Source organism: Labrys sp. KB_33_2 (assembly GCF_052114505.1).
GTDB lineage: Bacteria > Pseudomonadota > Alphaproteobacteria > Rhizobiales > Labraceae > Labrys.
Genome location: NZ_JBFREW010000008.1, coordinates 111525 through 286122 on the forward strand (window position 1 = coordinate 111525; position 174598 = coordinate 286122).

The 174598-nt window shown below is 64.1% G+C and carries 163 protein-coding genes and 1 tRNA gene (1 of these 164 running past the window's edge); 70 read left to right on the top strand and 94 right to left on the bottom strand.

What is annotated here, in order from left to right; translation table 11 throughout:
• The 4 genes from epsC to AB4037_RS15880 all read left to right on the top strand — a co-directional run.
• Positions 1–713, top strand: the 3' portion of a protein-coding gene (gene epsC / locus AB4037_RS15865; protein WP_441772159.1) for a serine O-acetyltransferase EpsC. Its footprint begins 250 nt before the window's first position; the window shows 713 of its 963 coding nt (coding positions 251–963); the start codon falls outside the window, past its left edge; it ends in the stop codon at positions 711–713.
• A 161-nt stretch (positions 714–874) separates the two neighbouring features.
• On the top strand, positions 875–2326 hold the full coding sequence (locus tag AB4037_RS15870) for an APC family permease (RefSeq protein WP_441772160.1): 1452 nt from the start codon (positions 875–877) through the stop codon (positions 2324–2326).
• Complete coding sequence (locus AB4037_RS15875; protein ID WP_434958962.1) at positions 2326–3195, top strand: alpha/beta fold hydrolase; 870 nt, start codon at positions 2326–2328, stop codon at positions 3193–3195. The genes AB4037_RS15870 and AB4037_RS15875 overlap by 1 nt, the downstream gene beginning before the upstream one ends.
• Positions 3188–4522, top strand: a complete 1335-nt coding sequence (locus AB4037_RS15880) for a tetratricopeptide repeat protein (RefSeq protein ID WP_441772161.1) — start codon at positions 3188–3190, stop codon at positions 4520–4522. Before AB4037_RS15875 ends, AB4037_RS15880 begins: the two co-directional genes overlap by 8 nt.
• 15 nt (positions 4523–4537) lie before the next feature.
• Here AB4037_RS15880 and AB4037_RS15885 read toward each other — a convergent pair whose 3' ends face one another.
• The 8 genes from AB4037_RS15885 to AB4037_RS15920 all read right to left on the bottom strand — a co-directional run bounded on the left by AB4037_RS15885 (position 4538) and on the right by AB4037_RS15920 (position 14096).
• On the bottom strand, positions 4538–5569 hold the full coding sequence (locus AB4037_RS15885) for a PLP-dependent cysteine synthase family protein (RefSeq protein WP_441772162.1): 1032 nt from the start codon (positions 5567–5569) through the stop codon (positions 4538–4540).
• Between the two features lie 89 nt (positions 5570–5658).
• On the bottom strand, positions 5659–6720 hold the full coding sequence (locus AB4037_RS15890) for an LLM class flavin-dependent oxidoreductase (protein ID WP_441772163.1): 1062 nt from the start codon (positions 6718–6720) through the stop codon (positions 5659–5661).
• 226 nt (positions 6721–6946) lie between these two features.
• Positions 6947–7882, bottom strand: coding sequence for an ABC transporter substrate-binding protein (locus AB4037_RS15895; protein WP_441772164.1), 936 nt, complete (start codon positions 7880–7882; stop codon positions 6947–6949).
• An 84-nt stretch (positions 7883–7966) separates the two neighbouring features.
• Positions 7967–9751: an amino acid ABC transporter permease/ATP-binding protein gene (locus AB4037_RS15900; RefSeq protein ID WP_441772165.1), complete on the bottom strand. Its 1785-nt coding sequence runs from the start codon at positions 9749–9751 to the stop codon at positions 7967–7969.
• 83 nt (positions 9752–9834) lie between these two features.
• Positions 9835–10449 carry a GNAT family N-acetyltransferase gene (locus AB4037_RS15905; protein ID WP_441772166.1) on the bottom strand — a complete coding sequence of 205 codons (615 nt, stop codon included), beginning with the start codon at positions 10447–10449 and terminating at the stop codon, positions 9835–9837.
• Positions 10446–11660: a M20 aminoacylase family protein gene (locus AB4037_RS15910; protein ID WP_441772167.1), complete on the bottom strand. Its 1215-nt coding sequence runs from the start codon at positions 11658–11660 to the stop codon at positions 10446–10448. Before AB4037_RS15910 ends, AB4037_RS15905 begins: the two co-directional genes overlap by 4 nt.
• Positions 11660–12976: an LLM class flavin-dependent oxidoreductase gene (locus tag AB4037_RS15915; RefSeq protein ID WP_434959740.1), complete on the bottom strand. Its 1317-nt coding sequence runs from the start codon at positions 12974–12976 to the stop codon at positions 11660–11662. The genes AB4037_RS15910 and AB4037_RS15915 overlap by 1 nt, the downstream gene beginning before the upstream one ends.
• Positions 12977–13031: 55 nt before the next feature.
• A complete protein-coding gene (locus tag AB4037_RS15920; protein ID WP_441772168.1) occupies positions 13032–14096 on the bottom strand; it encodes an MsnO8 family LLM class oxidoreductase in 1065 nt (354 codons plus the stop codon).
• A 431-nt stretch (positions 14097–14527) separates the two neighbouring features.
• On the opposite strand from AB4037_RS15920, the gene AB4037_RS15925 reads away from it, so the two are divergent.
• The 3 genes from AB4037_RS15925 (at position 14528) to AB4037_RS15935 (ending at position 18706) form a co-directional block, all read left to right on the top strand.
• On the top strand, positions 14528–15904 hold the full coding sequence (locus tag AB4037_RS15925) for an NAD(P)/FAD-dependent oxidoreductase (protein ID WP_441772169.1): 1377 nt from the start codon (positions 14528–14530) through the stop codon (positions 15902–15904).
• Positions 15901–17166: an NAD(P)/FAD-dependent oxidoreductase gene (locus AB4037_RS15930; RefSeq protein ID WP_441772170.1), complete on the top strand. Its 1266-nt coding sequence runs from the start codon at positions 15901–15903 to the stop codon at positions 17164–17166. The genes AB4037_RS15925 and AB4037_RS15930 overlap by 4 nt, the downstream gene beginning before the upstream one ends.
• A 121-nt stretch (positions 17167–17287) precedes the next feature.
• Positions 17288–18706, top strand: a complete 1419-nt coding sequence (locus AB4037_RS15935) for an FGGY family carbohydrate kinase (protein ID WP_434958951.1) — start codon at positions 17288–17290, stop codon at positions 18704–18706.
• A gap of 24 nt (positions 18707–18730) precedes the next feature.
• Here AB4037_RS15935 and AB4037_RS15940 read toward each other — a convergent pair whose 3' ends face one another.
• Complete coding sequence (locus AB4037_RS15940) at positions 18731–19360, bottom strand: HAD family hydrolase (protein ID WP_441772171.1); 630 nt, start codon at positions 19358–19360, stop codon at positions 18731–18733.
• Positions 19361–19517: 157 nt separating this feature from the next.
• Between AB4037_RS15940 and AB4037_RS15945 the strand changes: the two genes are divergently transcribed.
• From AB4037_RS15945 to AB4037_RS15975, 7 genes are all read left to right on the top strand, one after another.
• The gene (locus AB4037_RS15945; RefSeq protein WP_441772172.1) at positions 19518–20108 is read left to right on the top strand and encodes an ANTAR domain-containing response regulator; all 591 of its coding nucleotides are present in this window, start codon (positions 19518–19520) and stop codon (positions 20106–20108) included.
• A 54-nt stretch (positions 20109–20162) separates the two neighbouring features.
• Complete coding sequence (locus AB4037_RS15950; protein WP_441772173.1) at positions 20163–21416, top strand: CmpA/NrtA family ABC transporter substrate-binding protein; 1254 nt, start codon at positions 20163–20165, stop codon at positions 21414–21416.
• 364 nt (positions 21417–21780) lie between these two features.
• Positions 21781–22998 carry a nitrate/nitrite transporter gene (locus AB4037_RS15955; RefSeq protein ID WP_434958947.1) on the top strand — a complete coding sequence of 406 codons (1218 nt, stop codon included), beginning with the start codon at positions 21781–21783 and terminating at the stop codon, positions 22996–22998.
• 42 nt (positions 22999–23040) lie between these two features.
• Positions 23041–24276, top strand: coding sequence for an NAD(P)/FAD-dependent oxidoreductase (locus tag AB4037_RS15960; RefSeq protein ID WP_441772174.1), 1236 nt, complete (start codon positions 23041–23043; stop codon positions 24274–24276).
• The gene (locus tag AB4037_RS15965; protein WP_441772273.1) at positions 24276–26024 is read left to right on the top strand and encodes a NirA family protein; all 1749 of its coding nucleotides are present in this window, start codon (positions 24276–24278) and stop codon (positions 26022–26024) included. Before AB4037_RS15960 ends, AB4037_RS15965 begins: the two co-directional genes overlap by 1 nt.
• Positions 26021–27658 carry a sulfite reductase subunit alpha gene (locus AB4037_RS15970; protein ID WP_441772175.1) on the top strand — a complete coding sequence of 546 codons (1638 nt, stop codon included), beginning with the start codon at positions 26021–26023 and terminating at the stop codon, positions 27656–27658. The genes AB4037_RS15965 and AB4037_RS15970 overlap by 4 nt, the downstream gene beginning before the upstream one ends.
• Before the next feature lie 62 nt (positions 27659–27720).
• Entirely contained in the window at positions 27721–30417 is a 2697-nt protein-coding gene (locus AB4037_RS15975; RefSeq protein ID WP_441772176.1) for a nitrate reductase, read from the top strand.
• 7 nt (positions 30418–30424) lie between these two features.
• On the opposite strand, the gene AB4037_RS15980 is transcribed toward AB4037_RS15975, so the two are convergent.
• Complete coding sequence (locus AB4037_RS15980; RefSeq protein WP_441772177.1) at positions 30425–32116, bottom strand: GMC family oxidoreductase; 1692 nt, start codon at positions 32114–32116, stop codon at positions 30425–30427.
• 232 nt (positions 32117–32348) lie between these two features.
• Entirely contained in the window at positions 32349–32972 is a 624-nt protein-coding gene (locus AB4037_RS15985; protein WP_441772178.1) for a tetratricopeptide repeat protein, read from the bottom strand.
• A gap of 371 nt (positions 32973–33343) precedes the next feature.
• Here AB4037_RS15985 and rplU point away from each other — a divergent pair, with 371 nt between their 5' ends.
• The 3 genes from rplU (at position 33344) to AB4037_RS16000 (ending at position 35159) form a co-directional block, all read left to right on the top strand.
• The gene (gene rplU / locus AB4037_RS15990) at positions 33344–34003 is read left to right on the top strand and encodes a 50S ribosomal protein L21 (protein WP_434958941.1); all 660 of its coding nucleotides are present in this window, start codon (positions 33344–33346) and stop codon (positions 34001–34003) included.
• A 121-nt stretch (positions 34004–34124) separates the two neighbouring features.
• On the top strand, positions 34125–34394 hold the full coding sequence (gene rpmA / locus AB4037_RS15995; RefSeq protein WP_441772179.1) for a 50S ribosomal protein L27: 270 nt from the start codon (positions 34125–34127) through the stop codon (positions 34392–34394).
• A 129-nt stretch (positions 34395–34523) separates the two neighbouring features.
• Positions 34524–35159, top strand: a complete 636-nt coding sequence (locus AB4037_RS16000; protein WP_441772180.1) for a GNAT family N-acetyltransferase — start codon at positions 34524–34526, stop codon at positions 35157–35159.
• Here AB4037_RS16000 and AB4037_RS16005 read toward each other — a convergent pair.
• The 4 genes from AB4037_RS16005 to rpmB form a co-directional block, all read right to left on the bottom strand.
• On the bottom strand, positions 35095–35772 hold the full coding sequence (locus AB4037_RS16005; RefSeq protein ID WP_441772181.1) for a FecR family protein: 678 nt from the start codon (positions 35770–35772) through the stop codon (positions 35095–35097). The two genes, AB4037_RS16000 and AB4037_RS16005, sit on opposite strands and share 65 nt — an antisense overlap.
• Positions 35773–35968: 196 nt before the next feature.
• A complete protein-coding gene (locus AB4037_RS16010; RefSeq protein WP_434958938.1) occupies positions 35969–36244 on the bottom strand; it encodes a hypothetical protein in 276 nt (91 codons plus the stop codon).
• A 348-nt stretch (positions 36245–36592) separates the two neighbouring features.
• Positions 36593–37594 (bottom strand): TerC family protein, encoded by a 1002-nt coding sequence (locus AB4037_RS16015; protein WP_441772182.1) that lies wholly within the window; start codon positions 37592–37594, stop codon positions 36593–36595.
• Between the two features lie 252 nt (positions 37595–37846).
• Positions 37847–38137, bottom strand: a complete 291-nt coding sequence (rpmB, locus tag AB4037_RS16020) for a 50S ribosomal protein L28 (protein WP_434958936.1) — start codon at positions 38135–38137, stop codon at positions 37847–37849.
• A gap of 323 nt (positions 38138–38460) precedes the next feature.
• Here rpmB and AB4037_RS16025 point away from each other — a divergent pair.
• A tRNA-Thr gene (locus AB4037_RS16025) sits at positions 38461–38536 on the top strand.
• 72 nt (positions 38537–38608) lie between these two features.
• On the opposite strand, the gene AB4037_RS16030 is transcribed toward AB4037_RS16025, so the two are convergent.
• Positions 38609–39151, bottom strand: coding sequence for a hypothetical protein (locus AB4037_RS16030; protein ID WP_441772183.1), 543 nt, complete (start codon positions 39149–39151; stop codon positions 38609–38611).
• A gap of 16 nt (positions 39152–39167) precedes the next feature.
• Positions 39168–39434 (bottom strand): hypothetical protein, encoded by a 267-nt coding sequence (locus AB4037_RS16035; RefSeq protein WP_434958934.1) that lies wholly within the window; start codon positions 39432–39434, stop codon positions 39168–39170.
• A 158-nt stretch (positions 39435–39592) separates the two neighbouring features.
• Here AB4037_RS16035 and AB4037_RS16040 point away from each other — a divergent pair, with 158 nt between their 5' ends.
• Entirely contained in the window at positions 39593–40912 is a 1320-nt protein-coding gene (locus tag AB4037_RS16040; RefSeq protein WP_434958933.1) for an MFS family transporter, read from the top strand.
• Positions 40913–41095: 183 nt separating this feature from the next.
• Here AB4037_RS16040 and AB4037_RS16045 read toward each other — a convergent pair whose 3' ends face one another.
• Together AB4037_RS16045 and AB4037_RS16050 are read right to left on the bottom strand one after the other, a co-directional pair.
• Entirely contained in the window at positions 41096–43408 is a 2313-nt protein-coding gene (locus AB4037_RS16045) for an NADP-dependent malic enzyme (RefSeq protein ID WP_441772184.1), read from the bottom strand.
• A 108-nt stretch (positions 43409–43516) separates the two neighbouring features.
• On the bottom strand, positions 43517–44608 hold the full coding sequence (locus AB4037_RS16050; protein WP_441772185.1) for a glycosyltransferase family 4 protein: 1092 nt from the start codon (positions 44606–44608) through the stop codon (positions 43517–43519).
• Between the two features lie 509 nt (positions 44609–45117).
• Here AB4037_RS16050 and AB4037_RS16055 point away from each other — a divergent pair.
• A complete protein-coding gene (locus AB4037_RS16055) occupies positions 45118–46335 on the top strand; it encodes a glycosyl hydrolase (protein WP_441772186.1) in 1218 nt (405 codons plus the stop codon).
• Between the two features lie 37 nt (positions 46336–46372).
• On the opposite strand, the gene AB4037_RS16060 is transcribed toward AB4037_RS16055, so the two are convergent.
• The 4 genes from AB4037_RS16060 to AB4037_RS16075 form a co-directional block, all read right to left on the bottom strand.
• Positions 46373–47311, bottom strand: a complete 939-nt coding sequence (locus AB4037_RS16060; protein WP_434958929.1) for a glycosyltransferase family 2 protein — start codon at positions 47309–47311, stop codon at positions 46373–46375.
• Positions 47312–47376: 65 nt separating this feature from the next.
• A complete protein-coding gene (locus AB4037_RS16065; RefSeq protein WP_434958928.1) occupies positions 47377–48780 on the bottom strand; it encodes a hypothetical protein in 1404 nt (467 codons plus the stop codon).
• 13 nt (positions 48781–48793) lie between these two features.
• Entirely contained in the window at positions 48794–50284 is a 1491-nt protein-coding gene (locus AB4037_RS16070) for an oligosaccharide flippase family protein (RefSeq protein ID WP_434958927.1), read from the bottom strand.
• Between the two features lie 402 nt (positions 50285–50686).
• A complete protein-coding gene (locus tag AB4037_RS16075) occupies positions 50687–51505 on the bottom strand; it encodes an APH(3'') family aminoglycoside O-phosphotransferase (RefSeq protein WP_441772187.1) in 819 nt (272 codons plus the stop codon).
• Positions 51506–51736: 231 nt separating this feature from the next.
• Here AB4037_RS16075 and AB4037_RS16080 point away from each other — a divergent pair, with 231 nt between their 5' ends.
• The 4 genes from AB4037_RS16080 (at position 51737) to AB4037_RS16095 (ending at position 55518) form a co-directional block, all read left to right on the top strand.
• Positions 51737–52015 (top strand): GNAT family N-acetyltransferase, encoded by a 279-nt coding sequence (locus AB4037_RS16080; protein WP_434958925.1) that lies wholly within the window; start codon positions 51737–51739, stop codon positions 52013–52015.
• Between the two features lie 66 nt (positions 52016–52081).
• Entirely contained in the window at positions 52082–52960 is an 879-nt protein-coding gene (dapF, locus tag AB4037_RS16085; RefSeq protein ID WP_441772188.1) for a diaminopimelate epimerase, read from the top strand.
• Between the two features lie 88 nt (positions 52961–53048).
• Positions 53049–54287: a tRNA (N(6)-L-threonylcarbamoyladenosine(37)-C(2))-methylthiotransferase MtaB gene (gene mtaB, locus AB4037_RS16090; RefSeq protein WP_434958923.1), complete on the top strand. Its 1239-nt coding sequence runs from the start codon at positions 53049–53051 to the stop codon at positions 54285–54287.
• 415 nt (positions 54288–54702) lie between these two features.
• Positions 54703–55518 (top strand): DUF3108 domain-containing protein, encoded by an 816-nt coding sequence (locus tag AB4037_RS16095; protein ID WP_434958922.1) that lies wholly within the window; start codon positions 54703–54705, stop codon positions 55516–55518.
• A gap of 393 nt (positions 55519–55911) precedes the next feature.
• Here the strand turns inward: AB4037_RS16095 and AB4037_RS16100 are convergent, their stop codons facing one another.
• The 6 genes from AB4037_RS16100 to mnmG all read right to left on the bottom strand — a co-directional run bounded on the left by AB4037_RS16100 (position 55912) and on the right by mnmG (position 62692).
• The gene (locus AB4037_RS16100) at positions 55912–56994 is read right to left on the bottom strand and encodes a MerR family transcriptional regulator (RefSeq protein ID WP_441772189.1); all 1083 of its coding nucleotides are present in this window, start codon (positions 56992–56994) and stop codon (positions 55912–55914) included.
• 109 nt (positions 56995–57103) lie between these two features.
• On the bottom strand, positions 57104–57925 hold the full coding sequence (xth, locus tag AB4037_RS16105; RefSeq protein ID WP_434958920.1) for an exodeoxyribonuclease III: 822 nt from the start codon (positions 57923–57925) through the stop codon (positions 57104–57106).
• A 282-nt stretch (positions 57926–58207) separates the two neighbouring features.
• Complete coding sequence (locus AB4037_RS16110; RefSeq protein ID WP_434958919.1) at positions 58208–59086, bottom strand: ParB/RepB/Spo0J family partition protein; 879 nt, start codon at positions 59084–59086, stop codon at positions 58208–58210.
• 9 nt (positions 59087–59095) lie between these two features.
• Positions 59096–59902, bottom strand: a complete 807-nt coding sequence (locus AB4037_RS16115; protein ID WP_434958918.1) for a ParA family protein — start codon at positions 59900–59902, stop codon at positions 59096–59098.
• A 39-nt stretch (positions 59903–59941) separates the two neighbouring features.
• A complete protein-coding gene (gene rsmG / locus AB4037_RS16120; RefSeq protein ID WP_434958917.1) occupies positions 59942–60586 on the bottom strand; it encodes a 16S rRNA (guanine(527)-N(7))-methyltransferase RsmG in 645 nt (214 codons plus the stop codon).
• 237 nt (positions 60587–60823) lie between these two features.
• On the bottom strand, positions 60824–62692 hold the full coding sequence (gene mnmG, locus AB4037_RS16125) for a tRNA uridine-5-carboxymethylaminomethyl(34) synthesis enzyme MnmG (protein WP_441772190.1): 1869 nt from the start codon (positions 62690–62692) through the stop codon (positions 60824–60826).
• Positions 62693–62957: 265 nt separating this feature from the next.
• Between mnmG and AB4037_RS16130 the strand changes: the two genes are divergently transcribed.
• Together AB4037_RS16130 and AB4037_RS16135 are read left to right on the top strand one after the other, a co-directional pair.
• Positions 62958–63392, top strand: a complete 435-nt coding sequence (locus AB4037_RS16130; RefSeq protein ID WP_441772191.1) for a class I SAM-dependent methyltransferase — start codon at positions 62958–62960, stop codon at positions 63390–63392.
• Positions 63373–63699 carry a hypothetical protein gene (locus AB4037_RS16135; RefSeq protein ID WP_441772192.1) on the top strand — a complete coding sequence of 109 codons (327 nt, stop codon included), beginning with the start codon at positions 63373–63375 and terminating at the stop codon, positions 63697–63699. The genes AB4037_RS16130 and AB4037_RS16135 overlap by 20 nt, the downstream gene beginning before the upstream one ends.
• Before the next feature lie 3 nt (positions 63700–63702).
• Here AB4037_RS16135 and mnmE read toward each other — a convergent pair whose 3' ends face one another.
• Positions 63703–65028 carry a tRNA uridine-5-carboxymethylaminomethyl(34) synthesis GTPase MnmE gene (mnmE, locus tag AB4037_RS16140; RefSeq protein ID WP_441772193.1) on the bottom strand — a complete coding sequence of 442 codons (1326 nt, stop codon included), beginning with the start codon at positions 65026–65028 and terminating at the stop codon, positions 63703–63705.
• 109 nt (positions 65029–65137) lie between these two features.
• On the opposite strand from mnmE, the gene AB4037_RS16145 reads away from it, so the two are divergent.
• Positions 65138–67168, top strand: a complete 2031-nt coding sequence (locus tag AB4037_RS16145; RefSeq protein WP_441772194.1) for a thioredoxin domain-containing protein — start codon at positions 65138–65140, stop codon at positions 67166–67168.
• A 283-nt stretch (positions 67169–67451) separates the two neighbouring features.
• Here the strand turns inward: AB4037_RS16145 and rho are convergent, their stop codons facing one another.
• From rho to hemE, 3 genes are all read right to left on the bottom strand, one after another.
• On the bottom strand, positions 67452–68717 hold the full coding sequence (gene rho, locus AB4037_RS16150; RefSeq protein WP_434958912.1) for a transcription termination factor Rho: 1266 nt from the start codon (positions 68715–68717) through the stop codon (positions 67452–67454).
• A 262-nt stretch (positions 68718–68979) separates the two neighbouring features.
• Positions 68980–69420 (bottom strand): protoporphyrinogen oxidase HemJ, encoded by a 441-nt coding sequence (gene hemJ / locus AB4037_RS16155; RefSeq protein WP_441772195.1) that lies wholly within the window; start codon positions 69418–69420, stop codon positions 68980–68982.
• Between the two features lie 119 nt (positions 69421–69539).
• A complete protein-coding gene (gene hemE, locus AB4037_RS16160) occupies positions 69540–70562 on the bottom strand; it encodes a uroporphyrinogen decarboxylase (protein WP_441772196.1) in 1023 nt (340 codons plus the stop codon).
• A gap of 159 nt (positions 70563–70721) precedes the next feature.
• Here hemE and AB4037_RS16165 point away from each other — a divergent pair, with 159 nt between their 5' ends.
• The 5 genes from AB4037_RS16165 (at position 70722) to AB4037_RS16185 (ending at position 75429) form a co-directional block, all read left to right on the top strand.
• Positions 70722–70997 (top strand): hypothetical protein, encoded by a 276-nt coding sequence (locus tag AB4037_RS16165; protein WP_441772197.1) that lies wholly within the window; start codon positions 70722–70724, stop codon positions 70995–70997.
• A gap of 285 nt (positions 70998–71282) precedes the next feature.
• Positions 71283–72122 carry a pyruvate, water dikinase regulatory protein gene (locus tag AB4037_RS16170; RefSeq protein ID WP_434958908.1) on the top strand — a complete coding sequence of 280 codons (840 nt, stop codon included), beginning with the start codon at positions 71283–71285 and terminating at the stop codon, positions 72120–72122.
• A gap of 10 nt (positions 72123–72132) precedes the next feature.
• Positions 72133–72753 carry an SRPBCC family protein gene (locus AB4037_RS16175; RefSeq protein ID WP_441772198.1) on the top strand — a complete coding sequence of 207 codons (621 nt, stop codon included), beginning with the start codon at positions 72133–72135 and terminating at the stop codon, positions 72751–72753.
• Between the two features lie 22 nt (positions 72754–72775).
• Positions 72776–73246, top strand: a complete 471-nt coding sequence (locus AB4037_RS16180) for a hypothetical protein (protein ID WP_441772199.1) — start codon at positions 72776–72778, stop codon at positions 73244–73246.
• A gap of 128 nt (positions 73247–73374) precedes the next feature.
• The gene (locus AB4037_RS16185) at positions 73375–75429 is read left to right on the top strand and encodes an oxidoreductase (RefSeq protein ID WP_441772200.1); all 2055 of its coding nucleotides are present in this window, start codon (positions 73375–73377) and stop codon (positions 75427–75429) included.
• 12 nt (positions 75430–75441) lie between these two features.
• Here AB4037_RS16185 and AB4037_RS16190 read toward each other — a convergent pair whose 3' ends face one another.
• Positions 75442–76104: a TetR/AcrR family transcriptional regulator gene (locus AB4037_RS16190; RefSeq protein WP_441772201.1), complete on the bottom strand. Its 663-nt coding sequence runs from the start codon at positions 76102–76104 to the stop codon at positions 75442–75444.
• Between the two features lie 36 nt (positions 76105–76140).
• Entirely contained in the window at positions 76141–76920 is a 780-nt protein-coding gene (locus tag AB4037_RS16195; RefSeq protein WP_441772202.1) for a transporter substrate-binding domain-containing protein, read from the bottom strand.
• Positions 76921–77260: 340 nt separating this feature from the next.
• Between AB4037_RS16195 and AB4037_RS16200 the strand changes: the two genes are divergently transcribed.
• Positions 77261–77740 carry a hypothetical protein gene (locus AB4037_RS16200; RefSeq protein ID WP_441772203.1) on the top strand — a complete coding sequence of 160 codons (480 nt, stop codon included), beginning with the start codon at positions 77261–77263 and terminating at the stop codon, positions 77738–77740.
• A gap of 27 nt (positions 77741–77767) precedes the next feature.
• Here the strand turns inward: AB4037_RS16200 and AB4037_RS16205 are convergent, their stop codons facing one another.
• From AB4037_RS16205 to AB4037_RS16225, 5 genes are all read right to left on the bottom strand, one after another.
• On the bottom strand, positions 77768–78952 hold the full coding sequence (locus tag AB4037_RS16205) for a serine hydrolase domain-containing protein (protein WP_434958900.1): 1185 nt from the start codon (positions 78950–78952) through the stop codon (positions 77768–77770).
• 100 nt (positions 78953–79052) lie between these two features.
• Positions 79053–80087: an ABC transporter substrate-binding protein gene (locus AB4037_RS16210; RefSeq protein WP_441772204.1), complete on the bottom strand. Its 1035-nt coding sequence runs from the start codon at positions 80085–80087 to the stop codon at positions 79053–79055.
• Positions 80088–80196: 109 nt separating this feature from the next.
• Positions 80197–80997, bottom strand: coding sequence for an ABC transporter permease (locus AB4037_RS16215; protein ID WP_441772205.1), 801 nt, complete (start codon positions 80995–80997; stop codon positions 80197–80199).
• Complete coding sequence (locus AB4037_RS16220; RefSeq protein ID WP_434958897.1) at positions 80990–81910, bottom strand: ABC transporter permease; 921 nt, start codon at positions 81908–81910, stop codon at positions 80990–80992. The genes AB4037_RS16215 and AB4037_RS16220 overlap by 8 nt, the downstream gene beginning before the upstream one ends.
• Positions 81910–83037, bottom strand: a complete 1128-nt coding sequence (locus tag AB4037_RS16225; RefSeq protein ID WP_434958896.1) for an ABC transporter ATP-binding protein — start codon at positions 83035–83037, stop codon at positions 81910–81912. The genes AB4037_RS16220 and AB4037_RS16225 overlap by 1 nt, the downstream gene beginning before the upstream one ends.
• A gap of 230 nt (positions 83038–83267) precedes the next feature.
• Here AB4037_RS16225 and AB4037_RS16230 point away from each other — a divergent pair, with 230 nt between their 5' ends.
• The 4 genes from AB4037_RS16230 (at position 83268) to dnaQ (ending at position 86380) form a co-directional block, all read left to right on the top strand.
• Positions 83268–83909, top strand: coding sequence for a Maf family protein (locus AB4037_RS16230; protein ID WP_434958895.1), 642 nt, complete (start codon positions 83268–83270; stop codon positions 83907–83909).
• An 18-nt stretch (positions 83910–83927) separates the two neighbouring features.
• Positions 83928–84764 (top strand): shikimate dehydrogenase, encoded by an 837-nt coding sequence (locus AB4037_RS16235; RefSeq protein WP_434958894.1) that lies wholly within the window; start codon positions 83928–83930, stop codon positions 84762–84764.
• A gap of 321 nt (positions 84765–85085) precedes the next feature.
• Positions 85086–85676 carry a dephospho-CoA kinase gene (coaE, locus tag AB4037_RS16240; RefSeq protein ID WP_441772206.1) on the top strand — a complete coding sequence of 197 codons (591 nt, stop codon included), beginning with the start codon at positions 85086–85088 and terminating at the stop codon, positions 85674–85676.
• 14 nt (positions 85677–85690) lie between these two features.
• Positions 85691–86380 (top strand): DNA polymerase III subunit epsilon, encoded by a 690-nt coding sequence (dnaQ, locus tag AB4037_RS16245; RefSeq protein WP_441772207.1) that lies wholly within the window; start codon positions 85691–85693, stop codon positions 86378–86380.
• A gap of 45 nt (positions 86381–86425) precedes the next feature.
• Here dnaQ and AB4037_RS16250 read toward each other — a convergent pair whose 3' ends face one another.
• From AB4037_RS16250 to AB4037_RS16285, 8 genes are all read right to left on the bottom strand, one after another.
• Entirely contained in the window at positions 86426–87352 is a 927-nt protein-coding gene (locus tag AB4037_RS16250) for a DMT family transporter (protein ID WP_441772208.1), read from the bottom strand.
• Between the two features lie 149 nt (positions 87353–87501).
• Positions 87502–87960, bottom strand: a complete 459-nt coding sequence (locus AB4037_RS16255; RefSeq protein WP_441772209.1) for a hypothetical protein — start codon at positions 87958–87960, stop codon at positions 87502–87504.
• Between the two features lie 143 nt (positions 87961–88103).
• On the bottom strand, positions 88104–89105 hold the full coding sequence (locus AB4037_RS16260) for a hypothetical protein (RefSeq protein WP_441772210.1): 1002 nt from the start codon (positions 89103–89105) through the stop codon (positions 88104–88106).
• Positions 89106–89401: 296 nt separating this feature from the next.
• The gene (gene secB, locus AB4037_RS16265) at positions 89402–89884 is read right to left on the bottom strand and encodes a protein-export chaperone SecB (RefSeq protein WP_434958889.1); all 483 of its coding nucleotides are present in this window, start codon (positions 89882–89884) and stop codon (positions 89402–89404) included.
• Positions 89885–90173: 289 nt separating this feature from the next.
• A complete protein-coding gene (locus AB4037_RS16270) occupies positions 90174–91076 on the bottom strand; it encodes a ribokinase (protein ID WP_434958888.1) in 903 nt (300 codons plus the stop codon).
• 101 nt (positions 91077–91177) lie between these two features.
• Positions 91178–91822, bottom strand: a complete 645-nt coding sequence (locus tag AB4037_RS16275; RefSeq protein WP_434958887.1) for a 2-dehydro-3-deoxy-6-phosphogalactonate aldolase — start codon at positions 91820–91822, stop codon at positions 91178–91180.
• Positions 91823–91855: 33 nt separating this feature from the next.
• Positions 91856–92728 (bottom strand): 2-dehydro-3-deoxygalactonokinase, encoded by an 873-nt coding sequence (locus tag AB4037_RS16280; protein ID WP_441772211.1) that lies wholly within the window; start codon positions 92726–92728, stop codon positions 91856–91858.
• Between the two features lie 152 nt (positions 92729–92880).
• Positions 92881–93642: an SDR family NAD(P)-dependent oxidoreductase gene (locus AB4037_RS16285; RefSeq protein WP_434958885.1), complete on the bottom strand. Its 762-nt coding sequence runs from the start codon at positions 93640–93642 to the stop codon at positions 92881–92883.
• Between the two features lie 202 nt (positions 93643–93844).
• Here AB4037_RS16285 and accD point away from each other — a divergent pair, with 202 nt between their 5' ends.
• The 5 genes from accD (at position 93845) to AB4037_RS16310 (ending at position 97836) form a co-directional block, all read left to right on the top strand.
• Complete coding sequence (gene accD / locus AB4037_RS16290) at positions 93845–94723, top strand: acetyl-CoA carboxylase, carboxyltransferase subunit beta (protein WP_441772212.1); 879 nt, start codon at positions 93845–93847, stop codon at positions 94721–94723.
• Positions 94724–94912: 189 nt separating this feature from the next.
• The gene (locus AB4037_RS16295) at positions 94913–95455 is read left to right on the top strand and encodes a GbsR/MarR family transcriptional regulator (protein WP_441772213.1); all 543 of its coding nucleotides are present in this window, start codon (positions 94913–94915) and stop codon (positions 95453–95455) included.
• A gap of 89 nt (positions 95456–95544) precedes the next feature.
• Positions 95545–95946, top strand: a complete 402-nt coding sequence (locus AB4037_RS16300; RefSeq protein ID WP_441772214.1) for a hypothetical protein — start codon at positions 95545–95547, stop codon at positions 95944–95946.
• A gap of 10 nt (positions 95947–95956) precedes the next feature.
• Positions 95957–96391 carry a hypothetical protein gene (locus AB4037_RS16305; RefSeq protein ID WP_441772215.1) on the top strand — a complete coding sequence of 145 codons (435 nt, stop codon included), beginning with the start codon at positions 95957–95959 and terminating at the stop codon, positions 96389–96391.
• A gap of 113 nt (positions 96392–96504) precedes the next feature.
• On the top strand, positions 96505–97836 hold the full coding sequence (locus tag AB4037_RS16310; protein ID WP_441772216.1) for a bifunctional folylpolyglutamate synthase/dihydrofolate synthase: 1332 nt from the start codon (positions 96505–96507) through the stop codon (positions 97834–97836).
• A gap of 15 nt (positions 97837–97851) precedes the next feature.
• Here the strand turns inward: AB4037_RS16310 and AB4037_RS16315 are convergent, their stop codons facing one another.
• The 3 genes from AB4037_RS16315 to AB4037_RS16325 all read right to left on the bottom strand — a co-directional run bounded on the left by AB4037_RS16315 (position 97852) and on the right by AB4037_RS16325 (position 100341).
• Positions 97852–98853 (bottom strand): serine hydrolase domain-containing protein, encoded by a 1002-nt coding sequence (locus tag AB4037_RS16315; protein ID WP_441772217.1) that lies wholly within the window; start codon positions 98851–98853, stop codon positions 97852–97854.
• Positions 98854–98986: 133 nt separating this feature from the next.
• The gene (locus tag AB4037_RS16320; protein WP_441772218.1) at positions 98987–99838 is read right to left on the bottom strand and encodes a C40 family peptidase; all 852 of its coding nucleotides are present in this window, start codon (positions 99836–99838) and stop codon (positions 98987–98989) included.
• Positions 99839–99990: 152 nt separating this feature from the next.
• The gene (locus AB4037_RS16325; RefSeq protein ID WP_434958877.1) at positions 99991–100341 is read right to left on the bottom strand and encodes a MarR family transcriptional regulator; all 351 of its coding nucleotides are present in this window, start codon (positions 100339–100341) and stop codon (positions 99991–99993) included.
• A gap of 275 nt (positions 100342–100616) precedes the next feature.
• Between AB4037_RS16325 and AB4037_RS16330 the strand changes: the two genes are divergently transcribed.
• Both AB4037_RS16330 and AB4037_RS16335 read left to right on the top strand, forming a co-directional pair.
• A complete protein-coding gene (locus tag AB4037_RS16330; protein ID WP_441772219.1) occupies positions 100617–101648 on the top strand; it encodes a glycosyltransferase family 61 protein in 1032 nt (343 codons plus the stop codon).
• Between the two features lie 111 nt (positions 101649–101759).
• Positions 101760–102461 carry a hypothetical protein gene (locus AB4037_RS16335; protein WP_441772220.1) on the top strand — a complete coding sequence of 234 codons (702 nt, stop codon included), beginning with the start codon at positions 101760–101762 and terminating at the stop codon, positions 102459–102461.
• A gap of 29 nt (positions 102462–102490) precedes the next feature.
• Here the strand turns inward: AB4037_RS16335 and AB4037_RS16340 are convergent, their stop codons facing one another.
• The 10 genes from AB4037_RS16340 to AB4037_RS16385 all read right to left on the bottom strand — a co-directional run bounded on the left by AB4037_RS16340 (position 102491) and on the right by AB4037_RS16385 (position 114178).
• Entirely contained in the window at positions 102491–103297 is an 807-nt protein-coding gene (locus AB4037_RS16340; protein ID WP_441772221.1) for an ABC transporter permease, read from the bottom strand.
• 173 nt (positions 103298–103470) lie between these two features.
• A complete protein-coding gene (locus tag AB4037_RS16345; RefSeq protein WP_441772222.1) occupies positions 103471–104898 on the bottom strand; it encodes an amidase in 1428 nt (475 codons plus the stop codon).
• Positions 104899–105005: 107 nt separating this feature from the next.
• A complete protein-coding gene (locus AB4037_RS16350) occupies positions 105006–106385 on the bottom strand; it encodes a leucyl aminopeptidase family protein (RefSeq protein WP_441772223.1) in 1380 nt (459 codons plus the stop codon).
• 10 nt (positions 106386–106395) lie between these two features.
• Positions 106396–107205, bottom strand: coding sequence for a YdcF family protein (locus tag AB4037_RS16355; RefSeq protein WP_441772224.1), 810 nt, complete (start codon positions 107203–107205; stop codon positions 106396–106398).
• 113 nt (positions 107206–107318) lie between these two features.
• Positions 107319–108644: an NAD(P)H-dependent oxidoreductase gene (locus tag AB4037_RS16360; protein WP_434958870.1), complete on the bottom strand. Its 1326-nt coding sequence runs from the start codon at positions 108642–108644 to the stop codon at positions 107319–107321.
• A 123-nt stretch (positions 108645–108767) separates the two neighbouring features.
• On the bottom strand, positions 108768–110012 hold the full coding sequence (locus tag AB4037_RS16365; protein ID WP_441772225.1) for an NAD(P)/FAD-dependent oxidoreductase: 1245 nt from the start codon (positions 110010–110012) through the stop codon (positions 108768–108770).
• A 58-nt stretch (positions 110013–110070) separates the two neighbouring features.
• Positions 110071–111159, bottom strand: coding sequence for an ABC transporter ATP-binding protein (locus tag AB4037_RS16370; protein WP_434958868.1), 1089 nt, complete (start codon positions 111157–111159; stop codon positions 110071–110073).
• 98 nt (positions 111160–111257) lie between these two features.
• Complete coding sequence (locus AB4037_RS16375; protein WP_441772226.1) at positions 111258–112400, bottom strand: extracellular solute-binding protein; 1143 nt, start codon at positions 112398–112400, stop codon at positions 111258–111260.
• An 84-nt stretch (positions 112401–112484) separates the two neighbouring features.
• Positions 112485–113297 (bottom strand): ABC transporter permease, encoded by an 813-nt coding sequence (locus tag AB4037_RS16380; protein ID WP_434958866.1) that lies wholly within the window; start codon positions 113295–113297, stop codon positions 112485–112487.
• Positions 113294–114178 (bottom strand): ABC transporter permease, encoded by an 885-nt coding sequence (locus AB4037_RS16385; protein WP_441772227.1) that lies wholly within the window; start codon positions 114176–114178, stop codon positions 113294–113296. The genes AB4037_RS16380 and AB4037_RS16385 overlap by 4 nt, the downstream gene beginning before the upstream one ends.
• A gap of 125 nt (positions 114179–114303) precedes the next feature.
• On the opposite strand from AB4037_RS16385, the gene dapF (AB4037_RS16390) reads away from it, so the two are divergent.
• Positions 114304–115179, top strand: coding sequence for a diaminopimelate epimerase (dapF, locus tag AB4037_RS16390; protein ID WP_441772228.1), 876 nt, complete (start codon positions 114304–114306; stop codon positions 115177–115179).
• A gap of 5 nt (positions 115180–115184) precedes the next feature.
• On the opposite strand, the gene AB4037_RS16395 is transcribed toward dapF (AB4037_RS16390), so the two are convergent.
• Both AB4037_RS16395 and AB4037_RS16400 read right to left on the bottom strand, forming a co-directional pair.
• A complete protein-coding gene (locus AB4037_RS16395; RefSeq protein ID WP_441772229.1) occupies positions 115185–116435 on the bottom strand; it encodes an MFS transporter in 1251 nt (416 codons plus the stop codon).
• Positions 116436–116582: 147 nt separating this feature from the next.
• The gene (locus AB4037_RS16400) at positions 116583–118067 is read right to left on the bottom strand and encodes a mechanosensitive ion channel family protein (RefSeq protein WP_434958863.1); all 1485 of its coding nucleotides are present in this window, start codon (positions 118065–118067) and stop codon (positions 116583–116585) included.
• Between the two features lie 146 nt (positions 118068–118213).
• On the opposite strand from AB4037_RS16400, the gene AB4037_RS16405 reads away from it, so the two are divergent.
• From AB4037_RS16405 to AB4037_RS16420, 4 genes are all read left to right on the top strand, one after another.
• Positions 118214–119101, top strand: a complete 888-nt coding sequence (locus AB4037_RS16405; protein ID WP_441772274.1) for a LysR substrate-binding domain-containing protein — start codon at positions 118214–118216, stop codon at positions 119099–119101.
• 199 nt (positions 119102–119300) lie between these two features.
• Positions 119301–119450 carry a hypothetical protein gene (locus tag AB4037_RS16410; RefSeq protein WP_434958862.1) on the top strand — a complete coding sequence of 50 codons (150 nt, stop codon included), beginning with the start codon at positions 119301–119303 and terminating at the stop codon, positions 119448–119450.
• On the top strand, positions 119443–120861 hold the full coding sequence (gene aspA, locus AB4037_RS16415; RefSeq protein WP_441772230.1) for an aspartate ammonia-lyase: 1419 nt from the start codon (positions 119443–119445) through the stop codon (positions 120859–120861). The genes AB4037_RS16410 and aspA overlap by 8 nt, the downstream gene beginning before the upstream one ends.
• A 60-nt stretch (positions 120862–120921) precedes the next feature.
• Positions 120922–122157 (top strand): glycosyltransferase family 4 protein, encoded by a 1236-nt coding sequence (locus AB4037_RS16420; RefSeq protein WP_441772231.1) that lies wholly within the window; start codon positions 120922–120924, stop codon positions 122155–122157.
• A 3-nt stretch (positions 122158–122160) separates the two neighbouring features.
• Here AB4037_RS16420 and AB4037_RS16425 read toward each other — a convergent pair whose 3' ends face one another.
• Genes AB4037_RS16425 through AB4037_RS16435 form a run of 3 tightly spaced genes read right to left on the bottom strand, consistent with a single transcriptional unit; the run spans position 122161 to position 123757 of the window.
• Positions 122161–122655 carry a GNAT family N-acetyltransferase gene (locus AB4037_RS16425; protein WP_434958859.1) on the bottom strand — a complete coding sequence of 165 codons (495 nt, stop codon included), beginning with the start codon at positions 122653–122655 and terminating at the stop codon, positions 122161–122163.
• Positions 122652–123179, bottom strand: coding sequence for a GNAT family N-acetyltransferase (locus AB4037_RS16430; RefSeq protein ID WP_441772232.1), 528 nt, complete (start codon positions 123177–123179; stop codon positions 122652–122654). Before AB4037_RS16430 ends, AB4037_RS16425 begins: the two co-directional genes overlap by 4 nt.
• A complete protein-coding gene (locus AB4037_RS16435) occupies positions 123176–123757 on the bottom strand; it encodes a helix-turn-helix domain-containing protein (RefSeq protein WP_434958857.1) in 582 nt (193 codons plus the stop codon). The genes AB4037_RS16430 and AB4037_RS16435 overlap by 4 nt, the downstream gene beginning before the upstream one ends.
• 114 nt (positions 123758–123871) lie before the next feature.
• Between AB4037_RS16435 and AB4037_RS16440 the strand changes: the two genes are divergently transcribed.
• Complete coding sequence (locus AB4037_RS16440) at positions 123872–124435, top strand: SIS domain-containing protein (RefSeq protein WP_434958856.1); 564 nt, start codon at positions 123872–123874, stop codon at positions 124433–124435.
• 6 nt (positions 124436–124441) lie between these two features.
• Here AB4037_RS16440 and AB4037_RS16445 read toward each other — a convergent pair whose 3' ends face one another.
• From AB4037_RS16445 to AB4037_RS16465, 5 genes are all read right to left on the bottom strand, one after another.
• Positions 124442–125992 (bottom strand): ankyrin repeat domain-containing protein, encoded by a 1551-nt coding sequence (locus AB4037_RS16445; protein ID WP_441772233.1) that lies wholly within the window; start codon positions 125990–125992, stop codon positions 124442–124444.
• Positions 125993–126167: 175 nt separating this feature from the next.
• Positions 126168–126833: a GntR family transcriptional regulator gene (locus AB4037_RS16450; RefSeq protein WP_441772234.1), complete on the bottom strand. Its 666-nt coding sequence runs from the start codon at positions 126831–126833 to the stop codon at positions 126168–126170.
• Positions 126834–126940: 107 nt separating this feature from the next.
• Positions 126941–128542, bottom strand: coding sequence for an amidase (locus AB4037_RS16455; RefSeq protein ID WP_441772235.1), 1602 nt, complete (start codon positions 128540–128542; stop codon positions 126941–126943).
• 287 nt (positions 128543–128829) lie between these two features.
• Complete coding sequence (locus AB4037_RS16460) at positions 128830–129306, bottom strand: SRPBCC family protein (protein ID WP_441772236.1); 477 nt, start codon at positions 129304–129306, stop codon at positions 128830–128832.
• Entirely contained in the window at positions 129303–129668 is a 366-nt protein-coding gene (locus tag AB4037_RS16465) for an ArsR/SmtB family transcription factor (RefSeq protein WP_441772237.1), read from the bottom strand. Before AB4037_RS16465 ends, AB4037_RS16460 begins: the two co-directional genes overlap by 4 nt.
• A 540-nt stretch (positions 129669–130208) precedes the next feature.
• Here AB4037_RS16465 and AB4037_RS16470 point away from each other — a divergent pair.
• Entirely contained in the window at positions 130209–130850 is a 642-nt protein-coding gene (locus AB4037_RS16470; RefSeq protein ID WP_441772238.1) for an alpha/beta family hydrolase, read from the top strand.
• Positions 130851–130858: 8 nt separating this feature from the next.
• On the opposite strand, the gene AB4037_RS16475 is transcribed toward AB4037_RS16470, so the two are convergent.
• Together AB4037_RS16475 and AB4037_RS16480 are read right to left on the bottom strand one after the other, a co-directional pair.
• Positions 130859–131665 (bottom strand): alpha/beta fold hydrolase, encoded by an 807-nt coding sequence (locus tag AB4037_RS16475; RefSeq protein WP_441772239.1) that lies wholly within the window; start codon positions 131663–131665, stop codon positions 130859–130861.
• A gap of 122 nt (positions 131666–131787) precedes the next feature.
• A complete protein-coding gene (locus tag AB4037_RS16480) occupies positions 131788–132276 on the bottom strand; it encodes a GFA family protein (protein WP_441772240.1) in 489 nt (162 codons plus the stop codon).
• Between the two features lie 93 nt (positions 132277–132369).
• Here AB4037_RS16480 and AB4037_RS16485 point away from each other — a divergent pair, with 93 nt between their 5' ends.
• Together AB4037_RS16485 and lepA are read left to right on the top strand one after the other, a co-directional pair.
• Positions 132370–132723, top strand: coding sequence for a lysozyme inhibitor LprI family protein (locus AB4037_RS16485; protein ID WP_434958847.1), 354 nt, complete (start codon positions 132370–132372; stop codon positions 132721–132723).
• Between the two features lie 94 nt (positions 132724–132817).
• Positions 132818–134626 (top strand): translation elongation factor 4, encoded by a 1809-nt coding sequence (gene lepA, locus AB4037_RS16490; protein WP_434958846.1) that lies wholly within the window; start codon positions 132818–132820, stop codon positions 134624–134626.
• 112 nt (positions 134627–134738) lie between these two features.
• On the opposite strand, the gene AB4037_RS16495 is transcribed toward lepA, so the two are convergent.
• The gene (locus AB4037_RS16495; protein WP_441772241.1) at positions 134739–135407 is read right to left on the bottom strand and encodes a sulfite oxidase-like oxidoreductase; all 669 of its coding nucleotides are present in this window, start codon (positions 135405–135407) and stop codon (positions 134739–134741) included.
• A 204-nt stretch (positions 135408–135611) separates the two neighbouring features.
• Here AB4037_RS16495 and AB4037_RS16500 point away from each other — a divergent pair, with 204 nt between their 5' ends.
• Complete coding sequence (locus tag AB4037_RS16500) at positions 135612–137657, top strand: M3 family metallopeptidase (RefSeq protein WP_441772242.1); 2046 nt, start codon at positions 135612–135614, stop codon at positions 137655–137657.
• Positions 137658–137759: 102 nt separating this feature from the next.
• On the opposite strand, the gene AB4037_RS16505 is transcribed toward AB4037_RS16500, so the two are convergent.
• From AB4037_RS16505 to AB4037_RS16540, 8 genes are all read right to left on the bottom strand, one after another.
• Entirely contained in the window at positions 137760–138683 is a 924-nt protein-coding gene (locus AB4037_RS16505) for a GNAT family N-acetyltransferase (RefSeq protein ID WP_434959735.1), read from the bottom strand.
• A 124-nt stretch (positions 138684–138807) separates the two neighbouring features.
• Complete coding sequence (locus AB4037_RS16510; protein WP_441772243.1) at positions 138808–139452, bottom strand: Pr6Pr family membrane protein; 645 nt, start codon at positions 139450–139452, stop codon at positions 138808–138810.
• A 67-nt stretch (positions 139453–139519) separates the two neighbouring features.
• The gene (locus tag AB4037_RS16515; protein WP_441772244.1) at positions 139520–140173 is read right to left on the bottom strand and encodes a Pr6Pr family membrane protein; all 654 of its coding nucleotides are present in this window, start codon (positions 140171–140173) and stop codon (positions 139520–139522) included.
• Between the two features lie 177 nt (positions 140174–140350).
• A complete protein-coding gene (locus AB4037_RS16520; protein ID WP_441772245.1) occupies positions 140351–140701 on the bottom strand; it encodes a hypothetical protein in 351 nt (116 codons plus the stop codon).
• A gap of 104 nt (positions 140702–140805) precedes the next feature.
• Complete coding sequence (locus tag AB4037_RS16525; RefSeq protein WP_441772246.1) at positions 140806–142344, bottom strand: YifB family Mg chelatase-like AAA ATPase; 1539 nt, start codon at positions 142342–142344, stop codon at positions 140806–140808.
• A 208-nt stretch (positions 142345–142552) separates the two neighbouring features.
• Complete coding sequence (locus AB4037_RS16530) at positions 142553–142975, bottom strand: hypothetical protein (protein WP_441772247.1); 423 nt, start codon at positions 142973–142975, stop codon at positions 142553–142555.
• A gap of 80 nt (positions 142976–143055) precedes the next feature.
• Complete coding sequence (locus AB4037_RS16535) at positions 143056–143385, bottom strand: hypothetical protein (RefSeq protein ID WP_441772248.1); 330 nt, start codon at positions 143383–143385, stop codon at positions 143056–143058.
• 305 nt (positions 143386–143690) lie between these two features.
• Positions 143691–144125 carry an NUDIX hydrolase gene (locus AB4037_RS16540; RefSeq protein WP_441772249.1) on the bottom strand — a complete coding sequence of 145 codons (435 nt, stop codon included), beginning with the start codon at positions 144123–144125 and terminating at the stop codon, positions 143691–143693.
• Positions 144126–144339: 214 nt separating this feature from the next.
• On the opposite strand from AB4037_RS16540, the gene AB4037_RS16545 reads away from it, so the two are divergent.
• Together AB4037_RS16545 and AB4037_RS16550 are read left to right on the top strand one after the other, a co-directional pair.
• Positions 144340–144579 (top strand): hypothetical protein, encoded by a 240-nt coding sequence (locus AB4037_RS16545; RefSeq protein ID WP_441772250.1) that lies wholly within the window; start codon positions 144340–144342, stop codon positions 144577–144579.
• A 104-nt stretch (positions 144580–144683) separates the two neighbouring features.
• Complete coding sequence (locus AB4037_RS16550) at positions 144684–145118, top strand: GNAT family N-acetyltransferase (protein ID WP_441772251.1); 435 nt, start codon at positions 144684–144686, stop codon at positions 145116–145118.
• 36 nt (positions 145119–145154) lie between these two features.
• Here the strand turns inward: AB4037_RS16550 and AB4037_RS16555 are convergent, their stop codons facing one another.
• Together AB4037_RS16555 and AB4037_RS16560 are read right to left on the bottom strand one after the other, a co-directional pair.
• A complete protein-coding gene (locus AB4037_RS16555; RefSeq protein ID WP_441772252.1) occupies positions 145155–146024 on the bottom strand; it encodes a hypothetical protein in 870 nt (289 codons plus the stop codon).
• 179 nt (positions 146025–146203) lie between these two features.
• Positions 146204–147379 (bottom strand): citrate synthase, encoded by a 1176-nt coding sequence (locus AB4037_RS16560; protein ID WP_441772253.1) that lies wholly within the window; start codon positions 147377–147379, stop codon positions 146204–146206.
• A 105-nt stretch (positions 147380–147484) separates the two neighbouring features.
• On the opposite strand from AB4037_RS16560, the gene AB4037_RS16565 reads away from it, so the two are divergent.
• Positions 147485–148576: a citrate synthase/methylcitrate synthase gene (locus AB4037_RS16565; protein ID WP_434958830.1), complete on the top strand. Its 1092-nt coding sequence runs from the start codon at positions 147485–147487 to the stop codon at positions 148574–148576.
• Between the two features lie 55 nt (positions 148577–148631).
• On the opposite strand, the gene AB4037_RS16570 is transcribed toward AB4037_RS16565, so the two are convergent.
• Entirely contained in the window at positions 148632–149828 is a 1197-nt protein-coding gene (locus AB4037_RS16570) for an MFS transporter (RefSeq protein ID WP_441772275.1), read from the bottom strand.
• A 262-nt stretch (positions 149829–150090) separates the two neighbouring features.
• Here AB4037_RS16570 and AB4037_RS16575 point away from each other — a divergent pair, with 262 nt between their 5' ends.
• The 3 genes from AB4037_RS16575 (at position 150091) to AB4037_RS16585 (ending at position 153980) form a co-directional block, all read left to right on the top strand.
• A complete protein-coding gene (locus AB4037_RS16575; RefSeq protein WP_434958828.1) occupies positions 150091–151086 on the top strand; it encodes an AraC family transcriptional regulator in 996 nt (331 codons plus the stop codon).
• A 416-nt stretch (positions 151087–151502) separates the two neighbouring features.
• Positions 151503–152954 carry a biotin carboxylase gene (locus tag AB4037_RS16580; RefSeq protein WP_441772254.1) on the top strand — a complete coding sequence of 484 codons (1452 nt, stop codon included), beginning with the start codon at positions 151503–151505 and terminating at the stop codon, positions 152952–152954.
• 48 nt (positions 152955–153002) lie between these two features.
• Positions 153003–153980, top strand: coding sequence for a C45 family autoproteolytic acyltransferase/hydolase (locus tag AB4037_RS16585; protein WP_441772255.1), 978 nt, complete (start codon positions 153003–153005; stop codon positions 153978–153980).
• 13 nt (positions 153981–153993) lie between these two features.
• Here AB4037_RS16585 and AB4037_RS16590 read toward each other — a convergent pair whose 3' ends face one another.
• Positions 153994–154788, bottom strand: a complete 795-nt coding sequence (locus tag AB4037_RS16590) for a restriction endonuclease (protein WP_434958825.1) — start codon at positions 154786–154788, stop codon at positions 153994–153996.
• 95 nt (positions 154789–154883) lie between these two features.
• Here AB4037_RS16590 and AB4037_RS16595 point away from each other — a divergent pair, with 95 nt between their 5' ends.
• Both AB4037_RS16595 and AB4037_RS16600 read left to right on the top strand, forming a co-directional pair.
• On the top strand, positions 154884–155105 hold the full coding sequence (locus AB4037_RS16595) for a SlyX family protein (RefSeq protein WP_322434554.1): 222 nt from the start codon (positions 154884–154886) through the stop codon (positions 155103–155105).
• A gap of 28 nt (positions 155106–155133) precedes the next feature.
• Positions 155134–155445, top strand: a complete 312-nt coding sequence (locus AB4037_RS16600; protein ID WP_434958824.1) for a hypothetical protein — start codon at positions 155134–155136, stop codon at positions 155443–155445.
• Positions 155446–155515: 70 nt separating this feature from the next.
• Here the strand turns inward: AB4037_RS16600 and AB4037_RS16605 are convergent, their stop codons facing one another.
• Positions 155516–158821 (bottom strand): GH36-type glycosyl hydrolase domain-containing protein, encoded by a 3306-nt coding sequence (locus AB4037_RS16605; RefSeq protein ID WP_441772256.1) that lies wholly within the window; start codon positions 158819–158821, stop codon positions 155516–155518.
• 408 nt (positions 158822–159229) lie between these two features.
• Here AB4037_RS16605 and AB4037_RS16610 point away from each other — a divergent pair, with 408 nt between their 5' ends.
• Positions 159230–160117 (top strand): bifunctional 5,10-methylenetetrahydrofolate dehydrogenase/5,10-methenyltetrahydrofolate cyclohydrolase, encoded by an 888-nt coding sequence (locus AB4037_RS16610; RefSeq protein WP_441772257.1) that lies wholly within the window; start codon positions 159230–159232, stop codon positions 160115–160117.
• Between the two features lie 202 nt (positions 160118–160319).
• On the opposite strand, the gene scpA is transcribed toward AB4037_RS16610, so the two are convergent.
• Genes scpA through AB4037_RS16625 form a run of 3 tightly spaced genes read right to left on the bottom strand, consistent with a single transcriptional unit; the run spans position 160320 to position 166059 of the window.
• On the bottom strand, positions 160320–162485 hold the full coding sequence (scpA, locus tag AB4037_RS16615) for a methylmalonyl-CoA mutase (protein WP_441772258.1): 2166 nt from the start codon (positions 162483–162485) through the stop codon (positions 160320–160322).
• A gap of 8 nt (positions 162486–162493) precedes the next feature.
• The gene (locus AB4037_RS16620) at positions 162494–164497 is read right to left on the bottom strand and encodes an acetyl-CoA carboxylase biotin carboxylase subunit (protein ID WP_441772276.1); all 2004 of its coding nucleotides are present in this window, start codon (positions 164495–164497) and stop codon (positions 162494–162496) included.
• Positions 164498–164526: 29 nt separating this feature from the next.
• On the bottom strand, positions 164527–166059 hold the full coding sequence (locus AB4037_RS16625; protein ID WP_441772259.1) for an acyl-CoA carboxylase subunit beta: 1533 nt from the start codon (positions 166057–166059) through the stop codon (positions 164527–164529).
• Positions 166060–166147: 88 nt separating this feature from the next.
• On the opposite strand from AB4037_RS16625, the gene AB4037_RS16630 reads away from it, so the two are divergent.
• The 6 genes from AB4037_RS16630 (at position 166148) to AB4037_RS16655 (ending at position 170082) form a co-directional block, all read left to right on the top strand.
• The gene (locus AB4037_RS16630) at positions 166148–167599 is read left to right on the top strand and encodes a helix-turn-helix domain-containing protein (RefSeq protein WP_441772260.1); all 1452 of its coding nucleotides are present in this window, start codon (positions 166148–166150) and stop codon (positions 167597–167599) included.
• Positions 167600–167612: 13 nt separating this feature from the next.
• Entirely contained in the window at positions 167613–168161 is a 549-nt protein-coding gene (locus AB4037_RS16635) for a cytochrome b (RefSeq protein ID WP_441772261.1), read from the top strand.
• A gap of 90 nt (positions 168162–168251) precedes the next feature.
• Positions 168252–168542: a YciI family protein gene (locus AB4037_RS16640; protein ID WP_441772262.1), complete on the top strand. Its 291-nt coding sequence runs from the start codon at positions 168252–168254 to the stop codon at positions 168540–168542.
• Between the two features lie 21 nt (positions 168543–168563).
• Positions 168564–168983: an EVE domain-containing protein gene (locus AB4037_RS16645; RefSeq protein ID WP_441772263.1), complete on the top strand. Its 420-nt coding sequence runs from the start codon at positions 168564–168566 to the stop codon at positions 168981–168983.
• Between the two features lie 18 nt (positions 168984–169001).
• Positions 169002–169610, top strand: coding sequence for an HAD family hydrolase (locus tag AB4037_RS16650; protein ID WP_441772264.1), 609 nt, complete (start codon positions 169002–169004; stop codon positions 169608–169610).
• Positions 169611–169641: 31 nt separating this feature from the next.
• Positions 169642–170082, top strand: a complete 441-nt coding sequence (locus tag AB4037_RS16655) for an acetyltransferase (protein WP_434958814.1) — start codon at positions 169642–169644, stop codon at positions 170080–170082.
• Here AB4037_RS16655 and AB4037_RS16660 read toward each other — a convergent pair.
• Positions 170079–170990 carry a LysR family transcriptional regulator gene (locus AB4037_RS16660; RefSeq protein WP_441772265.1) on the bottom strand — a complete coding sequence of 304 codons (912 nt, stop codon included), beginning with the start codon at positions 170988–170990 and terminating at the stop codon, positions 170079–170081. The genes AB4037_RS16655 and AB4037_RS16660 overlap by 4 nt on opposite strands.
• A 101-nt stretch (positions 170991–171091) precedes the next feature.
• On the opposite strand from AB4037_RS16660, the gene AB4037_RS16665 reads away from it, so the two are divergent.
• Complete coding sequence (locus tag AB4037_RS16665) at positions 171092–172159, top strand: aldo/keto reductase (protein ID WP_441772266.1); 1068 nt, start codon at positions 171092–171094, stop codon at positions 172157–172159.
• A 208-nt stretch (positions 172160–172367) separates the two neighbouring features.
• On the opposite strand, the gene AB4037_RS16670 is transcribed toward AB4037_RS16665, so the two are convergent.
• From AB4037_RS16670 to AB4037_RS16680, 3 genes are all read right to left on the bottom strand, one after another.
• Positions 172368–173246, bottom strand: coding sequence for a sigma-70 family RNA polymerase sigma factor (locus AB4037_RS16670; protein WP_441772267.1), 879 nt, complete (start codon positions 173244–173246; stop codon positions 172368–172370).
• Entirely contained in the window at positions 173246–173698 is a 453-nt protein-coding gene (locus AB4037_RS16675) for a carboxymuconolactone decarboxylase family protein (protein ID WP_434958810.1), read from the bottom strand. The genes AB4037_RS16670 and AB4037_RS16675 overlap by 1 nt, the downstream gene beginning before the upstream one ends.
• 355 nt (positions 173699–174053) lie before the next feature.
• Positions 174054–174598, bottom strand: a 545-nt coding sequence (locus tag AB4037_RS16680) for a PqiC family protein (RefSeq protein ID WP_441772268.1), incomplete at its 5' end; no start/stop codon positions are given.

The following is a 174598-nucleotide window of genomic DNA, read 5'->3' on the forward strand; positions in this document are numbered from 1 at the left end:
GCAATATCGATTATTTCGTCGGCTCGACACTCGACAATGCCCTGATCCTGCTCACCGAACAGGTGCGCCGCAGCCTTGCCTTCACGCGCGACGATTCCGTGCCGGAGAACAGCCTGCGCGAGCAGGCCCTGGCGATCACCAGCACTTTCGCCGGCCGGTTGCCCGCCATTCGGGGTGTGCTGGTCAGCGACCTCAGCGCTGCCTTCCGCGGCGATCCCGCCGCGACGAATTTCCCCGAGATCCTGCTTGGCTATCCCGGCATGACGGCGATCATCTATCATCGTCTCGCCCATGCCCTGCATGGCCTGGACGCCACGTTCCTGGCCCGGCTGATCTCCGACATCGCCCATTCGAAGACAGGGATCGACATCCATCCCGGCGCCGAGATCGGCGGCAGTTTCTTCATCGACCACGGCACCGGCGTGGTTGTTGGCGAAACCGCCGTCATCGGCGAGCGCGTGCGTCTCTACCAGGCCGTGACGCTGGGAGCCCGCCATTTTCCCACCGACGAGAACGGTGCGCTCGTCAAGGGCAGCCCCCGCCATCCCATCGTCGAGGACGACGTCGTCATCTATGCCGGCGCCACCGTACTCGGCCGCATCACCATCGGCCGCGGCTCGGCCATCGGCGGCAATGTCTGGCTGACCCGCAGCGTGCCGCCCGGGAGCCAGATCACCCAGGCCCATGCCCGCAGCAACGGACAGGTCGACTAGACCAAGCTCGCAGGCTTTCGCATTGCCTCCTGCTATGTGCGGGAAGGCTTGTAATTTTTAATTATATAAAGTCTATAGATTTAATTGACATAACTTCAAAAGCCACTGATGCTGACAATCGGCCGGTGCGGGCCGTCCGCGCCGACGACGCGGGGAAGACCATGAGCAGCGTGACGACTGAGGGCGCCCAAGCCGCGCCCCTCGAAGGCAGGGGCTCCCTTGCCAACAACCGCCTTTCACTACCGGAAGTGATCGCCCAGTCGATCGGCACGGTCGCTCCCTCCGGCACGCCGGCTCTGGTCATTCCCGTGGTTTTCGGGGTAGCCGGCAACGGGACATGGCTCGCTTATCTGTTCGCCACTATCGCCCTGCTGTTCGTTTCCTGGAACATCAACCAGTTCGCCCGCCGCACCGCCAATCCCGGTGCACTCTATGTCTTCGCCGGCCAGGGCCTCGGTGGTTTCTGGGGCGTCGTCGCAGGCTGGTCGCTGCTGATCGCCTATCTCTTTACCGCGGCGGCCGTGATCGGCGGTGCAGTGAACTCCCTGCTCGTACTCGCCCACACCTTCGGCATTCAGGAGGCTGATGCGGCCCTTACCCTCGCCGTCAGCCTCCTGGTCATCGTCGCCGCGTGGTGGTTCGCCTATCGCGACATCCGTCTGTCGACGAGGACAACCCTGATCATCGAACTGGCCACCGTCGCACTGATCCTGGTCGTGGTGCTGGGTTCGATCTTCTGGATCGGACCCGCCATAGACAACGCGCAATTCACACTGGAAGGCGTCGGCGCCGACCAGTTGCGCCTCGGCCTGGTGCTGGCCTTCTTCAGCTTCGTCGGCTTCGAGAGCGCCACGACATTGGGGGCGGAAGCCCGCGACCCCTATCGCGCCATTCCGCGCGCCGTGATCGTCAGCGTAGTGGCGATCGGGCTGCTCTTCATCGTCAGCGCCTATGGCCTGACCGGCGCCTTCCACGCTCTGCCGGTGACACTGGACAAGGCCGAAGCTCCTCTGACCACCGCGGCCCAGGGCATTCACCTGGGCTGGGTCGGTAGCCTGATCGATCTCGGCGTGGCGCTGAGCTTCTTTGCCTGCACCCTGGGCAGCCTGAATGCCGGCGCCCGCGTGCTCTACGCCCTTTCCGGGCATGGCCTGTTCCATGGCTCGGCCGGCAATGCCCACAAAGTCAACGCCACCCCGCATGTCGCGGTCACCATCCTGGCGGTGGTTGCCATCGCCCTCTCGCTGGCCCTCACGCAGTCGGGCTACGGCCTTCTCGATGCCTTCGGCCTGCTCGGCAGCGTTGCCACTTTCGGCTTCCTGTTCGCCTATATTCTGGCCGCAGCCGGCGTGCCCTTCTTTCTCAGCCGTATCGGCGAGTTCAGGCCTTGGCACGGGCTGGTGAGCCTCATCACCATTGTCTTGCTGCTGATCCCGCTGGCCGGCAGCGTCTATCCCATTCCGGCCTGGCCCTTCTCGATCCTGCCCTACATCTTCCTCGGCCTGCTGGCGCTTGGCGTGATCTGGTTCCTCGTCCTGCGCGTCGCACGCCCCGCGTCCCTGGCCGCGCTCGAACAGGATCTCCTCTCCACCGGCAACCGCACGGAGCGGTGATGACACAGATTTCCGCGCCGACCGCTCCCCTCCCGGGTGTTCGAAATCGCTCTGTCGAACTGCCCAACGGCTTGCGTCACCATTTCGTCGAGGTGGGGAGCGATGGCCCTCCGCTCGTGCTGCTGCACGGCTACACCGACAGCTGGCGCAGTTTCGAACCCCTCTTCGCCCGGCTTGGCCAGCAATTTCGCCTGTTGGTCTTGGACCAGCGCGGGCATGGCGGCTCGGATGCCGCCGAGCAATACGCCATTGCCGACTTCGCAGGCGATGCCATCGACTTCATCGAGGCGGTGGTGGGAGGGCCGGTCCATCTTGCCGGCCATTCGCTTGGCAGCATCGTCGCCCAACGCGTGGCAGCCCGCCGGACCGACCTTGTTCACAGCCTGGTGCTGATCGGCGCCGCGCCCGACGCGGCGGGCCATGCAGGCCTTCTCGAACTGCGCACCGAATTGGCTGGCCTGTCGTCGACCATCCCGCGCGATTTCATCGAGGCTTTCCAGAAAGGCACGACCTTCGCGCAGCTCTCCGACCCACAGCTTGCTATTTTCGTCGAGGAAAGCCTCAAGCTGGCACCCGAGACCTGGCGCAAGGTTCTTGACGGCCTCGTCGACGAACGCGCACCGCCACGACAGACTCTCAACTTGCCAGCCCTGGCACTTTGGGGGGCGCAGGACAGCGTGTTCGACGAGGGCACGCAGATCCGCCTCGCCCGTCATATTCCCGATCTCACCGCGATCCATTATCCTGCCATCGGCCATGCGCCGCATTGGGAAAGTCCAGCGCGGGCGGCTCAGGACATCGCCAATTTTCTCGCCGCCGTCGAAGAGGAAACCGTCGCAGCTAAGAAGGACGACCGTCATCATGCCTAAGGACGCTCAGGGACTCGAGATCACCGGCTCGCCGGCCTCGGTACAGGCTCTCGATCAGGCCGTCAGCGACTACTATGCCTGGAAGGGTGACCCTGTCGCCGTGCTGCAGGAGGCAGTCGACCGCGACCCGGCCTTCACCCTGGGGCACAGCGCGATCGCTTCCTTGCTGGTGCTCAATGGCCTGCGCGGCGATCATCCCGCCGTGACTGCGGCGCTGTCGGCGGCCCAGGCTTCGATCGGCGGTGCCGGTACCCGCGAAAACCGCCATCTCCAGGCGGCGCAGGCCTGGGCATCAGGCCAGATCGTTGTCGCCACCAATATCTGGGAAGACATCCTCATCGACCAACCCGTCGACGCCCTGGCGCTGCGATTTGCCCATGACAGCTATTTCTATCTCGGCCATTCGCTCAGCATTCGCGATTCCGTCGCGCGGGTGCTGCCGGCCTGGGATCCGCAGGGCGCCAATTACGGCTATGTCCTCGGCCAATACGCCTTCGGCCTGGAAGAGGCCGGGGAGCTGCGCCACGCCGAAGAGGTCGGCCGCGCCGCCATCGCCCGCAATGCCGAGGATGGCTGGGCCGTGCACGCCGTGGCCCATGTGCTGGAAACCGAAAGCCGCCAGGCCGAAGGCATCGAGTTCCTCAAGGCCTCGCGCCCGGCCTGGAGCAAGGCCCACGCCCTCTCCATCCACAATGGCTGGCACCTCGCCCTCTATCTCATCGAGGAAGGCCGCTTCGCCGAGGTTCTGAGCGACTATGACCGTTTCGTCGCGCCGAGGTTGACGGGCGAATCCCTGCTCGACCTCGTCGACGCCTCCGCCCTCCTCTGGCGCCTGGAACTCGCTGGTGCCGATGTCGGTGGGCGCTGGGCTCCCCTCGCCGAAAGCTGGCTCGGCCATGTCGACGAGCATGTGCTGGTGTTCAACGACCTCCATCTCGCTCTTGCCGTGTCGAGGGCTGATAATGCCGAGGGGGTGCAGCGTCTGCGCCGTTCGCTCGACGCCTATGCCCGCGACGGGATCGGCGACAACAGGGATATCACGGTCGATGTCGGCCGCCGCCTCGTCGACGGCGCCCTCGCCTTTGCCGAAGGCGACTATGCAAGGAGCATCGAGCTGATCCTGCCGGTGCGCTACAAGGTCATCCGCATCGGCGGCAGCCATGCCCAGCGCGATCTGGTGACGCAGACCCTGATCGCCGCTGCCGAACGCTCTGGGCGGACCAATCTGGCCAGGGCGCTGCTGGCAGAGCGCCTCGCGGTTCGCCCGACGGAGCGCACCAGGCAGGCCTATGCACGGGCCGGCGGCGTGACGGCGGGGCACGCCTGATCGATCTTGCGCTCGCTATTCTGCTGCGCTCGGCCGCTCCACGCCGGGCGCCGTCTCCAGTGGCCACCAGGTAGAGCCGAGATAGCGCTCGCCCGTATCGGGCAGGATGGCGACGATGACCTTGCCGGCGTTCTCCGCCCGGGCCGCCAATTGGGTGGCAGCCCAGAGCACGGCGCCTGAGGAAGTGCCGGCGAAGATGCCTTCTTCCGCCACCAGCTCCAGCGCCGTCCGGCGCGCCTGCGCCGTGCCCAGCGCGATGATCTCGTCGGCGATCCCGGTATCGAAATTCTTCGGCAGTTGCTCGGGCGGCACCTCGCTCACCTTGTGCACGCCATCGATCTCGTCAGGATAGGGGTTCTCCTCCGTCGGAATGGATCCTTCGGCCGGCTCGGCGATCACCACTTTCAGGCTGGGTTTCTTCGATTTGAGGAAGCGCCCGGCGCCGGCCGTGGTGCCGCCGGTGCCGACCCCGCCGACAAGAATGTCGACGCTGCCGGCCGTATCGCGCCAGATCTCCGGACCCGTCGTCTCGAAATGGGCCCGCGGATTGGCGGGATTGGCGAGCTGGTCGGCGAAGAAGGCCGAGGGATTTTCCTCGCGGATGCGCTGCGTGATCTTGTCGATTGCCTCCGGGTCGAGGAAGAACTCGTTCTTCACCGTGACGATCTCCGCCCCGTAGAGGCGCAAGAGCTTGACCTTGTCCTGGCTGATATTGTCGCTGACATAGAACTTGGCCCGATAGCCCCGCGAGGCCGCCACCGCGGCCAGGCCGATGCCGGTATTGCCGCTGGTCACGTCGACGATGAGATCGCCGCGGTGCAGCTGGCCGGCCGCCTCGGCCTCCGCGATGATGGCCCAGGCCGCACGATCCTTGATGCTGCCGGCGGGATTGAAGAACTCGATCTTGGCGACGATCCGCCCGAACAGATTGCGGTTGCGGGCATAATTGTGCAGCTCGAGCAGCGGCGTGTTGCCGATCAGATCGGTGAGATTGTCGTGGATCTGGCCAGGCTTTGCCACGGCTGCGCGGAGATTGCCGGAATTCATGTCATGTCTCGACTGTCTTGGTGAGGGCTGCTTCGGAGCGCAGACTTCTCAGCGACAGGTTCGCCTGTCGCGATATCCGCATCGTCCTTTCACAAATGCCGCGCACGGGCTGAAAAAGAAGCGGACTGGAAGTCCGCGCTCCCAGCGCCCCAGCCAAGTTCGGGCGCAATGCGCTGGATGAAATCGGTGAGGATCTGCTCGTAGTCGTGCTGCCCGAAGGCATAGGGAAGCTCCAGCCTGAATTCACCGACCCCAGCGAGCACCGGATCGGCGATGAGGCGCTCCAGGATCTGATCGGAGGAACCCACGAGATCGGCAGCATAGAGCGTGCGCCGGGGACCATTGGGCGCGAGCGTGCGGGCATGCCGGCTCGCGGCATAGTCGGCATAGCGCTGCCGCGTCACCCGATCGGCACTGTCATAGGGCACGATGACACGGCCGAGGGCGACGCGGGGCCGGGCCGAAGCCGCGCGATAGGTTTCGAGCTGGCGCACCTGCGCCTCGAAGAAATCGTCGGTGCCCTCGCCCGTGGTGACGTTGCCCATCAGCAGGTTGAAACCGCTGCGGCCGGCCCATTCGGCCGAACGCAGCGAGCCGCCGCCGTACCAGAGGCGTTCGACCAGTCCCTTGGCATAGGGCTGCAGGCGGGGCCGGATGCGACCACCGGGAATGTCGATCAGGCTGTCGGGCGCCCCGAGATAGCTGCCGCGGAGATTATCGGCCAGCCGTTGCACCCTCGCATGGGAGAAGTCATGGCTGCGCCAGTCGCCGTCGAAAACCAGCGGCGCCAGCAATTCGGCATGCGGCGGCGTGCCGGCGCTGAGGCCGACATTGAGCCGCCCGCGCGAGAGCACGTCGACGGTGGCAAGATCCTCGGCCAGGCGATAGGGGCTCTCATAGCCGATCGGGATCACCGCGGTGCCGAGCTGGATGTGGCGGGTGCGCTGGCTCGCCGCCGCCAGGAAGACCGCCGCAGCGGAGACGCCCGGTTCGAGATGGCGCTGGCGCACCCAGGCGCTGTCATAGCCGAGGCTTTCGCCGAGCTCGAACAGCTGCAGCGTGCGCTCCAGGCCGCCCGCCGGATCATCGTCCGGATAGCTCCCCGGCGAGAGGAAGCCGACATGGCTGACGAGGGGAGAAGGCATGGGCATCCTTTCGGAAAGAGGCGCGCCGATCCTTCCCCGACTTCGGGGAAGGTGTCGCTGCGCAGCAGCGACGGAAGGGGGAGAGTGGTGCGCACCCGTCAGACTTGGGCGGCTTGGCACCACTCTCCCCCACCCGACCCTTCGGGCCACCCTCCCCGAAGTCGGGGAGGGATTGTCGCGCAACAAGCCTAAGGTTGGCGTCTACACATGGTGGCAATGGTCATGACCGCCCTCAGCTCTTCGGCAGGCCCTGGGGGTTGGTCTCGGCCTTCTCGATCGCCTCGGCGCTCAGGTTCCAGCGGGCGAGCGTCTTGGCATATTTGCCGTCCTTGATCAGGCCGTTGACAGCGATCGTCACGGCATCGGCGAGACCGCCGCCCTTGCGGGTGGTGACGGCGATATCGGCTGTGATCGGCCAGCCGCCCGAAATGGTGCCGACCAGCTTGGTCTTGCCCGTCTGCGCCGACTGGAAGGCCTGGGTGGCGTTCACGCTGAAGGTGATGTCGGCGCGGCCGGATTGCAGCGCCAGCGTCTTCACCGCATCGTCGTCGTAATACTGCACCTCGATCGGCTTGAGGCCGGCGGCCTGATTCTGCTTGTCCCAAGCCAGCAGGATCTTCTCCTGGTTGGTACCGGCATCGGTGATCACCTTCAGGCCGGCAATGTCCTTGGGCTCCTTCACCGAGGTGATCGGGCTGTCCGACTTGACATAGAGGCCGAGAATGTCACGCCGATAGGTGGAGAAATCGAACTTCTCCTTGCGCTCCTCGGTCACCGTGACGTTGGTGATCACGGCATCATATTTACCCGAGGAGAGGCCGAGCGGCCAATCCGCCCAGGTCACCGTCTCCAGCACCAATTCCTTGCCGAGGCTGTCGGCCACCAATTGCGCAAGATCCGGGTCGAAGCCGACGGGCGTCTTGGAATCGGTGGCATAGGTCACGATCGGCGGCAGGCCGGGATTGACCGCCACGGTGAATTTGCCATCCCGCACGAATTTGGCATCCTTGGCGATCGCCTTGATCGCCTCCTCGTTCTTGTCGGCACGCAGGCGGCCGGGTTGCTCCGGGCTGAGATCGAATTCGCCGGCGAAAGCGGCAAAGCTGAGGCCGAGGGCCAGGGCGGCCGCAAGGGCGCCGGCGGCGATAGAGGCGGAACGGGTCGTCATGGAGTCTCCTGATCGGGCTTGAGAGGAAGGGTCGCGCCGGCGGCTCCCCGCGCGCCGACATGGACGTCGAAAAAGCTTGGGCGTTCACAGAACCTTGGCGAGGAATTCGCCCAGGCGGGAATGGGCGGGCGCATTGAAAAGCAAGGCGGGCGGGCCAGATTCGAGGACGCGGCCGTTCTCCATGAACACCACGGTATCGGCCACTTCCCGGGCGAAGCCGACTTCATGGGTGACGATCACCATGGTGGTGCCGGAGGTGGCGAGTTCCTTGATCACTTCAAGCACTTCGCCGACCAGTTCGGGATCGAGGGCGGATGTCGGCTCGTCGAACAGGATGACCTTGGGCTTGAGCGCCAGGGCCCTGGCAATGGCAACGCGCTGCTGCTGGCCGCCGGAAAGCTGGCGGGGATAGGCATCCGCCTTGTCGACGAGGCCGATGCGGCTGAGGAGGTCGCGGGCCTGTTCAAGGGCCACGGCGCGCGGCACCTTCTGCACCGAGACCGGCGCCTCGATGATGTTTTCGAGCACGGTAAGATGCGGGAACAGGTTGAAGTTCTGGAACACCATGCCGATCGAAGCACGGCGGCGGCGGATCGCGCCTTCCTTCAGTTCGTAGAGCACATTGCCGCGGCGCTCATAGCCGATCAGCTCACCATCGATGGCGATGAAGCCTTCACTCGCACGTTCGAGATGATTGATGGCGCGCAGCAAGGTGGACTTGCCGGCGCCGGAGGGGCCCAGGATCGCGGTGACCTCGCCGGGCCGGACGGTGAGACTGACATTGTCCAATACGGTATGGCTGCCGTAGCGCTTGGACAGGCCATGAATCTCGATCAAGCCTTCCTGCCGGGTCGGGCGCAGCGCCGAAACCAGAGGCTTGCGAACGGCAGGCGCCGACGGCTGCGCTATCGGAGCTGATTTGGTTTGGCGGCTATTATCGCGTCCTGTGATGCGTTCCAGCAAGGACGCGGGGGCAGTGCGCAAAGCGCCCCTGGCATAATGGCGCTCGATCCTCAGCTGAATGAGCGAGAGCACGCTCATGATGATGAGGTACCAGACCGTTGCCACCATCAGGAGCGGAATGACCTCGAGATTGCGCCGGTAGATGACCTGCACGGTGTAGAACAATTCCGGCAGCGCCAGGACGTAGACCATGGAGGTCGACTTGGCCAAGCCGATGATCTCGTTGAAGCCACTCGGCAGGATGGCACGCATGGCCTGGGGCAACACGATGCCGAGGGCATGCCGGCGTCGCGACAAGCCGAGCGCAGCCGCGGCCTCGTGCTGGCCCTGGTCGACCGACAGGATGCCGCCCCGGATGATCTCGGCCGAGAAGGCCGCCTGGTTGAGGCTGAGGCCGATCAGCGCGACCGAGAAGGGGCTGAGAACCTCCACCAGATTGTACTGAGCGAACAGGATGCCGGTGAAGGGAATGCCGATATCCAGCGTGGTGTAGAGATAGCCGAGATTGTTGAGGATCAGCAGCAATACGATCAGCGGGACCGAGCGCAGCAGCCAGATATAGCCCCAGGATATCCCGGCAAGCAGCGGCGATTTGGAGACCCGCGCAAAGGCGAGCGTGCCGCCGAGCAGGAAGCCGAAGATGGAGGCCAGCACGGTGAGCAGCACCGTGCGGGCGAGCCCGACCAGCACCGGCTCGGAGACGAAATATTGCGCGAAGACGTCCCAGCCCCATTTCGGATTGGCCAGGATCGAATAGAGGGTCACCCCGAGGATGAGGACGGCTACCACCGTGCCGACCGCGCGCCAGGGATGCCGGGCCGGCACCACGCGATAACGCGAATAGTCGGACGCATTGCTCGCCTGGGGCCCTGCAAGTACGCCGTCGAAATCCGTGGTGGAGGCCATCCCGCGCTTCCTTCGTTCTTGATTCAGTTAGTCCATAGAAAAAGTAGATTAAATGGCGAAGTAAGGCCGACCAAGCGACCCTGTCAGCCTGCCTTGCGTCCAGCCTGACCCTGTTCCGGCGCCGCTTGGCGCGCGGCTCGGACAGCGCTGAGCGCGACCAACCGGTCGTCTGCTGCCGACGCACCACCTGCGACCGACCGCTCGACTTCGGAGGCGAGATGGGAGATGTCCTTCTCGAAGGGCAGCGAGCCGTAGGTTTCGGGATCCTTGGTGACGTCGAACAGAGCGGTATAGCCGGTCGAGAGATAGAGGCCCGCGGCTTCCGGCTGGCGAAAGCCGGTGGTGAGGTAGATGCGACTATAGCCCTGGCGTGCGGCCTGCGACTCGAGCTCGACCAACACCTTGCGGGCAAGGCCCTGGCGGCGCAGGTCGACATGGGTCCACACGCGCTTGAATTCCGCCGTGTGCTCGTCATAACGCTTGAAGGCGCCGCCGGCGATAGCCACGCCATCACGCAGCAGCAGCACGAAATTGCCATGGGGCGGTGCGAAGAGCTCGGCGGGATAGCGGCTCATTTCCGCCGAACCCGGTTCGCCCCAATAATTGCCATAGCGCGATTGATATTCGAAGGTGAGCGCCTCGACCAGGGGACGTGCCTGTTCGTCGAGCGGGGTCGTATAGAAGAAGATATCTGTCATTTTGCCGGCTCACTATTATCGGAAAGATAATCCTGGACCAGCGCGACCCAGTAGCGCGCCGCATCCACGAGAATGGCATCGTTGAAATCATAATGGGGGTTGTGCAGGTCAGCGCTATCGCCATTGCCGATGAAGAGGTAGCTGCCCGGCCGCTCCTTGAGCATAAAGGCGAAATCCTCGCTCGCGGTGATCGGCCGGAAGGCCTGGCGAATGCGTTCTTCTCCGAAATGGCGGGCCGCTACCTGCCGGGCGAAGTCCGTCTCCCCGGCATGATTGACCAGCACGGGATAGCCGCGTGGATAATGGACTTCGGCGCGCGCGCCGAAGGAAGCGGCATGGCTCTGCGCGAGTTCGATGATGCGTTGGCGCACGTTCTCGCGCACAGTGTCATCGAAGGTGCGAATGGTGAGCTGCAACTCGACGCTGTCGGGGATGACGTTGGGCGCGATGCCGCCATGGATCGAACCGACGGTGACGACCACCGCCTCGAGCGGGTCGACATTGCGCGAGACCACCGTCTGCAGCGCCAGCACCAGGGAGGCGCTGGCCACCACCGGATCGACCGCCTGCTGCGGCTTGGCGCCATGGCCGCCCTTGCCGATGACGCGGATGATGGCAAGGTCCACCGAGGCCATGGTCGGGCCCGCCAGAAAGCCGAACTCGCCAGCGGGTACACCGGGCCAATTGTGCAGCCCGAACACGGCATCGACCGGGAAGCGCTCGAACAGCCCGTCCTTGATCATCGAGCGGGCGCCGCCGCCATTCTCTTCGGCGGGCTGGAAGATCACCCTGAGCGTGCCGGAAAAGGCGCGCGTCGTGGCGAGGTGCTTGGCCGCCGCCAGCAGGATCGAGGTGTGGCCGTCATGGCCGCAGGCATGCATCACCCCCGGCACCGTGCTGGCATAGGGCAGCCCAGTGGCCTCGGTGATCGGCAGGGCGTCCATATCGGCCCGGATGCCGACGATCTTGCTGCCCTGGCCGCTTTTGAGCGTACCGACCACCCCGGTGCCGCCGACATTGCGCGCCACCTCATAGCCCCAGGATTCGAGGTAACCGGCGACCAGGGCGCTGGTCTTTTCTTCCTTATAGGCGAGCTCCGGTTGAGTATGCAGCTTTCGACGCAGGGCGACGAATTCCTCGCCCAGCGTCGCGATGGCCTGGAGTGCAATCGCCTCTGCCGTGGCCGAGGGTGGGGGAAACTGCGCCGTCATCAGGCCGCCTCCTCGCCGGCATCCGGCCCGGCTGCGACCGCATAGCGGCTTTCACGGTAGGGCAGGCCGAGATGGTCCCTGAGCGTGGTGCCGAACTGGGCCGGGCGGTGATGGCCGCGCGCCTCCAGGATCGGCAGGACATGCGTCTCGAAATCGTCGAGTCCGGCTGTCAGCACATGGAAGCCGAGCACGAAGCCATCGGCGGCGCCTCCCTCCGCCCAACGGATCAACTCGTCGGCGATCGCCTCGGGCGTGCCGATGAAGCTGGTGCGCGGGGTCGCGACATCGAGCGCGATCTCGCGCAAGGTGAGCTTCTTTTCGCGCGCGACGCGCTTGATGCGGTCGGTATGGGCCCGGAAATTATTGGCGCCGATATCGCCAAGCTCCGGGAAGGGCTCATCGAGCGGATAGGCGGTGAAATCGTGATGGTCGAAGAAACGCCCGAGATAGAGCAGCGCCTCGTGATCCGTCACCAGCGCGCGGATCTCCTGATATTTGCGCTCCGCCTCCTCCTCACTCGATCCCACGATCGGGGCAACACCCGGAAACACCTTGAGATGATCGGCCGAGCGACCATGAGCCAGCGCGCTCTGCTTGAGTTTGCGCGACAGCTCGCGATTGTCCTCGAAGGATTCGGAACCGGCGAACACCGCGTCGGCATGGCGGCCGGCCAGCTTGATACCGTCATCCGAGGCACCGGCCTGGAACAGCACGGGCTGGCCCTGCGGCGAGCGGCTGAGGTTGAGCGGCCCTTCGGCGGCATGGAAGCGGCCCTTGAAATCGAGCCGGTGCATCTTGGCGAAATCGGCATATTGGCCGGTCTCGCGATTGCGCGGGAAGGCATCGTCGTCCCAGCTATCCCACAGCCCCTTGACCACCTCGATATGCTCGCCGGCAATCTCGTAGCGAAGGGCATGTTCGGGGTGCTTGTCGCGATTATAGTTGCGGGCCGAGCCTTCCAGCGGCGAGGTCACCGCGTTCCAGCCGGCACGGCCGCCGCTGATCACGTCGATCGAGCCGAACTGCCGGGCCACGGTGAAGGGATCGGAATAGGAGGTCGAGAGCGTGCCGACCAGGCCGATGCTGGAGGTCGAGGCTGCCAGCGCCGAAAGCAGGGCGATCGGCTCGAAGCGGTTGAGGAAATGCGGAATGGAGACCTCGTTGATATAGAGGCCGTCGGCGATGAAGACGAAGGCGATGCCGGCCTTTTCGGCCTGGCGCGCGGAGCGGACATAATGCTCGAAATTGATGCTGGCATCGGCCGGCACGCTCGGATGCTTCCAGGCGTTCATATGGCCGCCCGGGCCCTGCAGCATCACACCGAAGGGAATGCGTTTCCTGCTCAAATCTCTCTCCTCAAATGCTAAGCGGTCAGGCGGGAATGACTTGGCGTAGCGCCGGCTGCTGCGCGGCCGGGGACCGGCGGGCGGTGACACCGTGTTCCGTGACACCGTGTGCTTGGGCAAGCTGCTCGACCAGGGCCAGCCTCGCCGCGCCCTTCACGGCCGGTTCGACGATGAATTCCCCGATGCCGTGGCGCTCATGCAGGCGATCGAGTGCCGCCAGTACGTCGGCCGCCGTACCGGCGAGGACGCTCGGCGCCTTGCGCTCGACGCGATATTCGCTGGCACCGGCCTGGCGGGCATAATCCTTCGCCTGCGCCTCGCTGCCGACGGTGACGCTCTGGGCACCTGGAACATGCACCTTGAAGAGTTGCAATCCGGCGGCCTGGCGCGCTGCCTCGGCGGCACTGTCGGCGACGATGGCGGCCACCGCCACCAGGGGCGGTCGCCCGGCCTTGCTGCGATAGGCGGCGACGGCATCGGCAAGCAGCACATCGTCGCCATTGAGGTGGCGGGCGAACACGAACTGCCAGCCCCTGGTGGCCGCAAGTTCGGCGCTTTCCACACTCGCTCCCAGCAGGAAACGCTCGGGCGTCACGGGTGGCCGCGGCGTCGCGCTCAGGCCGGCTAGCGTCTCGCCGGCCGCAACCGGCCCGTCGAGGAAGCGGCCGAGATCGTCGAGCTGCTCGGCAAAGCCCGGCTTGCGGGCGGGGTCATGGGCTCCCTGCAACGCGCGCGTCGCCAGCGGCAACCCGCCCGGCGCCTTGCCGATGCCGAGATCGACCCGTCCCGGCGCCAGCGAAGCGAGGAGATTGAAGACCTCCGCCACCTTGTAGGCGCTGTAATGCTGCAGCATCACCCCACCCGACCCGATGCGGATTCGGGCCGTGTTGGCCAGCAGGAAGGCGATCAGCACTTCGGGGGCGGAGCTGGCGAGTTCGGGGGCGTTGTGGTGTTCGGCAACCCAGAAACGGTGGTAGCCAAGCCGCTCCGCCGCCTGGGCCAGGGCAATGGTGCGCTTGAGGGCGTCAGGGGCCTCATCACCGGAAGCAAGGGGACTCTTGTCGAGCAAACTCAGCCTGTAGCGCGTCATGCCTGGTCTCGTCTTCGCTGCGGCACGCACAGCGCCGCTTGATGGGAGCTAGGCACATTAGACTACTATTTCTATATATTAAATATGAATTTTTGGTGGTGATCGAATAATGTAGGAACCAGTGGTTCACCCCTCATCCGGCTGCTGCCACCTTCTCCCACAAGGGGAGAAGGGTTTCAGTGGGTTAACTAGAGCGCGACTGAAGGGTCACGACGTGTCGCATCCCGCACCCAATAAATTCACTTCTCCCCTTGCGGGATCTGGCACTTCCTGCGGAAGGCCTCAGGTCCCGGCAGGGGGATGAGGGGTCGATGCACCTTCGAGATCAAGCCAAGCTCATCTCCCTCCTCAGCCAGTAGCGAAGCAGCCGCGAATTTGCTCAGATAGCGGGACAGGCTCGCGCCGGGAGCGGCCTGGGGGAAGACGGCACAATGGTCAGCGATGTCGCCATCATCGGCGCAGGGGTCGTGGGATGCGCGATCGCTCGCCGCTTTGCGCTGGAGGGGCTCGCTGTCACCCTGATCGAGGCCGGTGGCGATATCCTCTCCGGCGCCAGCAAGGCCAACAGCGCCATATTGCATACGGGTTTCGATGCCCCGCCCGGCAGCCTGGAGCTCGCCTGCATCCGCGCCGGCCATGCCGAATATCTTGAGATCCACGAGGCCATGGGGTTGCCGCTGCTGCGCAGCAGCGCCCTCGTCGTCGCCTGGAACGAGGCCGAGGAAGCCGGCCTGGAGGGTATCCGCGTCAAGGCGCTGGAGAACGGCATCGACAATGTCGCGCTGATCGGCCGCGCGGAGCTGCGCGCCAGGGAGCCGGGCCTGTCCGAATCGGCACGATCAGCCCTCTTCGTGCCGGATGAAGCCCTCATCGATCCCTGGAGCCCCTTTCTCGCCTATGTCGAGCAGGCCATGGCGCATGGCGCCACCGTCCTGCGCGGCACCCGTGTCACGGGCGGGGAGTTCGATGGCCAGGTCTGGCACCTCGAAACCACGGCCGGGCCTGTCGTGGCCCGCGGCGTGATCAATTGCGCCGGCAACCATGGCGACGAGATCGACCACGCGCTCCTCGGCCACTGCGCCTTCGAGATCCGCCCGCGCAAGGGCCAGTTCGTGGTCTTCGACAAGGCGGCCTACAAGCTGGCTTCAGCCATCATCCTGCCGGTGCCCAATGAGCGCACCAAGGGGGTTGTGGTCACGCGCACGGTCTTCGGCAACCTGCTCGTCGGTCCAACCGCGGAAGAACAGCAGGACCGGGACCGGGCCGATGTCGATCACGACGCGCTCGAAGCCCTGATCCGCCGGGGCGTCGAGATCCTGCCGGCTCTGGCCGACATGCCGGTGACCGCCTGCTATGCCGGGCTGCGGCCAGCCACCGAGCGCAAGGACTATCGCATCGACGCCTATCCCGAACGCAACTGGATCAGCGTCGGCGGCATTCGCTCGACCGGCCTGTCCGCCTCACTCGGCATTGCCCGCCATGTGCTGCGCCTCCACGTCGAGGCCGGCGGGAGGACCGCACCGGTCGAGGCATCCCCGCCCGGGCCGGTTCCCAATCTGGCCGAGCACCTGCCGCGCGACTATGACCGGCCGGATTATGAGGAAATCATCTGTCACTGCGAACTGGTGACCAGGCGCGAGATCGAGACCGCTCTGTCCCGCCCGCTGGCCGCCGGCGATTTCGGCGGTCTGAAACGCCGCACGCGTTGCGCCATGGGGCGCTGCCAGGGCTTCAACTGCAGTGCCAGGCTGGCCAGCCTGACCCAGGGCCGTTTCGCCATGCCTCTCGACAGCGGAGCAGCGCGATGAGTGCGGCCAAGGTCATGGCTCCGGATGTTCTCGTCGTCGGCGGCGGCCCTGCCGGCCTGTCGGCCGCGACAGCGTTGAAGGAACTCGGCATCGGCAAGGTCGTGCTGCTCGAGCGCGACACGGTCGTGGGCGGCATTCCCCGCCATTGTGGCCACTCGCCCTTCGGCATGCGCGAATTCCACCGCATTCTCTCGGGCACAGGCTATGCCGCCCGGCTTGAAGCCCGGGCTAGGGAACGCGGCGTCGAGATCCTCACCCGGCATAGCGTGCTCTCGGTCCAGGACAGCGTTGTGAAGGCGGTGTCACCCGAGGGCCCCGTCGACTACAGGCCGAGGCGCATCCTGCTGGCTACCGGCACGCGCGAGGCCTCGCGTGCCGCACGGCTGGTGTCGGGCGAGCGCCCGCTCGGCATTCTCAACACGGCAGCCCTGCAGGCCTATGTGCATCTGGAGAAGCTCGCGCCCTTCCGCCGGCCCGTGATCGTCGGTACCGAATTGGTGGCGATGTCGGCCATCCTCACCTGCCTGTCGGGCGGCATCCGCCCGGCCGCCGTGATCGAGCCGAACGCCTATCCGACGGCCCGCTTTCCCTTCTGGCTGCTGCCGCGCCTGTTCGGCATTCCCGTGCACTACCGCACGGAAATCGGCACCATCGCCGGCAAGGGCCGGGTACAGGAGGTGATTGCACGCTCGGAAGCGGGAAACCGCAGCATCGACTGCGACGGGGTGTTGTTCACCGGTGCCTTCACGCCGGAATCGGCCCTGGCGCGCCTCGGCGGCCTGGCGATCGACCAGGGCAGCGGCGGCCCTGTCGTCGATGCCTTTGGCCGTACCCGCGCGCCCACAATATTCGCCGCCGGCAATCTGCTCCGGCCCGTGGAGACCGCCGGCTGGTGCTGGGCGGAGGCACGGCGCATCGCCGGCAGCATCGCCCGAGACCTCGAGGGCGGGCTGCCGCCGCGCCAGGCGGCCATTCCCATCCGTACCGGCGCGGGCATCAAGCTGGTGATGCCCCAAGAAATCGACGTCAAGGAAATCGACAGGGCGACGCTGCCGCGGGCCCTTCCCGCACTGCAACTGCGTCTCAGCAGGAGATTGAAGGGGACCTTGGCGCTGACGGCCGGCGACACCGTGCTATGGTCCCGTTCGATCTCGTCGGGGCCCGAACGGCGTGTCCTGGTGCCGCTCGAGCACCTCGTCATCCCGCCCGCCGCAACCGAACTCACCCTTGAGCTACGCCATGGCAGAGGCATCTCGCCATGAGGCTGCTATGCCAAACGCCGTTTTGGTAAAACCGTACTTATATTCTAGATATTGTCGGAAGCGTGCTTGCGATTCCCCGCTGGCTTTCTCGGATCGCAAGCCGCGATAGGAGCAGTTCTCGATGGCAAACATCGTTGCGATCGACCAGGGTACCACCTCCACCCGCTCTCTCGTGGTAGGTGAGGACGGCGCCGTCGCCATCGTCAAGGCGATCCGGCATGGCCAGCATCATCCCAATCCAGGCTGGGTCGAGCATGATCCGGAGGAATTGCTGGCCAATATCCGGATCTGCCTGGAGACCGCCGGCCCGGCAGCAGCAATCGGCCTTTCCAACCAGGGAGAAAGCTGCCTGGCCTGGGACGCTGAATCCGGCAAGCCTCTTTCTCCCGTGATCGTCTGGCAGGACGGCCGTACGGCAGACATGGCCGAAAAGTTGCGGGCGGCCGGCAAGGCCGCGACCGTGCTGGAACGGGCCGGCTTGCCGCTCGATTCCTATTTCTCCGCCACCAAGTTCCGCTGGATGCTCGACAACCTGCCCGATGTCGCCAAGGCGCGTGCCGCGGGACGGCTGCGCCTGGGCACCACCGATGCCTTCTTCCTGCAGCGCCTGACGGGTGAGTTCGCCACCGACGCGACTACGGCTTCCCGCACCTCCTTGATGAATCTGGCAACGGGGGCCTGGGACGAGGAACTCTGCGCGCTGTTCGGCGTACCCCTCGACAGCCTGCCGCCGATCCGGCCGACCGTCGCGGCCTTCGGGCAGACGCCAACCGGGCCGATTACCGCCTCCCTGGTCGACCAGCAGGCCGCGCTCTACGGCCATCGCTGCCGCCGCGCTGGCGACCTCAAGATCACTTTCGGCACCGGTGCCTTCTGCCTGGCCGTCACCTCGACAATCCCCAAGGCACCCGCACTGACCGGCGGCCTCTTGCCGACGGTGGCCTGGCATATCGGCGATCGCCTGACCTACGCCCTCGATGGCGGCGTCTATGATGTCGGCTCGAGTATCGAATGGGCGATCAAAACAGGTATCGCCGGCAGCGTTGCCGATTTCCACGAATTCCGGCGGCCACCGGCGATCGAACGCGGGCTCGTCTTCGTGCCTGCCTTTTCAGGCCTGGCCTGTCCGCATTGGGATCGCTCGGCCGCCCCGCTCATCATCGGCCTGACGCCGGCCTCCGATTTCGAGGATCTGCGCCAGGCCCTGTTGGAAGGCATTGCGCTGCTGACCTGCGATATCCTGGCAGCAATGGAGGCCGAAGTAGAGACCGGCGATGTGATCGCCATCGATGGCGGATTGTCGCGCAGCCCCTATTTCTGCCAGTTCCTGGCCGACAGCGCCGGCAAAGCCGTCGCCTTGTCCGATTTCGACGAAACCACGGCCCTTGGCACGGCCCAGCTCGCGGCCCTCGGCATTGGTGTGGAAATACCGGCCGTCTCGGCTTCGAACCGGAAGTTCTACGAGCCCAAGGACGCCCCCCGCGCGCGCTGGCGCGAGCGCTTCCGCACAGCCGTCGGGCGCACGTCGGGCTGGCGCTGAGAAGTCGAAGCGCAGCGAAAGCGTTCACACGGCCGATGGAACACCCAGCAGGCCGAGAGCACCCAGATCCCGGCGCAGGGCTTCGGGGTCACTGAAGCGGATGGCCTTGAAACCGAGGTGTGAGGCCGTTGCGATATTCTCCGCATTGTCGTCGATGAAGACGCAAGCGCTGGCCGGCAAGCCGGCTTCCCGCAGGAAAAGCTCGAAAATCGCCGGATCCGGCTTGGCCAGTTTTCTCTCGCCCGAGACGATCAGCACCTCGAAATGCGAAAGAAAAGCGTAGCGCTCGGCCGCGATTGGAAAGGTTTCGGACGACCAGTTCGAGATCGCATGCAGGGCCACATCCTGCCGGCGCAATTCCTCCAGGATGGCGACCGTCCCTTCGATGGCGCCCCCAAGCATCTCGGACCAACGCGTGTGGAAGGCCGAGATCAGCTCGCCATGATGGGGAAACTGAGCTGAGAGCTCGGCCACCCCTTCGGCGAAGGGCTTGCCGGCGTCGAACTGGCCGTTCCACGCCGGCGTGCAGACCTCGGCCAGGAAGCGGCGGGCACGCTCTTCATCCGGCAGGAGCCGGCGGTAGAGATAGAGAGGGTTCCAGTCGATCAGCACGCCGCCGAGATCGAATACCACCGCCTTGATTGGATTTGCCATAGCCTTCCCCTATTGCTCGCTCTCGCGCCTATCTGCATGTTTATGCGTTTTTACGCAACTTCATGCGCGAATGCAATGCCGCGCCGCGCACGCCCTTGCGGCACGATGCCTAATATCGCGCCTTGCTTCGTCAGTACTCTCGCCCGAAATTGCGGGAATGAACGATGCGCCCCTGCATGTCCTGCTGATCGACGACAATGCCGTGAGGGCTTCGGTCATCGAGGAAGGCCTGCGCGAGGCGGGGCACGATCGCGTCACCATCATTAATGAAATGCGCCATTTGCTGCGGCAGGTCGTCGACGCCGATCCCGACGTCATCTTCATCGATCTGGAGAACCCCAATCGCGACGTCCTGGAGCAGATGTTCCAGGTCTCCCGCAGCGTGCATCGCCCGGTGGTGATGTTCGTGGACCAGTCCGACAAGGCCGCCACCGAGGCGGCCATCGATGCCGGCGTCTCGGCCTATGTAGTCGATGGCTTGCGCAAGGAACGCGTCCGGCCGATCCTCGACATGGCCATCAGCCGCTTCAACGCCTTCCATCGCCTGCGCGAGGAACTCGACCGTACGCGCCAGGCCCTGGAGGATCGCAAGACCATCGACAAGGCGAAAGGCATTCTCATGAAGCGGCGGGGCATCAGCGAGGAGGAGGCCTATGCCCTGCTGCGCAAGACCGCGATGAATGAAAGCCGGCGTGTGGCCGAGGTGGCGCGCAGCCTCGTCACCGCCGCCAAGCTTCTGGACAGATAGGCTGATGATGAGCGGTCACGGCGCGGACAGCGAAGAAATCCGGGAGCATGGGCGATGAGCAACAAGGGCAGGGACGGCATCGCGGATCTGACGCTCGGCTTCATCCCGCTCGTCGACGCCGCGCCCCTGGTCGTCGCCAGGGAAAAAGGGTTCGCCGCAGCTGAGGGCCTCGAACTCAAGCTGGCGCGCGAGACGTCCTGGGCCAATATCCGCGATCGCGTCATGCTCGGCCATTTCGACGCCGCCCATATGCTTGGGCCGATGCCAATCGCCTCCACGCTCGGCCTGGGGCATGTCGAGGTGCCGATGATCGCCCCCTTCTCGCTGGGCCTCGGCGGCAACGCCATCACGCTCGCGCCGACGCTCTTCGCCCGGATGGAAGAAGAGGGTGCAGATCTTGACGCCGGCCCGGCCACCATCGGCGCCGCGCTTGCCAAGGTCGTCGCCAAATGGCCGGCGGCGGGACAGGCGCCCCTTACCCTCGCCGTCGTCCATCCCTTTTCAGGGCATAATTACGAGCTGCGCTATTGGCTGGCCGCCGCCGGCATCGATCCCGACAGGGATATCCGGCTGGTGGTCCTGCCGCCGCCCTTCATGGTCGACGCCATACAGGAAGGTCAGATCGACGGCTTCTGCGTGGGCGAGCCCTGGAACTCGCTGGCGGTCGAGGCCGGGGTCGGCGTGATCGCGGTGACCAAATCCACCTTGTGGCGCCAAGGCCCCGAGAAGGTGCTCGGCTTGCGTGCCGATTTCGCCGAACGCACTCCCGATCGGCTCGCCGCACTGCTGCGTGCGTTGCATGGCGCGGCCCGCTGGGCTGGTGATGCCGGTAATCGCAGCGAGTTGGCCCATATCCTCGCCGCGCCTGGCTATCTCGACCGGCCACCCGAGATCATCGGGCAGGCGCTCAGCGGCGTGCTGGTGCGCCGCCGGCACGAGGCCGCGGCTGAGATTCCCGACTTCCTGGTCTTCCACGACCACGCTGCCAACTTCCCCTGGGCGAGCCATGCCCTCTGGTTCTATTCGCAGATGGTGCGCTGGGGCCAGGTGGATTACAGCACCGCCTTGGCCCAGCGGGTCGGCCAGGTCTATCGCCCGGACCTCTATCGCGCCGCCCTCGCCGGCACCGGTATCGACCTGCCCCGCGCCAGTGCCAAGGTCGAGGGTGCCTTGCGGCAGGCGACGCCGGTGGCCTCGCGCCACGGCACCATGGTGCTCGGCCCTGACGGCTTCTTCGACGGCAGGCTGTTCGATCCCGACGACATCGAAGGTTATCTGCGCTCCTTTGGAGTGTCAGCCTCCGGCTGACATACCGGCAGGCAAATTGTCAGCCCTGCTCCATCACCTGATGGAGCTGTGAGGCTGACACTCCGTCGTTTCCTGCCTCGCGCCGAAAATATCGGCAAAACCATGCTGCGGCGCACAATATTTGATCTTGCCTAAAAAAGCAGCCTGCTTCTAAACTGCACACAGTGAGAGACAGGTCTCTTTCCGCAGCAGGGTCAATGACGGCCCGATAAGCGGCTTTCCTTGAAGATTTTGGGCCGAAAAGCCCGGCGCTCAGTGACGGGCGCAAAACGGCAACGCCGCCGAACCATCCCTGCCGCCCTTTGTCGGCGGGGATGGTTCGGCGGCTTTTTGTTTTGGCGACTTCAGCACGCGGAACACGACGATGCAGACGCGAGACTTCCTCAAGGCCGGGCATTGGCCCACCCTTTTCGCCGCCTTCTTCTATTTCGACATGAGCTTCATGGTCTGGGTGATCCTCGGCCCCCTCGCCGTGCAGATTGCCGGCGACCTTCACCTCGACGCTGCCCAGAAAGGGCTAATGGTGGCCCTGCCCGTGCTTGCCGGCGCCTTCCTGCGCGTGGTGAACGGCTTCCTGGTCGATTATCTCCGACCCAAGCTGACGGGTATCCTGGCGCAGATCGTGGTGATCGCCGGCCTCCTCGGCTTCTGGGCCGTGGGCATCGGCTCCTACAGCCAGTTGCTGTTGCTCGGCCTCATCCTGGGCATGGCCGGCGCATCCTTCGCGGTGGCGCTGCCGCTCGCCTCGCGCTGGTATCCCCCGCATTATCAGGGCGTCGCCTTGGGCATCGCGGGTGCCGGCAATTCCGGCACCGTGTTCGCCGCCTTGTTCGCGCCTTTGCTCGCCACCATGGTGGGCTGGACCAATGTCATCGGCCTTGCCGCCATTCCGCTGGCTGTCGCCCTTATCGTCTATCTCCTCTGCGCCAAGGACAGCCCGAACCAGCCGCCCGCCAAGTCGCTCGGCGAATATGCCAGGATCCTGCGCCAGCCTGACGCCTGGTGGTTCATGTTCTATTATGCCGTCACCTTCGGCGGCTTTTCGGGCCTCGCCTCCTCGCTCGGCTTCTATTTCAACACCCAATACGGGCTCGACGCCGTCACGGCGGGCTATTGCACGGCGGCCTGCGTGTTCGCCGGCTCACTGTTCCGTCCCATTGGCGGCGCCGTCGCCGATCGCTTCGGCGGCATCCGTGTCCTCAGCGTTCTCTATGCCGCAGCAGCCATTGCACTGATCCTGGCCAGTTTCGGCTTCGCCCAACTCTGGCTCGGCCTCGGCATCCTCGTCGTCGCCATGCTCGCCCTGGGCATGGGCAATGGCGCGGTGTTCCAGCTCGTGCCGCAGCGCTTCCAGGCCGAGATGGGCGTGATGACCGGGCTGGTCGGCATGACGGGCGGCGTGGGCGGCTTCTACCTCGCCTCGAGCCTTGGCCTCTCCAAGCAGTTCACCGGCACCTACCAGGCCGGCTTCCTGATCTTCGCCTTGCTGGCGGTGCTGGCCTTGGCCGCCCTCACCCGGGTCAAGCGCCGCTGGCGCACGACCTGGACCCTCGAGGACGGCACCGCCACCGCCAGAATCTGAAATGGCCGGAATCTGCAATGGTTTGGATCTGAGGATCGAGACATGACCGAGAAGCTCCTGATCATCGGCAACGGCATGGCCAGCGTCAGGCTGTGCGAGGAAATCGCTGCCCACGCGCCGGGACGGTTCGAGACCACCGTCGTCGGCGCCGAGCCGCGGCCGGGCTACAACCGCGTGCTGCTCTCGGCCCTGCTCGCCGGTGATATCGGCCGGGACGGCATCACGCTGCGGGACGAGTCCTGGTATGGCACACAGGGCATTCGTCTCGTCACCGGGCAGACCGTTACCGGCCTCGATCCGGCCGCCCGCACCGCCCATCTCGCCAATGGCGCCGCCCTGTCCTTCGACCGGGTCGTGCTGGCGACCGGCTCTTCCGCCATCCGCCTGCCCGTTCCCGGCATGACTTTGCCGGGCGTGACCACGTTCCGCGACCTCGCCGACCTGCCCGCCTTGCAGGAAGCCGCTCGCCTCAACCGGCGCATCGCCGTGATCGGCGGCGGGCTGCTGGGCATCGAGGCGGCCTATGGCCTGGCCAAGGGCGGCGCCAAGGTCACCCTGGTCCATGTCATGGAGCGCCTGATGGAACGCCAGCTCGACCGACGGACGGCGGCCTTCCTCAAGCGGGCGGTGGAGCACAAGGGCATCCGCATCCTGCTCAATGCCCAGACCCAGGAGGTCGCAGGCGAGGACAGGGCCGAGGCCCTCATCTTCGCCGACGGTTCCCGCCTGCCCGTCGACATGGTGGTGGTCGCCGTGGGCGTGCACCCCAATACTGGCCTCGCCAAGACTGCCGACCTGCCGGTTGGACGCGGCATCCAGGTGGATGACGGCCTTGCCACCGTGGTGCCCTTCATCCACGCCATCGGCGAATGCGCCGAACATCGCGGCCAGGTCTACGGCCTCGTCGAGCCGGCCTATGAGCAGGCACGCGTGCTGGCGCGTCGCTGGGGCGGCGACACCGGGGCAGCCTATGAAGGCACCGCTTTGTCGACCAACCTCAAAGTCTCCGGCATTCCGGTCTTCTCGGCCGGTGACTTCCTCGGCGAGGGTCATGACGACATCCTGCTGGAGGATCGTGGCGCCGGGCTATGCAAGCGCCTGGTCCTCAAGGATAACCGCCTCATCGGTGCCGCCATGGTCGGCGAGGCCGAGGACGCCGTCTGGTACAAGGATCTGATCCGACGGGGCAGCGACATCTCCGCCATTCGCGAGAGCCTGATCTTCGGCCGCGCCTTCTGCGAAACCACCCCTTCGCGGGTTCTGAGGGAGGCCGCATGATGGGCAGCGATTTCACCTCCGACCAGAAGCGCTATCTCGAAGGCTTCGTCTCGGGCATGCAGGCCGTCGGCAGTGCCAAGGCTGCGCCCGCTGCGACGGCACCGATCCCCATGGGCCCGGACGCCACGCACCTTCAGGCGCAGGATGCCGTGACCGCCGGTGGCGGCAAGCTCGTCGACCAGGAGAAATGGAAGCGGGCCGAACATCCCTTCGATGCCTATCCACGCCTGAAGGCGCAGGCCAGGGACGGCGCCTTTCCCAAGCCCGAAGACAATTTCCGCTGGCGCTATTTCGGCCTGTTCTATGTGGCGCCCGCGCAGTCGAGCTATATGGTCCGCCTGCGCATTCCCAACGGTATCCTCACTCATTGGCAGTTCGCCGGCATGGCCGATGTCGCCGAGCGCATGGGCGGGGGCTATGCCCATGTCACCACACGGGCCAATCTGCAGATCCGGGAGGTGATGCCGGACAATGCACCGCGCGTGGTCGAAGCCATCCAGGATCTCGGCCTGTGCTCGCGCGGCTCGGGAGCCGACAATATCCGCAACGTCACCGGTTCGGCCACCGCCGGCATCGATCCGCAGGAACTGGCCGACACCAGGCCGCTCGCCCGCGAATGGCACTATCACATCCTCAATGACCGCTCGCTCTATGGCCTGCCGCGCAAGTTCAACGTCGCCTTTGACGGCGGCGGGCGCATCGCCACGCTGGAGGAGACCAACGATATCGGCTTCCAGGCCGTGCGCATCGGCGGCGAGATCTGGTTCCGCCTCGTTCTCGGCGGCATCACCGGCCATCGCGACCTCGCCCGGCCGACCGGCGTGTTCTGCAAGGCCGAGGAATGCTGCGCCATCGCCGATGCCATCGTGCGAGTGTTCACCGACAAGGGCGACCGCACCAACCGCACCAAGTCGCGCATGAAATATGTCCTCGATGCCATCGGCTTCGAGGCCTATCTGGAGGCAGTGGAAGCCAAGCTCGGCCGCAAGCTCACCCGCCTGTCCGAGGACGGGGTCGAGCCCCGCCCCGCCTTCGACCGCCTGGCTCATATCGGCGTGCACCCCCAGAATCAGCCAGGCCTGAACTGGATCGGCGTCACCCTGGCCGTTGGCCGAATGGACGCCAGCCAGATGCGCGGCCTCGCCGCCATCGCCCGCGATTTCGGGGATGGCGACATCCGCCTCACTGTCTGGCAGAACCTGCTGATCTCCGGCGTTCCTAACGCGAAGGTGGCGGAGGCCAAGGCGGCGATCGAGGCGCTCGGCCTCGACTGGAAGGCGAGCTCCCTGCGCGCCGGCCTAGTGGCCTGCACCGGCGCCACCGGCTGCAAATTCGCCGCCGCCCATACCAAGGAGCACGCCCTGGAGATCGCCGACTATGTCGATGCGCGTTTGGCGCTCGACGTGCCGGTGAACGTCCACCTCACTGGCTGCCACCATTCCTGCGCCCAGCATTATATCGGCGACATCGGCCTGATCGGCGCCAAGGTGACGCTCAACGAGGAGGGTGACCAGGCCGAGGGCTATTCGATCGTGGTTGGCGGCGGCTATGGCGACCAGCCGCGGATCGGCCGCGAACTTTGGAAGGAGATCCGGGCCGAGGATTGCCCCGGCAAGGTCGAGGGTCTGCTGCGCCTCTATCTCGAGCACCGCGAGGGCCCCACGGAGAGCTTCCAGGCCTTCACCATCAGGCACGAGCCGGAAGCCTTGCGCGGCCTGGTCGACGGCAGGGAGCTTGCAGGCGCATGAACATGATCGCCGTCCCGCCCCAGCGTTCGCTCATTCCCGAAGGAGCGCCCTTCAGCCCGGAGCAAAGAGCCTGGCTCGACGGATTCTTTGGTGCTGTCCTCGCCGCCCAGAGCGGCATGGCACCTGCCGATCTGCCGCACCTCGACAAGGCTGGGCTCGATCAGGCCGCAGGCTCTGCCCTGGCCGACAATGACGAGGCGCCCTGGCACGATCCAAGCATGGGCATAGACGAGCGCCTCGCCTTGGCCAAGGACAGGCCGCTGGCACCGCGCCTGATGGCGGCGATGGCGCAGCAGGATTGCGGTCAATGCGGCTACAACTGCGCCGACTATGCCAATGCGCTCTTCCTGCGCAAGGAGGAGCGCCTCACCTTGTGTGCGCCGGGCGGCAAGGAGACTGCCCGCATGCTCAAGGCCCTGGCGCAGGAGATCGGGCAGGACGGCACCGCTTCGACCACAAGCCCTGACGCGAAGGCCGATGTCGATGCGACCGAGGCCGGCCAGCCCCCCGCCGCCGGCCTGCCCGGCCGCTCGCGCGACAATCCGGTTGCCGCACGCTTCCTCTCGCGGCGTCGGCTCAACGGCGAAAAATCCGCCAAGACCACCTGGCATGTCGAGTTCGACCTATCCGGCAGCGGGCTCGACTATATCGCAGGCGATAGTTTCGGCGTAATCCCGAAGAACAAGGCAGGCCTGGCCGACCAGATCATCGCCCTGCTCGGAGCCCGGCCCGAAGCCCTGATCGAGGGCAAGAGCCTGCGCGACAGGCTGATCGAGGATGTCTCGCTCGGCACGCCGCCCGACAGCCTGTTTCAGCTCCTGTCCTATCTCAGCACCGGCGACCTGCGCCGCAAGGCCCGGACGCTGGCCAATGGCGGGGATCCGGACGGAGACGCGGCATCTCTCGACGTGCTCGCCGTGCTCTACAAGTTCCAGGGCATCCGCCCCGGGGCCGAGGCCTTCCTCGAGGCCCTCGATCCCTTGCAGCCGCGGCTCTATTCGATTTCCTCCTCGCATAAGGCCAATCCGGGCCGGATCTCGCTCACCGTCGATACGGTGCGCTATCGCATCGGCGCGCGCGACAGGCTGGGCGTTGCCTCCACCTTTCTGGGCGAGCGCATCGCCGAGGGCGAGGAACTCAGGGTCTATGTACAGAAGGCCCACGGCTTTCGACTGCCCGAGAACGGCGAGACGCCGGTGATCATGGTCGGGCCGGGCACCGGGGTCGCTCCGTTCCGCGCCTTCCTGCAGGAACGCAAGGCCGAGGGCGCCAGCGGGCGCAACTGGCTGTTCTTCGGCCACCAGCATCGGGACCACGATTTCTTCTATGAGGAGGAATTCGCTGCCATGCGCGAGAGCGGCCTGCTCACGCGCCTCTCCCTCGCCTGGTCGCGCGATGCCGAGGGCAAGTTCTACGTGCAGGACCGCATGCGCGAGGTCGGTGCCGATCTCTGGCGCTGGCTGGTCGAGGGCGCGCATTTCTATGTCTGCGGCGACGCCAAGCGCATGGCGCGCGACGTCGAACGCGCCCTCGTCGACATCGTGGCGCAATGGGGCGCCCGCTCGACCGAGGAGGCGGCAAGTTTCATCAACGGCCTGAAGAAGGCCGGCCGCTACCAGGCCGATGTTTATTGAAGGGGTGGCGCGATGAAACAGGCGGAGCGCGCCTTCTTGTCCCGGCCCCGGAGACCCCGCCCATGAACGTCTCTATGCCCACCCCCGATCCCTCGATGATCGAACCCGTCCGGGCCCCCGTGCGCACCACCTGCGCCTATTGCGGGGTCGGCTGCGGGGTCGTCGCCACCGCCGACGGCAAGGGTGGTGCCGCCATCGCCGGAGATGTCGCCCATCCCGCCAACCAGGGCCGGCTCTGCGTCAAGGGTGCCGCACTCGGCGAGACGCTGGCCACCGGGCATCGCCTCGTCCATCCCACCATCCATGGCGTTCGCACCACCTGGAACCGCGCCCTCGATGCCGTCGCCAGGGGGTTCAGGGAAACCATCGAGCGCCATGGTCCCGAGACCGTGGCTCTTTATCTCTCGGGCCAATTGTTGACCGAAGACTATTACGTCGCCAACAAGTTGATGAAGGGCTTCATCGGCTCGGCCAATGTCGATACCAATTCGCGCCTGTGCATGGCCTCCACGGTCGCCGGCCATCGCCGCGCCTTCGGCGCCGACATCGTGCCGGGCTGCTATGAGGATCTCGACGAGGCCGATCTCGTCGTGCTGACCGGTTCCAACACAGCCTGGTGCCATCCCGTGCTCTGGCAGCGCATCGAACAGGCGAAGAAGAAGCACGGCACCCGCATCGTGGTCATCGACCCCCGGCGGACTGTCACAGCCGACAACGCCGATCTGCATCTTGCCGTCGCACCGGGCATGGACAGCGTGCTGTTCGCCCGCCTGCTGGTGGAGATCGCCGAGAGGGGCGCCATCGACGAAAATTATGTCATCCGCCACACAGACGGGATCGAAGCCGTCCTCGGCAACGCGCGCGAGATCGCCCCGAGCCGGACGCAAGCCGCCCTCCGTTGCGGCCTGACGGAGCAGGACCTCGCCACCTTCCTCGACTGGTGGATCGAGACGCCGCGCGTCGTCACCTGCTTCAGCCAGGGGGTCAACCAGTCGGCCCAGGGCACCGACAAGGTGAACGCTATCCTCAATGCCCATCTCGCAGCCGGCCGTATCGGCAGGCCCGGCTGCGGCCCTTTCTCGCTCACCGGCCAGCCCAATGCCATGGGCGGGCGCGAGGTTGGCGGCCTCGCCAACCAGCTTGCCGCCCATATGGGCTTTTCGCCGACCGAGGTGGATCGCGTCGGCCGCTTCTGGGGCGCCCCGCACATGGCCGAGAAGGAAGGCCGCAAGGCGGTCTCGATGTTCGAGGCGATCGAGCGCGGCGAGATCCGCGCGGTATGGGTGCTCTGCACCAATCCAGCCACCAGCCTGCCGCGCGCCAACGTCATGCGAACAGCCCTGCGCAAGCTCGATTTCCTCGCCGTCTCGGAGATCAGCGCCCATGTCGACGGCCTCACCGATGCCGCGACCGTGGTGCTGCCATCGGCTGCCTGGGGCGAGAAGAACGGCACCGTCACCAATTCGGAGCGGCGTATCTCGCGCCAACGCCCCTTCCTTGCGCCTCCCGGCGAGGCGCAGCCCGACTGGTGGCAGATCTGCGAAGTCGCCAAGAGACTCGGCCATGCCGAAGCCTTCGATTACACCTCGCCCGCGGCGATCTTCCGCGAACATGCCGCGCTGTCCGCCTTCGAGAATGACGGCACGCGTCTGTTCGATATCGGTGGCCTCGCCGAACTCACCGACGAAGCCTATGACGCCCTGGAGCCCGAGCAGTGGCCGCTGCCATCGGGCCGGGACACCGGCACGCCGCGCCTGTTCGCTGAAGGCGGCTTCGCGCATGCCGATGCCCGCGCCCGCCTCGTCCCACTGGCTCCGCCGGCGCTGTCGGCCGAGCCAAGCGTCGAGCATCCGCTCCTGCTCAATACCGGCCGGGTGCGCGACCACTGGCACACCATGACCCGCACCGGGCTCAGCCCGCGCCTGGCCCAGCATCGCAATGCCCCCTTCGTGGAAGTGCATCCCGCCGATGCCGAGCGTTTCGGCCTGCTAGACGGCGCCTTCGCCGTCGTGAGCACCGGCGAGGGCCAAGTCGAACTGCGGGTGGTGGTCACCGACAGCCAGCAACCCGGTTCGATCTTCGCGCCGATCCACTGGACCGACGCCAGCGCCGCCCGCGCCCGCGTCGGCTCCCTCGTGCATGCCCATACCGATCCCATCTCCGGCCAGCCCGATTCAAAGACGGTGCCGGCCGCAATCCGGCCCTGGGTGATGCAGGCGGAAGGCTTCATCGCCTCGCGCCACCGCCTGCCCATGCCGGCCTGGCTCAGCCATGCCCGCATGACCGTCGCTGATGGCGAGATCGTCCATTTCGCCAGCCCGCGCGCGCCGGGGCCTCTGCACGATCTTCTGTCGAACTGGCTCAATCTGTGGGCCAGCCCACTGCACCAGCGCAATCCCGCCGCCGATCTCTACCGCTCGGCCTCGATCGTGGATCACCGCCTCGAGATCCTGCTCTCGACCGGCCCACATCGGGATGAGGAGGGCGCAGCCTGGGCCACGGACCTGCTGGCCCGGGAGCGGATCGACGCCGCCACGCGCCGTTTCATCCTCGCGGGCCGCGCACCCAATCCGGGTATCCGCCCCAGCCGGCAGGTCTGCGCCTGTTTCGGCATCGACCAGGCCCGTATCGAGGCAGCCGCACGCAGCGGCGCCTGCAGCATCGAGGCAATCGGCACGGCCTTGAAGGCAGGCACGAATTGCGGTTCCTGCCGGCCGGAGATTGGCAAAATCCTGGAAGGCTGCCGTCAGCCGGCCTGAACGTGCCTCACTCGCCCTTGGCGATCCAGCGCGCTGCTTTTTCGGCGATCATCAGGGTCGGCGAGTTGGTGTTGCCACTGGTGATCGCCGGCATCACGCCGGCATCGACCACACGCAGGCCGTCGACGCCACGCACGCGCAGATGGCTGTCGACCACAGCCTCGGGATCCCCGTCCCATCCCATCCTGGTGGTGCCGACGGGATGGAAGATGGTGCTGGCGATATCGCCGGCCAGCCTTGCGAGTTCCTCGTCGGTCTGGAATTCGACGCCCGGCTTCCATTCGACCGGCTTGTAGGGGGCCAGCGCCGGCTGGCTCACGACATGGCGGACATGGCGCAGGCTGTCGGCGGCGACCTTGCGGTCCTCCTCCGTCGAGAGATAGCCAGGGGCGATAGCCGGCGCATCGCCCGCCCGGTTGGAGCGGATCCGGATGCTGCCGCGGCTGGTCGGATTGAGATTGCACACGCTCGCCGTGAAGGCTGGAAAATCGTGCAGGGGCTCGCCGAAGGCGTTCAGGCTGAGCGGCTGCACATGATATTGCAAATTGGCATGCGGCCGGCCGGGATCGGAACGGCTGAAGGCGCCGAGCTGGGAGGGCGCCATGCTCATCGGCCCGCTGCGGCGTAGCATATATTCGAGCCCGATGCCCATCTTGCCGGTCAGGCTGCTCGCCAGCGTGTTGAGCGTACGGGCACCCTCGATCTTGAACACGGCCCGGATTTGCAGATGGTCTTGCAGGTTCTCGCCCACGCCCGGCAAATCGTGCACGACCTCGACGCCATAGGATTTCAGCAGGCCGGCCGGGCCGATTCCGGATAGCTGCAGGATCTGCGGCGAGCCGACCGCGCCGGCCGAGAGGATGACCTCGCGCTTGGCCTGGATTTCGACGAGTTCGCCGCCACGCCGCAGGATCACGCCGGTACAGCGGCGGCGGCCGTCGTCACCAGTCCCGAAGGCGAGGCGCTCGACCTGAGCCTGAGTCCACACCGTGAGATTGGAACGCCCGCGCGCCGGTCGCAGGAAGGCCTTGGCGGTGTTCCAGCGCCAGCCGGCCTTCTGGTTGACCTCGAAATAGCCGACACCTTCATTGTCGCCGCTGTTGAAGTCCTCGGTGCGGGGCACACCGGCCTGCACCGCCGCCTCGGCGAAGGCATCGAGGATGTCCCAGCGCAGGCGCTGCTTTTCGATGCGCCACTCGCCACCATGGCCGTGCATGTCGGAAAAGCGGCTATTGTCGCCGGTGGCGGGATCGGCGCCGCCATCGAGGCGATGGTGATTCTCATGCGCCTTGAAGTCGGGCAGGCTGTTGGCCCAGTTCCAGGCCTCGTCCCCGGTCGCGGCGGCCCAGCCGTCATAGTCGCGCGCCTGGCCGCGCATATAGATCATGCCGTTGATGGAAGAGCAGCCACCCAGGGTCTTGCCGCGTGGATAGCGCAGCGCCCGCCCGTTCAGGCCGGGCTCGGCCTCGGTCTGATAGAGCCAATCGGTGCGCGGATTGCCGATACAATAAAGATAGCCGACCGGGATATGAATCCAGGGATAGTTGTCGGGCCGCCCAGCTTCCAGCAGCAGCACCTGCCGGCTGGGATTGCTGGAAAGCCGATTGGCCAGCAGGCACCCGGCCGTTCCCGCCCCCACCACAATGAAGTCGAACGGACCCGCCAGGGAGCCGGACTGGTCAGCCTTGCCGCGCGACATGCTTCCCCCTCGATATTCGCGCTACCAGTCATAACCGGGCTTGTTGCCGCTCTTCAAACGGAAATGAGCGGAGCTGACATGATGCCGCGACTGGGATCGGAGTGAAGCCCCGCCGGCTACCGCGACGAAAACCGGCAGGGCCACACCCGTACAAACCCCTTTGAGGGGAAAGGGGTTTGCGCACTTTGCGTGTCGATCGGATCCGGAGCTATCTCCGGCGGAACAGCACCGGTCAGACGCCTTTCTCGATCGCCTCGTTCAGGTCCTGATATTCCTCGCAGCCGGTGCCGCAGAGTGTCTTGATGGTATCGAGCTGCTGCTTGGCCAGATCGAGTCGACCCTTGATCACATAGGCCTCGCCCAGATATTCGCGGACCTGCGCATATTGGGGATCGGCCGCCACCGATTTGAGATAATAGCCGATGCCTTCGTCGGTCCGGCCGAGCTTGCGCGTGGCATAACCTCTGTAGTTGAGGGCCTTGGCGGTGTTGGGATCCTCAAGCAGGTCCAGCACCTGCAGCGATTCGTCGTAGCGGTCGGCCTTGGCCAGCACCCAGGCATAATTGGCCAGGTCATCATCGGGCAGCGCCTCGGACTTCAGCTTGAGGCAGGCCTTCTTGCGGACACTCCACACCTGCCCCCGCGGGCAGGTGGTCATGTCGGTGATCGGCTTGCCATTGGTTGCGCCGCCGCTTCCCCCGCCGGCTCCCCCACCGCCGCTACTACCCCCTCCGCCCCCACTGCTGCCGCCGCCTCCCCCGCCCCCGGCGGCGAGGGCCACACCCGCGACCAGCAGAAAGGCGGTCGAAAGGGCGGTGACCGCGAGGCGGCGAGTCGAAGCTTGGACTAAGGACATGATGTCTCTCCCTTGTGCATGGATGCCGGGAAAACACCTGGACTGGGATATTATTCGCTGCCGTGCAGCCTTCGGGAGAACCGGCGGCAAGCCTGGCATTCTTCTGCTTTCCGCACGCCGTCCCTCCTTGACGATTTGGTCGTCACTTTCCTTGACTCTGCGCCTCACGCCTGTATAAGCCACGCCAGCGCGCGGCCTTTGGGCCGCGTGCCTTTTTTCGTGGCCACCTATTCCGCAAGACCAGGTGGCAGATATCAACGACTGGAAAAGCCGGCCGCTGCGGGGACTTTGCTCAGGCAAGGACCCGATCCGTCGAGTTTCCCTTTGCGGAAGCCAGACGGGCGAAAGCCGGGTCCGAACGAGGAAAAAACATGTTCGCGGTCATCAAGACGGGCGGTAAGCAATACCGCGTCAATCAGAATGACGTTCTCCGGGTCGAGAAGCTCGACGCCAAGGTTGGAGAAGTCATCGTATTCCCCGAAATCCTGGCCGTTGGCGGCGACGCCGGCCTGACTTTCGGTACCCCCACGGTTGCCGGTGCTTCGGTTGCCGCCGAGGTTGTCGAGCATGATCGTGATGACAAGGTCATCGCTTTCAAGAAGCGCCGCCGGCAGAATTCGAAGCGCAAGCGCGGTCATCGCCAGCATCAGACCGTGGTGCGGATCTCCGAGATCCTCACCGGCGGTGCCAAGCCTTCCAAGGCTGCGGCCAAGCCCGCCAAGGCTGCCAAGGAAGAGGCTCCGGTCACTGCCGCCGCCGTTCCGACCGGTGGCCTCGACGCCTCCAACCTCTCGCTGATCTCGGGCATCGGCCCGACCATCGAGAAGAAGCTGCGCGCCGCTGGCATCAACAGCTGGAACGACATTGCCGCCTGGACCGATGCCGACATCGCCAAGTGGGATGAAGAGCTCTCGCTACGCGGCCGCGCCGCCCGCGAAGAGTGGGTCATTCAGGCCAAGGAACTCCTGGACGGCAAGCCGCCGCGCGCCAAGGTCGACCAGGCCGAGCAGGCTTCCGGCAAGGACCTCTAAGCCGGTTTCAGAGCGTTGGGGTCGACAACCGCCCGGCTTTCGGGCATTGTCGCCCCTGATTGATGGTTTTCACCGCCGTGTCACAGCACCGGCGTAGATAGAATTTCGAGGAGTTATCGCCATGGCTCACAAAAAAGCAGGCGGTTCGTCGCGCAACGGTCGTGATTCGGCCGGTCGTCGCTTGGGTGTGAAGAAGTTCGGTTCGGAAGCCGTCGTTGCTGGCAACATCATCGTGCGCCAGCGCGGCACGAAATGGCATCCGGGCGTCAATGTCGGCATGGGCAAGGACCATACGCTTTTTGCTCTTATCGACGGCCGAGTCGACTTCCGCACCCGAGCCAACGGCCGAATTTACGTCAACGTCTCCACGACCAAAGTAGCAGCAGAATAATCCCGGCGGGACCTCAGCTCCGCCGGCTCCACTGGACCGGCGGACCTGAAATGACCCTATTTGGGACTCCAGGTTGACGCAGGGGCGGTGGAGAAATCCTTCCGCCCTTTTTCTTGCCAGGAGCCCATCATGTCCCCCTTCAAATCTCTCCCGGCCGTTTCCATTCCCTCGATCGAGATCGAGACCCTGCGTCTCGTGCTGCGCAAGCCGCATCTGGGCGACGTGCCCCGCATGGCACGCCTCGCCAATGATTCGGCCGTGGCATTGATGACCGGGCGCCTGCCCTTCCCCTATGGCGAAAGCGACGCTGCGGATTTCGTGCGTTATCAGGACGAGGCTCGCATCGCGGGCAAGGAACTCGCCTTCGCCATCGAGTGCCGGGAGACCGGCGCCTTCCTCGGCTGCATCGGTCTGCGCTTTCCCAAGCGCGAGATCGCGGAGATCGGCTACTGGCTGGGCCAGCCTCATTGGGGCCAGGGCCTTGCCACGGAGGCGGCGCGCGCCCTGATCGATCATGGCTTTTCGACCCTGCCGCTTACCTCGATCACCGGCGAATGCCGGGTGATCAATGAGGCGTCGCGCCGGGTGATGGAAAAGTGCGGGCTGCGCTATGTCAATTCGGGCCTGCAGCATGCGCCGGCCCGTGGCGGCGCTCTGCCGATCGATCGCTTCAGCTTGGTTCGCCCCGATTGGGTAAGCTTCAAGGCTTGGGTGCCGGCCGTGGTCCGCGAGGCACAGCCGCCGCTGGCGGAGCTGACTCCATAGAGGCCTCGGCAATCACGGAGGCTTCCGCCTGGGCGATGCGCAGCGTACTCCAGCTGCCTGGCTCGGATGGCGCCTGCCTCACATTGACGAGGTTCGTGCCCAGACCGTTGGTGAGGGTCACCTGGCCGCCCTTGGTGGCGACGGTGACCACGCCATGCTCGACGAAGACACCGAAGACGCCATCGCTGGGGCCGGCGAAAAATTTGGTACCGCGAGCGGCGATCAGGCCGAACGGGGTCGTGACGTTGAGCGGCCCCGACGGTTGATTGTCGGGCCGGTCGAACAGCATGGCACCGCGCTCCAGCACCAGTTCGCCGCCCCGGTCCACCAGGAACTTGTCGATGCGCACCCGCGTGCGCTCGCCCAGGGACAGCCGGGTGGCATCCCCGAGCCGGGCCCCCAGCCGGGCTCCTTCCCCGGTTGCCAGCATGTCATCGATGAAAACCGGCTCGCCGACCTGCAGGGCGCGTTTCTCGCCCCGCAGCTGCCCGGTGGTCTGCCCTGTGGCCGTCAGCACCGTGCCGACCTCGACGATCTGCATCGCCGAGGCCAAACCCGGCCGCAATCCGGCGAGGGCGAGACCGGCGAGCACGGAACGGCGGTGAATCAGCATGACGACGCTTCCTTGTCCCTATCCGTCCACCATCGGAGCCGGATCAGCCTCGAAACAGAATCCTTGTCTCATGCCATAAGCCAAGGATTCTGTCTGGGCCGTGACAAGTAGCACGCGGCGAAAAACAAACCCATTTTGAGATTTCATGGACTCGTCAGGAATCGCAAGGAGCTCCTTCGCCTGAACGCGCTTTGCTCTAGTAGCCGCTACGCTCGCAAACACGCTGGCGTCGCTTGACATAACGTCCATAGTAATCGTCGTAGACGCGCACGACGCGATAATAGCAGCGGGGACGATATTGCCGGCGATAGCCGCCGCCGTTATCGTCCTGGTTGTAACCACCGCCGCCGTTATAACCCCCGCCGCCATATCCATCGTCATACTGGGCGGCGGCCGGCAGCGGCGCCAGAGCGGCCGCGCCCAGCGCGGCACCCAGCAGCAGGTAACGAAGCTTCAGGCCGAAAATCGTCATCGCAGTTCTCCTCGCTCGAACACGATTCCGAAAAGCAGGGCCCGGTAAGCTGTGCGGGCAGGCTTTCGGATGATGATTGCTCAAAAGCGCTGCCTGCCGGGAGGAGAAATCGCACGAAACCATTCCGGCCATGCCGCTGGGCATGGCCGCTGCCTTCTTCCCCCCGGACGGGAAACGGATCACAGGATCCGCCCCAGCGACGCTAACCGGTCCCCTTGCTCCGTAAAGAGCAGACGAGCCCGATCAAGCCATCATCACCCCGTCACTCTAACCCGTCTGTTCCCGCTGAAACAGATCAACTTTTGCGGGAGTTGACCTTTCTTCTCTACCGTCATCGGGAGGGAATCGTCAGGGCGACACGCCCGGCCCGTCGGCCTGGCCACGCGTCTTCCAGAGCGAGAAAACGATGCCGCCGGCGATGATCGCAACGGTGACGATCAGGGCGAGAGCCGGATCGACTTTGCCGACAAGATGGCCCCAGTAGATTTTGCCGCCGATGAAGACGAGCACGAGGGCAAGCGCGTATTTGAGGTAGTGGAAACGATCGATCATCGCCGCCAGCGCGAAATAGAGCGCCCTCAGGCCGAGAATGGCCATGATGTTGGCGGTGTAGACGATGAAGGTATCGGTGGTGATGGCCAGAATGGCCGGCACCGAGTCCACGGCGAAGACGATGTCGGCGACGTTGATGACGATCAGGGCCAGCAGCAACGGCGTGGCATGCAGCAAAGTCCTGCCTGTGGCATGGTCCGGCTGGCGAACCACGAAGCGGTTGCCATGCAGGTCCTCGCTGATGCGCATATGACGACGCAGGAAGCGAACCAGCCAGTTTTCCTTGAACTCGGCATGATCGTCCGAGGCGACCAGCATGCGCAGGCCCGTCAGGATCAGCAAGGCCGCGAAGATATAGAGCACCCAGCCATAGCTCTGCACGATGCTGGCACCGGCCGCGATCATGATGCCGCGCAGCACCACGGCCGCCAAGATACCCCACACCAGAGCGCGGTACTGAAAGGCCGGCGGCACCGCGAAGTAGCGGAAGATCAGGGCGATGACGAAGACATTGTCGATCGAGAGCGATTTCTCGATGAAATAGCCGGTGAAATAGTCGAGCGCCGGGCTGGTGCCGTCCGGCCTGGTATCCATGCCCCACCAGATGGCGCCGCCGAAGGCGATCGCGATGGCGATATAGATGGCCGACAGCTTGAAGCTGTCGGCAACGCTCAGCACCTTGTCGTCACGGTTGAGCACGCCGAGATCGAAGGCGAGCAACAGCGCCACGAAGGCGAGAAAGGCCAGCCACATCCAGACGGGCTGGCCGGCAAAATCAGAAAATGCGAAATCGAGCATAACGCCGGACCCTTTTGCTTCGAAAACAATCGAAGCCGGCTCCGACATCACGGCATGCTTTGCGCAAACCGTCAGAGGGGCCCGGTAACCGGCGCCTCTGCATCGCCGAAACGGGGGCCTGCCGTCAAGGGGAGGTCACATTAAGCTTTGCTCATCTGGAGCAAAGCGGGTCGTGGCCGCACGACGCTCCGGACAATGAAAAAGGCCGGAGCGCGAGGCCCCGGCCCGAAAAGTCAGTCATGCAACCTTGCCTTAGTGGGCGGTCGTCATTTTCTTTTCGATTTCGCGCTTCAGGCGCAGGGCCGGCGCGGTAAGTTCGTTGCTGGAAGCCTTGATCAGCCAGGCATCGAGGCCGCCATTGTGCTCGACAGTGCGCAGGCCGGCCGCCGAGACGCGCAGGCGCACGGAGCGACCGAGCACGTCGGAGATCAGCGTGACATTGTGCAGGTTCGGCAGGAACTTGCGCTTGGTCTTGACGTTCGAATGGCTCACTTTGTGGCCAGACTGAACGCCCTTGTCGGTCAGCGCGCAACGGCGGGACATGGGTCTATCCTTCTCAATTCGGAACGGCGCCGCTGCAGCGGGGCCAGGGCAGTTTCCGGGGAACCTGCCGGTGTTAAGAGGGTCCGGCAATTCTGCCTTGCTTGCGCGGACAGAATCGCTTGGGCAAAAAGAAAACCGCCACCCCAAGTTGGGGGCGGAGCCTCCCGCCAAAATTTGTGTGGGTTGCTATAGTCGGGAGCTTGTGCCGCGTCAAGAGTTTCGCTCTAAACTCGCGTCGCATGCGTGAGGGGGCTTGCCTTCCGCTTTGCTTGCCTGTATCAGGGCGGCGCGTCCGCAAGGATCGCCTTCTGAAAACCGTTGGCGCCGCTTTAGCTCAGCCGGTAGAGCACATCATTCGTAATGATGGGGTCAGGTGTTCGAGTCACCTAAGCGGCACCACGTTTTCTCAGCCTCACAGTACTGGCTTCTGCCGTCCGGGGCTGACGTTCAATTCCACATTTCGGGATAAGTTCAATTCCACATTTCGGGATAATAAGCCGGGCAGATACAATGCCGGCTGGCACGTGGCGGATCGATCAGCCGGCCTGCCAGCTGTGTGAGCAGCGCCTCCACCCGCTCGGCTGAACGGACGGACGCTTCCGAGACCTCATAAGGACGGTCGGTGTCGCTCAGGCTGATTTCCAGCCGATTCGCTTGCGCATGGACATAGGCGGGCTGCCCAGCCAATTCGACCAAACCGGGCTGCCGGATGCGATGGCTTCCCGGAACGAGGAGAGCGAACTTGCCGAATTCCTCGGCCGTGTAAGCAACGCCCGGCACCGGTTGGGGAGAGTCGGGCGCGGCGACGTCCAGGGCGATCCCCAGGGTGGCGCAGACATCCACCAGATCGGCCTCTGTCTCCACCGCGATCGCGACCAGCAGCTGGTCTCCATCGTTGGCATGGCCGCCCACGGCCCGGCAGAACCGGAAATAGCGCAGCCTGCCTGCCCATTGCATGATCTGCTGCCGGTCATGGCGTTCGAACAGATAGAGGTTCCAACGATCGTCGCTCATGCGCGTGCAGGTCCCCTCACAAAATCCTCCGCAGAGCTTCTCGGTAGTGCTCCTTCGTGGCCAATATCGAAAAGCTCTGCAAGCATTCAAGATCCTGCAGCTTCCACCTGCTCATGCCATGGGTGCGCTCAGGAGGAAGCTGCCTGGTGCCGCCGTTCCCAGCCATATTGGCCGCCAGCACATTGGCCGGCCCCGACAGGCGGCAGAACGGATGGAGCGCCATGGCGTTGCGGTTGAGCACAATCTGGTCTCTGCCATCCAAAGACTCCAGGGACGAGATCATGGTTCTGGCTGACGGTTCCGTCGAAGGATCCACTCCCATCCGGGCATCTGGCTCCTGCCCTTCGGGAAAAATGGCTTGCCCGGATCAGCAAAGCCACAGCATGATCACAATCGCTTTGAAAGACCTACCTAAAGACAAGATCAATCAGGGGGAAACATATGAGTAACACCGCGGCCGTGGCAGTGGCAGATCCGCATGATACCCGCCGGCGGGTGATGGCGATTGTCGGCTCATCTTCTGGAAATCTTGTCGAGTGGTTTGATTTCTACGCCTACGCGTTTACGGCACTCTACTTTTCGAGTGCCTTCTTCGGCTTCATCAAGGATGCCGAGCCGACCACGCAGCTCCTCTATTCCTCGGCAGTCTTCGCCATTGGCTTCCTCATGCGGCCGATCGGTGGCTGGCTTTTCGGCTGGATTGCAGACCGCTATGGCCGCAAGAACTCGATGATGATCTCGGTCCTCATGATGTGTGCCGGATCACTGGCGATCGCGATACTGCCGACTTACGCCACGGTGGGTATCCTGGCACCGATCCTTCTCCTTCTCTGTCGGATGGTTCAGGGCCTCTCCGTGGGAGGCGAATACGGGACTTCAGCGACCTATATGAGCGAGGTCGCGCTCGCGGGGCGGCGCGGCTTCTTCGGCTCTTTCCAGTATGTGACGCTGATCGGCGGCCAACTCCTCGCCTCGGCCGTCATCGTTATCCTCGAACTCGCGCTGAGTGACGAAGAAATGCGGGCATGGGGCTGGCGGATTCCGTTCGTGGTCGGGGCTTGTGCCGCAGTCGTTGCCTTCTACCTGCGGCGCTCCCTGCACGAGACCTCGTCGGCAGAGACACGCGCCCGCAAGGAAGCCGGCTCGCTTGTCAGCCTGCTACGTCGACATCCGCGGCCCTTTCTGATCGTCATTGGGTACACAGCCGGTGGCTCGCTGATCTTCTACACCTTCACCACCTACATGCAGAAATATCTGGTCAACACGGCACACATGGCCAAGGAGACCGCCAATATCACCATGACGGCGGTGCTCTTTACCTACATGTGCATGCAGCCGCTCTTCGGCGCGCTTTCCGACAGGATCGGGCGGAAATGGTCGATGATGCTGTTCGGCGGGCTCGCGACACTATGTACCGTGCCGCTCCTGACGGCGATCGGCAGCGTCCAGAGCCCGCTCGCAGCCTATTTTCTGGTGGTGGCGGCGCTTGCGATCGTGTCGTTCTACACGTCGATCAGCGGGCTCGTGAAAGCCGAGATGTTTCCGGCCGAGGTCCGGGCGCTTGGAGTCGGCCTCTCCTACGCGATCGCCAATGCCGTCTTCGGCGGTTCAGCCGAGGCGGTAGCGCTCGCCTTCAAGGATGCCGGCCATGAGACGTGGTTCTTCTGGTACGTCACGGTAATGTGCGCGATTGCTTTCCTCACCGCGCTCACCATGCTCGCCAACCGCCCGACCTATCTGACAGGCGACGGCACCGAGTAGGCCCCGAAGCATCATACCGAAAAGCGGATCCCGGTTTTCGGTGAAAACCATGCGGCAACGGCGCCAACTCTGGGCGGCAGCGGCATGGGCTTCCTACCTGCGCTTACGTGCGATCCCCAAGAGGCATCTTCGATGCCTCTTGGTATTGTCGATACCGCCAGACAGAGATCCGGCGCGCCTCATTCACCCGCCGATATTGGCCGCCGCCAGCACCGCCATGTTGACGAGATCGGTGTCCTTGGCGGCGAGCGGTACGATCTGCACCGATTTGTCGAGGCCCACCAGGATCGGGCCGATCACCGTGGCGCCGCCGAGCTCCTGCAGCATCTTGGTGGAGATCGAGGCCGAGTGGAAGGCCGGCATGATCAGCACATTGGCCGGCCCGGACAGGCGGCAGAACGGATAGAGCGCCATGGCGTCGCGGTTGAGTGCGACATCGGCGCCCATCTCCCCGTCATATTCGAAATCGACACGCTGGCGGTCTAGGATGCGCACGGCCTCGCGCACGCGCTCGGCCCGCTCGCCTTCGGGATGGCCGAAGGTGGAATAAGCCAGCATGGCTACGCGCGGCTCATAGCCAAGGCGTTTGGCCACCGAGGCCGCCTCAATGGCGATGGCGGCAAGTTCCTCCGAGGTCGGCATGTCGTGCACGGCGGTATCGGCCACCACGACCGTTCGCCCGCGCGCGATGGCGATCGACAGGCCGAGGACGCAATGACCGGGCTTGTCGTTGATGACGCGCCTTACGTCTTCCAGCGCGATCGAATAGTTACGGGTCAGGCCGGTGACCATGGCGTCGGCATCGCCCATCGCCACCATGCAGGCGGCGAAATGGTTGCGGTCGATGGAGGCGAGGCGCACGCAGTCACGCATCAGGTAGCCCTGCCGCTGCAGCCTGTCATAGAGATATTGCGCATAGGCATTGGTGCGCGGCGAGATGCGGGCATTCTGGACCTCCATGCCCTCGCGCAGCTCCACCCCGGCAAAGGCGGCTGCCGCTTCGACCCGGTCTTCGCGGCCAACCAGGATAGCGGTGCCCAGCCCCTGATTGACGAAGGAGGCGGCAGCGCGGATGACCGCCTCCTCCTCGCCTTCGGCGAAGACGACGCGCTTGGGGGCACGGCGAACCCTGTCGAAGATGCCGGCCAGCGTGCCGGCGACGGGATCGCGCCGGGCGGAGAGCGCCGCGCGATAGGCGGCAAGGTCGGCGATCGGCTTGCGGGCGACACCGGTCTCCATGGCTGCCTTGGCCACGGCAACGGGCACGCGGATCATCAGGCGTGAATCGAAGGGAGCGGGAATGATGTAGTCGCGCCCGAAGCGCGGCCGCGCGCCCTGATAGGCACTCGCCACCTCGTCCGGCACCTCCTCCTGGGCAAGCTCGGCCAGGGCCTGCGCCGCCGCCACCTTCATCTCCATGTTGATGGCGGTGGCATGCACGTCAAGCGCCCCGCGGAAGATATAGGGGAAGCCCAGGACGTTGTTGACCTGGTTGGGATAGTCGGAGCGGCCGGTGGCGAGGATGACGTCGTCGCGCACCGCATGGGCTTCGTCCGGCGTGATCTCCGGATCGGGGTTCGCCATGGCGAAGACCACCGGATTGGGTGCCATCGAACGCAGCATCTCGGCCGTGAGGGCGCCCTTGACCGAAAGGCCGAAAAAGACGTCGGCCCCATCGAGCGCCTCGGCCAAAGTGCGCCGGTCCGTCTCGGCGGCATGCGCCGACTTCCACTGGTTCATGCCGTCGGTACGGCCCTTATAGACCACGCCCTTGGTATCGCAGAGCAGGACGTTGTCGGGCGCAAAACCCATGGCCTTGACCAGCTCGACGCAGGCAATGCCGGCCGCCCCCGCGCCATTGACCACCAGCCGGGTCGAGGTGATGTCGCGACCGGTCAGCTTCAGGCAGTTGAACAGGCCGGCGGCGGCGATGATTGCCGTGCCGTGCTGATCGTCATGGAAGACCGGAATGTCCATCAATTCCTTGAGGCGCTGCTCGATGATGAAGCATTCCGGCGCCTTGATGTCCTCCAGATTGATGCCGCCGAAGCTGGGTCCGAGATAGCGTACGGCATTGATGAAGGCATCGGCGTCCTTGGTGTCGACCTCCAGATCGATCGAATCGACATCGGCAAAGCGCTTGAACAGGACGGATTTGCCTTCCATCACCGGCTTGGAGGCGAGCGCGCCGAGATCGCCGAGGCCGAGAATGGCGGTACCGTTGGAGATCACCGCCACCATGTTGCCCTTGGTCGTATAGTCGTAGGCCAATGCCGGATTTTCCGCGATGGCACGGACCGGCACCGCGACGCCCGGCGAATAGGCAAGCGAAAGGTCGCGCTGTGTCGCCATCGGCTTGGTCGGTACCACTTCCAGCTTGCCGGGCTTGCCCTGGGAGTGGAAGGCCAGGGCTTCCTGGTCGGTGAAACTGGGGCGGGCTTGATTGGAGCGGACCGGGTTCGAGCCGACGGGGCGCGGCGGTTTCTTATCCGTCATTGCAGGGGCGTTTCCATTTACAGACGCGTTTTGCTCTAGAGCCCCGACCCTAAGCACAAACACAGGCTTCGTCCACGCACGAAGCTTTCAACGTCCGGGAAAGCGACCCTAGGCGCCGGCCTGCACGGCGTCGAGCAGATTGCGCGCCGCCTGTCTCCAGGTGAAGATGCCGGCCTGCTGGCGCCCCTTGTCGATCAGGGACTGGCGCACCGCCGCGTCATCGAGCGCCGAGCGGATTTTCGCGCACCATTCCTCCGCCTTGAAGGGGTCGGCATAGAGCGCGGCCTGCCCGCAGACCTCCGGAAGCGCGCCGAAGGGCGCCGCGACCACCGGGCAGCCGAGCGACATAGCCTCCAGAGGCGGCAAGCCGAAGCCTTCCGTCAGGGAGGGAAAGGCAAGCGCACCGGCATTGGCCATCAGGCCGGCGAGCTCGGCATCACTGGTACGACCGGCAAACCGCACATTGGCGGGGACGACATGGCCAAGGCTCTCGAAATCGGCCTTGCCCGCCCCGCCGAACAGGACGAGCGGGACGTCCTTCAGCTCGGGCCTGGCGAAGGCCTCGAGCAGGATGGCGATGTTCTTGTGTTTTTGCGTGTTCGCCAGCGCCACGGCATAGCGCCCGCGCTCGAGCTCGAGCTTGGCGAGCAGGCTGTCATCGGGCACGATCTTCAGAATATGGTCGCAGCCATTATGGACGACCACGATCTTGTCGGCACCGGCGATGCCGTAGCGCACCAGTTCCTTCTTGGAGAATTCCGATACGGTGAAGATGACCTTGTGCCGCCGGCCGATGAAGGAGAAAGCGAATTTGTACCAGAGCCGGAAGGGGCGCGAATAGGAATCGGGCGCGGAATAGACCTGGGCATCGTGAATCATCGTGGCCGAAGCGCGATGAAACAGCGGTCCGATATTGCACAGGTTGAGCAGGAAATCCTTCCTGCGCGCCACGGGCAGATAGAACTGCTCCCATGCAATCCTATGCATCCAGCGCACCAGCCTGCTCTCGCGCACGCAAGCGATCTTGCGATAGGTCGGGACCTTGGCGCCTTCCCGGACCACAAGGGCATAATCGCCGCCATCCTTGGCCTGTTCGGCAAGCCAGTCGTCGACAGCGGCAATAAGCTGTTCGGCAACCCTGTGCACGCCGGTCGGCGGCGCTCCGAAGAACTTGCCGTTGAACGCTATCGTCCTGGTCATTGCCGCAACGCCTCGTTGGCAGATTTGCCTCTATGGCGTTTTGCGATTGGGCGGAATTGCCTGGAATCGCAAAGACGCCCAAGCTGATCCGTTGGATTGGCTTGGAAGCAAAGAGCTAGAGCAAAGCGCGTTCGAGTCTGAATGCGCCTTGCTCTGGTTATAGTCGAGTTGAAGCCGGTTCTCTTTCCCCCGAAGGGAGTAGCTTGCCGACAAGATAGGACGATGGGGCCCATCCCAATGACCGATGCAGCGGGCCGGCGCACCGCCGAAGCGGTCACGGCGGGTGGAGCCAGGCATCGGCTCATCCCTCAAGCCCCCTAAAGGCCAACTAGGAATGCGGGGCCGTCCTGTGATTTCATGCCCTTGAATCCCGAACCGGTCTTCAGCTTTTCAGATGGTCATATATGTCGCATTTCTCTCGATTTGATTGCCTTGATCCACGCCTTTGCCATCGAGCCGCATTCGCCGCCACTTTGTTCCTGGTCGCTACGCCCGCTCTCGCAGATCCGGTGAAAGCCGTCGGCGCCGACAGCTTCCTCAACTCCCTGGGCATCAACACCCATATCGACCAAGGCGTGAATCCGGCCTCCTATATCGAGCCGCTGAAATATCTCGGCGTCCGTCAGGTGCGCGACGGCGCCCGCCACGTCGAGGGCAGCATCGCGGTCGCACATAATACCGGCGTGCGCTTCACCATTTTCGGCACCGGTGACCTCGATGCGATCATCGCGGCGGCCGAGCGCCTCGCCAAGGCTAACGCCCTCTTGGCCATCGAGGGCCCCAACGAGCCCAATAATTTCCCGATCACCTACAAGGGCGAGAAGGGCGGGCGCGACGGCAGCTGGAAAGCCGTCGGCCAGTTCCAGGCCGATCTCTACGCCGCCGTCAAGAACAACCCGACCCTCAAGGATTATCCGGTGTTCAGCGTCTCCGAGCCGGGCGCCCAGACTGACAATATCGGCCTGCAATTCCTCACCGTTCCGCCGGGCGCCAACACGCTCTTTCCGGCGGGCACTCGCTTTGCCGACTATGCCAACGCCCACAACTACGTGATCGGCAATGGCGGTATCTACGAGGATAACCAGGCCTGGAATGCGGCTGACCCGATGCTGAGGGGCCGCTGGGATGGCCTGTTCGGCAACCACAGCGTGATGTGGGGCATGGGGTTTGCGGGCTATGACAAGGCTCAGCTCGAGGCCCTGCCGCGCGTCACCACCGAGACGGGCTGGGATTCGGTCAACGACCCAGGCGGCGAACATGGCCAGGGCGCCATCCTGACCAACACCTATCTCGCGCAGTTCAAGCGGGGCTGGAGCTATACCTTCATCTACCAGCTGCGCGACGGCGAGGGCGGCGACGGCAATCAGGGCGTTTTCGTCGGCGACACGCCCAAGCGCGCCGCCTCCTATATCCACAACCTCACCACGATCCTGGCCGACGACAAGCCCTTGCAGCAGCCCGGATCTCTCGACTACACCCTGCCCAAGAGCGCAGCGACGGTACACGACCTCTTGCTGCAGAAGAGCAGCGGGCCGTTCCAACTGGTGGTGTGGGCGGAGAATGCGGCCGGTAGCAGGCCCGTCAGGATCGAATTCGCCAAGCCTCACGCCCGCATCAACGTCTACGATATCACGGTGGGAAGTACGCCCATCCGCAGCCTCACCGAGGCCAGCGCGATCGATCTATCCCTGAGCGACCATGCCGTGATCCTCGAAGTTATCGATTGAGGCGTTCGCCGGGTTGCTGCACAGAGCAACCCGGGCTTCAGAGCTTTTCCGCCCGTTCGGGCGTCAGCCTGCCGCGCAGGAGATCCCATATTCCGATGAGATTGCCGCGCAGGCGCCCGAGGCGATCGACATAGGGCTCGGGCGCAAAGCTCCGCACGACATTGCTGGCGACGTTGCGCACGACATGGTCGAGCGCGTCGCGCAGCGGCATGGTCTTCTTGTTCACCAGATAGAGCGGATTGATGACCTGCGAATAGCCGAGCCGGCGCCCCGATACCCGGCCCCCCTTGGTGCCCAGATGCACGCCGAGCGCCGTGTTGACCCGGACCACGCGCCCTCCCCGGTTCCAGACCTGGCCGCCGAAATCGCGATCCTCCTGCCAGCCATAGAGGACGAGGCGCTCGTCGAAGCGAAGGCCGGCGATGGCGCTGGCCCGAAAGGCCATGTTGCAGCCATAGGGGCCGCCGGTGGAGGCGGCGGTCAGCTTGACCGGCACCTCGGGTGCATCGGCCAGGATGGCCCGCCCTTCCTCGAAGGACAGGCCCGCGCCATGAATGCCATCGGCCAGCAAGGTACCGGTGACGCAGGCGATCGCCGGATCGCTGCCGAAGACCTTGACGATCTCGGCGATCCAGGCCTCCTGCATCAGGAAGTCGTCATCCAGGAAGATCACGACATCGATATCGTCGGGAACCTGGCCGAGGGCCGTGTTCCGCTGCGTGGTCAGGCCCGGCCGCCCCTTCACCACCAGCAGGCCGGGTCGGCTGACAAGATCGCCGACATCCTCGTCCGACACACAGGAGACGATGATCAGATCAGGCTTCACGCTCTGCCGATCGACGAAGCCGACGACGCGTTTGAGAACCTCGGCCCGGCCCCGCGTAGCGAAGATGAGGCAGATCTTCGATGGCTTGTCGGACAATGACGGGTTCACCTTCTCATCCATGATCGCTTGCAGGCTGGCGCTCGAATCCATGTCTCACCTCGACCGCTCTTGCGGGCCATGTATCGTTCTTGCGGGTTCCATCGGACGCCTCCTTCTCAAGCCGGGGCGAGTTGCTGGCGTTGACGCGCCCCGGCCTGGAAGTCGCAGGTCGCGCAGGCAATGCCTGCCAGCATGTAGAAAGGCAGGCCAAGGTCGACCATCGTGCCCGAGATCGAACTCATGATCAGGGCAACCAGGCAACTGGTTCGTGCCGCCGCCTGAATCTGGGTGGTGGTCCAGTCGAGCGGGCGGGAGGCCGGCTTGAACAGCGCCATCAGGATGAAGATCCCGTAGGTCAGGGCACCGACGGCGCCGAGATTGGCGAGAACAGCTACCGGGAAGCTCGAGGCCCGGACCGTGCCAATGCCCGCACCGGCGCCATAGGTGGCGAAGAAGGCATTCAGGGCGGTCTGGTTCCACATGCCACGTTCTTCGGCCGAGGCACTGGCGCCTTTGTTCAGCACCATGTCGCGAACCATGTCCATGATCGGACCCGACAGAGCCGGCGTGAGGAACACGATGGCGAGGATGACCATGAGCAGCAGCGGCGCCAGCCCCAGATAGGCATAGACCCCCCGCGGCAAGGCCGTGCCCCGAGCCACCCGCAGCAGCGATGCCAGATACATGATGCCGAGCATCAGCGGCAGCACGACATAGCCGGTGGAGGAGGTCGCAAACACCACCAGCAGCATGTTGATGGCAGCCAGAGCAAAAGTGAGGCGCGGGCGGATACCGCCGAGCCAGAGCCGGAAGGCAAAGCAGCCTGCCCACAGGGAGGAAGCTGCGAAGGCGGAGGCCTCGGTGAACGAACCGTTGATGCGCTTGAGGCCGTTGATGACGGCCTCGTCCTGAATGCCGTAGGTAGAATTGCGCATGAAATCGAGCAGGAAGGAAGTACCGGTCCAGTAGGTCGCCAGATCGACCAGGGCGAAGAAGATGTTGAGGACGCAATAGATCAGGATGGCGTTGGTGATCGCTTCCAGGCCTTGCTTGTTCAAGGCGACCAGGTAGCAGATCAGGAAGAAGACGAGGTCGCCGATGAAATAGATGCTTTGCGTCAGATTGCCGGTCGTTGGTGAGAGCGGCACCAGGATCAGCGCGGAGCCACCGCTCGAGGTCGCCCCGATCGCCACCACATAGGTCACGCCGGCAAAGAAGCGCGGCAGAATGAAGGCACCGACAATGCCGAGAACCGCGGTGGCGGCGAACCAGAACCCCTCGCGGGGAAAGGTCAGCCGGCCGAGGATGGAAGGCCAGGTGCCCGGCTGGGCAATCAATGCCATGGCGGTGAAGGCCAGAAGCAGATGCGAGGGCTGGATCGACGCATTCGAGACGATCAGTGCAGCGCATGAGCCCAGCACCATGGTCGGAACCAGGAGATAGATACCGAAGATCGGCCCGCGAACCAGGACCAGGATCCCGAGCAGCAGGAAAAAGAGGCCGATGGGTTCGATACTCACGCCCGACCTTTCCTTAGGCCTTCAACCGAACGACCGCCCGTGCCGCAATGGTATTGAGCAAGGTGCCGATTCCGGTCACGTCGCCGAAGCGCAGCGATATCACATAGACCGCGACGACATAAGTCAGCACATAAAGAATGCCGGCGGCTGCGAGGCGGAGCAAGTTCATGACGATGTCGCCATCGGCATGAATGAGCGTTGCGACATAAGCCAGGGGCGTGCCGCTGATCAGCAGGGCGGCAGCAGGCCCGGCGAGCGCCACGAACTGGGTGCGCAGGGAAATTCCGATCATGGACCGTACGGCCATCATGGTGGAGACCAGCACGGCAAGTGTGGCGACGCTCTTGGCGATCACCGCGCCTAATACGCCTGCCGCCAATACGGCGACAATGGTGAGGGGAACCCGTACCGCGCATTCGATCAGATTCCTCAGCGTGATCTGGCGCGACTGGTTGAGGCTGACTGCAAGGGGCGCCATGGGCAGGGCCGGAATGGAGCCGATGCTTGCCAAAGCCAGTCCGGTAAGGACAGGCGCCGCCTCCGCCCATTGCGCACCAAGGAAGGTACGGACCAGCGGCTCGGCCATGATGCCGCCGAAGCACAGAACGGGGGCCATCAGCAGGAAAATACCGACGCAAGCCTTCAGGTAGGTCTTGTCGAGCCCGCCATTCTGGTGCGCGGTGACGAAGGCGACATTCAGGGGAGTGGCCAAGGGCGCCGATAGGACCTGGAAGGGCAGGGCCGAAAGATCGTTAGCCATGGCATAGCGACCAAAAGCCGCCGGCGGGATGAAGCGCGGTAATACGAGCCGGTCCACTTGCCAATTGAGGGCGGACAGGATCTGCGACATCAAATTCCAAGTCAGAATGTCGGCGAAGATCGGCCATTCCTTCAGGGTCAGCCTTGGCCGCATGGGCGCCAGCACATAGGAACCCACCAGCGACACCAGCGGCACCAGCACCGTACCGACCGCGATAGACCAGTAGCTGCGGGTCACGATCGCCATCACGATCGCGGCAGTGATGGCGATGAACTTGCTCGCGACATCCAGGCCTGCCTGGCGGCGAAAATCCATCTGGCGGTTGTATTCCACCATCATGGGGCTGACGCAGCCACGCATGGCAGGCGCCAAGGCAAGGCTCATCACCAGCGGCACCAGCCGCGGTTCACCATAGAAATAGGAGAGCGGCCAGGCGCAGAGAACGAAGAACCCAGCAATGATCAGGCCCCGGAGCAGGCCGAGGGTGAAGGCCGTACTGTAGACATCCGGCCCCGGAGCGGGCACACGGAGCATGGCAGCGGCCAATGGCAGCTCCATGATGGCCTCGACGATGAAGATCAGCGTCATGGCCATGGCGACCAGACCGAAATCGCTCGGCCCGAGAAAACGGGCCAGCACGATCAAGGCAACGAAGTCGACCGCCTTTCCGGCAAGGCGGGCACCGGCCGTCCAAGCGCCAGCCTTGGCGGTCCGTTTGGAAAGGGTTCCGATCTGGGCTTTCATGACGCGTTGGTTTCCTGCCCGGCATGGCCTATTGGCATCGAACCGTCAGCATGCAGCTGACATACCGGATGTGCAGTAGAAATCTTCATCGAGGCCAGATCGTTAGGGGAACGGATTCAACGACGGGTAGATCTTCCCATCGGGGCAGAGTGGTCTTGACCCGCACGCACCGACCCCCCAGGCCGAATATCGAGGCAAAGCTGGCATGGACCCTCGCGCATGGGCGAGTTCATGCCCGTGCTGCCAACTCGGCATATTCTAAGCACAGCCCGCGCCTCCCGACAGCTATCCATTCGGGGGATGATCCAAAGGGAGGGATGCGTCCCCTTTGGGGGAGGCCGCGATGGCGAGCCACCCACTTCAGGCGGGAGATCGGCAAGGCTCGCGACCTCGGGCCAGAACTCAGCCCCAGGTCAGCGGGTCCAGGCCCAGGTAGAAGGCGAGCCGTTCCCTGTCCGGGCGTTTCAGGCCGAGCTCGTCGAACAGCATGTCGAAAGCTGCCTCGGCCTGCTCCGGGCCGGACCAGCTCTCGCCGGCATTGGCCACCATCAGCGCGAGGTCGACATAGCGGTCCGCCGTGCCGAGACGACCCAGATCGATCATGCCCGTGCAGCGCAGCGTGATGGGATCGACCATGAAATTGGGCATGCAAGCATCGCCATGGCAGACGACGCGATCCCCAGCCTCTTCCGCCAGGCGTTGTTCGCGCTGTGCTTCGAGCGCAAAAAGCAGCTCGGCCGGATCCACCTCCTTCTGCTCCGGCGGCAGGAAATCGGGATTGACGGCGCCGCGCGACACCACGTCGGCCGCGCGAGCGAGCATGGTCGAAAGGTCGCGTTCGAACGGGCAATCCTTGGCCGTGAGCGCATGCAGCGCACCGACCCGGGCCGCGATCGACGGCCACGACTGCCACAATTGATAACCATCGAGATCGCTCGCCGGCACGCCGGGCACCGCACTGGTGACCAGACAGGCTCCTCCCTCCCCTTGATGCCAATCGAGCACCTCGGGAGAACCGAGATTGAAGCGGCTCAGCCATTCGACCCGCCGGCGCTCTCCCTCCAGGGCGACGGCATCGCGGCCCCGGGATAGCTTGGCGAAGGCCACGCCATCGCTGCGGCGATAGACGCTGTCCCTCGATTCGCCGCGGCTGACTGCCAGCCATTCTCTTCCCGACGGCAAGGTTGGCAGAAGGCTGCGGGCATTGAAGGCAGAAGGCATGGCGAATCGCTCCGAATCGGGAGCCGTGACCATAATGCAGAATGGTGCGACGGCTGGGCCGGTGCGCTGCACAGCCGGATGGCCCCCGCGTTTTGCGATTCATGACCGAACACGTGCTGGCTTTGGGCGACCGCCACTGGACAGCGTGGACAGGAGACTGGCGCACGGAGTTGACCACCCGCCCCCTTACCGCCGAGCTCTGGCCGGATTTTGAGGCTCTTTTCGGCAAGAATGGCGCAAAATCCGGTCCGGTCGATTTCCTGTCTCTACCTCGCCAAGGGGGTCCGGCGGCGGGGCATCGCATCCCGCCTCATCGAGGCGGCGATCGATTTCGGCCGGACCGGCGGCGCCACCATCATCGAGGCCTACCCGATCGACCGGCGCATTTCACCCTCCTCATCCTCGACAGGCTTCGTGACCAGCTTCGAGCGGCTCGGCTTCCGGCACGTTCCCTCCCCGGCTCCGGAACGGCCGATCATGCGCCTCGAGGTCGAGCAGACCGCGGGCTGAGCGGCACCCATTGGTTCGCAAGGGCTTTTGCCCTATATCAGGGACCTTCAATCACGCGGAAGTACCATGTCTGGCCTCGCCAACCGCCCCTATCTGAAGATGAACGGCATCGGCAACGAGATCGTCGTTCTCGATCTCATCGACGGTTCGCATGCCGTCACGCCGGCGGAGGCCCGCGCCATCGCGGCGCATGAGCCTTTCGACCAGCTGATGGTGCTCTATCCGCCGCAGCAGGCGGGGACCGACGCCTTCATGCGCATCTTCAATGCCGACGGTTCCCAGTCGGGCGCCTGCGGCAACGGTACGCGCTGCGTGTCCTGGTATCTGATGCCGGTGCTCGGCAAGGACCGCCTCCTGCTGCAGACCCCGACCAGCCTGGTCGAGGCCCGGCGGGCAGACGCAGACTTCGCCGTCGACAATTTCATTGTCGACATGGGCCCTCCGGCCCTGGACTGGCAAGCGATCCCCCTTGCCCGGAATGCCGGCGACACCAAGGCCATCGACTATGCCTACGGCCCGGCGGAGGCTCCCCTTCTGCAGTCCCCAAGCGTGGTGAGCATGGGCAATCCCCATGCCGTGTTCTGGATCGATCGGGATCCCGCCGAGATCGACCTCGCCGGCATCGGCCCGGCCATCGAACACGATCCGCTGTTCCCCGAGCGGGTGAATGTCTCGATCGCACAGGTTCGCGATACCAGCCATATCGTGCTGCGCGTGTGGGAACGCGGCGCCGGTCTCACCCGCGCCTGCGGTTCGGCCGCCTGCGCCACCGGCGTAGCGGCGGCGCGGCTTGGCCTTACCGGGCGCAGGACCCGCATCAGCCTGCCGGGCGGCGACCTTCAGATCGAATGGCGCGAGACCGATGGTCACGTGCTGATGACCGGCGTGGCCGAGCTTGAACATGAGGGCCGCTTTGCGGCCTCCTGGTTCGCCGACGCCGCCTAAAAAAGCCGTATTCACTACAGGCGCTGATCCCGGGATCGCGCGAACACGAGAAGGACAGCGCCGGCCATGCCGGCATGCCAGACCGCCCATGACCGAGATCGTCACCTTCGGCTGCCGCCTCAACATCCATGAATCCGAGGCGATGAAAACGGCCATCGGCGTCCGTGACGACCTGACCGTGATCAATTCCTGCGCGGTGACAGCCGAGGCGACGCGCCAGGCCAGGCAGACCATCCGTCGGCTCAAGCGCGAGAATCCGGAGCGGCGGATCGCCGTCACCGGCTGCGCCGCGCAGACCGATGCCGTCAGCTTCACCGCCATGCCGGAAGTCGACTTCGTGGTCGGCAACGCCGAAAAGCTGAAAGCCCAGACCTGGATCTCCCTCGCCGAGGCGCCGGGCAAGCTCGTCACCTCGGACATCATGGCAGCACGGGACATCGCCCTGCCGCAGGTCGAGCGTTTCGAGGGTCGGGCACGCGGCTTCGTGCAGATCCAGAATGGCTGCGATCATCGCTGCACCTTCTGCATCATTCCCTTCGGCCGCGGCAATTCGCGGTCCCTGGCCCCGGAGACGGTGATTGCGCAGATCCACCGCCTGGTCGAGGCTGGCTATAAGGAGATCGTGCTGACCGGGGTCGATCTTACCAGCTATGGCCCCGATCTGCCTGATCCCCTGCCCCTCGGCACGTTGGTGCGTCGCATTCTGCGCGAGATACCGGAGCTTCCGCGCCTGCGGCTCTCATCCATCGATTCGGTCGAGGCCGATGCCGACCTCATGCGGGCGCTGGCCGAAGAGGAGCGGCTGATGCCGCATCTGCATTTGTCCCTGCAGGCCGGCGACGACCTCATCCTCAAGCGCATGAAGCGCCGGCATTCGCGTCAGGATGCAATCCGTTTCTGCGCCGAGGCCCGACGCCTGCGGCCCGACATCGTGTTCGGGGCCGACCTGATCGCCGGTTTTCCCACCGAGGACGAGGCTATGTTCGCCCGTTCACTCGATCTCATCGAGGAATGCGGCATCACCTATCTGCACGCCTTCCCCTTCTCGCCGCGGCCCGGCACGCCGGCGGCCCGCATGCCTCCCGTCGGCGGGGCCGAGGTGAAACAGCGGGCAGCCCGTTTGCGGGACGCCGGCGGCCGGGCGATGACGCGCTTCCTCGCTGGCGAAACCGGCAAAACCCGCGAGATCCTGATGGAGCGAGGCGGCATGGGCCGCACCACGCAATTCGCGGCCGTGCGGCCCGACAGGCCGCTTGGCCCCGGCAACTTCATGCGCGTGCGGATCGAGGAGCGTCAGGGCAGCGAACTGATCGCGACGGCATTGTAGTAAACCGCGCCGGCGATTTTATCGGAGTGCGGATCTGTCAGTGACAGGCTTGCACACTGCGATACCCCTATCCTGGAACCGGTACCGTTGCGAAAAGAGGCGGACATCGCGACATGCAAGCATGTCTCTGAGATGCGTGCGCTCCGTACGACACAATTGCGCCACGTCTGATTCATCGACCATTCAGCCTGAGCACGCCAAGATGGCTCCGGGTGCACCTGCCCCGGCAAGATTTACGTAACGTTTACCTTGTTAAAATGCGCCTGAGAGATTCCATGCGCATGAGGGGCACGGCGACTGGAACATCGTGCCGAAATGTGGACGCCGGTTTTCGGCGAAAACGACGCGACAACAATGACCTGCCGTGCCGGATCCGAATTCGGGCCCGACACAGCAGGCGGCCCCGGAGACCGGCGTGACGATTTCGCATTTCTTTCGCTCGGCGCTCGGCGCCGGCTTTCTCATCACCGCGGGCCTCGCGCCTTCGCTGGCCGCCGCTGCCAGCGCCAAAACGGCGATAGACTATGGCGTGACCCTTGCCGGCTTTCCCATCGGCACGGCAAGTCTCGCCATCAATCTGAGCGAGGGCGGCCCCTACAAGATCGAGGCCTCCGCCAAGGTCGGCGGACTGATCAAATTGATCAGCGATGGCCGGGGTTCGGCCTCCTCATCGGGAAGGCTCGGCCCCAGCCAGGTCCGGCCGTCCGCCTATACGCTCACCTCGGTGGCGGGCAAGAAGCCACAATCGGTGCAGATGGCACTTGCGGGTGGCAATGTCACCGCCCTGCAACTGCAGCCCGACTTGCCGCCGCGCAAGGATCGAGTGCCGCTCACGGACGCCAACAAGCACGGCGTGATCGACCCTCTTTCAGCCATCCTGGTGCCGGTTGCCGGCGGCGCGACCCTCGACGCCTCGGCATGCCGACGCTCCCTTCCGGTGTTCGACGGAGCCCAGCGCTTCGACATCAAGCTGTCCTATGCCCGAACCGAACAGGTCAGCGGCAAAGGCTATGCCGGCCCCACCATTGTCTGCTCGGCGCGCTATGTGCCGATCGCCGGCCACCGGCCTTCGCGATCCCAGACCAAGTTCATGGTCGATAATCGCGACATCGAATTATGGCTCGCGCCGGTCGGCGAGACCCATGTGCTCGCCCCGTTCAAGATCATCATAGGCACTCAGCTCGGACGCCTGACTCTCACCGCTTCCCGTTTTGGGGCCACTGAGAACTGAATCCAAGGCTCCCGTCCCAGAACGGGACACCTTGATTAAGCTGGTACCGCGTGGGCTCGATTTTCGCCTATGGGGGGAGCAGTTCTGCATCATTTTTAGCCGACTATTGATTGCTGCATTTCAGCGATGCCGAACCGAGTCTTTTGCCATCGAGCAGCGCCCGTTCGACCGGCTCCGAGCGAAATCGAGAGACCAAGTGGCCACCGATCGCGCGTAAGGCCGATTTCCTCGCTCGATTCGATCGGTGCCCTTCGTCAAGAGAATTGTCCCGCAACGCTCGGGTTCTTCCGATTCGTCGGCGATTCGTTCAGGTTTTGGCAGTAGTTTCTCAACTTGGTTAATTCAAAGGAGCCGGCAATAAATTGCCGGCTTAATTTTCTGGAAACCATAGACCTATGGCAAGGGACGCAGATAGAGGGCACTGAGCCTTCCATCCGGTGCGAGCGCAAACCCCCACTCCAAATCGCCGCCATCGAAACCGGCGTCATAGATGTCCAACCCCGCCTGCGAAACGCCCTTGAACGTCAGGGATTGCAGGGCGCCGAGCCTGGCGAGACTGGCATGGACCGAAGCCGCCTGCTCGCGAGCGTGTCCGGCCAGCGGTTCACACATGCCCGCATAATCAGGCTCGCCGCGAAGATGATCCTGAATGATGCCGCGCAGGAGAGCCTCCCCACCGAGGACGGGAATCTTCTCCCGGATGCGGCGTTCGAGCTTGGCCTCGTTGTGCCGCGCCCGCTCCTCATCAACGCGCTGGGCCGCATGTTCATAGCCGTCCTGATGGACCACGAGGCCGACGACTTTTCCGGCATCGCGACTGAAGTCGACCTGGGCCGGCACTACCTTATAGAAGAATGCATCCTCGCCTTCCGCAAACAGCTCGAAAGCCGGTTGCCCGCTCACCCTGGCGAACAACCGATCATCCTGCAGGACAACCGTGATCAGTCCACCCTCCCGAAGCTCGTAATGTCCGATATAGTCGGGCAGTTTCTGCCGGTCGGCCGGGATTGCCGTGCGAGGCCGCGCTTGTTCGTAGCGTCGCCAGGCGACGGTCTCGGATCTCGTATCCGCCATGTTGCTTTCCTTCGCCAATTTGATGAGATCATCCGCGGTGACAGCCGCACCCTCGGCCAGTCGGGCGCGCAGCCCCGCGAGAAGTGCGAGGCTGCGTTCGGCGCGGGCACGCATGTCGAGAGCGCTCTGCTGCTGAAGCGCGAGAAGATGCGCGAGATCCGTCTGCTTTCCGGCCAGCAAGGACGCAATACGGGCAAGACTGAGGCCCAGATGCTTCAGCGCCAGGATTTCGTTGAGCCGGGCAATTTCGCGCGCGCCATAGAGGCGCCAATTCTTGCCGGTCCGCGGCGGCGCGATCAGCCGATGCCGTTCATAGACCCGCAGCGCTCGAACCGTCAGGTTCATGCGGCGGGCGCATTCGGCGGCCGTCAGGTGACTATCGTCGGGGTATACGGATCGCATCGGAACCTCCTGCGATCCTCTCTAGGCTATGACCCAAGGTCCGATGCAAGCGGCCTTTTGCGGGCCGGTCTGACCTGCGGCCTCTCGGCTATGTCGCGCTTATGAGCCTTTACTCGATCTCGAACACGCCGGTGACCGGCACGTGATCGGAAGGCTTTTCCCAGCCACGGGCTTGGCTGAGGATCTCGATCGACCGGGCCGTACCGGTCAGGCTCGGGCTCGCCCAGATATGATCGAGCCGTCGGCCGCGGTTGGAGGCGATCCAGTCGGCCGCACGGTAGCTCCACCAGGTATAAAGCTTGGCCGGTTCGGGCGTGAACTCACGCATCAGGTCGATCCAGCCCCCCACCGCGATCATCGCCTTCATCGCTTCCGTTTCAACCGGCGTATGCGAGACCACATCGAGCAATTGCTTGTGGCTCCAGACGTCATGTTCGAAAGGCGCAATATTGAGATCGCCCACCAGCAGTGCACGGCCATTGGCCTGCGGAAAATCGCCGGCAAACCAGGCATGCATCTCCGCGAGAAAATCGAGCTTGTGGCCGAACTTTGGATTGCGCTCACGATCGGGAATATCCCCGCCCGCCGGCACATAGAAATTATGCACGGTCAGGGGCTGCTTCAGCCCTGCTTCGGCGCCGAGGCGGATCGAGATATGACGGGCATCGCCCTTCTGGCAGAACTCACGCTTGTCGACCATCTCGAAGGGCAGGCGCGAGAAGATCGCGACGCCGTGATAGCCCTTCTGCCCATTGAAGGCGATATGTTCGAAGCCGAGCTTGCGCACGTCATTGAGGGGGAACTTGCCGTCCTCGACCTTGGTTTCCTGCAGGCAGAGAATATCCGGGTTCTTCTCCCTTACGAGACGCTCGACCAGCCCCATGCGCAGACGGACCGAGTTGATGTTCCAGGTGGTGAGGGTGATCTGCATGGGAGGGGCACTCGGATGAGGGTGTCATACCGCGCCGACGTGGCGCGGCTAATCGGAAAGCCGGTTGATTAGGTAGCGCTTCCTACGGGAGCCGAAGCCGGTCTTGCCCTCTTCATCGCTGCGTCAGGGCCTTCGGCTCGCCCTGGCCGTGGATGAAGGAGATCGAAAGCGCTCAGCGTTCAATCCAATTCCAGAGCTGGGATCGGACGCCTTATATAATTGATATAGCGCCGCTTTTTTGAAAACCAGCTTCCACTTTGGTTCGCAATGCCGACACGTATTCTAGCCGCGCAGCCGGCGGCAAAGGTCGTCGAGCTGCTCAAGTGATTTGTAGCGAATCTTAAGTTCGCCGCCATCACCACGATGATCGAGCAGAACCCTGAGGCCGAGTACGTCCGAGATGGTTCGCTCCAGCGCAATCGTATCGGGATCTTTCTCGACGCGGCTGCGCGCCCTCAATGTCTTGCCGGCGCTTTGCGACTGATCCTGCACGATGCTCTCGGCGTCCCGCACCGACATGTTCTCATCGATGATCAGCCTGGCCACACTTTCGGGATCGGAAACCGACAACAGAGCGCGAGCATGTCCGGCCGTCAGTTTGCCGCTCACCACATTGGTCTTGATTGCGTCAGGGAGCTTGAGCAGACGCAGCGTGTTCGCCACATGACTGCGGCTCTTGCCGATCACCTTCGCAAGGTCGTTTTGCGAATAGGAGAACTCCTCGATCAGCCGATCATAGCCGACCGCCTCTTCGATGGCGTTAAGGTCCGCGCGCTGGACGTTCTCGATAATGGCGAGTTCGAGCGCCTCCTTGTCCGAGGCCTCGACGATCGTTACGGGTACATCATGAAGCTCGGCACGCTGAGCAGCGCGCCAGCGCCGTTCACCCGCGATGATTTCATAGGCATCCATGCTACCGGCGACGGCGCGCACCAGGATGGGCTGGATGATACCCTTCTCGCGAACGGAATTTGCGAGATCTTCGAGTTCGTCTTCGCTGAAATTCTGACGTGGATTCTTCGGATTGGGCCGCAGGAAGCCCGTCGGCACGCGGCGCTGACCGCGAGCTCGCTCGATCGCCGCCCCTTCGTCACCGGCATCGCCGATCAGAGCAGCCAAGCCGCGTCCCAGGCGCGGGCGCATTTTATCATCAGAGGTCATGGTCGGTCCTTACGCGGCACGCAATAGTTTCTCGCGCTGAATCACTTCGGAGGCGAGACGAACATAGGCCTGGCTTCCCGGGCATTTCAGATCATAAAGCAGGGAGGGCTTGCCGTAAGAGGGTGCCTCCGACACGCGCACATTACGAGGGATCACCGTCTGATAGACTTTCTCACCCAAGAATTCGCGAACATCGGCTACGACCTGCCCGGAAAGATTGTTGCGGGCATCATACATGGTCAGCACCACGCCATGGATGCTGAGATGTGGATTCAGCGAATTGCGAACCTGCTCCACCGTACGCAGAAGTTGGGACAACCCTTCAAGTGCAAAGAATTCACATTGCAACGGCACCAGAACGGCATCCGCTGCCGCCATGGCATTCACTGTGAGAAGGTTGAGCGAGGGCGGGCAATCCACCAGCACATAGGAGCAGCGGAAATCGCTCGACGACGCCAAAGCATGAATGGCTTTGCGCAAACGAAATGCCCGGTCGCGCTCACCAGCGATTTCGAGCTCGACGCCGAGCAGATCCATATTGGATGGCGCGATATGCAGCCGCGGCACCACGGTCTCGACAATCGCCGCGCGCAGATCGCAGTCCCCTACCATCACATCATAGGTAGTGCGCACGCGCTGCTTCATACCGATGCCGAGACCCGTCGAGGCGTTGCCCTGCGGATCGAGATCGATGATCAGCACATCTTCACCGATTGCGGCAAGCGCCGTGCCGAGATTGATGGCTGTCGTGGTCTTGCCGACCCCACCTTTTTGGTTGGCAATAGCGAGAATACGCGGCAACGTCATGGCACCCATCTTTCCTGCAGCCTGAAGCTTGGAAACGGCATCTAAATTTTACTCGCCCAGGTGCTTTGTCGCGGTTTTGATCGAAACAATCTGCCCGGTCGAGTCAGTAAGGCTCGGTATAAATTCTGCCTGGATATTCCAATATTTAGTGGCTTGGGTCAATTCCTGCTCTACATCTTGACCCTTGAGAAACAAGGCTCGAGCACCTGTTTTCAACAACTCCGCGCTGTAATCGAGAAGTTCGACGAGTGGCGCCAGGGCACGAGCTGTGATCAGATCGGCGCGATCTTGCCATTCTGAGACGAAATCCTCGATCCGGACGGCGTGTACCGTCACCGGTGCCCCGGTTATGCGGGCGACCTCGCGCAGAAAGGAAGCCTTGCGGCCATTTGACTCAACCAGATGTACGCGAAACCCAGGAACCGTTTTATTGGCAATCGCCAGGACCATGCCGGGAAAGCCCGCGCCACTACCGAAATCGACAATCGTCCTGGCATCACCAAGTAGCGGGAGCAATTGAGCACTGTCCGCGATATGCCGCGTCCAGATCTGCGGCAAGGTCGACGGTGCCACGAGGTTCTTCACCCTCTGCCAGCGCTGCAGCAGCTCGACATAGAGGTCAAAGTCTCCAACTGTTTCACGTGAAACAGGGAGGGATTGCAGGGCGTCATGGCGGTCGCTATCGAGAGTCATGGCCGGACCATGGCTGATGCAGGCTATAGAGGCAAGTGAGACCTGCAGTAATCCAACGTCATGAAACACCCACATCGAGGGTCTGTTCCCTCAGGCAGGCATGTCCGGCTGGGATCTCCCCACCACACACGGCGCTCCCGTGACCAGGCGCGAGATGCCTACATTGAGAGACATGTCACTCCCAACACCGCTGGCGTCGGTCTGCTCTTAAAAAGATTCGATACGAGTCCGTATCGATCAGAGAGCGGCCCGTGCCGCCCTGCGCTTGCGCAGGGCGGCCAGCAGAAGGGTGGTCGCTGCTGGCGTGATGCCGTCGATCCGGCTCGCCTGGCCAATTGTCCGCGGCTGGACGCTGGCAAATTTCTGCCGTGTCTCGTTGGAAAAGCCGGCCACGGCCTGAAAGTCGAAATCGCGAGGGATTTCAACATCTTCGTCGCGACGGAAAGCAGCCACATCCGCCTTCTGCCGCTCCAGATAGACCGCATATTTTGCTTCGATCTCGACCTGTTCCAGCACGGCGGCTTCGAATTCACCCGCCTCGGGCCAAAGACGAGCGAGATCGGAGAAACCGACATTGGGATAAGCGAGGAGATCGAAGGCTGAGCGTCTCACGCCGTCGCGATTGATGTGAATGCCCGCCACCTCGGCCTGGTTGGGCGTTACCGAAACGGATTGGCTCCAGGCCAAGGCTGCCTCATACGCCGCCTGCTTGGCCTTCCAGGCCAGCTCACGTTCCGTACCGACCAGGCCGAGCGCCAGACCGCGATCGGTCAACCGGCGGTCGGCATTGTCGGCTCGCAACGTCAGACGATACTCCGCCCGCGAGGTGAACATGCGATAGGGCTCGCTGACCCCGCGGGTGACGAGATCATCGATCATCACGCCGATATAGGATTCATCGCGGCGGAAGCTGACGCCGTCGCCGCCGCCCGCCCGGCACGCCGCATTGAGCCCGGCGACGAGACCCTGGGCACCCGCTTCCTCATATCCGGTGGTACCGTTGATCTGCCCGGCCAGGAACAGGCCACGCACCCGCCGCGCCTCCAGGGTGGCGTCGAGTTCGCGCGGGTCAATATGGTCATATTCGATGGCATAGCCGGGGCGGATCATCCTTACCTTCTCGAGGCCGGGAATGGTGGCGAGCATGGCCTGCTGCACATCCTCGGGCAGGGAGGTCGAGATGCCATTGGGATAGACGGTATGGTCGTTCAAGCCTTCCGGTTCCAGGAAGATCTGATGACCGTCCCGTTCGCCGAAGCGGACCACCTTGTCCTCGATCGATGGACAATAGCGCGGGCCGCGACTTTCGATCTGACCGGAATAGATCGGAGCACGGTGGATATTGTCCTGGATGACCCTGTGGGTTTCAGGCGTGGTGCGGGTGATGCCACAGGAAACCTGCGGATTGGGCAGATGCGTGGTCAGTGTCGAAAACGGCTCCGGCGGCTCGTCGCCTGGCTGCATTTCCAGCGAGGCCCAATCGATGGTGCGACCGTCGAGACGGGCCGGTGTGCCGGTCTTCAGACGGCCCAGTTCGAAACCGATACGGGCGAGGGTCCGGGAAAGACCGAGCGCGGGGGCTTCGCCGACACGGCCGGCCGCCATCCTGATGTCGCCAATATGGATGACGCCGCTGAGGAAGGTCCCCGTGGTGAGAACAACCGATCCGCATCCGAATCGATCGCCTTTCGCGGTCAATACAGCCTGGACCTGGCCGTCCGCGATCTCGATATCATGGACCTCGGCCTCGATCACGCTCAGATTGGCCTGCTCGGCGATGACTGTCTGCATGGCGGCAGCGTAGAGGGCGCGGTCCGCCTGAGCGCGCGGGCCCCGCACGGCCGGTCCCTTGCGGCGGTTGAGCACGCGGAACTGGATGCCGCCCTGATCGGCGACGCGGCCCATCAAACCATCGAGCGCGTCTATCTCGCGCACGAGATGTCCCTTGCCGAGCCCACCGATCGCCGGATTGCAGGACATCGTGCCGATGGTGTCGGCGCGATGGGTGATGAGGGCCGTCCGGGCGCCGAGCCGCGCAGCGGCTGCCGCCGCCTCGCAGCCGGCATGACCTCCGCCCACCACGATCACATCGAATTGCTGCTTCATTGGATTGGATCCTTCGCGCGCCTTTTACGCCGAAGGTCTCCACGGGTCAAAGGGAAGGCGTCATGCCGGCGAAAGGTCACATCGGGGCGTACGGCCAACCATGATCGGGGAGACCCGAGCATCAATCAGCAGTGGTAGGAGCGTGCTTCCAGCAGCCTCGATGCCGCCATCGGCGTAAGCCCTTTTGACCTACCCCCTACGCCTTGAACCCGATAACCCGGCAATCTAAGCTGCCTCCTGCTCGATTGACGAAGGAGTTCGGTCGATGTCCTATGAAGCCTATGCAAATTGGAAAGGCTGGGACGCGGCGGAATTCGGCCAATTCAATCGCGGCGAGGACGTCTTCTATAACACGGAAGTCAAGGCGTATCTTCCTTCGGCGCTATCGGGTTCGACGGTCATCGAGATCGGTTTCGGCAATGGCTCTTTCCTCGGCTGGGGCAGGAAGAACGGCCTGACCGTAATCGGCATCGAGATTCAGCCCGTGCTGCGGGAACGAGCCGAGCAGTCTGGCTTCCCTGTGATCGATGACCTTCGGCTGCTGGAGCCACTATCCGCCGATATCGTAGCAGCCTTCGACGTCTTCGAGCACATACCCTACGATTCCTTGCAGGAGATGTGCCGGCAAGCCGGGCGGGTATCTGATCGCCCGCTTTCCCAACGGCGACAGCCCATTTGCGTTGCCCGTCCAGAACGGTGACCCCACCCATGTCAATGCCATCGGCGCCGGCTTCATCGGTGAACTGATGCGCTCCACGGGCTTCGAGCTTCGGGAATTGCGGGCACCCACCGAAACGCCCCTGCATCTTCGCGCCAGGCTGGTACTGCCCATCAAGAAGCTGATGCGTTCGGCCGTACGAGCCTATGTCCGCTTTGCTTTTCTGGGAGCAACGACCCCCTCGACCTTCCACCTCAATTACATGATGATCGCCCGCAAGCCCTCGGAGATCGACGCCAGAAACGGCAAATCCCCGCCGGGAGCCCGGGTCACGGCGTTGCGCGCCTGATCCTCACTTGCCGATGCAGAATTCGCGGAAGATCACGTCATAGATTTCATCGATATCGACCCTGCCCGTCAGGCGGCCGATGGCACGCACCGCCAGGCGCAGGTCCTCGGCGACGAATTCCACCGGCGTCGCCTCATCCGCCGCCTGCACCGTCGCCAGATGCGCCGTCACGGTCTCGAGCTCCCGCCGATGGCGCTCCCGCGTCACCAGGGCGGTCTCGCCGCTCTCCAATGCGGCCCTTGCTGCCTGCTCGAGCCGCTCGAGCAAGGTCGGCATGCCGGCGCCACTGCGGGCCGAAAGGCCGAGCTCGAAACCACCAGGCAAAAGACCTTGGGGCAGGGGATACTGGCTATCGTCCTGCTTGGTAAGGACGCGCATGAGTGGGGCGGGCACAACGGGCGGGGCGGCACGAGCATCTTCAGCCTCGAGCCAGATCACCAGATCGGCGCGATCGAGGCTCGCTTTTGCCCGCTCCACGCCGATCGCCTCGACCATATCCGCGGTCTCGCGCAGGCCGGCGGTGTCGATCAGTGTCACCGGATAGCCGCCGAGATCGAGATGCACCTCCAGCGTATCGCGGGTGGTACCAGCGATAGGCGAGACGATGGCGACGTCGCGCTGGGCCAAGGCATTCAGCAACGTGGATTTGCCGGCATTGGGTGGGCCCGCAATCACCATCACCGCGCCTTCGCGCAGCCGCTCACCGTTTCGCGCACCGGCAAGCGCTGCCCGGATCTCGGCCAGCAAGGTGCCAGCACCGGCACGTACGGATGCAAACAGGGCAGGGACATCCTCCTCGTCGGGGAAGTCGATCTCCGCCTCCATCAGGGCCAGCAGGGCGGCGAGACGCTGCCGCCAGGTCATTGCCACCCGTTCCAGCGCACCGCCCGCCTGGCGTAGCGCCTGCCGCCTCTGGCTTGATGTTTCCGCTTCGACCAGGCTGGCAATGCCCTCCGCCGAGGTCAGGTCCATCCGGCCGTTGGCGACGGCGCGCCGGGTGAATTCGCCACGCTCGGCCAAGCGAAAGCCCGGCAGAGCGGCGAGCGCGGCGATCACACCGGAAATGATGGCCCGGCCGCCATGCACCTGCAACTCGGCGACGTCCTCGCCTGTGAAGCTGGCCGGTCCCGGAAAGAACAGCACCAGGGCCTCGTCGAGCACTTCTCCGCTTTTCGGATCTTTCAGCCGTCGCAACGCGGCACGGCGAGGCTGCGGCACATCGCCGGCAATCGTTTCCAACCCGAATCGAACCGAAGGCCCCGACAACCGAATCACGGCGATGCCGGCACGGCCGACACCCGAGGCAAGCGCGACAATGGTCTCAGCCATGCATGAAAACTCCAGCAAGCCCGGCAACTTCCCGCCTCCGCGACACAGCCACGCTTTTACTTCCCACCCGGCGACCCCATACTCTCTTATCGAAAGAGAGGCTGCCATCATGTCCACCGCGCTGCAAAACAACCTCGCTCATGAAACCAGCCCCTATCTGATCCAGCACGCCGGCAATCCCGTGCATTGGCAGCCCTGGGGCGAACAGGCCCTGGCGCGTGCTCGGGCCGAGAACAAACCGATCCTGCTCTCCGTCGGCTACGCCGCCTGCCATTGGTGCCACGTCATGGCGCATGAGAGCTTCGAAAATCCCGATATCGCCGCCGTCATGAACGAGCTTTTCATCAACATCAAGGTGGATCGCGAGGAGAGGCCCGATATCGACCAGATCTATATGGCCGCTCTCCACGCTCTCGGGGAGCAGGGCGGCTGGCCGCTCACCATGTTCCTAACGCCCGGCGGCGAACCCTTCTGGGGCGGCACCTACTATCCGCCCGAATCGCGCTATGGCCGTCCCGGTTTCGTCGACGTGCTCCAAGCCATCGCCAAGGCCTATCACACCGATTTCGAAAGGGTCGGCCGCAACCGCCAGGCGCTCCTCGACGTGCTCGATCGTATCCCCCAGCGTGGCGATCGCGCTTTCGACGCCAACGGCCTCGCCCAGGCCATCAGCGCATTGGCCGGCATTACCGATCCCATCAATGGCGGCACCAAAGGCGCGCCGAAATTCCCCAACGCATCCTATCTCGAACTGCTTTGGCGTGGCGGGCCGGGCAGCGAGGCCCGCAAGCTGATGCTGCTGACGCTGGAACGCATCTGTCAGGGTGGCATCCGCGATCATGTCGGCGGCGGTTTTGCCCGCTACAGCGTTGATGAATATTGGCTGGTGCCGCATTTCGAAAAGATGCTCTACGACAATGCCCAGTTGCTCGAACTGCTGGCGTTGGCCTGGCAGGAGACCAAACGCGATCTCTTCCGCCAGGCAGCCACCGAGATGGTCGAATGGCTGCAACGCGAGATGATGGCAGGCGATGGCCAGATCTCGAACGGATTGGCCTTCGCCGCCTCGCTCGATGCCGATTCGGAGGGGCATGAAGGGCGCTTCTATGTCTGGAAACCCCATGAACTCGTCGAGATCCTCGGCGTGGACGATGCCGAATTCGTCGCCCATACATTCGACATCGCCGACGGCGGCAATTGGGAAGGCCAATCCATTCCCAATCGCCTCGACAAGCCGGACCTCGAACCGGCTCTCGAGATCGGCTGGCAGGACCTGCGACCCAGGTTGATTGCCGAGCGGGCCAGGCGCGTCGCACCAGCCCGCGACGACAAGGTCCTGGCCGACTGGAATGGCCTCGCCATCGCGGCGTTCGCTCGAGCCTCCGTCGTGTTCGGCAAGCCGGGCTGGCTCGATCTCGCCCGGACAGCCTTTCGTTTCGTCGCCGAATCCATGGCCGACGGGCCGCGGCTCGGCCATTCCTGGCGTGACGGCCGGTTGCTGAAGCCGGGCCTGGCCACCGATCTTGCAGCCATGATCCGCGCCGCGCTTGCCCTTCATGAAGCCGGAGCGGGACAAGATTATCTCACTCAGGCCCTGGGCTGGGCGGAGGCAATCGAACACGATTATGCGGATGTCGAGGGCGGCGGCTATTTCCTCACAGCCAGGGATGCCGCTGCCCTTATCACCCGACCACGCTCTACCCTCGATGATGCCGTTCCCAACGCCAATGGCATCATGGCGGACAATCTCTTCCGCCTCGCTGTCCTAACAGGTGAGGAGCGCTGGCTGCAGCGGGGAGACGAAGTGCTGACCGCCCTGTCGCCGGCAATGGCCGGGAATGTCTTCGGGCACGCTTCCTTGCTCAACGCCCTGGACCTGAGGCTCCACGGCCTGGAGATCGTCGTGAGCGGCCACGGAGAAACAGCGGAACGGCTATACCATGCCGCTCTCGATCAACCCTTCCCGACCAGAACCGTCGTCCGGGTCGAAAGCCCCGAGGATCTGCCGGAGGGCCATGCGGTGCGCAATGCCGGTGTCAGCGACGAGCCAGCGGTCTTCGTCTGCTCCGGCCAGCGGTGCTCGCTACCCGTCAGGGACGAGGCCGGTCTGGCCACGGCGATCGGTTCCATGCGGGGATAAGGAAGGGGGGGCGCTTCCCGAAGAAGCGGGCCTGTTTCACGTGAATCATTGTGCGCTTGTTTCACGTGAATCAGGCCTGGGGATGATTCACGTGAAACAGGGTTAACTTTGGAGCGCGGACATCCTGTCCGCTTTTCCTCTCTTCCCATTTGTAGCGCTTGTGGACAGGAAAAGCGGACAGGATGTCCGCGCTCCAGAGCTGTTCCGCTTCCGAATCGGTGCTCATAGCAAAACGGCCCGGCATTGCTGCCGGGCCGTTCTGGACAATCCTGATTGATGTATCTCAGGTATTCATCGAATCGAAGAAGTCCGCGTTGAGCTTGGTCTGCCTGAGCTTGTCGAGCAGGAACTCGATGGCATCGACCGTACCCATCGGGTTGAGGATGCGGCGCAGCACATACATCTTCTTCAAGATATCGCTGGGAACCAGCAGCTCTTCCTTGCGGGTACCCGAGCGGGTGATGTCGATCGCCGGGAAGACGCGCTTGTCGGAAACCTTGCGGTCCATAATGATTTCCGAATTGCCGGTGCCCTTGAACTCTTCGAAGATCACCTCGTCCATGCGCGAACCGGTTTCGATCAACGCGGTGGCGATGATGGTCAGCGAGCCACCCTCTTCGATGTTACGGGCGGCACCGAAGAAGCGCTTGGGCCGCTGCAGGGCATTGGCGTCGACACCACCGGTCAGCACCTTGCCGGAGGACGGCACGACGGTGTTGTAGGCGCGGCCCAGACGCGTAATCGAATCGAGCAGGATGACCACATCGCGGCCATGCTCGACCAGGCGCTTGGCCTTTTCGATCACCATTTCCGAGACCTGCACGTGGCGGGCGGCTGGCTCGTCGAAGGTAGAAGACACCACCTCGCCCTTCACCGAACGCTGCATGTCGGTGACTTCTTCCGGACGCTCGTCGATCAGCAGCACGATCAGATAGCATTCGGGATGGTTGGCGGTGATCGATTGGGCGATGTTCTGCAAGAGCACGGTCTTGCCGGTACGCGGCGGAGCGACCACCAGAGCGCGCTGGCCCTTGCCGATCGGGGCTACGATATCGATGACGCGCGAGGAATAATCCTTCTTGGTGGCGTCTCCGATTTCGAGTTTCAGCCGCTGGTTGGGATAGAGCGGGGTGAGGTTATCGAAATTGATCTTGTGTTTGGTCTTGTCCGGATCTTCGAAATTGATCGTGTTGACCTTGAGCAGGGCGAAATAGCGTTCGCCATCCTTGGGAGAGCGGATAATGCCCTCGACCGTATCGCCGGTGCGCAAGCCGAATTTGCGGATCTGCGAAGGCGATACATAGATGTCATCCGGGCCGGGCAGATAATTGGCCTCCGGCGAGCGCAGGAAAGCGAAGCCGTCCTGTAGCACCTCGACGACACCCTCGCCGACGATCTCGACCTCGCGATTGGCGAGCTGCTTGAGCACGGCGAACATGAGTTCTTGCTTGCGCATCGAGGAGGCGTTCTCGACCTCGAGTTCCTCGGCAAAGGCAAGCATTTCGATTGGGGTTTTGGATTTGAGATCCTGAAGTTTGATTTCCCGCATGGGGGTCCTTGTTGGGAGGATCGATTCGTTTCATGACGCGCATTGAAAAGCGCGAATAGAAGGATTCTTTGGGGGGAACAGGTCTTGTTATCGCCAGACTTGGTCTTGCGTCAGCGCCGTGGTCGGGTTCAATACCCATACCCTCGAGACGCCAGCCTGCAATGGGAGGAGAAGCACTTTATACAGCCGGCCGCTGGCCTCGGCAAGCGATCGGCAGAGTCAATTTCTGAAAAAACGGACAATTTTAGAAAACGTGAAATCCTCAGAAAGGCTTCACCACCACCAGGATGACGATCAGGATCATCAGCACGGTGGGAATTTCGTTGATCATCCGGAAGAATTTCGCCGGGCGAATATTGCGGTCCTCGGCAAATTCCCGCGTCAGCTTGCTGAACCAGCCATGCACGCCCGAAAGCAAAAGCACGAGCAGAAACTTGGTTTCGAACCAGTGCGCGCGGTAAAAACCGGACGACCACACCAGGAGAAGGCCGAAAATCCAGGTCGCGCCCATCGCCGGATTGATGATGGCCTTCAACAGGCGACGCTCCATCACCTTGAAGGTCTCGCTCTGGATCGAACCCTTGGCAGCCTCGGCGTGATAGACGAACAGGCGCGGCAGATAGAGCATGCCTGCCATCCAGGCGATCACGGCGATAATGTGCCCCGCCTTTACGAGATCATAGGCCGTACCGCCGTATTCCATCACGTCATTCCTGCTATTTGGTGCTGCCGCCCCTTCTCCTCATCGGGGGAAGGCTGCTTTGCGGCATTGGGCTGTCGCCAGTCCATCGTCTATTCAAACAGGACTGGATACTAGCAACCCTAGCCCCTGATTCGCTTCAGCATCTGTTCGACATGGGCAATCGGGGTCTGCGGCACGATGCCGTGTCCCAGGTTGAAGATGAAGGGTCTGCCTGGAAGGGTTTCGAGGATACGGTCGAGTGCCCGGTTAAGCGGATCGCCACCTGCCACGAGCGCAAGCGGATCGAGATTGCCCTGCACCGGTTTCAACGGCTGCACTTCGCGCGCGGCCCAGGCCGGATCAACAGCCCAGTCGAGTCCGACGGCATCCACCGCCACGGCCTCGGCATAATTGCGATAGAAGGATCCGGCGCCGCGCGGAAAACCGATGATACGGGCTTGCGGATGACGCGCCCTGACACCGTCGACGATGCGCCTGTTAGGTTCGATCGTCCAGCGTACAAACTCATCCGGCGGGAGAATACCGGCCCAACTGTCGAATATTTGGACAGCGTCGACGCCATTTTCAAGCTGGGCAGCGAGATAATCGATCGAAGCCGATACCAGCCGGTCGATCAGAGCCGTGAAGAAGGCCGGATCCTGATAAGCGGCAAGGCGGGCCGGCACCTGGTCCTTCACCCCGCGGCCGGCGATCATATAGGTGGCCACCGTCCAGGGTGCCCCGCAAAAGCCGAGGAAGGTCACATCGGCCGGGAGCGCCGTCTTGACCTGGCGGATCGTCTCGAAGACCGGCGCCAGATGTTCGAGATCCACGCGGGACTTGAGCTTGGCCAATCCGGCAAGGTCCGTGACCGGCTCCAGCCGCGGGCCTTCACCTTCCTCGAACCAGACCTTCTGCCCCAAGGCATCAGGCACCACCAGAATGTCCGAGAACAGAATGGCGGCATCGAAACCGAAACGCCTGATCGGCTGCAAGGTCGCCTCCACGGCGAGATCAGGCGTGTAGCAGAAATTCAGAAAGCTCGAAGCCTTGGTCCTGATAGCCCGGTATTCCGGCAGATATCGTCCCGCCTGGCGCATCAGCCAGACTGGCGGTACCGGTTGGGCCTTGCCGGCAAGGACGTCGAGGAGAGGTTTGGTCATATCGGTCAGACTTTCCAAAGCGTCTTGTGGTTTGAATGAATCACCTCAAATCGCAAAGACGCGTCCAACCAGTGATCTAGAGCAAAAGGGCGTTTCCACCAAAACGCGCTTTGCTCCGGGCAACACCAAACAGGGCATTGGATCGAACCGGAACCTCGATTGGCTCGCCCTGCTGAAAGATTGAAACGTCGCTGGCGTATCGGATCCATTCGGGAGGGGCGTTCGGAAATCCAGCCCGGCGAAAGAATTCACCCGATCCAGCCTACCGCCAAAGAAAATAAAAAAGAGAGATATGAATCTTCATTCTCCTTCTTCTTAACGCCTCGTTTACCGTGCTTCCTCGCCGTCCACAATCTATTCACAGGCGACATCGGAAGGCCGCCAAAAATTCGATATGAAAAATGCGGAAAAAACAGCGCGGATTCCGGCCATTGAATCAAGGCGATGGCAGCAAGCCAAGGGGGAGGGCGCAGACTCGCACTTAGCGGCTTATGAGTCTTTTGCAGCCGAGCGTACGGAATCCCATCCCAAGCAATCAGCCTGTTGATGAAAAATCGGACTCTTCCACAGGCCTTCTTAAGATCGGGTTAAGGCGCTTCATCTGTCCCCACTTGTCCACAATGCCGTCCCACGCCAATCCGAAAGTTACCAACCCATTTCGGCGTTTTCCGGCGAAGCCCATCTGTGGACCTTGCCGGGAAACTCTGCTTAGGTCCTGTCATGGTCACAAGAAGCTTCTTCCACCTTCACCTGGTTTCGGACTCCACCGGTGAGACCTTGATCATGGCCGGGCGAGCCGTCGCTGCCCAATATCCGGCGGTCTCGGCGCTTGAACACATCTACCCGCTGGTGCGCAGCGAACGCGATCTCGATCGCACCATTGCGGAGATCGAAGCCAATCCGGGTGTGGTGCTCTACACCCTGGTTGAGCCCCAACTGGCGGAGCGGCTGGAGCGTAGCTGCCGCGAAATGGGCGCTCCGGTGCTGTCGGTACTGCAGCCGATCTTCGACCTGTTCAAATCCTATCTCGGCACCGAAGTGATGGTGAAGCCCGGTGCCCAGCATGTGCTGAATGCCGACTATTTCCGCCGCATCGACGCTCTCAACTACACGATGATGCATGATGACGGGCTGATGCCGACCGATTACGACGAAGCCGACGTGCTGCTGCTCGGCGTCAGCAGAACCTCCAAGACGCCGACTTCGATCTATCTGGCTCATCGTGGAGTGAAAACCGCCAATATTCCCCTGGTGCCGGGCGTGCCCCTGCCGCCGGAGGTCGAACATCTGAAAAATCCGCTGATTGTCGGCCTGTTCGCCTCGCCCGAACGTATCGTGCAGATCCGCGAGAACCGCGTGCTGACGCTCAGCCCCCACCACGAAGTCGACACCTACACCGATCGCATGTCGGTGGCCGAGGAGATCGCCCAGTCCAGGCGCCTATTCTCCCAGCGCGGCTGGCCGATGATCGACGTCACCCGCCGTTCGATCGAGGAGACGGCCGCAGCCATCCAGGGCCTGTTGCGCGCCCATCGCCGCGCCCGCATCGTGGAGACGTGAGGAAGAGCGCATGCGGGTTCTGGCGTGGTTGGCGGGAATCCTGGGATGCATTCTCCTGGCCTATTACGGCGGAGGCTCTCTTCTGCCTGACCATGCCAGCATCTATCGCAAGATGGAGATCGGCCGGCCGCCTTCCGCCGTGTTCTCCCTGATCAACGACCTCAAAACCTTCGACCAGTGGTGGCTGTTCACCAGTACGAATCCGGCGCAACGACCAGATCAGGCCGGCCCGGCGACGATCAGCGGGCCTCCATCCGGCGTCGGCCAGAAACAGATCTGGTTGGTTCGCAACGCATCCGATCGGCAGTTGGAGATCCTCGGCCAGCTCGAAATCGTCGAGAGCGAGGCCGATCGGCATGTTGCCATTGCCGTCGATGTCCCCGACTGGCTGTCGGGGCGCTTTCGTTTCGATCTCGGCGGCAGTGGCAATACCGAGCTTGAATGGGCGACCGATGTTGCGCTGGATACAACCTTCAAGCGCTGGGCCGGCTATTTCTTGGCCGACAAGGCCATAGGTGCACTCGAGGAGATCTCGCTGGTGCAGCTCAAGGAGCTGGCGGAAACCGGGAAGATCCGCCGACCCGATCCGGTCAAGCCGGCGAAAACGGTCTCTCCACCCACGGCAAGCTGAACAGGTTTGGGAACGATTGACGATGATCGCCGATGCAACGCCCGTGGCGCCGAGACCCCGGCCCGTTCTGGGTTTTCTCGTCTACCTCGCCTTCAGCCTTATCGGTATCGCCCTCGCTTCGCTCACCGCGGCCCTGACCTATATCGGCGCGATGATGGTCCGGTCCGACGCCGGTCTCAGTGACGCCGGTGATGTCCCGACCCTGATCGGTGCCTTGGCCTATATGACCGCATTGCTCGCCGGCCTGCCGGCACTCCTGACCCGCGCCCTCATGCATCTGCTCGGCTGGCAGGCGCCCTGGCCCTATATGGCGGCGGCCGCGATCGTCGCGGCCGTCGGCTCGGTCTATCTGATGTTCGGTACCGAATGGATTTCCAACGGGAGCGCCGAACTTGCCGGCGTGGCCCTCGGCTTCGGTTTGATGGGCGCGTTGTGCGGCCTGGTGTTCTGGCTGGTGGCCGTACGATTGCCCGACCGCCTTTTGAGGGGCTAGCCACCCCACCCCGATAGATTGGTCGCCACGTTTAGCCTGAATCTCGGCCAGGCGCCGGAGGTAACTTGCGTTCTGCCGTAAAAAGTCTATTCTTGTTGTACAATCGTTCAACAAGAGATTGATCCGAGATGCCCCGCAATCCGCGATACGACATCCTGTTCGAGCCGGTTCGGATCGGTCCAGTCACCGCACCCAACCGCTTCTACCAGACGCCGCACGCCACCGGCATGGGCTATCTCAAGCCTGAAAGCGGCGCCAAGCTGCGCGGCATCAAGGCCGAAGGCGGCTGGGGCGTGGTCTGCACGGAATATTGCTCGATTCACCCCAGTTCGGACGATTCCCCGTTCGGCTTTCTGACGCTGTGGGACGAGGACGATATCAGGGCGCTCATGCCCACCGTCGAGGCCATCCATGCCCATGGTAGCCTGGCCGGCGTGGAGCTGTGGCATGGCGGTTCACATGCCAATAATCGCCTCACGCGCGAGCCGATCCTGGCGTCGTCGGCCCGTCCGGCCCTGATTCCACAGCCGGGCAGCGCACGCGCCATGGACAAGGCCGATATCAAGGCCTTCCGAACCTGGCACCGCGACGCAGCCCTGCGGGCCAAACGGGCCGGCTTCGACATTGTCTATTGCTATGCCGGCCACGATTATCTGCCGTTCCAATTCCTGTCGCCCCGCCTCAATCTGCGCGGGGACGAATATGGCGGCAGCCTCGCCAATCGCGTCAGGCTGCTGCGGGAGTTGATCGAGGACACGCATGAGGCCGTCGGGGATCGCTGCGCGGTTGCCGTGCGCCTGTCGGTCGACGAATTGCACGGGTCCCGCGGCATCACCTCGCAAGGGGAAGGTCGGGAAATCCTGGCCATGCTGGCAGAGCTGCCGGATCTATGGGACGTCAACGTCTCCGGCTCGCTCGGCAATGATTCCCGCTCCGCCCGCTTCAGCGACGAGGGTTTCCAGGAGGAGCATGTCGGCTTCGTCAAGGGCCTCACCACCAAGCCGGTGGTGAGCGTCGGGCGGTTCACCTCGCCCGACAGCATGGTGAGCCAGATCCGGCGCGGCATCCAGGATTTCATCGGCGCCGCCCGTCCCTCCATCGCCGATCCCTTCCTGCCGAGGAAAATCGACGAAGGCCGCGAAGACGAGATCCGTGAATGCATCGGCTGCAACATCTGCCGCTCGGCCAACAACGAGGCCGTGCCGCTGCGCTGCACGCAAAACCCCACCATTGGCGAAGAATGGCGCCGCGGCTGGCATCCCGAGCGCATCGAGGCGGCCGCATCGTCCTCGCGCGTGCTGGTGGTGGGAAGCGGCCCGGCGGGCCTGGAATGCGCCCTCACCCTCGGGCGGCGCGGCCATCGGGTGATGCTGGCCGAGGCCGGGCGCAAGCTCGGCGGGCGCATCAATCGCGAATCCAGCCTGCCCGGGCTCGCCAGTTGGGTCCGCGTGCGCGACTATCGCCTGCATATGATCGGCAAGCTCCCGGCCATCGACCTCTTTCCCGAAAGTCGGTTGAGCGCCGAGGATATTCTGGCGCTCGAGGCCGACCATGTCGTGCTGGCTACCGGCAGCCGCTGGCGGCGCGACGGTATCGGGAGTCTTGGCGAGGAAGCGGCGGAACTCGGTGTCGGCGCGATACTCACGCCCGACGACGTCTTCGCCGGTGCCGAGATCAGTGGGCCGGTGCTGATCTATGATGACGAGCATTACGCCGTCGGCGGTGCGCTGGCCGAGAAATTGAGCAAGGAAGGTCACCAGGTGTATCTGGTGACACCGGCGGCCATGCTGTCGAGTTGGACAGTGATGACCGACGAACAATTCTTCATCCAGAAGCGTTTGTTGGAACTCGGCGTGAGGCCGCTGCTCAGTCAACGTCTCACTAGTGCTGCCAATGGCGTGGCGGAACTGGCTTGTGTCTATACCGGGCGGATCCGCAGGCACGAATTCGGCACGCTCATCCTGGTCACCGGGCGGGTGGCGGAGGATAGCCTTTATCGCGATCTCACGGCCATGACGGGGCAATGGCAAGCGGCCGGCATCCGTTCCGTTACCCGCGTCGGCGATTGCCTGGCACCCTCGTCGATCGCCGATGCGGTGCATGCCGGCCATCGCTGGGCTCGCGAGTTCGACAGGCCGCCGGCCGAGATCGCGCCGCGCCGGGAACGGCCGATACCGGCCTGATCTGTCCTGCACCTATCGCAAGGGACCCAGCGCGCTTTCCAGCAGGCCGAGACTGGCTTCCTCGGCCTCGGCCGGGGTTACCACCTTGTCGTCGAGACACCATTCCAGCCAGAGGCCATCGACCAAGGCGATGAAATTGCGGGCGAGCCTGGCGGCATCGACCTGCCGGCCGCGATGGGCGGCGATGGCGGTGATTTCGAGGGCCAACTCGCTGCGGTAAGCCTCGTAGAGGCGGCGATGGGCCTGGCGCAGCTTGTCATTGACCGCGATCTCGCCCCAGAGCGCCAGCCAGACCAGGAGATTGTCGCGTGTGAAGGAGCGAGGCTGGAAATTGGAGCGCACCAGCCCGAGCAGGACGGTCTCGGGCTGGCGCTGCGCCGGGTTTTCCCGCTGCCGGCGGGCCTGCGCGATATGCTCGCTGACGCTTTCGTAGAGCGAAGACTGGTAGACCTCGACCAGGAGATCGTCGAGGCTGCCGAAGTGGTGGTTGATCAGGCCGCGCGAGACCTGGGCTTCCTTGCAGATGCTGTCGATGGTAAAGGCGGCGATACCGCCCTTGGCCAGGGCGCGTATGGCCGCCTCGATCAGCTGACGCCGGCGGACTTCCGCGGTTTCGCGGTTGAACCGGGGGGGGCGCTTGGCTGGGCGGGGCGGTGCAGGCGAGGTTGAGGTCAAACCGGATCGCTTTCTCCCGGCACCGGCCTGACGCCCTCAATCCTTGGGCGGCGTGCCGATATCGAAGCTGAAATATGTCCTGGCGAGCTTGTCGAACTCACCGCTCTTGTAAACGGCAGTGATGCCCGCATCGAGCTTGGCCTTCAAGTCGATATCGCTCTTGCGCAGGCCGCCGGCGATACCCCCCTCGAAAATCGGGTCCTTGGGTATGTTCTTGACCTCGCAGCATTCGCCATCCCCACCCTTGAGAAAGTCGGCCAGCGCAATGCTGTCGGCCAGACCGAGATCGAGCCGGCCGGCGACGAGATCGGCATTGGCGGCATCCTGGGTCGAGTAGGTCTTCACGATAGCCTCGGGATAGGCGCGAGCGATATAATCGGCATAGATCGTGCTCGTCTGCACGCCAACGGTCTTGCCCTTCAGGCCGCCGGGCGAGAAGTCGAAGCTGTCGCCCTTGGCGCCGACGAAATGGGCTGGGGTGGTATAATAGGGAATGGTGAAGGCGACCTGCCGGGAGCGTTCCGGCGTGATGCCCATCGAGGCCCAGATCACGTCGATCTTGTTTGAATTGAGCGCCGGGATGATGCCGTCCCAGGCGGTCTGCACGATCTCGCAATCGAGCTTGGCGGCCTTGCACACGGCCTTGGCGAGATCGACTTCGAAACCGGCCCATCGCCCTTCGGCATCCTTGGCCGCGAAAGGCGGATAGGGCTCGGCGGCAAGGCTGACGCGGATGGAAGCCGCCTCGGCCCCGGTCATGGCAATGAAGAACAGGGTGGCGGCGGCGATACAACGCGTCCCGATATGAAGAGGCATGGTGTCTTTCCGTTCTCTGGCTGCACAGGCACGGCCGCGAAAGATCGGATGATCGGCAAGGGCAGGTATAAACGTTTCCCGGTGCCGAGCATCCTCCGCCGCGGCTATTGCTCTTTCTTATTGAACAAACGTACAACAAGAGAAAGGAGGATGCAATGCTCGTGGCGGCCGGCATGAACGCGGCTGGCCAGGGGCCATCGCGCACCAGGAACGGGCGAGGTGTCGGCTGAGGCGATTTTGCTGTGAATTCACGGGAGGCCGCGCGGGACGGGACGGCTCATCCCTTTGTGGTCTGGCATAGAATGAGGAGGCTTGATCGGCCAGTGCGAGCGGGGTGTGAATGACTGAGGATCTGACCCTATGGCCGCCACGCGATCATCCGGCGCTCGTTCTGCTTTTTTATTTGGCTTTCAGCCTGCTGGGCATTGCCCTGGCCTCGCTCATGGCGGCGCTGGTTCACGTCGGCGTGGCAGCGCTGCAAGGGGGAAAGCTCTTCCCCTTGAATCTGCAAGAAGCCTTCCCGGTCGAGACCCCAGTCGCGACTCTGGCCGCGCTGACGGCGATGTTTGGCGTCATTCCCGCCTTGCTTGTCAGGGGAGCCGTCCAACTGATTGGATGGAGGTCGCCCTGGCTTTACATCGCCGCAGCCGCGGCTTTTGCTGTCGCCGCGTATTTCGAGACTATCCGCACCGCGCAGATTTTGTCAGAGGATCCCGATCTTGCCATGAATGCCACGGGTTTCGGCACGCTGGGTGCATCGTGCGGCCTGGTGTTCTGGCTGGTGGCGGTGCGGCTGCCGACCGGTCTTGCGAGGCGATGAGCCCGTCCAGACCGGCCGGCCATACCCTTAGACCCTCGTAGCCAGGGCCTCGAATAGCTGGAGATTGAGCTTGTCGGTCGCATCGTCCACCGGCTCGGGCTGCGAGGACAGCTTGACAACAACCACTTCGGTGGCCGGGTTCACATAAAGCCACTGGCCATGAATGCCGATGGCCAGGAAGGCGCCATTGGCATAGCCGGTCTGATACCATTTATTGCGGTAGCGGCCCTGGCCAAGCAGATGCACGAAGTCGCCCCGCTGCCAGGCCTCGCTGCTGCCGCCCCGGCAGGTGTCATCAACCCAGGCCTGCGAGACGATACGGGTGCCCTCCAAGCTGCCGCCTTGGCGCATCATTTCGCCGACACGGGCAAGATCCCGCGCGCTCATGCTTATGCCGCCCGCGGCGCGGGCCGTGCCCCCGGCATCGACCGTGACGGTGCCATCCTGGCGGGCGCCGAGTTTTTGCCACAAGCGGGAGGAGGCGTAATCGGCGTAGCGTTCGCCGCTGGCCCGTTCGACCACGATGCCGAGCAGATCGGAATTGGGCGAGCGGTAGCGGAAGGGGCCGCCATGCTCACCAACGCCCTTGGGCATGGAGGCGATGAAGCCGAGCAACGTTCCGGGATCCTGACCCGGCGCCGAGGGATTCCACAAGGTGGCACGCCGATAGCGAGCGAATTCGCCGGCGGGATCGAGATAGGCTTCCTCGAAAGAGAGGCTGACGCGCATGTCGAGCAGGTGGCGCACACTGGCATCGGCAAAGGCCGAGCCGGCGACTTCGGGCACATAGTCGACGATAGGAGCTTCGGGATCGAGCCGGCCTTCGTTCTCTGCGACACCGGCGAGGATCGCGGTCAGCGACTTGGAGATGGAAAAGACGATGTGCCGGCTCGCGCTGGTGAAGTGCGGGGCGTGGAAGTCAGCAACGAAGCGGCCTGCCTTCATCACCACCAGGGCGTCGGTGGACGTCTGCGCCAGGATGTCGGCGAGGGAACGGCTGTCGCCGTCGATCGTCAGGATTTCACGCAGCAGACCGGAGGGATCGGCGTCCGGCGTCTCGTGCCCGGCGGCTTCGGCGGCAATCCGCGCAGTCGGCACCAGTTCGGAGACGTTGCGGAAGGCCCAGACATTCCAGGGCGCCTGGCGCCAATTGCTGAGCTGTACGGCATCACGGCGAAAGCCGTAGGCGGTTTCGAAGGCTGAAAGAGGCATGATGATCGATAAAATGAGGCGGCTGGAGCGAAAGGAGGGAATGTCGAGGGCCCTCCCCCTTTGTAAGAGGGAGAGGGCTTGATGCGTCGAAATGCGGCCCTTACTTCTGCAGCTCGGTCCAGATCTTGCTGTAGAGCTCGGTCACCTCGGGCGGGCAGGCATGCGAGAACTCGGCGGTCTTCATGACCTCTTCCGGCACATTGACCTCCGGTGCGTCCTTCATGTCAGCAGGCATGAACTTCTCCGAACCGGCGATGCCGTTGGCATAGCGATGGAAGGCCGAGTTCAAGGCGGCGTTTTCAGGATCCATCATGAAGTTCATGAACAGCTTGGCGTTCTCGACATTCTTGGCTTCCTTCAGCACGACGATGTTGTCGCTCCAGAGCTGCACGCCCTCTTTGGGATAGCCGTAATGGATCTGCGGGTGGCCCAGGCGCTGGCGCAAGGCCGAGCCGTTCCAATCGCTGGAAGCCTTGAAGTCGCCGGCACCCATCTTCTCGATTGTGTTGTATTCCATGGCGATCCAGTTCGGCTTGGCCTTGACCAGGGTGTCGCGCACCTTCTTGAGCAGCGCCTTGTCGCCGTCGCACATCTTGCCGCCATTGTAGCGCAGGGCGGCGTGGATGACGTCGTTCATCTCCGGCACGACATTGGTCTTGCCCTTCAGCTCGGCCGGCGTGTCGAAGATGATGCCCCAGGTGTTGATGTCACCCTTGTAGACGTCGGTATTGACCACGACACCGACCGTGCCCCAGGCCCATGGCACCGAATATTTGCGGCCGGGATCGAAGGGCGGATCGGCCCACTGCTTGGCGACGTTCTTGAAGTTCTCCATCTTGGAGGGATCGACCTCCTGGACTAGGCCTTCAGAGATCCAGATCGGGATGAAGTTCTGCGAGGGCATGGCGATGTCGTAGCCCGTGCCGCCCTGGCGCACCTTGGCGAGTGCCGTGTCGTTGGAGTCGTAGTCGGTGATGGTGACCTTGACGTTGTATTTCTGCTCGAACTTCTTGATCATCTCAGGGCTGGTGTAGTTGCCCCAGTTGAAGATGTTGAGCGCGCCCTCCGCGCTGGCGAGGCTCGTGGATGCGAGCAGCGCCAACGCGGCGGCCGTGGCCGTGGATTTCCAGTTCATCTCTGTCTCCCGTTACAAAGCCGGGGCACCGGCTTGAGCTCTATTGCCCCCAACCTGAGTGGCGATGCGGCGGCCGGGCGAAGATGCGAGCTTCGCTCCGCCCGGCGCATCAGTCTTTCTTCCTGCTGATGAAGAAGAAAATCGTGACGATGACGACGGATAGCAGCAGGAAGACCGTCGACAGCGCATTGACTTCGGGTGTGACACCGCGGCGCAGCTGGCCGAGCATGTAGGTCGGCAGCGTATCCTGGCCACCGGATTTGACGAATTCGGTGATCACCACGTCGTCGAGCGAGGTGACGAAGGCCAGCATCAGGCCGGCGAGGATGCCAGGCCAGAGCAGCGGCAGCGTCACGCACCGGAAGGTTCGCCATGGCGTGGCATAGAGATCGGCGGCCGCGCGCTCCAAAGTCAGGTCCATGCCCTCCAGACGTGCCCGGATCGGCAGATAGGCGAAGGGCACGCAGAAGGCCGTATGGGCGGCGATCAGATAAGCCAGGCCATCATAGCCGGTGACGATCTTGATGCGGGAGAAGAAGATCAGCAGCGCCACGCCGGTGACGATTTCCGGCACCATCAGTGGCTGGTTGATGGCCGAATAGGTGAAGGTGAGTCCCCGATAGGCTTCGGTGCGCGTGGTCGCCAGGGCCGCCATGGTGGCGCAGATGGTGGAGAGCACCGCGGCGACGGTGGCGATCTGGAAGGAGCGCAGCGTGGCGTCGACCACCTGGTCGTTGTTCCAGGCCGCCGTGAACCATTTCAGCGAAAAGCCACCCCAGGTGGAGACCGATGTCGCTTCGTTGAAGGCATAAACAACCATCACCACGATCGGCAGATAGAGCAGCACGAAGCAGAGGAGCGCGATGGTGGTGAAGCCGGGCTGGCGGCGGATGGAGAAGGGCTCAGCCATGTTTCACTCCCGAACCGCCGGTGTTGCGCACATAGACCAGCAGCGCCACCATCACGATCGCCATCACCGTGATGGAGAGCGAGGCACCCAGCGGCCAGTTGCGGCCCTGGCCGAATTGCAGCTCGATAAGGTTGGACAGCATCATGTTCTTGCCGCCGCCGAGCAGGTTCGGCGTGACATAGGCGCCGAGCGCCGGGATGAACACCAGGATGGAGCCGGCGACGATGCCGGGCTTGGTCAACGGCACGATGATGCGGCGGAGTACCTGGAAGCGGCTGGCATAGAGGTCATAGCCCGCTTCGACCAGACGGAAGTCGAACTTTTCCATGCTGGCATAGATCGGCAGCACCATCAGCGGCAGATAGACATAGGCCATGCCCGCCAGGATGGCGGTATCGGTATAGAGGATCTGCAACGGCGCCGAGATCACGCCAAGCTTGATCAGCATCGTGTTGAACAGGCCCTCGTTCCGGATGATCTGCAGCACGGCGAAGGTGCGGATCAGAAGATTGGTCCAGAACGGAATGGTGATCAGGAACAGCCAGAGGTCACGCCGGTTGGCCGGTCGCGTCGAGATGAAATAGGCGGTGGGAAAGCCGAACGCCAAGGTGACCACCGTGGTCATCAGCGCCAGCTTCACCGAGCGCCAGAAGATGGTGAGGTGGGCGCTGGCCAGCGACAGCGTGTCGTCGAACATGTCGCGTTCGAAGAACACCGAGGTCCAGGCCTCCGTGGAGAAGTTCCATTTCACGTCGCCATAGGGACCGGGCTCCAGGAAGGAATAGATCAGCACGATCAGGAGCGGGCCGGTGGCCGCGAGCAGGATCACCAGCAAGGCGGGGGTGGAGAGCAGCCAGCGATTGCGGATTTCGCTCCGCCGGGCTTTGGATGCGATTTCGGCGGCCTCTGCCATCAGTCCCTCAACACCCGGGCTGTGCCTTCGGCGAAGACCACGCCGGCGCGCTGGCCCGGCTGGAAGCTCTCGCTGGAGCCGGTGAAAGTGTCGCCGCCTGCGGCCTGAGCGCTTGTATTCTGCCGGCGCACGGTGAAGCGGGGCCCGTGATCGAGACGCAGGTGAAAATGCGTATCGGTGCCGAGATAGACGACATTCTCGACCGTACCGGCCAGGAGAGCGTCTTCGCCGGTGGTGAGCTGCGCATGTTCGGGACGCACCACCAGCCAGGTCTTGTCGGCGGGCTGATGCCCGTCGCTGAGGCCGGCCTTGATCTCGCGCCCCGAAGGCAGCTTGACGCGCGCCTGGGCGCCGTCGCGGCCCAGAAAATCGGTTTCGATGAAATTGGTCTCGCCGATGAACTCGGCGACGAAGCGCTCGGCCGGCGTGTCGTAGATGTCGCGCGGGGCGCCCACCTGCAGGATCCGCCCGGCGGACATCACTGCGATACGGTCCGACATGGCCAGGGCTTCCTCCTGGTCATGCGTGACGAAGATGAAGGTGATGCCGGTCTCGTGCTGCAGGCGCTTGAGCTCGAGCTGCATCTCCTTGCGCAGCTTGTAGTCGAGTGCCGACAGGGGCTCGTCGAGCAGCAGCACCTTGGGTTGGGGCGCCAAAGCGCGCGCGAGGGCGACACGCTGCTGCTGGCCGCCGGAGATCTGGCTGGTCTTGCGATCGGCCAGGTGCTCCATGCGCACCAGGCGCAGCATCTGCGCAACGCGTGCCCCGATTTCGGCCTTGGGCTTGCCCAGCATCTCCAGGCCGAAGCCGATATTCTCGGCCACCGACATGTGCGGGAAGAGGGCATAGCTCTGGAACACGGTGTTGACCGGCCGCTTGAAGGGCGGCAGGCTGGCAATGTCTTCGCCATAGAGCAGGATCTGCCCGGAGGTGGGGAAATCGAACCCTGCGATCAGGCGCAACAGCGTGGTCTTGCCGCAGCCGGATGGTCCGAGCAGGGTAAAGAACTCATTCTGGCGAATGGATACGCTCACCGTATCCAGAGCGACGAAGGCACTGTCGCCAGCGCCGAAAACCTTCCGCACATCGCGAACTTCGATTGAATTGACAACCGTTCCGTCCGGCACGCACAACCCCTCATCTGCCTTGGCTCGCGGCCAGGCTCGTCTCGGTTCATTTTTCTTGGCTTTCGATAATGTGATCACAATATCGGCTGGTTTGCAACGGGCCGGTGTGCAGGATTTTCAGGCAACCCCTGCGGCTGAAAGCAGCGATCATGCGGCATTTTTGGCCGCTACCCTACGCAAAAGCCGGATGGGCTGCTAAGGCAAGGCAGAAAAACGGGATTTTCAGACCAATGAAAAAAGTTGACGGTCGGGCTCAGGATCAAGCTGCCGGAGTATCAGCGCGCTTTGTACTGGCCTCCAAATCCGCCATTCGCGGCGAGATGCTGAGGGCGGCCGGGCTTGCGATCGAGACGATCCCGGCAGCGATCGACGAGCGTGGCTTCGAACGCCGATGGCAGGCGGACAACCTGGCTCCCGACCGGGTTGCCGAGGCACTCGCCCGTGAAAAGGCTCTGGCCGTTTCGCGCACCGAGCCGGGTGCCGTGGTGATTGGCGCCGATCAGACCATGGCTTTGGGCGAGCAGCGCTTTTCCAAGGTGGCCACGCTGGCGGAGGCCCGCGACAAGCTTCTTGTTTTGCGCGGGCGGTGCCACGAACTCCATTCCGCCTATGCCCTGGCGAGGGATGGAGAGGTTCTGGCGAGCGGCGTTGCCAGCGCCCGCCTCACCATGCGCAATTTCTCAGATGCCTTTCTCGACGATTATCTTGCCCGAGCGGGAGAGTCGATCCTGGGCAGCGTCGGCTGCTATCAGCTCGAAGGGCTGGGCGTGACCCTGTTCGAGGCCATCGAGGGTGATTATTTCACCATTCTCGGTCTCCCCCTGCTGCCCCTGCTTGCCACGTTGCGCGAGCATGGTCTTGCGACTGCCTGAGCCTTTACAGGACACGCCATGAAACGCGCCTTCGTCGTCGGCTATCCCATCTCCCATTCACGTTCGCCGCTGATCCACGGTTTCTGGCTGAAGGAGCTGGGCATTCAGGGCAGTTACGAACGCATCGCGGTCGAGCCGGCCGCCTTCCAAGCCTTTGCCACCACGCTGGCCGATCGGGGCTTTACCGGCGGAAACGTCACCGTGCCGCACAAGGAAGCGGCCTTCCGCCTTGCCAGCGTGGACGATCCTGTCGCGCGCGACCTCGAGGCCGTCAACACGCTCTGGTTTGAAGACGGCGTGCTCAAGGGCATGAATACCGATGTCGCCGGCTTCCTTGCCAATCTCGACCAGGAGGCCCCAGGCTGGAGCGATAATCTGAGGCGGGCAGTCGTGCTCGGTGCCGGCGGCGCGTCCCGGGCCATTCTCTACGGCCTCATCCAGCGTGGCGCCGCTGAGATCCTGCTGATCAACCGCACGCTGGAACGCGCCGAAGCTCTTGCTCGCCATTTCGGCTCGAAGGTGAAGGCGCTGGCCTGGGACCAGGCCGAAACCGCTCTCGAAGGGGCCGATCTCCTGGTCAATACCACCTCGCTCGGCATGAAGGGCCAGCCGCCGCTCGATCTCGACCTCTCGCACCTGCCGAAATCGGCGTTGGTGACCGACATCGTCTATGTGCCGCTGGAGACGCCGCTGCTCGCTGCGGCCCGGCGGTTCGGCCTTGCCACGGTGGATGGGCTCGGCATGCTCCTGCATCAGGCTGTTCCCGGCTTCGAGCACTGGTTCGGCGCCAGGCCCGAGGTGACGCCGCAATTGCGGGCGCTGGTGCTGGCGGATATCGAGGCGCAAGCAGGTTGAACTCGATCGCATCCATGCATTCGATCGAGTTCAATCCGCAAGATATGAAACGTTTGCAGAATACGCGCGCTTGCCCACGAATGGGGATGCGCGTGTATTCTGCCGGGGGATGGGATTTTTCGGGTGATCCCTGCCTGGCGACAGGCTTCAATGTGATCACGATGCGCGGACATTCGTGTCCGTGTCCAAAGCGTTTTACGATGAGAACGTCTATTTCTAATCGCAGAAGAGCTCTAGCCAATCCGTTGGATTGGCCTGGAAACAAAGAGTTGGAGCGAACAAGCGTTCAGTCATGAATGCGTTTTGCTCTAGGAGGCGATGATGACCTTCGTTCTTGGCCTGACCGGCTCGATCGGCATGGGCAAGTCGGCAACGGCGGCGATGTTCCGGGCGCGCGGCATTCCCGTGCACGATGCCGATGCCACCGTCCATCGTCTTTATGCCGGACCGGCGGTGGCCGCCGTGGAGGCCGCCTTTCCCGGCGTGACCGTGAAGGGCGTAATCGATCGCGCCAGGCTCGGGCGGCAGGTATTCGGCAATGCCGAGGCGATGCGGACCCTTGAGGCGATCGTGCATCCTCTCGTGCATGCCGCCGAACAGAATTTCCTGGCGTCGGCTCGTGACAAGGGGGCGAACCTTGCCGTGCTCGATATCCCCCTGCTCTATGAAACCGGCGGCGAGCGGCGCTGCCGGGCGGTCGCGGTGGTCTCGGCTCCTGCCCGCATCCAGCGCGAGCGCGTAATGGCGCGTCCCGGCATGGACGAGGAACGCTTCGCCATCATTCTGGCTCGGCAGGTGCCGGATGTGGAAAAGCGCCGCCGCGCCCATTTCATCATCGATTCAAGCAGGGGTCTCGACTTTGCCCAGAATCAGGTGGATGCCATAATCACAGCCCTGTCCTCCATCGCTTGAGTCGGAAGCCTTTCATGCGCGAGATCATCCTCGATACTGAAACCACCGGCCTTGATCCCAATGAAGGGCATCGGCTGGTTGAGATCGGCTGTGTGGAGATGCTCGACCGCAATCCCACCGGCGCCACCTGGCACAAATATTTCAACCCCGAGCGCGACATGCCGGTGGAGGCCTTCAACGTGCATGGGCTTTCCGCCGAGTTCCTGTCCGACAAGCCGCTCTTCGCCGAGCTCGCCCAGGAATTCGTCGATTTCATTGGTGACGCCCATCTCGTCATCCACAATGCCGGCTTCGACATGCGATTCCTCAATGCGGAGCTGAAGCGCGTCAACAAGGCTGTCTTGCAGTTGGACCGGGTGGTCGACACCCTGGCCATGGCCCGGCGCAAGCACCCCGGCGCGCGCGCTTCGCTCGATGAACTGTGTCAGCGCTACGGCATCGACAATTCCAAGCGCGTCAAGCATGGCGCCTTGCTCGACGCCGAGATCCTGGCCGAGGTCTATATCGAGCTGACCGGTGGACGCCAGACGGCGCTCAGCCTTGCTTCGGCCTCCGCCGCCATCGTCGCCCGCGCCGGCGGCGGCGCGGTCAGGCCCCGCCCCAAAGGATTGCCATCGCGCATCAGACCCGAGGAACTGGCCGCCCACGAGGCCTTCATTGCTGGCCTGGGCGAGAATGCCTTGTGGAAGAAATATGCACCGTGACGGGGCTGGTGGGTTAACGGTCTGAAGATCGGCCCTCTGCTCGCCTCATGCTGCGCGCAGGCGCCTGAAAAGACGTCCGTCGATCGCCACCAAAGCCAGGCCGATCAAGGCCATCCCGGCAAAATGCTTCAGTTCGAGCCTTTCTCCGAGAACGAGTGCGCCGAGCAGGATGGCGCTGATCGGGATGAGAAAGGTCACCAGGGCCAGATTGGTGGCGCCTGCCGTGGTCAGGATGCGGAAATAGAGGACATAGGCGAGCGCCGTGGACAAGGCGGCCAGGGCGAGGATTGCCGCCCAGACCGTCAGACCCGGCATGGCCAGCGTCCAGGGCTGGTCGACGAGGATCGCAACCGGCACCAGTATCAGGGTAGAAGCCGTGACCTGCCCGGTGGCGGTGACCATCGGCGCGACGCCGAGGGCTTTGAAGCGGCGGCCGAAAATAGCGGCGAGCGCGTAGGAGATGGCAGCGCCGAGCACGGCACATTGCGCGGCAAACTGCGCGCCCAGGTCCGCAAGGGCCTGGGGGCCAACCATCAGGGCCACGCCCGACAGTCCGATCATCACGCCAGCGAGGCGATTGCCGGTCATGCGTTCTTCCGCCGTCAGGAAATGGGCGGCGATTACCGTCCATAGGGGCGTCGTGGCATTGAGGATGGCGGCAAGGCCGGAGGCGATCTCGGTCTGGCCCCAGACGATCAGGCAGAAGGGCGTGACGTTGTTGAGCAGGCCCATGCCGAAAAAGGCGGCCCAAAGGCGAGGTTCACGCGGCAGGGATTGGCCGTGGAACGACAGGACGGCCAGCAGGATGAGTGCGGCGAGGCCGACGCGCAGCAGGACAATGGTGAACGGCGGTAGGGCCTTGATCGCGATGCCGGTGAAGAAGAAGGACCCGCCCCATAGCAGCGAGAGAGTGAGCAACAGGCCCCATTCGACGGGCCCCATCGGGTTATTGGGAGTGGCAGGTCTCGTCATGGTGCAGATCCGAGAAGCGGGCTTTCTCAAGATCTGCAGCACCGGCCGGGCCGATGCCACCCGCTTCCTGCGATTTCATGCCGGGTTGCAAAAAGACCAAGCCATCGAAGACACGTTTCCCCGGGAAGAGCCGGTCCTGGTGAGAAGCTTCAGCGGGGTTCGACCTGCAGGGAACGGCCACGCCAAGTGTAGCTCGCCCTGTCCACCAGACAATAGAGACCGTGGAGCGTTACCGGGCGTCTTGGTTCCGTCTTGGGCAAGACGGTTAATTCCGCCCTGGCGCAGTCCGCTTCGGCGGGCACCGCTGTGGCGGTGACGTCTGGCAGCTGCGGATAGGGTTCGCTGTAGCGATATTGCCGGGCCGCTGGCTCGGTGCCCAGCACCGACAGTAGCGTGCTCAACACGGCGGAACTGCCGGTTTCGGAAATACCGGCCTCGCCGAGCGCCTTCATCAGGGCGTTCCGGCTCTCCCGTTCCAATTGAGGGGAGGCCGGCAGCACCGCCCTTCCGTCCGTCGGGGCGAGCAACAGGACGAGTATGAGGGCGAAACCTGCGCGAAAGTGCCACCGCTGTCGTTCGGAGGCGCGTCTTGCAAGGGTTCCAGGCATGCCAAGCCAACTCCGTGATGGCGTATGAGAGGGAAGAATCGCTTCTATGTCCACCCTTGCGGTGAACCGGTGTCGGCTTTCATTCATCGCAGCGTGCCGGCGCCGATGAGCGTCATGGCGACGTGTCAGTATGTTCGAAGGTATCAGTCGCCAATGGCGAACAGAGCGTAGCCCGAACCCTCCCGACCATCGCGCCGGACTGCAAGGCGGCGGCCATCGGCGGACCAGGCCGCTTCCGTGGCAAGCCTGGGGACGGCAGCGTTGATGAGGCGCTGGCCGGTCCTCATGTCCCAGATCTGTAGAATACTGTCTGCCTCGACCGGACGCAGGATCAGTGACAATCTGCGTCCATCCGGCGACAGCAGCAGCCAGTTGGTCGAAATCTGCTGCTTGGCAATGCCGAGATCGTGGCTCGATCTGCGGCCATCGGCCTGCACGATCTCGATCACGCCCTGGTTGGCGCGGACCACCGCCGTGGTGCCGTCGGGCATATTCACCGGCATGTCGCTGGAGCTGAGCGCCTTGTTCCAGTTCACCTGGCCCCGATCGATCTTTTCTCCCCCGATCGTCCAGGCTCTGGTGAAAAGCCGAAACCGCTGATTGTCCGGGTCGAACTGGCCGAAACCGGAACGGCTCGTCGGGATGTCGTCCATCGGCTTCTCCCACCCGGGATCGCCACTGGTCAGGGGCATGAGCCTGAGGGTCGCCGCCACCTGTTCCGTGGCGGCCGCTTTGCCTGGCTGCGGCACGGCCATCACGGCATGGCGACCATTCCAGGAGAGCAGGATGGCGCCGTTGAGGCGGCCCTCCTCGAAGTCGCCCAGCGGGGTACGGCGCAGAATCATGCCTGATTTGGCCGACACTTCCAGCAATGTATAGCGTTGGGGAATGACGCCGGCAGCGGTAGCCGGCTGGGTTTCGGTCATCGCCAAGGCCAGGCGATCGCTTTCGCCTTCGAACGCCATGGCCGGATTGTTGAGGCTTCTGCCGTCGAACAGATTCGAAAATTCATAGGCGGCGATGCAGCCGCTGCGGCGGAGCCAGACGTCGAGGAGGCCGCAACTGCGTAGTTGCTGGCCGACGAGATAAATGCCGCCACCGGCAAGCATGGCCGCGGCAAGGCATCCGACGATCAGCCGCCGCATTCCCAAGCCAATTCCTCCTGCCTCCGGTCCTTGCGTCTGCGGAGTGCGGCCGGATGATCGACATCCGATCCTGAAGCAAAGCGCGCTCATGACTGAACGCTTGCCTGCTCCAGCTCATTGTTTCCAAGCCAATCCGTCGGATTGGCTAGAGCGTCTTTGCGATTTGAAGGGATTCATTCAAATCACAACGCACTTTAGCGCGGCTTCGGGAATGGCACTTGTTTCACAACATACCGGCGGCGCGTCGAAATCGCGCCGCCGGTCCTGTCCAGGAGAGTTTCGCAGTCCGGCGATCGTCAGGCCTGACCGACGGTCGGCTGGCTCTGGGCGAGGCGGTTGCGGTAGAGCGCTACGAAATCGATCGGGTCGATCATCAAGGGCGGGAAGCCGCCATTGCGCGTGCAATCGGCGATGATCTGGCGGGCGAAGGGGAAGAGCAGGCGCGGGCCTTCGATCATCACCATGGCGTGGACATTGTCTTCGGGAATGCCGGCGAGACGGATCACCGCGCCGTAGAGCAGCTCGAACTTGAACAGAGTGTTGGCGCCCTCGCCGGCGCCGCCCTCAATCGAAAGCTCCACTTCATAGTCCGGGCCGCCGAGCGGCTTGCCGTTGACGTTGACGGTGAGCTGGATCTGCGGCGAGTTCTGCAAATTGCCGAGCGAGCGCGGTGCGTTCGGGTTCTCGAAGGAGAGGTCCTTGATGTATTGCGCCAGCACGTTGAGGGCGGGCTGGACTTCCTGCGCCTCTTCGGGGCCGTTCTGCTGTTCGTTCGCCATTTCGAGTTCCTTGTGGGTGTGCAGCCCTTGGGCCGAAGAAAAAACCGCTCCGGAGCGCCCCATGGTTCGGCAAGGCCGCCCAACCTGGCAGTGACGCATCAGAACAAAGGGCTAAAGCAAGGCTCGCTCCGGCTTGGACGCGCCATACTCTAGGAAAGGTAAACCAGTAACCGGCCGATCATGGCAGGCCACCGAGCCAGCGCGCGGGTACCACGCCGGAGCCGTGGCGACAAGGGGAGGTTGAACTTCCGTACCGGCAAGATCTCGCTGCCCCACTCCCATCTTAAGCCTATGAATTGCGCATGGCGTCGTCGATCTCGGCCTTGGTCGGAATGCTGGATTGGGCACCGGGTCGCGTGCAGGCCAGTGAACCGCTGGCGGCACCGCGAGCCAGGGCAACCTCCAGGCCAAGCCCCTGATCGAGAGCCGCGGCATAGGCGCCGGTGAAGCTGTCTCCGGCGGCGGTGGTGTCGACCGGCGTCACCTTGAGAGCCGGTGCCGCGTAGCGGGCGCCATTGCTCCAGCCGACCACGCCTTCGGCGCCCAGCGTGACGATGCCGGCGCAGCCGAAGCGTTCATTGATCAACCGGGCGGCTTCGATCGGGTCGGCGGTTTCAATGCCGGCGGCCCTGGCGACCACCAGAGCCTCATGCTCATTGACGACGAGATCGTCGACCAGCCGCAGTATTTCTTCGGGGAGCGGGCCGGCTGGCGCCACGTTGAAGACGACGCGGGCGCCGCGCGATTTGGCGTGCTTGATCGCGGCAAAATTCTCGGAGTCGCGGATCTCGCGCTGCAGCAGCACGATGTCACCCTTGGCAAGGTCGAAGGTCTCCAGCTGCTGGGCGCGCGTGGCCTGGTTCGCGCCGGAGGCGACGACGATGGCGTTCTCGGCCTTCTCGTCCACCGTGATCAGGGCGACGCAGGTCGGCTTGTCGACCGGCAGCACCGGCGCGACATCGACGCCCGCTTCCCGCATTACCGAAAGGGCGAGATCGGCAAAGCCGTCATTGCCACGCGAACCGATGATGGCGGTCTTGGAGCCGGCGCGCGCCGCCGACACCGCCTGATTGGCACCCTTGCCGCCAGGTACCATGAAATAGCCTTCGCACAGCACGGTTTCGCCAGGGTGGGGGATATGGCTGACATTGGTGACCAGGTCCACGCCAAGCGAACCGAACACGACGATCATAGGGCGGTTTCCTCGATTGTTGGAGTGCGGACTTCCAGTCCGCATCTGTTGGCAACAATATCGTCTCTAAGAGCGGACTGGAAGTCCGCGCTCCGAAAGGTTCAGGCCGTGCGCTCGCCCTGGAGCGCCCGGATGGCGGCGGTGAGGGCAGCCGCACGCTCGCCGACCTCGGCGGCGCTGCGCCCGACCGCATAGAGGTCCGAACCCACGCCGAAGCCGTCGACGCCGACGGCAAGATAGGGCGGAATGGTCTGTGGCGAGACGCCGCCGACCACCAGCATCTTGGTGTTGCGGGGCAGCACGGCGCGCATGGCCTTGACGGCGGCCGGCGATGCCATCTCGGCTGGGAACAGCTTCAGCGCATCGGCTCCGGCCTCCAGCGCGGCGAAGGCTTCGGTCGGGGTGAAAAAACCCGGCAGGGACAGGAGACCGCGCGCCTTGCTGGCCCGGATCACCTCGACATTGGTGTTGGGCGAGACGATCACCGTGCCGCCCGCCTCGGCGACGCCGGCAACATCCTTAACGGTGAGCACGGTACCGGCACCCACCAAGGCGCGTCCGGCGAGGCTACGGGCGAGAAGGCCGATGGAGGTGAGGGGGGCGGGCGAGTTGAGCGGTACTTCCAGGATGCGGATGCCGGCCGCGACGATCGCCTCGGCGATGGCTTCCACCTCATCCGGCTTGACCCCACGCAGGATGGCGACCAGCGGCATCTCGGCCAGGGCGGAGGCGAGGGTGAGGCTCATGGTTTTATCCTTGTTGTTGATTGGGGCCTGATGTCACCGGGCCGTGGCGAGGGCGGAAAGACCATCGAGGAAAGCGCGTTCGGGCGCGATGATCTCGATGGCGTTGCCGCGAGCCCTCAGCGCCGCAACATAGCGCTTGGCCAGCACGCCGTCGGCGACCAGCGTGACGAGATGGTCCGCGCCATAGCGCTTGAAGGCGCCCTCGATCTCGGCATTGATCAGAAGGCCCGAGAGATAGGGTCCCACCTTCTCGCCGCTCATCTCCCCGGCAAGCACGCGGGTGCGGGCCTGGAACAGGCGGTTCAGCAGACCGCGTTCGTCGGTGGCGGCCTCCAGGCCGTCGTCGAAGCCGGTGAGGTCCTCGGGTTCTGCGGCGAGGCGGGCGAGCAGGCTGTGCTGGCGATAGAGGGCGTAGGTCTCGCCCGTCATGAAGGTGGCAAAGCCGGTGATGATGCCATCCTCCACCCGTGCCCATTTGGAATGGGTGCCTGGCAGGCAGACGAGGCCGTCGCGGACATCGGTGCCGAAGATCAGGGTTTCTTCGCCGCGCATCACGTCGGGACCCGTTTCATCGTGTGCGATGACACCGGGAATGATCGAAACCCGCTCGTCGATCCGCAGCATTGCTTCTGCCAGGCTCCTGGGGGAGGCGGGACAGGGCGCGTAGGCGGCCTCGGCCCAGCCATTGCGGGCGCCGACCATGCCGGCCATCAGCACCGGAGCGTCGGGGCGCGCCTTCATCCAGGCGCCGCAATGGCGCTCCAGCACGGCAGCGAAGCCGCCGGCCGGAACTGTCGACATGCCATCCTCAGCCGAGACGCGGTCGAGCACCTTGCCGGCGCTATCGAGTCGATAGGCGCGAAAACGGCTGGTGCCCCAATCCACGGCAATGAGTTCGGAAGTCATGCTGGTCCAATCTGGTTGATGTTGGGGTTGTCGCGTTTACATGCCCGCCCGCTCGCCGACGCGCAAGCGCCATGGCGCGCACCAATCCTTCATCTGAAGCCTTCATCGATGTCGAAGATCGAGACACCTGATCCTCGACGATCCTCGATGGCTCAATACCAGCCACCATCCACGATGATCTGCTGGTTGGTCATGCCCGAGGATTGCTCGGAGGCGAGGAAGAGCACCGCCTTGGCGATATCGTCGGGCACCAGCTTGCGCTTGAGCACCTGGTTGCGCGCGATCGCTTCCTCGCCCGCCTTGTCGACCCAGAGCGAGAGCTGGCGTTCCGTCATGATCCAGCCGGGAATGACGCAATTGACGCGGACATTGTCCTTGCCGAATTCACGGGCCAGCACGCGGGTCAGTCCGTAGGCGGCCGATTTGGCGGTGGCATAGGCGCTCAGATCCTCCGAGCCCATCAGCCAGGAGCCGGAACCGAGATTGACGATGGTGCCGCCGCCGGCGGCGATCATGTCGGGGATGGCTGCCTGGGCGGCGAAGAAGGCATGCTTGAGGTTGACGGCGATCCGGTCGTCGAAATAGTCGGGCGTCACCTCGAAGAATTTGTGGCGCTGGTCATGGGCGGCATTGTTGACCAGCACGGTGACCGGGCCGAGCGTGGCGCTGATATCGGCGATCGCGTCCTTCAGGGATTCGATGTCGGTGATATCGGCCTTCTTGAACAGGACGGTGGCGCCGGCCCCACTGAGCTCGTCGGCCAGGGCTTGGGACGGCTTTTCCGCAATGTCGATGAAGCCGACCTTGGCCCCCTGCTCGGCGAACAGCCTGACGGTGGCGGCGCCGATGCCCTGCCCGCCGCCGGTGATGACGACGGTGCGGCCTTTCAGATCTGGATAAATGGCGTTCGCCATCCCTGGAACTCCCTGATGCTTTTCAGTCTGAGCGTGGATTCGTCTTACATATTGCGCGGTTCGGGCGCGCCGTCCAGCGTGTGTCGTCGTTCATGCGCCGGGGACGCTGACAAAGACGTTCGGAACGGCTAAGTAAGGCGATAATGATTGATAGCAGCCTCAGCCCGCCTAGGGCGGGCGCCCCGTGCTTTAAAGGTATCCCATGAACTGGATCGCCAATGTCGTTCCGCCGCGCATCAAGGATTTCTTCTCGCGCCGCGACACGCCTGAGAATCTCTGGATCAAGGATCCCGAGACGGGGCAGATGGTCTTTCACAAGGACCTGGAACAGAACAACTACGTCATTCCCGCCTCGAATTATCACATGCGCATGACGGCGACACAGCGCCTCAAGCTAATGTTCGATGACGGCAAATGGGAAGACATCGCGCTTCCCGAGGTCGTGGCGGATCCGCTCAAGTTCAAGGACGAGAAGCGCTATGTCGACCGGCTGAAGGATGCCCGCACCAAGACGGGCATGACGGATGCGGTGAAGCTCGGCGCCGGTACGATCGACGGCCTGCCGACGGTGATTGCGGTGCAGGATTTCGACTTCATGGGCGGTTCGCTCGGCATGGCGGCCGGCGACGCGGTGGTCAAGGGCCTGCTCACGGCGGCCGACCGCGGCGTTCCCTTCGTGGTGTTCGCCTGCGGTGGCGGGATGCGCATGCAGGAAGGCATTCTGTCCCTGATGCAGATGGCGCGTACCACGGTCGCGATCCAGCGTTTCCGGGAAACCAGGAAGCCCTATATCGTGGTGCTGACCAACCCGACCACGGGCGGTATCACCGCTTCCTATGCCATGCTCGGCGACGTGCAATTAGCCGAGCCCGGCGCCCTGATCGGTTTTGCCGGCCCGCGCGTCATCGAGCAGACCATTCGCGAAAAGCTGCCCGAAGGTTTCCAGCGCTCCGAATATCTGCAGGAGCACGGCATGGTCGACATGGTCGTGCATCGCAACGAGATGAAGGCCACGGTCGCGCGCATCTGCCGCCTGCTGACCAAGACACCGCCCAAGGAGGTCCCGGCGGAAGCGGCCTGACCTTCACGGGAGGCTAGGCCCTTCTTGAGGGCGCGATTTCGGGTGCACGGGCGTCTTGCCCGTTCTTGGAAGCACTGCGGTTGCAGGATCGGAAGTACGGGCAAGATGCCCGTACTTCCGGGGCAGGTCGCCGGATTGACTCTCTCGCTCATGCCTGTTATTTCTGTTTTTACAGAAATAGGATAAATCATGCGCCTACTCGACTACCCCGAAGCCAAGACCTTCGTGCTCCATTGGGGCGAGATGGGGACCTATTGGGGAGTCAACCGTTCGGTGGCGCAGGTGCATGCGCTGCTCTATTTGTCCGACAGGCCCGTCGATGCGGAAACCATCGTCGGGGAACTGGGCCTGGCGCGTTCCAACGTCTCGACTGCGCTCAAGGAATTGCAGGGCTACAACATCGTCCGGCGCGTCCATGTCGAGGGTGACAGGCGTGACCATTTCGTCGCCGAGACCGATCTTTGGGAAATGCTCATGCGCATTGCCATCGAACGCAAGCGGCGCGAGATCGACCCCACCATCCAGTTGCTCGGCGAGCTTTCCGAAAAGCTGCAGCGTGACGGCAATGCGCCGGCCCACATCCGCGAGCGCGTGACGCGCCTACACGACTTCATGTCCACGTTGAGCGGCTGGTACGAGCAGGTCCGGGTGCTGCCCAAGCCCACCCTCGTCACCTTGATGAAGCTCGGTGGCAAGGTCGCGCGTTTCATTCCGGGAAGAAGCAAGGAATAGAGCGGCGAGATGCGAGGCCGTTTTCAACTTTCTCGCGTCATTTTATTTCTGAATATTCAGAAATAACGGATATAACGATAGGAAACGACATGACTGAGATTGCCTATGCCCTCTACCTCGTCATTGCCATCGGCATCACCATCTGGGTGGCGCGGACCCTGTCGCGCAGCGGCCTGGTCTTCCTGACCCAGTGCTTCGGCCAGAACGAGAGCCTGGCGCGTTCGACCAACCATCTGCTCATCGTCGGCTTCTATCTCGTCAATATCGGCTTCATCACCCTCTCTCTCAGCCTGGGCGAAGAGCCGACCACCGTCACCGGGGCCATACGTTTCCTGAGCGGCAAGGTGGGTCTGGCCGTGCTGGTGCTCGGCGCCATGCACTTCTTCAACATGGGTGCGATTGCCCAGTTCGGTCGCAAGGTTAATGGCTGGCTCGGCGACCTGCATCGGACCGCGGCAACGCCGGTCGAGGAAGCCATGGTGTCGCCTTGACGAGGCCGTGATGCGTCCGCGTTCCGTAAACATGGCCAGTGTCGGCCTGGCGTCGATTGCCGCTGGGCCGGCCTTCTTGCTCGGTCTGGCTCTGACAGCCTCGGCGCAATACGCGGCCAAGCCCATACCCTTCGACGCGCGGACCCTGCCCGATTTCCTGGCGATGGCCGTGGGTCTTGCACCGACCGTGGGGCTCGCCTTCTGCATCGTCGGCACCATTATCGCCTTTCCTCTGGCAATGACCGGCGCCGTGCTGCTGGCTTGGTTGGGCGAGCGGAATGTCGGTGCGCGACTGCCGGCGTTCTGGGCGCTGATCGGCGCATTGTCTGCCGGCATTCCGATGCTGGTCTTCTCCGGCGGATGGATGGGCTGGTTCCTTCCCTTTGCCTTTACCGGGGCGGTGGTTGCTTCGATCTGTCGCCGGCGTATCGACTGGGAGGCATGACGCCGGGCAAGAAAGGGTCTGGCCCCGCGCCGGGGGAAAAGGTAAGGCTGACGGTGTGCCGTTTCCCTTCCGGTTCTGTCCGAGCCGGCTCAATTCGAGGCCCTATCGCCGCCATGACGCAGTCCGACGCCTATCTCTCCCGCTTCATGGCGCTGCATCCCAAGAAGATCGATCTTTCGCTCGACCGGATCGAGGTGCTGCTGGCCAAGCTCGGCCATCCCGAACGGCAGGTGCCCCCGGTGATCCACGTCGCCGGCACCAATGGCAAGGGCTCGACCATCGCCTTCATGCGCGCGGCGCTGGAAGCCGCCGGCTACGGCGTCCACGTCTATACCTCGCCCCATCTGGTGCATTTCCACGAGCGTATCCGGCTGGCTCAGCCCAAGGGGAGCGCTGGCGGCGGTGCTCTGGTGAGCGAGGACAAGCTCATCGAGGCTTTCGAAGCCTGCGAGCAGGCCAATGACGGCGCGCCAATCACCTTCTTCGAGATCACCACGGCGGCCGCCTTCAAACTGTTCGCCGAGAATCCGGGCGATGTCCTGCTGCTGGAAGTGGGGCTTGGCGGGCGCATGGACACCACCAATGTCATCGACAAGCCGCTGCTCAGCGTGATCACCTCGATCTCGCATGACCATGCCGATTTTCTCGGCACCGACATCGAGGGCATCGCCCGCGAGAAGGCCGGCATCCTCAAGCGCGGCGCCCCGGGGGTGATCTATCCGCAGATCGATGCGGTTCGCGCCGTGATCGAGGCCGTGGCGGCCCGGGTCGGTGCGCCGCTCGTCATCGGTGGGCAGGATTTCGACATGCATGAGGAGAATGGCCGCCTGGTCTATCAGGACGAGCGCGGCCTGCTCGACCTGTCCCTGCCCCGCCTTGCCGGGCGGCACCAGCATCGCAACGCCGGCCTTGCCATCGCCGCGCTGCGCAACCAGAGCCTGTTCACCGTCGAGGATGCTCATTTCGAGAAGGCGATGCAGGTGGTGGAATGGCCTGCCCGTCTGCAGCGCATCGCTCAGGGTGTCATTCCGGCGCTGCTGCCGGCCGGCTCTGAAATCTGGCTTGACGGCAGCCACAATGTCGATGGCGGCCGCGTGCTGGCCGAGGCCCTCGCCGAGCTGGAGGAACGTCATCCCCGGCCGTTGGTGCTGGTGACCGGCATGCTCACCACCAAGGACTCCGACGGCTTTCTGCACAATTTCGCCGGCCTCGCCCGCGAAGTGCATACCGTGCCGATCGAACACAGCGCGGCTTCCCGATCGCCCGAGGGGGTGGCCGAAGCCGCGCGCCAGGCCGGGCTCGCTGCCCAGGCCCATGGCAGCCTCCAGTCCGCGCTCGAGGCGATCGCCAGCGAAGTCTTTCCAGTGGCGCCGCGCGTGGTGCTTACCGGCTCACTCTATCTCGCCGGCGAGATCCTTGCCTTCAACGGCACGGCGCCGAAATAAGCCGCGGAGACTGCTTCAGGCTTTTCCTGCGTTGGCGAGAATGATCTCGCGCCAGATGCGCGTCGGGGTCACCCAGGCGTCGGGTGCGTTGTATTTGCCCGAATAGATCACGGCAGCGATGCCGGCGTCCGGCATCAGCCATAGGCGCTGGCCGCCATTGCCGAAGCCGGCGAACCAGGGATGCTCGCCGTCGGGCAATGCCGTGGTCGCTGCCTCGCCGATGAACCACAGCCGGCCATAGGCCAGCCCGTCACCGGTCGGTATGGCGTGCTTCAACGAGGCCTCGATCCAGGCCTGCGATATGATTCGGTCGCCTTTCCAAAGGCCCTTGGCGAGCACCAGCTCGCCGATGCGCAGCAGGTCCGCGCCGCGCAGGCGCAGGCCCGAGGCCGCCGAGGCAACGCCGTCGTCTCCGGTGATCCATTCGAAGCTGTCAATGCCAAGCGGCTCGAACAGGGTTTCCTTGGCAAATTCAGGCAGGGTCTTGCCGGTTCCGCGCCGAATCAGCTCACCGACCAGGGCGACGCTCCCGCCCGAATAGATCCAGCGCGTGCCAGGCTCCGCGACGACGGGCCGGTCAAGAATGAAGCGGTAGCGATCCGGCGCCATTTCCATGGCGATCTCGCTGTTCAGCGGATCGGTATAGGGCCGCTCCTCGTCCCATTCGAGGCCGAGCGTCATGGTGAGGGCATGCTCGATCCGCAGTCCCTGCCGATCAGGTGCGGCAAGGAGATCGGGATAGTCCGGAAAATGCGGCAGCAGGGGCGCGTCGGGTGGCGGCACCAGTTTGCGATCGAGGGCGATGCCATAGAGCAGGCCGACGATGCTTTTGGTGACCGAGCGCAGGTCATGCAGCGTCTGCGGCCCGAAACCGACCTCGCCAAGCGGTCGCCCCCAGCTTTCGTCCGTCCCGGTCAGATAATGTTCGAGGATGACGTGTCCGCCATGGCTGGCGAGGACCACATGCAGGTCGCGCAGCAGGCCGGAGGCGATGCCCGCGGCGAGCTTGTCCTGCATCGATAGTCCGTGCCCTGTCGCCTTTGTCGGGCCCGCGGAGGCTGGGGCCTTGGCTGATCCTCCTTCAGGCGAGGTCATGGAACGGTGTCTCCTGCGATCCGAAATGGATGATTTCCGACCCGTCCTTTCCGGGTCAGGCCGGCCTGATGATGCTGCGCAACGGGCTGCCCGCCGCGGCGATGCGCGCAATGCCTTCGACAAGGCCCTCGACCATCACGGTCATGGTATGGCCGGTGGCGTGGATCATCGTCCTGTCGTCACGGACCATGGCGACATGGCCCTTCCAGAACAGGAGGTCACCCCGCCGCAATTGCGAAAGAGGGCCGGCGGGATCGAGCCTTTCGCCTGGCACCGCGCCTTCCTGCATGTCGCTGTCGCGCGGGCAGGCAAGGCCGCAGGCATGGCGCGCCGTCTGCACCAGGGCCGAACAATCGAGGCCGAGGCTCGATTTGCCGCCCCACAGATAGGGCACGCCGAGGAAACGCTCGGCGACCGCGACCGTATCATCCTCCTTGAATTCGACGGGCCTGGCATGGGCGGCGAAAACGAAGCCCCAATCCTCGAGGCGAAGGAACTGCCCTTCGCTGGCAACCACGGCAAGCGCGGAGCCATGGCTCAGGGCCTGCATCACCGGCGCCTTGATGGACGGCACGGGATAGATGAAGCTGCGCAGCACGCTGATGCGGTGGGTGGCCGGGCGCGGGGCCGCCAGCGCATTGGCGGACAGCCAGCCGACATAGCCGTCCCGGCCAGCCTGGCCCCAGGCCCAGCCTTCCATCTCGTCATAGACGGTGAAGGTTTCGCCGAAGAGGAGCTCAGTATCGATCGAGGCCGAGAAATCCGGATCGGGCCGTAGAGGCACCGCCGTCTCGATCACACGACGCTCGCTGCCTTCGACATAGCGCGGTGCCGCGACGATGCCACGCAACGAGGCGGCGGCAAGGTCCGGCCGGGCCGGTGTGATACGACGATCATAGGCAGTCAAAGGGTTTCGTCCTTGAAATTGGCGGTGTCATCAATGAAGCAGGCAGCTAGGGGCTGCAAGCACTTCGCCGCGGCTCGCGCCTCCATTTACCGGTATCGTATCGCCCCTGCTGAAAATGGCTATCTGCTTGACGGAGCGATGCTCCAGGCTGCTCATCGTGGCAGATCCCGGCCGAGAGCAACCAGGATATCGCCGAGCTTCTCGACATAGAGCGCACCGTCCACCGTGCGCTGGATGATGACATTGCGCCGATCGAATTCATCGCGCCGGCGCGCCGTGAGCTTGAGCTTGGCCAGGCTGTCGAGGGCGCGGGTGATCACCGGCTTGGTGACATCGAGTTTGGCGGCAAGGCCGCGCACGGTATGCGGCGGGGCTTCCAGGTAGACGGTGAGCAGGATGGCAAGCTGCCGGCTCGACAAATCCGGCTGGGCGTCGCGCACGAGGTTCAGCATCACATCATGCCAGAGCCGCAACGCCTGCGCCGGCCGCATCTCCACCGCCATGGCTATCCCTGCCTTCGAACTGTCAGCATTCGAGAGGCCAAGATAGAGGTGTAATCACGCAGATTGGGTTAATTCAATGCCCTGAGACGCCGAGGCCAGGGGCAAAAAATTCACTCAATAGAAAACAGTGGAGCCTGTGACATTCTAGTAGAAGGGATCTCCGTGGGACCGGCGAAAGAGGCAGAAAGATATGGAAATGGTTTCTAGTTAGTCATAGTTCTTTTGCAGCATAGAGGGATGATTCTATTTAAGTGAGATTGAAAGGCTTCCGGAGTATGACAGGAACGCATGAAGAGCCGGAACTCAAATTATGCCAGGGCTTTTGGCATCGACACGATATTCGTGAGCAAGACCCCGAGATAGTCGTTGTCGATCAGGCGATATGCACTTCTTTTCGGTTGGCGGATAAATGGGGGTTTTTTGATCGCTCTGGTAAACTCATGCCTGAAGCGACGGACTATTTTGGCCCGAACAATACCTACATGTTTCAGGTGCCGGAGCTATCCTGCGAGGTTGCGGACGTTCCCGATCACGGTAAAGCGGGATTGATTTTCGGTGGCCGGGTCAATCTTCATTTCGGGCATTTCCTGCTTGAGACGCTGCCGCGGCTTTGGTCGATCGCGCGCGCCGGCCTTGGCGGCCGCAAGGTCCTCTATCAATCCGGCTTCGCCCTCTCGGATTGGTATAATCGGCCCTTTGTAAAACCCTGCTTCGAAGCCCTGGGAATTCGCGAAAGCGACATCGTCCAATGCACCGGACCCGAGATCGTTCGCGATGTTCTGGTGCCCCTACCCTGTGTCCAGCAAAACTCCTGGATCCATCGGGACGCGGCAAGGAGTCTTTTCAACAAGATCGGCACCGAACTCCTCGCCGGAAATGATGCCTCCATCAATGAGGTGCCCGTATATCTGTCCAAGACACGATATAAACAAAAGGGCACCGGTATTCTCAATGAAATAGATTTAGAGGAGAATTTGGCAAAGCTCGGTGTGGAAATAATATATCCGGAAACACTAAGTCTTGTGGACCAAATCAGAATATTCAAGCATCGAAAGACAATAATAGGCGCTCTTGGGTCCGCCTTCCATACAGCGGCTTTCGCGCAACCTGCCGGGCGGCAAATTATCCTTGCCCATAATTATCATGTGAATTCGAACTACAGATTATTCGACATTGCGGGTGGAAATGATCCGGAATATTATTATAGCAAGAATATTATCGAACTCGGCAAGACACCTGAAATTAGTTATACGTTGAGATGTGACAATCCGCAGGTGGTCGCGAGAGCGCTATACGACCTGATCTGAGCCAAGTAAATTACGGGACTTGGAAGGCCAACGACGCCATATGGTCGCCCGACCTCCTTCGAGGAACTTGCCCCGTCCATCGTCTTTAAATTCGTTTATATGGTAGGACATATGAGTGACGATCTCACCCAGCTCGCACTTGTTCACGGCACGGACAAGGTTACGGCACACAAATATACACAGCATTATCATCGGCATTTTGCCGATTTGAGGGCCGAACCGATCAAGTTGCTGGAAATCGGGATTGGCGGTTATGATAATCCGAATTTCGGCGGTAGTTCGCTGCGGATGTGGCGTGACTATTTCCCGAAAGGCCAAATCGTTGGCTTGGACTATTACCCCAAGCCTGGCGTGGCTGGGGATCGGATTAAGACTTATGCGGGGTCACAAGCCAGTCCGCAGACGATCGCCAAAATCCTGGATGACGTCGAAGGTAACCAGTTCGACATCATCATTGACGACGGCTCGCATCGGCCCGAGCATGTGATCGCGACCTTCTGGATGTTGTTTCAACATGTAACAACCGGTGGATGGTACGTGATCGAAGACGTGCAGACTTCATATTGGCCGGGCTTCGGCGGTGTCGTAGCGCCTCATACGAGGGCTCCGACAAGCATCGAGTTCTTCAAGGCCTTGATTGATGGATTGAATTGGGAGGAGCTACATGCGCCGAGTTACAGCCCTAACTACACCGATACGAACATTGTCGGAATGCACTTCTACCATAATTTGATTTTCATCCAAAAAGGCGAAAATAAAGAGGGAAGTAATCTCGTCTTAAATAATAAGAATCCCTGGATTTCTGGTGCTTAATTGTACATTTACTTGATTATAGTATCGCTCTAACGAGCAGATAGGATATAGCCGCGGGATAGCTTTTCCAAGAGAAGACCACCTACCAAGCAAACAGCGCCAAAGCTGATGGTGTAAGGCTTATCCAATACTAGCTGTCCATAGCCATGATAGTAGGCAGACCGCATCCATTCGACGATTTGAAGCGCTGGATTATAGGCCAAGTAGGACCGATAGGGATCGGGAATCATGTCTGGCACGAACACGACGCCGGAAGAGGCCCAAATTGCGATGACGAGCAGCGAATAGCCCGTCATCCACATCGGTGTGATGGCCATGATGACACTGTTGACAACACCCATACCGCATCCGAGCAGAATGGCAGCCCCGAGGGCTCCGAACGCCGTTGCTATATCTTGCGGCATGATCGGTATGTCGAAGGCCAAACCCAGCATGAGCATGATCGTAATCACGAGTCCCGAGGTGACAACTTCGAGGACTGCTCCCGCTATCAGAACGTCCAGCATTTTTACTTCTGGCAATCCTAAGAGCGGTTTGGTGGATAACAGATTGACCATCATGAAACGCGACAGATACGAAAAGACCATGAAGGGAACTGTGCCCGTCGCAATAAACAGCACGACACTGTCGCCATAAGGCGGGGCTCGGCCGGTAAATGTAAAGATCAGAATCAGGACCAGGATATGGGAGACGGGCCAGCCAACGGCGATGAAATATCCAAGGCCATGGCCGAAAAATCGCGTCCTGATATTTCGCAATATTACCGCTGAAATCACCCGTCGTTGGCGTTCGAATGCCGCTCTTATCGTAGTGGACGATGCTTGAATTGCTGTCACTTCAATGTCCTGCCCAATGCGACGATCGATATCCTAGGCTGTTCGCCTTACGTCTACAATGATACCAACGGCTCCAATGTCTATCCTATGGGATGGCGTCATTCCTATGTAGGTTCGATAATTTGATCACGTGATCGTGCTGGACAGGAACCCGCTGCGGGTCCGAGCCGCCTTCAATGAGGCATTCTGGGCTCGATCGGCACCAACGCGCTCAGCCCCAACAGATCCTCGAGCACGGCGCCTGCACCCAGTAGCGCTGCCTCGCCGCGTGGGCGGCCGATGAGCTGCACGCCGACGGGGCGGCCATCGGCCGTGAAACCGGCAGGCAGGGCCAGGGAGGGGCAGGAGGTCATGGTGACGACGCTGGCGATCTTGAGCCAGTCAACGTAGTTCTCGAACACCGTGCCCTCCACCTCGCGCACCCAGCGCTGCTCGATTCCGAGCGGCGGGGTGCAGACGGCCGGGGCGATCAGCACGTCATAGCGCGAGAAGAAGGCGGCGATGTCGTCATAGAGCTTGCTGCGGCGGAGCATGGCGCTGCCGATGCTATCGGCATCCAGGGCGCGGCCCTTCTCGATATTCCAGATCACGTCAGGCTTGAGCTCGCTGCGGCGCGTCTCGAGCAGTTCGCGCATGCCGGCGGCGTAGGAAAGCGCGCGCAGCGTCTGGAAGGCTTCGGGCACGCCGGCAAAATCGGGACAGGCTTCCTCGACGATACAGCCGGCTTCCTCCAGCTTCATTGCCGCGGCCTCGGCGATCGCCCGGGTCTCGCGGTTGACCGGGGTGACGCCGAGGTCGGGCGAGAAAGCCGCCCGTTTGGGCGGCTGGCGACGCCGGGCGCTCTCGCGAAAACCGATGGTCGGCGCCTCCAGCGATAGGGGATCCTCGATATGCCAGCCGGCCATGGCGTCGAGCATCAGCGCCGCATCCTCGACAGTGCGCGCCATCGGGCCGTTGACCGGCAGGGTTTCGAATTTGATGCCGTCCGGGCCACTGGCGACCCGGCCGGGCGAGGGGCGCAGGCCCACCACCGAGCAGAAGCTGGCGGGCGTGCGCAGCGAACCGCCGAGATCCGAGCCGGTCGCCAGCCAGACCTGGCCTGTGGCGAGCGCCACTGCCGCCCCGCCTGAGGAGCCACCAGCATTCAGGCTGACGTCCCAGGGATTGAGCGTGTCGCCGAATACGGCGTTGAACGTATTGGCGCCGGCGCCGAATTCAGGCGTGTTGCTCTTGCCGATGGTGATGCCGCCGCGGGCCTCCAGGCGCTCGACCATGATGTCCGAGCGCTCGGGCACGTGATCCCTGAAGATTTGCGAGCCATAGGTCGTGCGCACGCCGGCAACGTCGTTGAGATCCTTGACGGCGAGCGGCAAGCCGCCGAGCCAGTGGGGGTCTTCGCTGGGCGGGGCCTCCATCAGGCGACGGGCCTGGTCGCGGGCGCGCTCGGGGCAGAGCGTGACCATGGCGTTGACCTTGCCATCCACCGCCTCGATGCGGGCGAGCGAGGCCTCGACCAGATCGAGCGGGCTGACCTCGCGCCGCTTGAGGCGCTCGACGACCTCGCAGGCGGTGAGGCGGATCAGTTCGTCATGGCTACTCATGGCGCAAATTCCCGGAAGGCTGGACTGGCTTTGGTTATGAGTGGGACCGGCTTTGCGGCCGGCTCTCGATATTCTGTCGATCGGCGGGCTTTGACCGGCCTGTCGTGTCAGCCGAAACGCGCCTTGAAATAGGCGTAGAGGGCGCGGGCGCCCATCACCTCGGCCCCCTCGGGCCGGCCGGGCTTGGCAGAGGGCGTCCAGGCGAAGATGTCGAGATGCACATAGGCGCCGGCCTTCTCGACGAAACGATTGAGGAAGAGGGCCGCGGTGATCGAGCCGGCAAAGCCGCCGCCGGGGGCGTTGTTGAGATCGGCGACCTTGGACTCCAGCATCGCGTCGTAAGGCGGCCAGAGCGGCAGGCGCCAGAGCGGGTCGTTCTCTTGGGCGGCATGGGCCAGGAGATCTGTCGCCACCTTTTCGTTCCGCGTGAACAAAGGCGGCAGATCGGGGCCGAGCGCGACGCGGGCGGCGCCCGTCAGAGTCGCCATGTCGACGATCAGCTCGGGCGCTTCCTCGTCGGCGAGCGCGAGGGCATCGGCCAGCACCAGGCGGCCCTCGGCGTCGGTATTGCCGATCTCGACGCTCAGCCCCTTGCGCGAGGCCAGGATGTCGCTAGGCCGGAAGGCATCGCCGGAAATCGCGTTCTCGACGGCCGGGATCAGTACGCGCAGGCGCAGCTTGAGGCCGGCGGCCATGATCATGCTGGCGCAGGCGAGCACCGAGGCGGCCCCGCCCATGTCCTTCTTCATCAGGAGCATGCCGGCCGATGGCTTGATATCGAGGCCGCCGGTGTCGAAGATCACGCCCTTGCCGACCAACGTCACCTTGGGATGGGAGGGATCGCCCCAGGTGAGGTCAACAAGCCGCGGCGCTCGCGCGGAGGCACGACCGACGGCATGGATCATCGGGAAATTCTCGGCGAGCAACTCCTCGCCGACAACGACCCGGAACGCCGCACCGTGCCGTTCGGCCAGGGCGCGTGCCGCCTCGGCCAGTTCCGCCGGACCGAGATCATTGGCCGGCGTGTTGACGAGGTCGCGCCCGAGCGCGACCGCCCGGGCCATCGACAGGATTTCATCGCGATCGATACCATCGGGTGCGACCAGGTGTACGGCCTTGATATCGTTGCGCTTGTAACGGCCGAAACGATAGAGACTCAGAACCCAGCCGAGCGCAGCGAGCCGATCGTCATGGCTGGCATTGGCGAAGCGATAGGTGCCCACGGGCAGCAAAGTGGCGAGTTTGCCGGGCAGGAAGCCATCGCGATGACGGGCCGATTCGCCTTCGAGGCCGAAGATCACCCCGGCGAGGCTGCCGTCAGGTCCCGGCAGAATCAGGTGGCGGCCGGCGCTCGCCTCAAAGTCATTGGCGGCGATCCAGTCCCGCTGCGCTTGCGGCAGGCGCTCCAGCACCGCGCCGGCGGTCTCCTTGGTGGCAAACCAGATGGGAACGGCCTGTTCGGCAGCGGCAAGCAGGGGCTCGGACATGGTGCAACTTTCAAGGTTCGGGGAAGATCTCGTCGATGCGCCCGCTCAAGCGGTAGGACAGCAGGCCGATCCATTCGCGCACGGCGAGATTGCATTGGCGCAGCCCGTCGCTCATCGCATAGAAGGGCCGCACGCCATCCTGCGGGCCCGCTGTGCGATAATTGACGGGATAGGCCATTACATCGAAGCCGGCCTTGCGAAACAAGGCCATCGAGCGCGGCATGTGGTAGCCGGAAGTGACCAGCAGATAGGTCTCGCCGGGCTTGGGCTTGAGGAGGTCGTAGGTGAAGACGGCATTTTCATAGGTGTCGCGCGAACGGTTCTCGAACAACATACGCTCATCGGGAATGCCGAAACTGCGGAAGAGCTGCCTGGAGGCATCCGCCTCGGTGATGTCACCCCAGATCTGGCCGGCAAGCGAGCCGACGCCGCCGGTGAAGATGATTCGGGCCTTGGGGAACTGACGCGAAAGGCCGGCGACCGCCGTCATGCGCTCGGCCGAATCGGTGAGGGCCGTCTCGTTCCTTGTGGTGGAGATATGCGTGTCCACCGCCCCGCCCAGCACGATGATGCCGGCGATCCTGGTCTGCGGCATGATCGAAGCTTGGGGAAAGCGCTCCTCCAGCGGCTGGATCAGCCAATTGCCGAGCGGCGACCAGCCCATCACGGCAAAGGCCAGCAGCGCAAAGCCCATCAGGAAGCGGCCGAAGCGCCGGACACGGCGAATGAAACTCAGGCCGAGGCCGAGGAGGCCGAGCACAAGGGCCGCGTTGGAGGGCAGGATCAGGAAGCCCAGGGTCTTAGCGAGATAATAGAACATGGGATGCGTTGTCAGGGTGGCGGCATTTGGGGGCGGGTCTTCAGACCCGCCTTTCTCGATCCGGCGAGCGTGGCGTTTCCTGGCCGGCCTGAAGACTAGCCCCCCAATCGGGCTTAGGCCGCATCGGCCTTGAGGAAGCGCTGATCGGCGAGGTCGAGCTGCCGGCGCAGGCGCACGATGGTGAGGCTCTCGTCGACCGCGCAATTGTCGTGGCTGAGCAGCTCGCCCTTGCGGATCGGCTTGGTGACGCAGGCGCGTTCAGCCAGGCCCAGCGGCAGCAGATTGTCCCGCCTGGCATCGGCCCAACGCATCGACCAGCCGCGATAATCATATTCGCCGATGCGGCCGAGCACGGTACCGGGTGCGAGGTCGCGCTTGGCCACTGCCGCCGTCTCCGCCACGGGATGGTCGAGCGGCTGCAGGTCGGCGGTACCGTAAAGCACGGCACGCGCAGCGGTGAGCGGCGTCTCCAGGCTGGTGAGGTGATAGGGCCGGTGCAAGGTGAAGAAGGGGCCCTTGCCGACATGCAGGTCCGTCATGCGTTCCAGCACGCGCGGATGGTTGGGCTCGACCACGCAGAACACGCCCGGCGCCACGCCCTTGCCGATGGTGTAGTCGACGCAGCCGCGCTTGGAGAGCACGCCGCCATGGCTGACCGGGATCAGCACTTCGGCAAGTTCCTCTTTGCTGGCGCGCGGCCCATGCAGGCCAGGCTTGTCCGGCTCGAGGCCGGTGGCATTGGCGAGCGCCACCATTTCCACCATGGTCTTGGAACCGTCGACGAACTCGACCAGCACGCGCGGGTTCATGTCGCGCGCCGCCGCCTCGGCGACATAGTCGTCGGGCACGGCATCGAAATTCAGGGCGTTGTTCTTGCCCTTGCCGGCGGCGACGACCGTCATGCCGAGAGTGCGGGCGAAACAGACCAGTTCGAGCGCGGCGGCCGGTTCGTCGCCGGCCGCGCCGGTATAGATCACGCCGGCCTTCTCCGCCTCGGCCTTGAAATGGCGGCCGATGGTGATGTCGGCCTCGACATTGAGCATGACGATATGCTTGCCGTGCCGGATGGCGGCCTCAGCCACGATCGCCCCGGATTCGGGATGACCGGTGGCATCGATGATCACTTCGATACGGCCGGCGGCGGCCAGTGCCTCCAGGTCGGTGGTGATGGCGATGCGCCCGGTCTCGATGGCACGGTCGATCGCCGAGGCATTGGCGACCTCGACGAGCTCGTCCAGCCGGTGCCCGGCGCTCAGGGCGGCGGCGATGGCGTTCTGCGGGCGCGAGCGCACGGCGACCGCACCGATACGGATGCCCTGCATCAGCGCGACCTGAACGATGAGGTCGGTACCCATCTGGCCGGCGCCGACCAGACCGATGGTGATCGGGCCCTTGTCACGGGCGCGTTCCATCAGATCAGCGGCAAAGGAGGGGTTCATCGGCGGCTCCGCAATCTCGTTACGCCCCGTCTAAGCACCAAATCGCGGCGCTGCAAAGGAAAATGCCTGTGTCCTTTCGGTGCAGGGGGGCGTCTTTTCGGGTGAAAGGACGGCCCGTTTCGTTCAGGCGCCGAAGCGCTCCGCCCCATAGGCGGACGGGTCGATGAAGGGCTTTTGGCCTGTCATCATCTCGGCCAGCAGCCGGCCCGTGGCGGGCCCCAGGGTGAAGCCGAGATGCTGGTGGCCGAAGGCCAGCCAGAGGCTATCATGGCGTGGCGCCTTGCCGATGATCGGGCGCGAATCGGGGAAGATCGGCCTCGATCCCATCCAAGGTTCGGCCTCGGCGCGCTCGCCGAGCGGGAAGAGCTTGCGGGCGAGCTTTTCCGTGCGCTCGACCTGCACGGGTGTCCTCGGAGCGTCGCGCCGGGCGAATTCGGCGCCGGTTGTCAGGCGGATGCCGCCGACCATCGGCGTGATGACGAAGCCGCCCTGCTCGTCCAGCACCGGGCGGCTGAGGCCGGCATTGCCCTCGGCGCGGTAATGCATGTGATAGCCGCGCTTCACCGCGAGCGGAAAGCGGTAGCCGAGCGGGGAAAGCAGGTCCATCGACCATGGCCCGAGCGCGACGACGGCCTGGGCCGCCTCGATCGGACCGTTCTGCGTAGTGACGCTCCAGCCGGAAGCACCTGGACGCAGGCTGCGGGCGTCCCCAGTCCCGACCTGCCCGCCGATTGTTTCGAAATAGCGGGCATACGCCTTGGTGACGCCGCCGGGATCGGAGACGCTCTGCGGATCCTGCCAGTGCACGGCGGCAGTGAAATCCGGCCGGAGATTGGGTTCGAGCGTCAGGGCTTCATCGCGCGTCAGCGCCTTCACCCGGTAGCCGAACTCCGCGGCGAGGGGAAATTCCCGTTTCTCGGCCTCGAACGCGGCCTCGCTGCGATAGACCTTGAGCCAGCCCGTGTCGCGAAACAAGGCATCGGCGCCGGCCTTGCTCGCCAGGGCGCGATGCTCTTCCACGGTGGCGCTCAGCAGGGGCTGCATCATCCGGGCTGTGGCGAGAAGCCGGTCCGGGGCGGAGTTGCGCCAATAGGCGAGCAGCCAGGGCGCCAAGGCCGGCAGGGCCGACCAGTGGTAATTGGCACCGGGATAGCGCTTGAGCACGACATCGGCGAGGGCGGAAAGGCTGCGCGGGAAGGCAACGGGCAGCAAAGCGGAGCGCTCGACCACGCCGCTATTGCCATAGGAGGTTTCCTCGCCCGGGCCACGCCGGTCGACCAGCGCGACGGACCGGCCGCGCTCCTGCAGATGCGCGGCGACCGAGGTGCCGACGATGCCGGCGCCGAGAACCACGACGTCGTAGCGCATGGAGACCCTCGTTGGTGCTGAAATAGCCTTGATATCGAATGAAGTATTGGTCGGGGCGTCAGGCGAGCCTGCGCCCGTTCTCGTCCAGCAGCAGCACATCCTGAGGGGCGATGGTCACCGCGACGGCCTCGCCGTCATGCCAGACCCTGTCTTCGATGGTGGCATTGGCCTGCAACCGGAGGCCGGCAAGATCGAGGATATAGGCCGCCGTGCCGCCGAGATAGGAAGCGGAGGTGATAGTAGCACGCAGCTCGCCGGGATGGCCGCTCGGCGAGCCGAGCTGGATGCGCTGGGCGCGCACCACGCCCGTCGCCCTGGTGCCGGCGCGGGCGGTGGCCGGCGCGATGGCGACGAGTTGCACGCCATTGTCGAGATGCAGGGCAAGGCGGCCTTCGGACACGCCCAGGATCTTGCCCTCGATCAGGTTCGACTGGCCGAGGAAGCTGGCGACGAAGCGGGTATCCGGACGCTTGTAGACCTCCTCGGGCGTGCCCTGCTGCTCGACCACGCCCTTGTTCATCACCACGATATGGTCGGACATGGCCAGGGCTTCCTCCTGGTCGTGGGTGACGAAGATCGAAGTAATGCCGATCTCGCGCTGGATGCTCTTGAGCTCGATGCGCATTTCCTCGCGCAGATGGGCGTCGAGCGCCGAGAGCGGCTCGTCGAGCAGGAGCACGTCCGGTTCGATCACGATGGCGCGCGCCAGCGCGATGCGCTGCTGCTGGCCGCCGGAGAGCTCGGACGGCAGCTTGCGCTCGACGCCAGGCAGGCGGACCATGTCGAGGGCGCGCTTGACCTTGGTGGTGATGGTGGCCCTGTCTGCGCCGCGATATTTCAAGCCGAATGCGATATTGTCGTGCACGTTCTTGTGCGGGAACAAGGCGTAGTTCTGGAAGACCAGGCCGATATTGCGTTTGTGTATCGGCACATTGTCGATGCGCCGGCCCGCCACGACGATCTGGCCCGCTGTCGGCTGCACCAGGCCCGCGATCGAACGCAGGATCGTGGTCTTGCCGCAGCCGGAAGGGCCGAGCAGGGTGACGAAGTCGCCCTTGCGAATGGTGAGGTTGACGTCCTTGACGGCAACGAAATCGCCATAGGCCAGATTGACATTGGTGAGTTCCACGGCCGTCGGCTTGGTCATCAGTCACGCTCTCGTTCGAAACGCCGGCTGCGAACGCAGCCGGCTTGGACGCAGCCGGGCCGGCGAAGCTCGCCAGCCCGGATTTCTCGGGTGGGAGATCACCCGCCCTTGGCGATGCGGTCCCAGGCTTTGGTCCACTCGTCCGTGTGCTTGTCCCAATAGGCGGCATCGGCGAAGGTCAGCGACGCCATCTTGCCGGTAGGGTCGAAGGCGGGCAGCGCCTTGACCTTGTCGGTCAGCTTCACCTTGGTGGGATCGAGCGCGGGCGGATAGCTCTGTCCTTCCGCCACTGCAATCATCACCTCGGGCTGCAGCATGAAATTGAGCAGTTCCTCGCATTCGGCCATCGGGGCGCCCTTGAGCACCAGGAGGTCCTCCATCCAGGCATAGGAACCGGGCGGATCGAGATAGCCGATCGGCGCGCCCTGGGCCTGCAGGGCAGCGACGCGTCCCGACCAGGCATCGGTGACCACCACCTCGCCCTTGGAGAGCAGATCCATCAGCTCGGCGCCCGACGACCAGTATTTCTTGGCGAGGTCGCGCTGCTCGCGTACCTTGTCCCAGACAGCATCGATGTCCTTGATGGCGTTGGGGTCCTGGCCCAGGGCAAGCGCCGCATACCAGACGCGGGTGATCATGTTGCCGTAGCCGCCGATCTTGTCCTTGTATTTGGGATCGAACAGCAGATTGACGCCCTTCTCCTTGGCTTCGGCTTCGGAGATCACCTTGGTGTTGTAGGCGATGCCGGTGGTGCCGTAGTCGTAGGGCACGCAGGACAGGTCCGGCGAAATCTTGCGGAATGGCTCGAACATCACCTGCATGATGTTGGCCATGTTTGGAATGTTGGCTTCGTTGAGCTTGGTGGTCAGCCCGGCATCGACATAGCGCTTGTAATATTCGACGCCTGAGGAATGGATCACCTGGAACTCGCCGGGCGAAGCGGTCTTGACCTTGGTGATGATCTCGTTCTCATCGCCGAAGGTGCCCTGCACCACGTTGTTGCCTGTTTTGGCCGAATAGGGCTTGAAGGCATATTTATCCATGGCCTCCTGCACGCTGCCGCCCCAGCCGTCGAAGCGCACGTCCTTGGCGGCGGCAAGGGCCGAGCCGCCCCACTTCAGATTGATGCCGGCCCCGGCCGCCGCTGCCGCGGTGAGGCCGAGGAAGGTGCGGCGGCTCATGCCGCCATTGAGATAACGCTCCTTGAGGCGCTCCAGGCGCCTGGTCTGCGACATTGTCATTGGTTTGGTTCCCCTCCTGGTGGTTCTCGGTGTCTTGACGCATTTTCTTAGTCAAAAAGTCCATCAACCTTTCTGGAAAATGCCTTAGCGGACCCCGCGGGCGAGATAGCGGGCAAGGCCGCCGCCGATGAGCGGCACGCCCACGGTCAGCAGGATCATCAACGCGCCGAGGGCGTTGATCTCCGGGCTGATGGAAACTTTCAGCATCGACAGGATCTGCGTCGGCATGGTCTCGACGCCCGAGGGGCGCCAGAACAGGCTGGCGGTGACGTTGTCGAAGGAAATGGTGAAGACGAGCAGCAGGCTGGCGATGACGGCCGGCATCAGCAGCGGCAAAGTGATCTCGCGGAAGGTCTGGAAGCGGTTGGCGCCCAGCGACAGTGCTGCTTCCTCATAGACCCGGCGGATGCCGATGAGCCGCGACTGCACCACCAGAATGACATAGGGCAGGGCCAGCATGATATGGCCGAGCACCAGCAGCACCAGCGTGCGTGGCTGCTGGGCCCAGCGCATCAAAAGCAGCAGGCCAACGCCGAGCACCGTCTCCGGCACCAGGGCCGGGGCGATCAGCAGCGTGTTGATGAACTGCTTGCCGGGGAAGTCGTAGCGCACCAGGGCCATCGCCCCCATGATGCCCAGCACCGTGCAGATCACCGCCGTGATCAGGGCAACCCAAAGGGAGGTCTTGAAGGCGCGGATCACCGCCTCGTTCTCCATCAGCTTGCTGTACCAGCGCAGGCTGAAGCCGGTCATCGGGAAGCCGCCGAACTGCGAATCGTTGAAGGAGAGGATCACCACCACCAGGATCGGTGCGAACATGAAGATGTAGACCAGGATGGTGAACAGCTTCACCGCCTGCCAGGACCAATCTTTCTCCACGCCGGGCAGGTCACTCATTGGCTCAGCCCCTTGAAGATGCGCGACAGGCCCATATAGCGGCTGTAGATCATAGCCACGATGCCGAGCAGCACCAGCAGCACGATGGAGAGGGTCGAGCCCAGCGGCCAGTTCAGCTGCGTCATGATGGTGTCGTAGATCAAATTGCCGAAGAGCGCGTCGCGGGTGGAGCCCAGCACCTGCGGGGTGACGTAGCTGCCCGCCGCCAGCACGAAGCACAGCAGCAGGCCGGCCATCAGGCCCGGCAGGGATAGCGGCAGCACCACCTCGCGGAAAGCCTGGCCCTGGGTGCAGCCCAGCGTGCGCGCCGCCGAGATCAGATTGCGGTCGATGCCCTCGAGGCTGACATAGATGTTGAGGATCATATAGGGCAGCAGGAAGTGGATCATGCCCATGATCACCGAGCCTTGGGTGTAGAGCATGCGCAGCGGCTCGGAGATCAGGCCGAGCTTCATCAGCACCACGTTGATGATGCCCTGTTCGCCCAGGATGTGGATCCAGGAAAAGGTGCGGATGGTGAAGCTGATCCAGAAGGGCACGATCAAGAGGAGGAGCAGCAGCCATTTGTGCCGCGTGCGCGTCATCGCGATGAAATAGGCCGGCGGATAGCCGAGCAATGCGCCGAGAATGGCGGTGATCGCCGCCACCTTCACCGTCTTCCACAGGAAGAGGTGGTAGAAGCTGTCGGTGAAGAATTCGTGCCAGTTCGCGGTGGTGAAGACCTGTTTCTCCACCCCGGCCGTGACGAACTGATAGAAACTGAACACCGTCATGATGACGATGGGCACCACCATCAGCACGGTGAGCACGATCAGGGTCGGAGAGAGCAGATACCAGGGGCGCAGCCGGTCGCGCGCAGAAAGCTGCTGGCCTGCCATCATGTCCCCACGCTGTTCCCTGGAAGTAATATTTGTTTCGTTCAGGGTGGATCTTCTCTAGGCATGTGTCAATTGCCGGACAATACAAATCCGGTCGTGGTTACCCTGCGCCATGAGGCCCCGCCCCGATGCTGCTGTCTGATTACCTCGCCCAAGCGCTGCCGCCCGGCCTCGAGGGGCTGAAGCCCTTCGTCAAGATGCACGGCCTGAGGAACCACTTCGTGATCTTCGACCAGCGCGTGCATCCGCGTGCTTTGCCGGTGGCCGACATCGTGCGCCTTTGCGACGTCGAGGCGGGCGTGGGGGCCGAGCAGGTCCTCACCATCGAGACGCCGACACCCGTCGGGGCAGCCGGCGGCAGCTATGCCCGCATGCGTATTTTCAACATCGATGGGCGTGAGGCCGGGGCTTGCGGCAATGCTACGCGCTGCGTCGCCCATATCCTGCTGGAAGAGAGCGGGCGGGATGAACTGGTGCTGGAGACGGGCGGAGGCCTGCTGGCCTGCCGTCGGGCGGGGCCGATGGCGGTGGCCGTGACGCTCGGGCCGATCGTGATGGGCTGGGACCAGATTCCGCTCGCTCATGAGGTCGATACCGCCCATCTGCCGCTTGTCAGCGGCCCGCTTCGCGATGGCCTCGCCCTGAATATCGGCAATCCGCACGCGGTGTTCTTCGTCGAAGATCTCGACGCCGTCGATGTCAGGGCCGTGGCGCCGACCATCCAGAACGATCCGTTGTTCGCGGAGGGCGTCAATGTGGGCGTGGCCGAAGTCGTCGATCGCACCACGCTGCGCCTCAAGGTCTGGGAGCGGCCGGGCATCCTGACGCAGGCTTGCGGTACCGGCGCTTGCGTCGCCGCCTATGCCGGGCGCCTGCGTGGGCTCGTAGACGGCAACAGCACCACCGTGCATCTGCCGGGCGGAGCCCTCTCCATCGAACTGCTGCCGGACGGCCGCGCGATCATGACCGGGCCGGTGGCTCTGTGCTGCCTCGGTTATGCCTGAGAGGTTCAGGCATAACGCAAGCGTGAGCTGAGGCCTGAAACCTCGATGGCGGCGACTGCCGGGGCACCTTGGGTGCGCGGACGCGGCGGCGGCATGCGCGTGCCGATGGTGAACATCACGGCGCTGGCCGCGGCGAAGGCAGCGAAGGTGAGGAACATGCCGGCGCCACCGAAGGTGCCGGCCATCAGGCCGCCGAGCGCCGGGCCGAAGAAATTGCCGATGGTCGAGAAGGAGTGGGCGCCGAAATAACTGCCCCGGTTTCGGGCGTTGCAGATACCGTCCACCAGGAGATATTCGGACGGCACCACCAGGATCTCGCCGATGGTGAACAGCACCATGAAGAGGGCGAAGCCGGTGAAACCGCTGGAAGCCAGGAAACCGAGCTCACTGGCGAGGATGAGGATACACCCCAACACCATCGCGTGGAGGGCGCCGACCTTTTCGATCAGCCGGCGTGCGAACAGATTGCCGACAAGCACGACCAGTCCGTTGATCGAGAGGAGATAGGCGAACAGATCCACGCCGCCTTCCAGGGTCGTGCTCAGATAGGGCGCCAGGGTAGCGGACCATTGGCCGTAGACGGCGATCAGCAGCGTGCCGCCGCCGACGAAGAAGGTCAGGCGCGGATCACGCGCCGCAGCGCGAATGCTGGCCAGGACGGAGACGCGCTCCTCGGCCGCCTCGCTCCCGGAGGCTTTCGGATCCGCAGGCACGCCAACCAGATGGAGCGCGAGAGCGAAAGCGGCGTAGATGCAGCCGGCAAGGGTAAACAGCAGGCCGAAGGCAGCACCGGCAGCGATCCCGATCAGCGGACCGACGGCCCAGCCGGCATTCACCGCCATATAGCGCCAGGAGAAATATTTGAGCCGCAGCTCCGGCGGGCAGATGTCGCTCATCAGGGCACGCGAGATCGGCTCGTAGACTGCGATGGAGACGGCCGCGACGATCTGGGCGGCACAGAAGGCGGTGACCGATTGGGCAAAGCCCATGCCGACGAGGGAGAGGGCCGTCAGCATCAGCACCAGCATGAATTGCCGGCCGACGCGATCCGACAGCGACCCGGCGACGGGAGCGGCGATGGCGCCGAGAAGAGGGCCGGTGCCGAGCAACACGCCGATGGCGGCGGGACCCAGTCCGAAAGACTGCTGCAGCTTCACCGCCAGGAAGGACAGGCTCATCGCCCGCGCGACATTGACGAGGCCGGATCCGGCCACCAGGAAATAGACGAAGCGAAGGCGGCGCGAATCGGGAGGCATCTGACGAGTCCGAGGGGATTGGGAAGGCATACTATGCCGCGCGCGGCTTCACCACTTCCATCCTGGGACCGCCAGCATCCTGCTGGCTCTTCCATTCTGCAAACGCAACATTTCCAAGAGCCAGCAGGATGCTGGCGGTCCCGGGAATCACGTCTTGAAGAAGGCGCGGATCTGCGCCAGGAACTGCGCGGGCGGGCCCGGCTGGGCATAGGTGGCGGCCGCCTCGTCGCGGGCAAGGAACGCCTGGCCCCGGCGGACCGAGGCTTCGAATGCTTCCGACAGCCCAGGTTCGGCGGCAAGGATAGGATCTAGATCCTCCTTGCGCAGTTCGAAGATGATGCAGCGGGTCAGCGCCAGGATCGTGCCTGCATTGGGCGCGCCGGTGATGAGGCCGAGTTCGCCGAAATGGTCGCCCGGCCCCAGGCGTCCCACCACATGGGAATGGTCGCGGATGGTCCGGCTCGCCTCCAGCACGCCGGAGGCCACCACGATCAGGGATGAGAGGGTGCCCCCTTGCGACGCCAGCGTCGCCATTGCTTCGAGATGGCGCTTGATCATTTTGGTGGAGAGATCGGCTCGCTGTTGGGGCGAGAGCTCGCGAAAGAGCGGAATGTCGCCAAGGAGTTGCTCGGGAGGCAGGGTCTCCAGCGGGCCGAGACTGACCTGGACCGGCCCGATCGGCGTCGAGATGGCGCCCGGATTGACCAGGCGGATGCCGTGATAGTGGAACTGCCGTAGCACCTGGCCGAGCAGCGCGCTCTTGGCCGCGCCGAGATGGTCCGTATGCGCGACCGAAAAGCTGATGTCATAGCTGTTGGTGCGGGCACCGATGCGCGCCAGCGAGGTTCCGGGGGCGGGGCTGGAGAGAAGCTTGGGTGTCAGCAGCGCCGCATGGCGCAGATATTCCAGGACAAGGTCCGGCCGGGCCGTGGAATCGCAGGCGACCTGGACCGAATCATCGCGCCTGGTGCTCGGCCGGCTGCGATTGATCACACGTGACTTGGAGATCAGGCTGTTGGGGATGGTGACGATGTCGTTGCCATCGGTGCGCACATGGATGGAGCGCCAGTTGATCTGGACGATCACGCCCTCAAAGGAGCCATCTATCCCGATGCGGTCGCCGACCACATAGGGATGCTCGATACCGACGGCGATGCCCGCGAAGACGTCGGCCAGCGTGTTCTGCAGGGCCAAGGCGAGCACGACGGCAATGATGCCGGAGGTGGCCAGGAGGGCGCGGACGGGCAGGTCGAACACGAAATTGACGATGGCCAGCACGGCGGTGAGATAGGTCAGGCCGGCCAGGAGGTCCGAAGCGATCTTGGGCTGGCTCGATTCGCGCTTCTGCCAGAGGACCAGCGGCAGGATACCGACCGTCAACCGCGCGCCAAGCAACCACCACAGGGCGATCAGGCCGCGCTGCCAGGTGGCGATGCGGGTGTCGGCGTCGAGCACCGGCGCGGCCGGCATGCCGGCGACCCGCAGGATCAGCAGGGTGAACAGGCAGAAAAGGCCCGCAGCGACGCCGATGCGCAGCCAGGCTGGCTGCCAGGCGATCCGCCAGTTGAAGATGAGCACGGCCGCGAGGGCCGTGGCGAGGATCAGTTCGGAGAGCAGCGACACCGGGGCCACGCAACTGGTCGAGAGGACGGTATGATTGCATCACTCCGCGCTGCATGCCAGAGCGGGAATGCGGCATGGCGGCGGCGAAGCCAATCATGGCAAACAATCCGGCCTCTCACGCGCTTGCCCGTCTCGTCACACCGGAAGGAATGGCCTTGGAACTGAAATGGCTTGAGGATTTCCTGAGCTTGGCCGAGACGCGCAGCTTCTCGCGCTCGGCGGAGGACCGCAACATCACTCAGTCCGCTTTCAGCCGCCGCATTCGTGCGCTCGAGGTCTGGCTTGGTACCGAATTGCTGGACCGCAGTACTTTTCCGATCACCCTGACCGCTGATGGCCGGCAATTCCGCGAGACGGCCGAGGAAACGGTGCACCTGCTCACCCTCAGCCGTTCGCAGTTCCGCAGCCGCCAGGAGGGCAGCAAGCTGCCAGTGCTCGCCGTCACGGCGCTGCATGCCCTCTGCCTGACCTTCCTGCCGGGTTGGCTCACGGAAATCCGGCGCAAAGTCGGCCCGGTGACGAGCCGCGTGCTGCCGGAGAATTTCCACACCTGCATCCAGGCGCTGGTGGAAGGCGGCTATGATTTCCTGCTCACCTTCCATCATCCCAATATCTCGGTGCCGCTCGATCCCGAACGCTTTGCCTTTCTCACCGTCGGGCGAGACAGCCTGGTCGCGGTGGCGGCGCGGCCCGAACGCCGCAGCTGGCAGGCCGGCGACGAGCGCGTGCCGCTGCTGCATTATTCGCGCGGCTCTTTCCTGGGATTGCTCGCCGCCATCGCCCAGGCTCGCGAGGGAGCGCCGGTAACCTATCTCGCCCACACCAATGAGGGCTCCATGGCCGAGGCCTTGAAGTTCATGGCGCTGGACGGCCATGGCGTTGCCTGGCTGCCGCGCAGCCTTGTCGCCAATGAGATCGCCGAGGGGTCCTTGACGGTGATCGCCCCGGAAATGCCGATGGATATCCGGCTCTACCGCAGCGCCGACCGTTCCCGGCCCTTCGTCGACAGGGTGTGGAAAGCGGCGCAGGTGGCCGTCGCCTGAAGGTTATGCAGATTTGGAATAGGCTTTGCCGCGATAGCATTGGCGGGGAGTCCCGGCCAGGCGTATGAGCCTTCCCGGCCCGGCGGAACGGAGCCGGCAAAGCAAGAACCGCTTCGTTCCGCCCGGTTGTCCATCATTGCCCAATGCACGCTTCGGTGCGCGCGAAGCCGCAACTCGCCATTGCCCCGGGGAGAACCCCATGCAGCTTCCTCTTGATCGTGCCATGGGCGCGATCAAGAGGAAGCTGCAAGAGATCAAGCATTTGCAGAATTTCCCCGCGCGGCACGTCCGTGGGCCGCGCCCGGAAATTCTGCTTGATGCTTGGCCGGAGGAAACCTGCCTTGTCTGAGATCGCATTCCGCCTCGAGCACGACCTCTTGGGAGACCGCGAGGTGCCCGCGCACGCCTATTATGGCGTCCACACCCTGCGGGCCGTCGAGAACTTCCGGGTCAGCGGCCAGACCGTGGCGACCTGTCCTGACCTGATCCGGGCCCTGGCCTCGATCAAGCAGGCGGCCGCGCTTGCCAACCGCGAACTCGGCCTGCTCGACGACAAGCGCACCGCCGCCATCGTGGCGGCCTGCGAGGAGATCAAGGCCGGGGCGCTGCACGACCAGTTCGTGGTCGACCTCATCCAGGGCGGCGCCGGCACCTCCACCAACATGAACGCCAATGAGGTGATCGCCAACCGGGCGCTCGAGCTCATGGGCCATCGGCGCGGCGAGTACAGCCATCTGCATCCCAACGAGCACGTCAATAAGAGCCAGAGCACCAACGACGTCTATCCGACCTCCCTGAAGATCGCGGCCTGGTTCGGCATCGGCCGGCTGATCGATGCGATGGCTGTCCTGCGCCGGGCCTTCGAGGCGAAGGCGGAAGAGTTCGCCGACATCCTCAAGATGGGGCGCACGCAGCTCCAGGACGCCGTGCCGATGACGCTGGGACAGGAATTCGGCACCTATGGGCTGATGCTGGCCGAGGACGAGGCCCGGCTTGCCGAAGCCGCCGGGCTGATCCGCGAGATCAATATGGGCGCCACCGCAATCGGCACCGGCATCACCGCCCATCCGCTCTATGCCGATATCGTCTGCAAACGCCTGGCCGAGATCACCGGCATCGACCTGATCACCGCGCCCAATCTGGTCGAAGCCACCCAGGATTGCGGCGCCTTCGTGCAGCTCTCGGGTGTGCTGAAGCGCGTGGCCGTGAAGCTCTCCAAGACCTGCAACGATTTGCGCCTGCTCTCCAGCGGGCCGCGGGCCGGGCTCAACGAGATCAATCTGCCGGCGCGCCAGGCCGGTTCCTCGATCATGCCGGGCAAGGTCAATCCGGTGATCCCGGAAGTGGTCAACCAGGTCGCCTTCGAGGTGATCGGCAATGACGTCACCATCACCTTCGCGGCCGAGGCCGGACAGCTCCAGCTCAATGCGTTCGAGCCGATCATCGCCTACAGCCTGTTCCGGAGCATCGATCATCTGCGCGCCGCCTGCCTGACGCTGGAAAAGAACTGCATCACCGGCATAACGGCCAATCGTGAGCGATTGCGCGCCAGCGTCGAACAATCGATCGGTATCGTCACCGCCCTCAATCCCTATATCGGTTACCGCCATGCCACCGAAGTGGCGATGGAGGCCCATGCCACCGGGCGCGGTGTCTATGAACTCGTGTTGGAGAAAGGGCTGATGCCGCGCGAGCAGCTCGACGCCGTGCTGCGGCCGGAAAACCTCACCCGGCCGCAGCCTTTCGAAATGAAGCCATAGGCGCTTTTCGTAAAACGCTATAGGAACGCCGCGGTTGCACTCGTTTCGGCGGAAAGGATCATGATGCGCCGCAGGGCCGTTTTTGTGAGCCCGATCATGCCGGACAGGACCGGAAACGGGCTGGCCATGCGGATGGGCCTGTTTCTGGAGGCGCTGGCCCGCATGGCCTCGGTCGAGCTGATCGTGGTGCCGGCTGCCGGTGGAACCAGCGTCGCGCCGGGCTTCTATGCCGAGCTCGACGTCCGGCTCCATGTCGTCGCCTGCGCCGGGCGCCGCGATACCGCCTTCCAAATGCTCGCCAGGGTGACCGATCCTGGCCGGCGCCTGCAGCTCTTCCAGACCTATGGCAAGCCGAGCATCGCGAGCCATCTTTCCGCGCCGGTTATGGCTGAGATTGCAGGCCTGATCGCGGCCTGCGATCCGGATATCGTGCATGTCGGGCGCTCCTATCTGGCGCCCTGCATCGATGTTCTCGGCAGGGGCGCGACGGCGACGATCGATCTCGACGAGGACGATGCGGTCGCTTTCGGCCTGCGGGCCGTATCGGCGCGAGCCCGGCATGACGAGGCCCGTGCCGCCTGGCTCGAGCAGGAGGCCTGCGCCTTTGATGGCCTGATCGAGCGCTATGCCGGCCGCTTCGGCCGCGTCTTCGTCTCCAGCGAGCAGGAGGCCCGGCTCTTGGCATCGCGTCATGCCGGCCTTGCCTGTGACGTTATCGAGAATGCGGTCGCCTTGCCGGCTGAGCCACGCCGAAGTGACGATGGCGCCACGCTGGTCTTCGTCGGTTCGCTGTCGCATGAGCCCAATGTCGAGGGCGTGCTCTGGTTCGCGCGGGAGGTGATGCCGCATCTGCGCCATCAGGCCGGCCGGGCCTGCCGCCTCGTGGTCGCCGGTGCCGAGCCGCCGCCGCCCATCCTCGCGCTTGCCGCACAGGATGATGTCGAGGTGGCGGGCTTCGTGCCGGATATTGCCGGGCTCTATCGGGATGCCGCCCTTGCTCTGGCGCCGCTGCTCAGCGGTGGCGGCACCCGCATCAAGCTGCTCGAAGCCTCGGCCCATGGCGTTGCCTTCGTATCGACCCCGGCCGGCGCGGCGGGACTCGATTGGCCACAAGAAGCCGGCGGCTGGATCGCTGAGAGCCCGCAGGCTTTTGCTGATTGCTGCGCCCAGGCGTTGGCTGATTCTGGCGAACGGTCAAGGCGAGCACAACTCGGCCGGGACTGGGTGCGCCGTCATCATGACAGGCAGTCGCTGATCGAGAGGCTCGGGAGCCTGCTCGTTCCCGGGACACCGTAGATCTCAGCCGTTGAGCGTCTTCTGCATGAAGACGAGATCGAGCCAGCGGCCGAATTTCTGGCCGACTTCGGGCATACGCGCCGTCTCGGTGAAGCCGAAGCGCCGGTGCAGGGCGAGCGAGGGTTCGTTTCCGGCCTCGATGCCGCCCAACATGACATGCTTGCCGGCATCGCGTGCTGCGCCGATCAGGGCATCCAGCAAGGCAGCCCCGGCACCCTGGCGCCGCACCGTTCCGGCGACATAGATCGAGTGCTCTACGGTGTGGCAATAGCCGTCGAAGGGACGCCAGTCGCCATAGCTGGCATAGCCGATCGCCGTGCTCTCGACGTCGGCGACGAGGATGGGATAGCCTTGGCTCTTGCGCAGGTCGAACCAGGCCTGGCGGTTGGCGAGATCGACGGTGTTCCAGTTCCAGATCGCCGTCGAGTTCAGCACGGCATCGTTGTAGATGGCGAGGATATCTGGCAGGTCGTCCGGGGTGGCGGGACGGATGATCATCGATCTAAATCTTTCCAGAACAAGGTGGTGTCGCAATAGCCGCCCTGCGGCCAGAGTGCATAGCGCGGAATGACGCCGGCCCTCTGCCAGCCGAGCCTGTCATAGAGCCGCTCGGCCGAGGAGCCGGTGGCGGTGTCGAGGCAGAGTACGATGCGGCCGCTGGCCCGGGCGCTGTCCTCGAGGGCAGCCATCAGCGCGGCGGCGATACCGAGATTACGGCCGCGGCTGTGCACCATCAGTTTCTGCACGTCGGCGCGATGGGGCTGGTTCGGGCGGCTTTCAGGGCTGAGCAGCACGGTGCCGACCGGCCTGCCGTCGAGATAGGCGACATGCAGCAGGGTGGTGCCCTCTGCCACCCGTGCGGCGACGCCGCGCCAGAAGGCCTCCGCCTCCTCGCGGGCGAGCGGCAGCATGAAGCCGATGGAGGCTTCACCCTCGACGCAGTCGATCAGGATATCAGCCAAAGCGGGAATGAGGGCTTCCGCCTCTTGCGGCGTTGCGATGTCAATGGTGGGGCCGGTCATCGGGAAACCTGTCGTGAGGGGCAGAGCACGACGAAATAGTGCGCCGGCCCGTCGCCCGGATTGTGGAACATGACGAGCTTGTCGAGCCGCATATGCAGGCAGTCGCCCGGCTGGAGCGGAAAGGCCTCGCCATCGACCGTCATGGTAAGGCTGCCCGATTGCAGCCAGACCAGCTGGTCGAAGGCGGTCGCCTGGGGTTCGAAGGGAATGAGGGCACCCGCGGGCAGCTCAACCTCGACAAGGTCGAGGATGCCGTTGGCCGCTGCGGGCGAAACCGAGCGGCGCAGATAGCCGGTGGCGGGGTCGCGCCAGAGCGGCTGCTCGGCTCGCCGGGCCAGGGGCGAAGCCGCCGGCTCCACGGCGGCGAACAGGGTGGACAGGCTGACGCCGAGGCCGCCGGCAAGCCGGGCAAGCAATTGGGCGGTGGCACTCGACTCGCCGCGCTCGATACGCGAGATCATGGCGCGGCTGACACCGCTGGCGGCGGCGAGTTGATCGATGGTCAGATGGATCTGGCCGCGCAACGCCTTGATGCGCCCGCCCAGCTCAGTATCGATAGTGGTGTCGGCTGATTCCATAATGTGAGATTATTTATCCATTATAGTGGAGTCAAGCATGAAGTCCCCGTTGCGGATTGCTTGGCATAGGCCTAGAACTTAGTTCGTTTTCTTAAGCAACAAACTGGATCTGTCATGACGGAGACCATCCCCGCCCTCAGCCTCAGCGCTCTCGACGACCTTGCCACAGTGGTAAAGGCCCTTCCCGCCGACGCCGCCGATGGCCTGATCGAAGCACTCGCCACGGCGGGCCGTATCGCCATTTATGGCGCCGGGCGCGAGGGGCTGCAGATGCGCGGCCTAGCCATGCGCTTGTTCCATCTCGGGCTCGACGTCCATGTCGTCGCCGACATGACGGTACCGCCGATCGGTCCCGGCGACCTCCTCTTCGTCTCCTCCGGGCCAGGCGCTTCCAATATTGGCGATGCCTTGATCAGCGTCGCCCGCAAGGCCGGCGCCCACGTTGCCGTGGTCACGGCCCAGCCCGAAGCGCGTACGCCCAAGCTCGCCGATATCGTCTTCACCATTCCGGCCCAGACCATGGCGGATGACCGGGGCGGGCGGGTTTCCGTATTGCCGATGGGGTCGCTGTTCGAGACGGCGCAGATGCTGGTGTTCGAGATCATCGTGCTGAAGCTGCGCGATCGTCTCGGCGAGACCGCCGAGACGATGCGGGCGCGTCATACCAATCTGGAGTGAGGGCCGTCAGGTCGACGCCGGTGCCCGGTCCCTGAGAAAGGCCGCGACATCGTCTGAAAAATCATAGCCTTCGAACGCCGAAAGCGGCACGCCGTGCTCGACCAAGGCCCGTGCACAGCCGACATAGTCCTGCGGCATGACGCTGGCGATATCCTCCGCCTGGCTGGCATAGGAGAGCGTGCCGAGGACGTTGTTGCCGAAGCCGTGCTCGGTGCGCCAATCGGCTCCCTCTTCCAGCAGCAAGCTCAGCATGGCGGCGTCGCCCTGGAACATCGCCTTGTTGAGCGCCGTCGCCGACCATTCATGCTCCTTCACCTCGCGGGGCCAGCCCAGGCCGAGCATGACGCGGACGGCCTCGATCGCGCCGTTGCCGGCAAGCAGAGGCAGGGTCCTGAGCTGTCTTTCCGAAAGGCGGGCGAGAATATCCGGCTCCCTTGCGAGAATATCGGCGGCCGCGGCCCGGTCAGCCCGCGTGCAGGCCGCCACGAAAGCCTCTTCCTGGGTGAGTTCCTCCTCGATTCCCATCGCCTGCAGCATGGCTGCTACATCGGTGCGACCATATTGCTGGGCATAGCGATAGAGGCTCACGCCGCCATGGCCGGTGGCACGCGGATCGGCGCCGGCGTCCAGCAAGGCCCGGACATGGGCGCTGGAGCGTCCCCGCAGGATGGCATGATGGATCCAGGCCTGTTCCCTGGCATCGCCGCCATGTGCCAGCAGCAGCCTGAGCGTGTCGAGCTTGTCGAAATCGAGCACCCGGCCCAGGGCATTGGTGCCAGTGACGCGCGCGCCGGCGGCGAGCAGCAGGCGGGTGCCGACATCGTCGGAGCCCTCGACCGAATGATAAAGCGATTCATTGTCATTCGGATCGGCGCCCGCTTCGAGTAGCAGCCGGGTCATGGCTTCGTCATGCGTGCGTCCAGCCGCGCCATAGAGCCCGGAAAGCGGCGAATCCGGCCAGCGCGGGTCCGTCCAGCTGGCGTTGACGTCGGCGCCATGGGTGAGCAGCAGACGGGCGCAGGCGAGCAGCGGCTCTTTAAAGCCCGGTACGCGGATCAGGCCGGAATGGCTGGTGCCGATCAATGGCGGCATGGCGAGCGGGCCGCCGCTGCGGTTCACGAAGGCCGGATCCTCGGCGATGAGCGCCCTGAGCCGAACCTCGTCGCCGGTGACGCAGGCGAGCCACGGGTCCTGCGCGAACAGTGCCGGTTGTTCGGCAAGGGTGCGTTGCGCCAGATGGCGCTGGGTGGCATTGCCCTCCAATACCCAATTGAGCCAGGTCCGCAACCTCTCGGCTGTGGCGCTGCGTGTCCACTCGACATAGTGTTTGAGCTCGCTCCAGGAGCGGAAGCCGTAGTCGCGCGCGATGACGGACTGAGCGTCGTGCAACGCGAGTTGGCGGCCGGCAAGCCCGGCCGGCTCGAGGCCGCGTGCCGAGGGCAGGCATTCGGCGAAATGGCGAAGAGCCTCGCTCTCGCCGTTGCGGGCGGACCGTAATAGCTGCTTGGCCTGGTTCTTGAGGTGCGAAAGGTCGGGCGAAACCGGAAGGGTTTTCATGGTGCCTCCATGTGCGCAGAGCCGAAGACCCGCAATCGGCTGCACAGGGGCAGGTCGTCCTGATGTCGATGATTGTGAGGGGGCTGAGCCCTTCCCGCGGGTCCGGAGGCGTCTCGCAGCGCCGTGACGGATCTTAGGGGGTTTCTCGCCTGGATGGAAGTCCCATCCGCCGGGGTTACGCTCCGGTGCTGCGGGATTTGCCGAGCGATGACATCAAGTCGCCGAAACGCTCGCCCTGCACGGCGACATGGGCTCGCAGTTGCTCGGCGGCATGCTGGGCCTCGCCGGCGCGGATGGAGGCGACTACGGCCTCATGCTCGTTCTGCGAGGTCTTCATGCGGTTGCGCACGCGTAGCTGCAGGCGGCGGAAGGGAGCCAGGCGCTTGTTGAGGGCCACTGCCTGGCTCGCCAGGAACTTGTTGCCGCTGGCGCGATAGATGACGCGGTGAAACGTCTCGTTCTCATAGTAATAGCTGTCGGGATCGCCATTGGCGGCAGCCTCCTGGCAGGCCGCCAGGGCCGCGACGAGAGCCTGTTCGTCCTCGGGCAGGAGACGGCGGGCGGCGAGGCGCCCGCACATGGCCTCCAGTTCCGCCATGACCTCGAACATTTCCATGAGCTGGCTGGGATCAGGCGCGCTGACGATGGCACCCCGGCGGGTTCGCAGCTCCACCAGCCCGGCGGCGGCAAGCTGCTGCAGCGCCTCGCGGATCGGCGTTCGCGAGACGCCGAAACGTTCGGCGAGAGACACTTCGTCGAGGCGCTCACCCGGCTTCAACCGCCCGGTGGCGATCTCGTCCTCGATCGAATCCCGCAATTGGGTGGCTCGGCGCTCGGTCATAGGCCCATATCGCGCCTTCTACCGATGCCGGCAAGCTGCCATTCCTTTCACGGCCCGAGAAAGCCGAGGCACGCGCTTCGGGGACTGGCGTGCCTCGGCCGGTCGCCTCACGCCGGCTTGAGCGCCGGTGGCAGCCTGTTCTGAGGCCAGCCGGTGGCCTGCTCATAGGCGTAGGCGAGCTGCAGCACGGACATCTCGGCATGATTGCGCCCAACGAGCTGCATGCCCATGGGCAGGCCACGATCGTTGAAGCCGACCGGCACGCTCATGGCGGGGCAGCCGGACATGGTGACCGGGATCACCACCTCCATCCAGCGATGATAGGTGTCCATCGCGTGGCCGTTGATGTCCTTGGGCCAATGGGTGGTGGCGTCGAAGGGGAAAACCTGCGCCGACGGCAGGATGAAGTAGTCGTAGCGCTCCATGAAAGTGCGGACCGCCTGGTACCATTGGGTGCGCGCGGCGGCGGCATCGGAGAGTTGGACGGCGCTGAGCTTCAGATAGTTCTCGATCTCCCATTGCGCCTCCGGCTTGAGCAAGGCGCGCTTGGCCGGATCATCATAGAGCACCTTCAGGCCGGAGCCGGTCTGCCAGGCGCGCAGCGGCAGCCAATTGCGCCAGACATTCTCGATGGGATAATCGGGCCTGGCTTCCTCGACGGTGCAGCCGAGCGCTTCGAAGGTCTTGAGAGCTGCCCTGCACAGGTCGAGCACGCCCGGCTCGAAGGGCAGATAGCCGCCGCAATCGCCAAGCCAGGCTATGCGCACGCCCTTCAGGTCGCGCTTCACAGGCTCGGTGAAGCGCGTGGGATCCTCGTGGAGGGAGAGGGGCGCGGCAGCGTGGTAGCCCGACTGCACCGCGAGCAGCAAAGCAAGATCCGAGACATTGCGTGCCATCGGGCCGTTCACGCCCAGCGAGGCATCGAACACGTCGGCGCCCGGTGAGGGAACCCGCCCGAAGGAGGTGCGGAAGCCCAGCACATTGTTGTAGGCTGACGGGTTGCGCAGCGAGCCGGCATGGTCGCTACCATCGGCGACCGGCAGCATGCGCATGGCCAGCGACACCGCGGCGCCGCCACTGCTGCCGCCTGCGGTCTTGCTGTGATCATAGGCATTCAGCGTGGTGCCGAAGACCTGGTTGTAGGTCTGCGACCCCAGGCCGAACTCCGGCGTGTTGGTCTTGCCGATGATGATGCTGCCCGCGTGTTTCATGCGGTCGACGAAAAGCGCATCGGCCTGGGGGATGCGGTCCTTGAACAAGGGCGAGCCTTGCGTGGTGCGGATGCCCTTGGTGTCAGCGAGGTCCTTGATGGCTTGCGGGAAACCATGCATCCAGCCGGCATAGTCGCCGCGGCCGAGCTGCGCGTCGCGCTCCCCGGCCTGCTTGAGGAGATCACCGCGCTCCTGCCGGGAGACGATGGCGTTGACAGTGGGGTTGAGGCGATCGATGTGGTCGAGATAGGCCGTCATCACCTCCACACAGGAAATTGATTTCGACTTGATCGCCTGCGAGAGCGGGATGGCGTCCATCATCACGATGTCGGAGGGCGCCGTTTTCGCCAGGGACGAGCCTGGCCACGCCGCCTGGCCGACAAGGGCTGCCGAGGCCGCACCCGCCAGTCCCTTCGCGCTTAGATTCAGGAAACCGCGTCTGCTGAGACCACGCTCCTGCGCGGGTTGCGACGTGCCGCCGCGTTGCTTGCCAGCCATGGAACACCTCCTCGGTCAACCTTCTGAATGAGGTTGTGTCCACACATTGTCAGGTTCTGTGTCATCCATCAATTAAATTGTATACAAAAATATCATTCAATAATACCTAAGTGGCATTTAGTTATGCAATAGGCAAAGCGAGGCTTTTGCGAGCCGCCCGCATGGCGAGGACATGCATTGCTGCGCGGTACGCGCAGCGGGCTGCACAGTCGAACTGCGACCGCAATACAGGCCCGGGAGGAGAGATTTTCGTGTCGGGGAAGATAGATTCCAGGAATCCGGTCCGATCACGCCTGCTTTTCGACCAGCGCCGCCAGTTGCCCCGTCACGGTGCCCCAGCCGTCATGGAACCCCATCTTTTCATGCAGGGCGCGATCGGCGTCGCTCTTGTGCATGACATGGGCAGTGTAGTCGGTTCCGTCTGGGTGGTCGGCGAAATCGACGATTGCCGTGATGAACGGCTGTTCGGCGGGGCGCCAGCCGCGGGTGAGCGCATTGGTGAACACGATGCGCCGCCGGTCGTCGACGGTCAGGAAACAGGCGTCGAGATGGGGCTGAAAGGTGCCGCCATCCTCGCTGATCCGGGTCACGAAGGCGCCACCCGGGGACAGATCCATGTCGACGACCTGGCATCGCGCAGGGGCGGGCACCCACCATTGTTCGAAGAGGGCGCGCTCGGTCCAGGCCTGCCACACGATGGCCCGCGGCGCTTTGATAACGCGAGCGATACGCAGGTCGAGTTCGGGGTCGAAGTGGCGGGTCACGTCGGCGGCTCCTTGTCGAGCATGGTGGCGACGATGCGTTCCAACCTGTCGGTCCGGCCCTCCCATATCGCGTGCTGGGCAGCCAGCCAGCCCTCGACGGCGGCGAAAGTCTGCTTTTCGATGGTGCAGGTCCGCACGCGCCCCTGTTTGCGGGTGCTGATCAGGCCCGTACCCTCAAGCATGCGGATATGTTTCATGAAGGAGGGCAGGGCCATGTCGAAGGGTTCGGCCAGGTCGCTGATGCTGGCCGGCCCCCGCCCCAGGCGTCCGAGCACGGCCCGTCGGGTCGGGTCGGCCAGGGCCAGGAAGATCTCGTCGAGCTGCTCGATACGATAAGCCATAAGGCTAAGTATCAGATCCATGCCCCACCCGCAAGAGTCGACCCTCTCGCCACGATTCGGGTCGGAATCTGAGCGGCCTCTCCCGGCGGCAAATATGCAATTCAAACAATTTGAATAATAATTATGGCCCTAAATCGAAGATGCGAGCGTATTGTTGATTGCCATTACCTCCAGTCTCGATAATATGAAGGCACGAATGACGGAAGGTAGTTGCGTGCCGGCAGCTCGGGCAGATCGATCAAAGTGTCAACTGTCTCAACGGAAGCACACGACGTGTTGGTAACTGGGCTGGCTAACACCAGACTGGATTGGGGGAAATAATGTCCTGGTTGGTTTGCATCCTCCTATACTGTCTGTCTTCCTCGATCATGGCTTCTTTGCTCGGACAAGCACTACGCGAGGAACGTGTGTCCTGAACGCGAGAACATCGCAGGAGTTTTCTCCTTCCCGAAGCAGAGTCACGCAGTTCCGGCAATTGCATGAATCGCGGCGCTAGCCTTTGATGACGACTGGGCGTGCCGTTGGCATGCCGTCATCCGCGGTCAGGGCCAAGGTATTCATATGGCATTGCACTTCCTCATGGACGGACCCGAGGATGCAAGGATCACCGTCCTGCTCGCGCATGGTGCCGGAGCGCCAATGGATTCGGCCGCAATGTCCGCCAGTGCCGGGGCGCTGGCTGCAGCCGGATTGCGCATGGCCCGGTTCGAATTCGGTTATATGGCAGCGCGGCGCCAATCGGGCGCCCGCAAGCCGCCACCGCGCGCCGAAACGCTGGAAGGCGAATATCGCGCCGCCGTCGAAGCATTGGGGGCGGCTGGACCTCTCGTCATCGGCGGCAAATCGATGGGGGGCCGGATCGCCAGCATGATCGCCGACGATCTCCAGGCCGAAGGCCGCATCGCCGGTCTGTTGTGCCTCGGCTACCCCTTCCATCCCATCGGCAAGCCCGAGCAGTTGCGCACCGCCCATCTCGCCGACATGCGCACCCCGGCGCTCATCGCCCAGGGCACGCGCGATCTCTTCGGCACGCGCGAGGAGGTCGCGACCTATACGCTGTCGCCCCGCATCGAAATCCTGTGGCTGGAAGATGGCGACCACGACCTGAAGCCGCGCAAGGCCGTTTCCGGTTTTTCGGCCGCCGACCACCTCAAGACCCTGGCGGTGGCCGTCTCGGGCTGGGCCGCGCGCCTCGCCACCTGACCGGGCCGCTATGACGCGAGCTTGCCAAGAAAGTCGAGCACCGCCCGGTTGAAAAGTGCCGGCCGCTGCAACGGCGCGAAATGGCTCACGCCTGGCAGAACGGTCAGCGTCGCGCCGGGAATGGTGCGGGCAAGATAGGTTGCATGGTCGGGGCGAATGAACTCGTCATGCTCACCCAGCACGATCTCCACGGGCACATCGATCGCGCTTAGATCGCTCGCGCTATAATTGGGCTGCGTCCGCATCATCTCGCTGACGGCGGCGACAAAGGGTTCGAAGCTATCCGGTGTGGCGGACAGTGCGGCATAGTCCTGGCGGTGCCGGGCGAAACAACGGTCGAGCGCGGGGCTCGGCTCCATCTCTTTGGTGCCGCTGGGGTCCATGTTGCAGGCGAAGAAGAATACGCCCGACGAGCGGGCGGGGTTCTCGGCAGCCAGCACCAGGGCGATGCAGGCGCCGTCGCTCCAGCCGACGAAGCGGGCCTTGTCCAGGCCGAGCCGATCCATCACCGCCAGCACGTCGGAGGCCATCAGCTCATAGGAATAAGGCCTGTCGTCACGCGTGCTGCGGCCGTGGCCACGGCTGTCGACCAGGACAACGCGATAGCCGGCGGCCCGCAGATCGTGCAATTGGTAGCCCCAATTGCCGGCATGGCCGAGACCGCCATGCAGCAGGATCACCGGCGGCCCGTCGCCATACGAAGCATGCCAGATGCGGGCGTCGTCGTGATCAAGCCAGCCCTCGATATCGGCCTGCGGCAGGGGCGGCGCGCCATAGGCGTGAAATTGGCTGAGATCGTCGTCCTGCGTGCTCATGGCCGTCCCTTCCTGTCCCGGTGCAATCGAGGGCTCCTTGGTGTCGATTTACCACATCTAGACCAATTGCAAACAGCAAGTGCTCTTGCGCGGGCGGGCGGCTTTGGCCGATCCCGCCCGCTTCATTCGCTCAACAGGCCATGACGCCGGTGCCAGTCCTCCAGCGATTCCTCGGGATAGGTGTCGAAATGCAGATAGCCGGGACCGGATGGTACATCGACCCATCGGGGAGCATCGGCCAGCATCATCTCCACGATCTCCGGCGGCTTGGGCAGCGGCGTATCGATCGCCGAGGCGTGCGGGTGGATCAGTTCCGGCCAGCGCGGATCCCACAGCCAGAGCGCACTGCCGCATTCCCCGCAGAAATGGCGCCCGGCCGGCGAGCGTTGGTCGGCCTGCCCTTCCTCACGCAGGACGGCGTGATAGATGCGCAGATGCTCGCGTCCCTCCACCTTCAGGCTTTCGGCATGGGCGCCGAGATTGATGGCATAGCCGCCTGATCCCGCCGTCTTGCGGCAGATCGAGCAATGGCAATGCATGAAGGGCGCGGGGCTCATCGCCTCGACGCTGAACGTCACGGCGCGGCAATGGCAGGATCCTTTCAGCAGCATGTGCGTTTCCTTAGTCTCTTTGTCTCACAACGGATGGAATGATGTGGGGTTCCAGGAGAACTTCGCTTCCATACAAACCGGAAAGGGTGACCCTTGAAAGGCAGATTCGTCATCATCGCCATGGCTGCATTGCTGTTCTCCTCCACGGCGCAAGCGGGCGACTATGCGCCCCTCGATTGTGCCAAGGCAGCTTCCCCCGCCGAAAAAGCCGTCTGCGGCAGTTACGCCCTCGGCCAGGCCGAGGCGCGCATGGCGACGCTCTACGGCGTCTCGATGTCCCTGGTGGCCATGGGCCAGCGCGGCAATATCGGCGAGGCTCAGCAGGCCTGGATCAAGACGCGCGAGGCCTGCGGCGCCGATACAGCCTGCCTCGACAAGGTCTATGGCGAGAGGATCGGCGTGCTGGACGAGGTGATCCGCAACATCGCTTCGCACGGCCCGTTCTAGAACTAGGGCCGGTGGGGCCCGCAAACAGGCCTCGGCCGGCCTGGAATCCCCATTTGTCCTTGGCGCAATCATCCCTTCCTGCTATTGCGCGCGGATGAGCGAAGAATTGATCGAAAATATCCGGAATTTCTCCATCGTGGCCCATATCGACCACGGCAAGTCCACCCTTGCCGATCGTCTGATCCAGGCCACGGGCACGCTGACTGACCGTGAAATGGTCGAGCAGGTGCTCGATTCCATGGATATCGAGCGCGAGCGCGGCATCACCATCAAGGCGCAGACCGTGCGCCTGAACTACCGCGCCCAGGACGGCAAGGACTATATCCTCAACCTGATGGATACGCCCGGCCATGTCGACTTCGCCTATGAGGTCTCGCGCTCGCTCGCGGCCTGCGAAGGCTCGCTCCTGGTGGTCGACGCCTCCCAGGGCGTCGAGGCGCAGACGCTCGCCAATGTCTATCACGCCATCGACGCCAATCACGAGCTGGTGCCGGTGCTCAACAAGATCGACCTGCCCGCGGCCGAACCGGACCGCATCAAGCAGCAGATCGAGGACGTGATCGGCATCGATGCCTCCGAGGCCGTGCCGATTTCGGCCAAGACCGGCCTCAACATCGACCAGGTGCTGGAAGCCATCGTCACCCGCCTGCCGGCGCCCAAGGGCGACCGCAACGCCCCGCTCAAGGCGCTGCTGGTGGATTCTTGGTACGATGCCTATCTCGGCGTGGTCGTGCTGGTGCGCATCTTCGACGGCACGCTCAAGAAGGGCCAGCGCGTCAAGATGATCGGCACCGATGCGCATTACGAGGTCGATCGCCTCGGCGTCTTCAGGCCGAAGATGCAGGCCATCGCCGAGCTCGGGCCGGGCGAGATCGGCTTCATCACGGCGGCGATCAAGGAAGTGGCCGATACCCGCGTCGGCGACACCATCACCGATGATCGCAAGAACACCAACATTGTGCCGCTGCCGGGCTTCAAGCCGGCCCAGCCCGTGGTGTTCTGCGGCTTGTTCCCGATGGATGCGGCGCAGTTCGAGGATCTGCGCGCCGCCATGGGGCGGCTTCGCCTCAACGATGCCTCGTTCTCCTTCGAGATGGAATCCTCGGCGGCGCTCGGCTTCGGCTTCCGCTGCGGCTTCCTTGGGCTGCTGCACCTGGAAATCATCCAGGAGCGCCTGGAGCGCGAGTTCAATCTCGACCTGATCGCGACGGCGCCGTCCGTCATCTACAAGATCAACATGACCGACGGCAGCCATATCGAGCTGCATAATCCGGTCGACATGCCGGATGTGGTGAAGATCACCTCGATCGAGGAGCCGTGGATCCGCGCCACCATCTTGACGCCGGACGACTATCTCGGCTCGATCCTCAAGCTCTGCCAGGACCGGCGCGGTGTGCAGGTCGATCTCAATTATGTCGGCAAGCGCGCCATGGTGCAGTACGACCTGCCGCTCAATGAGGTGGTGTTCGACTTCTATGACCGCCTGAAGTCGGTATCGAAGGGCTACGCCTCCTTCGATTATCATTTGACCGACTACAAGGAAGGCGATCTGGTCAAGATGCAGATCCTGGTCAATGCCGAGCCGGTGGACGCGCTTTCGATGCTGGTGCATCGCGACCGCGCCGAGAGCCGCGGCCGCGCCATGTGCGAGAAGCTGAAGGACCTCATCCCCCAGCACATGTTCGTGATCCCGATCCAGGCGGCGATCGGCGCCAAGATCATTGCGCGCGAGACTATCCGGGCTCTGCGCAAGGACGTCACCGCCAAATGCTATGGCGGCGACATCTCCCGCAAGCGCAAGCTTCTGGAGAAGCAGAAGGAAGGCAAGAAGAAGATGCGCCAGTTCGGCAGCGTCGACATTCCGCAGGAAGCCTTCATCGCCGCGCTCAAGGTGGATGGGTAGGGACGAACTAGCTTTATCCTAGGATCGCCGGCTGTCCAGCCAGCTCTTTCAATCAATCATGAAACGCCGGGTTTCCAGGAGTCGGCTGGAAAGCCGGCGGTCCCAGACGCCTTCACTCGCTGTAACGCTCCTCCCGCCAGGGATCACCGCGGTTGTGATAGCCGCGCACTTCCCAGAAGCCCGGCTTGTCGCGGGTGGCGAATTCGATGCGGCTGAGCCATTTGGCGCTCTTCCAGAAATAGAGCCGGGGCACGACGAGGCGCACCGGGCCGCCATGGTCCGAAGTCAGCGGCCTGCCCTCCCAGGCGTGGGCGATCAGCACGTCCTCCCCCAGGAAATCCTGCAGGGACAGGTTCGTGGTGTAGCCGTCGGCCGAATGCAGCACGACATGACCAGCCTCGGGCCTGGGCCGTACGATCTCGGCGAGGGCCAGCGTGGTTAGGCCCTCGAAATGGTTGTCGTAGCGCGACCAGGTGGTGACGCAGTGGATGTCGCAGACCTGCGTCACCTGGGGCTGGGCCGAGAAGGCCGCAAAATCCCAGACGAGCGGATTCTCGACCGCACCGAACACATCGAGCTGCCAGCGCGCCTTGTCGATGCTGGGCTGCAGGCCGAGATCGAGCACCGGCCAATCCTTGACGAGATGCTGGCCCGGCGGCAGGCGGTCGTTTTGAGACCGGGAAGCCCGGCCGGTGAGGAATTTGCCGGCCTGGGCCCAGAGCTGCTTGGTGCGGGTGAGCTTGGAATCGGCCGGCGTCGCCGGGTCGTCATCATCGGCCATGGTGCCCTCCAAAATCAAAAGATAATGCATATTTCGAACCAAGCAGAGTTTCCCGGTGAGGCCTGTCCGTGAGACCCGCCGGGAAACTCTGAAGATGTTTGATATCTTGCCGATTCCTCCTGATCGTGCCCCTCGCACGGATCAGGAGGAATCGGCTTGTGGTAGGTCGGCTGCTATAAGGGCCGTACCCGAATCGAGGTCCTCATGTCCGCTGACGTCAATCCCCTCCTGGCCCGTTGGTCCACCCCCTTCGAAGCGCCGCCCTTCGCCGATATCCGCACCGAGCATTATCGTCAGGCCTTCGAGGCGGCGCTGGCCGAAAACAAGGCGGAGATCGCCACGATTGCCGACAATGCCTCGGCGCCGAGCTTCGACAACACCCTGGCGGCGCTGGAGCGTTCGGGCCGGGCGCTCGACCAGGTCGCCTCGGTGTTCTTCAACCTGGCGGGCTCCGACACCAATGACGAATTGCAGGCGATCGAGCGCGAGATGGCGCCGATCCTGTCGCGCCATCACACCGCGATCTATCTGAACGACGCTCTGTTCCGGCGTATCGATGCCGTCTTCGCCCGGCGGGCGGAGCTCGGCCTGTCGCCCGAGCAGGCCCGGGTGCTCGATCGCTATCACACCGCGTTCCGTCGGGCCGGCGCCGGTAGGCCCGAAGAGGTGAAGCAGCGCCTGGCAGCGATTTCCGAACGCCTTGCCAGTCTCGGCACCCAATTCGGACAGAACGTGCTGAAGGACGAGAAGGCCTGGTCGATGAAGCTCGACGGCGAGGCCGATCTCGCCGGCCTGCCCGATTTCCTGCGCGCCGCCAGCGCCAGCGCCGCGGCGGATCGCGGTGAGAGCGGCCATGTCGTCACGCTGTCGCGCTCACTGATCGAACCTTTCCTGCAGTTTTCCGCCCGCCGGGACCTGCGCGAAACGGCCTTCAAGGCCTGGCTCGCCCGCGGCGAGGGCGGCGGCGAAACGGACAACCGCGCTTTGATCGCCGAAATGGTGGCGCTCCGGGCCGAGCGCGCCAGGCTCCTGGGCTATCAGACCTTCGCCCACTATCGCCTGGACGATTCGATGGCCCGCACGCCTGAGGCTGCGCTCGATCTCCTGCGCTCGGTCTGGCAGCCGGCTCGCAGCCAGGCCGAACGCGAGCGCGAAGGCCTCGAGGCCCTGGCGGCTGGGGAAGGCGACAACATCGCGCTGCAAGCCTGGGACTGGCGCTATTATGCGGAGAAGAAGCGACGCCAGGAATTCGACCTCGACGAGGCCGAGCTCAAGCCCTATCTGCAGCTCGATAAGATCATCGAGGCGGCCTTCGATACGGCCCGGCGCCTGTTCGGCATCACCTTCACCGAACGCAAGGACGTGCCGGTCTATCATCCGGACGTGCGGGCCTTCGAGGCGACGGATGCGGCCGGGACGGGCATCGGCCTGTTCTATGGCGATTATTTCGCCCGGCCCTCCAAGCGCAGCGGTGCCTGGATGAGCGCCTTCCGCAGCCAGGAGCGGCTGAACGGCGCGATCAACCCGATCATCGTCAATGTGATGAATTTCGCTCGCGGCGCGGATGGGCAACCGACCCTGTTGTCCTTCGACGACGCCCGCACGCTGTTCCACGAGTTCGGCCATGGCCTGCACGGCCTGTTGTCGGACGTCACCTATCCCCTGCTCTCGGGCACCAGTGTGGCGCGCGACTTCGTCGAATTCCCTTCGCAGCTTTACGAGCACTGGTTCGAACAGCCCGAAGTGTTGCAGCGCTTCGCCGTGCACTATCGGACGGGCGAGCCGATGCCGAAGGCCTTGCTCGACCGCCTGCTCGCCAGCCGCACCTTCAACCAGGGTTTTGCCACGGTGGAATATGTTTCCTCCGCCCTGGTCGATCTCGAAATGCATTTGTTGAAGGAAGCCGAGGGCTTCGATGTCGGCGCCTTCGAGGCCAAGGTGCTCGGCGAGATCGACATGCCCCGGGCGATGGTGATGCGCCACCGGCCCCCACATTTCCAGCATGTCTTCTCGGGCGACGGCTATTCCTCGGCCTATTATTCCTATCTGTGGTCGGAGGTGCTCGATGCCGACGGCTTCGACGCCTTCGTCGAGACCGGCGACATCTTCGATGGCGAGACGGCCCGCAAGCTCAAGCAGTTCGTCTATGCCGCCGGCAACCGGCAAGATGCGGCGCAGGCCTATCGCGACTTCCGCGGCCATGATCCCAAGCCCGAGGCCTTGCTGAAGAAGCGCGGCCTGGCGGCATGATTGGAGCGCGGACATCCTGTCCGCTCTTCTTTTCAGGCGCGCATGACGGTTGCGAAAGCGGACATTGCGACATGCAAGCATGTCGCTGAGATGTCCGCGCTCCTACGCCGCGTGGCGCTCCGCGCCTGCACCGAAATGATCGACATAGCGCGGATTGATCTTCTCGACCGGCAGGACTACCAGCACATCGGTGGTGCCGAACTGATGATCGATAACCGCGCCGTCGCCGAAGCTGGCGCCGAGGCGCAGATAGCCTTTGATCAACGGCGGTAGGGCATGCAGCGCCTGCTTGACGTCGATGCCTTCCTTGGCGATGCGGTTCATCGAGACATAGCGCTCCGGCACCGCCTTGACGCGCCACTCGCCCTCGGTAGCGGCATGGTGATGCAGGAAGGCGAGCGGCAGGGCAAGGCGGCTCGGGTCGGTGCCCTCCAGGCTGGCGCAGCCCAGCATCACGTCGATCTTGTGATGCAGCACATAGGTCCAGATGCCGTGCCAGAGCAGCTCCACCGTGCGCTTGTTGCGATAGGCCGGCAGTACGCAGGAGCGGCCGAGCTCGAGGAAGCGGCGGCCAGGATGGGCTGCGATCAGCGGCTCGATTGCGTATTCGGCGGTTGAATAGAAGCCGCCATGGCGCTCGGCCACGTCCTGGCGCAGCAGGCGGTAGGTGCCGACCACCCGCCCGCCCGGCTTGCCCAGCCTGGTGGGGGCGTCATGGTCGATCACCAGCAGATGGTCGCAGAGCGTGTCGTAATCGTCGCGGTCACGCCTGGAGATCAGGGACAGCGCGTCCGGTATGGCGGCCATCTCCTCGTAGAACACCTGATAGCGCAGCTTCTGCGCTTTCTTCACGTCCCTGGCGGTCTCAGCCAACCGTACTTCCAGGGAGCCGATGCGTCCGAGAGTCATCGGCAAACCGATATTCTCGATGCGACGCTGGCGCAAGGCCGGCTTGAGCCGGCGGCGCGGCGCCAAGGGCACGATGCCGGCCGGCAGCTTGCTGCTCCAGCCGCGCGGATCGATCATTGCAAACAAGCCTTTCGGCGGCGTCGTCGGCATCTTCAGCCCCTGCCCGAATCCCCATCCCACAAGCATCATCACAGTTTTCGCACGGATTTGTGACAACAAGCCGCATCGCCGAGCCGCCCGCTCAGGCGGGCTTTGCCGGGGCCAGGGCGCGATCGATCGCCACCACGATCAATCCCAGCCCGAGGAAGCCTGCCAGGATGACGAGGCCGTTGGCGAGGGCGCCGCCATAGCCGAGAACCGTGACGTCGGCAAAGGGGTAGAGATAGCGCCCGGCCAGTGCGCCGTAGAGCAGCGAATAGGCGACATAAAGCAGGGGGTAGAGCATCCATGCGATGGGATCGCGCCAGCGCAATTGCCCCTTCGGCACGAAGACGAGCCAATAGAGCACGAACAGCATCGGCACGATTCGATGCAGCACGTTGTCGACCGCGAGTGTCAGGCCGCTCATCGGGCGCAGCCCGGTGAGCAGGGCAGCAAAGATCACGCCGACCACGAAGATGTAGATGGCTACGGCCGCCCGGGTTCCAGGCCGGGTCAGGAAGCCGCCCCGTTCCCCGAGGAGGGCACTGGCCCCGGCCACGATCGTCACCAGCGTGTTGGTGAGCACGGTGAAGTAGCTGAAGACGAGGATGATGCCGTCAAGAGCGCTGCGTCCCTGCGCCTGCACGGTCTCGACACCCAGCAGCACCTGCAGCAGCACGGCGCTGCCCGCGATGAGGGCGATCACGCCGGCGACGACGCATCCGAGCCTTTGGTTGCCTGTCACGCCATACCTCGTCCTGGCTGTGATCGGCAGCGTAGCATAAGCGCCATCATCATGATGCCGTCGACGGTCACTGCCGCGCCCGGACCACGGAGCCGGCAAGGGCGCGATCGAGCGCCACCAGCGCAAGGCCGAGGCCGTAGAAGGTGGCGAGGATCAGCGCAGCATAGCCGAGCGCGCGGGGATAGCCGAGCACCGGCACGTTGGAAAAGGGGTAGAGATAGCGCCCCGTCAGCGCGCCATAAATCAGCGAGTAGACGACGTAGAGCGCCGGAAAGGTCAGCCAGGCCAGCGGATTGCGCCAAGTCAGCTGGCCCTTCGGCACGAAGATGAGCCAATAGAGCGTGAAGAGCACGGGCACCACCCGGTGCAGGGCGATGTCGACGGGCACGGCGAGGCCGGTCAGCTGCCGCAAGCCGGCGAGGAACACGGCATAGATCAGGCCGACGATGATGATGTAGACGGTGACGGCGGCCCGGGTCGACGGCCGGGTCAGGAAGCCTCGGGCTTCCCCGCGCAGGGCACAGGCGGTGGCCACCACGGCCAGGATCACATTGGCCTGCAGGGTGAAATAGCTGAACACGGTGACGAGGCCATCGATCGCCGTCCGGCCTTGCGCCATCACCGCCCCGACCACGATCCAGGCACGCAGGGCAACGGCGAGCCAGGCCGTGATGGCGATCAGCGCCGCAAAAAGGCGTCCGGCTGCCTGGCTGCCCGTCATGAATCACCCCGATTGCTGCTGCGGCTGGCGATACAGTCTAGAGCGTTTTCCAGAAAAGTTGATAGACTTTTCGATTAAGAAAACGCGTCAGAACAAAGAGTTAGAGAAAAAGTGCGACTCGCGGAAATCGCACTTTTCTCTAAGCCGCATCGGCCGCGGCTGGCCAGCGTGGAGCGATCAATAGGGGTCACTGCGCTCCAGGATCTCCTGGCCCATCAGCACGCAGTCGCCCGGCAACTGGGCATAGATCAGGTGCATGCGGTAATTGCCCTTGTAGATCGAGCCCTCGACCTCGATCACGTCGAAGCGGCCCTTGCCGACCAGGGCCCCGACGGTGCCGATTGCCCTCACGCTGTCGGGATCGACCTGGGCGCGGTCGTCATTGTCGGAATGGAAGGCCAGCAGCTTGGCGGCCTGCTTCACGGCGGCATCGGCGCAATGGGGGCGGGGAGCAGCGTGGGAAGCAGCGTGGGAAGCAGCGGTGCCGGCGAGCAAGGCGAGGCAGGCGAGAAGGATGGGTATGCGCATGACATGTCTCGGGTGAACATCGGCTGGGTGTGTCTGCAGATAGCGGCTTGGCGGCCGTGTCGCCAGCCTGTCCATGTCGCAGATAGCGCGTGATAAGGTCGAGCCTAGGCCAGAACCGTCGCCCTGTCCGTCCTCGCCCGGTAGCTCAACGCTTCGGCGATGTGGATGCGGCCGACATCGGTCTCGCCGTCGAGATCGGCCAAGGTGCGCGAGACGCGCAACACGCGGTGGAAGCCGCGGGCCGACAGGCGCATGGCCTCCGAGGCATCGCGCAGAAGCTTGGTGGCTCCCGCGTCGGGGCGGGTGACCTCCTCGACCACATTGACCGGCACGCTGGCATTGGTGGAGCCGTCGGGCAGGCCGAGTGTGCGGTAGCGTTGGGCGGCACGGTCCCGGGCTTCCGCCACCCGGGCCGCCACCTCGGCCGAGCCTTCGGCGGGCGGTGGCAGGATGAGGTCGGCGGCGGAGACGGCGGGCACCTCGACGACGATGTCGATGCGGTCGAGCAGCGGGCCGGAGATGCGGGCCTGATAGTCGGCGGCGCAGCGCTCAACCGGCCCGCGCCGGCAGGCGAAGCCCGGATCGTTGGCCTTGCCGCAGCGGCACGGATTCATGGCCGCGACGAGCTGGATCCGAGCGGGATAGGCGACGCGGGCATTGGCCCTGGCGATCACGGCCTCGCCCGACTCCAGCGGCTGGCGCAGGGCATCGAGGGTTTGTGGTGCGAATTCAGGCATCTCGTCGAGGAAGAGCACGCCGTGATGCGAGAGCGACACTTCGCCGGGCCTGGCATGGATGCCGCCGCCGATCAGGGCCGCCATCGAGGCCGAATGATGCGGGGCGCGGAAGGGGCGCCGGCTGGTGAGCTCGCCGCCGGCGAGTTGGCCCGCCACAGAATGGATCATCGAGATTTCCAGGAGCTCGGCTGGCACCAAAGGCGGCAGGATCGAGGGCAGCCTTGCCGCCAGCATGGACTTGCCGGAGCCGGCCGGGCCGATCATCAGGAGATTATGCGCACCGGCGGCTGCCACCTCCAAAGCGCGCTTGGCGGTCTCCTGGCCCTTGATGTCCTTGAGGTCGGGCAGGGCGGCCGCTGGCGCGGCGATGCGCGGCTGCGGGCGGGAGAGCAACTGTGTGCCCTTGAAATGATTGACGAGCTGGATCAGCGAACGGGGGGCGAGAATGTCCATCTCCGGGCTGGCCCAGGCCGCCTCCGGCCCGCAGGCGGCGGGGCAGATCAGGCCAAGCCCGCGGCCATTGGCGGCGACGGCGGAGGGCAGCACGCCGGCGACCTTGGTGATGGTGCCGTCGAGGCCGAGCTCGCCGAGCACGCAATAGCCCTCCAGCGCGTCATGGGGAATGGCGCCGATGGCGGCCATCACCCCGAGCGCGATGGGCAGGTCGAAATGCGAGCCTTCCTTGGGCAGGTCGGCCGGGGCGAGATTGACGGTGATGCGCTTGGCCGGCAGGGCCAGGCCGGCGGCGGTGAGGGCGGCGCGTACCCTCTCGCGCGCTTCCGACACCGCCTTGTCGGGCAGGCCGACGATGGTGAACACCACCGAACCGGTCATGATCTGGACTTGCACGTCGACCTGGCGCGCTTCCACGCCTTCGAATGCCACCGTCGCAACGCGCGATACCATCTCGTTTCCCCGTCAGCCTGCTCGACGATAGCGGGGAAGCGTGGAGCCGCCAAGCAAAATGAGAACAAAGAGTGATTCTGGAAGCCTGTGACCGAGGCCCATCCGTCCGCCAGCCGATCAGGGACGGCCCCGGTGCGGCTGGGCTCTGTGCTGTGCAATCTGGCAGGCCCGCATCGTCAAAGGCGAGTTGGTCGATGCTGTAACGAGACTATTGTGCAGAGGAGGCGGGACTCAATTTCTTGGTGTCTTTGCCAAACGCGAATTCACCCGTGCTGCCGTCATTCATTGTCAGCGAGCCTGTGCCACTCATGCGGCTCGGTCCGTTTCGCACGCTGGCAGTGCCTTTGCGACCGTCGCTGCAGAGGATCGGCACATACATCAGGCCTCTGACGGCCGACAATGTATAGGAGCCGCTGCACGAAAACGTGCCCTTGCTCACCGTATAGGAACCCTGGATCTGCTCGATACGTATCGATCCATGCAAAACTCTGCCCAGCCCCTTGCTTGCCACCACCACAGGCAAGACCTGCACATTGCCCGGGAGGGTGCGGACCGGAGCTGTACAGGCTCCAAGAGCAGCGGCAAGGAAACCGGCAGCAAAAAGACTCGCGGCGACGGAAAAGGCGCGCATGAGATCCCTCAAGCAACAATCACGAAGATTGGTATGATGATTTATTCCAGGGAGGCAAGGGCGTAGCGAATGCGCGGGGCTTATCGGATCTGGGCCGATATTCTTCGAACATCGAGCGATATTTGGCGAGTGCCTGGCCGAGATAGCAGAGCAGGGCGGCGCGCATCCAGTGCGCCGAGCTCGAGGCGGCAAGCGCATCGCCGAGGCCGATCCAGCGCCTCCTGCGCCAGAACGGCTTCGCCGGCGGGGTCGAGCCCGCGCTCCTTGAGATGGGAGGGAGCCGCATAGTTCGCAAAGGCGATGCCCGAAATGCGGCGGCAGACCAGCGTTTCCGGCGGGTCGACGGCCGGGCGCACGGCGACATCCGCGTCGCGATGGGTGAGGTTGGCAAAGGCGTTCGAGGTGTTCACCTCGATGAGGACGCCGGGATGGCGCTACCGGAAGGCCGCCAATATCGAGGGCTGGAGGGAGGCCATCAGCGTATCGGTGGTGGTGATGCGTAGGCTTCCTTCCAGGCGCAGGTCATTACCGAGCCCGCCATGATCTGGATCCGGACGTCGACCCAGCGCGCCTCCACGCCCTCGAACGCCACCGTCGCGACGCGCTATACCACCTCGTTTCCCGTCAGCCCGCTTGACGATAGCGGGGGGAAGCGCAAAAGCGCCAGGCAAAATGAGAGCTAGACGTGATCAACGCCGGCAAATTGCAAGGCGTTTCAGGGTTTCACGCCCTGCAGCAACGACGATAATCCCGGCTCTTCGACAACGAGAGCCGCATCTGCCGGCAGGACCCACCGCACCTGGCGCTGACCGATTTCTTTCCAGGTCGGCAATGTCGCATTCACATGCAAAGGGTACACTGCGACCTCGACGAGATCGAAGTGCTCGGCTCGGCGCTTCCAATAGACGAAGCTGCCGCAGGGTTCCTCGGCGACCGTTCCGACCAGGCCGGCTTCCTGTTCGGCCTCGATTCTCGCGGCTTCCCAATCATCGCGCCCTTTCATCGGCCATCCCTTCGGGATCGACCAACGGCTGGTCTCGCGCGTGGTGATCAGGCACACTTCGAGCTGCCCATCCCGTTCGCGCACGGGAAGGGCAGCCACTTGATGCCGTATATCGGGCTGGCGCTTCTTTTTGTCCTTCTTGGGCATGGCTTGGTCAGTATAGCGCAAAAGAGCGGATATTATGTCAGATATTCGACCTGGATTGTTGTTTTGGCAACATATGTCGATCGAAAGAAAGCCTGCTGCTCCCGCTGGCGATGGTGGGGTTCCATTCCCTGTGCGAGATCCGAAATGCGCGCCAGTGACGCCATCGAATGCCGATTGCCTTTTATACCGACCTGCAGAGTGAGGATGATCGCCAATGGATCCCAAGGAAGAATGGCTCCGCTATAGCGGCTGGGACGCCAGCGAGCATGACCGCTGGCTGCGCGACAGGATCGCGTCGCTCTTTGACCTGCAGAACCCCACGTCGAGGCAGCAGCAGCTGCTGCATATGGCGAGCTTGCGGTTGACGCTTCAGGATCTGCCGGCCGCCGCCTATCCAGGTCAGGAGGCCGAGCTTCGCGCTTTGGCGGAAATCGAGTTCAAGGACCCGGCCTGAGCGGCGGAGGCCAAGAGCGAAGATTCGAGAACGAAGACTCAATCGAAAGTGAGCTATCAATGCCCATGGATGTCCGGATCGCGTCTCCTCGGGACGCCGGCCCGATGGCCCAACTCATCAACGAGATCATTGCGATCGGAGGAACCACGGCGCATCGCCGGCCCTTTGACGAGCATCGCATCCTTGATGAGTTCATCGCCGCCAAGCGCGGAATCTGCTGTTTCGTGGCGGTCGATGATGCGCAGATCCTGGGGTTCCAGGCCCTCGAATGGTGCGATCCGGACTGGCCGGGCGAGGACCGTCTGCCGGCGGACTGGGCGGTCATCGGAACCTATGTAGCACCCGGGGCGCATGGCAGGGGCATTGGCCGCGCCTTGTTCCTGGAGACCGCGAAGGCCGCCAAGGCGGCGGGCGTACGTTTCATTGACGCCACTATCCGCAAGGAGAACGAGGGCGGCCGGGCCTTTTATGCCGGTATTGGCTTCGTCGATTACCGCACCGGAGACGAAAGCGTTTCAAAGCGTTTTGCACCCGGCTGACGCTTGGCGTCGCCGCTCGGCTGTACGGGACTTGGCTCAAGGAAGTGGCAGGAGCGCGAGGCTGTCTTTCAGAATGTCGGCCGGAATCAGGCCGTTGCCTTCGCCGGAGAATTGTATGTCGTGGAGCCACCAGCGTGCGTTGGCCTTGGCATAGGTCAGCCGGATGAACATCGTTTTTCTGTCGCTGATCGCGGCGTAGTAGAATTGCTGCCGGATGCCATCCATTTCCCTGTCGATGATCTTCCGGATGTGGCTGAAATCATATTGCTTCACATTGGCGAAGAGCCCGTCGACGGAGCGTTTCATGCCCTCATCGGAATTGGGGATGACCTGCCGGACGGCATTTGTGGCACCGTCGTAGTTCCGCCTGGCGATGCTGGTCATGATCTTCTCGCTCGTCTCGTCGACCGCCGTGGCCGGTCCGGTCCGGTTGGCGCCCGTCAGGCCGACCAGGCTGCCTTCGAGGAGGGAGGCCGGAAAGATCGCACTCGCGGAGCCGGTTGCAAAGCGAAAATCCCGATGGCGCCAACCGGCATCGCTCATCCGATAGGTAAAGCGCAGATAGACCGGTGTGTAATCGTCGACCCGCATTGAAAGATAGATCTCGCGGATGGCCTCCGGGAAAGAGAGGTCGAGCACCTTGCCGATTTCGGTGAGTTTGCGCCCCTTGAGCGGGGCCAGGGCATTGCGCAGGCTCTTCCCGAATTCGCAATCGGTGGGGTTGTCCGCACCGCAGCCAATCTTCGCTACGCTGTCGAAATCCTGCCGGGCCAGCGCATCGACATAGTGCCGGACCTGGGCTTCGGGATCGTCGATCAGTGGTATCTCCTCGGCGGTGGCCAAGCGGGCGAGGCCGAGGAACAAGGCGAACGACAGAAGGAGGCGACGCTTGAGATGGCGGGGCATCCGCTTTTCTCCAATGGAGTGAGGTCGGGCCTAGGCAGAGTTTCCCGGCCGGCCCCACGGGTGGCGCGCGATTTGACCCTGCTGTTCGCCGGAGGAAGGCAAGCATGGAGCGGGCCGCTATGCAGTGCCATGCGAAACAGAGGCCGCGCCCCGTTGCTGGCGTCGTCAGGGCCGACCGTTCAATCTGCTTCCGGCCCGGGCACGCCCGTCTTCAAGGCCGGACCGTCATAATGCGCACGCGGGCGGATCAGGCTGCCCCGGACCGTCTGCTCGAGCATATGGGCGATCCAGCCGACGGATCGGGCGAGGGCGAAGAGCGTGAACGGGGCGCTCGCCGGCAGGCCGTAATGGTCGGCCAGGGCCGCGAGGGCGAAGTCGACATTCGGTGGTTCATCGCTGTGCTCCGCCACGGCCTCGCGGATGCCCTCATAGATCTCGCTGCAGGAGAAGCAGGCCAGCAGGGCGGCCGCCCGGGGATCCCCGTTGGGATAGAGCGGGTGGCTGAAAGCGGGCAGGCGATGGCCGCGGGAGAGCCAGTCATGCACGGCGCGCCGGGGGCCGACCCGGCGGGCGGTCTCGGCCAGGGCCTGTACGCTCACGGCGGCCGTGCCATGCAGCGGTCCGGCAAGGGTGCCCAGCCCTGCCAGCAGGCCGGCGGCCAGCGGAGCGCCCGTCGATGCGGCCGTGCGGGCGGCGAAGGTCGAGGCGTTCAGCTCGTGATCGGCCAATAGCACCAAAGCCCTCCGGATGAGGTCGGCGGCATTGGGAGCCTGCCAGGCCAATGCCGCCCGCTGGTGCAGCGGCAAGGCGCCATCGGCCCCGCCCCCGAGCATCGCCGCCGCCATGGTGCCGACCAGCCCCGCCGCTTCCCGGCAGAGCACGGCATGCGAACGCCCGCCGGTGGGAAAGTCGTGGCTGGCCCGCCTCGCCAGAGCGAGCAGCGCGGCTTCGAAAGGGTTGGCCGGGATCGGCATGCCCCTGACCGTGGCTGGGAAGGCAAGATCGACCCTTCCGACCTGCCAGAGTAGCTTGGCGGTCTCCTCGAGGCTGGCATGGTCGGAAAGGCCGATGGCATCCTCGCCGCGATACCACAAGCGGCCGTCCGATATCGTCGACAGGCCGGAGGCCAGCACGGGCTCGCCGAAGGAGATGGTCTGCGTGGCGACGTCGGCGACGCTGCGGCGCCCGGCATGGCGTCCTGCCAGCCGTTTGACGTCCTCGCCATGGTAGAGGCTGCGCCGCACATCCTGCGGATGCGGTTTGGTGCGGATCCTGCCGCGGCTGACATTGGCATAGAGCGTCTGCGGCTGGACCTTGAGGACGGCGAGAGCTTCTTGCGAGGTGATCCAGGGCATCGGCGCAAACCAGGCTGATATATTGACGATATCTATCAAGATTGACGTCAATGCTAAAGCGTCAGCATGCTTGTCGCAATACGAGGTTTCATTGAGGAGATTGCGATGAACAATGGATTGGACGATGTCATTGCCACCGAGACCGTGATGTCGGACGTGGACGGCCTTGCCGGCCGGCTCGTCATTCGCGGCCATTCGCTCGACGATCTGGCCGGCCATGTCGGCTATGAGGAACTGGTCGGCATCCTGCTGGACGGCTTCTTCCAGGATCTGCCCGGTCCGAAGGAACTGGCGTTCCGTCTCGGCGAGGCCCGCCGCGAGGTGTTCGAGGCGCTGATCCCGGATGGTCTCGCCGCCGAGAACCTGCCGGCCACCGATGCCCTGCGCGCGGCCCTGGCCCGCCTTGATGACGGTGAGGATCTTGCCCTGGCGCTCCGACTGATTGCTGCGCCCGCCGTGCTAACCCCCGCCATCATCCGCCACAAGCGGGGTGAGGCGGCCATCGCGCCGGATCCGGAGGCCGGCCATGCCGGCGACATGCTGCGCATGCTGCATGGCACCGTGCCTCGCCCGGAAGCGGCCGCTGCCCTCGACACCTATCTGGTCACGGTCAGCGACCACGGCCTCAATGCCTCGACCTTCACCGCCCGGGTCGTCGCCTCGACGCAGGCCGGCCTGACCTCGGCGGTACTGGCGGCACTCAGTGCCCTGAAGGGCCCTTTGCATGGTGGCGCGCCGGGCCCGGTACTCGACATGCTCGACGGCATCGCGGCTTCGCAGACGGCCGAGGCGTGGCTGGAGGCAGCTCTCGACAGGGGCGACAGGCTGATGGGCTTCGGCCATCGCATCTACCGCGTGCGCGACCCGAGGGCCGAGGCGCTCAAGCGGGCCGTTACGGCGCTGTTCGGGCCCGGCAAGAACGACACGGGTCGCCTCGCTTTGGCCGAGCATGTCGAAGCGGCCGCGACCAGCATTCTTGCCCGCCGCAAGCCGGACCGCTCCCTTCAGATCAATGTGGAGTTCTATACGGCGTTGCTGCTCGAAGCGCTCGGCTTCCCGCGCGAGAGTTTCACCAGTATCTTCGCCACCGGGCGGGTGGTAGGCTGGATCGGCCATGCCCGTGAGCAGGTGCTCTATGGCCGGCTGATCCGGCCGCAGTCCCGCTATGTCGGCCCACGGCCCGACCAGGCCGCCTGAAACGCACGAAAGCGGGCTCCGGTGCCGGAGCCCGCTTTCGAATCTTTGCTGGACCTCAGGCTGTCGCTGTCGCCAGACGCGAGCGTACGCCCGCCAGGATGAGCAGGACGGCCAGCAGGAGAACCAGGCCGGCTGCGACGAACACGCCGCTCGCGCCGCTGACGTCGAAGATCGTGCCGCCGCCGGCGGCGCCGAGGGCGATGGCAAGCTGGATCACAGCCACGATCAACGCCGTGCCGCTTTCGGTTTCATCCGGCACCGCGCGGGTGATCCAGGCCGTCCAGGCGACCGGCACTGCGCCGAAGGCGAGGCCCCACAGGGCAATCAGCACGGTATCCGCCAGGGGAGCGCTGCCGAGGCCGGCGAGCATCAGGCCGAGCACACCCATCGCCAGGGGCATCGCGGCCAGGGTCAACCTGAGGCTGCGCTCGAGGAGGAAGCCGCCGAGGAAGGTGCCGAGGAAGTTGGCGATGCCGAAACCGAGCAGGATCGCCGACATCGTGCTCACGCCGACCCCCGTCACCGTTTCCAGGAAGGGCCGGATATAGGTGAAGAAGGCGAAATGGCCGGTGAACACCAGGGTGACCGCGACCATGCCGAGGCCGATCTGCGGGCGCATCAGCACCTCCCACAGCGTGCGCAGGCGGGCATGCCCGCGCGGCTCCAGGCGCGGAAGGGTAGCGAACTGCACCACCAAAGCGAGGACGCCGAGGCCGGCCCCCATGATGAAGACGGCCTGCCAGCCGGCTATGTCTCCGACATAGCTGCCGACCGGAGCGGCGAAGACGGTTGCAGCCGAGACACCGCTGAACAGGATCGACAAGGCGCGCGGCACCATCGCCTCCGGCACCAGCCGCATCACGGTGGCGGCAGACATGGTCCAGAAGCCACCGAGCGCGATGCCGAGCAGCACCCGCCCGAGAATCAGGAAGGCCAGGCTCGAGGCGGAGGCGACCAGCAGGTTGGAAGCGATCAGCAGGATCGAGAAGGCCAGCAACACCACACGGCGGTCGAGACGCCGCGTCAGCGTCACCACGAGCAGACTGGTGATCAGGGCCACCGTGGCGGTTGCGGTGACGGCCTGCCCGGCCACGCCTTCGGTCACGCCGAGATCGCGGGCCATCGGCGTCAGCAGGCTGGCCGGCAGGAATTCCGCCGTGACCAGGCCGAACACGCCGAGCATCATGGAGATCACGGCGCCCCACAGGGCGTTCTGCGATCCTGGGGCGGTCGTCACGTCGGCCGCGGGCATATCGTCCTTGAAAGCCCGGTGCGGGCTGCGATCCGGCTCGATCGCATCAAGCGTCGAGGCGGTCTGCAACGCTTCGCTCATCTGTCTTGTCCTGTCGAAGTGACCTGGAGCAAAACGCGTTCAGGCGGAAACGCTCATTTGCTCCAAACTCTTTGGTTTGACGCATTTTGCAATTCTTGGTGTCCCGCCAAATCGCAAAACGCTATCGCGTTGCAGCAACATAGGGTGGACATGTCGGACGATCCATGTCATCAAATCCGGAATGCTTTACCATTCGTCCGGACTTGAGCGCGTGCGCCGCGATAACCCGCCGGCAGACCTGATGAGCGAATTGCTCCTCGGAATGCGTCTCAACGGTGTGCAATATCGGCGCCTGCATGCCGCGCCGCCTTTCGGCGTTCATTTCGGCACTGTCGAGGGACGGGCCCAGTTCCATTTCGTCGCCTGCGGTACGGTCTATCTGCGCATGGCAAGCGGCGCGGTGCACAGCCTCGGGCCGGGCGATGCGGTGCTGCTGCCGCGTGGCGGAGAGCACGACCTCGTTTCCGCACCGGACCTGCCGAGCCAGGATGTCGGCACCTACGAGGCAATCCCGCTCTGCAAGAGCGTCAGCGCCGTCTCGGCCTGTGCCGAGGAGACCTGCCCGAGCCGGCACGCCCATGTCTTCAGCGGTTGCATGGAGTTCGATCTCGGCGGCATGCATCCGCTGGTCGCCCAGATGCCGGAAGTGATGCTGGTCGGCACGCTGCTGGAGCGTCAGCCGGAAATCGAGCCGATGCTGCGGGCGATGGAGCGTGAGGTGCTCACCGAGCGCGTCGGCTCGGCAGGCATCCTGGCGCGGCTGGCCGACGTGGTGTCCGCTTCCATCGTGCGCGGCTGGGTGGAATGCGGCTGCGGAGAAGTGGGCGGTTGGCTGGACGCGCTGCGCGATCCGCGCTTGAGCCGTGCCATCGGCGCCATGCATCGCGACCCCGGCCGGGACTGGACGGTGGCGGAACTGGCCCAGGAGATGGGCGCCTCGCGTTCGGTCTTCGCCGAGCGTTTCCTGGCGGTGACAGGCCAGACGCCTTTGCGTTACGTCACCGAGTTGCGCATGCGCCTGGCAGCCGAATGGATCGGACGCGACCGCATGTCGATCGACACGGCCGCCCAACGCCTCGGCTATGCCTCGCAGGCTGCTTTCAGCCGCGCCTTCAAGCGCGTGACAGGCATGCCACCGGGTGCCTTGCGCACGGAAGGCCCCCACGCGCAAGCCTGAGGGCGGCAGAAGACGACACCGATGAAAGTGTGGCTTTCTCCTTCTGCAAGACGAGAAGGCAGTCTGGCTTCATGTGTCTCGACCGAAATCCATCATCCGTTATGGCTATTGCTGGCCCGGTTGCCGGCCTGCTGGAAGTGTGTCAGAAATTTGGCGGAGAGGACGTCGCCCCATAGAAGGGAGCCTCATGCCGGCTGGTGAGCCTGTTGTCGCCTGGTTGAACCGTCGCAGGCATGCTGCGGCACTTTTGGAGTGCGACAAGGGCGGCTGGGCCAAGCGCCTGGTTTCCACCTCGCCGGTTTTCCCTCGCCGATACCCACGGGACGACGGTGCGCTCTTCGAGCCCCGCGCTTCGCCTCTTTGGCCGTACAAGCCCTCCAACAACGGCAAACCCTGCAGAGAATGGGATCCCCATCATGAGCGGACGTGAGAAGCTGCGCAGCCTGAGCGATATCTATCGTTTCCTGCGCATGAACGAGACGCCGATCTATGTCGTCACGCCGACGCCCTTCAACCTGCTCGGGCTCGATGAGTGGGTGGGTGGCCTGGAGTTCATCAATTATTTCGACATTTTCGACGGCAGGCACCCGCGCGTCTTCGTGCCGCCGCGCACCGGGCCGGTCGAGTTCAAGTCGATGGAGGACGTTGCCAACTATCTGGTGGCGCACCCTGCCTTCAGGGCTCGTATCCGCAAGAAGCCGCGTGGCAAGGCGATCTTCGTGATGTTCGACGAGGAGACCGAGGAACTCTGCGCCGAAGCCGGTGTCGATGTTGCCCTGCCGAAGGCCGCCTTGCGCACGAGGCTCGATTCCAAGATCGAGACGACGCGGCTCGGCAATGAGGCGGGCGTCGCCAGCGCCCCCAACACCATGGGCTTGGCCAGCAGCTACGAAGAACTCGGCGTGCTGGCCGCTGCAGCGGGTCTCGGCAGCGACCTCGTGGTGCAGACGCCCTATGGCGACAGCGGGCGCACCACCTTCTTCGTCAAGAGCCAGGCCGACTGGGATAAATACGCCGCCAAGATCATCGGCCAGGACTTGAAGGTGATGAAGCGCATCAATCACCTTCCCGGCACCATCGAAGGCTGCTGCACCCGCCACGGCACGCTGGTCGGCCCGGTGATGACCGACATTACCGGCTTTGCCGAGATCACGCCCTATAAGGGCGGCTGGTGCGGCAATGACGTCTCGCCGACCATTCTGCCAGGCGATGCGCCCGATCGGGTACGCGAGATGGCACGCAAGCTTGGCGACCGGCTCTATGAGGAGGGCTATCGCGGCGTGTTCTGCTGCGACTTCCTGCTCGATACCGATACGCACGAGGTCTATCTGGGCGAACTCAATCCGCGCGTCTCCGGCGCTTCGCCGCCGACCAATCTGATCACCACCATCTATGGCGGCTGCCCGCTCTTCCTGTTCCACCTGCTCGAATTCCTCGATGTCGATTACGACCTCGACGTCGAGGCTGTGCAGAGCCGCTGGAAGGAATATGACCACTGGACCCAACTCATCCTCAAGCAGACCGAGGATAAGGTGGAGATGATCACGCGGGTGCCGCAGTCGGGCATCTGGCGCATGAATGATCGCGGCGAGATCGCCTATCAGCGCTCCGCCCTCGACCTGACCAGCGTCGGCGACGAGAACGAGGCCTTCTACATGCGCGTGTACGGCGTGGGAGAATATTGCTACCATGGCGCCGATATGGGCTGTCTGCTGGCGCGAGGCCGGATGCAATCGGACGCCCGGGAACTGCTGGCGCGTGCCAAGAAATGGAACGCCGGCATCAAGGCGCAGTTCGAGTCGGTGCCCCTGTCCGCGATGACCGCCATCGTGCCGCCGGTGGACATGCCGTCGGCCAAATGGATCTAGCGGAAGTGGATCTGACCGAACGCGCCCGAAAGGCATGAGTGGAAAGAAATGAACGTAGGGTTCCGCAGCTTGCGGGAACAGGGGCCTGGCCCGGCCTGGAACGCGGTGTTCCAGGCCGGCTGGCCGGGCTGGCGACAATGGTTTCTGGAACGGGGTGGGGCGCAGGCACCCAGCCTCACCGATGCGACGCGCGCCGTGCGGCGCTTCATGCCGGAGATGGAGGGGCTGTGGTCCGGGCTGGTGGCGGCGGTGCCGTCGGACGAGGATGTCGCCCGCTTCCTGAGTTTCTGGACCCCGCCGCGTTATCTCGTCCATTGCAGCCAGGCCGTATTGGTCGATGATCACGGTCCCATCCTGGTGCGCAATTACGATCTGGCACCGGAGCTGAACGAGGGCACGCTGCTCCGCTCGCGCTGGCGCAGCCGGGACGTCATCGGCATGGTGGACGGTCTATCCGGCCTCGCCGACGGCATGAACGATGCCGGCCTGGTCGTCTCGCTCACCTTCGGAGGCCGGGCCGTGGCCGGCAGGGGCTTCGGCGCGCCGATGATCGTGCGCTATCTCCTGGAGGTCTGCTCCGACACGCATCAGGCGGTGGAGGCGCTGCGCTCGGTTCCCTGCCACATGGCCTACAATGTCACGGTGCTCGATCGCCAGGGCCGTTGGGAGACGGTCTATCTCTCGCCCGACCGGCCGGCGATCGTCTCTGGCAAGGCCTTCACCACCAATCACCAGCTCGGCGTGGAATGGCCGAGGCATGGCCGCCTCTCGCGCACCCTGGAGCGGGCGGCAGCCCTCGAGCAGATCCTGGCGAACCCAGCGCTCGACGGGGAAGGATTGTCTGCGGCCTTCTTGACGCCGCCCTTGCTGACGACGAGTTACGCGCTGGGCTTCGGCACGGTCTACACGGCCTGCTATCGCCCGGCCGCTGGGGCCGTGACCTTGCTCTGGCCCGGCCAGGCCGCAAGGCACTGGACCTTCCAGGACTACGGCCAGATCGAGTTCGAGGTGTCCTATCCGGATTGACGGTAAAGAAGCCTCATCGCGCCGGCTGCAGCATGGCCTCGAGATCCGGCAATTCACTGTGATGGACGAGGAGCACGCCAAGCTTGCGTGCGAGTTGTTCGGCCGAGTTGGTGAAATCCCGGTTGGAGACCACCACGGCATAGTCGGCGTCGGTGAAGCCGGCGGCGGCATGGGCTTCCTGCACGGCCTTGTTGCCCACGGGGTTGCCGAAATAGAGCTTGCATTGCAGGGCGACGGTGGTGCCGTCGCGCTGCGCCAGGATATCGATGCCCTGATCGCCGGACTGCCCTGTCACTTCGGCCTCCCAGCCCGCCTTGCGCAGGAGATCGGCGCAAAGATGCTCGTAATCCTGTGGCGAGATCTCTTCCATGGCGTCGGGAATGCGGGCGTCGGGTTCCACCGCCGCCCATTTGCCCACCATGCGGGTGGCAAGGGCGTCGAAGCGGGCGATTTCCTTCTCGTCGAGAGAGAGCTTGGTGGAGGCGCGAAAGCGCACCAATTCATCCCGCCATTTGTCGAACTCCTCGGCGCCATAGGCATTGACGCGCACGAGCTGGCGATAACGCTTGGTCAGGGCAGGGCCGTGGCGGCGGATCAGGCGGCGCCATTCGGGGCTGTCGCCGCCGACGGGCAAAAAGCCGAACCATGTCAACAACCAGATCAGCACGAGGGCGGCAAGGGCCAGGCCGGCGGCCAGGCCCGTCAGGCGGTCGAGACGCGCCAGATTCATCGCGACGATGAAAACGATCGCGAATTTGGTCAGGCTGACCCATGCCGACGCGCGAAATATGCCGAATCCCCGAAACATGGGCTGGTTCTAGCGCAAATATCTTGCCAAGAGGTTGGATGAGGCCGGTACTGTCCGGCACGACGAAGCGAGAATTGACGAAAGCGGGAATTGCCATGACCGAGATCGAAACGCTCAGCGCCCGCGTCGACGCGCTGGAGACGCGCGTGGCCTTCCAGGACGAGACCATCGAGGATCTAAACCAGGCTGTTATCGCGCAATGGAAACAGATCGAGGCGCTGAACCGTCTGCTCACCCAGCTCTCGGACCGCGTCGAGATCAGCGAGCAACGCGCCGATCTCGCCGGTTTGCCCGAACCGCCGCCGCCGCATTATTGAACACAACGCATTCATGCCGGAACCCATCGTGACCGAACCTTCGCAACCCAACTCCCCGATATCGCTCGCTCAGGCTGCTCACCTTCTGGGCGTGGAAGCCAAGACTCTGGCCAATGTTGCACGCCAGCACGGCTTCTTCACGGCCATGGGCCGCGAGGTCTTCTTCACCGAGGCGCAGCTCAAACAGGTGAAGGCGCTGCTGTCGGACAAGGCGCGAGCCGAGAAGAGAGCGGCCTTGCGCAAGAAAAAGCCTGCCTCCACCTTCGGCATGCACGAGAGCACGGAGCTGCGCAAGCAGCGCCGCCGCACCAAGAAGCGCCAGGGCAAGAAGGAAGAGTAGGGGTTCTTCCGGGTGTACGGACGTCTCGTCCGCTCTTGGACACGTGGCGCGTGCACCCAGGAAGAACCTTCTACGCCAGGTTCGACCGGCTGCCCTCAAGTCCTGCCACCATCGGTGGGTTTTCTTCCCTCACCCCGAAATGCCGGCGCTTGCCGAGCACCTGCTCGACGATGGCGCGGGTGAATAGCCCGGGGCCGCTCGAATAGATGCGCCAGCCACCATCGACGTCGATCGTTCCTGTTCGCACGCGACCCCATTCGGCACTAGCGACGTAGCGATCGGGGAAGGCGGCGTCGGAAGAAGAGAAATAGGTGTTGCGCTGGCGCAGCGAGGCATTGGGCAAATGCTGCGTCACGGCGATCGGATTGATCAGGGCAAGGCCTTCCCAGGCCTTCTGCGCCTCGCCGAGCTTTGCCAAAGCCTCGCAATAACGCAGATGGGCATGCACATACATCAGGCCGATCTCTCGCCCGAAGAAGGACGACGATTCGGCGCGGCGGAACAGCTTTTCCGGGCCGCCATTGTAGACGACGGGCCGATCCATCAGATGGGCACCGTCCGGTAGCAACAGATGCTCCTCGATCAGCTTGAGGTGGTGGCGGGCTTGGGTCTGCGTGAACAGGCCGCCGATGATGGGCTGCGTCATCGAGATCAACGAATAGGACAGGCCCGTCCTGGTGTCGCTGGGATGCAGCAAGAGCTCGACGCCGCCCGATTTGGCGTCGACCGGCGCAATATCGGTCTCACCGGGCGCTGCTTCCGCCTCGCCGAAGATGGCGTGATCGAACAGGCCATAGCCGGCCACCACGCCGTCGCGGATCAGATGCTGGTTGAAATCGCCGCGCATCCGGGCGGCGAGATCGGAAAGTTCGGCACTGCGGGCCGTCTCGCCCCGACGCTTGAGGATGGAAGAATAGCGCACGACCTGTTCGTAGAGCAGCGCCACCGTCCAGCTCGACACCATCCAGTCGCGCAGATGCGGATCGGCGGGCTGGAGCGAATCGTTCCAGTCGCCTTCGCCATAGCGCACCAGATGCGTGCCGGGGATGAAGCTGGCCGTGACGGTTTCGAGGAGCTTGTCGACATGGCTCGAGAGCGTCGACCGTGTTGGAGTCGCCGCGTTCTTGTCGTCGCGCCAGGGTGTCTCGGCGTCGAGCACGGTGAGGTCGCCGGTGGCTTCCACATAATCGCACAACGCTTTCAGCGGCCAGACGATGACGTCACCATGGCTGTCGCCCGCCCTTATATAGGGGTAGGGATCGAGCATGAACCATTGTGGCCAGTCCCCCCGCGACTGCGACTGCTCGCCGAACAAAGTGAGGAGGATGTGGCGCACCTCGGCATCGTGCTCGAGGGCCAGCATCAGCTCGATCGGCCCCTGGCAGACGTCGCGGGTGCCCCAGGCGGCGCCGGTATATTGTTCCAGGCCATGCGGCACGGTGAGGTGCATCATGGCGTCATGGGCGAGCCAGGGCAGCATCAGATCCTGCGCCTCGACATCCGGGCCGGTGCCCTCCAGGCGCAGGTCGCGGGTGAGAAGGCTCCAGAACCGTCGTGCCGGGACGAGCAGGCTCTCGGCATCCGGACCGGCGGCAAAGCGGTCGGCCAACTTCTCGCCCTCGGCGGCCGATGTCATCGAGCCGGTGACGGCGAAGACGAGTTCGTTGGTGGCATGCGAGCGCAGGGCGACATAGGCGCCGTCGCGCGCCTTGCCGTCGACATAGAGGAGCTCGTCACCGCCCACGGTCTCAACGGCGGAAGGAGTCGAGGTGACCAGGTGATAGGCCGCTTCCTTGTAGGTCTGCCCCCACAGCCAGTCCGAGCCCGGCGTGAGGCTGATGCGCTTGGCGGCGGCATCGATGGTGATGGTGCCGGTCTGTTCATAATCGCGCTCGCCCATCACAACATGGCCGAACACCAGGAAACGGCAGGGAGCCCCCTCGACGGTGACGCGCCATTGCATGGTCGGCGCGTCGCCGGCGGCAACGGCATGCACGGTCACTGTGCGTCCGGGCAGGCGATAGATCCATTTGGCGTCGTTGAGCCCGATGTCGAAGGCGCTCGGCACGCCCAGCAGCTTCCAGCCGTCGCCGGCGTCCATCAGGATGCGCAGGCCGCTGCCGCGCGTGATGTTGTAGGGATCGCGCGAGACCGAGAACAGCTTGTGAAAGGAGGTGTTGCCGATGGTGAGCTGCGCTCCGAACACGCCATGCATCCAGGCGGTGGAGCACAGGGTCGCATCATCGAGCCGCATGCTGGTGCCGCTGCGTAGCAGGGCGCCGTGGCGGCGTGGCACCTGTGCTTCCTTGGCTGCGAGCACGACATGCCGGTTCTGCCCGCCATCCGGCACGAAGAAGGATAGCAGGGCGCCGTTCTGCACTTCCTCCGCCAGGCGCTCGGGGTAGCGCGCCGCGAGGTCTCCGGCTTCAAGCGGGAGCACCGGCAGCGGGGCGGCATCCTGCACCAGGCTGCGTGCCGGATCGGCCGGAGACGGCGCGTCCGTGCCGGTTTCGCCGGCCCGGCCGGCAGCGGCGACGGCCGCCGGTAGATCGGCTGGACCGGAAGCGGCAGGGTGGTTTGGCGTAAACAATCCGAAGAAGGTAATGTCAGCTTTCGGGCCTTGCCCGATGCTGACGGGCCGGGATTGCAGGGCGATGCAGCCGACCTCGTGCTGGCGGCGCTGCGAGGGCAGGTCGGTGCCGAAAGCCGCGTCGAACACGCCGGTGATGCGATAATCCGGGCCGAGGACCTGGATCGCGTCGGTGGCAAAGGCCACCGCACCGCTGGTGCAGCCTTGCGCCAGCCAGGGGAACTTGCCGCCTTGTGACAGGTTCTGCCGGCTCATCAGCACCGGGCCGAGAGCCTCGTGCTTTTCGACATGGTGATCGAGATATTGCGAGACATAGGCTTCGCTGTTCATCAGGAAGCCGCGGCTGCCCAGGCCGACATCCTGGATAAGGACGAGATCGCAGGGCTGCGCCGCACCTGCGCCCGACAGCTCGATTTGCCAGAACCAGAGCGCCTCGCCGGGATGGAGGGCAAGCCTCACCCGATAGGCGATGCTGCCGGCTTCGCCCTGCCAGACCGCGCTGGAACCACCAGCCGCGAATCGGCCCTTGGCACCGGGGCCGACCAGTTCCTGCACGATGGGGCTTGCGCCGCCGGCGCGCAGATAAAGCCGGCTGATGCCGCCATGGATAGGCGATCCCAGCACCTGGTTGAGCGTGACCCGGTCCTTGCCGTCGTCATGCTCGATGGCGAAGACCGTGCCGTTCTCCAGGAAGGAGACGCTGAGGCCGCCGGTGTTTCGGATGGTCCTGAGCTGGAGATCCTTTTCGCGCGGGATTGTAAATTGGCGCGTGCTGCCATCCGCCATGGCCTGTCTCCTCAAGCTGGCAGACCGATGCAGAGGCCTGCGAATCGCAGGGGCATTGGTCGACCTTGTCAGGACGCTACTCGGAAGGCAAAAGCGGGCCCTGTCAACGGTTCCAGGCGCGCGAGCGTCTACCTCTCCAGTAGATGTTGCGGTTCCAAGTTGCGGAAGAGATGTCCGCGCTCCCAGCCGCGCCGCTTCCAGCGCGACWTTGGTTGGGTTCGAGCATGAACCGCCACGGCTGAGAGCGCGGACGTCTCTTCCGCATCCTGCCTTTCCAAATCGCCCGTTCATCTGAGGGAAAAACAAGACAGAACAGGACGAGATGGACTTGTTGCAGAAGGCGCCGCTGCGCTATAATTTATTCTGAAGAAAGAAATTCCACTGTCCGTAAACCATCGAAAGCTCGCCATGACCGAATTGATCGACGGCAACGTCCATGCGGCCAATGTCCGCGCCCGCACCAAGGTTCGCGCGGAGGCCTTTGCCGCCGCTCATGGGCGCAAGCCGCGCCTCGACGTGGTGATCGTCGGCAACAATCCGGCAAGCCGGGCCTATGTGAACACCAAGGCCAAGATGGCGCATGAGACGGCGATCGACGGCCGGCTGATCGAATTACCCGAAACCGTCTCCAAGGAAGAGCTGCTCGGCGTGATCGCGGGCCTCAATGCCGATGCGGGCGTCGACGGCATCCTGGTGCAGTTGCCGCTGCCCGACCATCTCGATGGCCAGATGATGATCGATGCCATCCATCCGGCCAAGGATGTCGACGGCTTCCACCCGATGAATGTCGGCAAACTGTTCACCGCGTCCAAAATCGACCCGGAAGCGATGCTGATCCCCTGCACCCCGCTCGGTTCGCTGCTGATGCTGCTCGACACCGTGGGCAAGGAAGGGCTTTCCGGCAAGAAGGCGGTGGTCGTCGGCCGCTCCAACATCGTCGGCAAGCCGATGGCGCAGTTGTTGCTCGCCTATGACTGCACCGTCACCATCGCCCATTCGCGCACCAAGGACCTGCCCGCCGTCTGCCGTGAGGCGGACATCTTGGTCGCCGCCGTCGGCCGGCCCGAGATGGTCAAGGGCGACTGGATCACGGATGGCGCCGTGGTCATCGATGTCGGCATCAACCGCGTGCCCACCGAGGATGGCAAGGGCCGCATCGTCGGCGACGTCGCCACCAAGGAAGCCATGGGCAAGGCTTCCTACATCACCCCGGTTCCCGGCGGCGTCGGCAAGATGACGGTGGCCTGCCTGCTGCACAACACCATCGTGGCCGCCGAAGCGCGGGTGAAGGGGTAGGCGCGACACCAGCCGCTCCTTCTCCCCGTTCTCACGGGGAGAAGGTAAGGATGAGGGGCAGCGCAGCGGTAACAAACAGAGCTTTGCACAGCCCCTCACCTCTATCCTCTCCCCGCAAGCGGGGCGAGGGGACACAAGCGCCGTGTCATATTGGAAACCGCTGTCTCTCGTCCAATCCTTCACTTGCTCTTGTGAGTGTCCTTCACCCCTGCCGCCGGGCCTCGTTGCTCAACCGCCCTTCCAGAAGATCGAGCACGGTGCGCGCCGCGTCGAGGACCGGCGTGCCCGGGCCGAACACAGCTGAAACCCCAGCCTCGCGCAGGAAATCATAGTCCTGGCGCGGAATGACGCCGCCACAGACCACGGCGATATCGGCCCGGCCGCGCGCCTTCAGCTTTTCGATCAACTGGGGCAGCAGCGTCTTGTGACCGGCTGCGAGCGAGGAGACGCCGACGACGTCGACCTTTTCGGCGAGGGCTAGGTCGACAGCCTCGTCCGGGGTCTGGAACAGCGGGCCGGCGACCACCTCGAAACCCATGTCGGTGAAGGCCGAGGCGACGACCCGGGCGCCGCGGTCATGGCCGTCCTGACCGAGCTTGGCCACGAGGATGCGCGGCTTGGCGCCGCGCTGCGCCGTGAAGGCGGCGATGCGGCCGGCGAGAATCTCCACTTCCGGCCCCTCGCCGAAAGCAGGGCGATAAATGTCCGCCACCACCTTGGGACGGGCGCTGTGGTCCCCGAATTCGACCCTGAGCGCGTCGGAGATCTCGCCCACCGTGGCGCGGTGGCGAGCGGCCTGGACGGCCGCCTCCAGGAGATTGCCTGTCCCGCTGCGCGCCACTTCGGTGAGCGCGGCAAGGGCCCTGGCCACCGCCTGCGGGTCGCGCCGGCGCCTGACATCCGCCAGGCGTCGGATCTGCGCCGCGCGCACGGCATGATTGTCGATGTCGAGGCTGTCGATCGCAGGCTCGTCCTCGAGCTGATAGCGGTTGACGCCAACAACCACCTCGTCGCCGCGGTCCACCGCCGCCTGCCGCTTCGTCGCGGCTTCCTCGATCAAACGCTTGGGTAGGCCGGCCGCCACCGCCGCCGTCATGCCGCCCATCGCTTCGACCTCCTCAATCAGCGCCCAGGCCTGGGTGGCAAGGTCATGGGTGAGGCTTTCGAGGTAATAGGAACCGGCCAGGGGATCGACCACCCTGGTCACGCCCGTCTCGTGCTGCAGGATCAACTGGGTATTGCGGGCGATACGGGCCGAGAATTCCGTCGGCAGCGCGATCGCCTCGTCGAAGGAGTTGGTGTGCAGCGATTGTGTGCCGCCGAGGGCCGCCGCCATCGCCTCATAGGCCGTGCGCACGATGTTGTTGTAGGGATCGCGCTCGGCCAGCGACACGCCGGAAGTCTGGCAATGAGTACGCAGCATCAGCGATTGCGGATCCTTGGGGCCGAACTCGGTCATGATGCGCGACCACAGGAGGCGGGCTGCGCGCAGCTTGGCGACTTCCATGAAGAAGTTCATGCCGATAGCGAAGAAGAAGGAGAGCCGTCCGGCAAAGGCGTCGACGTCGAGCCCCTTGGCCAGCGCCGCCCGCACATAGTCGCGGCCATCCGCCAGCGTGAAGGCGAGTTCCTGCACCAAAGTCGCCCCCGCCTCCTGCATGTGATAGCCGGAGATCGAGATCGAGTTGAAGCGCGGCATCTCCCTGGCGGTGTAGGCGATGATGTCGGCGACGATGCGCATCGAGGCGGCTGGCGGGTAGATATAGGTGTTGCGGGTGATGAATTCCTTGAGGATGTCGTTCTGGATCGTGCCCGATAATTTTGCGCGCGATACGCCTTGTTCCTCGCCAGCCACGACGAAGAAGGCCAGCACCGGTAGCACCGCCCCGTTCATGGTCATGGAGACCGACATCTCTTCGAGCGGGATGGCGTCGAACAGGATCTTCATGTCCTCGACGCTGTCGATGGCGACGCCGGCCTTGCCGACATCGCCTTCCACGCGCGGATGGTCGGAATCGTAGCCGCGATGGGTGGCGAGATCGAAGGCGACGGAAAGGCCCTTTTGTCCGGCGGCGAGCGCCTTGCGGTAGAAGGCGTTGGAGGCTTCCGCCGTGGAGAAGCCGGCATATTGGCGGATGGTCCAGGGCCGGCCAGCATACATGGTGGCGCGCGGGCCGCGCAGAAAAGGCTGCTGGCCGGGCAGGGAACCGAGATGGGTGACGCCGGCGAGATCGGCCTCGGTATAAAGCGGCTTGACCGCGATGCCTTCCGGGGTCTGCCAGGTCAGGCTGTCCGGATCGGCCTTGACCTCCTTCCTGGCCAAAGCACGCCAGTTTTCGAGGGGCGTATCGGTGACAGGTGCGGACATTACGGACCTCATTCGAATTCGAGGATGAGTTCGTCGACGGCGAGACTGGCGCCCTCAGTCACGGCGATGCGGCTGATCGTGCCAGCCTTTTCGGCGCGCAGCACATTCTCCATCTTCATCGCCTCGATGGTGGCGAGCGCCTGGCCGGCCTCCACCGCTTCGCCCTCACTGACGGTAATGGCGGCGACCACGCCGGGCATCGGGCAGAGCAGGAGCTTGGAGGTATCGGGCGGAATTTTCTCGCGCATCAGGCGGGCGAGCGCGGCAACGCGGGGGCTGCGCACCTGCACCAGGACGTCGCGGCCATGCCAGCGCAGGCGCAGTCCGCCGGCGGTGACGCCAACCTTCACGGCCATGGCCTCGCCACCGACGCTGAAATGGCCGAGGGCCTGGCCGGGCGTCCAGCGGCTGGTGACGGCGAGCAGCGAGCCGTCGGCGAAGACGACATGATAGCCGCCGTCGACGGCATCGATGGTGAAGGGCAGGGCATGGCCTGCCAGGGTGGCGACGAAGTCGCGGCCGATGGCGCGGCGGTGATTGTCCATGGCGCCGGAGATGGCGCTGTCGCGGTGCTGGCGGATATGGCTGATCACCGCGGCCACGGCCGCCAGGCGCGGCAGGTCGGTGTCTCCAGGCTCCACACCGGTAAAGCCGCCCTGGTATTCCTCGGCGATGAAGGCCGTAGTCAGCTTTCCGGCGCGGAAACGCTCGTGATCAGCCAGAGCCGCCAGGAAGGGCAGATTGTGGCCGATGCCCTCCAGCTCGAACTGGTCGAGGGCGCGGGCGAGGGCGTCGATCGCCTCCAGGCGGGTCGGCGCATAGGTGCATAGCTTGGCGATCATCGGATCGTAATGGATCGAGATCTCGCCGCCTTCCTGCACGCCGGCATCCACCCGCACCAGGCCACCCTCGCCATCCGGCCCCTCGGCCGGCGGACGATAGCGGCTCAGCCGCCCGATCGAGGGCAGGAAGTTGCGGTAGGGATCCTCGGCATAGACGCGCGCTTCCATGGCCCAGCCGGTGAGGCGGACCTCGTCCTGGGTGAGGGGCAGGCGTTCGCCGGCGGCGACGCGGATCATCGCTTCGACCAGATCGAGGCCGGTGACCAGCTCCGTCACCGGATGCTCGACCTGCAGGCGGGTGTTCATCTCCAGGAAGTAGAAATTGCGGTCCTTGTCGACGATGAACTCCACCGTGCCGGCGGAGTGGTAGCCGACGGCCCGGGAGAGGGCCACGGCCTGCTCACCCATGGCGCGCCTTGTCGCCTCGTCGAGGAAGGAGGAGGGTGCTTCCTCGATGACCTTCTGGTTGCGGCGCTGGATCGAGCATTCGCGCTCGCCCAGATAGATCAAATTGCCGTGCTGGTCGCCCAGCACCTGGATCTCGATATGGCGCGGCTCGGTGACGAATTTTTCGACGAAGATGCGGTCGTCGCCGAAGGAGGACTTGGCCTCCGAGCGTGAGGCGCGGAAGCCCTCGCGGGCCTCGGCGTCGTTCCAGGCGATGCGCATGCCCTTGCCGCCGCCGCCGGCCGAGGCCTTGATCATCACGGGATAGCCGATCTCGGCGGCGATACGGGCGGCTTCGCCCGCATCCTCGATCAGGCCCATATGGCCTGGTACCGTCGACACGCCGGCTTCGGCCGCCAGCTTCTTGGAGGTGATCTTGTCGCCCATCGCCTCGATCGCCTTGGGCGGTGGGCCGATGAAGGCGACGCCCGCCTCGGCGAGTGCCTTGGCGAAGGCGGCATTCTCCGACAGGAAGCCATAGCCTGGATGCACCGCATCGGCGCCCGCCTCGTGGACAGCGGCGAGGATGGCGTCGATCTTGAGATAGGAATGGGAAGAGGGCGGCGGGCCGATGCGCACGGCCTCGTCGGCCTCGCGCACATGCACCGCGTCGCGGTCGGCGTCGGAATAGACGGCGACGGTGGCGATGCCGAGCTTGCGGGCGGTGCGGATGACCCGGCAGGCGATCTCGCCGCGATTGGCGATGAGGATCTTCTTGAACAGGGTGGTGGGCTTCGTCACGGTGTCGATCCTCACAGCGGCATGGTGTCGTGCTTGCGCCAGCGCGTCTCGGCCGCCTTGCGGCGCAGCGCCGCGAAGGCGCGGGCGATGCGCTTGCGCGAGGTGTGCGGCAGGATCACCTCGTCGATGAAGCCGCGTTCGGCCGCGATGAAGGGGTTGGCGAAGCGGGCCTCGTAATCCCGGGCACGCTCGGCGATCTTCTCGGCATCGCCGAGTTCGGCACGGTGCAGGATCTCGGCCGCGCCCTTGGCGCCCATCACCGCGATCTCGGCTGTCGGCCAGGCATAGTTGACGTCGGCGCCGATATGCTTGGAGGCCATGACGTCATAGGCGCCGCCATAGGCCTTGCGCGTGATCAGCGTCACCATCGGCACGGTGGCCTGCGAATAGGCGAAGAGCAGCTTGGCGCCGTGCTTGATCACCCCGCCATATTCCTGGCCGGTGCCTGGCAGGAAGCCGGGTACGTCGACCAGGGTCAGGATGGGGATGGAGAAGGCGTCGCAGAAGCGCACGAAGCGTGCGCCCTTGCGCGATGAATCGATGTCGAGGCAGCCGGCCAGCACCAGCGGCTGGTTGGCGACCACGCCGACGGTCTGACCCTCGATCCGGATGAAACCGGTGACGAGATTGCGGGCGAAGGCCTCGCCGACCTCGAAGAAGTCGCCTTCGTCGGCGACGGCCAGGATCAGCTCCTTCATGTCATAGGGCTTGGTGGAGCTATCGGGCACCAGGGTGTCCAGACGCATCTCCAGTCGCGACGGATCGTCGTGGAAGGGCCGCACCGGCGGCTTGTCCCGGTTGTTGAGCGGTAGGAAGTCGAACAGGCGCCGGATTTCTTCGAGCGCTTCGACATCGTTGTCGAAGGCACCATCCGCCACCGAGGATTTTTGGGTGTGGGTGCGGGCGCCGCCCAGTTCCTCGGCGCTGACGACCTCGTTGGTGACCGTCTTGACCACGTCGGGGCCGGTGACGAACATGTAGGAGGTGTCGCGCACCATGAAGATGAAGTCGGTCATCGCCGGCGAATAGACGGCGCCGCCGGCGCAGGGACCCATGATCACCGAGATCTGCGGCACCACGCCGGAGGCCTCGACATTGCGCTTGAAGACGTCGGCATAGCCGGCCAGCGAGGCGACGCCTTCCTGGATGCGGGCGCCGCCGGAATCGTTGAGGCCGATCACGGGCGCGCCGTTGCGCAGGGCCATGTCCATGATCTTGCAAATCTTCTGGGCATGGGTCTCGGACAGCGAGCCGCCGAGCACGGTGAAATCCTGGCTGAACACATAGACGAGGCGGCCGTTGATGGTGCCCCAGCCGGTGACCACGCCATCGCCTGCGACCTTCTGGGCTGCCATGCCGAAATCCACGGCGCGGTGGGTGACATACATGTCGAACTCCTCGAAGGAGCCCTCGTCGAGCAGGACTTCCAGGCGTTCCCTAGCCGTCAACTTGCCCTTGGCGTGCTGCGCCTCGATGCGTCTGATGCCGCCGCCGAGTCTCGCCTCCTCGCGGCGGCTTTCCAACTGTTCGAGGACGGCGCGCATCGGGCTTGCTCCATACGGACTGACATCCCGCCCTGTTAGCTTTTCTCCGCTATTTGTTCTTGCTTGAAAGAGTGCGAATGCATGATTTATGCTAATTGGAGTTGCAAATTGCAAAATTGCGAACAAGGGTTTCCACTTGGCCGGCAAGCTCTTCATCGGCGCCCGCCTCAGGGCCATCCGCGAGGCCGCCCACGCGACGCAGGCGGCGTTTGCCCAGCGGCTCGGTATCTCAACCTCCTATCTCAACCAGATGGAGAACAATCAGCGCCCGCTCTCGGCCGCGGTGCTGTTGGCGCTGGCCGAGCGTTTCGACGTCGACATCGCCACCATTGCCCAGAGCGACGGTGACCGCCTGCTCTCGGCCCTGAACGAGGCCCTGGCCGATCCGCTCTTCGATGCCCTGGCGCCGAGCCTGCAGGAACTGAAGCTGGTCACCCAGAACGCGCCGGGCTTCGCCCATGCCCTGATCACCGCGCATCAGGCCTACAGGCGCAATTCCGAGCAATTGGCGAGCCTGGACGGGCGGCTGGCGGGAGGCCTGTCGGAGCCGACGCCCTATGAGGAAGTGCGGGATTTCTTCCACTTCCTCGACAATTACGTGCATGAGCTCGACACCGCCGCCGAAGCCCTGGCCGAGCGCCTGGGCCTGCCCCGCCGCGAGCCCGGCGCTGCCCTGACCGCTTATCTTGAAAGCCGCCACCGGGTCAGGGTGATGCAGGCGCCGGCCGAGGAGGGCATCATCCGCGGCTTCGACAAGGAGGCGCGGGTGCTGCGCCTGCACCCCTATTCCCCTGCCGCCACCCGGCATTTCCAGCTCGCTTTCCAGATTGCCGCGCTGGAGGCGGAAACCGAGATCGCCGCCATCCTGGCCGGGGCCGACTGGCGCAGCACCGAGGCGGTGGAGATCGCCCGCATCGGCCTCACCAATTATGTCGCCGGCGCGCTGACCCTGCCCTACCGGGCTTTCCTCACCGCGGCGCGGGAGCTGCGCCACGACCTCGAACTGCTCGCGGCGCGTTTCGGCGCCAGTCTCGAACAGGTGGCCCATCGTCTCTCCACTCTGCAGCGGCCGGGCTCCAAGGGCGTGCCGGTGTTCTTCGCGCGCATCGACCGGGCCGGCAACATCACCAAACGCCATAGCGCGGCCAAGCTGCAATTCGCCCGCTTCGGTTCCGCCTGCCCGCTCTGGAACGTGCACCAGGCCTTCGAGGCGCCGGGCCGCATCATCCGCCAGCTCGCCGAAACGCCGGACGGCGAGCGCTATCTCAGCGTCGCCACCGAGATCGCCAAGGGCGGTGGCGGCTTCAACGCAGCCCAGCGGCGCTACGCCATCACGCTGGGCTGCGAGATCGCCTACGCCAGGGATTTCGTCTATGCCGACGGCCTTGATCTTTCTAACCGCGCGGGTTTCGATCCGATCGGCATTTCCTGCCGCATCTGCGAGCGCCAGCACTGCCATCAGCGCGCCGTGCCGCCCCTGAAGGCGCATCTGTCGGTGAACCACGACCGGCGCGAAATCGTGCCCTATCGTATCGTCTAGGCTGGAGGCGGCGATGGGGTGGAGCCTGAGGGCCCGGCTGTTCCACTGGATCACGGCGATCGCGATCACCGCGCAATGGATCATCGGCCTCTTCCTCCTCGGCGGCATGGCGATGGCGGGCAATGTCTGGCTGACCACCCATCTGTCACTGGGCCTGGCCATCCTGGCGTTGACCTCGCTCCGCCTCGGTTCCCGGATACTCGACCGCGCACCACGGCGCGTCCGTTCCCCGTTTGCTGCGATCGTTGCAGCTCTCGCTCACAGCGCTCTCTACGCCTTGCTCCTGCTCGTGCCGCTTACGGGCTGGCTCGGCTATCGCCCGGCGCCATTCATGCCGCCGCCGCTCGCCTTCGGCCTGCTGCCCATGCCTGTATTGACGGGGCTGGAGGGCTTGTCGCCGCGCACGATGTTGAGCCTGCATGCCATGCTGACCTGGGCGCTCGTCGCCCTCGTCGTCGTCCATGTGCTGGCGGCCTTGTTCCACGCGGTCGTGCTGCGTGACGGAGTCCTTGGCGGCATGCTGCATGGACGCGGTCGTGGCGATGCCGATCGGGAAGCGTAGGCGCCAGCCGGAATCGGGCCTGGCTTGCCTCTCGACATCGTCTCGCGAAATCGCTACGCGAGGACAACCGACATCAGGAAAGGCGCCGCCATGCTATTCGTCATCCAATGCGAAGACATTCCCAATGGTCTCGAACTCAGGCAGGCGACCCGCCCGGCTCACCTCGATTATCTGAAGACGCAGGACGCCCACATCCTCGGCGCCGGCCCGTTCCTGGATGAAACGGACAAGATGGTGGGTTCGCTCCTGATCGTGGACTTCCCCACCGAGGCCGAGGCCCGGACCTTCGCATCAAACGACCCCTATACCAGGGCCGGCCTGTTCGCCTCGACGAGCATCCGTCGCTGGCGCTGGGGCATCAAGCCCCCGGCCGGCCTCTGATCCGGCAAGGAGGCGGTTGTCATGGCCCAATGGCTGATCAAGTCTGAACCCGAAGTGTGGAGCTGGGACCAGCAGGTCGCCGCCGGTGCCAAGGGCACGCCCTGGGACGGCGTGCGCAATCATGCCGCCAAGCTCAATTTGATGGCGATGAAGAAGGGCGACAAGGCCTTCTTCTACCATTCCAACGAGGGCAAGGCCGTCGTCGGCGTCGCTGAGGTGGCGCGCGAGCATTATCCGGACCCGGCCACACCAGGCCAACCCTGGGTGCTGGTGGACTTCAAGGCGGTAGCCCCCTTCCCCAAGCCGGTGACTTTGGCCGATGTCAAGGCCGAGCCGAGGCTGGCCAATATGGCGCTGGTGAAGCTGTCGCGCCTGTCCGTGCAGCCCGTGACGGACGAGGAATGGCAGATCGTCTGTGCGATGGGTGGGTACAAGGTCTGAGCCCAGCTGAACCGTCCAATGGACCAGCCGCGCACCATCAAGGCCGTTGCTTTCGACGCGTTCGGCACGCTCGTCGAGGTCACCGACGAGCGCCGGCCCTATGTTCGTATTGCGCGAGCCTCGACAATTGGCGTTCTGGCCGCGTCAATCACGCGGCCGCTCGACCTCGGCGCTTTCGCCGATATGTGCGGCGTGCGGCCAAATCTCGAATGGAATGTTGATCTAGAGGCGGAGCTGGTATCCATCCGCGCCTTTGCGGAAAGCCGTGCAGTTCTTGTTGCGCTACGTCGGGCGGGCTATCGCATTGCCCTCGCCTCTAATCTTGCGCTGCCCTACGCGGCTCCGCTGGAGGCTTTGTTTGCTGATCTGTTGGATTGTGCCTGCCTCTCCTTCGAGGTCGGAGCGGCAAAGCCTGCTCCCGCATTTTATCGATCCCTCTGCCTCCAGCTTGGCTGTACACCAGCAGAAATCCTGATGGTTGGCGATAGCTGGCGAAGCGATTATGAGGGCGCGACGAGATCGGGCCTGCAGGCTCTTCATCTCGATCGCCGCAGCGTCGCGCAGGCTGGGCGGGGAGCTGTCACCATCACGGATCTCCGCCAGTTGCTCGCCATTTTGCCGGTGTGAACGTTATTCTATCTATTTGGACACCGGATTTATGATTACCCTTCGCTCCTCCCGCCCGGCGGATGTGCCCTCCCTGCTCGAGATCTGGCGCGGCTCCGTCAGGGCGACCCATGATTTCCTGCTCCCCGGTGATTTCGAGGCGATCGAGAAGCTGGTCGCCAACGACTATCTGCCGTCAGCGCCTCTGCATGTCGCCGCTGACGGCGACGGCCGGCCATTGGCCTTCATGGGCTTGTCGGTGCGCCATATCGATTCGCTGTTCATCGATCCCGAAAGGCGCGGCCAGGGCATCGGCACGCTGCTGGTCCGCCATGCCCGAGAACAGGGCGAGGGACCGTTGACCGTCGACGTCAACGAGCAGAACACGCAGGCTGTCGGCTTCTACCGCCACCTCGGCTTCGTCGAGACAGGTCGCTCCGCGCTCGATGGTGACGGACGCCCCTATCCGCTGATGCATATGCGCTTGGGTTAGTTTTTCGGAGCCTTGCCCTGATTCGCCGCAACGAAGTCGAGGAAGGCCCGCAGCGGCTGGGCCATCTGGCGGCGGCTGGGATAATAGAGGTGGAAGCCCGGAAAGGGCGGCGACCAGTCCGCCAGAAGGTGGACGAGCTGGCCTGATGCGAGCCCGGGGCGGACCTGATGTTCGAACAGATAGGCGATGCCGACGCCGGCGAGCGCCGCCAGGCAGGCGACCTCCGGTTCGTTGACGATGAGCGGACCTTCCACGGCAGCTTCCAGCGGCCGGCCCTCGCGCTCGAATTCCCAGTGATAGAGGCTGAGATCGGTCGGCCAGCGGAAATTGATGCAGCGATGGCGGGCGAGGTCATGCGGCGTCACGGGCGTGCCGTAGCGGGTGAGATAGGTCGGGGCGGCGACGGCCATCAGCCTGAGTTCGCCGCCGAGCCGCACGGCGATCATGTCCCTCTCCACCATCTCGCCGAGCCGCACCCCGGCATCAAAGCGGTTGGTCACGATGTCGATCAGCCTGTCCTCGCTGACGAGGTCCACCGTGATGTCGGGATAGGCTGCGAGGAAGGGGCCGATCAGCGGCCCGATGACGTGGATGGCGGCGATACGGGTGGCATTGATGCGTAGCAGGCCGGCAGGACTGTCGCGCAGGCTCCGTACATCCGCGACGGCGGCGTCGAGATCGGACAGCGCCGGGCGCAGCCGGGCGAGGAAGCGCTCGCCAGCCTGGCTCGGTGCCACGCTGCGGGTGGTACGGTTGAGCAGGCGAACGCCGAGCCTCTCCTCCAGCGCGCGGATGGTCTGGCTCAGGGCCGAGGGGGACAGGCCGAGATGGGCGGCGGCCCGCGCGAAGCTTCCATGTTCGACCACGGCGACGAAAGCTCGCAATTCCACATGCTCGCTGCCCCGCATTCTATACGCCTTTCTTCATAAGCCATGCGTATTCTATAGCATTAACGAAGCAGTCTCCAGGGACCATCTTCCCGGCAGCATCGCAACGGAGGATGACCGCCATGACACTCGCTTTGGATGACTACCGCCTTCTCGGCCGCTCGGGCCTCAGGGTATCCCCGCTGTCGCTAGGGACGATGACCTTCGGCACGGATTGGGGCTGGGGCGCCGACGAAGCCGAGGCCCGCCGTATCTTCGACGCCTATGTCGACCGCGGCGGCAATTTCATCGACACCGCCAACCAATATACCAACGGCACGTCCGAGCGCTTCGTCGGCGCTTTCGCCGCCGACCGCCGCGACCGGCTGGTGATCGCCACCAAATACACGCTGCCCTCCCGCCCCGGCGATCCCAATTCCGGCGGCAATCACCGCAGGAGCATGGTGCGTTCGGTCGAGGACAGTCTGAAGCGGCTCGGCACCGACTATATCGACCTGCTCTATCTGCACGCCTGGGACTTCACCACGCCGGTGGAGGAAGTGCTGCGCGGCCTCGACGACCTCGTGCGCTCGGGCAAGATCGTCTATGCCGGCATCTCGGATGCCCCGGCCTGGCAGATCGCCCGCATGCAGACCATCGCCGATCTCCGCGGCTGGGCGCCGCTGATCGCCCTGCAGGTCGAATACAATTTGATCGAGCGCACCATCGAGCGCGAGCTGGTGCCGATGGCCCGCGAATTGGGTCTCGGCGTCATTCCCTGGTCGCCGCTGGCCAGCGGCGTGCTCGCCGGCAAATATAGCCGGGCGGATCTCGACGACAGCGGCGGCTCGGCCGAAGCTTCGGGCACCCGCCGCAATGTCGCGCTGGGCAATGGGGCGCTCACCGAACGCGGCCTCGACATTGCTGAAGTGGTCAAGGCGGTCGCGGGCGAGACCGGGCATACGCCCTCGCAGGTGGCGCTGGCCTGGACACTCACCAATCCGGCGGTCGCCTCGCCCCTCATCGGTGCTCGGACGCTGGCCCAGCTCGAGGACAATCTCGGCGCGCTCGAGGTGAGCTTCTCGGACGAGCAGCGCGACCGGCTCGAGGCGGCCAGTGCCATCGAACTCGGCTTTCCGCATGACTTCCTCAATCGTCCGCTGACACGCAATGTGATGTTCGGCGGGCTGAAGATCCCGACGCGGGGGTAGGGGTGTAGATTTCCTACAGTCGTGCCGCCCCTCACCCTTACCCTCTCCCCGTAAGGACGGGGCGAGGGGTGTCAGACGTTGCGCCTCGATGCGAGACAGGGCGCCTGCTGGATAGGGCGGGACATGGAAGTCTCCCTCGCCCCGTTTACGGGGAGGGTAAGGGTGAGGGGCAGCGCTACCTCAAACCAAGCTTGCTGCCATCTCCCCCTCAATGCAGGGTTGTCTCCTCGATATGCTTGAGCTTGTCGGGATTGCGGGTGACGTAGATGCCGACGATCCGGCCATCACGTATGTCGAGGGCCGTGGTCTGCAGCGTTTCGTCGCGTTCGATGGTGATGAAGCCAGGCAGGCCATTGATATAGGTGTAGCGCACCAGCTTCGACATGGTCTCGGCGAAGTAGTGGGCGAGGCCGGCCTGCAGCTTCATCACGTCCTCGAGGCCGAAGATCGGCTTCATCGCGGCCGGCTTCTTGCCGCCGCCATCGGAATGCACGGCGACATCGGCGGCCAGCAGGGCCTGCAGCGCTGTCATGTCGCCGCTGCGCGAGGCCGCGAAGAAGGCGTGGGCGATCTCCAGTCCACGCTCCTTCGGCATGTCGAAACGCGGCCTGGAGGCGCGGACATGGGTGCGGGCCCGGCTGGCGAGCTGGCGGCAGGCGGCGGGATCGCGCCCGATGGTCTCAGCGATCTCGTCGAAGGAAACGCCGAAGACGTCGTGGAGCAGGAAGGCGGCACGCTCCAGCGGCGAAAGCCGCTCGAGCGCCAGCATCAGCGGCAAGGTGACGTCCTCGACCTCGTCCTCGCCCTCCTCGATCATCGGCTCGGGCAGCCAGGGGCCGATATAGGTCTCGCGCTGGCGTCGGGCCGATTTGAGCACGTCGAGGCAAAGCCGGGTGACGGCGCGGGTGAGGAAGGCCATCGGCTCGCGCACCTCGCTGCGATCCGCGTCGAGCCAGCGCAGGAAGGCATCCTGCACCACGTCCTCGGCGTCGGCGACCGATCCCAGCATGCGATAGGCGATGCGGATCAGGCGCGGCCGCAAGGGATCGAAGCTTGCAGCCGCATCGCTCTGGAGGGCGCCCGGCATCAGGCCGCCGCTTTCGCGCGCACCGGATGCACGGCATTGAAGCCGACATTGACCCGGTTCCAGCCATTGATGGCGACGATCAGCAAAGTGAGTTTCACCTGTTCCTCCTCGGTGAACTGCGCCTTCACCGCTTCGTAGACGTCGTCGGGCGCGCGCTTGTCGGCGACCAAGGTGAGGGCTTCCGTCCAGGCCAAGGCCGCGCGTTCACGTTCGCTATAGAGCGGCGATTCGCGCCAGGCGTCGAGCAGATAGAGCCGCTCCTCGCTCTCGCCAAGCTTGCGGGCGTCGAGGGCGTGCATATGCAGGCAGAAGCCGCAGCCATTGATCTGAGAGGCGCGCATCTTCACCAGTTCCATCAGGCTGGTCTCGAGGCCGTCGATCCCGGTCGAGAAATCGAGCCACTGCTTCATGATGGCGGGCGAGGCGGCGAAGGGGTTCAGTCTGGCTTTCATGATCATGTCCTCTTGATCGGTTTGCGCAGACATGACGAGCCTGCCTCCGCCGCTGTGACATGGCGGCGAAATTTTTTCGAAGTGACGAAGGCAACTGCACGATGGTTGGGGGAAGGCGCAACGCCAGCCACTCCTTCGCCCCGTTCTTACGGGGAGAAGGCAGGGATGAGGAGCTGCGCGAGGGATACCAAATGGAGCGTAGCGAAGCCCCTCACCTGTATCCCAGCCCACTCCAAGTGGAGTGGCCGATACCCGTAAGGACGGGGCGAGGGGGCACGAATGTCGCGCTCCTTCATCAATTCCGTCAGCTCGCCCAAGCCGTTGTCCTGACTCAGCCGGTCCGGCGTTCGTCCCTTCAGCGCAGCTTGGCGGCGATGTGTCCGGCGAGCTGGTCGAGGGCCGAGCTCATCGCCTCTACCTGGGCGGGGGCTCCGGTATCGGCCGGGGGCACGGCGATGCTGGCCTGGGCCGCCGCGCTGCGGCCGCCATTGCGGTAATGCAGCCGCCATTGCGCCTGCAGCATGACCACGCCCTCGGCATTGGTATCGAAACGGCTGACCGAAAGTTCCAGCGTCGCCGCTTCCTTGCCCGACACGGTCTGGCTGGTGGTCACCAGCGAGCCGGCGGGCAGGCGCCGGCGCAAATTCTCGGCCAGCACGCGCTGCACCATGGAGCCCATCGGCTCGCCCCAGCGYTCGAACTCGGAGACGCCGAGCTGGACGTCGCCGGAGCGGCGCACCAACTGGGGCCGATCGAGATATTTGGCGACATCCACCGTTTCGATCGATACCGAGACGGGCCGGCCCGCAACCTTCTGCCCGCTTTGGGCGGCCAGGGTATAGATCTTGGCCGCCGGCGAGGCGCAGGCCGAAAGTAAAGCCAGAGCCAGGCCCAGGCCCG

What these genes read in the sequence shown, in the direction of transcription:
- AB4037_RS16355 (WP_441772224.1), bottom strand. Translation starts at nt 107,205, where the DNA reads ATGTTCTATTATCTCGCTAAGACCCTGGGCTTCCTGATCCTGCCCTCC.
- AB4037_RS16365 (WP_441772225.1), bottom strand. Translation starts at nt 110,012, where the DNA reads ATGCGCTACGACGTCGTGGTTCTCGGCGCCGGCATCGTCGGCACCTCG.
- AB4037_RS16540 (WP_441772249.1), bottom strand. Translation starts at nt 144,125, where the DNA reads ATGCCCAAGAAGGACAAAAAGAAGCGCCAGCCCGATATACGGCATCAA.
- AB4037_RS16315 (WP_441772217.1), bottom strand. Translation starts at nt 98,853, where the DNA reads ATGCAGGACAAGCTCGCCGCGGGCATCGCCTCCGGCCTGCTGCGCGAC.
- AB4037_RS16250 (WP_441772208.1), bottom strand. Translation starts at nt 87,352, where the DNA reads ATGACGAGACCTGCCACTCCCAATAACCCGATGGGGCCCGTCGAATGG.
- hemE (WP_441772196.1), bottom strand. Translation starts at nt 70,562, where the DNA reads ATGACCAAACCTCTCCTCGACGTCCTTGCCGGCAAGGCCCAACCGGTA.
- dapF (WP_441772188.1), top strand. Translation starts at nt 52,082, where the DNA reads ATGTCTGGCCTCGCCAACCGCCCCTATCTGAAGATGAACGGCATCGGC.
- AB4037_RS16335 (WP_441772220.1), top strand. Translation starts at nt 101,760, where the DNA reads ATGAGTGACGATCTCACCCAGCTCGCACTTGTTCACGGCACGGACAAG.
- dapF (WP_441772228.1), top strand. Translation starts at nt 114,304, where the DNA reads ATGCTGCTGTCTGATTACCTCGCCCAAGCGCTGCCGCCCGGCCTCGAG.
- AB4037_RS15955 (WP_434958947.1), top strand. Translation starts at nt 21,781, where the DNA reads ATGCAGACGCGAGACTTCCTCAAGGCCGGGCATTGGCCCACCCTTTTC.
- AB4037_RS16645 (WP_441772263.1), top strand. Translation starts at nt 168,564, where the DNA reads ATGGCCCAATGGCTGATCAAGTCTGAACCCGAAGTGTGGAGCTGGGAC.
- AB4037_RS15940 (WP_441772171.1), bottom strand. Translation starts at nt 19,360, where the DNA reads ATGGCAAATCCAATCAAGGCGGTGGTATTCGATCTCGGCGGCGTGCTG.
- AB4037_RS16345 (WP_441772222.1), bottom strand. Translation starts at nt 104,898, where the DNA reads ATGAGTAGCCATGACGAACTGATCCGCCTCACCGCCTGCGAGGTCGTC.
- rsmG (WP_434958917.1), bottom strand. Translation starts at nt 60,586, where the DNA reads ATGACTCTCGATAGCGACCGCCATGACGCCCTGCAATCCCTCCCTGTT.
- AB4037_RS16670 (WP_441772267.1), bottom strand. Translation starts at nt 173,246, where the DNA reads ATGCCGGGCGCCCTCCAGAGCGATGCGGCTGCAAGCTTCGATCCCTTG.
- AB4037_RS16215 (WP_441772205.1), bottom strand. Translation starts at nt 80,997, where the DNA reads ATGGCTGAGCCCTTCTCCATCCGCCGCCAGCCCGGCTTCACCACCATC.
- AB4037_RS16590 (WP_434958825.1), bottom strand. Translation starts at nt 154,788, where the DNA reads ATGTTTCGGGGATTCGGCATATTTCGCGCGTCGGCATGGGTCAGCCTG.
- AB4037_RS16070 (WP_434958927.1), bottom strand. Translation starts at nt 50,284, where the DNA reads ATGAAAGCCCAGATCGGAACCCTTTCCAAACGGACCGCCAAGGCTGGC.
- AB4037_RS16655 (WP_434958814.1), top strand. Translation starts at nt 169,642, where the DNA reads ATGATTACCCTTCGCTCCTCCCGCCCGGCGGATGTGCCCTCCCTGCTC.
- rplU (WP_434958941.1), top strand. Translation starts at nt 33,344, where the DNA reads ATGTTCGCGGTCATCAAGACGGGCGGTAAGCAATACCGCGTCAATCAG.
- AB4037_RS15885 (WP_441772162.1), bottom strand. Translation starts at nt 5,569, where the DNA reads ATGAATTCCGGCAATCTCCGCGCAGCCGTGGCAAAGCCTGGCCAGATC.
- AB4037_RS16580 (WP_441772254.1), top strand. Translation starts at nt 151,503, where the DNA reads ATGAGCGGACGTGAGAAGCTGCGCAGCCTGAGCGATATCTATCGTTTC.
- AB4037_RS16575 (WP_434958828.1), top strand. Translation starts at nt 150,091, where the DNA reads ATGCTTTACCATTCGTCCGGACTTGAGCGCGTGCGCCGCGATAACCCG.
- AB4037_RS16080 (WP_434958925.1), top strand. Translation starts at nt 51,737, where the DNA reads ATGGCGCAAAATCCGGTCCGGTCGATTTCCTGTCTCTACCTCGCCAAG.
- rpmA (WP_441772179.1), top strand. Translation starts at nt 34,125, where the DNA reads ATGGCTCACAAAAAAGCAGGCGGTTCGTCGCGCAACGGTCGTGATTCG.
- AB4037_RS15965 (WP_441772273.1), top strand. Translation starts at nt 24,276, where the DNA reads ATGGGCAGCGATTTCACCTCCGACCAGAAGCGCTATCTCGAAGGCTTC.
- AB4037_RS16470 (WP_441772238.1), top strand. Translation starts at nt 130,209, where the DNA reads ATGGCATTGCACTTCCTCATGGACGGACCCGAGGATGCAAGGATCACC.
- AB4037_RS16570 (WP_441772275.1), bottom strand. Translation starts at nt 149,828, where the DNA reads ATGCCCGCGGCCGACGTGACGACCGCCCCAGGATCGCAGAACGCCCTG.
- AB4037_RS15905 (WP_441772166.1), bottom strand. Translation starts at nt 10,449, where the DNA reads ATGACAGATATCTTCTTCTATACGACCCCGCTCGACGAACAGGCACGT.
- AB4037_RS16435 (WP_434958857.1), bottom strand. Translation starts at nt 123,757, where the DNA reads ATGGAATCAGCCGACACCACTATCGATACTGAGCTGGGCGGGCGCATC.
- AB4037_RS16495 (WP_441772241.1), bottom strand. Translation starts at nt 135,407, where the DNA reads ATGGCCGATGATGACGACCCGGCGACGCCGGCCGATTCCAAGCTCACC.
- AB4037_RS16505 (WP_434959735.1), bottom strand. Translation starts at nt 138,683, where the DNA reads ATGATCGATCCGCGCGGCTGGAGCAGCAAGCTGCCGGCCGGCATCGTG.
- secB (WP_434958889.1), bottom strand. Translation starts at nt 89,884, where the DNA reads ATGGCGAACGAACAGCAGAACGGCCCCGAAGAGGCGCAGGAAGTCCAG.
- AB4037_RS16660 (WP_441772265.1), bottom strand. Translation starts at nt 170,990, where the DNA reads ATGCGGGGCAGCGAGCATGTGGAATTGCGAGCTTTCGTCGCCGTGGTC.
- AB4037_RS16675 (WP_434958810.1), bottom strand. Translation starts at nt 173,698, where the DNA reads ATGAAAGCCAGACTGAACCCCTTCGCCGCCTCGCCCGCCATCATGAAG.
- dnaQ (WP_441772207.1), top strand. Translation starts at nt 85,691, where the DNA reads ATGCGCGAGATCATCCTCGATACTGAAACCACCGGCCTTGATCCCAAT.
- AB4037_RS16050 (WP_441772185.1), bottom strand. Translation starts at nt 44,608, where the DNA reads ATGACCAGGACGATAGCGTTCAACGGCAAGTTCTTCGGAGCGCCGCCG.
- AB4037_RS16195 (WP_441772202.1), bottom strand. Translation starts at nt 76,920, where the DNA reads ATGCCTCTTCATATCGGGACGCGTTGTATCGCCGCCGCCACCCTGTTC.
- AB4037_RS16230 (WP_434958895.1), top strand. Translation starts at nt 83,268, where the DNA reads ATGAAAAAAGTTGACGGTCGGGCTCAGGATCAAGCTGCCGGAGTATCA.
- AB4037_RS16480 (WP_441772240.1), bottom strand. Translation starts at nt 132,276, where the DNA reads ATGCTGCTGAAAGGATCCTGCCATTGCCGCGCCGTGACGTTCAGCGTC.
- AB4037_RS16555 (WP_441772252.1), bottom strand. Translation starts at nt 146,024, where the DNA reads ATGCCCCGCCATCTCAAGCGTCGCCTCCTTCTGTCGTTCGCCTTGTTC.
- AB4037_RS16500 (WP_441772242.1), top strand. Translation starts at nt 135,612, where the DNA reads ATGTCCGCTGACGTCAATCCCCTCCTGGCCCGTTGGTCCACCCCCTTC.
- rho (WP_434958912.1), bottom strand. Translation starts at nt 68,717, where the DNA reads ATGCGGGAAATCAAACTTCAGGATCTCAAATCCAAAACCCCAATCGAA.
- AB4037_RS16060 (WP_434958929.1), bottom strand. Translation starts at nt 47,311, where the DNA reads ATGGATTCGAGCGCCAGCCTGCAAGCGATCATGGATGAGAAGGTGAAC.
- AB4037_RS15870 (WP_441772160.1), top strand. Translation starts at nt 875, where the DNA reads ATGAGCAGCGTGACGACTGAGGGCGCCCAAGCCGCGCCCCTCGAAGGC.
- AB4037_RS16525 (WP_441772246.1), bottom strand. Translation starts at nt 142,344, where the DNA reads ATGGTATCGCGCGTTGCGACGGTGGCATTCGAAGGCGTGGAAGCGCGC.
- AB4037_RS16515 (WP_441772244.1), bottom strand. Translation starts at nt 140,173, where the DNA reads ATGACGGGCAGCCAGGCAGCCGGACGCCTTTTTGCGGCGCTGATCGCC.
- AB4037_RS16465 (WP_441772237.1), bottom strand. Translation starts at nt 129,668, where the DNA reads ATGGATCTGATACTTAGCCTTATGGCTTATCGTATCGAGCAGCTCGAC.
- AB4037_RS16100 (WP_441772189.1), bottom strand. Translation starts at nt 56,994, where the DNA reads ATGCGATCCGTATACCCCGACGATAGTCACCTGACGGCCGCCGAATGC.
- AB4037_RS15900 (WP_441772165.1), bottom strand. Translation starts at nt 9,751, where the DNA reads ATGGCCTCCACCACGGATTTCGACGGCGTACTTGCAGGGCCCCAGGCG.
- AB4037_RS16035 (WP_434958934.1), bottom strand. Translation starts at nt 39,434, where the DNA reads ATGATCTCGTCCCTGGAGTCTTTGGATGGCAGAGACCAGATTGTGCTC.
- AB4037_RS16520 (WP_441772245.1), bottom strand. Translation starts at nt 140,701, where the DNA reads ATGCGCATACCCATCCTTCTCGCCTGCCTCGCCTTGCTCGCCGGCACC.
- mtaB (WP_434958923.1), top strand. Translation starts at nt 53,049, where the DNA reads ATGACCGAGATCGTCACCTTCGGCTGCCGCCTCAACATCCATGAATCC.
- AB4037_RS16175 (WP_441772198.1), top strand. Translation starts at nt 72,133, where the DNA reads ATGCGGGTTCTGGCGTGGTTGGCGGGAATCCTGGGATGCATTCTCCTG.
- AB4037_RS16210 (WP_441772204.1), bottom strand. Translation starts at nt 80,087, where the DNA reads ATGAACTGGAAATCCACGGCCACGGCCGCCGCGTTGGCGCTGCTCGCA.
- AB4037_RS16235 (WP_434958894.1), top strand. Translation starts at nt 83,928, where the DNA reads ATGAAACGCGCCTTCGTCGTCGGCTATCCCATCTCCCATTCACGTTCG.
- AB4037_RS15875 (WP_434958962.1), top strand. Translation starts at nt 2,326, where the DNA reads ATGACACAGATTTCCGCGCCGACCGCTCCCCTCCCGGGTGTTCGAAAT.
- AB4037_RS16545 (WP_441772250.1), top strand. Translation starts at nt 144,340, where the DNA reads ATGGATCCCAAGGAAGAATGGCTCCGCTATAGCGGCTGGGACGCCAGC.
- AB4037_RS16595 (WP_322434554.1), top strand. Translation starts at nt 154,884, where the DNA reads ATGACCGAGATCGAAACGCTCAGCGCCCGCGTCGACGCGCTGGAGACG.
- AB4037_RS16375 (WP_441772226.1), bottom strand. Translation starts at nt 112,400, where the DNA reads ATGACAATGTCGCAGACCAGGCGCCTGGAGCGCCTCAAGGAGCGTTAT.
- AB4037_RS16665 (WP_441772266.1), top strand. Translation starts at nt 171,092, where the DNA reads ATGACACTCGCTTTGGATGACTACCGCCTTCTCGGCCGCTCGGGCCTC.
- AB4037_RS16305 (WP_441772215.1), top strand. Translation starts at nt 95,957, where the DNA reads ATGCGTCCGCGTTCCGTAAACATGGCCAGTGTCGGCCTGGCGTCGATT.
- AB4037_RS16280 (WP_441772211.1), bottom strand. Translation starts at nt 92,728, where the DNA reads ATGACTTCCGAACTCATTGCCGTGGATTGGGGCACCAGCCGTTTTCGC.
- AB4037_RS16455 (WP_441772235.1), bottom strand. Translation starts at nt 128,542, where the DNA reads ATGGCTGGCAAGCAACGCGGCGGCACGTCGCAACCCGCGCAGGAGCGT.
- AB4037_RS16420 (WP_441772231.1), top strand. Translation starts at nt 120,922, where the DNA reads ATGATGCGCCGCAGGGCCGTTTTTGTGAGCCCGATCATGCCGGACAGG.
- AB4037_RS16015 (WP_441772182.1), bottom strand. Translation starts at nt 37,594, where the DNA reads ATGCTCGATTTCGCATTTTCTGATTTTGCCGGCCAGCCCGTCTGGATG.
- AB4037_RS16300 (WP_441772214.1), top strand. Translation starts at nt 95,545, where the DNA reads ATGACTGAGATTGCCTATGCCCTCTACCTCGTCATTGCCATCGGCATC.
- AB4037_RS16380 (WP_434958866.1), bottom strand. Translation starts at nt 113,297, where the DNA reads ATGAGTGACCTGCCCGGCGTGGAGAAAGATTGGTCCTGGCAGGCGGTG.
- mnmE (WP_441772193.1), bottom strand. Translation starts at nt 65,028, where the DNA reads ATGGCTGAGACCATTGTCGCGCTTGCCTCGGGTGTCGGCCGTGCCGGC.
- AB4037_RS16040 (WP_434958933.1), top strand. Translation starts at nt 39,593, where the DNA reads ATGAGTAACACCGCGGCCGTGGCAGTGGCAGATCCGCATGATACCCGC.
- accD (WP_441772212.1), top strand. Translation starts at nt 93,845, where the DNA reads ATGAACTGGATCGCCAATGTCGTTCCGCCGCGCATCAAGGATTTCTTC.
- rpmB (WP_434958936.1), bottom strand. Translation starts at nt 38,137, where the DNA reads ATGTCCCGCCGTTGCGCGCTGACCGACAAGGGCGTTCAGTCTGGCCAC.
- AB4037_RS16610 (WP_441772257.1), top strand. Translation starts at nt 159,230, where the DNA reads ATGACCGAATTGATCGACGGCAACGTCCATGCGGCCAATGTCCGCGCC.
- AB4037_RS15980 (WP_441772177.1), bottom strand. Translation starts at nt 32,116, where the DNA reads ATGTCGCGCGGCAAGGCTGACCAGTCCGGCTCCCTGGCGGGTCCGTTC.
- AB4037_RS15935 (WP_434958951.1), top strand. Translation starts at nt 17,288, where the DNA reads ATGGCAAACATCGTTGCGATCGACCAGGGTACCACCTCCACCCGCTCT.
- AB4037_RS16440 (WP_434958856.1), top strand. Translation starts at nt 123,872, where the DNA reads ATGACGGAGACCATCCCCGCCCTCAGCCTCAGCGCTCTCGACGACCTT.
- AB4037_RS16430 (WP_441772232.1), bottom strand. Translation starts at nt 123,179, where the DNA reads ATGACCGGCCCCACCATTGACATCGCAACGCCGCAAGAGGCGGAAGCC.
- hemJ (WP_441772195.1), bottom strand. Translation starts at nt 69,420, where the DNA reads ATGGAATACGGCGGTACGGCCTATGATCTCGTAAAGGCGGGGCACATT.
- AB4037_RS15910 (WP_441772167.1), bottom strand. Translation starts at nt 11,660, where the DNA reads ATGACGGCGCAGTTTCCCCCACCCTCGGCCACGGCAGAGGCGATTGCA.
- AB4037_RS15945 (WP_441772172.1), top strand. Translation starts at nt 19,518, where the DNA reads ATGAACGATGCGCCCCTGCATGTCCTGCTGATCGACGACAATGCCGTG.
- AB4037_RS16170 (WP_434958908.1), top strand. Translation starts at nt 71,283, where the DNA reads ATGGTCACAAGAAGCTTCTTCCACCTTCACCTGGTTTCGGACTCCACC.
- AB4037_RS16370 (WP_434958868.1), bottom strand. Translation starts at nt 111,159, where the DNA reads ATGACCAAGCCGACGGCCGTGGAACTCACCAATGTCAATCTGGCCTAT.
- AB4037_RS16030 (WP_441772183.1), bottom strand. Translation starts at nt 39,151, where the DNA reads ATGAGCGACGATCGTTGGAACCTCTATCTGTTCGAACGCCATGACCGG.
- AB4037_RS15915 (WP_434959740.1), bottom strand. Translation starts at nt 12,976, where the DNA reads ATGCTGCAGGGCCCGGGCGGCCATATGAACGCCTGGAAGCATCCGAGC.
- AB4037_RS16260 (WP_441772210.1), bottom strand. Translation starts at nt 89,105, where the DNA reads ATGCGGCGGCTGATCGTCGGATGCCTTGCCGCGGCCATGCTTGCCGGT.
- AB4037_RS15985 (WP_441772178.1), bottom strand. Translation starts at nt 32,972, where the DNA reads ATGTCCTTAGTCCAAGCTTCGACTCGCCGCCTCGCGGTCACCGCCCTT.
- AB4037_RS16605 (WP_441772256.1), bottom strand. Translation starts at nt 158,821, where the DNA reads ATGGCGGATGGCAGCACGCGCCAATTTACAATCCCGCGCGAAAAGGAT.
- AB4037_RS16650 (WP_441772264.1), top strand. Translation starts at nt 169,002, where the DNA reads ATGGACCAGCCGCGCACCATCAAGGCCGTTGCTTTCGACGCGTTCGGC.
- AB4037_RS16445 (WP_441772233.1), bottom strand. Translation starts at nt 125,992, where the DNA reads ATGAAAACCCTTCCGGTTTCGCCCGACCTTTCGCACCTCAAGAACCAG.
- xth (WP_434958920.1), bottom strand. Translation starts at nt 57,925, where the DNA reads ATGCAGATCACCCTCACCACCTGGAACATCAACTCGGTCCGTCTGCGC.
- AB4037_RS16330 (WP_441772219.1), top strand. Translation starts at nt 100,617, where the DNA reads ATGACAGGAACGCATGAAGAGCCGGAACTCAAATTATGCCAGGGCTTT.
- AB4037_RS16000 (WP_441772180.1), top strand. Translation starts at nt 34,524, where the DNA reads ATGTCCCCCTTCAAATCTCTCCCGGCCGTTTCCATTCCCTCGATCGAG.
- AB4037_RS16270 (WP_434958888.1), bottom strand. Translation starts at nt 91,076, where the DNA reads ATGATCGTCGTGTTCGGTTCGCTTGGCGTGGACCTGGTCACCAATGTC.
- AB4037_RS16450 (WP_441772234.1), bottom strand. Translation starts at nt 126,833, where the DNA reads ATGACCGAGCGCCGAGCCACCCAATTGCGGGATTCGATCGAGGACGAG.
- AB4037_RS16395 (WP_441772229.1), bottom strand. Translation starts at nt 116,435, where the DNA reads ATGCCTCCCGATTCGCGCCGCCTTCGCTTCGTCTATTTCCTGGTGGCC.
- AB4037_RS16325 (WP_434958877.1), bottom strand. Translation starts at nt 100,341, where the DNA reads ATGGCGGTGGAGATGCGGCCGGCGCAGGCGTTGCGGCTCTGGCATGAT.
- AB4037_RS16350 (WP_441772223.1), bottom strand. Translation starts at nt 106,385, where the DNA reads ATGTCCGAGCCCCTGCTTGCCGCTGCCGAACAGGCCGTTCCCATCTGG.
- AB4037_RS16180 (WP_441772199.1), top strand. Translation starts at nt 72,776, where the DNA reads ATGATCGCCGATGCAACGCCCGTGGCGCCGAGACCCCGGCCCGTTCTG.
- scpA (WP_441772258.1), bottom strand. Translation starts at nt 162,485, where the DNA reads ATGTCCGCACCTGTCACCGATACGCCCCTCGAAAACTGGCGTGCTTTG.
- AB4037_RS15920 (WP_441772168.1), bottom strand. Translation starts at nt 14,096, where the DNA reads ATGACGCGCTACAGGCTGAGTTTGCTCGACAAGAGTCCCCTTGCTTCC.
- AB4037_RS16475 (WP_441772239.1), bottom strand. Translation starts at nt 131,665, where the DNA reads ATGAGCACGCAGGACGACGATCTCAGCCAATTTCACGCCTATGGCGCG.
- AB4037_RS15970 (WP_441772175.1), top strand. Translation starts at nt 26,021, where the DNA reads ATGAACATGATCGCCGTCCCGCCCCAGCGTTCGCTCATTCCCGAAGGA.
- AB4037_RS15895 (WP_441772164.1), bottom strand. Translation starts at nt 7,882, where the DNA reads ATGACGACCCGTTCCGCCTCTATCGCCGCCGGCGCCCTTGCGGCCGCC.
- AB4037_RS15880 (WP_441772161.1), top strand. Translation starts at nt 3,188, where the DNA reads ATGCCTAAGGACGCTCAGGGACTCGAGATCACCGGCTCGCCGGCCTCG.
- AB4037_RS16220 (WP_434958897.1), bottom strand. Translation starts at nt 81,910, where the DNA reads ATGGCAGAGGCCGCCGAAATCGCATCCAAAGCCCGGCGGAGCGAAATC.
- AB4037_RS16410 (WP_434958862.1), top strand. Translation starts at nt 119,301, where the DNA reads ATGCAGCTTCCTCTTGATCGTGCCATGGGCGCGATCAAGAGGAAGCTG.
- AB4037_RS16145 (WP_441772194.1), top strand. Translation starts at nt 65,138, where the DNA reads ATGTCCACCGCGCTGCAAAACAACCTCGCTCATGAAACCAGCCCCTAT.
- AB4037_RS15960 (WP_441772174.1), top strand. Translation starts at nt 23,041, where the DNA reads ATGACCGAGAAGCTCCTGATCATCGGCAACGGCATGGCCAGCGTCAGG.
- AB4037_RS16115 (WP_434958918.1), bottom strand. Translation starts at nt 59,902, where the DNA reads ATGGGTGCCATGACGTTGCCGCGTATTCTCGCTATTGCCAACCAAAAA.
- AB4037_RS16640 (WP_441772262.1), top strand. Translation starts at nt 168,252, where the DNA reads ATGCTATTCGTCATCCAATGCGAAGACATTCCCAATGGTCTCGAACTC.
- AB4037_RS16565 (WP_434958830.1), top strand. Translation starts at nt 147,485, where the DNA reads ATGAACAATGGATTGGACGATGTCATTGCCACCGAGACCGTGATGTCG.
- AB4037_RS15950 (WP_441772173.1), top strand. Translation starts at nt 20,163, where the DNA reads ATGAGCAACAAGGGCAGGGACGGCATCGCGGATCTGACGCTCGGCTTC.
- mnmG (WP_441772190.1), bottom strand. Translation starts at nt 62,692, where the DNA reads ATGAAGCAGCAATTCGATGTGATCGTGGTGGGCGGAGGTCATGCCGGC.
- AB4037_RS16425 (WP_434958859.1), bottom strand. Translation starts at nt 122,655, where the DNA reads ATGATCATCCGTCCCGCCACCCCGGACGACCTGCCAGATATCCTCGCC.
- AB4037_RS16560 (WP_441772253.1), bottom strand. Translation starts at nt 147,379, where the DNA reads ATGCCCTGGATCACCTCGCAAGAAGCTCTCGCCGTCCTCAAGGTCCAG.
- AB4037_RS16045 (WP_441772184.1), bottom strand. Translation starts at nt 43,408, where the DNA reads ATGACGGATAAGAAACCGCCGCGCCCCGTCGGCTCGAACCCGGTCCGC.
- AB4037_RS16550 (WP_441772251.1), top strand. Translation starts at nt 144,684, where the DNA reads ATGGCCCAACTCATCAACGAGATCATTGCGATCGGAGGAACCACGGCG.
- AB4037_RS16130 (WP_441772191.1), top strand. Translation starts at nt 62,958, where the DNA reads ATGTCCTATGAAGCCTATGCAAATTGGAAAGGCTGGGACGCGGCGGAA.
- AB4037_RS16110 (WP_434958919.1), bottom strand. Translation starts at nt 59,086, where the DNA reads ATGACCTCTGATGATAAAATGCGCCCGCGCCTGGGACGCGGCTTGGCT.
- AB4037_RS16295 (WP_441772213.1), top strand. Translation starts at nt 94,913, where the DNA reads ATGCGCCTACTCGACTACCCCGAAGCCAAGACCTTCGTGCTCCATTGG.
- AB4037_RS16075 (WP_441772187.1), bottom strand. Translation starts at nt 51,505, where the DNA reads ATGCCTTCTGCCTTCAATGCCCGCAGCCTTCTGCCAACCTTGCCGTCG.
- AB4037_RS15890 (WP_441772163.1), bottom strand. Translation starts at nt 6,720, where the DNA reads ATGCCCATGCCTTCTCCCCTCGTCAGCCATGTCGGCTTCCTCTCGCCG.
- AB4037_RS16205 (WP_434958900.1), bottom strand. Translation starts at nt 78,952, where the DNA reads ATGCCTCTTTCAGCCTTCGAAACCGCCTACGGCTTTCGCCGTGATGCC.
- AB4037_RS16625 (WP_441772259.1), bottom strand. Translation starts at nt 166,059, where the DNA reads ATGCGCGCCGTCCTCGAACAGTTGGAAAGCCGCCGCGAGGAGGCGAGA.
- AB4037_RS16200 (WP_441772203.1), top strand. Translation starts at nt 77,261, where the DNA reads ATGACTGAGGATCTGACCCTATGGCCGCCACGCGATCATCCGGCGCTC.
- AB4037_RS16255 (WP_441772209.1), bottom strand. Translation starts at nt 87,960, where the DNA reads ATGCCTGGAACCCTTGCAAGACGCGCCTCCGAACGACAGCGGTGGCAC.
- AB4037_RS16385 (WP_441772227.1), bottom strand. Translation starts at nt 114,178, where the DNA reads ATGATGGCAGGCCAGCAGCTTTCTGCGCGCGACCGGCTGCGCCCCTGG.
- coaE (WP_441772206.1), top strand. Translation starts at nt 85,086, where the DNA reads ATGACCTTCGTTCTTGGCCTGACCGGCTCGATCGGCATGGGCAAGTCG.
- AB4037_RS16635 (WP_441772261.1), top strand. Translation starts at nt 167,613, where the DNA reads ATGGGGTGGAGCCTGAGGGCCCGGCTGTTCCACTGGATCACGGCGATC.
- AB4037_RS16010 (WP_434958938.1), bottom strand. Translation starts at nt 36,244, where the DNA reads ATGACGATTTTCGGCCTGAAGCTTCGTTACCTGCTGCTGGGTGCCGCG.
- AB4037_RS15925 (WP_441772169.1), top strand. Translation starts at nt 14,528, where the DNA reads ATGGTCAGCGATGTCGCCATCATCGGCGCAGGGGTCGTGGGATGCGCG.
- AB4037_RS16585 (WP_441772255.1), top strand. Translation starts at nt 153,003, where the DNA reads ATGAACGTAGGGTTCCGCAGCTTGCGGGAACAGGGGCCTGGCCCGGCC.
- AB4037_RS16185 (WP_441772200.1), top strand. Translation starts at nt 73,375, where the DNA reads ATGCCCCGCAATCCGCGATACGACATCCTGTTCGAGCCGGTTCGGATC.
- AB4037_RS16630 (WP_441772260.1), top strand. Translation starts at nt 166,148, where the DNA reads ATGCTAATTGGAGTTGCAAATTGCAAAATTGCGAACAAGGGTTTCCAC.
- AB4037_RS15975 (WP_441772176.1), top strand. Translation starts at nt 27,721, where the DNA reads ATGAACGTCTCTATGCCCACCCCCGATCCCTCGATGATCGAACCCGTC.
- AB4037_RS16285 (WP_434958885.1), bottom strand. Translation starts at nt 93,642, where the DNA reads ATGGCGAACGCCATTTATCCAGATCTGAAAGGCCGCACCGTCGTCATC.
- AB4037_RS15930 (WP_441772170.1), top strand. Translation starts at nt 15,901, where the DNA reads ATGAGTGCGGCCAAGGTCATGGCTCCGGATGTTCTCGTCGTCGGCGGC.
- AB4037_RS16310 (WP_441772216.1), top strand. Translation starts at nt 96,505, where the DNA reads ATGACGCAGTCCGACGCCTATCTCTCCCGCTTCATGGCGCTGCATCCC.
- AB4037_RS16360 (WP_434958870.1), bottom strand. Translation starts at nt 108,644, where the DNA reads ATGAACCCCTCCTTTGCCGCTGATCTGATGGAACGCGCCCGTGACAAG.
- AB4037_RS16005 (WP_441772181.1), bottom strand. Translation starts at nt 35,772, where the DNA reads ATGCTGATTCACCGCCGTTCCGTGCTCGCCGGTCTCGCCCTCGCCGGA.
- AB4037_RS16530 (WP_441772247.1), bottom strand. Translation starts at nt 142,975, where the DNA reads ATGCGCGCCTTTTCCGTCGCCGCGAGTCTTTTTGCTGCCGGTTTCCTT.
- lepA (WP_434958846.1), top strand. Translation starts at nt 132,818, where the DNA reads ATGAGCGAAGAATTGATCGAAAATATCCGGAATTTCTCCATCGTGGCC.
- AB4037_RS16275 (WP_434958887.1), bottom strand. Translation starts at nt 91,822, where the DNA reads ATGAGCCTCACCCTCGCCTCCGCCCTGGCCGAGATGCCGCTGGTCGCC.